General features: G+C 46.4%; 181 protein-coding genes and 2 tRNA genes (2 of these 183 cut by a window edge). 98 read left to right on the top strand and 85 right to left on the bottom strand.

The window, feature by feature from the left end:
• From V7Q13_RS11005 to V7Q13_RS10980, 6 genes are all read left to right on the top strand, one after another.
• Positions 1-1,739, top strand: partial view of a glycosyltransferase gene (locus V7Q13_RS11005; protein WP_333800733.1) — the 3' portion only. It extends 553 nt beyond the left edge of the window; 1,739 of the gene's 2,292 nt are visible here — the last part of the coding sequence; the start codon falls outside the window, past its left edge; the stop codon is at positions 1,737-1,739.
• Positions 1,740-2,309, top strand: coding sequence for a histidine phosphatase family protein (locus tag V7Q13_RS11000; RefSeq protein ID WP_333800732.1), 570 nt, complete (start codon positions 1,740-1,742; stop codon positions 2,307-2,309).
• A complete protein-coding gene (locus V7Q13_RS10995) occupies positions 2,290-2,991 on the top strand; it encodes a WG repeat-containing protein (protein WP_333800731.1) in 702 nt (233 codons plus the stop codon). The genes V7Q13_RS11000 and V7Q13_RS10995 overlap by 20 nt, the downstream gene beginning before the upstream one ends.
• A 66-nt stretch (positions 2,992-3,057) precedes the next feature.
• On the top strand, positions 3,058-3,624 hold the full coding sequence (locus tag V7Q13_RS10990; protein WP_442958256.1) for an ArsR/SmtB family transcription factor: 567 nt from the start codon (positions 3,058-3,060) through the stop codon (positions 3,622-3,624).
• Entirely contained in the window at positions 3,621-4,220 is a 600-nt protein-coding gene (gene merTP, locus V7Q13_RS10985; RefSeq protein WP_035630394.1) for a mercuric transport protein MerTP, read from the top strand. Before V7Q13_RS10990 ends, merTP begins: the two co-directional genes overlap by 4 nt.
• A gap of 1 nt (position 4,221) precedes the next feature.
• Entirely contained in the window at positions 4,222-4,428 is a 207-nt protein-coding gene (locus tag V7Q13_RS10980; protein WP_069796431.1) for a GDCCVxC domain-containing (seleno)protein, read from the top strand.
• A 277-nt stretch (positions 4,429-4,705) separates the two neighbouring features.
• On the opposite strand, the gene V7Q13_RS10975 is transcribed toward V7Q13_RS10980, so the two are convergent.
• Both V7Q13_RS10975 and V7Q13_RS10970 read right to left on the bottom strand, forming a co-directional pair.
• Entirely contained in the window at positions 4,706-6,607 is a 1,902-nt protein-coding gene (locus tag V7Q13_RS10975; protein ID WP_333800730.1) for a DUF3857 domain-containing protein, read from the bottom strand.
• 17 nt (positions 6,608-6,624) lie between these two features.
• A complete protein-coding gene (locus V7Q13_RS10970) occupies positions 6,625-8,667 on the bottom strand; it encodes a transglutaminase domain-containing protein (protein ID WP_333800729.1) in 2,043 nt (680 codons plus the stop codon).
• Between the two features lie 147 nt (positions 8,668-8,814).
• On the opposite strand from V7Q13_RS10970, the gene queG reads away from it, so the two are divergent.
• The 3 genes from queG (at position 8,815) to V7Q13_RS10955 (ending at position 12,055) form a co-directional block, all read left to right on the top strand.
• A complete protein-coding gene (gene queG, locus V7Q13_RS10965) occupies positions 8,815-9,762 on the top strand; it encodes a tRNA epoxyqueuosine(34) reductase QueG (RefSeq protein ID WP_333800728.1) in 948 nt (315 codons plus the stop codon).
• A gap of 92 nt (positions 9,763-9,854) precedes the next feature.
• A complete protein-coding gene (locus V7Q13_RS10960) occupies positions 9,855-10,808 on the top strand; it encodes an ATP-grasp domain-containing protein (RefSeq protein WP_333800727.1) in 954 nt (317 codons plus the stop codon).
• 140 nt (positions 10,809-10,948) lie between these two features.
• The gene (locus V7Q13_RS10955) at positions 10,949-12,055 is read left to right on the top strand and encodes a carboxylate-amine ligase (RefSeq protein WP_333800726.1); all 1,107 of its coding nucleotides are present in this window, start codon (positions 10,949-10,951) and stop codon (positions 12,053-12,055) included.
• A 119-nt stretch (positions 12,056-12,174) separates the two neighbouring features.
• Here the strand turns inward: V7Q13_RS10955 and V7Q13_RS10950 are convergent, their stop codons facing one another.
• From V7Q13_RS10950 to V7Q13_RS10940, 3 genes are read right to left on the bottom strand one after another with little or no spacing between them, the layout of a single operon-like run.
• Positions 12,175-13,611, bottom strand: coding sequence for a SusD/RagB family nutrient-binding outer membrane lipoprotein (locus V7Q13_RS10950; protein WP_333800725.1), 1,437 nt, complete (start codon positions 13,609-13,611; stop codon positions 12,175-12,177).
• A 36-nt stretch (positions 13,612-13,647) separates the two neighbouring features.
• Positions 13,648-16,518, bottom strand: a complete 2,871-nt coding sequence (locus V7Q13_RS10945; protein ID WP_333800724.1) for a SusC/RagA family TonB-linked outer membrane protein — start codon at positions 16,516-16,518, stop codon at positions 13,648-13,650.
• 3 nt (positions 16,519-16,521) lie between these two features.
• On the bottom strand, positions 16,522-16,872 hold the full coding sequence (locus V7Q13_RS10940) for a carboxypeptidase-like regulatory domain-containing protein (RefSeq protein ID WP_333800723.1): 351 nt from the start codon (positions 16,870-16,872) through the stop codon (positions 16,522-16,524).
• A 298-nt stretch (positions 16,873-17,170) separates the two neighbouring features.
• Between V7Q13_RS10940 and V7Q13_RS10935 the strand changes: the two genes are divergently transcribed.
• From V7Q13_RS10935 to V7Q13_RS10920, 4 genes are all read left to right on the top strand, one after another.
• Complete coding sequence (locus V7Q13_RS10935; RefSeq protein WP_333800722.1) at positions 17,171-17,998, top strand: type 1 glutamine amidotransferase; 828 nt, start codon at positions 17,171-17,173, stop codon at positions 17,996-17,998.
• Positions 17,999-18,081: 83 nt separating this feature from the next.
• Positions 18,082-18,747, top strand: a complete 666-nt coding sequence (gene ccsA / locus V7Q13_RS10930; protein ID WP_333800721.1) for a cytochrome c biogenesis protein CcsA — start codon at positions 18,082-18,084, stop codon at positions 18,745-18,747.
• A complete protein-coding gene (locus V7Q13_RS10925) occupies positions 18,740-18,976 on the top strand; it encodes a CcmD family protein (protein ID WP_333800720.1) in 237 nt (78 codons plus the stop codon). Before ccsA ends, V7Q13_RS10925 begins: the two co-directional genes overlap by 8 nt.
• Before the next feature lie 83 nt (positions 18,977-19,059).
• Positions 19,060-20,478, top strand: coding sequence for a Glu/Leu/Phe/Val family dehydrogenase (locus V7Q13_RS10920; protein ID WP_333800719.1), 1,419 nt, complete (start codon positions 19,060-19,062; stop codon positions 20,476-20,478).
• A 54-nt stretch (positions 20,479-20,532) separates the two neighbouring features.
• On the opposite strand, the gene V7Q13_RS10915 is transcribed toward V7Q13_RS10920, so the two are convergent.
• Positions 20,533-20,970, bottom strand: coding sequence for a type I restriction enzyme HsdR N-terminal domain-containing protein (locus V7Q13_RS10915; RefSeq protein ID WP_333800718.1), 438 nt, complete (start codon positions 20,968-20,970; stop codon positions 20,533-20,535).
• Between the two features lie 67 nt (positions 20,971-21,037).
• On the opposite strand from V7Q13_RS10915, the gene V7Q13_RS10910 reads away from it, so the two are divergent.
• Together V7Q13_RS10910 and queA are read left to right on the top strand one after the other, a co-directional pair.
• The gene (locus V7Q13_RS10910) at positions 21,038-21,808 is read left to right on the top strand and encodes an AMP nucleosidase (protein WP_333800717.1); all 771 of its coding nucleotides are present in this window, start codon (positions 21,038-21,040) and stop codon (positions 21,806-21,808) included.
• 268 nt (positions 21,809-22,076) lie between these two features.
• On the top strand, positions 22,077-23,126 hold the full coding sequence (gene queA, locus V7Q13_RS10905) for a tRNA preQ1(34) S-adenosylmethionine ribosyltransferase-isomerase QueA (RefSeq protein ID WP_333800716.1): 1,050 nt from the start codon (positions 22,077-22,079) through the stop codon (positions 23,124-23,126).
• A 77-nt stretch (positions 23,127-23,203) separates the two neighbouring features.
• Here queA and V7Q13_RS10900 read toward each other — a convergent pair whose 3' ends face one another.
• Positions 23,204-23,953 (bottom strand): LexA family transcriptional regulator, encoded by a 750-nt coding sequence (locus V7Q13_RS10900; RefSeq protein WP_333800715.1) that lies wholly within the window; start codon positions 23,951-23,953, stop codon positions 23,204-23,206.
• A 136-nt stretch (positions 23,954-24,089) separates the two neighbouring features.
• Between V7Q13_RS10900 and surE the strand changes: the two genes are divergently transcribed.
• Genes surE through lpxB form a run of 3 tightly spaced genes read left to right on the top strand, consistent with a single transcriptional unit; the run spans position 24,090 to position 26,285 of the window.
• Positions 24,090-24,860 (top strand): 5'/3'-nucleotidase SurE, encoded by a 771-nt coding sequence (gene surE, locus V7Q13_RS10895; RefSeq protein WP_333800714.1) that lies wholly within the window; start codon positions 24,090-24,092, stop codon positions 24,858-24,860.
• Positions 24,857-25,156, top strand: a complete 300-nt coding sequence (locus V7Q13_RS10890; protein ID WP_333800713.1) for a hypothetical protein — start codon at positions 24,857-24,859, stop codon at positions 25,154-25,156. Before surE ends, V7Q13_RS10890 begins: the two co-directional genes overlap by 4 nt.
• Before the next feature lie 25 nt (positions 25,157-25,181).
• Positions 25,182-26,285, top strand: coding sequence for a lipid-A-disaccharide synthase (gene lpxB, locus V7Q13_RS10885; protein ID WP_333800712.1), 1,104 nt, complete (start codon positions 25,182-25,184; stop codon positions 26,283-26,285).
• Here lpxB and V7Q13_RS10880 read toward each other — a convergent pair.
• Positions 26,282-26,452, bottom strand: a complete 171-nt coding sequence (locus V7Q13_RS10880; protein WP_333800711.1) for a DUF6728 family protein — start codon at positions 26,450-26,452, stop codon at positions 26,282-26,284. The two genes, lpxB and V7Q13_RS10880, sit on opposite strands and share 4 nt — an antisense overlap.
• Before the next feature lie 449 nt (positions 26,453-26,901).
• On the opposite strand from V7Q13_RS10880, the gene V7Q13_RS10875 reads away from it, so the two are divergent.
• The 6 genes from V7Q13_RS10875 to V7Q13_RS10850 all read left to right on the top strand — a co-directional run bounded on the left by V7Q13_RS10875 (position 26,902) and on the right by V7Q13_RS10850 (position 32,506).
• Positions 26,902-28,323 (top strand): MBL fold metallo-hydrolase, encoded by a 1,422-nt coding sequence (locus tag V7Q13_RS10875; protein ID WP_333800710.1) that lies wholly within the window; start codon positions 26,902-26,904, stop codon positions 28,321-28,323.
• A gap of 88 nt (positions 28,324-28,411) precedes the next feature.
• Positions 28,412-29,044, top strand: coding sequence for a Crp/Fnr family transcriptional regulator (locus V7Q13_RS10870; protein ID WP_333800709.1), 633 nt, complete (start codon positions 28,412-28,414; stop codon positions 29,042-29,044).
• 108 nt (positions 29,045-29,152) lie between these two features.
• Positions 29,153-29,965, top strand: a complete 813-nt coding sequence (locus V7Q13_RS10865) for a sulfite exporter TauE/SafE family protein (RefSeq protein WP_333800708.1) — start codon at positions 29,153-29,155, stop codon at positions 29,963-29,965.
• Between the two features lie 69 nt (positions 29,966-30,034).
• A complete protein-coding gene (locus tag V7Q13_RS10860; RefSeq protein WP_333800707.1) occupies positions 30,035-31,441 on the top strand; it encodes an MBL fold metallo-hydrolase in 1,407 nt (468 codons plus the stop codon).
• Positions 31,442-31,615: 174 nt separating this feature from the next.
• The gene (locus V7Q13_RS10855; RefSeq protein WP_333800706.1) at positions 31,616-31,909 is read left to right on the top strand and encodes a rhodanese-like domain-containing protein; all 294 of its coding nucleotides are present in this window, start codon (positions 31,616-31,618) and stop codon (positions 31,907-31,909) included.
• A gap of 87 nt (positions 31,910-31,996) precedes the next feature.
• A complete protein-coding gene (locus V7Q13_RS10850; protein WP_333800705.1) occupies positions 31,997-32,506 on the top strand; it encodes a TlpA family protein disulfide reductase in 510 nt (169 codons plus the stop codon).
• A 66-nt stretch (positions 32,507-32,572) separates the two neighbouring features.
• Here the strand turns inward: V7Q13_RS10850 and V7Q13_RS10845 are convergent, their stop codons facing one another.
• On the bottom strand, positions 32,573-33,067 hold the full coding sequence (locus V7Q13_RS10845; protein WP_333800704.1) for a phosphoribosyltransferase family protein: 495 nt from the start codon (positions 33,065-33,067) through the stop codon (positions 32,573-32,575).
• A gap of 102 nt (positions 33,068-33,169) precedes the next feature.
• Here V7Q13_RS10845 and V7Q13_RS10840 point away from each other — a divergent pair, with 102 nt between their 5' ends.
• From V7Q13_RS10840 to V7Q13_RS10830, 3 genes are all read left to right on the top strand, one after another.
• Positions 33,170-34,504, top strand: a complete 1,335-nt coding sequence (locus V7Q13_RS10840) for a (Fe-S)-binding protein (protein WP_333800703.1) — start codon at positions 33,170-33,172, stop codon at positions 34,502-34,504.
• Positions 34,505-34,804: 300 nt separating this feature from the next.
• Complete coding sequence (locus V7Q13_RS10835) at positions 34,805-37,213, top strand: alpha/beta hydrolase family protein (protein ID WP_333800702.1); 2,409 nt, start codon at positions 34,805-34,807, stop codon at positions 37,211-37,213.
• A 145-nt stretch (positions 37,214-37,358) separates the two neighbouring features.
• Complete coding sequence (locus V7Q13_RS10830; protein ID WP_333800701.1) at positions 37,359-39,815, top strand: hypothetical protein; 2,457 nt, start codon at positions 37,359-37,361, stop codon at positions 39,813-39,815.
• A gap of 323 nt (positions 39,816-40,138) precedes the next feature.
• On the opposite strand, the gene V7Q13_RS10825 is transcribed toward V7Q13_RS10830, so the two are convergent.
• A tRNA-Lys gene (locus tag V7Q13_RS10825) sits at positions 40,139-40,211 on the bottom strand.
• 164 nt (positions 40,212-40,375) lie between these two features.
• Here V7Q13_RS10825 and V7Q13_RS10820 point away from each other — a divergent pair.
• The 6 genes from V7Q13_RS10820 to murB all read left to right on the top strand — a co-directional run bounded on the left by V7Q13_RS10820 (position 40,376) and on the right by murB (position 46,773).
• Positions 40,376-41,203: an SDR family oxidoreductase gene (locus V7Q13_RS10820; RefSeq protein ID WP_333800700.1), complete on the top strand. Its 828-nt coding sequence runs from the start codon at positions 40,376-40,378 to the stop codon at positions 41,201-41,203.
• Between the two features lie 102 nt (positions 41,204-41,305).
• On the top strand, positions 41,306-42,130 hold the full coding sequence (locus V7Q13_RS10815) for an SAM hydrolase/SAM-dependent halogenase family protein (RefSeq protein WP_333800699.1): 825 nt from the start codon (positions 41,306-41,308) through the stop codon (positions 42,128-42,130).
• A 50-nt stretch (positions 42,131-42,180) separates the two neighbouring features.
• Complete coding sequence (locus V7Q13_RS10810) at positions 42,181-42,471, top strand: putative quinol monooxygenase (RefSeq protein WP_333800698.1); 291 nt, start codon at positions 42,181-42,183, stop codon at positions 42,469-42,471.
• Between the two features lie 8 nt (positions 42,472-42,479).
• The gene (locus V7Q13_RS10805; RefSeq protein WP_333800697.1) at positions 42,480-43,247 is read left to right on the top strand and encodes a lysophospholipid acyltransferase family protein; all 768 of its coding nucleotides are present in this window, start codon (positions 42,480-42,482) and stop codon (positions 43,245-43,247) included.
• On the top strand, positions 43,231-45,729 hold the full coding sequence (gene priA, locus V7Q13_RS10800) for a replication restart helicase PriA (protein ID WP_333800696.1): 2,499 nt from the start codon (positions 43,231-43,233) through the stop codon (positions 45,727-45,729). Before V7Q13_RS10805 ends, priA begins: the two co-directional genes overlap by 17 nt.
• Before the next feature lie 30 nt (positions 45,730-45,759).
• On the top strand, positions 45,760-46,773 hold the full coding sequence (gene murB, locus V7Q13_RS10795; RefSeq protein WP_333800695.1) for a UDP-N-acetylmuramate dehydrogenase: 1,014 nt from the start codon (positions 45,760-45,762) through the stop codon (positions 46,771-46,773).
• A 61-nt stretch (positions 46,774-46,834) separates the two neighbouring features.
• On the opposite strand, the gene V7Q13_RS10790 is transcribed toward murB, so the two are convergent.
• Complete coding sequence (locus V7Q13_RS10790; RefSeq protein ID WP_333800694.1) at positions 46,835-47,740, bottom strand: sugar phosphate nucleotidyltransferase; 906 nt, start codon at positions 47,738-47,740, stop codon at positions 46,835-46,837.
• Positions 47,741-47,780: 40 nt separating this feature from the next.
• On the opposite strand from V7Q13_RS10790, the gene V7Q13_RS10785 reads away from it, so the two are divergent.
• Positions 47,781-48,683 (top strand): pyridoxal-phosphate dependent enzyme, encoded by a 903-nt coding sequence (locus V7Q13_RS10785; protein ID WP_333800693.1) that lies wholly within the window; start codon positions 47,781-47,783, stop codon positions 48,681-48,683.
• A gap of 39 nt (positions 48,684-48,722) precedes the next feature.
• Complete coding sequence (locus V7Q13_RS10780) at positions 48,723-49,652, top strand: hypothetical protein (protein WP_333800692.1); 930 nt, start codon at positions 48,723-48,725, stop codon at positions 49,650-49,652.
• Here V7Q13_RS10780 and lipB read toward each other — a convergent pair.
• Positions 49,642-50,358: a lipoyl(octanoyl) transferase LipB gene (gene lipB, locus V7Q13_RS10775; protein ID WP_333800691.1), complete on the bottom strand. Its 717-nt coding sequence runs from the start codon at positions 50,356-50,358 to the stop codon at positions 49,642-49,644. The genes V7Q13_RS10780 and lipB overlap by 11 nt on opposite strands.
• 221 nt (positions 50,359-50,579) lie before the next feature.
• Between lipB and V7Q13_RS10770 the strand changes: the two genes are divergently transcribed.
• The gene (locus V7Q13_RS10770) at positions 50,580-51,641 is read left to right on the top strand and encodes an RluA family pseudouridine synthase (protein ID WP_333800690.1); all 1,062 of its coding nucleotides are present in this window, start codon (positions 50,580-50,582) and stop codon (positions 51,639-51,641) included.
• 116 nt (positions 51,642-51,757) lie between these two features.
• Here the strand turns inward: V7Q13_RS10770 and def are convergent, their stop codons facing one another.
• The 4 genes from def to ruvX are packed head-to-tail and all read right to left on the bottom strand — an operon-like array spanning position 51,758 to position 53,299.
• Complete coding sequence (gene def / locus V7Q13_RS10765; protein ID WP_333800689.1) at positions 51,758-52,339, bottom strand: peptide deformylase; 582 nt, start codon at positions 52,337-52,339, stop codon at positions 51,758-51,760.
• Between the two features lie 5 nt (positions 52,340-52,344).
• Positions 52,345-52,713, bottom strand: a complete 369-nt coding sequence (locus tag V7Q13_RS10760) for a type II toxin-antitoxin system VapC family toxin (protein WP_333800688.1) — start codon at positions 52,711-52,713, stop codon at positions 52,345-52,347.
• The gene (locus V7Q13_RS10755) at positions 52,700-52,876 is read right to left on the bottom strand and encodes a hypothetical protein (protein ID WP_333800687.1); all 177 of its coding nucleotides are present in this window, start codon (positions 52,874-52,876) and stop codon (positions 52,700-52,702) included. The genes V7Q13_RS10760 and V7Q13_RS10755 overlap by 14 nt, the downstream gene beginning before the upstream one ends.
• 9 nt (positions 52,877-52,885) lie before the next feature.
• Positions 52,886-53,299 (bottom strand): Holliday junction resolvase RuvX, encoded by a 414-nt coding sequence (ruvX, locus tag V7Q13_RS10750; protein ID WP_333800686.1) that lies wholly within the window; start codon positions 53,297-53,299, stop codon positions 52,886-52,888.
• A gap of 130 nt (positions 53,300-53,429) precedes the next feature.
• On the opposite strand from ruvX, the gene V7Q13_RS10745 reads away from it, so the two are divergent.
• Positions 53,430-53,804: a GxxExxY protein gene (locus tag V7Q13_RS10745; protein WP_333800685.1), complete on the top strand. Its 375-nt coding sequence runs from the start codon at positions 53,430-53,432 to the stop codon at positions 53,802-53,804.
• Between the two features lie 166 nt (positions 53,805-53,970).
• Here the strand turns inward: V7Q13_RS10745 and V7Q13_RS10740 are convergent, their stop codons facing one another.
• From V7Q13_RS10740 to V7Q13_RS10730, 3 genes are all read right to left on the bottom strand, one after another.
• On the bottom strand, positions 53,971-54,891 hold the full coding sequence (locus tag V7Q13_RS10740; protein ID WP_333800684.1) for a UbiA-like polyprenyltransferase: 921 nt from the start codon (positions 54,889-54,891) through the stop codon (positions 53,971-53,973).
• Positions 54,892-54,991: 100 nt separating this feature from the next.
• Positions 54,992-55,528 (bottom strand): RNA methyltransferase, encoded by a 537-nt coding sequence (locus tag V7Q13_RS10735; RefSeq protein ID WP_333800683.1) that lies wholly within the window; start codon positions 55,526-55,528, stop codon positions 54,992-54,994.
• A gap of 91 nt (positions 55,529-55,619) precedes the next feature.
• Positions 55,620-56,891, bottom strand: a complete 1,272-nt coding sequence (locus tag V7Q13_RS10730; protein ID WP_333800682.1) for an alpha-amylase family glycosyl hydrolase — start codon at positions 56,889-56,891, stop codon at positions 55,620-55,622.
• A gap of 314 nt (positions 56,892-57,205) precedes the next feature.
• On the opposite strand from V7Q13_RS10730, the gene V7Q13_RS10725 reads away from it, so the two are divergent.
• Positions 57,206-58,438 (top strand): MFS transporter, encoded by a 1,233-nt coding sequence (locus tag V7Q13_RS10725; RefSeq protein WP_333800681.1) that lies wholly within the window; start codon positions 57,206-57,208, stop codon positions 58,436-58,438.
• 126 nt (positions 58,439-58,564) lie between these two features.
• On the opposite strand, the gene V7Q13_RS10720 is transcribed toward V7Q13_RS10725, so the two are convergent.
• The gene (locus V7Q13_RS10720) at positions 58,565-61,366 is read right to left on the bottom strand and encodes an FAD-binding and (Fe-S)-binding domain-containing protein (RefSeq protein WP_333800680.1); all 2,802 of its coding nucleotides are present in this window, start codon (positions 61,364-61,366) and stop codon (positions 58,565-58,567) included.
• 69 nt (positions 61,367-61,435) lie between these two features.
• Here V7Q13_RS10720 and V7Q13_RS10715 point away from each other — a divergent pair, with 69 nt between their 5' ends.
• Positions 61,436-61,930: a GNAT family N-acetyltransferase gene (locus tag V7Q13_RS10715; RefSeq protein WP_333800679.1), complete on the top strand. Its 495-nt coding sequence runs from the start codon at positions 61,436-61,438 to the stop codon at positions 61,928-61,930.
• Between the two features lie 22 nt (positions 61,931-61,952).
• On the opposite strand, the gene V7Q13_RS10710 is transcribed toward V7Q13_RS10715, so the two are convergent.
• The 3 genes from V7Q13_RS10710 to V7Q13_RS10700 all read right to left on the bottom strand — a co-directional run bounded on the left by V7Q13_RS10710 (position 61,953) and on the right by V7Q13_RS10700 (position 65,616).
• Positions 61,953-62,714 (bottom strand): succinate dehydrogenase/fumarate reductase iron-sulfur subunit, encoded by a 762-nt coding sequence (locus V7Q13_RS10710; protein ID WP_333800678.1) that lies wholly within the window; start codon positions 62,712-62,714, stop codon positions 61,953-61,955.
• 95 nt (positions 62,715-62,809) lie between these two features.
• Positions 62,810-64,783, bottom strand: coding sequence for a fumarate reductase/succinate dehydrogenase flavoprotein subunit (locus V7Q13_RS10705; protein ID WP_333800677.1), 1,974 nt, complete (start codon positions 64,781-64,783; stop codon positions 62,810-62,812).
• 119 nt (positions 64,784-64,902) lie between these two features.
• Positions 64,903-65,616: a succinate dehydrogenase cytochrome b subunit gene (locus tag V7Q13_RS10700; RefSeq protein WP_333800676.1), complete on the bottom strand. Its 714-nt coding sequence runs from the start codon at positions 65,614-65,616 to the stop codon at positions 64,903-64,905.
• A 294-nt stretch (positions 65,617-65,910) separates the two neighbouring features.
• On the opposite strand from V7Q13_RS10700, the gene V7Q13_RS10695 reads away from it, so the two are divergent.
• From V7Q13_RS10695 to V7Q13_RS10670, 6 genes are all read left to right on the top strand, one after another.
• On the top strand, positions 65,911-66,513 hold the full coding sequence (locus V7Q13_RS10695) for a hypothetical protein (RefSeq protein WP_333800675.1): 603 nt from the start codon (positions 65,911-65,913) through the stop codon (positions 66,511-66,513).
• Positions 66,514-66,641: 128 nt separating this feature from the next.
• Complete coding sequence (locus tag V7Q13_RS10690; RefSeq protein WP_333800674.1) at positions 66,642-67,889, top strand: ABC transporter permease; 1,248 nt, start codon at positions 66,642-66,644, stop codon at positions 67,887-67,889.
• A gap of 99 nt (positions 67,890-67,988) precedes the next feature.
• Complete coding sequence (gene tsaD / locus V7Q13_RS10685; protein ID WP_333800673.1) at positions 67,989-69,005, top strand: tRNA (adenosine(37)-N6)-threonylcarbamoyltransferase complex transferase subunit TsaD; 1,017 nt, start codon at positions 67,989-67,991, stop codon at positions 69,003-69,005.
• Positions 69,006-69,018: 13 nt separating this feature from the next.
• Positions 69,019-69,741 carry a tRNA1(Val) (adenine(37)-N6)-methyltransferase gene (locus V7Q13_RS10680; protein WP_333800672.1) on the top strand — a complete coding sequence of 241 codons (723 nt, stop codon included), beginning with the start codon at positions 69,019-69,021 and terminating at the stop codon, positions 69,739-69,741.
• A 6-nt stretch (positions 69,742-69,747) separates the two neighbouring features.
• Positions 69,748-70,233 carry a Fe-S protein assembly co-chaperone HscB gene (gene hscB, locus V7Q13_RS10675; RefSeq protein WP_333800671.1) on the top strand — a complete coding sequence of 162 codons (486 nt, stop codon included), beginning with the start codon at positions 69,748-69,750 and terminating at the stop codon, positions 70,231-70,233.
• 39 nt (positions 70,234-70,272) lie between these two features.
• Positions 70,273-70,356: transfer RNA gene (locus V7Q13_RS10670), tRNA-Leu, on the top strand.
• 85 nt (positions 70,357-70,441) lie between these two features.
• On the opposite strand, the gene V7Q13_RS10665 is transcribed toward V7Q13_RS10670, so the two are convergent.
• From V7Q13_RS10665 to rhaT, 15 genes are all read right to left on the bottom strand, one after another.
• The gene (locus V7Q13_RS10665) at positions 70,442-71,062 is read right to left on the bottom strand and encodes an acetate uptake transporter (protein WP_333800670.1); all 621 of its coding nucleotides are present in this window, start codon (positions 71,060-71,062) and stop codon (positions 70,442-70,444) included.
• A 141-nt stretch (positions 71,063-71,203) separates the two neighbouring features.
• Positions 71,204-72,091, bottom strand: a complete 888-nt coding sequence (locus tag V7Q13_RS10660; RefSeq protein WP_333800669.1) for a glycoside hydrolase family 43 protein — start codon at positions 72,089-72,091, stop codon at positions 71,204-71,206.
• A 47-nt stretch (positions 72,092-72,138) separates the two neighbouring features.
• Positions 72,139-75,003, bottom strand: a complete 2,865-nt coding sequence (locus tag V7Q13_RS10655; RefSeq protein ID WP_333800668.1) for a glycoside hydrolase family 2 protein — start codon at positions 75,001-75,003, stop codon at positions 72,139-72,141.
• Positions 75,004-75,015: 12 nt separating this feature from the next.
• Positions 75,016-77,847, bottom strand: coding sequence for a glycosyl hydrolase (locus V7Q13_RS10650; RefSeq protein ID WP_333800667.1), 2,832 nt, complete (start codon positions 77,845-77,847; stop codon positions 75,016-75,018).
• Positions 77,848-77,856: 9 nt separating this feature from the next.
• On the bottom strand, positions 77,857-79,188 hold the full coding sequence (locus V7Q13_RS10645) for a rhamnogalacturonan acetylesterase (protein WP_333800666.1): 1,332 nt from the start codon (positions 79,186-79,188) through the stop codon (positions 77,857-77,859).
• A 23-nt stretch (positions 79,189-79,211) separates the two neighbouring features.
• Positions 79,212-80,585, bottom strand: a complete 1,374-nt coding sequence (locus V7Q13_RS10640) for a glycoside hydrolase family 88/105 protein (protein ID WP_333800665.1) — start codon at positions 80,583-80,585, stop codon at positions 79,212-79,214.
• Positions 80,586-80,747: 162 nt separating this feature from the next.
• Positions 80,748-81,341, bottom strand: coding sequence for a LutC/YkgG family protein (locus V7Q13_RS10635; RefSeq protein WP_333800664.1), 594 nt, complete (start codon positions 81,339-81,341; stop codon positions 80,748-80,750).
• Complete coding sequence (locus V7Q13_RS10630; protein WP_333800663.1) at positions 81,341-82,729, bottom strand: lactate utilization protein B; 1,389 nt, start codon at positions 82,727-82,729, stop codon at positions 81,341-81,343. Before V7Q13_RS10630 ends, V7Q13_RS10635 begins: the two co-directional genes overlap by 1 nt.
• A 20-nt stretch (positions 82,730-82,749) precedes the next feature.
• Positions 82,750-83,481, bottom strand: coding sequence for a (Fe-S)-binding protein (locus tag V7Q13_RS10625; protein ID WP_333800662.1), 732 nt, complete (start codon positions 83,479-83,481; stop codon positions 82,750-82,752).
• Between the two features lie 3 nt (positions 83,482-83,484).
• On the bottom strand, positions 83,485-84,783 hold the full coding sequence (locus V7Q13_RS10620; protein ID WP_333800661.1) for a class II aldolase/adducin family protein: 1,299 nt from the start codon (positions 84,781-84,783) through the stop codon (positions 83,485-83,487).
• 88 nt (positions 84,784-84,871) lie between these two features.
• Complete coding sequence (locus tag V7Q13_RS10615) at positions 84,872-86,245, bottom strand: FGGY-family carbohydrate kinase (protein ID WP_333800660.1); 1,374 nt, start codon at positions 86,243-86,245, stop codon at positions 84,872-84,874.
• Between the two features lie 39 nt (positions 86,246-86,284).
• On the bottom strand, positions 86,285-87,559 hold the full coding sequence (locus tag V7Q13_RS10610; RefSeq protein ID WP_333800659.1) for a sugar isomerase: 1,275 nt from the start codon (positions 87,557-87,559) through the stop codon (positions 86,285-86,287).
• Between the two features lie 65 nt (positions 87,560-87,624).
• Positions 87,625-87,939, bottom strand: a complete 315-nt coding sequence (rhaM, locus tag V7Q13_RS10605) for an L-rhamnose mutarotase (RefSeq protein WP_333800658.1) — start codon at positions 87,937-87,939, stop codon at positions 87,625-87,627.
• Positions 87,940-88,034: 95 nt separating this feature from the next.
• Entirely contained in the window at positions 88,035-90,155 is a 2,121-nt protein-coding gene (locus V7Q13_RS10600) for a bifunctional aldolase/short-chain dehydrogenase (protein WP_333800657.1), read from the bottom strand.
• Positions 90,156-90,181: 26 nt separating this feature from the next.
• A complete protein-coding gene (rhaT, locus tag V7Q13_RS10595; protein WP_333800656.1) occupies positions 90,182-91,276 on the bottom strand; it encodes an L-rhamnose/proton symporter RhaT in 1,095 nt (364 codons plus the stop codon).
• A 191-nt stretch (positions 91,277-91,467) separates the two neighbouring features.
• On the opposite strand from rhaT, the gene V7Q13_RS10590 reads away from it, so the two are divergent.
• Genes V7Q13_RS10590 through V7Q13_RS10580 form a run of 3 tightly spaced genes read left to right on the top strand, consistent with a single transcriptional unit; the run spans position 91,468 to position 94,156 of the window.
• Complete coding sequence (locus V7Q13_RS10590) at positions 91,468-92,499, top strand: GntR family transcriptional regulator (protein ID WP_333800655.1); 1,032 nt, start codon at positions 91,468-91,470, stop codon at positions 92,497-92,499.
• A 26-nt stretch (positions 92,500-92,525) separates the two neighbouring features.
• Positions 92,526-93,194, top strand: a complete 669-nt coding sequence (locus V7Q13_RS10585) for a DUF6250 domain-containing protein (protein WP_333800654.1) — start codon at positions 92,526-92,528, stop codon at positions 93,192-93,194.
• The gene (locus V7Q13_RS10580; protein WP_333800653.1) at positions 93,179-94,156 is read left to right on the top strand and encodes a PmoA family protein; all 978 of its coding nucleotides are present in this window, start codon (positions 93,179-93,181) and stop codon (positions 94,154-94,156) included. The genes V7Q13_RS10585 and V7Q13_RS10580 overlap by 16 nt, the downstream gene beginning before the upstream one ends.
• 1 nt (position 94,157) lies before the next feature.
• Here the strand turns inward: V7Q13_RS10580 and V7Q13_RS10575 are convergent, their stop codons facing one another.
• From V7Q13_RS10575 to V7Q13_RS10515, 13 genes are all read right to left on the bottom strand, one after another.
• Positions 94,158-96,290: a hypothetical protein gene (locus V7Q13_RS10575; RefSeq protein ID WP_333800652.1), complete on the bottom strand. Its 2,133-nt coding sequence runs from the start codon at positions 96,288-96,290 to the stop codon at positions 94,158-94,160.
• A 19-nt stretch (positions 96,291-96,309) separates the two neighbouring features.
• The gene (locus V7Q13_RS10570) at positions 96,310-97,107 is read right to left on the bottom strand and encodes a rhamnogalacturonan acetylesterase (RefSeq protein WP_333800651.1); all 798 of its coding nucleotides are present in this window, start codon (positions 97,105-97,107) and stop codon (positions 96,310-96,312) included.
• Positions 97,108-97,258: 151 nt separating this feature from the next.
• A complete protein-coding gene (locus V7Q13_RS10565) occupies positions 97,259-99,133 on the bottom strand; it encodes a rhamnogalacturonan lyase (RefSeq protein WP_333800650.1) in 1,875 nt (624 codons plus the stop codon).
• A 4-nt stretch (positions 99,134-99,137) separates the two neighbouring features.
• Positions 99,138-100,139 carry a family 43 glycosylhydrolase gene (locus tag V7Q13_RS10560; RefSeq protein WP_333800649.1) on the bottom strand — a complete coding sequence of 334 codons (1,002 nt, stop codon included), beginning with the start codon at positions 100,137-100,139 and terminating at the stop codon, positions 99,138-99,140.
• A 75-nt stretch (positions 100,140-100,214) separates the two neighbouring features.
• Positions 100,215-101,972, bottom strand: coding sequence for a RagB/SusD family protein (locus V7Q13_RS10555; protein ID WP_333800648.1), 1,758 nt, complete (start codon positions 101,970-101,972; stop codon positions 100,215-100,217).
• A gap of 28 nt (positions 101,973-102,000) precedes the next feature.
• Positions 102,001-105,162, bottom strand: a complete 3,162-nt coding sequence (locus V7Q13_RS10550) for a SusC/RagA family TonB-linked outer membrane protein (protein WP_333800647.1) — start codon at positions 105,160-105,162, stop codon at positions 102,001-102,003.
• 57 nt (positions 105,163-105,219) lie between these two features.
• Positions 105,220-106,656 (bottom strand): fasciclin domain-containing protein, encoded by a 1,437-nt coding sequence (locus V7Q13_RS10545; protein ID WP_333800646.1) that lies wholly within the window; start codon positions 106,654-106,656, stop codon positions 105,220-105,222.
• Between the two features lie 46 nt (positions 106,657-106,702).
• Positions 106,703-108,388 (bottom strand): fasciclin domain-containing protein, encoded by a 1,686-nt coding sequence (locus tag V7Q13_RS10540; protein ID WP_333800645.1) that lies wholly within the window; start codon positions 108,386-108,388, stop codon positions 106,703-106,705.
• Between the two features lie 12 nt (positions 108,389-108,400).
• Complete coding sequence (locus V7Q13_RS10535; protein WP_333800644.1) at positions 108,401-109,909, bottom strand: RagB/SusD family nutrient uptake outer membrane protein; 1,509 nt, start codon at positions 109,907-109,909, stop codon at positions 108,401-108,403.
• Between the two features lie 35 nt (positions 109,910-109,944).
• The gene (locus V7Q13_RS10530; RefSeq protein ID WP_333800643.1) at positions 109,945-113,187 is read right to left on the bottom strand and encodes a SusC/RagA family TonB-linked outer membrane protein; all 3,243 of its coding nucleotides are present in this window, start codon (positions 113,185-113,187) and stop codon (positions 109,945-109,947) included.
• A gap of 63 nt (positions 113,188-113,250) precedes the next feature.
• A complete protein-coding gene (locus V7Q13_RS10525) occupies positions 113,251-115,500 on the bottom strand; it encodes a fasciclin domain-containing protein (RefSeq protein ID WP_333800642.1) in 2,250 nt (749 codons plus the stop codon).
• Positions 115,501-115,902: 402 nt separating this feature from the next.
• On the bottom strand, positions 115,903-116,997 hold the full coding sequence (locus V7Q13_RS10520; protein ID WP_333800641.1) for a glycoside hydrolase family 88/105 protein: 1,095 nt from the start codon (positions 116,995-116,997) through the stop codon (positions 115,903-115,905).
• A 296-nt stretch (positions 116,998-117,293) separates the two neighbouring features.
• Positions 117,294-118,667: an alpha-amylase family glycosyl hydrolase gene (locus V7Q13_RS10515; protein ID WP_333800640.1), complete on the bottom strand. Its 1,374-nt coding sequence runs from the start codon at positions 118,665-118,667 to the stop codon at positions 117,294-117,296.
• Between the two features lie 127 nt (positions 118,668-118,794).
• Here V7Q13_RS10515 and V7Q13_RS10510 point away from each other — a divergent pair, with 127 nt between their 5' ends.
• Positions 118,795-119,853, top strand: a complete 1,059-nt coding sequence (locus V7Q13_RS10510; RefSeq protein WP_333800639.1) for a tryptophan 2,3-dioxygenase — start codon at positions 118,795-118,797, stop codon at positions 119,851-119,853.
• A 182-nt stretch (positions 119,854-120,035) separates the two neighbouring features.
• Here V7Q13_RS10510 and V7Q13_RS10505 read toward each other — a convergent pair whose 3' ends face one another.
• The 6 genes from V7Q13_RS10505 to V7Q13_RS10480 form a co-directional block, all read right to left on the bottom strand.
• On the bottom strand, positions 120,036-121,163 hold the full coding sequence (locus V7Q13_RS10505; RefSeq protein ID WP_333800638.1) for a cysteine desulfurase family protein: 1,128 nt from the start codon (positions 121,161-121,163) through the stop codon (positions 120,036-120,038).
• Positions 121,164-121,336: 173 nt separating this feature from the next.
• A complete protein-coding gene (locus V7Q13_RS10500) occupies positions 121,337-122,779 on the bottom strand; it encodes a M20/M25/M40 family metallo-hydrolase (protein ID WP_333800637.1) in 1,443 nt (480 codons plus the stop codon).
• 100 nt (positions 122,780-122,879) lie between these two features.
• On the bottom strand, positions 122,880-124,259 hold the full coding sequence (glmM, locus tag V7Q13_RS10495; protein WP_333800636.1) for a phosphoglucosamine mutase: 1,380 nt from the start codon (positions 124,257-124,259) through the stop codon (positions 122,880-122,882).
• Positions 124,260-124,339: 80 nt separating this feature from the next.
• Entirely contained in the window at positions 124,340-126,844 is a 2,505-nt protein-coding gene (locus V7Q13_RS10490) for a DUF5686 and carboxypeptidase regulatory-like domain-containing protein (RefSeq protein ID WP_333800635.1), read from the bottom strand.
• Positions 126,845-126,890: 46 nt separating this feature from the next.
• Positions 126,891-127,247, bottom strand: a complete 357-nt coding sequence (locus tag V7Q13_RS10485) for a hypothetical protein (protein ID WP_333800634.1) — start codon at positions 127,245-127,247, stop codon at positions 126,891-126,893.
• Between the two features lie 19 nt (positions 127,248-127,266).
• Positions 127,267-129,711: a penicillin acylase family protein gene (locus tag V7Q13_RS10480; protein WP_333800633.1), complete on the bottom strand. Its 2,445-nt coding sequence runs from the start codon at positions 129,709-129,711 to the stop codon at positions 127,267-127,269.
• A 107-nt stretch (positions 129,712-129,818) separates the two neighbouring features.
• Between V7Q13_RS10480 and V7Q13_RS10475 the strand changes: the two genes are divergently transcribed.
• Positions 129,819-130,430 (top strand): tRNA-(ms[2]io[6]A)-hydroxylase, encoded by a 612-nt coding sequence (locus V7Q13_RS10475; RefSeq protein ID WP_333800632.1) that lies wholly within the window; start codon positions 129,819-129,821, stop codon positions 130,428-130,430.
• Between the two features lie 111 nt (positions 130,431-130,541).
• Here V7Q13_RS10475 and pyrF read toward each other — a convergent pair whose 3' ends face one another.
• Entirely contained in the window at positions 130,542-131,405 is an 864-nt protein-coding gene (gene pyrF / locus V7Q13_RS10470; RefSeq protein ID WP_333800631.1) for an orotidine-5'-phosphate decarboxylase, read from the bottom strand.
• Between the two features lie 176 nt (positions 131,406-131,581).
• A complete protein-coding gene (locus V7Q13_RS10465) occupies positions 131,582-132,679 on the bottom strand; it encodes an Mrp/NBP35 family ATP-binding protein (protein ID WP_333800630.1) in 1,098 nt (365 codons plus the stop codon).
• A 116-nt stretch (positions 132,680-132,795) separates the two neighbouring features.
• Between V7Q13_RS10465 and V7Q13_RS10460 the strand changes: the two genes are divergently transcribed.
• Positions 132,796-133,437 carry a carboxypeptidase-like regulatory domain-containing protein gene (locus V7Q13_RS10460; protein WP_333800629.1) on the top strand — a complete coding sequence of 214 codons (642 nt, stop codon included), beginning with the start codon at positions 132,796-132,798 and terminating at the stop codon, positions 133,435-133,437.
• 147 nt (positions 133,438-133,584) lie between these two features.
• On the opposite strand, the gene V7Q13_RS10455 is transcribed toward V7Q13_RS10460, so the two are convergent.
• The gene (locus tag V7Q13_RS10455) at positions 133,585-134,844 is read right to left on the bottom strand and encodes a competence/damage-inducible protein A (RefSeq protein WP_333800628.1); all 1,260 of its coding nucleotides are present in this window, start codon (positions 134,842-134,844) and stop codon (positions 133,585-133,587) included.
• A 1,894-nt stretch (positions 134,845-136,738) separates the two neighbouring features.
• A complete protein-coding gene (locus V7Q13_RS10450) occupies positions 136,739-137,368 on the bottom strand; it encodes a response regulator transcription factor (protein WP_333800627.1) in 630 nt (209 codons plus the stop codon).
• 242 nt (positions 137,369-137,610) lie between these two features.
• Here V7Q13_RS10450 and dacB point away from each other — a divergent pair, with 242 nt between their 5' ends.
• Positions 137,611-139,047: a D-alanyl-D-alanine carboxypeptidase/D-alanyl-D-alanine endopeptidase gene (gene dacB, locus V7Q13_RS10445; protein WP_333800626.1), complete on the top strand. Its 1,437-nt coding sequence runs from the start codon at positions 137,611-137,613 to the stop codon at positions 139,045-139,047.
• A 45-nt stretch (positions 139,048-139,092) separates the two neighbouring features.
• Positions 139,093-139,530 carry a DUF6526 family protein gene (locus tag V7Q13_RS10440; protein ID WP_333800625.1) on the top strand — a complete coding sequence of 146 codons (438 nt, stop codon included), beginning with the start codon at positions 139,093-139,095 and terminating at the stop codon, positions 139,528-139,530.
• Here V7Q13_RS10440 and V7Q13_RS10435 read toward each other — a convergent pair.
• Positions 139,518-141,032: an NAD(P)H-hydrate dehydratase gene (locus tag V7Q13_RS10435; RefSeq protein ID WP_333800624.1), complete on the bottom strand. Its 1,515-nt coding sequence runs from the start codon at positions 141,030-141,032 to the stop codon at positions 139,518-139,520. The two genes, V7Q13_RS10440 and V7Q13_RS10435, sit on opposite strands and share 13 nt — an antisense overlap.
• Before the next feature lie 14 nt (positions 141,033-141,046).
• Positions 141,047-142,300, bottom strand: a complete 1,254-nt coding sequence (locus V7Q13_RS10430; protein ID WP_333800623.1) for a serine hydrolase domain-containing protein — start codon at positions 142,298-142,300, stop codon at positions 141,047-141,049.
• 222 nt (positions 142,301-142,522) lie between these two features.
• On the opposite strand from V7Q13_RS10430, the gene V7Q13_RS10425 reads away from it, so the two are divergent.
• The 5 genes from V7Q13_RS10425 to V7Q13_RS10405 all read left to right on the top strand — a co-directional run bounded on the left by V7Q13_RS10425 (position 142,523) and on the right by V7Q13_RS10405 (position 147,367).
• Entirely contained in the window at positions 142,523-142,816 is a 294-nt protein-coding gene (locus tag V7Q13_RS10425) for a nucleotidyltransferase family protein (protein ID WP_333800622.1), read from the top strand.
• A complete protein-coding gene (locus tag V7Q13_RS10420) occupies positions 142,806-143,057 on the top strand; it encodes a HepT-like ribonuclease domain-containing protein (protein WP_333800621.1) in 252 nt (83 codons plus the stop codon). Before V7Q13_RS10425 ends, V7Q13_RS10420 begins: the two co-directional genes overlap by 11 nt.
• Positions 143,058-143,361: 304 nt before the next feature.
• Positions 143,362-144,597, top strand: coding sequence for a phosphoglycerate dehydrogenase (gene serA / locus V7Q13_RS10415; RefSeq protein WP_157479035.1), 1,236 nt, complete (start codon positions 143,362-143,364; stop codon positions 144,595-144,597).
• Between the two features lie 179 nt (positions 144,598-144,776).
• Positions 144,777-146,708, top strand: coding sequence for a tetratricopeptide repeat-containing sensor histidine kinase (locus V7Q13_RS10410; RefSeq protein ID WP_333800620.1), 1,932 nt, complete (start codon positions 144,777-144,779; stop codon positions 146,706-146,708).
• Positions 146,709-146,719: 11 nt separating this feature from the next.
• Positions 146,720-147,367, top strand: coding sequence for a response regulator (locus tag V7Q13_RS10405; RefSeq protein WP_197428262.1), 648 nt, complete (start codon positions 146,720-146,722; stop codon positions 147,365-147,367).
• 51 nt (positions 147,368-147,418) lie between these two features.
• Here the strand turns inward: V7Q13_RS10405 and V7Q13_RS10400 are convergent, their stop codons facing one another.
• Positions 147,419-148,459 (bottom strand): NAD-dependent epimerase/dehydratase family protein, encoded by a 1,041-nt coding sequence (locus tag V7Q13_RS10400; RefSeq protein ID WP_333800619.1) that lies wholly within the window; start codon positions 148,457-148,459, stop codon positions 147,419-147,421.
• Positions 148,460-148,515: 56 nt separating this feature from the next.
• On the opposite strand from V7Q13_RS10400, the gene kdsA reads away from it, so the two are divergent.
• Positions 148,516-149,340, top strand: coding sequence for a 3-deoxy-8-phosphooctulonate synthase (gene kdsA / locus V7Q13_RS10395; protein WP_333800618.1), 825 nt, complete (start codon positions 148,516-148,518; stop codon positions 149,338-149,340).
• Positions 149,341-149,385: 45 nt separating this feature from the next.
• Here kdsA and V7Q13_RS10390 read toward each other — a convergent pair whose 3' ends face one another.
• Both V7Q13_RS10390 and V7Q13_RS10385 read right to left on the bottom strand, forming a co-directional pair.
• Positions 149,386-151,380 (bottom strand): ATP-binding protein, encoded by a 1,995-nt coding sequence (locus V7Q13_RS10390; protein WP_333800617.1) that lies wholly within the window; start codon positions 151,378-151,380, stop codon positions 149,386-149,388.
• Positions 151,377-152,090, bottom strand: a complete 714-nt coding sequence (locus V7Q13_RS10385) for a LytR/AlgR family response regulator transcription factor (protein ID WP_333800616.1) — start codon at positions 152,088-152,090, stop codon at positions 151,377-151,379. Before V7Q13_RS10385 ends, V7Q13_RS10390 begins: the two co-directional genes overlap by 4 nt.
• 121 nt (positions 152,091-152,211) lie before the next feature.
• Between V7Q13_RS10385 and V7Q13_RS10380 the strand changes: the two genes are divergently transcribed.
• From V7Q13_RS10380 to V7Q13_RS10360, 5 genes are all read left to right on the top strand, one after another.
• Positions 152,212-153,108 (top strand): hypothetical protein, encoded by an 897-nt coding sequence (locus V7Q13_RS10380; RefSeq protein WP_333800615.1) that lies wholly within the window; start codon positions 152,212-152,214, stop codon positions 153,106-153,108.
• Between the two features lie 31 nt (positions 153,109-153,139).
• The gene (locus tag V7Q13_RS10375; RefSeq protein WP_333800614.1) at positions 153,140-153,565 is read left to right on the top strand and encodes a hypothetical protein; all 426 of its coding nucleotides are present in this window, start codon (positions 153,140-153,142) and stop codon (positions 153,563-153,565) included.
• A 5-nt stretch (positions 153,566-153,570) separates the two neighbouring features.
• Positions 153,571-154,965 (top strand): hypothetical protein, encoded by a 1,395-nt coding sequence (locus tag V7Q13_RS10370; protein WP_333800613.1) that lies wholly within the window; start codon positions 153,571-153,573, stop codon positions 154,963-154,965.
• 63 nt (positions 154,966-155,028) lie between these two features.
• Positions 155,029-157,611 carry a 3-coathanger stack domain-containing protein gene (locus V7Q13_RS10365; RefSeq protein ID WP_333800612.1) on the top strand — a complete coding sequence of 861 codons (2,583 nt, stop codon included), beginning with the start codon at positions 155,029-155,031 and terminating at the stop codon, positions 157,609-157,611.
• Between the two features lie 232 nt (positions 157,612-157,843).
• Positions 157,844-159,466, top strand: a complete 1,623-nt coding sequence (locus V7Q13_RS10360) for a hypothetical protein (RefSeq protein WP_333800611.1) — start codon at positions 157,844-157,846, stop codon at positions 159,464-159,466.
• Positions 159,467-159,598: 132 nt separating this feature from the next.
• On the opposite strand, the gene V7Q13_RS10355 is transcribed toward V7Q13_RS10360, so the two are convergent.
• The gene (locus V7Q13_RS10355; protein WP_333800610.1) at positions 159,599-160,546 is read right to left on the bottom strand and encodes a ribose-phosphate diphosphokinase; all 948 of its coding nucleotides are present in this window, start codon (positions 160,544-160,546) and stop codon (positions 159,599-159,601) included.
• Between the two features lie 95 nt (positions 160,547-160,641).
• Here V7Q13_RS10355 and radC point away from each other — a divergent pair, with 95 nt between their 5' ends.
• Entirely contained in the window at positions 160,642-161,346 is a 705-nt protein-coding gene (radC, locus tag V7Q13_RS10350) for a RadC family protein (RefSeq protein WP_333800609.1), read from the top strand.
• 42 nt (positions 161,347-161,388) lie between these two features.
• Here radC and V7Q13_RS10345 read toward each other — a convergent pair whose 3' ends face one another.
• Genes V7Q13_RS10345 through V7Q13_RS10335 form a run of 3 tightly spaced genes read right to left on the bottom strand, consistent with a single transcriptional unit; the run spans position 161,389 to position 164,656 of the window.
• Positions 161,389-161,697, bottom strand: a complete 309-nt coding sequence (locus V7Q13_RS10345; RefSeq protein WP_157479043.1) for a DUF3467 domain-containing protein — start codon at positions 161,695-161,697, stop codon at positions 161,389-161,391.
• Positions 161,698-161,752: 55 nt separating this feature from the next.
• Entirely contained in the window at positions 161,753-163,798 is a 2,046-nt protein-coding gene (locus tag V7Q13_RS10340; RefSeq protein ID WP_333800608.1) for a ComEA family DNA-binding protein, read from the bottom strand.
• A 12-nt stretch (positions 163,799-163,810) separates the two neighbouring features.
• Positions 163,811-164,656 carry a hypothetical protein gene (locus V7Q13_RS10335; RefSeq protein ID WP_333800607.1) on the bottom strand — a complete coding sequence of 282 codons (846 nt, stop codon included), beginning with the start codon at positions 164,654-164,656 and terminating at the stop codon, positions 163,811-163,813.
• 501 nt (positions 164,657-165,157) lie between these two features.
• Between V7Q13_RS10335 and V7Q13_RS10330 the strand changes: the two genes are divergently transcribed.
• The 10 genes from V7Q13_RS10330 (at position 165,158) to V7Q13_RS10285 (ending at position 174,337) form a co-directional block, all read left to right on the top strand.
• The gene (locus V7Q13_RS10330; RefSeq protein ID WP_333800606.1) at positions 165,158-165,676 is read left to right on the top strand and encodes a helix-turn-helix domain-containing protein; all 519 of its coding nucleotides are present in this window, start codon (positions 165,158-165,160) and stop codon (positions 165,674-165,676) included.
• Positions 165,677-165,735: 59 nt separating this feature from the next.
• Positions 165,736-166,467 (top strand): heavy-metal-associated domain-containing protein, encoded by a 732-nt coding sequence (locus V7Q13_RS10325; RefSeq protein WP_333800605.1) that lies wholly within the window; start codon positions 165,736-165,738, stop codon positions 166,465-166,467.
• Positions 166,468-166,500: 33 nt separating this feature from the next.
• Entirely contained in the window at positions 166,501-166,890 is a 390-nt protein-coding gene (locus tag V7Q13_RS10320) for an HYC_CC_PP family protein (RefSeq protein WP_333800604.1), read from the top strand.
• Positions 166,891-166,977: 87 nt separating this feature from the next.
• Positions 166,978-167,850 (top strand): DUF3347 domain-containing protein, encoded by an 873-nt coding sequence (locus tag V7Q13_RS10315; RefSeq protein WP_333800603.1) that lies wholly within the window; start codon positions 166,978-166,980, stop codon positions 167,848-167,850.
• A gap of 67 nt (positions 167,851-167,917) precedes the next feature.
• Positions 167,918-170,170 (top strand): multicopper oxidase domain-containing protein, encoded by a 2,253-nt coding sequence (locus tag V7Q13_RS10310; protein WP_333800602.1) that lies wholly within the window; start codon positions 167,918-167,920, stop codon positions 170,168-170,170.
• A 513-nt stretch (positions 170,171-170,683) separates the two neighbouring features.
• Positions 170,684-171,556, top strand: a complete 873-nt coding sequence (locus V7Q13_RS10305; protein ID WP_333800601.1) for a bifunctional 5,10-methylenetetrahydrofolate dehydrogenase/5,10-methenyltetrahydrofolate cyclohydrolase — start codon at positions 170,684-170,686, stop codon at positions 171,554-171,556.
• Between the two features lie 71 nt (positions 171,557-171,627).
• Complete coding sequence (locus V7Q13_RS10300) at positions 171,628-172,251, top strand: 7-carboxy-7-deazaguanine synthase QueE (RefSeq protein WP_333800600.1); 624 nt, start codon at positions 171,628-171,630, stop codon at positions 172,249-172,251.
• A 112-nt stretch (positions 172,252-172,363) separates the two neighbouring features.
• Complete coding sequence (ubiE, locus tag V7Q13_RS10295; protein WP_333800599.1) at positions 172,364-173,107, top strand: bifunctional demethylmenaquinone methyltransferase/2-methoxy-6-polyprenyl-1,4-benzoquinol methylase UbiE; 744 nt, start codon at positions 172,364-172,366, stop codon at positions 173,105-173,107.
• Positions 173,089-173,802: a type IX secretion/gliding motility protein PorT/SprT gene (porT, locus tag V7Q13_RS10290; RefSeq protein ID WP_333800598.1), complete on the top strand. Its 714-nt coding sequence runs from the start codon at positions 173,089-173,091 to the stop codon at positions 173,800-173,802. The genes ubiE and porT overlap by 19 nt, the downstream gene beginning before the upstream one ends.
• 22 nt (positions 173,803-173,824) lie before the next feature.
• Complete coding sequence (locus tag V7Q13_RS10285) at positions 173,825-174,337, top strand: hypothetical protein (protein ID WP_333800597.1); 513 nt, start codon at positions 173,825-173,827, stop codon at positions 174,335-174,337.
• 152 nt (positions 174,338-174,489) lie between these two features.
• Here the strand turns inward: V7Q13_RS10285 and V7Q13_RS10280 are convergent, their stop codons facing one another.
• Positions 174,490-176,196 (bottom strand): hypothetical protein, encoded by a 1,707-nt coding sequence (locus V7Q13_RS10280; protein ID WP_333800596.1) that lies wholly within the window; start codon positions 176,194-176,196, stop codon positions 174,490-174,492.
• A gap of 20 nt (positions 176,197-176,216) precedes the next feature.
• Positions 176,217-177,878 (bottom strand): hypothetical protein, encoded by a 1,662-nt coding sequence (locus tag V7Q13_RS10275; protein ID WP_333800595.1) that lies wholly within the window; start codon positions 177,876-177,878, stop codon positions 176,217-176,219.
• Between the two features lie 72 nt (positions 177,879-177,950).
• Here V7Q13_RS10275 and V7Q13_RS10270 point away from each other — a divergent pair, with 72 nt between their 5' ends.
• From V7Q13_RS10270 to V7Q13_RS10260, 3 genes are all read left to right on the top strand, one after another.
• Positions 177,951-179,285: a dihydroorotase gene (locus V7Q13_RS10270; RefSeq protein WP_333800594.1), complete on the top strand. Its 1,335-nt coding sequence runs from the start codon at positions 177,951-177,953 to the stop codon at positions 179,283-179,285.
• A gap of 27 nt (positions 179,286-179,312) precedes the next feature.
• Entirely contained in the window at positions 179,313-180,629 is a 1,317-nt protein-coding gene (locus V7Q13_RS10265; RefSeq protein WP_333800593.1) for a MutS-related protein, read from the top strand.
• Between the two features lie 69 nt (positions 180,630-180,698).
• Positions 180,699-182,246 carry a YifB family Mg chelatase-like AAA ATPase gene (locus V7Q13_RS10260; protein ID WP_333800592.1) on the top strand — a complete coding sequence of 516 codons (1,548 nt, stop codon included), beginning with the start codon at positions 180,699-180,701 and terminating at the stop codon, positions 182,244-182,246.
• Positions 182,247-182,399: 153 nt separating this feature from the next.
• Here the strand turns inward: V7Q13_RS10260 and V7Q13_RS10255 are convergent, their stop codons facing one another.
• Entirely contained in the window at positions 182,400-183,737 is a 1,338-nt protein-coding gene (locus V7Q13_RS10255) for a dihydrolipoamide acetyltransferase family protein (RefSeq protein ID WP_333800591.1), read from the bottom strand.
• A 225-nt stretch (positions 183,738-183,962) separates the two neighbouring features.
• On the opposite strand from V7Q13_RS10255, the gene V7Q13_RS10250 reads away from it, so the two are divergent.
• Both V7Q13_RS10250 and V7Q13_RS10245 read left to right on the top strand, forming a co-directional pair.
• Positions 183,963-184,856, top strand: coding sequence for a 3-hydroxybutyryl-CoA dehydrogenase (locus V7Q13_RS10250; protein ID WP_333800590.1), 894 nt, complete (start codon positions 183,963-183,965; stop codon positions 184,854-184,856).
• 97 nt (positions 184,857-184,953) lie between these two features.
• On the top strand, positions 184,954-186,312 hold the full coding sequence (locus V7Q13_RS10245) for an MATE family efflux transporter (protein WP_333800589.1): 1,359 nt from the start codon (positions 184,954-184,956) through the stop codon (positions 186,310-186,312).
• Positions 186,313-186,403: 91 nt separating this feature from the next.
• Here V7Q13_RS10245 and V7Q13_RS10240 read toward each other — a convergent pair whose 3' ends face one another.
• From V7Q13_RS10240 to V7Q13_RS10205, 8 genes are all read right to left on the bottom strand, one after another.
• A complete protein-coding gene (locus V7Q13_RS10240; RefSeq protein ID WP_333800588.1) occupies positions 186,404-187,132 on the bottom strand; it encodes a tetratricopeptide repeat protein in 729 nt (242 codons plus the stop codon).
• 104 nt (positions 187,133-187,236) lie between these two features.
• The gene (folB, locus tag V7Q13_RS10235) at positions 187,237-187,599 is read right to left on the bottom strand and encodes a dihydroneopterin aldolase (RefSeq protein ID WP_333800587.1); all 363 of its coding nucleotides are present in this window, start codon (positions 187,597-187,599) and stop codon (positions 187,237-187,239) included.
• Positions 187,600-187,646: 47 nt separating this feature from the next.
• On the bottom strand, positions 187,647-188,591 hold the full coding sequence (gene trxB / locus V7Q13_RS10230) for a thioredoxin-disulfide reductase (protein WP_416438664.1): 945 nt from the start codon (positions 188,589-188,591) through the stop codon (positions 187,647-187,649).
• A gap of 238 nt (positions 188,592-188,829) precedes the next feature.
• Positions 188,830-189,594 carry a DUF4249 family protein gene (locus V7Q13_RS10225; RefSeq protein WP_333800586.1) on the bottom strand — a complete coding sequence of 255 codons (765 nt, stop codon included), beginning with the start codon at positions 189,592-189,594 and terminating at the stop codon, positions 188,830-188,832.
• Positions 189,595-190,236: 642 nt separating this feature from the next.
• On the bottom strand, positions 190,237-194,529 hold the full coding sequence (gene rpoC / locus V7Q13_RS10220) for a DNA-directed RNA polymerase subunit beta' (protein WP_333800585.1): 4,293 nt from the start codon (positions 194,527-194,529) through the stop codon (positions 190,237-190,239).
• 409 nt (positions 194,530-194,938) lie between these two features.
• Positions 194,939-195,352 carry a DUF6691 family protein gene (locus V7Q13_RS10215; protein ID WP_157479065.1) on the bottom strand — a complete coding sequence of 138 codons (414 nt, stop codon included), beginning with the start codon at positions 195,350-195,352 and terminating at the stop codon, positions 194,939-194,941.
• A 12-nt stretch (positions 195,353-195,364) separates the two neighbouring features.
• Positions 195,365-195,961 (bottom strand): YeeE/YedE family protein, encoded by a 597-nt coding sequence (locus V7Q13_RS10210; protein ID WP_333800584.1) that lies wholly within the window; start codon positions 195,959-195,961, stop codon positions 195,365-195,367.
• Between the two features lie 199 nt (positions 195,962-196,160).
• Entirely contained in the window at positions 196,161-197,711 is a 1,551-nt protein-coding gene (locus V7Q13_RS10205) for a hypothetical protein (protein WP_333800583.1), read from the bottom strand.
• A 212-nt stretch (positions 197,712-197,923) separates the two neighbouring features.
• Between V7Q13_RS10205 and V7Q13_RS10200 the strand changes: the two genes are divergently transcribed.
• The 16 genes from V7Q13_RS10200 to thrC all read left to right on the top strand — a co-directional run bounded on the left by V7Q13_RS10200 (position 197,924) and on the right by thrC (position 222,315).
• The gene (locus V7Q13_RS10200; RefSeq protein WP_333800582.1) at positions 197,924-199,081 is read left to right on the top strand and encodes a 2-isopropylmalate synthase; all 1,158 of its coding nucleotides are present in this window, start codon (positions 197,924-197,926) and stop codon (positions 199,079-199,081) included.
• 181 nt (positions 199,082-199,262) lie between these two features.
• Positions 199,263-200,378: a 3-isopropylmalate dehydrogenase gene (gene leuB / locus V7Q13_RS10195; protein WP_333800581.1), complete on the top strand. Its 1,116-nt coding sequence runs from the start codon at positions 199,263-199,265 to the stop codon at positions 200,376-200,378.
• Positions 200,379-200,602: 224 nt separating this feature from the next.
• Positions 200,603-201,508, top strand: coding sequence for a branched-chain amino acid transaminase (locus tag V7Q13_RS10190; protein ID WP_333800580.1), 906 nt, complete (start codon positions 200,603-200,605; stop codon positions 201,506-201,508).
• A gap of 17 nt (positions 201,509-201,525) precedes the next feature.
• Positions 201,526-203,214 carry a dihydroxy-acid dehydratase gene (ilvD, locus tag V7Q13_RS10185; protein ID WP_333800579.1) on the top strand — a complete coding sequence of 563 codons (1,689 nt, stop codon included), beginning with the start codon at positions 201,526-201,528 and terminating at the stop codon, positions 203,212-203,214.
• Between the two features lie 11 nt (positions 203,215-203,225).
• Positions 203,226-204,962 carry a biosynthetic-type acetolactate synthase large subunit gene (gene ilvB, locus V7Q13_RS10180; RefSeq protein WP_333800578.1) on the top strand — a complete coding sequence of 579 codons (1,737 nt, stop codon included), beginning with the start codon at positions 203,226-203,228 and terminating at the stop codon, positions 204,960-204,962.
• 6 nt (positions 204,963-204,968) lie between these two features.
• On the top strand, positions 204,969-205,613 hold the full coding sequence (gene ilvN, locus V7Q13_RS10175; RefSeq protein ID WP_333800577.1) for an acetolactate synthase small subunit: 645 nt from the start codon (positions 204,969-204,971) through the stop codon (positions 205,611-205,613).
• A gap of 101 nt (positions 205,614-205,714) precedes the next feature.
• Positions 205,715-206,770, top strand: a complete 1,056-nt coding sequence (gene ilvC / locus V7Q13_RS10170) for a ketol-acid reductoisomerase (RefSeq protein WP_157479075.1) — start codon at positions 205,715-205,717, stop codon at positions 206,768-206,770.
• Between the two features lie 89 nt (positions 206,771-206,859).
• Positions 206,860-208,107, top strand: a complete 1,248-nt coding sequence (gene ilvA, locus V7Q13_RS10165) for a threonine ammonia-lyase IlvA (RefSeq protein WP_333800576.1) — start codon at positions 206,860-206,862, stop codon at positions 208,105-208,107.
• Positions 208,108-208,238: 131 nt separating this feature from the next.
• Positions 208,239-212,762 (top strand): glutamate synthase large subunit, encoded by a 4,524-nt coding sequence (gene gltB / locus V7Q13_RS10160; RefSeq protein WP_333800575.1) that lies wholly within the window; start codon positions 208,239-208,241, stop codon positions 212,760-212,762.
• Positions 212,763-212,825: 63 nt separating this feature from the next.
• Positions 212,826-214,343, top strand: coding sequence for a glutamate synthase subunit beta (locus tag V7Q13_RS10155; RefSeq protein ID WP_333800574.1), 1,518 nt, complete (start codon positions 212,826-212,828; stop codon positions 214,341-214,343).
• 160 nt (positions 214,344-214,503) lie between these two features.
• The gene (locus tag V7Q13_RS10150) at positions 214,504-215,901 is read left to right on the top strand and encodes an ammonium transporter (RefSeq protein WP_333800573.1); all 1,398 of its coding nucleotides are present in this window, start codon (positions 214,504-214,506) and stop codon (positions 215,899-215,901) included.
• A gap of 259 nt (positions 215,902-216,160) precedes the next feature.
• Positions 216,161-217,228 (top strand): outer membrane beta-barrel protein, encoded by a 1,068-nt coding sequence (locus V7Q13_RS10145; protein WP_333800572.1) that lies wholly within the window; start codon positions 216,161-216,163, stop codon positions 217,226-217,228.
• 155 nt (positions 217,229-217,383) lie between these two features.
• Entirely contained in the window at positions 217,384-217,539 is a 156-nt protein-coding gene (locus V7Q13_RS10140) for a hypothetical protein (RefSeq protein WP_333800571.1), read from the top strand.
• A gap of 93 nt (positions 217,540-217,632) precedes the next feature.
• Positions 217,633-220,074: a bifunctional aspartate kinase/homoserine dehydrogenase I gene (thrA, locus tag V7Q13_RS10135; protein WP_333800570.1), complete on the top strand. Its 2,442-nt coding sequence runs from the start codon at positions 217,633-217,635 to the stop codon at positions 220,072-220,074.
• Positions 220,075-220,085: 11 nt separating this feature from the next.
• Positions 220,086-221,009, top strand: coding sequence for a homoserine kinase (locus V7Q13_RS10130; RefSeq protein ID WP_333800569.1), 924 nt, complete (start codon positions 220,086-220,088; stop codon positions 221,007-221,009).
• Between the two features lie 7 nt (positions 221,010-221,016).
• Positions 221,017-222,315 carry a threonine synthase gene (thrC, locus tag V7Q13_RS10125; RefSeq protein WP_333800568.1) on the top strand — a complete coding sequence of 433 codons (1,299 nt, stop codon included), beginning with the start codon at positions 221,017-221,019 and terminating at the stop codon, positions 222,313-222,315.
• Positions 222,316-222,590: 275 nt separating this feature from the next.
• Here the strand turns inward: thrC and V7Q13_RS10120 are convergent, their stop codons facing one another.
• On the bottom strand, positions 222,591-223,655 hold the full coding sequence (locus V7Q13_RS10120) for a saccharopine dehydrogenase C-terminal domain-containing protein (protein WP_333800567.1): 1,065 nt from the start codon (positions 223,653-223,655) through the stop codon (positions 222,591-222,593).
• Positions 223,656-223,866: 211 nt separating this feature from the next.
• On the bottom strand, positions 223,867-224,994 hold the full coding sequence (locus V7Q13_RS10115; protein WP_333800566.1) for a lactonase family protein: 1,128 nt from the start codon (positions 224,992-224,994) through the stop codon (positions 223,867-223,869).
• Positions 224,995-225,195: 201 nt separating this feature from the next.
• On the opposite strand from V7Q13_RS10115, the gene V7Q13_RS10110 reads away from it, so the two are divergent.
• On the top strand, positions 225,196-225,429 hold the full coding sequence (locus V7Q13_RS10110; RefSeq protein WP_333800565.1) for a hypothetical protein: 234 nt from the start codon (positions 225,196-225,198) through the stop codon (positions 225,427-225,429).
• 597 nt (positions 225,430-226,026) lie between these two features.
• Here V7Q13_RS10110 and V7Q13_RS10105 read toward each other — a convergent pair.
• Entirely contained in the window at positions 226,027-226,941 is a 915-nt protein-coding gene (locus V7Q13_RS10105; protein WP_333800564.1) for a winged helix-turn-helix domain-containing protein, read from the bottom strand.
• 95 nt (positions 226,942-227,036) lie between these two features.
• Here V7Q13_RS10105 and V7Q13_RS10100 point away from each other — a divergent pair, with 95 nt between their 5' ends.
• Positions 227,037-227,789, top strand: coding sequence for a WD40/YVTN/BNR-like repeat-containing protein (locus V7Q13_RS10100; protein ID WP_333800563.1), 753 nt, complete (start codon positions 227,037-227,039; stop codon positions 227,787-227,789).
• A 543-nt stretch (positions 227,790-228,332) separates the two neighbouring features.
• Here V7Q13_RS10100 and rpoB read toward each other — a convergent pair.
• A protein-coding gene (gene rpoB / locus V7Q13_RS10095) for a DNA-directed RNA polymerase subunit beta (protein WP_333800562.1) crosses the window boundary here: on the bottom strand, positions 228,333-230,686 show its 3' portion. Its footprint extends 1,450 nt past the window's final position; only the last 2,354 of its 3,804 coding nucleotides appear in the window; the start codon falls outside the window, past its right edge — the gene reads right to left on this strand; it ends in the stop codon at positions 228,333-228,335.

Here is a 230,686-nt window from a genome sequence, read left to right as displayed (position 1 = left end):
AGCGAATGATTGAAACAAAAGCAATCATCAAAAAAGTTGATTTGTTTATCGCCCCTTCAAATTATTTACGTGATAGATTTATCAATGACTATGGTGTTCCCGAAAACAAAATCTTATACTTAGATTATGGCTTTCCCACTGAATATCTAACCCAAACCGAAAAATCGAAAGAGAAAACGAATTACACTTTTGGTTACATCGGAACTCACATTCCTGCAAAAGGAGTAAACCTATTGATTGAAGCATTTAAGCAAATTGAAGAACCTGCAACGCTTAAAATATTTGGCAGAGCAAACGGACAAAGCACAAATGCTTTAAAATCATTAGCCGAAAATTCAAAAAACAAGATTGATTTTTCGGGAGAATACATCAATCATAATTTGGCGAATGATGTTTTTTCAAATGTTGACTGCATTGTGGTTCCGAGTATTTGGGGCGAAAATTCGCCTCTTGTAATTCACGAAGCGCAATCGTGTAAGGTTCCTGTAATCACAGCCGATTTTGGCGGAATGAAAGAATATGTTGAGCACAATGTAAACGGACTTTTGTTTGAACATCGCAACGCAAATTCTTTAGCAGAACGAATGAAATTTGCTGTTTCAAATCCTGACAAAATGAAGACGTTAGGCGAAAAAGGTTATTTGTATTCCGCAGACGGAAGCGTTCCAAATATCCAAGACCATTGCAAAGAATTAGAAAACATTTATAGCAAATTCATTTACAAACTTTGGCGTGTTACGCTTGACACAAATCCTGAAGATTGTAATTTGAGTTGCACAATGTGCGAAGAACACAGTCCGTTTTCAACTTACATCAAAGAAAAACTAAACGGTAAACATCGCAGAATGCCGAAAGAATGGTTAGAACCAATTTTTGAGCAAGCAAAAAAAATCGGTGTTATGGAAATGATACCGTCCACAATGGGCGAGCCGCTAATCTACAAGCATTTTGCCCACTTTATTGAGTTGTGTTACAAATACAACATCAAGATGAATTTGACAACTAACGGAACATTTCCGAGAACAACAGAGAAAACCGTTACCGAATGGGCGAAACTAATTGTTCCAATTACAACGGACGTAAAAATAAGTTGGAACGGTGCAACTACCGAAACTTCGCAAGAAGTAATGAAAGGAATTGACTTTGAACAAGCAGTTGCAAACGTGAAAGAGTTTATCCGTATTCGTGATGAACACTTTGCAAACACAGGTTATTACTGCCGTGTAACGTTTCAACTTACGTTTATGCAAAACAATATGCACGAATTGGCAGACATCGTAAAATTGGCTTCACAACTTGGTGTGGACAGAGTAAAGGGACATCAACTTTGGGCGCATTTTGATGAAATCAAACATTTATCAATGAAAGCAACGCCCGAAAGTATTTTGCAATGGAATGAGTATGTAAAACAAGCGAACGAAGCACAAGAAAAATTCCGCAAGCCAAATGGCGAAAAAGTGATTTTGGAAAACATTATTCCATTACAGAAAAACGAAAACAAAGAAATTCCCGACAGCTACGAATGTCCGTTTTTAGAAAAGGAACTTTGGATTTCAGCGACAGGAAATATTTCGCCTTGTTGTGCACCTGACGAAATGCGAAAAACTCTTGGACACTTTGGAAACATTGAAAACACAAGCATTGAAGAAGTGTTGCAAAACGACAATTACCAAAACCTTGTAAAGAATTACAAGACAATTGATTTGTGTAAAACCTGCAATATGCGTAAACCAAACTAAATGAAGGAAAACGAAAAAATATCGCTTTTGCTTCGCCACGCTGACAGAGATGACATTCCGCAAGGTTCTTTCGGAAATGAAATTTTATTGAACGAAAAAGGAAAACAAAACGCACAAAGGTTTGGCGAAATATTATCTGAAAGAAAAATCAATAGAATTTTCACAAGTCCTGTTGGTCGTTGTGTTCAGACGGCTGAATACATAACCAAAGGTTATGGAAATTCAATAGAAATAATTGAAACAACTTCGTTGGGTGCGCCCGGACTTCATATTTCAGACGAAAAAATTGCAGGGAAATTTTTTCTTCAACACGGTTTTGACGAAATGTATAAACGATTTATGCAAGGCGAAAAAATTCCAGGCATTCCGAACATTGACGAGTTAAATTTTAGAATTACGAATTTCATAAACGAAAACTCAACACAAAACGGAATGACAATTTTCATCACTCACGATATGTTAATTGCGTTTTATCATTTCAGCATAAACAAGAAAGTTTACACAAAAGATAATTGGATAAACTATTTAACAGGACTGACATTTAGGAACAATGAATTGGCAAGAAATTAAAGTATCAGCAGACAACACGCATTTTTTATTTGACGGAAAACCAATTTTCGGAAAAACATTTATTGAAGTTTTAAAATTTCATTCGCCAGCACTTGCTCCTGTTTTAGATAATTCGGGTGCTTATCACATTGACGTAAACGGAAACGAACTTTACAGAAATCGCTACTCACGAACTTTTGGTTTTTATTGTAATCGTGCTTCTGTAATTGACGGCAATCGTTGGTTTCACATTAATGAAAAAGGCGAAAGAGTTTATCAAACTTCGTTTTCGTGGACAGGAAATTTTCAAGAAAACATTTGCACCGTTCGCAATACAGACAACCAATATTTTCACATTGACATAAACGGAAACCGTATTTACGCAGACAATTTTGTTTACGCAGGCGACTACAAAGACGGAATTGCTTGTGTAAAATCTAAAGACGGTTTTTACAGACACATTGACAACAAAGGGAAACTCATAAACGACAAATCATTTCTTGACTTGGGAGTTTTCCATAAAAACTTTGCAACAGCTAAAGACAATAACGGTTGGTTTCACATTGACAAAAAAGGGAAGGAAGTTTATAAAAATCGCTACCTGACAATTGAACCATTTTATAACGGGTTTGCCTTGGTAACAACATTTGACAACGAAAAAATAATTATAGACGAAAAAGGACAGAAAATATTGACGGTTTGACGAATAAACATAAAGAACGCCTACCTGTAACAGCAGTTTGGCGCAAGCGGGGGTTTCGTGCTTCGTATGACAATTTTTCGTATAATTGAAGTGCAGTTCTTCGGTTTAAGTGTAGTGCTAAAAAGCCCCGCCTGCGCCAAGCTGCAAAACGTTAGTGGCAAGGCTATGACGACACAACCCGTCAGACAAAATCGGGTTCTTTTTGATGTTTCGTATTTTAGTAGTTGCTTAAATAAGCAAATTGACTACCTTTGTGCTATGGACAACAATTCTTGTATAAGACAACAAGCGGACATTAAACAAATAAACCGCTGTAAAGACCGAGTTTCAGAACTCAACGGCTCGTTTGACTATTTATCGAACGGACTTGAATTGGCAGGAAACAACGTAAGACTGAAAATTCTATTTCTGCTCTATGAAGAAAAACGACTTTGTGTTTGTGATATAAGCGACATTCTCGGTATGACAATTTCAGCAGTTTCACAACACTTGAGAAAACTCAAAGACAGAAAACTTATTGAAACCGAACGAGAAGCACAAACCATTTTTTACTCGTTGACAAAAGAGTATGAAAAAATGCTGAAACCGTTTTTCAAAATACTTGACGAAAACAAAATATTAGAAACATTATGAAAACAGACAACAAACTAATCGGAGCAGGACTTTTAACAGCAATTGCAGCTTCATTGTGTTGCATTACACCTGTCTTGGCTCTCATTGCAGGAACAAGCGGACTTGCTTCTACTTTTTCTTGGCTCGAACCTTTCAGACCGTATTTTATCGGTTTGACAATTTTGGTTCTTGGTTTTGCTTGGTATCAAAAGTTGAAACCTAAAAAGCAAATTGACTGCAACTGTGAGACAGAAGAAAAACCAAAATTCATTCAGTCAAAAATGTTTTTAGGAATAGTAACAGCATTTGCAATCGTTATGCTTGCCTTTCCATACTATTCAAGCATTTTCTACCCAAAGAAAGAAAAGCAAATCATAGTAGTGGACAAATCCAATATTCAAAAAGTAAAATTTACGATTAGCGGAATGACTTGTGCGAGTTGCGAAGAACACGTAAATCACGAAGTAAATAAATTGACAGGAATAATAAGTTCAAACGCTTCATATGAAAATGGAAATGCAATCATAGAATTTGACAACTCAAAAACAAATATTTCTGAAATCGAAAAAGCAATAAACTCAACAGGATATTCTGTAACCGACAAAAAAGAAAATTAAAATGGAAATCAAATTACAATCAACAATAACTTGCCCCAACTGCGGACATAAGAAAGAAGAAACAATGCCGACAGACGCTTGCCAATATTTTTACGAATGTGAAAAATGCAAACAAGTTCTAAAACCAAAACAAGGCGACTGCTGTGTTTATTGTAGCTACGGAAGTGTTGCTTGTCCACCAATTCAGCAGGACAAAAAATGTTGCTGACAGACGGAAAACAAAGAAGCCCAGCCACTAACAGCGGTTTGGCAAAAGTGGCGGTTCAGTGCTTCGTATGACAGTTTTTCGTAAATTTGAAGTGTGTGCTTCGTATGAACATTTGTGGTTAAATCGCCACCTTCGCCAAGCCGCAAAACGTTAGTCTCTTCTCTAATACAAAGTTGGTAGCCAGATTGCCGGCCCAAAGGCCGGGTTGGGAGCTTCATTCAAAATTACCCGCTTGCCGGTCTCCTTAGCTTACTACACATATTCTTTCAAGCACCTATCATTCTTCTTTCACCAGCACAATGCGGCTGCGGTCGGCCTTGGTGATGTTTTCAAAAAACTGCTCCAGTTCTTTCCATTGGCTGGCAGGAAAACGGCCTTCTTTGCGCTGCATACGGCGATAGTACAACACAGCGCCATCTTTATACTCGCAGCTCGACTGATAGCTACCAAAGGCCGTGGTAAAATGTACCGCTTTGGGCAGCGCTTCTACTTTGTAGCCCACTCCCACATCAATGGTTACAGTGTCTATATCGGTGTAAGGATATGTAAATACAATATCAGCCTTGCGAGATGAATCCTGATTGAGCCGCCAGTTACCCTTCGACATTACATTGGGTGCAAACATCAATCGCTTGCCGGTTACCTGTGCATAGTTGCTTACCTCAATATCAATGTTTTCTTCCAGCTCCGGCAATGTTTTCATGCGTTCGCTATAGGTGAAATTTTTGATTTCGTAAGTGCCCAATGCAAACCGCTGTTGCAAAACTTCTTTTTGCTTTTCGGCAGTCAGGGCATGTATCATGCCATGCAAATCATCTTGCTGAATGGCGGTATACATCGTATTGGCATTGATGATTAAATGACCATCACTGCTCAGCCGTGCTTTTACATGGCGCAGCTGTTGGTTTTGTTGTTCGTTGTAGTGTGGAGTACGCACCAGTTTGCTGCCGGTTTCCTTCACCAGCAATACCGGGCGGTTATTGGTAAAATCGCCGAGGTATCCTGCAGGCATCGTTTGGCTGGTACATTCCAGCCAAATGCTGTCGGTTGACTGTGGCACACACAATATCACATGGTTAAACTGAGAAGAAGGAAAGTCTTCAATAAAACGGGTGTTGCCCCTGCCGGCTTTTACCAGTGTGTAAATGGAAGGAATATTGGCCTCTTTCAGCAGGGAATGCATGTAGTTGGCAAGTGCTTTACAATCGCCATATTTTTTGTTGTACACAAAGGCTGCATCAAAAGGTTGCCAGCCGCCTATGCCCAGTTGTATGCTGATGTAGCGGGTATTTTGCTGCATGTATTGGTACAAGGCTGCTACTTTTTCGTATGTAGTATTTTTACCGGCAATCAATTCCTGCACTTTGCCTTTCAGCAAGGGGGGCAGTTCATCGCGGCCTTTAATGAGCTCATATACAAAGCTTCCAAACCGGGCCCAGCTTTCGTTGCTGCCCTGGTACTGATCCATTTGAAAATCTTTCATGGCGGTAAATACAGCCGGCGATATTTCGTGCCACGGTGGTGCGGCATACTCATGTTGTATGGCTGACAGCTGGCGTACTTCCCATTTTATTTTTTGCTGGCCGTTGTTGCTGGTTTGCATGGGCTGCCCGGGATAGTTAAAGACCTTGCTCAATACTGAAATGCCGGGTGCTGTAGTAATTTCAAAACTGCTTTGCTCTACAGCAAGCCCCTCTCCTTCTATAGCATACCAATTGGGTAAAAACATGAGGCCCTTCATACTCACCGACACAGTAAACTCTACCGTGAAAGGATAGGTTTTGTGGTAAAAGCCAAATGACTTTATTCTGTCGTCGGATATTTCGGTGCCGGCACCCATGCCACTCAAATCGTCGATTTCATTTTTTTTGAGCGACTTTATTTTGTTGCCCAAGGCATCGTACAAATGGGCTTCAATGTGGTTGATGGATTGAAACTTATGGTAGCGTTCGTAATGCGTGGCATAATTATCGCCCTGCGCATTGAGAATTGTGTAGGCCACGGTGTAGCGGTATTCGGCCCGCAGTTTGCTTTCTATGATTACTTCATGCACGTCGTTTCTTTTTACCACGTTCGCAGCTTTGCGCAGCGAATCGGGAATAAGCGCCACGGCATATTGCTGTGCTATGGCACAGGTATGCAGGAGTGCCGCCAGTGTGAGTATGCTCCAATATTTCATGTACTGTAATGGCTTGTTTATGCCTTCGGTTTTTTTCTGAATACGATGGACTCTGCCTGCTTTTTTACCACATAACTAAAAAACTCCCGCAGGCTTTCATAGTCTTCTGCCGGAAATTCTGCTTTGCGTAACACCAGCCTGCTGCGCAGCATGATGCGGTTGGCGTCTGCATGAATGATGTATTCATAAAATCCATCTTCATCAAACAAATTGATTTTTGCACTCTTGGGTATTTCTTCCACTGTATAGCCTGCCGGCACTTCTATGTTGGCTACAAACATTTCGTCAACGGTGCTGGGCATTTCCACCGGGTAGCGGCGGGTAGCACTGGCAAAAGGATTTTCTTTGTACTGCTCTCCCATCAATGGATTGATGTACAATAAGTCGGCATCTGTATCTAATTCCGGAGTAATATTGTACTGCACTTTTACTTGTTGTTCCGCTTTATCGAGGTGCTCAAATTTCAGTTCACTCATACTGCAATCTGCGGGTGCTCTTTTTTTCCATTGTGCCGCTACGGTGGCTATGCCGTCGGCCTTGGCAGACCGCCGTGTACGGAGGCTTTCAAACACGCCGAGGTTGCCCGTAACAATACCAGTCCATTTACCATTGTCATCATTGCTCATGTATAAAGTGGTCACTTTTCTTTCATTTGCCGAATCGGCCCTGATGTACAACGCTGGCCCTTCGCCGGCTATTTCACGGGCATGGCCATTGTAACATTGAGGCGGCAACTTGCCAAAAGGTAAGCCCGGCTCCGTGGCATCCAACAGGTAAGTAGTACCATCAATGTTGGCTTTGGCTATTACGTAGTTAAACCTGTCTGTAAGCGGATAAAATTCATGCGACCAGCCATTGGCACGGGTACTAAGTATTACCGGGTGCACCTTGATGCCGATGTGGTGCAACATGGCAGTAAGCAACAGATTGATATCGCCAACATTGCCGGCCTTTGCTTTCACAACTGCCTTTAAGTTACTGGTCAAAAATTCGCCGCCTGCATTGCACGAATATTTTTGTTGCAGGTAGTTGACTATTGCTTTTGCATTGTCCAGTTTGGATGCGCTTTTTGTAACAACCTTTGCTAATTCATCATCGAGCCAGCCATTGTTTTTGTACAAATCGGCACCAAAACTCCCCGACTCATTGTAGGCTTTTACTACCGCAGGCCAGTTGCCCATTACATCCTGATACGGCGAACCCTCAAACCGGTATTGCTTCAATTGAAATTCAATTTTAGCAATGTGATTTTTAAGTGAGGTGGTAAAATTTTCTTCGCGGAGTGCCGGTACATTTTTCATTACCCAGCGGGTAAATTGTACGTTGGCATCTTCACGCACCATTTGGCTGCGGCTACCAACGCCATCGGCAGATGGTACCATTATATTGAAGGTTTGCCTTACTTCGCTGCTGGTGCGCTGATAAAATTCCTGATAGCCCTGTGCCAGGGTTACATAGTTGAAGAAAAATGGAAAAGCCACTTCGTATTCGCTCCAGTAGCATGGGTACGAACCCTGAAAAGCCCAGGGTTGCAGGCTGTTTAAAAAGTCGCTTTCAATTACATACGTTACATCCACCACCGAACCGGCTTTTGCCCCCGGCACCGAAAACTTTTTGTACTGCAGCCGGTTGCTGTATTTATCTGTAAACACTTGATCGGCCGTCAGTTCGGTAGACACAATCTTACCGGCTTCTATATTAAAAGCCATGGCTTTTAAACCGGTCAACCGCTCTACGGCACTCCCACTCTGGTACAAGGGTATTTGAAAATCGGCGGCACTTACACCATTGGCATGGTTTATTTTTATTCGCACTTTTCGTTCGAACCGGAGCGTAAACCAGCCTTTGCTGTTCCCTTCAAATGAGGAGAAACCTTTATCGCACAGTATGTATGCTTCTGCATCATTTTCAATGGCATCAGCAGGTAGCTCAAAGGCTTCGGGAGTTATTTTCCCGAAGGTAAAATCTACCTTTTCCGCCTGTGTGGTGCCGGTTTGTGCCAGCCCAAAGCTCCAACTACAAACCACACTAATGATGAGCAATAAAACCTTTTGTTTCATGAAACCACTTTAGTCACTATCAATGAAATCTACAAATCCATTTTCTAAAACGAAACTTTGCGTAGCAGGATTATATTCAAACTATCAACAACAGTAGCAAGCAATATTATTAGTTTTATCCTTTCAAAAAACTGACATTATACAAGTTTGATACCATCACGTGAACATATCATTAAGCAATTGGCGCATCAATTCGGTTTCAACTACTGTGGTATTGCTGCCGCCATGCCATTAGACGATGACGCCCGGCGGCTAGAGCAGTGGTTGCAACAGGGCATGCATGGGCAAATGTACTACATGGAAAAGCATTTTGACCTGCGGGTAAATCCCACGAAACTGATGCCAGGTGCACGTTCTGTAATAACTGTGCTTAAAAATTACTATCCCGGGCACAAACAGAAAACAAGTGATTTAAAAATAAGTAAATACGCTTACGGAAAAGATTACCATGACATCATCAGAACGGAGTTAAATGCTTTTTTTGAAGCCCTGAAAAAACAATTTGGTAACATTAACGGTCGTGGATTTGTGGACAGTGCTCCTGTGCTGGAACGCAGCTGGGCACAACGCAGCGGCCTCGGCTGGATTGGCAAAAACGGCAACCTCATTCACAAGCAATCGGGGTCATTTTTTTTTATTGCTACGCTGATTACCGATTTGGTGCTGGAGCCCGATGCACCTATGGCCAAAGACTTTTGCGGCAGCTGCACCCGCTGTATTGACGCCTGCCCCACACAAGCCATTTTACCAAACAAAGTAGTGGATGGCAGCAAGTGCATTTCCTACTTCACCATTGAGCTAAAAGAAATGCTGATACCGGACAGCATGCAGGGCCGGTTTGACAACTGGATGTTTGGCTGCGACACCTGCCAGGATGTGTGCCCCTGGAACCGTTTTGTACAACCGCATCAGGAGCCGGGCTTCGCTCCTATTCCGGCCATCCTCAACTTTAGCAGCAAAGACTGGGAAGAGCTGACGGAAGAAGGTTTCAAAGAGATTTTCCGACACTCGCCGCTCAAGCGGTCGAAGTATGCCGGCATCCGGCGGAACATTCAGTTTTTGCAAAGCGCCCCGGATGAGCCATTTGAAAAATGACTGCCCGAAACTGAAGGGTAATTTTGCCGCTTCCCTTTTTGCCCGATATATTTGATGCAAGGCTCTCTTATCCAAACCACAAACATGCACTTATGAAAAAGATTGGCGTACTCTTTGGCAAAGAACGTTCGTTTCCTTACGGCGTAATCGAACGCATCAACAGCAAACAAATAAATGGCGTTGCTGCCGAACCGGTAAGCATCAGCAAAGTAATGCAGGGCGAACCCACAGAATATGCCGTCATCATCGACCGCATATCTCAGGATGTACCTTTTTACCGGGCTTATCTTAAAAATGCTGCGCTGCGGGGCACGGCCGTTATCAACAACCCATTTTGGTGGAGTGCCGACGAGAAGTTTTTCAACAACTGCCTGGCTACGCAAATAAATGTGCCCGTGCCTAAAACCGTGTTGCTCCCCTCTTACGAGCTCCCAACTGATACCAGCAACGAATCGTTTACTAACCTCGCCTACCCGATGGATTGGCAGGGCATTTTTGATTATGTGGGATTTCCGGCATACATGAAACCCTTTGCCGGCGGTGGCTGGAAGAATGTGTACCGCCTCGACAGCCTGGCCGACTTTTACCAAAAACACCCCGAAACAGAACAGCTGGTAATGCTGCTGCAAGAAGAAATAGTGTTTGATGAATACTACCGCTGCTATTGCATTGGCGGTAAGCATGTACGCATTATGCCTTACGAGCCCCGCAACCCGCATCACCTGCGGTATGTGGCCGATTTTAGCCCCAGCCCCGAACGCTACAAACTGATGGAAGACATTGTACTGCGTATTAACCAATACCTCGGCTACGATTTTAATACCGTTGAGTTGGCGCTTCGCGATGGTGTGCCGTACGCTATTGATTTTTGCAACCCCGCCCCCGATGCCGACATCAACAGCGTAGGTCAGGAAAACTTTGACTGGGTAATAGAAACCGCTGCCAATTTTGCCATTGAAAAAGCATTGGCACAAGTACCCGGCCAAGACAACCTTACCTGGGGTGCCTACATTAAAAACAGTGCCGCAGGCAAAGCTTTAATGTAAGTACCTCTTGTTTGAATTCATATCATCCGCCACGTATAACCAACGATGGCGGATTTTTTTGGCACTCCATTGAAACGTATATCGCAATTGTCACCTATTTTCAAGACCTGAGAATTTTATCATCCACAACTACACTTGCTATGGCCTTATCCTTCAAACAATTTACACTGGGTATTGAGGAAGAGTATATGGTGATTGACCCCAGCACCAAGGAGCTAATCAGCCACGATCAGCGCATTGTAACCGAAGGCCAAAAAGTAATTCGGGATAAAGTAAAAGCCGAAATGCACCAGGCCGTGGTAGAAGTTGGCACCGACATTTGCCATAACATAGAAGAGGCTTACAAAGACATTAGTACGCTGCGCAAAACCATTAAAACCATTGCCGGCGAATTGGGTTTATCAGTAGCAGCCAGCGGTACGCACCCCTTTAGCAGCTGGCAAATGCAGCTTATAACCGAGCATGCCCGCTACAGCCAGTTGATTGATGAATTGCAGGACGCTGCCCGCAGCAACCTCATTTTCGGACTGCATGTGCATGTGGGTATGGAAAACCGCGACATTGCGATGCACATCGCCAATAGTGCCCGTTACTTTTTGCCCCATGTGTATGCACTCAGCACCAACTCTCCTTTTTGGGAAGGCCGCCGCACCGGCTACAAATCGTACCGCACCAAGGTGTTCGACAAGTTTCCACGCACCGGCCTGCCAGAGTATTTTGAAAATGTAGAAAGCTATGACCGGTTTGTAAACCTGCTCATCAAAACCAATTGCATTGACAATGCCAAGAAAATTTGGTGGGACCTACGGGTGCATCCTTTCTTCAATACGGTAGAATTTCGCATTTGCGACATACCCATGACCGTGGATGAAACGATTGCTATTGCTGCTTTGTTTCAGGCGCTGTGTGCCAAGCTGTACAAACTGCGCAGCCAAAACATGAACTTTATTATTTACCCCCGCCCCCTCATCAACGAAAACAAATGGCGGGCCAGCCGCTATGGCATTGATGGTACGCTGATTGACTTTGGCAAAGAAGCCGAAGTAAACACACGGGCTTTGATTTATGAACTACTCGATTTTGTAGATGATGTGCTCGACCCGTTGGGCAGCCGCCATGCCGTAGGCTATATCCGACGTATGCTGGAGCAAGGCACAGGTGCCGACCGCCAAATAGCTGTGTACGAAGCCAACGGCGGCGATTTAAAAGCCGTAACCACATTTATAGAAGACTGCTTTTTGAAATAACAACATGTATTGATAGCAAAAAGAGTGCTCCAATAGCACTCTTTTTTTATGCCTAAAAACAAAAGGCCAACTCCGGAGAGTCAGCCTTTTGCATACATGTTGTTAGTAAAGCGCACCGGTTATTTCAACCACCACATTTTTCCATAGTTATCGTCTGTACCACCAATGGCAGTAACAGCCGCTTTGTAGTTATCGCCGTTCAGCGCAGACTCTGTTGGAGGATAACCCAAACGCAAAGGAATACCACGAGAATCTACTGCATCAACAGCAGGTGTAAGCACAGGGAAACCCGTACGGCGCCAGTCGTTCCATGACTCCCAGCTGTTCAGGTACAAGTGTACCCATTTTTCGGTAATGATTTGCTTGTGGCCATCAGCTGCTACGTATGCAACACCTGGCAGCGCCACGTAGGTATCGTATGCCGCCTGATTAAACACACCATATTGCTCCCATGAAGCTTTGATGGCAGCTTTGTATTTAGCTTCTGCCTCAGCTTCGCCACCGGCAGCCCAACCGAGTTTGGCAGCTTCTGCTTGCATAAACAGCACCTGTGCGTAGTTGAACACCGGCATAGCAGAAGACTGACTGCGGAAAGCATCACCAATGCGGCTATATGCTGCAGGAATATTTACTGCTACGTTACGACCGTAGGCTAAACCTTTTACCACACCGCCACTCAGCGATTCGCCATAGATTTTCAACCGTGGGTCGGCTTTTGGTTCCATGTAATCTGTCAGCGTTTTAGAAATAGCATAGTCATTACGATTGCTGATAGAATAGTTGTTGTACCAGGGGTTGTAGTTGTTTGGATCGCCGGCAATGAATTTGTAGGCAATATTTTGAGCATTGCTGGTAAGCACACCTGCGGCTACTGCTGCTGCATATTCCGCTTTACCCTTGGTTACATCGGCCTTTGTAAGGCGCAGTGCCATCGTCATACGAATGGTGTTGGCAAAACGCTTCCATGCATTCATGTCGCCATTGAGCAATACATCGCCTACTACACTCGACTCACCTGTATTGATTTGTGCAACGGCTTCTGTCAGCTCTTTAAAAAGAGCGGTGTAAATGTCCTGCTGCTTATCGTACACGGGTGAATAGGCCTTATTACCTTGCAATGCCTGGCTGTATGGAATATCGCCCCACTTATCGGTCATCAGCAAATAGTAGTAAGCCTTCATAATACGGGCTACCGCTATCTGGTTGTTTTTAGAACCGTTGCCATTGGCAGCTGCCAAACCTTCATTGTTGTAGTTGATGATCGTTTGCAAATCGTACAACGGACCGGTGTACCATGCAGTAAACGTGAGGTTTCTATCGCTGTACAATGATGAACCGGGGTATGGCCCTTCCGACAAATGCTGCACGTACAGTGCACCCAGGCGGGAAGCGGCTGTATTGCCCAACACCAAATCACTCATGGAGCGTTGCGCATTGGTAAGCAGTGCTTTGGTGGAAGCCTGCGTAAGCAAAGCCGGTGAAATGTTGGTATCATCAAACTTGTTGCAGCTGTACAGGCTGGTAGCCGCTGCAAAAAGTATTAGTAGTTTTTTCATTTCTTTTCTGTTTTAAATGCTTCAAAAGAGTGTTGATTAGAAAGTGATACGCAGGTTGCCACCAATTTGACGGCTGGCAGAGAGCTGTCCACCTTCGCGGTAGAACACTTCCAATTCTGAAGGATCGATGCCGTATTGCTTGGTAGTAGCCCAAATCAACCAGGCGTTTTGCACTATCAAACCAATGTTGGCCGACTTAGCAATTTTTACTTTTTTCAACAGGCTCGAAGGAATGGTATAACCAAAGCGGATTTCGCGGAGCTTCACATAAGAGCCATCCAGCAAAACCTCGCTACCCTGACGCTGACGGGCGGTGTACCAGTAAGCACGGGCACTGATGTAGCGGTTGTTTGGCTGGCCTACCAATGGACCATTGGCAAATACACCGGGGATACGGATACCACCATTGCCTGCGTTGCCGCCTGCGGCAGTGTAGGAACCGGGATAATCACGCCAGTCGAAACCTTTGTCATTTACACCTACTGTTTCTTGGCTCAAGCCAGCACCAGTGTTGAAGTTGCGTGTTTCTGAGTAGAACAAGCCGCCCTTCTGGAAGTCGATAGAGAAAGTAAGATCAAATGCTTTGTAGCGGAAAGAGTTGAACATACCACCAGTCCAATCGGGCAGTACATTACCAATTTTTACGTTGATATCATACAATGGCTGACCAGTTTGGTCGATGAGTGTCTGACCTGTTTTTTCATCAGTTCTCCACTTACGACCATAGTAGCTACCCCACTCACCACCAACACGGTGTTCGAGGCGGGTATCGTAGCGGTTGGTAGCATACAGATAAGTATTGATGCCGGGAGCCAGTTCTTTTACTTCGTTGCGGTTGCGGGCCCAGTTGAGGCTTACTTCCCACGTAAAGTTTTTAGACTGTACTGGAGTACCATTGATAGCTACTTCCACACCACGGCTTACAATATTACCCGCATTGATTTGTGCAGTTGAGAAACCACTGGAAGGTGAAACGTCTACAGGCAAAATCTGGTCGGTGTTGTTGTTTTCATACAAGGTTACATCCAAGCCAATCCGCTTGAAGAAACGCAGTTCGATACCGGTTTCCCAGGCCTTGGTAAGTGCCGGGCGAATGCCGCCACCACGAAACTGGTTGCCAATAGATACAGAAGGGTTAGCACCATAAAATGAACCGTTGCTGATAGCGATATCCAGTGAATGCGCATCCAAATCAGAACCAACAGAAGCATAAGAAGCACGGAGCTTACCAAAGCTCAACCAGCTTGTTTTCAGCAGTTCGGTAAAGATGAAGCTGCTGCTCAAAGATGGATAGAGGTAAGAATTGCTTTCGGCAGGCAGTGCAGAAGACCAGTCGTTGCGGAGTGTTCCTTCCACAAAAATCATGTCTCTCCAACCTACTGATGCCTTACCATACACACTGTTCACAATCTTCTTTTCGTAACCACGGCTAATGTCGGGACGACCAACTGAAGCTGCAATATTAAAATAGTTAGGAGAGCTTAAACCACCGGTAGTGGCTTCGCTCAACTGACTGTAATAGTTTTTACGAACGTTGCCACCGAGCAAACCATCTACAGAAAACTCACCAAACTTGTTTTTGTACATCAGGTTGGTTTCGTAGTTCATTTCGCGGTATTGGTTTTGTGCAATGGAATATCCATCAAGATTTAAACCACCGGAAGCAACACGCTGATCGTTTTCGTTGCTGTATTGGTTCATCCGTACATATGACTGAATGTTGAAGTGGTTGTTGATTTTGATATTCAAACCCACGTTACCAATCAAACGGCTCTGGCGCTGTGTGCCATAGTTTTCTTCCAATACAAAATATGGGTTGTCCCAATACTGCGGTTTGCTGTAAGAAGCATAATCGCCGGTACTGTTGGGGTCGCCTATGTTCCAGCTGTTCAGGTTTCCATCGGGCTGGCGGTAGGTCTTCATTTTTTCGATATCCAACTGGCGTTGAAACCATTGGTTAAAGTTTTGCGTCACGTTCAACCCATCCAGGCGATAGCCTTCGAGTGGCTTGCCCTTGGTGTAGTTGGTGGTATAAGTTACATCTGATGAAATGGTGAGGTACTTACCTACATCAAAAGAACTGTTGATACCCAGCTGATGCTGCTCACGGTTGGCATTGGGGATGATGAGACTGCGGCTTTGGTTGCCGTAGGTCATGCGGATGTTATGCGATTCGCTACCAGAGGTAAAGGCGATAGAGTTGTTGAGGTTAGTACCCGTACGGAAGAAGTTTTTGATGTTGTTTGGTTGAGGTGTCATGGGCACCATTTTGCCAAACTCATCGCCAGGATACCAGCTGTAGTATGGGCGGTACAGGTTGCCGTCAATCTTTGGACCCCAGCTTTCATCAGCACCATATTCCAGCATACGCTGGCCATCGAAAGATGCCCAAGAAGCAGGGTGTACAGATGGACGATACTTGAAAATGTAATAACCCTGAGCATCCAGATAACCGGCGCCCAAAGAGTTGATGTTGGTATAAGAAGAAGAATAACCGCCGGCATATTCGTTTTGATAAGGTGGAACGAGTGCCAGATTTTCAAAAGTCACACCGAGGTTTACTTCTACGCTGCTTGTTTTTTTACGGGTACCTTTTTTAGTAGTAATAACAACGGCTCCGTTGGCGGCACGCTGGCCATACAGCGCTGTGGCTGCAGGTCCTTTCAGTACGCTTACGTTTTCAACGTTGTCCATAATTACGGCACTCTGGTTGGTAATGGTACCATCTACCACAAAAATGGGGGCTTGAGGTCCAAGGCCAGTTACACCACGAATAAGGATGTCGGCATTGTCGAACGTAGAGCTGGGAGAACCAACCAGTTGCACACCGGCAACTTTACCAGCCAGGCTGGTGCTTACGTCCAGTGATTTGGCAATGGTCAGGTTTTCACCTTTTACTTCCTGCACCGCTTAACCGAGGGCTTTTTTCTCCCTTTTTACACCGAGGGCGGTGACTACTACTTCGCTCAGGTTGCTCTCAGCTGCTGACAGCTGTACAGAAAGATTTACGTTGGCGGCCAGTTCAATGCTTTGAAAACCTGTGGCAGAAATAACCAGTTTAGCGGTTGGCGCTACGGTCAGTTTAAATGAACCGTCACCTTCCGCCATTGTGGCGTTTCTGGTTCCTTTTTCGGTAATAGTGGCTCCCGCTACAGGAGCACCGTTTTTGTCGGTAACCTTACCAGCTACCTCTACCTTTTGTGCAATAGCTATGGCCCATGAGCTGACCAGAGCCACTACAAGTAGTAGCATTTTTCTCATACTGTTTTGTTTTTGGTTGAACAAGAAATTGGTTAGGATTGCAATATAACCCTTGGTTATGTAATTGTAAAAATTTTGTTAACAGATTTATTCCCAAACTATTGTCCTATGAGGTTGCTTAAACAATAGACAGAATAAAGAGAATTGGTATCTAAATAATTTTCAGGAACTCACTGGTTCATTCTTACTCATTCAACTACAAATTATTTGCCGATGTGCACTTGTTGTTTATTACCTACCTGCATGAACTAAATGCGGGATACCTACTTTTGCCGCTTTCCTAATTGAAAGGTTTAGCATGGTAAAACTGGCAATTCTCGATTTGTATGAAGGTTTCGAAAACCAGGGCATGCGGGGCATTCGTGAAATAGTCAACAGTTTTGCCGACCATCATGGGCTGGATATTACCATTACCGAGTTTGACGTTCGCCGCAAACTGGAAGTGCCCGATACCAGCTTCGATATTTTCATCAGCAGTGGTGGGCCGGGTAGCCCTCTCGAATCGGAAGGCAGCGAGTGGGAAGCCGCCTACTTTAGCTGGCTCCAACAAATTGAACAATGGAATGCCAACCCGGCCAATGTGCACAAGAAACATGTGTTTTTTATTTGCCACAGCTTTCAGCTGGCATGCCGGCACTATAGAGTGGGCAATGTTTGCAAAAGAAGATCCACTTCATTTGGTGTATTTCCTGTTCACATGATTAATACAGCCGAAGCAGAACCCGTTTTTGCTGGTTTAAAAGAGCCATTCTACGCTGTAGACAGCCGCGATTTTCAGGTGATTGAACCCAACCACCAACGACTCCGCGATATGGGTGCATCATTATTATGTATAGAAAAAGCCCGGCCGCATGTAGCTTTGGAAAGAGCCGTGATGGCCATTCGCTTTTCGCCTTATTTCTTCGGCACACAGTTTCATCCGGAAGCCGATGCCATTGGTATGACCATGTATTTATTGCGGGAAGACAAAAAGAAAACCGTGATTGAAAATCATGGCGAGGCTAAATTGCAAGATATGATTGATCACCTGAGTGACCCTGATAAAATTTTATATACTCACGATACTATTTTGCCCAACTTTTTACGCCTGGCAACCCATGCACATTCCAGCGTTGGTTTGGGATAACTTTAATACAAACTGAAGCCCCCTTTCATCCTATTTTTGCACACCACAAACGATGTCGAACATCAAATACGACATCCCAATTCATGAAGAAATCCTGGTGGAAAATACTGTCGGTAGCCTGCTTGTTGTACGCCTTTGTGGCTGGCCTTTTGCTGCCTGTTCCTGCACGGCCCATTGTCAATGAAAGTATCCGCAATTTGTACTACCACGTACCCATGTGGTTTGGCATGATGATTTTAATGTCGGTGTCTGTAGTGTATTCCATTGTATACCTGCGTCATTCCAAATTGTCGCACGATATAAAGGGTAGCCGTTTTGCCAGCACGGGTATGCTGTTTGGCGTGTTGGGTATTGTAACCGGCGCCATTTGGGCCAACTACACCTGGGGCCAGCCGTGGAGCAACGATATCAAGCAAATTTTGGCGGCTATTGCCTTGCTCATTTACGCAGCTTATTTCATTTTACGTTCTTCTATTGATGACATTGATAAACGAGCACGGGTAAGTGCAGTGTACAACATTTTTGCATACACCATGCTCTTTCCTACCCTTTTTATCATACCCAGAATGTACGAAAGCCTGCACCCCGGCGGCGAAGGCAACCCGGCCATCAACCAGAATGATATCGACCCTATGATGCGCATTATTTTCTGGCCTGCCATGTTGGGCTGGACGTTGCTGGGCGTTTGGATATCGCAGTTGTACATCCGCATTCAACTTATTAAAGACAGAAACATTCTCAATGGCTAAGTATATCAAAACAGCCTCGCTGTTCCTCGCTTTTTTTGTTGCTTCACTGGTAATGTTTGCACAAGTTCCTGCTGAAAATCAGCCGGTAGAAATGGCAGATACCATGCGCAGCAACGGTAAGATTTACGTAGTGGTAGCAGTACTTACCACCGTGTTGGCAGGTATTGTATTGTACCTCATTCGCCTAGAGAAAAAAGTAAAGGCATTGGAAAAAGAACACAGTGCCTGATTTCCTTGTTGCTTAAATATCCATGCGGCCATGCATGGACTGCTTGCTATAGAAATAACGATTGTTAAACCAAAAAACATTTTATGTCTGCCGAGTACAGTTTTTTTGAAAGTGTAGGCACTAGCTTCGACAAAGCTGCCAAATTCACCAAATGGGATCCGGGTATTCTCGAACAAATCAAAGCATGTAACTCAGTGCTGCGTATGCGATACCCTGTAAAAATGGATGATGGTCACATTGAAGTGATTGAAGCATACCGTGTACAACACAGCCACCACAAGGCTCCTTGCAAAGGAGGTATCCGTTTTTCAACCGAAGTAAACCAAGATGAAGTAATGGCACTGGCTGCATTGATGACCTACAAATGCGCCATTGTGAACGTACCTTTTGGTGGTGGTAAAGGTGGTATCAAAATTGACCCTCGTAAGCATAGTGCTTACGAGCTGGAAAAAATCACCCGCCGTTACACCTCTGAACTGGTGAAGAAAAACTTCATTGGCCCCGGTATTGATGTTCCCGCTCCTGACTATGGCACCGGCGAACGTGAAATGGCTTGGATTGTAGACACCTACACTACTCTGAAGCCAGGCGAAATTGATGGCTATGGTTGTGTAACGGGTAAGCCTATTTCACAAGGCGGCGTACGTGGTCGTAAAGAAGCCACGGGTCTCGGTGTATTCTTTGGTGTACGTGAAGTGTGCAGCATGCCTGAAGTAATGAATAAAATTGGTTTGCCATTAGGACTCGAAGGCAAAACAGTAGTGGTGCAAGGCCTCGGCAACGTGGGCTACCATAGTGCCAAATTTTTCCGTGAAAAAGGGGGTTGCAAAGTAATTGCCATTGCAGAATACGAAGGCGCAATCTACAATGAGAACGGCCTGAACGAAGAAGAAGTATTCCAACACCGCAAAGCAACCGGCAGCATTCTCAACTTCCCCGGAGCTACAAACATTACCAATAGCAAAGAAGCGCTGGAACTACCTTGCGATATCCTCATTCCTGCTGCATTGGAAAACGTGATAAATGGTGAAAATGCAGACCGCATCAAAGCCAAAATCATTGGAGAAGCAGCCAACGGCCCCTGTACGCCGGAAGCAGATGAAGTATTTGCTAAAAAAGGAATTGTATGCGTACCTGATATGTACCTGAACGCAGGTGGTGTAACGGTTTCCTACTTCGAATGGTTGAAAAACCTGAGCCACGTTCGGTATGGTCGCATGGAAAAACGCTTCACCGAAAACATGAATGCCCGCATCCTCAACCAAATGGAAGAACTGTCGGGTAAAAACATGGCCGAAGCCGAAAGAAAAGCCATCATGCACGGCCCCGATGAAGTAGATCTGGTTCATAGCGGCCTCGAAGAAACCATGGTGCAAGCCACCCGTGAAATCATCGAGTGCTGGCACAAAAATCCGGAGATTCCGGACATGCGTAGTGCTGCATACGTTGTAGCTATCAACAAGGTTGCAACAAGCTATTCAGAACTTGGAATTTTCCCATAATACAAGGCATATCGATTGATGCAAAAAGCGACTGTTTCTTAACAGTCGCTTTTTTTATGATAATGGAGGAAGCTGGTCTATCAATTGCAGGGTTCCCTCCTGCCGCTGCCAGCACAAATGTTGTTGCCCATTCGAAATTATGAGCAGTTGCGCCGGCACTTTGCTGAGGTAGCTGAGTGCCTGCTGCAATACTTTATCGTTCAATAAAATGTCAGGCGCCTTGCATTCAATCAGCAGCCAGGGTGCGTGTTGGCGGTCATATACCACAACATCGAAGCGACGCTTTCTGTCAGCAACCACAATCATTTTTTCCAATGCAATTAAGGCCGCAGGAATTTGTTGCACTTGTACCAGCCATTGCAACAGGTTTTGGCGCACCCATTCTTCAGGCGTAAGTACCAACCATCTTTTGCGCAGCGGATCAAATATTTCCCTCATCCCATCCGTCTCTCTCAATCGAAACGCTGGCTCAGGAAAGTTGATTTGTATCATCAGCCAAAAGTATTGATTACCTTTATCAATTATCCTGCAGTGATGAAACGCTGTAGCTCAAGTTGATATGAAGACAAAAACAGATATAGTAAACAACTGGCTGCCACGCTATACCGGCCAATCTCTCGAACAATTTGGTGAATATATTCTGCTCACCAATTTTAGTAATTATGTAGATCTCTTTGCCCAATGGCACAATGTAGCAGTAATTGGTAAAGACAGGCCCATGCAATGTGCCACTGCCGACAACATTACCATTATCAACTTTGGTATGGGCAGCCCAGGTGCTGCTACCATTATGGATTTGCTATCGGCCATAGAGCCAAAAGCGGTACTTTTTTTGGGCAAATGTGGGGGCCTCAAAAAGCGCAACAAAATTGGCGACCTGATTTTACCCATTGCTGCCATTCGTGGTGAAGGTACTTCCAACGACTACTTCCCGCCCGAGGTGCCTGCACTCCCTGCGTTTGCTTTGCAAAAAGCCGTGTCCACCACCATCCGCGATATGGGTGTAGACTACTGGACAGGTACTTGCTACACCACCAACCGCCGGGTGTGGGAGCACGATGATGAGTTTAAAGAATACCTGCAGAAAGTAAGGGCCTATGCCATCGACATGGAAACGGCCACCATTTTCACCGTAGGCTTTTACAACAAAATACCAACCGGCGCATTACTGCTGGTAAGCGATAGCCCCATGGTACCAGAGGGTGTAAAAACTGAAGCCAGCGATAAAAATGTGACCAGCAAATTTGTAGACCAACATATTAAAATTGGTATAGAGTCGCTGAAGCAACTACAGAATAACGGCCTCACAGTTAGGCATCTGAAATTTTAAATCATCAACGCCTCATCTAAATAATGAGGCGTTTGTTTTTTAACAGGCGCAAATTTCTGGCGGCTGGCTTTTTTAGTTCGGCTTCTTATTACCTTTGCCAACCCAATAATGGCAGATTATTGGAATATTTGATAACCAACTGGCGCCGTAAGGCCAATTGGATGTGTCCCTTCCACATGCTTCGCACAGAAGTATGTCCATCTTGTATCGTAGTCGTACAGGTGCTTGTAGGTTATCAGTTTTATTGACTTTAAAGCATTTTTCCTGTATGAAACTTTCGCAGTTTAAGTTCGACCTTCCGCTGAACCTCATTGCACAAAGCCCATTGAAGCGCCGCGAAGACAGCCGCCTCATGGTTATTGATCGTAAGACCGGTGAAATGAGAGACCATCATTTCTACGAAATCATGGATTTTTTCAACGACAAGGATGTATTTGTAGTAAACAACACCAAGGTTTTTCCCGCAAGAATGTATGGCAGAAAGGAAAAAACCGGTGCAAAAATTGAAGTGTTTTTGCTGCGTGAACTGAATCGCCCTAACCGCCTGTGGGATGTAATTGTTGATCCCGCGAGAAAGATTCGTGTGGGTAACAAATTGTACTTTGGCGACAATGACGAACTGGTAGCCGAAGTAATTGACAACACCACCAGCCGTGGCCGTACCATCAAGTTTTTGTGGGATGATACCGAAGAAGCTTTCCGCAAAATGCTTGACTTTTTGGGCGAAACACCATTGCCTAAGTACATCAAGCGTAAACCCGATGAAACAGATAAAGAACGCTACCAAACTGTATATGCCAAATACGAAGGTGCGGTAGCTGCTCCTACGGCCGGCCTGCATTTCAGCCGCGAATTGATTAAGCGTTGCGAAATTAAAGGGGTCCGTTTTGCAGAAGTAACGCTGCACACCGGCCTCGGCACTTTCCGCCCCATAGAAGTAGAAGACCTGAGCAAACACAAAATGGATGCTGAATACTATCGTATAGATGAAACAGCTTGCCGCATTGTAAACAAAGCTAAAACCGAGGGCCACCGCATCTGCTCTATTGGCACTACTACCATGCGTGGATTGGAAACATCTTTTACTGCCGAAAAATTGTTGAAACCATCTGAAGGCTGGACGAATATGTTCATTCATCCGCCATACGATTTCAATATTGCCGATTCATTGGTAACCAACTTCCACCTGCCCAAAACGAGCCTGCTTATTATGGCCTGCTCTTTTGCCGGTTATGATTTGGTAATGGAGGCATACAAAAAAGCCATCAAAGACAAGTATCGCTTCTTCACCTATGGTGATGCGATGCTGATTTTATAATCGCATTTGTATCAAAAAGCAAAGCTGCCCCCCAAAAGGAGGCAGCTTTTTTTACTTACTCACCCATTGAAATAATACTAAGATCGGTTTGATTTGAGTGAGTTTACCTGCTCTTGCAACGTATTCACTACGCTAGCCAGCTGATTTACATCCCACACGGGTTTTTCCATAGGGCGACTCAGAATCATTTGGGCCTGCCATACTTCTGCAATGTCTTCCGACTTAACGGTGTAAGGCGGGTATTGAGGATTGTCGCTTACCAGAGTGAGTGTTGTTTCCAACTTTGGCTCTTTTTGTATCCGTTTGTAAACGATTCCATCCGTACGGCTCACTACAATATATGCCTGGTTGGATTTTACATATTCCAGATTTTCAACCTTCTCTCCCACAATTACACTGCCACTGGGCGTAGGCAACATAGAATCGCCAATGATTTCAAAAGCACGGTATTCGCCGGGGCCCAGCATAGGTAGTGTAAATGTGTTGAGCTCATCAACAAATTCAGGATCGTTGTATCCAGCCAGGTAACCAGCCGCGGCCTTTACTGGTACAAACTGAATATTGGAACGCTCAGCACCCATTTTCAGCTTGCGGCGTTTGGCCATGTATGACTCTCCTTCATCGGCCAGTTCCTTCAGCAACACATCTTCCAGCGATAGCTTAAAAATGCTGCACACAGTTTCTACCACTTCGAGGCGGGGCTCGGCCCGCTCCTCTTCGTAGGCACCTACCAACGATCGCTTAATGCCCACTATATTGGCAAAGTCTTCTTGTGTCCATCCACGCAATTTGCGAAGGTACTTGAAGTTTTTTCCGGCGAAACTCATTGCTACTTGTTTTGGCAATATTACTAAATATTTTTGCAAAGCCAAAATATTTAGCTCCTCTTTTTTGCAAAAGATAAATAGCCTTTTGCCACTGCGGCATTGGCACCGGGTTTACTTTTACGCCAGCATTTACATTATGACAAACGAACGACCTATCATTCTGATAACCAACGACGACGGCATTACGGCTCCCGGTATCCGGAATCTGGTGGAAGCAGTAAAAGATTTGGGACAAATTGTAGTAGTAGCACCCGATAAACCTCAAAGCGGTATGGGCCATGCCATTACCATTGGTCACCCGCTGCGCATGAACCAGCTCGACCTTTTTGGCGGCATTGAAGCCTGGCAGGTAAGCGGCACCCCAGCCGACTGTGTGAAGCTGGCCGTTGACAAACTCATTCACCGCAAGCCCGATTTGTGTTTGAGCGGTATCAACCATGGTGCCAATCATGCCATTAATGTCATCTACAGTGGTACCATGAGTGCTGCCATGGAAGCAGCCATCGAAGGCATCCCTTCGGTAGGCTTCAGCCTGATGGATTACAGCATGGAAGCCGATTTTTCTGCAGCCAGAGAAGTTGTACGTTCAATAGTGATGAAACTGCTGGCCGAAAAACAGGACAATCATTTACTACTCAACGTCAATATTCCTAAAGTCAGCATGGAATTACTGGCAGGTATTAAAATTTGTCGTCAGGCTTATGCCAAATACCAGGAAGATTTTGACGAACGTACCGACCCGCATGGGCGCAAATACTACTGGCTTACCGGCGAGTTTGTAAACATGGATGAAGGCGATGACACAGACGTATGGGCACTCGAACATAACTACGTTAGCGTTGTACCCATCGCCATCGACTTTACCAATTACAAAATGAAACAGCAACTGGAGGAAAAGTGGTCATGAACATGCTGACGAAAGACAACTTCAAGCTCGGTTTGATACTTGGATTTTTTCTACCATTTGCAGGGGTTGTTATCTATTATTATTGGAAAATTTATCCTAACGAATTCAGCACTTTTCTTGAATACCTGACCTCTGAAAAACGCTTATTGTCGAGCCTTACAGTAGTGTGCTTGTTGTTGAATGTTGGCCTATTTACTGCATACATCAACACGCACCGCGATAAAACAGCCAAAGGCGTTTTCGCTATTAGTGTAGTGTACGCTGTAGTTTCTTTAATGATCAAATTTTTCGCCTGAGTTCATTTCATTTCAGCCTTTACGCATGAAGTATTACATCATAGCCGGCGAGGCTTCCGGCGATTTGCACGGAAGCAATCTCATTAAGCAAATTCACCTGCAGGATAAGCAGGCAGACATTCGCTGCTGGGGTGGCGATAAAATGGAAGCGGCCGGTGCAACCTTGGTGAAACACTACCGCCAGCTGGCTTTCATGGGTTTTGCAGAAGTGCTCATGAACCTACGTACCATTCTCAACAACCTGTCTTTTTGCAAAAAAGATATTGCAGCCTTCAAGCCGGATGTAATTGTATTGGTTGACTATCCGGGCTTTAATTTGCGCATAGCCAAATGGGCAAAACCACTCGGTTACAAAGTGGCCTATTACATTTCGCCACAGGTATGGGCATGGAAGGAAAACCGGGTAAAAATGATGAAACAGTGCATCGATTTGATGATGGTGATACTGCCTTTTGAAAAAGACTATTATAAAAACAAATGGCAATGGCACGTAGAGTACGTTGGACATCCATTGGTGCAAACTATTCAGGAGTTTCAGCCATGTATTGCCTCATTTTCTGAAAAACAAATTGTTGCAGTATTGCCCGGCAGCCGCAAACAAGAAATAAATGTAAAACTGCCGGTGATGCTGGAAGTATCCAAGCGTTTTCCGCAATATCAATTTATTGTGGCTATGGCGCCGGGCACCGATGAAAGTTTTTATCAGCAATTCGTTAGTCGCTATCCTAATGTGAGCTGTGTGGGCGGCCTTACTTATGAGCTATTAAAAACCGCCACTGCAGCCTTAGTAACCAGTGGAACTGCTACACTGGAAACGGCTTTGTTTGGGGTTCCACAAGTGGTATGTTATAAAGGCAGCCCCATCAGCTACGCCATTGCCAAGCGACTCATTACCATCAAATACATTTCGTTGGTAAATCTCATTATGGATAAACCTGTGGTAACCGAATTGATTCAGCACGACATGAATGTGGAAGCCATTTCGAAAGAGCTGGATGCTATTCTGAACGACAAATCCAATATTCATCGTATAAAGAAGGACTATGAGGAGCTTTTTGCGTTGCTGGCAGCCGGAGGTGATGCGTCGGCTACAGCAGCCGGCCATATTTCGAAGCTGCTGCTTGCCTAACCTTTCTTGACGATTAGCTTAACGGCCAGAATAACCAAGGCCAACAAAAACAGCAAAATGGAAATTCTGTTGATGCCGTGCATGTATTTTGTCCACTGAGTAGTAGGCTTGTTTGGATCTTTTTTCTTCAAATACAAATACTCACCGATTTGCTGTAGTACGCCCATAAATGCTTTTTGTGAATAACAAGGATCGCAACCGATTGGTTGATGCCCATGCAGAGAAGTGAAGAATTATTTATGACTAATCAGCAAGAAATAGCTTAGCGTATTAACTCAGGAGTATTGAATACCAGTTATTTCTATCTCTCTCCTATGTTTGGTTATTGATATTAATGAACAAACTTCAATGTTAAAACATTGATAATGCATTGTACTGCTGTGCATAATTGTTGTTTTTTGTTTACCGTCTTATAGGAAATACTTAAACAGCTTAATTTCTCAATAGACTTCAAAGTTTAAACATTGAAATTTTTCAGAAGAAATGTGGAAAACCTTGGTTCATTCGTTTTGCAAAACAGGTAGGTGCCAGTGATATGTGTCACAGTAGCCCGCCGCTACTGTTCTGACTTTTGTAAGGCCTTGATGAATCTCGTTTAGGTGAAAATTACAGCCGCATGCACATAGAAACAGTTCGGAACGAAGCGCTTTCTGAAAATGGATACTTTTTGTACGATGCCGGAGAGGCTGTAGTGATAGACCCGATGCGGGCTATTTCGCCCTATCTTGAAAAACTGGCGGCTACAAATATCCGTTTGAAATATGTATTGATGACCCATTTTCATGCTGATTTCATTAGCGGTCATCAGGAACTGGCAGCCAGAACCGGTGCCACAATCGTGTTTGGCCCTACGGCAAAGCCGCTTTACCGGGCACATATTGCAAAAGATAATGACCTGCTACATGTTGGTGAGTCAACTATCAAAGTGCTGCATACCCCGGGCCACTCATTAGAATCAACTTCGTTTCTGGTAAGTAACGCCTCCGGAAAAGATATTGCCATTTTTACAGGCGATACCTTGTTTGTGGGAGAAATTGGCCGCCCGGATATTGTGCAACAATTGAAATCTGAAATTACACCTGAATTTTTAGCAGGATTACTATACGATTCGTTACGCAATAAAATTTTACCCCTGTCAGACGATATCATGATTTACCCGGCACATGGTGCAGGCAGCGACTGTGGAAAAAATATTGGCAATAGCCCTGTGGATACAATTGGCCACCAGAAGAAAGTGAATTATGCTTTGAATCCGCAGTTGCAAAGGGATAGGTTTATTGCAATTGCTACAGAGGGCTTGCCTGTTCCGCCTGCCTACTACCCTTTTAATGTGTTGCTCAATCAAAGTGCCTGTACCACTACGCAGGAAGAAATGATGTGCAACGGACTTCACCCACTTACTGTAAATGCATTTGAAAAAGCAAGAGAAGAAAATGCTGCACTAATTATTGACACCCGAGCCGTATCGGCGTTCTCAACTGCATTCATTCCTGGTGCTGTTTATATTGCCCTCGACGATCAGTTTTCAAAACTGACAGGTGCATTGATAACAGACCTTCAGCAACCGATATTGTTGGTACTTGATGAAGGCACAGAACAAGCTGTCATTTCCCGTTTGGTAAACATTGGTTACAACAATACCATTGGCTACTTGCAGGGCGGTATTGAAGCATGGATTAAGGCAGAAAAACCTGTTGCGGCGTTGCTACATATAGAAGCATATGATTTTGAAAATAATTATCACCAGCAGCAAGGCATTTGCTTAATGGATGTCAGAAAAACTTGCGAGTACAATAGTCAGCACATCATTGGCAGTAAGCACTTTCCACTTGGCGAAATTTATAAGTGGAGCAAAACATTGAACCCGGACAATACGATTCATTTACTCTGCAGTTCGGGCAACCGTTCGGCCACTGCTGCCAGCATTTTGGCTGCCGGTGGGTTTGGCAACGTACTCAATATAACCGGCGGCATTCAGGCACTCTTAAACACAGACTTACCAAGATCAGCCTATCAGGAGCCGGTCAGCCAACTCTAAAATCCGGTGGTGACTATTATCACTTAACCCCGGTTGGCAACAATTTTTATTTGTACTTAACGAATCATTACTTCAACGATACAATACTATGCCCGACGAGCTGACGCTACGCAAATTATTCCCCAATCTTGAAGACGGGCTGTATGAAGAACTGTTGCAATATGGCAACGTAAGAAGCTTTGCAGCCGGGTCTGTGATTTTGAAAAAAGGGCACCCCATCCGATCAACCATGATGGTGATTGAGGGTGTTGTAAAACTGTATCAGGATGACGACGAAGGCGATGAGTTTTTTGTGTACCACTTAGAGCCCGGGCAGGCTTGTGCCTTGAGTATGGTATGCAATTTTGGTCATGAAAAAAGCGAAGCCATGGCAAAAGCTCTCACGGATGTAGTAGTACTTTCGGTGCCGTTACAATACATGGAAAAATGGTTAGGGCAATACAAGAGCTGGCACTACTTTGTTATCAAAACATACCGTTCACGTTATAATGATTTATTGCAAACAGTAAATGAAATTGCTTTCAGAAATATGGATGAACGCCTTGAATTTTATTTGCTGAAACAAGTAAAACAATTTGGCAACCATGTAAAACTGACGCACCAGGAAATAGCCAACGATCTCAACTCAAGCCGCGAAGTCATCAGCCGCCTGATGAAAAAAATGGAAAAGAACGGATGGATAAGTATTCATCGGAACTCTTTTGAATGGCTGCGAAAATGAACGTAAATGCTAAAAAGTACTCAGCTCATTTTTACATTCTATCTTGAGTGATTACAATCACAGAAGAACTAATAACAACCAGACAATTTTGTATTCTAAATCGAATTCATGGAAGTAGCAGGTTATCTCGCATCGCTGGTCATTGGTATTTCATTAGGCTTAATTGGCGGAGGTGGTTCTATACTCACGGTTCCTGTATTGGTGTACTTGTTTGGTGTAAACCCTGTAGCTGCCACAGCTTACTCATTATTTATTGTAGGAGCTACAAGTTTGGTTGGTGCTTTCCCAAAATATAAAGCCGGAGAAGTAAACCTGAAAACAGCACTCATTTTTGGTATCCCATCTATAGCAGCTGTGTATGCCACCCGTGCTTTTATAGTACCTGCCCTACCCAATGAAGTGTTTACCATAGGTGATTTCATTGTGACGAAGCCTTTACTAATGATGATGCTTTTCGCCATCCTGATGGTGTTTGCCTCCATCTCTATGATTAGAGAAAAGAAAAAATGCGTTGATTGTCCTGAAGAAAAACAAGTATTCAACTACCCATTGATTTTGCTGGAAGGTGCCATAGTAGGTGTGCTTACCGGACTGGTAGGTGCCGGCGGTGGTTTCTTAATTATTCCAGCATTGGTGCTGCTCAGCAAGCTCCCCATGAAACAAGCGGTGGGCACTTCACTCCTCATTATTGCAGCAAAGTCTTTACTCGGTTTTACCGGCGACTTGGGTAAAACAGTCATGGACTGGCCCCTTTTGCTTACCGTTACAGCTCTGGCCATAGCAGGTATTTTTGTAGGCAATTTGCTGAGTAAAAAAGTTTCTGCAGCAAGTTTAAAAAAAGGCTTCGGCTGGTTTGTGTTGGTAATGGGTATTTACATCATTATCAAAGAGCTTTTCCTCTCTGTTCCATCGGCTCACTAATAGTGATACTCCATCATTACAAGTTTATCCATTACACCATCATTTTTGTAACCAATCAATTTAATCCATATGTTTTTTCAACACGTGTACGACAAAACGCTTGCACAAGCCAGCTATTTTATCGGCTGTCAAAAAGCAGGTGTAGCCGCAGTTATTGACCCCAAAAGAGATGTAGACACCTACCTCGAGATAGCTGTGCAAAACAATATGAAGATCACCCACATCTTCGAAACACATATACATGCCGACTTCTTGGCGGGCTCACGTGAATTGGCTGCTCTTACTGGTGCAGAAATGTATTTGAGTGGCGAAGGCGGCCCCGGTTGGGAATATGAATTTGCACACAACGCATTGAAGCATGGCGACATTGTAAAAGTGGGCAACCTGAAAATTGAAGTGCTGCATACACCCGGGCACACTCCTGAAAGCATCAGCTTTTTGCTGACAGATGTGTCGGCCAGCGAAGAGCCTGTGATGATTTTTACAGGTGACTTTGTATTTGTAGGTGATATTGGCCGCCCCGACTTACTGGAAAAAGCCGCAGGTTTGGTTGGCACTCAGGACAAAGGTGCACACCAAATGTTTGAATCTATTCAGAAGTTTACCGCACTGGCAGACTACATACAAGTATGGCCCGGCCATGGTGCCGGTTCGGCCTGTGGAAAGGCTTTGGGCGCAGTGCCCAGCTCTACTGTGGGTTATGAAAAAGTACGTAACTGGGCATTCCGTTTTCAGCAGGATGAAGCCGGGTTCATCAACTTTTTGCTGGCAGACCAGCCCGAGCCGCCCAAGTACTTTGCTATGATGAAAAAGCTGAATAAAGTGGACCGCCCCTTGCTCACAAGCGTTCCAAAACTGAAGCAGCTGAATACCGAAGAACTGATGGCTGCTATGAAGCAAGGCATTAAAGTAATTGACACCCGTTTGAAAATGGACTTTGCCGCTGGCTACATTCCCGGCACACTCAATATTCAGGGCAACAACGCATTTGCTACATGGGCTGGCTGGTTCCTCAATTATGATGAATCTTTTATCCTGTTGGCAGACCCTGAGCAACTCGATGATCTTACCAGAAAGTTGATGCGGATTGGTCTGGATAATATCCTGGGCTTTATTCCCTCTACAAAAACATGGGAAGCTGCCGGTGGCAAACTGGAAACAGCAGCACTGGTAGACGAAAATGTAGTGAAAGAAAAAATGGCAGACAATAGCGACACACGCATCATTGACCTGCGTGGTGTGGCAGAATACAAAGCTGGCCACATTAAAAACGCCGCAAACGTTTTTGTAGGAACCATTGAAAAAAACATGGATAAAATTCCTACAGAATCACCTGTAATACTGCATTGCCAGGGTGGCGACAGAACAGCTATTGCATATTCGGTTTTGGCGAAAGCCGGTTATAAAAATATTGCCAGCTATATGGGTGGCATTAATGAATGGACAGCTAATGGCAATACACTGGTGAGTGAGTAAAAGTGTGCTGCTTAATGACAAGATTGGCCTTCGCTATGCGGAGGTCTTTCTTTTGTAACAGTAGCATGTAACAGTAGCACAAATTGCCAAAGATGCTTGTGTAACTTGAGTCATACATAGGCCTGACGACCCTATGCAATTTTGTACAATCATCACCAATGAAAAACAACGAATATGCAATACCAACAAATTGTTCAACTCCCCGACACACTGTTTGTAGATGTACGAACAGCAATGGAATTCAACATGTACAAAGCTGAAGGCAGTATCAACATTCCCATGGATCAAATACCTGCACAATGGAAAAGCATTGAAGGTATTGGTCAAAGAAACATTGTGTTCTTTTGCCGGAGCGGCAACCGCAGCGGCCAGGTAGTGAGCTACCTGAAACAATTAGGCGTAGCCAATATTTACAATGGTGGTAGTGTAGAAGATGTCATTAATATACTGGTACGCAAATCAGCTTAATTATTATTTGAAACAACGGGCACTCACCGGCATTTAACACAATGCCAGTGGGTGCTTCCTTATTTTTGAACCATCTCAATGTTCATTATGCAACGTATTCTCTTCTCTGCTTTTGCACTCGTTTTGCTACTATCAGCAGGGGTAATGGCCTGTCAAAATAAGCCTGCTGCAACAGCAATTGCTCCTGCTGAAAATAGTAAAACATTGCCCGAACTAAGCATGAAAACGCTCAGTGGCAAAACCGTTTCGCTGGCTTCATTTAAAGGAAAAAAAATATTGCTCAATTTGTGGGCATCGTGGTGCGGACCATGCCGGGAAGAAATGCCAGGCATTGAACAGCTTGCCGCATCTATCGACACCAGTAAAGCAGCCATTATCTTATTATCGCTTGATGAAGACGCAGCTGATGCCATCAAGTTTATGCAAGGCAAAAACCTGTTTGCACATAGTTACATGCCTGCTGGCGACCTCCCCGATTTGCTGAATGTTCCCGGCATTCCGGCCAGCTTTTTCTTTGATGAGAACGGACAACTGGTAAAAGAGATTTCAGGCAAGGAAGAATACAATACCGATGCCATAAAGGCGCTATTGAAATAGCAGGTAGTGTATTTAAAAAAAGCGGCCAACACATAAGTATTGGCCGCTTTTTTGTTTGTTATTGATTTACGCAATCCATGCACCGGTCATTACACCATCCGCCACTTCTACATCAATATAATCTTGCAGCGTAGTGGCCAGGCTGAACCCAACAATATCAGGCTGTATCGGAAACTTACGATGGGTACGTGCTACCAGAACTGCAGTCTGAATTTTATTGGGATGATGCTCTAAAAATGGCTTCAAAGCATAGGTGAGCGTTTTGCCGCTATTGGCCACATCGTCGAGCAACAGCAGTACAGCACCATTCAAATCGGGCTGATTGCTCAGCGATATTTCACCGGGATGACGTTTATCCAGATCAATGGTCAGTTCTTCAATAACACCATCGAAATATTTAGCCAACTCTTTTTTGATAATGTCGCTCATGATGGCGCCATTGGGCAAAATACTGGCAATTACAATGCGTTGCTCATCCATATTTTGCTCGGCTATTTCCAAGGCCATCCGCTGCAACCGCAAGTCGATGCCTGCCTTATCCAGTATGTAATTTTTAACCACTTTGTAAACGCTTTGTGGCAAATTAACCACAAAACAAACAATATAGCAGCAGGGCACTTAATTTAGTGCCATCGATTTATTGTGCTTGCTAAACTTATTTGTATGCAATATCTGGCTCAGGCGTTGTTTGTAAGTGTTGTTGCCGCAGCTGTTTGGTTGTTTTCCCGCAACATTGGGCGTATCCGTAAGGTCATTTTAATGGGTAAGGACGAGACCATTGAAACCGACCGCAACAAGCGGATGAGCAACTTATTATTGCTGGCGCTGGGCCAAAAAAAGATGTTCAAAAATCCGCTGGTGGCCATCATGCACTTTGTGCTGTATGCGGGTTTCGTTATCATCAATATTGAGGTATTGGAAATAGTGCTGGATGGTGTGTTGGGCACCCATCGTTTGTTTGCTCCCATGCTGGGCAGTTTTTACAGTTTTCTCATCAATGCTTTTGAAATACTGGCCTTTGCCGTACTCGTTTTTTGCGTAGTGTTTTTGGTGCGTAGAAACGTGCTGAAACTACGTCGTTTTATCAGCAATGATTTGAATGGCTGGCCCCGCAGCGATGCTAATTACATTCTCTTCACGGAGATTGTATTGATGTCGTTGTTCTTGCTCATGAATGCCACCGAAGGCGTACTGATTGCCAACAACGTGGCGCCGTATGCTGAACATGCAGTTGGCCCGTTTGCCATTAGTCAGTACATCTCCCCTTTGTTAAGCGGCTTGTCCAACGCAACACTGGCAGGCATTGAAAGAACAGCGTGGTGGTTGCACATCATCGGCATTCTGGCCTTCCTGAACTACTTGCCGTACAGCAAGCATTTGCACATTTTGTTTGCCTTTCCCAATGCGTGGTTTGCCCGCCCCGAAACCTATGGCAAAATGCAGAACATGCCAGAGATTCAGAAGGAAGTGGCACTGGCCATGGGGCAGGATATTGCTACACATCCTGTGCTCAGTCAACTGCCCGAGGCGCCGCCCAATCAGTTTGGTGCCAAAGATATTTTTGACCTCAGCTGGAAGAATTTGCTGGATGCTTACAGCTGCACCGAATGTGGCCGTTGTAGTACCGCCTGCCCGGCCAACAGCACCGGAAAAGTACTCAGCCCCCGGGCTATCATGATGAAAACCCGTGACCGTGCCGAAGCAGTAAGCAAAGTGCTGGCGGCCAACAATGGCCAATGGGTAGACGATGGTAAAAGCTTGTTGCATGATTACATTACGGTGGAGGAACTGCGGGCCTGTACCACTTGCAATGCCTGTGTGGAAGAGTGCCCTGTAAGCATTTCTCCGCTGGATATTATTTTGAAACAACGCCGCTACCTCATCCTCGACGAGAGCAACAGCCCCGGCGAGTGGAATGCCATGTTTGGTAATATTGAAAACAACTTTGCCCCCTGGAAATTTAATCCGGAAGAAAGGGAAGCCTGGGTAAATGGATGATTTTTCTTTCAACGCCAAGTAGCTAAGACACAAAGATTTTAATGGAACTGAGTGAATGCTCAGTTCCATTTTTTATGACAGCAACTCAAAAGCATGCTTACATCGGTACCACTGAGAAACGGAGGAAAGAAAGAACTCAACAGCTCCCATCAACCAAACCCGAACCTGCAAACCACCAACTAAAAACCCGAAACATTCTTCTCTCAAAATCTTACCGGCTTTGCGCCTTTGCGTTGAAAAAACGCAACAGTCGGACAAAACCCAAAACATCGTCCTATCTTTCTCAAAACACAATAAAGCATGATGACGAAAAAGAAATTCCTTGGCCTCCTGCTCTTCGCCTTTTCGCTGCAGGGCATGGCACAAGACGACATTCAGTATCAGCGACCACCTCAAGCCATTGCCGATATTTTGCTGGCAGCCGGCACGCCTTCTGTCATCATCGACGACAAAGGCACGTACATGCTGCTCAGTGAACGTAGCTCTTACCCCAAAATTGAAGAACTGGCACAGCCCGAACTCCGCATTGCAGGCATGCGCCTCAACCCAAATAATTTTGGCCCCAGCCGCAGCACCTACATCACCAATTTTAAAATCAAAACCGTAGCCACCGGCAAAGAAATGCAGGTAACTGGCCTGCCCGCCAACCTGAAAGCTGGCAGCCCCGTTTGGAATCCTTCGCAGACAAAATTTGCCTTCAGCCATACCACCGCCAACACCATTGATTTGTACGAGGCAGATATCAAAACCGGCGTAGCCAAAAAAGTAAACAAGAAGAGCCTGAACCTGGTACTGGGCGACTACAGCTATGTAGACGATGCTACTTTGTTGTACTACGTGGCATTGAAACCAGCTTCGCAGGCACCACCAAAGCCATTAGCACCCAAGGGTCCTGTGGTACAGCAAAACCTCGGCAAAGCCGCTCCCAGCCGTACCTATCAGGATTTGATCAAGAATCCTTACGACGAGCAACTGTTTGAATTTTATGCCACCAGTCAGTTGGTAGAAAACAAAGGCGGTTTAGAAACAGCCATTGGCACTCCGGCCATTTACAGCCGTGCCTCAGTAAGCCCCGACAAAAAATATTACCTCATCGAAACCATCAAAAAGCCATTCAGCTATCTGGTGCAGGTAAATGGTTTTCCCAGCACCATGAAAATAACCGATCGTAAAGGTGCAACCGTGAAAGTGCTGGCCGAATTGCCGTCGGCAGAAAGTTCACCCACAGGTTTCGACAACGTGCAAGACATTACCCGTGGCCACAACTGGCGGGCCGATGAGCCAGCCACTGTGTATTGGGCCAAGCCACTCGATGGCGGTATCATGAAAAACAATGTACCCTTTCATGATGCAGTATACATGTTGAGTGCTCCATTTACCGGCGCCGAAAAAGAACTCACCAAAACTGAAATGCGTTACCGCGGCATGGTGTGGGGCGATGCCAACATGGCCTTGTTGAATGAAGGTCTGCAAGGCAAGCAGCGGGCAAAATTGTCGATGCTCAACCCAAGCACCGGTGCTAAAGAAGTACTCTTCGACCGCAGCACCAACGACCGCTACAGCGATCCGGGTTCTCCCGTATTACATCGCAATCAGTATGGCCGCAATGTGCTGCAAACGGTGAACAATGGCACTGGCATTCCCATGATTGGTGCCGGCGCATCTCCTGATGGCGATTTGCCTTTCTATGCCATTTTCGATTTGGCCAGCAAAAAGAACAACATCGTTTGGCGCTGCGAAAAAGGCTACTACGAAAGCGTAACTGATGTTTTGGATGCTGAAAAAGGATGGGTAATTACCAGCCGTCAAAGCCCGACAGAAGCACCCAATTATTTCATGCGTGACATCAAGGCCAATACCGTAAAAGCGTTGACTAGCTTCCCCGATCCTCAGCCTGCCTTGCGACAGATTAGCAAGCAAAAAATCACTTACAAACGTGTAGATGGTATCGACCTTACAGCAACTGTTTACCTGCCTGCCGGTTATGATGCAAAGAAAGATGGCCGTTTGCCCATTGTGATGTGGGCTTACCCACGTGAGTTTAAAAGCGCCAGCGATGCTGCACAGGTACGAGGTAGCAAATACACCTTTACACGCCTCAACTGGGGCTCACCCATTTTTTATGCTACACAAGGCTATGCGGTAATGGATGAGTCGGAGTTTCCGATTGTGGGCGAAGGCGACAAGCAACCCAACGACAACTTTGTAGAGCAACTCATTTGGAATGCTGAAGCAGGCCTGAAAGCAGCACACGATTTGGGCTTTGGCGATACCAGCCGTGCAGCAGTGGGTGGCCACAGCTATGGCGCCTTTATGACGGCCAACCTGATGGCCCACAGCCGCCTGTTTAAGGCCGGTATTGCCCGCAGTGGAGCTTATATGCGTACGTTGACGCCGTTTGGTTTCCAAAATGAAGAACGCACTTACTGGCAGGCACCCGACTTGTATTACAAAATGAGTCCGTTTAGCTATGCCGATAAAATTAAAGATGCCATTCTGTTGGTGCATGGCGATGCCGACAACAACCCCGGCACCTTCCCCATCAACAGCGAACGTTTGTACAATGCCATCAAAGGCCACGGCGGTACAGTACGTTTTGTAAGCCTGCCATATGAAAGCCATGGCTACGCTGCCGAAGAAAACCTGCTGCACCTGCTGTGGGAGCAATACAGCTGGCTGGAGAAATACGTGAAGAAAGCGGGTAAATAATCTTGCTGCTTTCTTTTACCAACAACCCGTAGCTGTGATGGTTACGGGTTGTTTTGTTTTGGTGAAACCCATTTTTTTACTCAGAACAAACAAGTAATGCCAAAGGCCTATTTTTATCGAAGTGAAACAAACTCAAATAAGAGAAATGAAATTCGAAGAGTTTAAAAATCAGCTAGAGAGATCCACACAGGAAGATGAAGTAAGAGGCATTTATGCCAATTTCTTCAATATCAAATACAACACTTCCAGCAGAAATGACTTATACACTCCGCAGGTTCTTTTTGAATTTAAGGCCGATAAGAACTTCCATAATCTTAAAGCTCTTGCGACCATACTGGCTCAATCGCTTTACTACATCCGTAGGCTCAAATACGTTCAAATTAGCAAAGCCATTCCTTTTTTCATTTGCCTTGCCGATAAGAACGAAGCAACACTTACCGAAACAAGAAAATGGAGCACATACTACACAAGTGATGCCTATGATTGGGAAAGGCCTGCCAGTAAACCCGACCCAAAACTGATTGACCACTTAGTAAAAGAACCCGAGACAGGAAAGATTCATATTTACGCTATTACGAAAAGGCAGGAGCTGGATGCTTTTAAAAAGAACCTTGACAATGCACTGAATCCGCAACTGATATTTGACTTTGGCGATAAGAAAGTAATCAACGAAGAAAACTTTGAAGCAGTTTTTGACCACTGGAAATCAGTCATTGGACCTTACATCGTGAATGGATACAAGCCTTCATTTTACTTTCTGGCTAATATTCAACGAGACAAAGTCATTATTGATAAGGATAACAGCCGGGTGGTTTTCACTTTCGAAGACAAAAACTCTAAAACACAAAAAGTCCTGATGAAGGACTACGATTATTTTTGGAGTGTTTATGATTATGTAGAAAATGCTGAAACCATCAATGGTATTCATGCAAAACTGGACCGACTTACCGATGAAAGCCAAAGAAGATTTGAAGGTGAATTTTACACCCCGTTACATTTCGGTAAAAAAGCTGTTCATTATTGGAACGAGGTGTTGGGTAAAAACTGGTATAAATCAGGCAAGTTCAGAATATGGGATATGGCTGCCGGAACCGGTAATCTCGAATACCACCTGCCCGCAGAAGCATACAAGTATTTATACATGTCTACCTTGCACGGCAGTGAAGCAGACCATTTGAAAAAAGTATTTCCCAATGCTACCTGCTTTCAATATGACTACCTGAATGATGATGTTGAATACGTGTTTAACAAAGGTAATTTGCCGTTTGAGCCTAACTGGAAGCTCCCCAAAAAGCTAAAAGATGAATTAGCTGACCCCAATATTACATGGATTGTTTACATCAATCCGCCATTTGCTACTGCTCAAGATGCAAAATCAGACGGTAGTTCAAAAAAAGGTGTAAGCAAAACAAAAGTTGAATCTGCAATGGATAAAGTTGATGCAGGCCATGCTAAACGTGAACTCTTTGCTCAATTCATGTTTAGAATAGTTAAGGAATTACCCAAGAAGTCTTATTTAGGCATGTTTTCGACTTTGAAATATTTAAATGCCCCTGATAGTGTTGAATATAGAGATAGGCATTTTAATTTTAAGTTTGAGAAAGGCTTTTTATTTCACTCTAAATGTTTTCATGGAGTGACTGGTGACTTTCCAATTTCATTTATGATTTGGAATTTATCTGAGTCAGGCAAGAAGAGATCAGTTGAAATTGACATCGCCAATAGTGAAGGGGCGACTATTGGAGTAAAACATTTACAGTTAATCAAGAAAAAAGACGTTTTAAATAATTGGTTTCCGAGACCACAAAATTCAAATGATTTCATTCTCCCTGCATTGAGTAACGGTATTACTGTTAAGGATGGAAACACAGATACAAGACATAGAGCAAGACCTGATTTTTTAGCTTCTATTTGTAGTAAAGGCAATGATTTTCAGAATGCTAAATACGTTTCAATTCTTTCATCCCCAAGTGTTAGTGCTGGTGCATTTACAGTTATAAAAGAGAATTTTGAAAAAGCGTTGACACTCCATGCAGTTAGGAAAATCCCGAAACCAACCTGGCTCAATGATCGAAATCAATTTTTAGTACCACATACTGAACCCTCAAACGAGTTTTATAATGACTGTATCGTTTGGAGTTTGTTTTCAAATTCGAATCAAACATCGGCTTTAAGAAATGTGCTATACTTAGACAAGATATATCATGTTAAAAACAATTTCTACCCCTTTAAAATTGAACTAATCAAACATTGGGAAATTAAAGACCCGGACTTTAAACTTCAACTTGTAAACGACCAAAATCGTTTTGTGGCAGAATGGCTTTCTAAAAATGAGCTGTCAGCAGAAGCTAAACAAGTGATTGAGCAGGCAAAAATTGTGTACCAACTGTTCTACTCAAACCTGAACCAAATGGCCACCAACAAATGGAAAATTGAAACATGGGATGCCGGATGGTACCAGATCAGACGTTGCTTAACCGAGCATAATATAGCAACCTACGAATTGAAAGCATTGAGCAAAGCCAATGAAGAACTTGCAAACAAGATTTTACCTCAAATAGAAGAATTCGGCTTCTTGGATAAAGACGAAGTGTTTGAATAGCGAAGTAATTTTACTCAGCAAAGAAGAATTTTATGCGGTCAAATAAAAACATCACGACTTTGGAGCAAATCAAAAACAGGCATTTTGGAAAGCCTGCCACCCCAAAAAGGGATTCTTTAGAGGCTGGCTACGAAGAATTTATAGTGACCGCACTTCAAGTTGAAACAAAGCCTGGGAAAAGAAAAATAGCTTCAAGAGATAGGCCTCGGCGGAAAAGTTGAGTTATCGATTAAGCTCTGATTATTTATTCTACCTGCGGAAAACTATTTCCTGAAAACTTGACCAAATAAAAAGTCCCCGCATTGCTGCGAGGACTTTCTTCGTGATCCGGCTGGGACTCGAACCCAGGGCCCATACATTAAAAGTGTATTGCTCTACCAACTGAGCTACCAGATCTCCCGTTCCAGTAACAGAATTCGCTGTGCGTATTCCGTTTTTGGGAGTGCAAAAATAGGAGTCGACTCCATTGCAACCAAAAAAAATATTTTCCCTTTATCAACAGGCTGTTTGCAAATTCATTAACAACACCGCCTCTCCGATTGACCAACTTTGCATACACTATGGCAATATTGGTACACAACCCCGCATATTTTCAAAACAAGACAGTTGTAGTAACAGGTGGCAGCGACGGCATTGGCCGTGCCATGGTAGAAGAATTGCTGAAAGCAGGCGCCAATGTGGCTACCTGCAGCCGCAACAGTGATAAACTGTACCAACTGCAAGTACAAAACCCTGGCAGTAAGTTGTTTACCATGGTGGCCGATGTAAGCAACGAAACCGATTGCCGCAATTTCATCAACGCCGTTATCCGCAACTTTTCGACCGTTGATATTTTGGTCAACAATGCGGGCATCAGCATGCGGGCCGAGTTTCACGAAGCTTCGCTGGATACCATCCGCAAAGTGATGGACATTAATTTTTGGGGCGTGGTGTATTGCACCAAGTATGCCCTGCCCTACATACAGCAGCAAAAAGGCGACATCATTGGCGTAAGTTCCATTGCCGGCTACCGTGGCCTGCCCGGCCGCAGTGGCTACAGCGCCAGCAAGTGGGCCCTGCAAGGTTGGATGGAAGCCTTGCGTACCGAACTGTTGGAGAGTGGCGTGAATGTAATGTGGGTGTGCCCCGGCTTTACCAGCAGCAACATTCGCAATGCGGCACTCAACAAAGATGCAAAGGCACAGGGCGAAAGCCCCATGGATGAAAAAGCCATGATGACTTCGGAAGAATGTGCGGTCCATATCATGAATGCCATTGCCAAAAGAAAACGTACCCTGGTGATGACATTCCAGGGAAAACAAACTGTATTTATGAACAAGTTTTTTCCGGCACTGGCCGATAAACTTGTCCGTAAATTTTTCTATAAAGACAATGTTTTGGTGAAGTAAACTCACCTTGCTGTTTGCATTTTGAAATATGCCCAGCAGTACTGACATTGCAGCCGCTTTTATCCGCACCCATTATACACCAAACGAACTGCTGCATTCATTGTGCCAATACTTACGCTAACATCCGATATCGGTTACAAAGACTATATAACCGGCGCCATTAAAGGCAGGCTGTGGCAAAACAACCCCGCTTGGCAAATAGCAGATATTTCGCACAATATCACGCCGTTCAACTACAACGAAGCGGCCTACTTTGTACGCAGTGCCTATCCGCATTTTCCCATGTACAGCTGGCATATTGTGTTGGTGAATTTGTTTCACTCGCCATCGCCCCGCTGTTTGATTGCTTTTCAAAACGGACATTTTTTTGCCTGTGCCGACAATGGCTTGCTTCCCATGATTTTGGATGAAGGCCCTTACGAATGCATAGTATTACCCATTGATGCAGCAAATATTGCTAACAGTATGGCCTGGATGAATGCCATTGGTGCCGCCATTCAAGCCGTTGACAATGGCACATCGCTGCACCTGCTGGGCGAAGAACCAGAGCAAATTGTAACCCGTAGTGCCGTACAACCTTTGCTGTACGACGATTACATTGAAAGCCGCATCATTTTTGTAGATCGCTTTGAAAATGTGGTGGTGAATGTTATGAAATCCGATTTCGACAAAGTAGGCCGCGGCCGCCGCTTCGAAATCAGTTTCAAAAACGATGACCGCATCACCACTATTTCTGAGCATTATGGCAGTGTGCCCGAAGGCGATAAACTGGCTTTCTTCAATACTGCCGGCTATCTGGAAATAGCAGTGAACAAGGGCAATGCCGCCGGTTTGTTTGGTCTGCAGGCTTTTACAGCAAATGCCAGCGATCAGTTCATGAATTCACGACTGTTTTACCAAACAGTCCGTATCCGTTTTGTAGATTAAGTGTACGCCACCCTTCGTACCTCGTACTTCTTCCTTTGTATTTTTACGCTATGCAACCATTAACCCGTGTGGTAAAACTCACGTTGATGCCACAACACATCGAAGAGTTTCGCCAAATATTTCAAGAACACAAACAACACATTGCAGCATTTGAAGGCTGCCTCGAGTTGAATGCATACCAAGACCATCAGGAGCCGCATGTATTTTTTACCATCAGTCGCTGGAGCCATACACAAGCCCTCGATAATTACCGGTACAGTGAATTTTTCAAATTGCTGTGGAGCCGTGTAAAGCCTATGTTTGCGGCCAAAGCCGTTGCCCATTCCATGACGGTAGTGTAATGATAGCTATGCAAAAGTTGCTCAGCATTTTCTGGATTCCCTATTGCATTTACGCCTTCGCGGTGTTTGCTGGAGGCCTGTTTCTTGTAACGCCGGGTATCATCATTGCCATGCTGCTTGGCCAACCGTTGGGCGGCAATCTCGTTATTCATCTCTCCCGTATTTGGAGTCATTTGTGGTTTGCACTTATAGGCATTTGGCATGTAAATATTTGGGAAGAACCACTCGACCGCAAACGCCATTTTGTGTTTGTAGCCAACCATATTTCTTACCTCGATATTCCGTTGATTTTTCAAGCATTGCGCCATACCAACATTCGGGTGTTGGGCAAATATGAAATGGCGAAAATTCCGGTGTTTGGTATTTTATATCGATTAGCAGTTGTATTGGTAGACCGCAGCAGCCCCGAACGCCGTGCCCGTAGTGTAGCCATGCTCAAAGAAGTGCTGGCACACAACCGCTCCATCTTTATTTTTCCAGAAGGCACGTTTAATGAAACAGGGGCGCCGCTCAAATCGTTTTATGATGGCGCCTTTCGTATTGCCATCGAAACCAATACTGCCATCAAACCCATTGTGTTTCTGGATGCTAAAACGAGGATGCACTATGCGTCTATCTGGCGCTTACGGCCGGGTAAAAGCAGAGCCGTAATTTTAAAAGAAGTACCTACTGAAGGACTAACCATGCAAGACCTGCCCCTGCTAAAAAAACGGGTGTATGATTTGATGGAATCCATTATTATTGACTACAACAATCGGGATGCACAAAAACGGTAACCATAGCAACCAGCTTTTATTTCAGCAAGAAAAACCTTCGCTGTTTGCCGATGTGATTGTGCCCATTTATTTACCCAAAATTCTTACCTGGAGCATACCCGCCGAATGGAACAACCGGGTGCAGCAAGGCAGCCGTGTGATAGTACAGGTAGGAAAAAGCAAACGTTATGCGGGCATCATCAAACGCCTGCACACCGATGTGCCTGGCCTGTATGAAACCAAACCCATTCTAGAAGTATTAGATGAAGCTCCCGTAGTAATGCCCGAGCAATTGCGCCTGTGGGAATGGATAGCACAATACTACTGCAGCACCGAAGGCGAAGTGATGATGGCGGCCTTGCCAGCGCATCTCAAACTCAGCAGCGAAAGCGTTATTCAATACAACGACGGACACACAGTGGCCATTCAAGAATTGAGTGATAAAGAATACATCCTCACCGAGGCATTGGAAATAAAACAACAACTCAACCTAGGCGAAATACAGTCTTTGCTCGATAGCAACAATGTGTATCCCGTTGTAAAAAAATTAGTGGAAAAAGGCATAGCCACGGTGTGGGAATCCATTCAGGAAACCTACAAGGAAAAAACAGAAACCTACGTGTTACTGGCGCCTGTGTACCGCAACGAAGCGGCATTGGAAAAGCTCATCAACGAATGGCAGAAAGCACCCAAGCAATTGGATTTACTCCTCTCCTTTTTGCACTACGACCGCACCGAAGGACAGGTAACGAAACCTGCATTGCTGAAAAAATCTGGTGTCACCCCTTCGGTGTTAGATGGGCTGGTAAGCAAGGGTGTGTTGCAATTGGAAAAACGAAGCGTAGACCGCCTGCCACAGGTAGCCAAAGCGTTGAATGTAGACATTCAATTTTCTGCAGCACAACAAACAGCGCTGCAGCAACTAAAAGACAGCATGCAACAACATGCTGTGACTTTACTACATGGTGTAACGGGCAGTGGTAAAACACAATTGTACATTCAGCTGATGGCAGAAGCCATACAACGGGGTGAGCAATGTTTGTACCTGTTGCCGGAAATTGCATTGACTTCTCAAATTGTTCGCAAACTGCGCCAGCACCTCGGTGGATTTGTAGGCATTTACCATTCTAAGTTCAATGCCAACGAACGACTGGAATTGTGGAACAAAGTAAAGTCGGGCGAAATACAGGTAGTATTGGGTGCACGGTCGGCGTTGTTCTTGCCCTTTTGCAATCTCAAATTGATGGTAGTGGATGAAGAGCACGACAGTTCTTTCAAACAATACGATCCACCACCACGCTACCATGCAAGAGATGCTGCTATTTTTTATGCCTCCGTTTGCAATGCCAAAGTATTGCTCGGCAGCGCCACCCCTTCGCTGGAAAGCTATCACAATTGCTTACAGCATAAATACGGTCTCGTAACACTCACCGAACGATACGGCGATTTGCAATTGCCCGATATAGAAATCATCGACCTGAAACAGGTGCCGGAAAGTCGTAAACAAAAAGTGATTTTAACGGAGGCGATGAAAGAACGCATCAACCAAACCTTGCAGCAAAATAAGCAGGTGATTGTGTTTCAAAATCGTCGTGGTTATGCACCCTACCAATTGTGCGGCACCTGTGGTTGGATACCCAAATGCGATCAATGCGATGTGTCACTCACCTACCACAAGAGCACACAAAAATTGCATTGCCATTATTGCGGCACTACTTATCCATTGGCGAAAACCTGTGGTGCTTGCGGCAGTCAGGATTTTCGGCAGAAAAACTTTGGCACAGAACAACTGGAAGAATTGCTCGATCAAACCTTTGAGCAGGCGGTTGTGGCCCGTATGGATACTGACAGTGTGCGGGGCAAACACAGTCATGAAAACCTCATCCGACAGTTTGAAGACCAACGCATACAAATACTGGCCGGCACACAAATGGTGGTAAAAGGCCTCGACTTTGACCACGTAGGTTTGGTGTGCATTCCCGATGCAGATGGCATTATGCGGTTTGCAGATTTCAGAGCAGCGGAGCGGGCTTTCCAACTGATAGAACAAGTAAGTGGACGTGCCGGCAGAAAAGGTGAAAAAGGAAAAGTGGTGGTACAATTGTTCGACACCGCCAACCCCATCATTCCGTTTTTACAACAGCACGACTTCCCTGCTTTTTACCAATACGAAGTAGCGCAGCGGCAATTGTTTTTTTATCCGCCATTCAGCAGGCTCATTATGCTGCAATGCAAGCACAAAGATCAAACCACTTCATGGATGGCCTGCGATGCATTGGGTGCATGGTTGCGCACCAAATACGACAAGTACATCAGCGGACCAGCCGAGCCACCCATCAACCGCATCCGCAACGAATACATTACCGAACTGTTGCTGAAGCTCCCCCGCAATGCGGCGTTTTTAGAACAAGCAAAAGCAGACATCAAAACAGCTATTGTAGAAATGCAACATCAGGAAGCTTTTAAAAGAGTACGGGTGTCGATTGATGTAGATCCGCAGTAGGAATGATGAATTAAGCAATAAGCTCGTAGCATGACGATACAAACCAACTATAACCTGCAACCACTCACCAGCTTTGGCGTGCCTGCTTTGGTGAAAGGCTTTGCGGCTTTTGATTCACTTGATTCCTTGCAAGAATTACAAGCAGCGGCTACGGGCTACGCTCAAACATTGATACTCGGTGGTGGTAGCAACATGCTGTTTACAAAACCCTTTGATGGTTTGGTTTTGCACAATCAAATCAAAGGCATTCAATTGTTGGAGGAAGATGATGAGCACTACTATGTACAAGCCAATGCCGGAGAGAACTGGCATGCATTTGTGCAGTATTGCATTGCACATAACTATGCAGGCATCGAAAATTTATCCTTGATACCCGGCAATGTAGGTGCATCGCCCATTCAAAACATTGGAGCGTATGGTGTGGAAATAAAAGATGTACTGCATGAAGTAACAGCCTGGCATTTACAAGACAAATGCCTGTTGCATTTTGCCGCTGCCGATTGTGCCTTTGGCTACAGAGAAAGTATTTTCAAAAAACAATACAAGCAGCAACTCGCCATTGTGTCGGTGATATTTCGGCTCAACAAAAAAGTAACACTACACACCAGCTATGGTGCCATTGCTGCCGAGCTGGAGCAGATGGGTGTGCACAACCCCGGCATACGTGAGGTGAGTGAAGCCGTTATCCGCATACGCCAGTCAAAACTGCCCGACCCGGCGGTGTTGGGCAACGCCGGCAGCTTCTTTAAAAATCCGGTGATTGAAACTGCGCATTACCAACAGCTGCAACAAACTTTTGCAACCATACCCGGCTATGCGGCTGGCGAAGGCCACACCAAAGTACCCGCTGGTTGGCTGATTGAACAAGCGGGCTGGAAAGGCCACCGACAAGGACAATGCGGCGTACACAGCAAGCAGGCCTTGGTATTGGTGAATTATGGCGGCGCCAGTGGTGCAGATATCTATCAACTTTCTCAGCAAATCATCGACGACATTCAGCAAAAATTCGGAATCGAACTAGAGAGAGAGGTGAATATATTGTGAGTGCAAAAATCAAAAGCCTTCACATGTGAAGGCTTTTGATTTTGATACTAAACCAGATGATTTAACTCCACAAAGCCGGAGGATACGCACCTGCATTCACCAATGCACTAATGCTGGCTTCTACGGTTGGTGCATCTTCGGGATAGGTAACACCAAACCACTCTGCATCGGTGCCTACAATTTGAATGGTACCCTTACCAGTGTTGATGAAATGATCAGCTACAATAGGAATGAAAAATTCTGCCTTGGGTTCCATGCCCCGTTCTTTGATGAACTGGCTGAACAAGCTTTCTGACAACGCAAACACACCGGGTGAAAAACACCAGAAATTCATGCTCACAGGTGATGCCGGATCTTCTTCAAACTCCTGTCCGTTTTCTTCAAAAAACACCTGCTCTCCTTTCCAGTAAATTTTGGTGCGTTCGTTGATGCTCACCAGTTTGCCATTGGCATCGGCCTTGCACACACCACGGCTCACACTACCGTTTTTGCTCAGCGTTTTTGATAAGGTATAACCAATAATGCCGTAGTTGGTATCGCTGCAAGCTGTGGTACAAAATTCATAGGCTTTGCGGAAACCATCTTCGCCATAAAAATCGTCGGCATTAATTACCACAAAGTTTTCTTTCACTTCATCTTTGGCGCAAAGCACTGCATGTGCTGTACCCCAAGGCTTGGTACGTTCTGGTGAAACGGCAGCATCGGCAGGTACAAAATCGGTGAGGTGCTGATACACATACGCCGTTTTTATTTTGCCGGCCAGCTTGGGCTCCATGATGGATTTGAATGTTTCTTCAAATTCTTCGCGGATGATGAATACTACTTTTTCGAAGCCTGCACGGATGGCATCGAAAATCGAATAATCCATGATGGTTTCTTTATTCGGACCAAAGCCTTCAATCTGTTTCATTTTGCCGTAACGGCTGGCCATACCTGCGGCCAGAATTACGAGTGTTGGTTTTTGCATGGGGTTGATTTATTAAACTTTGCGAAGATAAGTCATCCCTATGTTGCAAAACCAATGGTCAGCCCCTCCACTCCTTTCGCCGCAGCAATTGCAGGGGCATCCGTTGGATGTTGGTATTGAAGTGTATGCATTGCGCCTCGACACATTGCATCCGCAGGTATCGGGCAACAAATGGTTGAAGTTGTATGGTTGGTTGCAAACCAATCCTTCGCTGGTGAGAAATGGTATCATCAGCAAAGGCGGTGCATGGAGCAATCATGTGCATGCCACTGCGGCCTGGTGCCACTTACATCAACTGCCTTTTACAGCCATTATAAAAGCAGCAGCGCATACCCGCTCTGCTATGCTGGATGATGTGCAGCAATGGGGCGGCAACATCATCTATGCACACCGCAGCGAATTTTACAACGATGCACACTGGCAGGCGATGGCCGATGTACAACAACGATTGTACATACCCATGGGTGGCGATGGGCATCCCGGTGTAAAAGGCGTACAAGATTATTTTAATCAACTGACTGACTTTGCTGTAGATGCTGTGTGGTGTGCCACTGGCACAGGCACAACTGCAGCAGGTATTTTGCAATCCTCCATGCCCTTTACGCATTTACATGCGGTAAACCCCGGCATACAAGATGCAACGGTGGATGCATTGCTGCTTACAACTGCTGCAACACATCAAAAACAATTACAGCTTCATCATTTACCCAACGACCGGTTTGGCCGCTGCAGCGATGCAACCATTGACTGCATGCTGCAATGGCAATCCAACACAGGCCTCGCTACAGACATCATGTACACAGGCAAACTACTGCATGCCATGCAACGGCATTATGCGCAGACGGCATACAGTTCACCACAAAAAATACTGCTCATTCATACCGGTGGCTTGCAGGGCAATCGTTCACACCCGTTATTAAGCTTGCAATCTACAGGTGGGTAGCAGCGTTATATTTGCCACGCCTTAGCGCCTTGTGATAGCATGAAATGGATTAGCCGACTTGTATTGTTTACCGGATGGATGCTGGCTGCAACTGCAGCCATGGCACAGGATACTTTGCCCAAATTTTCAGTAGAAGACCGGGGCGGTGGCCGTGTGGTGGTGAGCTGGCGCAATCTTTATCCCAACCTTATACAGCTGGCGGTGCAGCGCAGTTACGACAGCACCAAAAAGTTCACTACGGTGTATTCTTCTACCAGTCCTGAGTTGCCGGTAAATGGCTACAGCGATAAAATTATTCCCGGCATCAAATACTACTACCGGGTGTTTTATGTAATGGAAGGTGGTGCTTATTTTTTCACCAAAAGCATGCGCCCCACAGCTCCCCTCATTGTACCCAGAGACAGCGCCAGCAGCAATACCAACAACGGTAAAAAAGATAGCGTGGTGGTGGTGGATAACAAAAGGGACCAGCTGGATGAAGAGCTGGTAAAAAAACTGCAGAAAGGCAATAAGAAAGAAGATGAGGAAGAAGTGATTCCGCCCGACAAGCCGTTTTACATTAAGGTAAAAGATACATTGTACACCACCCTGATTACAGCGGAGTTCTTTCGTTTTCGCGACAGCATCATGAAAAAAACGAAAGACACTTTGTTTCAATTGACAGACGACACGATTTTACTGGGTATTTATGTGCCGCCGTTTTTGCAACGGACCAGTGAGTTTGTATTTACCGACCGTGATGGTTACATCGTAATTAAACTGCCGGATGCAGCTATCAAGCGCTACGACATCAAGTTTATGGAAGAAGATGAAACGCTGGTGTTGGAATTAAAAGCCTTGAAAGAACCTTTCCTTATTTTGGATAAAACGAATTTTTACCACGGTGGCTGGTACAAATTTGAGCTACTGGAAAATGGAAAAATCAAGGAGCGAAATCGCATTTTCCTTGCCAGAGATTTTAGCCCATAGGTCGCAGTTCTACCTCAAACACTTCTGCAAATTTATTGAGCAATACTTGCTTGCTTTCTTCAAAATCTATTGCATGGCCCAGCTCTTTGGCAATGGAAGTAACCTGCTTGCCCACAATGCCGCAGGGAATGATATTATCGAAATAAGTGAGGTCGGTATTCACGTTGAGTGCCCAACCGTGCATGGTAATCCAACGGCTGCAACGTACGCCCATGGCGCAAATTTTGCGTTCATGGCCGGGCTTGTCCGGATCGAGCCACACACCGGTTTCGCCGGCCGAACGTTCGCCCTTCAAACCATAATGTGCAATGGTTTTGATGATGACTTCTTCGAGGTTGCGCAGATACCGGCCAATATCGGTATACATTTTTTCTAAATCGAGAATGGGATAACCTACCAGCTGCTGCGGCCCGTGAAAAGTAATATCGCCGCCACGGTTGATTTTGAAATAATCAATATCCTGCGCTGCCATCTCTGCTTCGGAAATGAGGATGTTTTCGATATGGCCGCTTTTGCCCAAGGTATACACGGGCGGATGCTCCACCAACAGCAAATGATGTTGCGTACTTCGCTCTGCTGCTGGCTGTTCAAATTCGGCCCGCTTAATGTCGGTTGCCAGTTGCATCAGCCGCTCCTGTTCGTCCCACACGGGCTTGTAGCGTTGCAGCCCCAAATCTTTCCACCAAACTATTTGTTGTGTACCCATTTACTTTGCGAAAATAAGGAACCTGCCCTCTGAAGCTGTTTAAACTCCATACACTGTCATTCCCATGGGTCTTTTTGGCTGCAACTGCGTTGGATTTTTCGCCGTAGGCTACCCGCTACGGCTGCAAAATCCGCTTGTTTCGCTCAAAAATTACCCGATGGGTATTTCCAGTAATGAAATCTAAACAGCTTCTTAGACAAAAATTTCCTGCAACAGCAACCATGCTCGACGAAGAATTGCAACTGCCCGACGAGGGCACCGAGAGTGATGAACTCTATAAAAGACTGGTGGTAAAAGCCGACAAAGGCCAGGAGCCCTTGCGCATCGATAAGTTTTTGATGAACCGCATTGAAGGCGCTACCCGCAATAAAATTCAGCAGGCCCTGCATGCCGGATTGATAACCGTGGATGGCCAAATGGTGAAGCCCAACTTTAAAGTGAAGGCCGGCCATGAGGTGATTGTATTTAGCGAAGACCACCCCGACAGCAACGACATCATTCCCGAACCAATGGACCTCAACATTGTGTTTGAAGATGATGATGTGTTGCTCATCAACAAGCCCGCCGGCATGGTGGTGCACCCAGGTAGCGGCAACCCCAACGGTACGTTAGTGAATGGTGTGGCGCATTACCTGATGCAGCAAAACCCGGAACTGACAGAGTTTAACCTGCCCCGCTTTGGTTTGGTACACCGCATTGACAAGAACACCAGCGGCTTGCTGTTGCTGGCCAAAACCGACCGTGCTCTGCAACACCTCGCCAAGCAATTTTTCAACCATACCATCGACCGCAAATACGTGGCGCTGGTGTGGGGCGATGTGGAAGAAGAGAGCGGCACCATTGAAGCCCACGTAGGCCGAAGCCCCCGCTACCGCAAGCAGTTTGAGGCTTTTCCGGAGGGTGAATATGGCAAGCATGCCATTACGCATTACAATGTGCTGGAAAGGTTTCACTACGTAACGCTGGTGGAATGTGTGCTGGAAACCGGCCGTACCCACCAGATAAGGGTACACATGAAACACATTGGCCATACGCTTTTTGCCGACGATCACTACGGTGGCGACCGCATTTTGAAGGGCACCATTTACACCAAGTACAAACAGTTTGTAGAAAATTGTTTTGCCCTCTGCCCCCGCCAGGCACTGCATGCCAAAACCCTGGGCTTTGTGCATCCCGTTACCAACGAACGCCTATTCTTTGAAGCACCAATTCCACCCGATATGACTGCCGTGATTGAAAAATGGCGGAAGTATTTTCAAACGAAAGGAAAAGTTGAAGATTAGTTGGTGGTTTGTAGTTTGTGGTTTATTGCTAATAGGATAACAGTCAACTCATTTAATAAAAAACCGGCACAATGTTTTGAAAACGTTGTGCCGGTTGACTTTTACGGAGATTGGGCTTACGACTTCGGATAAGTCATGCGGTAGTCCATCCGCACTTTGCCGTTGGAAATATCAAGTAGTTTGCCTTTGAGCAGTTTTCTTTTCAGCGGCGACAGGTAATCAATGAACAACTTGCCTTCAATGTGGTCGTATTCGTGTTGGATAACCCGTGCGGTAATACCACTGAAAGTTTTGCGCTGGGGCTCAAACTTTTCATTCACATATTCAATAGTCACGGTTTCGGGGCGCATCACATCTTCCCGCACTTTCGGAATGCTGAGGCAACCTTCGTTGTACGGCCATTCATCGCCGGCAAACGCTACTATGTGTGCATTGATAAACGTTTCTTTGATGCCTTCATCCCCTTCATACTCCTGACGTTCTTCCTCGTCGAGGTTTTCGATGATTTGCTCACTATCGACGGTAAAAATGCGAATGCAGCGGTTGATTTGAGGAGCGGCCAAACCCACGCCATTGCTGGCATACATGGTTTCCCACATATCGGCGATGAGTTGAGTAAGATTGGGATAATCCGGCGTGATATCTACCGCTACCCGGCGCAAAATGGGCGATCCGTACGCTACAATTGGAAGAATCATAATGGTTAAATGGTCAGTTCGATGAAGGAAAGCCCTTCTACTTTTTTGAAAATTTTATCTGCTGATACTAAAGGTGCTTCTACGAATAATGCAGTTGCAGCTACCAAGGCATCGGGTGTTTTGATTTTTTCCTTTCGACGTAAAGATGCTCCCTCACGAACGATGAAATCATTTGTATGAACTACGTAAACATCCTCGATAAAAAGATTTATTAACTTTTCTTCTGTTGTTTTTAACTGCTTCGATAGGAGTTCAGTGACTGTTATTGCCGAAACGTAAATACTGGCATTATTGACCAAATCTGTTACGTTTTTGTTTCCTTGTAACAAATAGATAACTGCGTTTGTATCCAACAAAAGTCTAATCCCATTCATTTCTCAGTGTTTTCTGAAAAACCATCGGATCACCATAACCCTTGATTTTTCCAGCATACTTCTTCGCATCAAATGGTTTTTTCCCTTTTGTTGCATCCACCTTTTTGAGCTTTTCTTCAAGGGTAGCTTTTGTATCCTTTGCTGTAATTACAATCCTTGTCATGCGCCAAAATTAGCCTTTTTGCTGCAAGTATTCCTGTAGCATGAGGGTGGCGGCCATTTCATCAATACGGCCTTTTTCGCGGCGGTCCTTTTTTTTCACCCCGGTGTCAATGAGGGCTTGCGCCGCCATTTTGCTGGTGTAGCGTTCATCCACCGTTTCAATGGGGATGGTGGGATGGTCTTTTTTAAAGAGGCGGATAAAGTCTTTCACGGGCTTGGTACCATCGGTAGCTTCACCATCCAGCGACAGTGGCAGCCCGATAATTACCCGCTCCACTGCTTCGGTAGCAAAATAGGTTTTGAGCCATGGCCGCAGCCCATGCGAATCGACAGTAGTGAGGCCACTGGCAATAATCTGCAACGGATCTGTAACGGCGACACCGGTGCGTTTTTTACCATAATCGAGGGCCATGATTCGAGCCATATACACGAATTAAACAAATTGGACTGATTGCACGAAAGGAATCAACCCGAATGATGCGAATATTACGAATTACACGAATTATTTTAGGGTACGCAACAACACTTACACTTTTAAAAGCCTTACACCACACATGACTGAATTATTGTACAAAGATGAATCCTATTTAATCATTGGCAAATGCATGGAAATTCACCGGTTACTTGGTTTTGGTTTTAAAGAAGCCGTGTACAAAGATGCGTTGGAATTAGAGTTACAGGCAGAAGGCATTTCATTTCAAAGAGAAAAACGTTTTGAGGTAGTGTATAAAAATGTGGTGTTGCGTCATCACTACGTAGCCGATTTTGTAGTGTTTGATCGCATTATTCTGGAGATAAAAGCCACTGCAGCAGTGCATGAAGCATTTACTTTTCAAACTGTCAATTATCTGAAAGCAAGTGGGCTTCGACTTGGTATGATTATCAATTTCGGTGAAAAGTCATTGCGACATCAACGGGTAATTCTGTAAACACTAATTCGGCTAATTGACACTGATGACACGGATTGAATCCAGTAGATCAATTAATCACCATTAAACTTATATCCAATAAAGAATTTCGTGTCATTCGTGATTCTCCGACTTCATCCTAATAAAACCATTCGTGTAATTCGTAATCATTCGTTCCAATCCGTGTTTAAAGCAATAAATCCGCTATCACAAACACCGCAAACACCACGCTGGCAATGCCGTTGGCCGTCATGAAAGCGATGTTGACGCGGCAGAGGTCGCTGGGCTTCACGATGCTGTGTTGGTAAATGAGCATGCCACAAAAGCCTGCTGTACCCACCCAATACAACCAACCAAATGACCCATAAAAACCGGCCGCAATTACACAGGCAGCACTCAACAGGTGCAGCAGTTCACTTACCCGCAACGCCTTGGCAGTACCCAAAGCAGCAGGTATGCTGTGCAGCCCCTGGCTGCGGTCGAAGGCTTCATCCTGCAAAGCAAAAATGATGTCGAAACCGCTTACCCAAAACAACACGGTGAACGAAAACAACACCGGCAACACGGCAAATGCACCCGTTACCGCCAGATAAGCACCAATGGGTGCCAAACTCAACCCAAGCCCCAACACGAGGTGACATAAAGCTGTGAACCGTTTGGTATAGCTGTAAAACAAAATCACAAACAATGCCACCGGACTCAGGTAAAAACAAATGGGATTGATGAAGTAAGTGGCAGCAATAAACAACAGGCAATTGAGGACGGTAAAACGCAGGGCACTGCTGGCGCCAATAATACCCGCCGGTATTTCGCGGATGGCGGTACGTGGGTTTTGGGCATCAAAGTTTCGATCGAGATAGCGGTTGAACGCCATGGCTGCACTGCGGGCTGTGACCATGCAGATGATGACGAGCATGAATTTGAAAAAATGATTTCCCCAAAAGTCGAAATTGGTTGCATCATTGCCCCTGCCAATAGTATTATTTATATTCCAAGTAAAATACTTTGGTTGCAAAACAGCCAGAAAAAAACCAATCAACGCAAAGGGCATGGCGAAGATGGTATGCGAAAACTTTACTAACGAGAGGTAATTCTTGATGGTCGTCATAGTGTAAACAGGCGTTGCAGCGCAGGCCTGCAAGTTGCATTTTTTACCACAATTGCGGGCTGTTGCTGCTCATTTGTTGAAAACGAAAACAGTTGAAGCTTCATGCTTGTTTGTACCCCTTGGTAAATAATTCGTACAACACAATGCCGGCTGCCACGCTGATGTTGAGCGAATGTTTGGTGCCAGCCTGCGGTATTTCAATGGCGCCGTGGCAGGCATCTATCACTGCTTGGTCTACGCCTTCCACTTCGTTGCCCAGCACCACTGCAAGTGGTTGCTTGCCCTCCCACTCCACCGCCGACAATAGTTTGGACTGACTGGTTTGCTCCACCGCCAGCACTTGAAAGCCACGGGTTTTCAACGCTTCCACAGCGGTTACAGTATCCGCAGCGTATTCCCATGCAACCGTCTCTGTTGCCCCCAATGCTGTTTTGTGGATGTCGCGGTGAGGCGGCTGCGGCGTGTACCCGCAGAGGATGATTTGCTCAATTAAAAAAGCATCGGCCGTACGAAAAACGCTACCCACATTGTGCATGCTCCGCACATTATCCAGCACCACCACCAGCGGTAGTTTCGGCACTTCTTTAAACTCATCGGCCGACAAACGACCGAGTTCATCCATGGAGAGTTTTTTCATACACACGAATGGTTATAACAGGAATTAAATGAGATGGTCACGGATACCACGAATGAAAATTATTGGCGACTTATAGCCATTGCATTATGCATCACTTTTCATACACCTGATAACCGAATGGTGGCAATACAATCTTTCTATCTTTTGGCAACAATTGTTGCGTAAAAATTTCTTTTATGCCTTCAGCAATACGTTCGTCATTCATGTAAAACGATTGTGTTTCATTGGTAAAATTGAGCAGCACCAATACCTGCTGGTTGTGGTGCTGGCGCAAAAAACAAAACACTCTTTCGTTGCTTACCGGCAATCGAAAAGTAGCACCCGATCCATTGGGTCCACCAGCGGCTTTGTTGCGTTTGCGCAGTTGTAGCAATGCAGTGTAAAATGATGCAAACTGTAGTTCGTTGGTCCAGGCAATTTCATCCTTATCAAAAAAAGACAAGCGTTTGGTACTCGGCAATTCCTGTCCGGAGTAAATGAGCGGAATGCCTGACCACGTAGCACCAAGCACAAACAATGGCAATGCGGCTGCACCATACTTTTCCCACTCGGTTCCGTTCCAGCTGTTTTCATCGTGGTTGCTGGTGAAGAACATTTTGAAAGATAGCTTGGGATAACGGTCCTCGTATTTACTCAGCACCGCATCGAGTATGGTGTTGGTTTGTGTGGATGTAAAAAACTTTTCGGTGGTATGCATCCACTCCCATGCATAGCTGGCATCGAATGCCGCATGATAGGCTTCGTTTTCTGTTTCGGCCAACCAAAACAGCGGTTTTACCGCATCGCAATGATGGCGGGCTTCGAGCCAAAAATCGAGTGGCACCAAATGCGCCATATCGCAGCGAAAGCCATCGATGTCACAAGTTTTCACCCAAAACTGCATGCTCTCCATCATTTCGCGGCGCATGTCGTTGTTGCCATAGTCGAGGTCGGCTACATCTTCCCAACCGTTACGCTCCTGAAAATTGCCACTCGGGCTGAGGTCGTAATAATCTCGTCTGCGGCCATCCATCCACTCATGGCCGTAGCCAGTGTGGTTGGCCACCCAATCGATAATCACTTTCATGCCCAATGCATGCGCCTGATGGACCAATGTTTTGAAATCATCAATGGTACCAAACTCGGGGTTGGTTTGCACATAACTGCTGCATGCGTAGTAACTGCCCAATGTGCCCAACCGCTTGGGTACACCAATGGGTGTAATGGGCATGAACCAAAGTGTTTCTACTCCCATAGCAGCAAGCCTTGGCAGGTGTTGGCCAAAAGCAGCAAAGGTTCCTTCGGCAGTGTATTGCCGCACGTTGACCTCGTAAATATTGGTATGCTGACACCAGTCGACTGGTGAAAAATTGCTTGTAGACATAGTGATTCAAAGAAACGATTTTATGGGACGCGGATTTTCAGGCTGAAACGGATTATCACAGATAATTCTAACGAAAGAAAAATAGCCACAGATTCACAGATTGCATTTTTCAGTATTAATCTGCGAATTTGTGGCACCCTATTTATGCCTGATGTGGATGTGCTGTATTGAAGCTTAGTAAAGAACAGGACGATGAAGTGTGCGACGCAACGAAGCTTCATAGTAGCACTACTGCCGGGCCCATAAGTGTATTAATTTCCTTGCTCAAACTTGCAGCATGCCGGCGGGTATCAACCCCTATTTTTGCAGGGCTTATGCTGAAAGGTCCGTTACTCAACAAGTATCCGCAACTCCGTACATTTTTGGTCGCCCGTTTTGCGTTCATTTTTGCCATGCAAATGGTGAATACCGGCATTGCATGGTACCTGTACGAACTTACCCGAGATGTATTGTCGCAGGGTTTGCTGGGCCTGAGCGAAGTGGTGCCTGCCATCAGTCTAGCCTTGTATGCCGGTCATGTCATCGACATCAGTGACAAACGCAACATGCTGCTGCGGGGCATGCTGCTCTACCTCACCGCCAGCATTGGATTGGGTATTGTATCGAGCCAATGGGTTTCGTCATCGCTGGGTGTACAAGCTACCGCTGTTTGTATTTATGTACTCGTATTTTTCACGGGTGTATTTCGTGCTTTTACAGGCCCAACTTTTCACAGCATTGTAGCACAACTGATCAATGATAAAGCTGATTTACCCAAAGCCGTTACGCTCAGCAGCACTGCATGGACCATGGCTGCAGTTGGCGGGCCAGTGATAGCAGGATTACTGATTGCACAAATCAGCCTTACGTTCATGTTTGCCATTTCTGTTTCGTTGCTCATACTGGCTGCTGCATTGGTAAGCAAACTACCGAACCTGCCGGCACAGCACAGCAATATGCAACAACGTACCTGGGAAAGTGTGAAAGACGGCTTGCGTTATGTGTGGAAAACCAAAGAAGTATTGAGTGCTTTAAGTGTAGATATGTTTGCTGTGTTGTTTGGTGGTGCCGTGGCTATGCTGCCCGTATTTGCCAAAGATATTTTACATGTAGATGCTACGGGCATGGGATTGCTGAAAGCCGCACAGGGCATGGGTACCGTAATGGTGTTGTTTGTAATGGCCCGTATGCCGCTCACCAAAAATCAGGGCCGCATTATGCTGATGTGTGTGGCAGGTTTTGGTCTCTGCATGATTGCTTTTGCCCTTAGCCGAAACTACTGGTTATCGTTTTTCATTTTGCTCATCAGTGGTGTGTTTGATGGCATTAGTGTGGTCATCCGGAGTACTATTTTGCAACTCTATGTACCCGATGATATGCGGGGCAGAGTTAGTTCTGTCAACAGTATGTTCATCAACAGCAGTAATGAGTTGGGCCAGTTTGAAAGCGGCATTGCAGCCCGATTGATGGGCACTGTTACCTCCGTTATTTTCGGCGGTTGTATGACACTGCTGGTAGTGGGCGTAAGCTGGGTAAAAGCCCCAAAGCTGCGAAAGCTGAAATACTAAAATGGATTGCTGATGTACGATTTCTGATTTCTGATTTGAATACAGGAAATACGTGTTTTCAACCTAGCAACTTTCCAACCTACCAACTTTTGAACTCTGGAACTTGTGAACTCGTAAACTCGTTCCCTACTCCTTCACCTCATCCAGCAAATACACGATGTGCTTGTAATCGATATCGCTGTGGTGCGACAAAGCCAGTTCACAGGTGGTAGAAGATGAATAGCCTTCACGGCTTTGTATTTGCGCAGCGGATTTGAGTTCTTGTGCGGTGGCGCCTTCTACTAATTCGGGCACCAGAAAACCACGGTCGCCGGCCATGCCGCAGCAGCCCGCACCGGCAGGCACTTCCGCTTTTGGCGCACAGGCTTTGGCCAATTGCACGAATGCATCATTCAATCCCAACTTGGTAACTGCACAGGCTGGATGCAGCACTACGGGTTCTTGCTTGGGATTGAGCTGTAGCTTGGGCAAAACCGTCTGTTGCAAAAAAGCCACACTATCCAGCATTTGTAGCTGTCGCCACTGTTGTAAATACGGTTCGGGCAAGTGCTTGCCGTTTTGCAAAAACGTATAGGTGCATGAAGAGAAATCACACACAACAGGAAGCCGTCCTTTATCAGTCCATTGCCACAAAGCAGTTACCGCCTCTTGCAACAATTGCTGACTGGCTCCTACGTACCCCTTGCTGCTAAAGGGCTGACCGCAACATTGACTGCTTAACCCTTCCGGCATCAACAACTGTACACCAGCCTGCCGGCATACATCGAGCATCGATTGCTGCAAAGATTTTGGTTCATCGCCATGCGCCATCACCCGGTTGATGCAGGAAGAAAAATACACCGCATCGGGTTGCGCCGGATTCGCTTTCGGTAATCGTTTGGCGGCTTTCAAGCCATGCATCCACACGGGCATTATGGGAATGATTTTCCGTATACCACGACTGATACCACTGACCAATTTCACTTTATCCAACAATGAAAGAGCAGCAATAATAAACCGTGCCGATGTAGCAACGAATCCGAAATGACGAGCCATCCAACCGGCGATGGCATTGCCCATGCGACCATGCTGCTCATGCCGCAAGCGTTTCACCAGCTCACCGGTATTGATATCCACCGGACAATCGGTAGCACACAAACCATCCGTGGCGCAGGTATCCAAACCATCGTACTGAAAAGATGACTGCAGCTCTTTCAGTAATTGTTGTTGGTCTTGATGTTGCAACCGCTGTAAAGCCCTGCGGGCTACAATGCGTCGGCGTGGCGTCATGGTTACATCGCGGCTGGGGCAGTTTACTTCGCAAAAACCACACTCAATGCATTTGTCTACTTCCTGTTCTACCTGTGGCAAATCTTTCAGGTGTTCGATATGTGCCTGCTTACTGGCATTGATAATAACACCGGGATTGAGTAACCCTTTTGGATCGGCAGCATGTTTGATTTGCTGCATGATGCGATATGCTTCGCCACCCCACTCTGCTTCAATAAAAGGTGCCATATTGCGGCCCGTGCCATGTTCGCCTTTTAATGCGCCATCGTATTTATTGACCACCAGCGAAACTACTTCCCGCATAAACGCATCATAGCGTTTTACTTCGCTTTCGGTATCGAGGAGTTGTGTAATCACAAAGTGAATATTGCCATCTTTTGCATGACCGAAAATGATGGCATTGTGATAGCCATACTTTGTAAACAACTGTTGTACATCCACCAATCCATCGGCCAGTTTAGCCACTGGGAAAGTGATGTCTTCGAGAATAACCGTGGTGCCACGCTGCCTTACAGCCCCCACACTCGGGAACATACCTTTGCGCAGCTTCCAGTAAAAATTGCGTTCTTTTTCTTGTGTGGTAAATGCTGCGGGATGCAGTAATGGCAACTGTTGCAATACCATATTGGCATTAGCCAGCAAGCCTTCCAATGCAGCTGCATCCTCAGTTTGATACTCGCAGAGTAAGGCTGCCGCACCATCTGGTAACTGGGTAAAAAAATCGGGTAATCCAGGTAAGTGTTCTACTGATTTCAGCGAAGCCCTGTCCATGAGTTCCAACGCTTCGGCGCCGGTTTCTTTCAGGGGTACAATAGCCGAGCATGCTTCGTACAAATTGGGAAAATATAGCATGGCTGCTGCCTTGTAGGGCTTATCAGCAATGGTACGTAGCGTTGCTTCTGCAATGAATGCCAGTGTGCCTTCACCACCCACCAACAGGTGCGCAAATATGTCGAGCGGATGCTCATAATCTACCAAGGCATTGAGTGAATAACCAACGGTATTCTTTGTGAGATACTTGTGCCGGATACGCTGCAGCAATGCATCATTGTTCAGTATTTGCTGCCGTAGTTCGGTAAGTGTTGTAGCAAGTGTTGATTGCTCTTGCTGAAACCTTTCATAATCGCTGGCATCTGCGGTATGGTATCGCTGTCCATCGGGCAATACAAAATGAACGTGCTCGATGGTGTGATAAGAATTATCCTTTACACCACAGCACATACCCGATGCATTGTTGCTGATGATGCCGCCCATCATAGCCGCATTGATACTCGCCGGATCGGGACCAATTTTTTGGCTGTGCTTTTTCAGGTAATGATTCACCATACCTCCGGTGATGCCCGGCTGTACAGTTACTGCTTGTTTGGAAGCATGCACCTGTATCCCCCGCCAATGCTTGCTGATGTCGACCAGCCAACCATCCGTAATAGCCTGTCCGCTGAGGCTGGTGCCACCTGCCCGAAACACAACGGGCACCAATTGCTGCTGTGCCAATTCGAAAATATGTTGTACATCTTCCACCGTTGCCGGAAACAATACTGCCTGCGGAATGAGCTGATAAAACCCGGCATCAGAAGCATAAGAAATGCGATCGATGAGCCTGGTAGAAAACTGAGTAGCCGGTAATATTTGAAGCAGTATCTGATCGGTGGTTGGCATGATAGTAAATGAGCCATGAAGGTACTTTATCGTAGCTGAATGAATGGGCCGACACATGTATTTTTGAGCATGCAATTATCAGACGTCATCATCCGCGACATAGCCCCTGCAGACAATGCTGCCATTGCCCGCATCATTCGTACTTCATTGGAAGAGTTTGGTGCCAACCATCCGGGCACGGTGTATTACGATAAAGAGACTGATCACTTGTATGAACTGTTTCAATCAACGCCGGGCTCATGGTATTTCATTGCCACACACAACGAACAACTATTGGGTGGCGCCGGTATCTTTCCCACCAAAGGTTTGCCAGAAGGCACCTGCGAGTTAGTAAAAATGTATTTGCATGCCAATGCCCGTGGACTCGGATTAGGCCAGCGATTGCTGCATACCTGTTTTGCAAAAGCGAAAGAGCTCGGCTATACGCACATGTATCTCGAAACCATGCCAGAGCTTAACCGGGCTATACCTATGTACGAAAAAAATGGCTTCCATTATCTGGATGGACCGATGGGCCAAACGGGCCATTTCGGTTGTGCCATCCAAATGATGAAAGCCTTATAATCGCAGTGCGTTATTTCTTCGATTAGTTAACAGTCAACGCTGCGCCGAGATACTCCTGATTGAGGCGGGCAATGTTGGTGAGGCTGATGCCTTTGGGGCAAACAGCTTCGCAGGCACCGGTATTGGTACATGCACCAAAGCCTTCCTTATCCATTTGTGCAATCATGTTGAGGGCACGTGATTTACGTTCGGGAGCACCCTGTGGCAGCAATGCGAGTTGCGTTACTTTGGCAGAAGTAAACAGCATAGCAGAACTGTTTTTACAAGCAGCTACACAAGCACCACAACCAATACAAGCTGCTGCGGCAAATGATGCGTCAGCTTTATCTTTTTCAATGGGCAGTGCGTTGGCATCCACAGCATTACCGGTGTTTACGCTAATGAAACCACCAGCCTGAATAATGCGGTCGAATGCGCTACGGTCTACCATCAAATCCTTCAGCACCGGGAAAGCACCGGCTCTCCAGGGCTCAATGGTGATGGTGTCGCCATCTTTGTAGGCACGCATGTGCAGCTGGCAGGTAGTGTTTTGCTCCCAAGGGCCGTGCGGACGACCATCGATGTACAAAGAGCACATACCACAGATGCCTTCGCGGCAATCGTGGTCGAATGCAATCGGGTCTTTGCCCTCAGCAATCAACTCTTCGTTGAGCACATCAATCATTTCCAGAAAGCTCATTTCTGAAGAAATGTTTTTTACCTGATATGTTTCAAAACCACCCTGAGTTTGCGCATTCTTTTGACGCCATACTTTCAGGTTGAGATTCATATTATAATGTTCCATAAGCTAACAATGAATGTGACAATTTGAAGATTTGAAAATTTGAAAATGTTGCTTCGAGCATTTTGAATTAGCTCTTTACCACATTTCCAAATTGTTTACTTGTAGCTTCTTTGGCTTGGTTTAACCACTTCGTAGTCCAGCACTTCTTTGTGCAGTTCCCACTGGTGGTCTCCTTTGTATTCCCAGGCGGCTACGTACATGTAGTTGGCATCGTCGCGTTGTGCTTCACCTTCTGGGGTCTGGCTTTCTTCGCGGAAGTGACCACCACAGCTTTCGTTGCGGTTGAGTGCATCAATACACATCAGTTCACCCAGCTCTATAAAGTCGGCTACACGGTTGGCCTTGTCCAGTTCAGGGTTCAGCTCGTTGATTTCACCGGGGATTTTTACATCGCTCCAGAATTCTTTTTTCAGCTGTTGAATTTCTGCAATCGCTTGCTTCAATCCCTCAGCGTTACGAGCCATACCGCACTTGTCCCACATGATTTTACCCAAACGCTTGTGGAAGCTTTCCACAGTTTTGGTTCCCTTGATACTCATCAGTTGTTGAATGCGATCGGCTACGGCTTTCTCAGCTTCCACAAATGCCGGATGATCTTCGGGCAGCGGCTTGGTATGAATATCGTCAGCCAGGTAGTTGCCCAAAGTGTAAGGAATTACGAAGTAACCATCGGCCAGGCCCTGCATCAGCGCCGATGCACCGAGGCGGTTGGCACCGTGGTCGCTAAAGTTGGCTTCACCCAAAGCATACAAACCGGGCACGTTGGTCATCAGTTCGTAGTCTACCCACAGGCCACCCATGGTGTAGTGTACCGCGGGGTAAATGCGCATTGGTGTTTCGTAAGGGTTTTCACCGGTAATCTTTTCATACATATCGAAGAGGTTACCGTATTTCTCTTTCACCACTTCTTTACCGAGGGCAATAATTTCGGCTTCGCTGGCATGGTCGAGACCTTTTTTACCAGCTTCAATTTTACCGTAGCGCTTAATGGCATCGGCATAATCGAGGTACACCGCCTGCTTGCTGCTACCTACACCATAGCCGGCATCGCAACGCTCTTTGGCAGCACGGCTGGCCACATCACGTGGTACCAGGTTACCAAAAGCAGGATAGCGACGCTCCAGGTAGTAGTCACGCTCCTCTTCAGGAATATCGGAAGCCTTGCGGGTATCGTTTTGCTTTTTGGGCACCCAGATACGACCGTCGTTGCGGAGCGATTCACTCATCAGGGTGAGTTTGCTCTGGTGGTCGCCACTTACAGGAATACAAGTGGGGTGAATTTGTGTAAAGCAGGGATTGCCAAAGAAGGCACCTTTTTTATGCGCTTTCCAGGCGGCAGTTACGTTGCTGCCCATGGCGTTTGTGCTCAAATAAAATACGTTGCCATAGCCACCGCTGCACAGCAGTACGGCATGGCCAAAGTGGCGTTCCAGTTTGCCACTCACCAGGTCACGGGCAATGATACCACGGGCTTTGCCGTCTACCACAACCACATCCAGCATTTCGTGGCGGTTGTACATAGTTACATTACCCAGTGCTACCTGGCGTTCCAACGCACTGTAGGCACCCAGCAACAACTGCTGACCCGTTTGGCCGGCTGCATAAAACGTACGTTGTACCTGTGTACCACCAAACGAACGGTTGCTCAGCAAGCCGCCATATTCACGGGCAAAAGGCACACCCTGCGCCACGCACTGGTCAATGATGGCACCACTCACTTCGGCCAGGCGATGCACATTGCCTTCACGGGCACGGTAGTCGCCACCCTTAATGGTATCGTAAAACAAGCGGTACACACTGTCGCCATCGTTTTGGTAGTTTTTGGCAGCGTTGATACCACCCTGTGCCGCAATACTGTGGGCACGGCGGGGGCTATCCTGAAAGCAGAAAGCCTTCACTTTGTAGCCCAGTTCGCCAAGGGCAGCAGCAGCACTGGCACCAGCCAGGCCGGTACCTACCACTACAATTTCCAGTTTGCGTTTGTTAGCCGGGTTTACCAGCTTACAAGTGCTTTTATACGATGTCCACTTTTTGTCGAGCGGTCCGGCAGGAATTTTTGCGTTCAGCATATCGTTCGTATAAATGATTTGTGTTCTAAATTGTTTCTATTCTTTTTTGAAACCAGCAGTTGTGCTACTATGTAGCTCCGGTTGTGTCACTCACTTCAACAGCATTGCACATCCCGGCATTAGCCTACCCAACCCAAATACATGGCAATGGGCATGAGGGCAAACAACAACGGCACCAGAATGGAGTAACCCACACCAATGCTTTGTACAATCGTCATCCACTTGTTGTTGTGTACACCCAATGTGCGGAAAGCACTCTGGAAACCATGCTGCAGGTGATACGCCAGCGAAATACAAGCCAGCACATATACAATCACTACCCACAGTTCACTAAAGGTTACTTTCATCAGGTTAAACATGTTGTGCATGCCTTCTACTTCGGGCATGTCGTCGCTTCCGGTAATGCGGGCCTTTACCCAAAAATGAGCCAGGTGCAAAATCAGGAAAATCATGATGAGGGTACCCAGCAAACCCATGGCACGGCTGTACCATTTGCTGCCGCGGCCACCCAACTGTACTGCGTAGCCCTGTTTCCGCTTGCTGCGGTTGCTGGCTTCCAGCATCAGGCCCTGCACAATGTGCAGAATGATACCGGCAAACAATCCCACTTCGAGTATGCGGATTAAAATGGTGCTGCCCATAAAATGCGCTGCCTTGTTGAAAATAGCGCCGTCATCACTGGGGTCGAAAGGCCACACGGGCACATTAAGGTCGGCAAAAATGCAGGCGTTGATACCTACGTGTACAATCAAAAAAACAATCAGGAAAAGTCCCGTGAGTCCCATCACGAGTTTCTTGCCAATCGAAGAAGTAAACGCTTGTTTCCAGGTCATATCGTAAGCTTGTAGTTCGGCAATACTTGCAATGTTGCAAGGCGCCGCAAAAGTAGGGATGTATCTTCATTGCCCGCCGATAAAATCGGCCCGTTTACGAAGTTTATACCCTTTCTTTTTTATGCAAACGTTGAAGCATGACATAAATCAGGATTTTCAACGTTATACATTTCAACTCAACAACTTGTCTTAAAAGAGGTTCTCCGTTGTTTAATAGAATCACATGTATTTTTTACTGCAATTGAACAACCGTTGCGCCCCTATCTTTACCACCTCAACGCTAATCCTTTTATCATGAAGAAAACTTTGCAACTGATGTTGCTTTCAGCTGGCCTGATGTTGGGCAGCGCTGCAATGGCACAAGAAGAAGAATCTGGCCGGGTATTCAAACCTTTTAAAGTTGACGTAAGCCTTGGCTACGCATTGCCCATGGGCAGTGGCACAGGTAGCAGAGGCGGTGCCTTGTTTGTGATAGAACCCAAATATGCCATCGTAGATCAATTTGCACTGGGCCTTCGCCTGGAAGGCGCCGCCATGGCCCGGGGCGTAGTGGTAAACGGAGACCAGTTTGAAGGCGATGTGCAGGTAAACGGCTCTTACCTCATTACCGGCGACTTTTACCTGAGCAACCGCGGATTCCGGCCATTCATTGGCGCAGGTACGGGTTTGTATTCTGTTGCTGGTGCGTATGTGTCCAGCTCTACCACTACCACCGATGCCGATGTGCTCACCGACAACAATTTTGGTGGCATGTTTCGGGCAGGTTTCGAAGCAGGCCATTTTCGCCTGGGTGTAGAATACAATCTGGTGGGCAAAACCGATTTCAGCCTCAAGAATAATTACCTCGGTGTAAAACTCGGCATATGCATTGGCGGCGGCCGGTACAACAAAGACTAATCTTCACATAACTGCTTTTACAAAACAGCTTCCCTCATCGGAAGCTGTTTTTTTATCCGCTGCATGAGTCCACAAGCCGTTCATATAAATAGCGGATACAAAGGGCTGAATGCCGCTACATTTGACCTATGCGCAAAGTGGTAAACATTGTATGGAACAGCCTTAAAATGGCCATCGAAGAACTTCGCACCAATAAAATGCGGACTTTTCTTTCCCTGTTTGGTGTCACCATCGGCATCTTTTGCATCATTGGTGTACTGGCCACGGTACAAAGCCTGAAGCAAAATATTAAGGACGGTTTGAAAGACCTTGGCACCAACACTGTATACGTACAAAAGTGGCCCTGGGGCGGCGGCGGCGATTATCCGTGGTGGAAATATGTAAAACGCCCCGAGCCCAAGTTTGAAGAAATGCGCCCCATAAAAACCCGCAGCCAGTATGCCGATGCGGTGGCGTTTATGCTCTTCAATAGCAGCAATGTAGAATACAAAGACAACCTGCTGACGAATGTGAGCTGGTATGGCGCTACTGAAGAGTTTAACCGCATTCAAGAAATAAAACTCGGTGATGGCCGCTACCTCTCTTCCAGCGAATTTGCCAATGGCTCTCCGGTAATTGTAATGGGCTACGAAAATGCTGTGAAGCTGTTTGACGAGCCCCAAAAAGCCGTGGGCAAACAGGTGACCATTGCCGGCCGTACCGCCACCATTGTTGGCGTAATGAAAAAGGCCGGCCAAAGCATGGTGGGTGCATGGGATTTCGACAACATTATTATCGTGCCTTTCAATTTTTGCCGCCAGGTGGTTGATGAAAGAAATGCCGGCCGTTTTTTGCTCGTAAAAGGCAAAGAAGGTGTAGCGGTGGATGTGCTCAAAGATGAGCTGAAAGGCATTATGCGCAGTGTACGCAAACTGCGCCCTACCGAAGACGACAACTTTGCCCTGAACGATGTAACAGCCAGTAGCCAAAGCCTAGATGCATTGTTTACCAACCTCAATATTGGCGGCTTGGTTATTGGAGGTTTCAGCCTTATTGTAGGTTTGTTTGGGATCGCCAATATCATGTTTGTAACGGTGAAAGAACGAACCTCACAAATAGGATTGAAGAAAGCCGTAGGTGCCCAAAAAGCCTACATCATGACAGAGTTCTTGTTAGAGTCTTCGTTCCTCTGCATCATTGGTGGGTTCATTGGTTTACTGCTGGTGTTTCTTATTACGCTGGCACTAAGTGCGGCCCTGCCGTTTAAAGTATTTATTTCCGCAGGCATAGTGGCACTGGCCATGGGTATCAGCATTGGCGTGGGTTTACTGGCAGGTATCATTCCTGCCTGGAATGCAGCCCGGCTCGATCCGGTAGTAGCTATTAGAAGTAAGTAGAAAGGACGAGGTACGAAGTAAGAATTACGGAAGAAGGAAGTTGGAATTGATGATTGCGATATTCCATTGGCACATTTAGATACTTTTGTGCCATAACACATGGGCACATTCACGGCTTCTGCTACCATACTCGCTATCGAATCATCCTGCGATGAAACCTCTGCTGCTGTTTGCCGCAATGGTGACATTTTATCCAACATCATTGCCACCCAAACGGTGCATCAGCAATACGGCGGAGTGGTACCCGAGCTGGCCAGCAGGGCACACATGCAAAACATTGTGCCTGTAGTGCAGCAGGCTTTGCAAGCGGCACAATGCGATTTACAAAGTGTTGATGCCATTGCATACACCCAAGCGCCGGGCCTTATTGGTGCGTTGCTGGTGGGCAGTGGTTTTGCTAAAAGCCTTGCATTGGCGCTGGATAAACCACTTATTGCAGTGCACCACATGCAGGCACACGTGCTGGCCAATCTCATTGGCAACCGCCGTCCTTCGTTTCCTTTTTTGTGCCTTACTGTGAGCGGTGGCCACACCCAAATTGTACGTTGCGACAGCCCTTTGCAAATGACCGTGATTGGTGAAACACTGGACGATGCCGCTGGCGAAGCCTTCGATAAAAGTGCCAAACTCATTGGCCTGCCCTACCCCGGCGGCCCGCTGATTGACAAGTATGCACAGCAAGGACAAGCCATCTACAAATTTGCCGAACCTCAAATACAAGGACTTGATTTCAGCTTCAGTGGATTGAAAACATCCATTCTTTATTTTTTGCAAAAAGCACAGAAAGAGAACCCTGATTTTGTACAGCAAGAACTGGCCAATATCTGTGCGTCTGTTCAGCAAAGCATCATTCAAATTCTGATAAAGAAGCTGATGAAGGCAGCGAAAGAAACGGGCATCAAAGAAATATGTGTGGCAGGTGGTGTAAGCGCCAACAGCGGCCTGCGTAAAGCCTTACAAGCAACGGGCGAACGTTTTCACTGGAACACGTATATGCCAGCTTTTGAATACTGCACCGACAATGCAGGTATGATTGCCATTGCGGCTTACTATAAATTTCTCGACGGGCAATTCAGTAGTTTAGATGCATCGCCATCGGCAAGAGCCAGTTGGTAACAATTGTGTATTTATGCCAAACACCTGGTTTCAATTCAAACAATTCACCATCCATCAGGACAAGTGCGCCATGAAAGTGACCACCGATGCCTGCTTGTTTGGGGCATGGGTGGCGGCACAGGTACAGGCTACTAATGCTACAACAGCATACGATTTAGGAACCGGTACTGGCTTGCTAAGCCTGATGCTGGCACAAGCAAAAAACAACCTGCGTATTACTGCAGTAGATATTGAAGGCGATGCTGTAGCACAAGCCAGCGAAAATGTAGCAGCGTCGCCATTTGCTGCTCAAATTGCAGTGCTACAACAAGACATCCGCTGGATGCCTGCCGAACCGAAAGCCGATTTTATCATCAGCAATCCGCCTTTTCATGAGCTGCAACTCAGCTCCTTTTTTGATGCCAAAAACATTGCCCATCATTCCGATGCTTTGCTACTGGAAGAATTATTCCTGAAAGCAAAATCGTTGTTGGCTGCAAATGGGCAATTTGCAGTGCTGCTGCCATTTTACCGAAAGCAAGCGATGCTCACTTTAGCCGCAGAACTTCACCTCACAGTTGTGCATGGTTGCGATGTGCGGCAAACTCCCACGCATGACTTGTTCAGAACCATGGCCATTTTTAGTCAAGAACAAAATGCTCATTCAACATTTGAAACAATCAGCATTGCCGGCAATCAAGAACAATACGACCCCGCATTTGTACAACTATTGAAACCTTACTACCTGAAATTGTAACCACTCATGAACTATTTTGAATTGTTTGATATCCCGGTTTCTTTTACTGTGAATAAAGCTGCGCTTACCCGTATCTATGTGCGTTTACAAAAGCAATACCACCCCGATTTTTTTGGTCAGGAGTCTGTCGAAGCGCAGGATAAAGCCATGGAAATGTCGTCGCTCATTAACCAGGCCTGGAAGACATTTCAAACAGAAGATGCCACTGTGAAATATGTGCTGCAATTGCATGGCATGCTGGAGGAAGAAGAAAAGTTTACGCTGCCCCCAGCCTTTTTAATGGAGGTTATGGAGCTAAATGAAATGCGCATGGATGGAGCCGATGCCGCCAGTATTAGAGCCCGGGTGGATGAATTACAAGCGGAAATTAAAGCTCCCATCGCTGGCATTTTGGCCAATGAAAATACCGCTTCATTAAGCGAAAAGGATTTGCATGGGGTAAAGACCTGGTATTATCAAAAAAAATATTTGGACCGATTGTTGGCTGAATAGCTAAACGCTGTAATATTGCAACCCGTTGCGAAACAAGCTGCCCAGATGGCGGAATTGGTAGACGCGCTAGACTCAAAATCTGGTTCTCGCAAGGGAGTGCAGGTTCGATTCCTGTTCTGGGCACAACCCTAGTCAAGGCACTTCAGTGAAGAAGTGCCTTTTCTTTTGCCCCTGACTGAACAGGCGGTATACATTTTACTTCAACATTTTATGCTATGGTCTTGGATGCAAACAATTTGCCTCCAATAGGCAACAAGGTTTTTCCGAACTGCGCTTTGAAAATGTAGGCTGCAGACAAATAAAAGGATGCAAGGCTGATGAGTAATTCAGCATACGCAGCCAATTGATGTGCCGCTTCTTTCAATGCTTCATTGGTAGACAACACAGAAATGCTCAGCCCAATAAAAAGCAAATCAATCAAAGCAAAGATGGCGAACAACACAGTGTTGGTTTGTGTAGCGCCAATGGTCATGTACAGGGTAAAAATGAGATACCCAATGAAAGCGACGCCCAACTGACGGGAGTCTGCAGCGGTTTTCAATGCATCGCCTAATGCGCCCATACTAATGAGCCACGACATACCCACCGCCAGCCAGAAAAATCCATAAGCGATGAATGCAGTGCCACCAAATGCATTGCCTTTTTTAAAATCATATACACCCGCTACCAACTGCACCATGGCACCCAAAAAAACAGCCCATGGCAATACCATGGATGTGCCTTGTGTAAGCCCCAGTTTTTGTGAAGAAGCTACCAGTGTAACCATGGCCAAACCAAATAAACCCAGTGCTGTAGGATCGGGATGCGATGTATGCTGTTGTTGTTGCATGATTCGTACTTTTTTCACCCGAAAAGTAAAGGCTTGCAACAGACCACTACATGACATTACTCAACACATGTTATGATTTACCCAAGTTAAAATCTCCTTCAATCAGCATGGAAAGCTGAAGAATGTAAAAACAATAATCATTTACAAAGCCAGCAATGGCAGCAGCGTTGCCCTGCTGATGCGCAACACCGTACCATGCCTGATACCCTTTGGAAAATGCACTTTGTCTGAAATGTCTTCCCAATGAATGAGGTCTTTGGAAGCAACCGCACCGTAGGTATGGCTGGTGTATTTATCAAAGTAAACCACCCACAGGTCTCCTACTTTAGCAACCGTAGGGCCTTCTGCCCAATACCTACCCGTAATAGGTGCAGAAGGTTTGCTGAAACCTTTGTGTGCATGCTTACTAAATGCAATCCTCAGATTTTTTTGAGGCGGTGCTTTGGTTTCATCTTTCAACAGCATAGCGTAGCGATTTCCTACCCGAAAAATGCTGGCATCAATCACACTGAAATCATAATCATACAACAACCGGGCTTGGCTAAAGCTGCGAAAATCTTTTGTGCTCACATAATACATGCGGTGATTGTAGCGTCCGTCCCCAGACTGACTACCTGCAGCAAAACGACCCGGAATAGTGGTAGCCCAATAAATAATGTACTGTTGCTTTTTAGCATCATACGTTATTTCTGGAGCCCAGCAGTTAAGTGCACTGTCTTCATGCGCCATCACGGGAATGTATTGCTGCTCACTCCAATGAATAAGATCTGATGAGGACGCATAACCAATGCCGCGGTCATTCCAACTCACTGTCCACACCATGTGAAAGCGGCCATCTACGCCTTGAATAATGCATGGGTCACGCATCAGGCTGTCTTTGCTCAACACAGGTCGCAGCAATGATTTATCGTTTTTGATAGCCTTGTAGGTATAGCCATCTTCGCTATATGCCAAGTGAAGACCGTCTTTGCCATTGTTGTTGAAATAAGCAAAGAGGTACACACTATCCTGAGCAATTGAAACATGCATACAGGCAAAGCAAAAGAGCAATAAGAAAAATGAAAACCGCCGTTTCATTACAACAAATCATTTACTGAAGGCATGGTGAACTGCTGCCGCTGATCTTCGGGCGAAGGCAGGCCAAAATAAAACCACAATGTATGTTTGATAGGTTTGCCATCGAATACCTTGGGTTCACTTTGCGGACCTAACACTTTTGTATTGGTGTTTAAACCCAACGCTAACTTGGTACCAACGGGCGGTATTGCATCAAGCCACGAAATATCGCCAGAAGGTAGCACCGGATGTGGTTTAGGACCACTCAATCCGTAGAAATTAAACAGCCGGACAAACAAACTATCATCTTCACTGGCCATTAAAAATTTACCTTCCACCGTATTCATTTCCATCCAGGCAATGTTGGCATAATAACCTTTAAACTCTGGAAAATTCCATGGATAACTGCCGGTCATGGTATTGTTGTTCATGTTCTCATGTACATTAAACCGACCGCCCAACATTCTGTTTTTCCAAACCCTGTAAGGCCCGTTGCCCAACCAGCGGGCACCCAGCATAAAGTTTTCAGGATAGCTGAAGCTAATGCCTGCAAATTGTTGCGTTCCTACGGGTGCATATTGGTATTCCAGCTTCACCCAACCACCGGGCTGCATGGTCCACACGGCTTGTTGCATAGTGCCCGTATACGTAATCGTTATTACCGCATTGGCCCCTTGCTTACCGGCAACAACCGACTGCACTTTGGCATCACCACCTACCAGCACAGGGCCATTGGCAAACGACAATGGGCCACGGTCTGCATTAGCCACTTTTTCAAGCAATCCGGTAGATTTATTGATGGCAATACTTACCGGGCCTGATTTCAGCGTAATCAATGTATCGTTGTCTGCAATTGTGACGCTGTCTTTTCCGATACGGCTAATGGCCGCAGTCAACAAGGCCTGATTGTTTTTTATGCGCCGGATATCACGAATCACTTCTGCTCCGTGCTGGTCAACAACAATCAATTCCAACGCATCGTAGTTGCGCCAATCAGTGGGTAGTGTCAGCGACAAATTGCCAGTTTTCAACGGAGCAATATCAGGTGATGCAACTGTACCTTTTTTCAACACACTGGCACCTTTTTGCCCGCTGTATGGCTTGGTATAATTCAACAATTGCCATTTGAATACACAACTATTGAGGTTGCTATAATGATACCGGTTTTCAAGAGCCACTGTTCCGTCGAAACTGGCAGGCAGCAAATCGGGCCAGCTGATTTTTACAGGTGAAAAAATATCACGGATGGCAAAAAAACTACCCTCCTTTTCCCGATGCGGCCCCAACACGCCATCCGGTGCATTCACGCCATTTACATCTATGAGGTTGTTCATGTCGGTTCTTACCAATCCTTCATCTACCAATGCCCACAAAAATCCACCGGCACTTTTTTTCGCTTTCCAATGCAGCTCCCAAAAGTCGTACAAAGCAGCACCGCCACCACCATCATCCTGACTGTGCAAAAATTCAGTTGGCATGTAAATGTGTGGTTCGTCTTCCAGTATTTTCTTGCTGCTGTAATAATCTTCGTAATGATTACAATCAATGCCATTGAACTCATTGCCGGGGCGATGATGTGCATGTATCACCGGACGTTTACTAAAATCATACATACCATAATCATCATCCAATTCTTTGTTGTGCCCACCTTCATTGCCATTGCTCCAGATGATGATGCTCGGATGATTGGCATCCCTTTCCACCATTTCTTTTACCAGGGGTGCACCGGCTTTGGTACTGTATGCCTTTTGCCAGCCGGCCAACTCATCCAACACATACAAGCCCAATGAATCGCAGATATCCAGAAAAGATTGATCGGGTGGGTAATGCGAACAACGAACAGCATTCATGTTCATTTGCTTCATCAGCTGCACATCCATTAAATCAATTTTTGCATTTACAGCTCGGCCTGTTTCGGGCCACCACACATGCCTGTTCACTCCTTTCATTTTTACCTGCGTGCCATTGATAAAAATGCCTTCCCCTTTACGAATCTCAATGGTTCTGAAACCGAATTTCTGTGTAATGCTGTGTAGCTTTTTGGAGCCTTGTACCCACTCTAATTGCAACTTGTACAAGTTGGGTGTTTCCGCATTCCATGTTTGTATGCCTGCCAGCTGATGGCGCAAAACCAACACAGAGTCTTTGCCTGAAACTGACTGCTGAAAACTTGATACCAGCTTTCCTTTGCTATCGAATATGCTGGCTTTAAGTTGCGAAGTCTGTACCGGTTTTTGCAAAAAAACTTGTGCTGCAAAACTGCCATCTGCTTTTGCATCAATAGAAGTACGTGTAATATGCGAAGCAGGCAAAGCCATCAAATACACCGGACGAAAAATGCCGCCTAATATCCAGTAGTCGGCCAAGCGTTCAGCGTTGTTTACACTGGCATCGGCACTCATTTTACTCACGGTTACTTCCAGCAAGTTTTCCTTGCCCCACAAGAGTTTATCAGCAATATTGTATTTGAATTGATAGAAGGCACCTTGATGAACCGGACCAGCCAACTTATCATTGATCTTTACTTCGGTGTCTGTCATCGATCCTTCGAATACAATGAAAATATCTTTGCCTTTCCAGCTGTCGGGTACTTTGAAGCGATGCTTGTATTGTCCCTGTTCATCATGAAAGCGAAAGTTTTTACCATAGGTCACATAATCACGGCCATAATCATAGCCACCAAAGCCATGCTGCTCCCAATGCGATGGCACAGGAATGGTTGTCCACTTACCGCTATTACGGCCTTTGGTGCATAAAAAATCCCATTGTACAGTGTGCTCATTATCTGTTCCCGAGAGGTAACGCACTTCTGTTTTTTGCGCAATTACATTGCTACAACAAATAATGAGTTGCAACAACAATCCAGCCAATACATACCGTTTCATACACATGTTCATTTATAATTTCTGCAAGGCAGTCAGGGTTACTTCACTCAGCAGGCCAGAAGGTTTGGGCGTCCATTTGATGGGCGTAAACAATCCATCGGCACCACGATTCTCCGCCAGCTTCGCAGGAAAATTGGTGTTATAAAATTTCTTCCAAGGCTCTCCGTTTTTCTCCAGTAAAATCATTTGGTTGGCCATGCTGTTGCTCACTTCAATTTGTATGCTGTTGGTTGGCTTCAACCAAGCTGCATCCACTATCAATGTATAATCAGGACCCAACACAGTGCCAGCTTTTTTACCATTGATCCACACGTTGGCACTCTCGCCTACTTTGCCCAAATTGAGGCGGTACCACTTGGCATTGCCTGCAGGCCGTGCAAAACTGCTGCGATAAGTAGCCACCCCACTGTAATAGGTAAACGCATTACCCCATTCACTCCAAGATGTTAGTGATGAAACAGTAGTAGCTGCCGGTGCATTGGGAAAACGATCATCGAAACCGACAGCCCATGTTTTGCCAATAGCGACGGGCTTAGCAATTGTCTGATACAACGGATATTTTGTTGCCGCATTTACAGCACCCACTTGTACAATGAGTGAACCTGCAGCGGGCAATTGCACATGCACCAATAACTGCCCGTTACTATTTCGTTTTGTTTGTGCCAAACCCGTTTCGCCCGTCATGGGGTTATAAATACCGACAGCTGCAGCAACCACATTCAACGGAACCCAGGCATCAACAGCACTGTCTTTGGCATTGCAAATGAAATACACTTTGCTACCATTGTAGTTGCGGCGGATAAACTGCAAACCCATATCTACCAAGGCTTCCCGCTGAAAGCCCGCTGCATCCAGCAATTGCTGCTCATTAGCACTCATGCTTATGCTGCCGTTGCCATGCTGCGCTGTTTTTACTGCACCATTTTCATTCCATTGAATACCAGACAATAATTGTTTCAACGCTGCGGCATTCGCATCATAGTTGGCTAAGCCAGGCACATCGTTGGGCATGGCATGATACACCAGTAGTTTTGCACCTTGGGCTACCAGTTGCAACAGCTGTTGCATGCTAGCCAACGGAATGTATTGATTGCCCGGAAGCAAAATTGTTTTATATGAAGTGCCCCCAGTATGCAACACCCCATTGCGTACACTCACCTGTTTCAATTGCTTGTCCGAAATAAAATCGAATCCGTAGCCTTTTGCCTGCATCCATTCGCTGATGTGGGCAAAGCGGGTGCCATTGAATTCGGGCCGCATAGCATCGTAATGTTTTAGTAAGTCGCGGCCATGTTCCATTTGCGCATCTGCAAAAGGATAATATACCAACACATCATTATCAATGCTGCCTGCCTGCAAAAATGATTGGCTGCGTTCTACATATTTATTCAAGGCCGGAAACTGCTGCCAAAAAGGATTGTTTTGATTGAAATGTACCGCGGCATAAAACATCCAGCCTGGCCAACCAGCACTAGCCGGCGAGTAGTTGGTGCCATGATATACAATGTGATTGACACCACCGATAAAGTATTGATCAATGGCTTTTTTGACGCCACCCAATGTGCTTACAAAATGATCATCGAGCCAGGTAGCCGCTTCGGCTGCTGCTAATTTTTTTCCGGCCACATGCGCTGTAGAAGTAGCAAACTTAAAGCGTAACAACTCCGTCCCTTCTGTTTCTGGAATATCAACTGCTGCATACAAATCCATGGTATTGCCCGGCGATCCATGACTTTGATTTCGTACGATGGCGCCATTCTTTTTGGCCCATGCTGCCCAAGGTTGTGTAAAGTTTTCCAAGATTAATTCGGCAATCACTTCGCGGTAATCAAACAACACTCTTGCATTGCTGTTGGCGTCTGCCTTACCAAATAAAGCGGGCAAATAATTTTCCAACCTATACCCTTTGCGCCGTGCAAATTCATCGAGTAAACGTGGCGTCCAATTGGCCTGACCACGGGCATCATCTACCTCATAGGAGTCGTTGAAAAAACCCCGCAAAGCACTGATGTCTTTACCCGCAAAGGCTGCATCAAATTTGCTGAAATACGTATCGATAGCAGGTTTGCTAAAATGATCGATGGCATTGCCTTCGCCACCGGGTGCGGCTCTTTCTACCAGCTTGCCATGCCAGCCCAAAAACAACGCATACACTTTGCAATCATCGGTTGGCGCTACCCAGTCAATGCTGCCATCTGCTTTTACCAAAGCGGTGATGTCAATGGGTGAAGCATTTGCGGGATAAGCCATCAATGTAATCAAAGGCAAAGGCTTTGCAAACTTCACCTGATCGATGGCTAACTGTTGCAGATTAATGTTACTCTCTACAGGATCTTTTACGGCTTCCAATTTTGGCGGCGTAGTACTTGTGCCCTTGATAAAAGGTTGTTGTGTGGCCACAATTTTATCAGGTATGGTGTTGCCTTTTTGCAGAGTCCAATTTTTACTGATGACTTGCTTGCAAGCATGCTCGTAGCTAATCCACGGACCGCCAAAAGGCCAGCCCGTTCCTGTGGCCATGTCCACCTGCATGCCATTGGCGGTAGCCTGTTGCAAAGTATGTTGCAGCATGTCTACCCATTGTGCAGAGAGGTACTGAATGAAGTTGGCTTCTTCGCCTTTTACTCCGTAGATGGGCGTAATTTCTACACCGCCCAATCCCGCATCGCTGTACATTTCCAACAGGCGGCTAATGTCAGTTTTATTTACTGCACTACCCTGCCACCACCAGCGTGTCCACGGTTTGGTTTCAGCAGTACTCACTGGCCACTGCAGTGATTGTGCTGAAACACTTAACTGAAAAACAACGGCACAAAAGAGAATAAGAATCTTATTTTTCATCATAAACATGCGTTAGTTACCATCGGGCTTTGCCTTGGCAATCACCGGGCTCAGTGGCCAATAAAATTGCGCTGCTTTATCTGGCTGCGAAGGATTGTATGCGGGTAATGCCGGCAAGAGATACTGCGCCAATGGCAATTGAATATCTCTCATACCCTGCGCAATACAGCGGGCAATTTCGTAAGCGCCATACGGGTTAAAATGCGTGTTGTCGAGCAAGGCTTTTTCCTGACCGGGAAAGCTGTTGGCCGGATAAATTACAAATCCTTTTTCCGAAGCTTTTGGGCCCCATGCTTCGTAGAGTTGAGCACTCATGTTGTTGAGATCAATCAATGGCACTTTCAAATCGGCCGCTACTTTACGCATGGCCGCTGGATAATCGCCCAGAGTGTTGATGACATGCCCGCTGCTGTCAAAGTTGCGGCGGTGCATAGAAGTCACCAACACCGGATGCCCCCCTTTTTGACGACAACTCTCAATGTATTGGTGCAGCAGCTTGGTATAGCTTTCCCATGGGCCAATACCAGCACCTTTTTGCTTTTGATCGTTGTGGGCAAACTCTATGAACAAATAGTCGCCGGGCTTCATGAGACTCAGTATTTTTTCCAACCGCTTTGCACTCAAAAAACTGTTCAGTGCTTCGCCCGACTCTGCATAATTCGCCACCACAACTTTATCAGATTGAAATAGCTGCGGTATCATTTGCCCCCAAGCTGCGTAAGGTTCAGATGCCTGATCGACTACTGTAGAATTGCCAGCCAAAAAAATAACGGGTACATTGTGAACCGGCGTTATTTCCAAAGCACACAGTTTGGGTAAGCTATCATTTATCTCCAGCGTCAGTTTGTTATCCCAATGCCAGTATTCTCTTTCCCGGGCTTTGATTTTTACCTGCGTATTCGTGCCTGCAATCATAGTATCACGCACATGCACCAGAAAGGATACTTCTTTCACTTCCTTTGTATTGGTGATGACTTGCGGCAATACTGCTCTGCGGCATTCGGCACGAACAATAGTGGAAGAAGTGCCTGCTACATCGCCCAACCACAGTTTCACCCGATAGTTGCCTTCAGGCAAGCGTACACTAAAAAAGAAAGGCTTATTGGCGGTTACAAAATCATTGGTTCTTTGATCTTTTCCTTTTCGCAGTACGGCTGTAATAACAGCGCCAGGCTCAAAGCCGAAACCTGCAGCATCGCTATACATCGCATTGGCTGTAACTGCAGTAAATCCTTTCGCGGCTTTTCCATTACCAAAATCGAAGCGCAAGGTTTGTGCCGAAATATGGCTGCTGCAAAAAGACAGTATCAACAACAACAACCAATATCGTCCAACTTTTTTCATGAGATTATTTTCAACGCTGTTCACTACTGTTCTGTAAACATGAGTGCACTGTCGTTTAGTTTGAAATGCTTTTGCTGTGTCAAAATCATTACTTCAGCACAGGCCAGCAAAACCGGACCATAGCCATGCGCTGCAAACACATTTACAGGACGATGATAATAGAACGCAGGTTCGAAACCCATGCCTGTACCCACACATGTACCTTCTACTTGTCCCTTGTCGTTTACCTTGGTGCTAACGGCATTCCATGCCAGCAGTACAGCAGGACCAAACGCCTTTGCATCAAGCCATCCTTTGTTGATGCCATGCGCCATGCAATAGGCATAAATAGCAGTAGCCGATGTTTCAAGATAAGAGTCGCTGCGGTCGAGCAACTGATGCCAGAAACCACTACCCGACTGATACGCTGCCAGGCCAGCAGCATGTTGTTGAAACTGCTTCAATACCTTGGCATAGCCGGGATGTGTAGCTGGCAATACATCCAGCAACTCACTCATAGCCATGAGGGCCCAGCCATTGGCACGCCCCCAGTGAAACTGTGGATGTGGCTCCATGCCCTGAATCCATCCGTGCATGTATAATCCTTTGCCCGTATTAAACATACGTTCACTAAACTGCAATATCTGGCGCACTGCATCATCGTAATATGCGTTATTACCTGTGAACTTGCCCATTTGTGCCAATGCTGGTACACTCATGTATAAGTCATCGAGCCAAATGCTGTTGGGCAATGGCCTGTTGCGGGCCAGGGTTTTATCTGCCAACCGAAATTCTTTATTGCTGATAAAATCCATGTAGCGATCAATTAAGGGCCGCATGGGCGTTTGCAAATTGCCATTGGCCGACTTAATCATGGCGGCACACACAGCACCGGCATCATCCAATGCATGTGGCTCCAGTACCTGCTTGAGCGGATTGCGGTATTGCGGAAACGCTTTGCTCATCTGGCTAAAGTAGGGCGCCACTTTAGCCAGAAACTGTACCCTGTTGTGTGTATAGTCTGCATACTTTTTATCGCCGCTGGCTTCACTCATCCGCAACATGGCCGAATAGGTAACACCCCATTCATAACTGGTAAGCCGGTAATCACCGGTTTGCAGCACAATATTCGTATCAGGCTTCGACAAATCGGTAGTAACCTGACCTGTTCGCTTATCGAGCAATGCATACGGCGTGGTAGCATCGAGATAGGCAAATACTTTATCGGCAACCGCTTTAATTTTTTGCTGAGAAGGCGTTTCGTATGGCACCGGATAATCGGGCTTCAACAAGTGCAATGGCGAAGTAGCATCGCTGCCGCCGGTTTTTACATACTGTGCTTGCAGGCTACCTGCAGTAGTGCAAATACATGCTGCTGCCAGCATGCTCATTTTTCCCAATGATTTCATAGGCTTCATTCAATCGTTATTGAAAAATCGGTTTTGCTGCAATGTTGTGTGTGGCTTTTCAAGCACAAAAAACAGTTGCGCAATAACTACTTATTTGGTGAAGCAATTATTGCGCAAACAAAATACGGAACAGCAGTGGTCAATCGTCCTGTTGCGTCCTGAAAAAACCGATTATGGTAATAAAAAAACGGTCATGGTTTTGGGGCCATGAGCACCCAACACCAGCGACTGTTCGATATCGGCAGTTTTGGATGGTCCGGCAATGAAAACACCAAAATCGTACTGCCCCATGGCTTGTACTTGTTGATAGGCAGCATGCATGTTGGGTAGCAACGACTGCAGTGGCAGCAACACCGCCAAATGCTGACAAATAAAAGGCAGAGCACGAAGCTTGTATTGTGCTTCCATTACCCACACAGCGCCATTTTCGGCTACGCCAAATGCAGCATCCATCAGGGCAATGTCCACATTTTGCAACATTGCTGGTTCTTCAAACGCTGCATCAGGCAAAGCCTGAAAACCTTGTACAGTAGCCGATACATTGAGAATATTGCTGTTGTCATCAAATGCCTGCAATATGGTAGCCGTTGCATCTTCGCCAGGTAAAATGCGGATGACACGCCCACCAATGCCCGACAAGGTTTCGACAAACTTTTGCAGCGCATCCCACTGTGCGGCATGTGCAGGCAATTCCAAATCGGGCAATGCAACAGTGGCCGGTTGATTGGCTTTTACTTGTGCTAATATTTTTGATCTGGATGACATCAGGCTTTCTTGTTTTTGGCGTACCACTCACTAAACGATTGCTTTGGCGGCGCAGGCATTTCCCGCTGTTTGTACCATGGGTTCAAACTGTTTTTCACCACAAACGGCGACAGGCGCAGCACGGTTCTGGCAGCTTTGCCCGCAAGGCGGTACAACGCAGGCTTACCCAGCAACCATCCGGCCATTTTCATCGACACTGCTTTGCCTTTCGGGGCAAGTCCTTCTTTGTACAATTCCTGTCGCCATTGATACAACTGTTCGTGAATATCAATTTTTACCGGACATACATTTGTGCAAGAGCCGCACAGGGTACTTGCAAAAGGCAAATCGGCATGTTTACGCATATCGAGATTGGGCGCCAGTATAGAACCGATGGGACCACTGATGGCATACTTGTAACTATGACCACCACTGCGCCGATACACCGGGCATGTATTCATACACGCACCGCAACGAATGCATTTCAGTGAATTGCGAAATGCTTCTCTCCCCAACTGACGGCTCCTGCCGTTATCTACCAGCACTATGTGCAACTGCCTGCCGGGTGCGGGTTTGCGAAAATGACTGGTGTAGGTTGTAATGGGCTGCCCGGTAGCACTGCGGGCCAGCAAGCGGGTAAATACGCCGAGGTGCTGCCGCTGCGGAATCAGTTTTTCGATGCCCATGCAAGCGATGTGTACATCAGCTAAATGGGTTCCCATGTCGGCGTTGCCTTCATTGGTACACACTACCACTTCGCCGGTTTCCGCTATGGCAAAATTGACACCGGTGATGGCCACATTACGGGTCAGAAATTTTTCACGTAAATGAATACGGGCTGCACCAGTGAGGTATTGCGGATCAGCATTGCCTTTTGGTGTGTGCAAATGCTGATGAAACAATTCACCGATTTCTTCTTTTTTCCAGTGAATGCAAGGTAACACAATATGGCTGGGTGTTTCGCCGGCCAATTGCACAATGCGTTCGCCCAAATCGGTATCTACCACATCAATGCCATGCTCATGCAGGTATTCATTCAGCCCACACTCTTCGGTGAGCATGCTTTTGCTTTTTACAATTTGCTGCACTTTGTTTTCCTGCAAAATGCGGTGCACAATGGCATTGTGCTCTGCAGCATCAGCAGCCCAGTGCACACTGGCGCCATTGGCCAATGCCTGTGCTTCAAACTGCGTCAGCAGGTCGTGCATATTGCTCAGTACATGTGCTTTGATGTCGGAAGCTGTTTGGCGCAACCATTCCCACTCAGGTACAGACCACGCAGCCTTATCCCGCTTTTGCCGAATCCACCACAGGGTTTCATCGTGCCAGTTTACACGATCTTCATCCTTGTTGAATTGTTGGGCCAATTCAGCATGCGGTTGTGAAGCTTTATTTGGATGTACACTCATGAATAGTTATTCAATTTTACTCAGGCACCATTCAATATTTCTGCAATGTGCATCACTTTAATGGGGCTTTGCTGTCGTTTCAAAATGCCTTCCAAATGCATGAGGCAACTCATGTCTGCACCGGTAATCACTTCTACACCTTGCCGCTCATGATCGGCCACTCTGTCTTTGCCCATTTTGGCACTCACCGATTCTTCAAATACACAAAAGGTACCGCCAAAACCACAGCATTCATCTTTGCGGTCAAGCCTGGCCAATTGCAATCCTTCTACCATGTGCAGGAGTTGCTCTGGCTTTGAAAATGGTTCCGCTACCAACTCACTCATTTGCGACAAATGCAAACCGCGTTGCCCATGGCAGCTTTGATGCAAACCTACCCTGTGCGGAAATCTGGCGTCAATGGTTTTTACCTTCAGTACATCCGTTAAAAACTCGGTGAACTCATACACACGACTGCGTATTTGTGCAGCAGTTGTTTCATCTTCATGGTTCAAGTGCTGTTTGATGTGCAACACGCAACTACCCGACGGACCAACAATGTAATCGTAGCCACGAAATGCATCCACTATTACCCGGTTGCAGCCCGCTTGCTGGTCTTCAAAACCAGAGTTGGCCATGGGTTGTCCGCAGCAGGTTTGGTTCGGCGGAAACTCAACAGTACAACCCAATTTCTCTAACACCTGCATGGTGGCGATAGCTACCTGCGGATAAAACTGATCTACATAACAAGGCACAAACAAGGCCACCCGCATATGCTATTCTTTTATAAATGCTTTTCGTAAATCTTCTACCTGTTCATCGCTAATGGGTACCATTTCTCCCAACGATGCAGCCAGCACCAAACTCTTGGCACTAAACTCTGCTACTTCAAGATAATCGAATGTTTGCAGCAATTTGTCGCCCGTCACCAATATGCAGTCGTTCTCAATCAGCAATGCCGGACATGATTTTGACAACTGACCTATGATGGCTTCTGATTCACCAAATTGTTGTCCAAATGGAATCTTATGTACATCCTGCAAAAAAATCCAGCTTTCAGGAATCGTCCGCACATTGAAGTTGGCTTTGCTGCTGGCAAATGCCATGAGGTACGTAGACTGTGTGTGAATGATGCTGTTGATGTGCGGATGTGTTGCGTAAATTTTTTGGTGCATGAGCGCACTGCGACTGGCTACTTTGCCCGGCTCGGCGCAACCGTCTTTTATTTGTACCACATCGCTGGCTTGCAAATCCCAACGAGGCACGTCGGTTGGTGTAATCAAAAAATCATTGCCCCGCCAGCGAACGGAAACCGTACCGTAAGAACTCGTCATGAGGCCTTGTGTGCAAGCCCTGCGTACAATGTTGCAGATTTGATGACGGATAGCCCGTTCATCACTCGGATGTTCGGCTTTTTCCATCACCGGGAGCTGCACCAAATGGTCATCAAAATCATTGATTTGCTCGTTGGTTAAAAAATTGGGTGTACCCACCATGCTGGCATACAAAATGGTGCGGGCACTAAACTCCAGTGTTTCAAAACGCAGGAAGGCATCTGCCAAATCGCTGCCCCCTACTACGGTGCCATGGTTTTCCATTATCACTGCGGAAAATCCTTTCTTGAATTCGTCTGCAATCACATCGCCCAACGCCGCACTTCCGGGCAGGCGGTAATCGGCGTAGCCAATAGGACCACACACTTTTCTGGCTTGCAAAATGATGTTGGTATTGGGAATTTGCCGCACAATACTAAACGACACCAATGCCGGCGGATGTGCATGTATAATGGCTTTTACATCGGGCCTTGCCTCGTAAATAGCTTTATGAAAAGGAAATTCGGAAGAAGGTTTGTGACGGCCAATAATGCTGCCATCCACTTTTACACACACAATGTCATCAATGGTCAGCGAGCCTTTATCTATGCCGGACGGCGTTACCCAAATATCACCCTGCTCATCTATCACCGAAATATTGCCACCAGAAGTTGTTGTCAATCCGCGGCGGTAAATGCGGCTGATGACCATGGCGACTTGTTCACGGGGGTGTTGCCAGCTGGTATTTAAAATGTTGTCCATATTAAAAAAGAGTTGCCGGCATGAAGATGATACAGGCTGCTATGCTGCCGACGATACACATAGCAGCATGCAGAATTATGGTAAAAAATCAGTGGTCATAATGTGTCAGTTTCAACAAATTGTGTGGAATGGGTTGTGTGTTCCAATGTGTGTGAATGGCCAGTGCCGCACCAATGGCAGAAGCTTGTGCCACCTGCGAAGCATACACTTGCACCTGCGGATAAGCTTTAGCCAACAACTGCATGAACAGCGGATTGTTGCTAAAGCCACCATCAACAAACAATTTGCTAACCGGCTCACTGCCTCGCAACACAAATTGTAGTGCATGCACTTGCTGTGCTACCATATCGAGCATCAATTGATGATAGGCTTCGGTTGCAGTAGCAAACAAGGATAATTCCCGGTGAGCAAATGCAGCAACACTTACATTATTGAGTACGTCATTGCTTGCTGGTGCTATGCGTTGGCGTAATGCTTCCAGCAAATGGTCGTCAGCATTGATGTGTTTGTAAAAATCATCGGCTTCGCCAAAATGAGCAGCAATGCGTTTGGCTTCCTGCTCATGAAAATGCCCTGCAAAAAGGCGGGAGGCTTTTACAGGCTTACCCTGATAGCTGAGGTAGCACAAACAATCATGCTGCAATTGCTCATCGGTCAGCGGTGATGCGTTAAAGGGATTCAATGCAATACACCAAGTGCCGGTAGACAACAATACAAATGGTTCTTGCTCACAAGCCAGGTAAGGAATCAATGCGGCAGAACTATCGTGCAAACCAACGCCACAAACAAGGGTATGCGAATGCACATCACAGGTATACACGGCATCAGATGGTACGATAGCGGGCAATTTCTCAAGCATCCCTTCCTGTGCCACCCATTGCTGATAGGTTTGAGTATCAAAATTCCACAGGTTGGTATGGCAGCCAATGCTGGTCATTTCCGACACCGGCACTTTGCTGATGGCATACGCCAGGTATTGAGGTAAATGCAACGCATATTGCACTTGTGCAAACCGATCGGGCTGTTCGTATTTCAACCGGTACAATTGCATGCCTGAATTGAGGTTGCCCAACACAGGTGATGCAGCCGAACGGGAAAAAGCCACTTCGCCACCATAGCTATTGTAAAATTGTTGCTGCAAAACAGGATTGTATGGCTTCAGGTAGTTGTACAGCGGAAAGACCGGCTCTCCAGCAGCATTGATGTATACAAAACTGGCACCGTATGCCGACACGTTCACCGCTTTTACCTCGTAATCGGTCAGCTGAATAATTTGCTGCAAAAAATCGCCCAGCAATTGCTGGAGCTTGGGCAAATCATCGCAAGGAAAACCATCCTCGTCGGTTACTTCTGCCAGCTGTTGCGCATACTCGGCTACAATGTTGTAGCCTTCATCTATCAGAAAAAGTTTTTTGTTGGTTTTACCAACGTCCAGTATTGCTATAACAGGTTGTCGATTCATTGTACACGGCCTTGTTGAAGAAAGGCTTCATTCAAAAACTTACAAACCGGTAGCAACTGTGTTGCTGCCACGTTCGTCTACCAATGCTTTCCGTACGCCTGCATTTCTATACAGCTGCAAAGGTTGCAATGCGGCACCTGCCCGCAAACGAGCTTCTGCTACCAGCGGCCGCACATCGGTACGATAGGCTTGTTGCAAAATTTCCTGTGCCTGCGTTACGTCGTTGTTGAGCTGTGCTACTTTCAGTGCAGCAGCATCTACCAGCAAAGCCTGCGCATATGCCAGCATAATGGCTTCCACACTTTGCAGCAAATCTTCCAGCGGATCTTTCAGGTTGTGGCTGGCATCAATCATCCATCCTAAATCGGTGGCGTGGTTCATGCCCCGGGCATCCATGCCTTCTACCAGTTCTTTAAAAATGAGGAATAACTGATACGGATTGATGCTGCCCACTGTCAGGTCATCATCACCATATTTCGAATCGTTGAAATGGAAACCGGCCAGTTTGCCTTCCATCAACAACAGCGATACAATTTGTTCAATGTTGGCATTGGGTAAATGGTGTCCCAAATCAACCAGCGTGTAGGCTTGCGGCCCCAGCTTGTTGGCGTAGAGCAGGCTTTGGCCCCAATCGCCAACCGTCCTGCTGTAAAAATTGGGTTCAAATGCTTTGTACTCTACAAACATTTTCCAATCGGAAGGCAATGCTTTGTAAATCACCTCGAGGCTTTCAAGCGTGTTTTCAAATGCATTGCGAAAATTGAGTTGCCCCGGAAAACTGGAACCATCGGCCAACCAAACCGTGAGTGCTTTTGAGCCCAGCGCATCACCATGTTGAATCACATCAATATTGTGTGCAATGGCTTGCTCCCGAACGGCTTTGTTGACATGCTGCAACGAGCCAAACTTGTAGCTGAGTGGTTGCCCCGGCTGATCCTGAAAAGTGTTGGAGTTGACAGCATCGAATGACAAACCAAAACTGCCAGCCAGTTCACGAATGGCGGTGTAATCTTTTGGAATATCCCATGGAATATGCAATGAAATAGAACCGCTGCTGTTGTTGAGTGCATGCAGCAATCCTACGTCTTCAATTTTTTCTTCGAGATTGCGGGGCTCGCCGGCGCCTGCAAAACGACCAAAGCGGGTGCCGCCAGTGCCCAAGGCCCAACTGGGAATGGCCACATTGAACGCCATCAGTTTTTGTATAATGGCTTCTGCCTGATCTGTTTCTTGCAATACTGCATGCAGGCGGGCCCGATGTTTTGCCTGCAGGCTTTCGTTGTGTTGTGCTATGTGGTTGGCGGCGATACGCATGATAGTTGTTTTAAAAAATGAATCGAATCAGCGGGCTGGCTGATGTGCATCCGCAAGGGCTTGCATCAGGGAAGATAAAATACTTCCGGCAAGGGAGTGCTGACGGGAGAATTGTCGGGGTTGCTTTGCATGATGTCTTTCATGTAAGCCCACCAACGTTGCATAATAGCTTGTTGTGGCAATGCATCGAGTGCTGCAGGGTCGCTGGCTTCGAGAACGCCAAACAATGTGCGTGTTTCTGTATCAAGAAAAATGCTGTAGTTGCTTACACCAACCTGCTTGAGCAAATCGGCCAGCTCTGGCCATATCTCATCGTGTCTGCGTTTGTACTCTGCTTCCTGTCCGGGATGCAACTGCATCTTAAATGCTCTCCTTGCCATCACACTCTTCGGTTTAAATGGTAGTTAAAGGGAGCCGGGCAAAAGCGCCAGCCCGGTTAACTATCGATGCTTGCTTATGAAAAAAAGTTCTGTTCTTATCTGTAAAAGCCCATGGCCACCCCACCATCTACATTGATGGCATTGCCCGTGCTTTTGTTGAGCAATCCGCCCACCAATGCAAAGCAGGCATTGGCAATGTCTTCGGGCAAAATCACTTCGTTGAGCAACGTACGCTTGGCGTAGTATGCAGGCAATTCTTCTACAGTAATGCCATACGCTTTGGCACGACCTTCAGCCCAACCACCAGCCCAAATATTGCTGTCCGCAATGACGGCATCAGGGTTCACCATGTTTACCCGAATCTTATCGCCGCCCAGCTCTGCAGCCAGCAAGCGTGTAAGGTGTGCCTGACCTGCTTTGGCAGTACCATAGCCTGCATTGTTGGGGCCTGCCACCACCGCATTCTTCGAAACGATGTTGACAATATCGCCACCAAAACCTTGCTTCCGCATGATAGCTAATGCTGCTTTGGATACGAGGAATTGACCTTTTACCAAAATATCGTAGAGGCGATCAAACTCTTCTTCGCTGTGGTCGGCAATGGCTCTTGAAATACTGATGCCTGCATTGTTGACAATGATGTCAACACCACCAAAAGCAAGGCTCGCATTTTGCATGGCTTGTGCTGCAGATGCAGCATTGGTTACATCAAGCAGGGTAACAGCCACCACATCTTTACCAAACAGTTTTTGAAATTCTTTGCTGGTTTCTTCAAGGCGTTCTGCATTCACGTCGTTCAGCACTACGCAGGCACCTTCTTCCGCATATTTTTTGGCAATGGCTTTACCAATACCACCACCACTGCCGGTTACCATGGCCACACGTCCGCTCAATGCTTTGGGCTTGGGCATGCGTTGCAACTTGGCTTCTTCGAGCAACCAGTATTCAATATCAAAAGCTTCCTGACGGGGCAACGACGTGTATTCGCTGATGGCTTCAGCACCACGCATCACGTTGATGGCATTGATGTAAAACTCTGCTGCTACACGGGCTGTTTGTTTGTCTTTGCTAAAAGTGAACATACCAACGCCGGGATAGAGAATCACCACCGGATTGGGGTCACGCATGGCAGGACTATTGGCATGCTTGCAGGTATTGTAATACTCTGCATACATGTTGCGGTAAGCTTCAAAAGCCGGCGCCAGTTGAGCTTGAATACTTTTTACATCTGTGAGGTCGGCATCGGGCGACAGCTCCAGTACCAGCGGACTGATTTTGGTACGCAGGAAGTGGTCGGGGCAACTGGTACCAAGTGGTGCCAGGCGATCCAGATCGTTGCTGTTGATGAATTGCAACACTCTTTCGTCATCTGTAAAATGACCAATCATTTTTTGGTAGCTGCTGCAAAAGCCACGCAGAATGGGTGCAATAGCAGCGGCTTGCTGTTGGCTATTTTCCGCAGGCAATGAATCGATTTTCTGACCACCAAACACAGGTGCATCTTGTCCTACTTTCGACTCAATGTATTCTGCACAACGCTCTACCACTTCCAATGTATTGATGTAACATTCGTAAGCAGTATCGCCCCAGGTAAACAAACCATGCGAACCCAGCATGATACCGCGGATGCCGGGGTTGGCATCGAGGCAGGCTTTCAACTGCAAGCCCAAATCGAAACCGGGACGCTGCCATGGTACCCAACCAATGCTGCCGCCAAATAATTCCTGCGTGATTTGCTCTCCATCTTTTGCAGCAGCTATGGCAATGGCTGCATCGGGATGCAGGTGATCGATATGCTTGAATGGCAGAAAGCCGTGCAGCGGTGTATCAATAGAAGGCGCTTTGCTATCGAGATCGTAAATGCAATGGTTGAAAAGGCCGACCATTTCATCTTCCATTTCCAAACCAGTGTATATGTTTTGCAGGCTGCGCAAACGGTCTACATACAGCGCTGCCAAACCACTCTTTTTGAGGGTACCAATATCGCCACCACTACCCTTTACCCACATCACTTCGGTTTCGGTACCGGTGAGAGGATCTTTGGCCATGGCCTTGCAAGAGGTGTTGCCACCGCCATAGTTGGTGAGGCGCAAATCGGCCCCCAGCATATTGGAACGGTAAATGAGTAATGCTACTTCATCGCCTTCCATGCTGGCCGCTTTGGCTTCATCCCACAGGTAGCTTACGTGTTTAAATTCAGTTGTAACTGTTGACATATTCAATGTGTTTCGAAAAAACTAGATTATGGTTTCATGCTATTACCCCAGCCCACCACCAGTACAGATGCAATGATGATGAGGATACCGGCTATTACTGTAGCAAATGTTTTTTTGTTGACGCCTTTCCATTCTTTCAGCACCAAGCCCCATGTATTGGCAATGAGGATGATGAAGGCCATGTGCAAAATCCATGAGCTGGCACCGTTGCCCATTTTGCTTTCGCCCATGCCATAAAAGAAAAATTGTAAAAACCAAGTGGTACCTGCCAATGCTGAAAAAAGAAAATTGCGCAGCAATGGTGTTTTGGTATCGGTGTAGTTGCCAAAAGTTTTGTTGCGGGCATTGAGGGCCATGCACCAAATAAAATTGGTGGTGAGTCCGCCCCACAGCAGCACTACGTAAATCACGTTGTTGAGGTAGAGAAAGTTTCCGGTTTCGTTGGGGTTGGCGGCTTTCCATGCTGCGTTGGCTACATCGGCCATGGGCTTTCCTGCTTCAATACCAAAATTGAAACAGGCACTGAGCACACCAGATACAATGGCCACAAACATGCCAAGGCCAAACTTGTATTCCGTTTTTACTTCCATGCCATGCGGGTCGGTAGCTTCGGCCTGTAGTTGTTTTTCTTTCATGGTACCGGCCTTGCCACTTACAATGATACCAATCACACAAAGCAGCAAACCCGCCAACACGGTTTGTCCCCAACTTTCTGCAAGCATCATACTGAATGTGTCTTTGCCTTCGGCAGGAAACAGGTCGTAGTAAATGGAAGGAATGAGCGAACCAAAAACCATACACAAACCAAGGATAACGCTGCTTCCCAACGACACTCCAAGGTAGCGAACACCCAAACCATAGGTAAGGCCGCCAATGCCCCAGAGTATGCCAAAGAAATAGGTATAGCCCAGCACCGAACTATCGGCCTGTGCAATGATGTCTGAAAAATCTGGAATGGTTAAATACGCAGCAATAGGTGGCACAATGAGCCAGCTAAACAAGCCGCCAACAATCCAGAAACTCTCCCACGCCCAGCCTTTCACCCGCTTAAACGGTATGTAAAAACTACCCGACGCAAAGCCGCCTAAAAAATGAAATAAAACACCTAGAAAAACCTGCATGAGAACAATCGCTTTTTTACAAATGGCCAATCAATCAATCTGATGTCAAAATAAACACTTGTACAAAATGGCCTATCATGCACTGTCATGATAGCGTTTGCGTAGTTCCATTCTTTTCGGTAGGCTGGCTTTGCCTACCTTTACGCTTCGCATTTAAGTTGCCCATTAACGATTCTATTCATGTACCGCCTATGAAAAAACCGGTCATTTATCAGTACCTGCATTTTGATTACTATTCTGCTACGCCCAAGTATTTGCAGCTGGCCAATTGTATCATTAATGCCATCAATGAAGGCAAGATTAAAAAAGACGACCCGCTGCCTTCGATCAACGAGTTGAGTTTTGAATTCGAGATATCGAGAGACACAGCCGAAAAAGGCTACAAACATTTAAAGGCACTCGGAGTGCTGGGCTCTGTACCTGGCAAAGGCTATTTTATTAAGTGTACAGAAGTAGACCAGGAGTTGAAGATTTTTCTGCTCTTCAACAAGTTGAGTTTTCATAAGAAAATTATTTACGATGCCTTCAGCCAATCATTGCCAGCAAAAGCATTGATTGATCTGTACATCTACAACAATGATTTTTCGCTGTTCAAAAAACTCATTTACAACCGCAAAGAAGATTATACCCATTTTGTAATAGTGCCCCACTATACCGATGGCGAAGACAATACGGCTGAAGTGCTGAGTGTGTTGCCCAAAGACAAACTCATTTTAATGGACAAGTTGCTGCCCGGTTTTACCGGCGACTACGGTGCCGTGTACGAACAATTTGATAAAGACCTGCAAGCCACACTGGAGCAGGCCTTGCCACAGTTGGAAAAATACCAAACTATCAAGCTCATTTTTCCGGAAGATTCTTATCACCCGAGAGAAATTATCCGTGGCTTTACGATGTTTTGCCGGCAGTATGCATTTAACTACAAAGTAGTACACCATATAGAAGAAGAAGCTATAGAAAAAGGTGATGTGTTCATTAACCTCATGGAAAATGATTTGGTGACACTCATCGAACGCATTATGGAAAAGAAACTAAAGCTGGGCAAAGAAGTGGGTGTGATTTCATACAACGAAACGCCGTTGAAGAAAATCATTCTTAATGGCATCACGACCATTTCAACCGATTTTCAGAAGATGGGCGAAACCGCTGCGCAAATGATTTTAAATCACAACCGCCAGCATGTACACAATCCGTTTTACCTCACCCTGCGCCAATCGCTGTAAGTTGTTCAACTATGCTGTGGCGCTTCATGGTTATACTGCTGGCAAGTATTACAGTTGCACTAACCGCTGCAGCACAGCCGGCAAAAGGCAAACTTGTAGCAGCCATATCTTTTGGCAATAGCTTAGACAGCAACCTGTGGCAGGCAGACATACTACGCAATAGTCACAATCGTGTATTTACGCAGCAGGATACGCTGTGGCTCGACTGTGCAGATGGTGTAACGCTATGGTTAAAAAAATCATTGCCCCACTCTTACATCATCAGTTTTGACCGTGGCTTTCCTTCAGATACATCCGGTGCCAACTATCGCCTCAGTGATGTGAATCTGTTTTGGCAAGCCACACCAACCGATACAGCCAACCCCAGTGGTAAACTGGAAGGCTACGACCGTTGGCGGTTGTATTACGCCGGCATTGGCGGCAATTACAACAGCACTACCCGTTTCAGAAAATACGATGGCAGTGGTAACCGCTTACTGTTGCAAGAATATACACAACCCAACTACCTGCTACAACCCAACACCGTGTATCATTGTACGTTGCTTGTACAACCACCGCTTACACAATTGTGGGTGAATGATCAATTGTGGTTCAGCTATACCGATGCACAACCGTTGCGGTACGGGCTGTTTGGCATACGCAGCACCAAATCACATCAATGGATCACTAATTTCAATATATGGTTGCCAAAATAATTGCCACTGCATTGTTGAGCATCAGTTGCTGTGCAAGCCATGCACAAACGTTCAGCATACAGCAACATGCCAACAACAAACGTTACAATATTCAGTTTGGCCGCGATAGTGTAGCGCAGTTTTGGTTCGATGATACATTGCGTCGCCCCTATCTGCATCGCATATTTGCACCAAACCAAGTACTCATCAGCCGTGGCTATCCGTTGATGCCCTTGCCAAACGATACTACAGACCATCCGCATCAGGTAGGTGTGTGGTTTACCTATGAAGATGTAAATGGCAGCGACTTTTGGAACAACTCTCCCTGGCCTGCTGCCGACCGCAAAGGGAAACTGGGCAGCATTGTGGTAGATAATCTGTTGTCGCAAACAAAAGGCGCAGCAGCCATATTGCAATTTCATGCCCGTTGGAAAGACAATCACCAACAAGCCATTTTATTAGATACAACGACCTTGCATTTCAGCAAACAAGCCAACTACTACATCATCGACTGGACAACAAAACTTACAGCACTCAAGCCCGTAACCTTTGGCGATGTAAAAGATGGAACCTTTGGCATAAGGCTTCGCCGCGAATTACAAATGCCGTGGAAAGGTGAACAATCCGGCGCCAATGGCAACTACCTTTCTTCATCCGAATTTACAGGCCACGAAGTATGGGGCAAGCGGGCCAATTGGGTAATGCTGCACGGACAAGTACAGCAGCAATCTATCAGCGTGGTGATTATAGATCATCCCAAAAATGCACACTACCCTGCATACTGGCATGCCAGAGGTTATGGTTTGTTTGCCATCAATTCGCTGGCGCAAAAAAGTTTTGATGCCGGCAAACCTGCATACTCAACCAGATTACAACAAGGGCAAAGTTTACAACTGCAATACAGGCTCGTGATAGCAACAGGTACTACGCCCCTACACAAAGCTACCGTGGAGCAATTGGAAAAAGATTTTAGCCGTCAATAGCTTAGAAGAAAGGCTGTAACCCTTCCCATTTTACTTGCCAATTGGCATTTTTAGGAATGCCGGGTTGAGTTTCGGTATTGCCCTCAAAGCCAGCCAGCATCAATGCTACGGCCGTAAGTACTCCACCATTGCCCGGCAGGTACAAGCGTAGTCTTTCATCCTGATAATTGTGGCCATTGGGTAAGTATCGATTTGTACGAATGGGCATGAGCAATGCATCTACCGCTTTATCGGGCATGTTCAGTCGTGTAGCCGTCATAGCCGCCATTGGAAAATCCCAGCCCCAGGTATCGTCCCATGTCCATACGTTCCAAACATGATTGAATGTGCGGCGCATGGTTTCTTTGTTCAGCATGCTGCTGGCGGGCAACATACCGAGTGTACCATATACCGCCGGATGATCGGTTAAATAGCGTGGATTTGTGTAGCTATCCGGAGCACTTTCTGTAGCGAGGTAAATGCTATCCTGCACGGGCAGCGGCGACAATTTATGGAGCACATCATCCCATTTTGTATGACGTGGCAAACCCAAGCGAACCCGCCATGCCTGTGCCGTGGTCAATGCCCAATGCCAGTAATGCAATTCATAGGTGGGGTTGAAAGTTTGTACAGCTTCAAAACGTTCTTGTGCAGGTATTAATCCCGGGCCTAAAATATACCGACCCTTGCTGCTATCGTACCACGCATAGCTGGCCATGAAATCGGCAGTGGCAAAAACCAAATCGCTATAGCGTTTGAGTACGGCTTTATCATTTTTGCTTTTGTACAACAACTCTGCAAACGTGATAAAATGTGGTTGTTGCCAAATGAGAAATGCGCCTACAGAAGATGGACTTTCATTGCCTGCATGATCAACCATTTTCTGCCAACGTACGCCTTCATACCCCTGACGAACAGCAATGGCTTTTGCTTCATCATACACGGTCCGGTACCACTGCATGCTCTTTTCCAGCAACTCAGGCCGGCCCCACAAAGCAAAGTGAACACCATGCCACCAATGCATTTCCAAATGTGGTTTTCCAAACCAACTATTGTAAGTCAGACCGGTTTCTTGTGGCGGAAAATTGCCGGCACACTGTACTTTGGTAAGGTATTGCGACAACACTACCCTACGTTCTATTTCAAATGCCCGTGGATCTTTACTATTGCCAAAATCTACAGCACCACCGCTTTGCCAAAATACCTGCCAGCCCTTGGTACTACTAGCTTGTACTTCATGCCATTTGCAGACTGATGTGGGTAATGCCTGTGCAAATTCCAACGACATGCCAAATGTGGCGCCATCGGTGGGTGAGATAGAAAAATGATGTGGTGCTGTATTATTGACTATTGCCTTGCCTGCAAAAGTGGCTTGCGCAAAATAGCGGGTGCTATCCAATTGATGCTGCCAAACCGCCTGCTGATTGCTGCTTTGAATCAACTCGCTGCGGTGTTTATCGTTGTGCTGGTAAACAGCACCGCCATCGGCCCATTCACCCGTTGGATAAGGAAATGACAAAATGAAACGAAGTCGTTTTTGGTGTATCAATGCGGAAGTTACCTGCACCGCAATGGCATCCTTTTCCTGATGACTCATGGTTTGAACATACACGGGCACACCCTCCAATTCAAAGCTGCTGTGTATAATGCCTGTCCACAAGTGGAGCGTCTGCTTTATGTTGCGTAAATCTGCGGACGTGGCAATGCTGCCATCTTTTTTGATGAGTTCAAAACCCAGGTGACCTAAGTGCAACCGATGTGGATTTTGCCGAAAATAATCGCCAGCTTGTTTGTTGCGAATGGGCTCTTTTATTTGTACACCATAGCTCACTTTTCTGCCATGCAAATTGTACTCCCGCAATGATTCTTCGAACCGGTATTGCTGTTCGTTGGAAAAACTATGCCAGCCCCATTCGCTTTGTGTACCCAGTGGCACGCCTTTTTGATAGCGTTGCGGAAATGTTTGCAATCCGGTAGCATCCACGGTAAAAGCAAAAGCGCCATTACCAACCGTCAGCGATTGCAATGAATCGAATGACGACACCTGCACATTGTGCCTGCTGACAACCGCTTTCCGGTTGATGGGTTGTGCTACTGCCATCAGCGACAACAAACAGCAACCAATCATTACCCACACATGACGATGACGCTTCATAAAATGATGACTGAAGTGATTATGGTTTCAGAAATGCTTGCAAGGGCATCTTCGGCAACGCTTTGATACCAGCAGCTACTTTGGCTGCATTCAACTCAGCACCCGGCAAACTGGTGTGGGTATGATCACCAAAGAATAAAGTATTGACAGTAGCTGTATCCATCTTTTCATAAGCAGCGGCTACCAATTCGTTCAGGTCAATAAAGTAAGCACCATTTTGCTCAGCAATTTGTTTGGCCCACAAACCATAATCCTGGTTGGAGCGACGGATTTTTCCTTGCTGCCAATTGTTGCGTGGCACTGGCGAGCACACAATAGCGGTAGCGCCTTTTGCTTTAGCATCGGTCACGTATTTACGCATGTACCAACCGTAAGTGTGCACCACTTCCTGCACTTTCCGTATGGGATTGTAAATCTCCTGTTCTTCATCACCAATGCCACGTATCGTACCACGGGCACGGGAAGTATCATCCAGGGGGCCGGCATCGTTGTGGCCAAACTGCATGATGACAAAATCGCCAGGTTGTAAATTATTCATGATGCGATCCCACCGGCCTTCTGTCATGAATGTGCGGCTGCTACGGCCACCAATGGCATGGTTCTGTATTTGAATACGGGTTGTATCGAAGTATGGATGCAGCACCGTACCCCAACCCCACTGTTTATTTTTTCCTGTACCATCTCCATTGCGAACGGTAGAGTCGCCAATGATGTACAACACAGGCTTGCGTTCTGTTTGTACCCAAAAAGCTTGTAGTACTATAGCCGTTGCCAGCAACAAGGTTGTTCTCCAGATAAAATTGCGTCGTTGTATCATATTGTCTTTTTTAAATCCTCTGTAAATGATTCTGCTGTGTTGTGCATCAGTCTAATGACTTCCGCAACGATTGTAGTTCTTTTCCTAAAGCACCAACACGCATTTCTTGAGGATGATGATTGCTGTTTCAGCTTACGCTTAACAATGGCAGTTACTTATTTGCAAGTGTAGTATTTGAAGCCAAAGCTTTTACTTTTTCTGCCACAGAAAAGCTGGTGTGTGGCGGTTGGTTGTAGGCCACATTTTGCCAAACAATGCTCAATCGATACTGACGGTCTTGCAAAAATGTAGTGAGTTTATGTGGCGTTGGAATGGGTGTTGAAAAAATGCGTAGCTCATTATTGTCAGCAGTTCGATATATCAATTCTTCCCGCCAATCGCCCCATATATCTGCACTTAAAACGGGGTTTGCCTTGGTGCCATTGTTACTAACGCAATTGTATTGACGAGCATCAAATATGCGGACGGCTTTATTGCTGGCAGTGTCCCATCGTTCGATGCTTGTGCCATTCAATATTTCGCTGTAGGCATCGCCATCCCAAAACATGCCCATGTTGCAAGCAGGTGCTCTGTCAGCAATTTTATTGCCCTTAATATCGAACACACCTGTGATACCAGCACCTGCCACCCAACACTCTGCACCTTCATAGCGAGGGTCCATATCTATTGCCAAACCACGGCCCGGGCCTTCGCCATCTTCACCAGCTTTTACAGAGGCTTTCTTCCAAATAATTTCACCCGTTTTTGCATCCCGCAGATTTGCGCCGGCATCACCAAAACGTTCCTGAATGTGAAACACTTCCAGCCCCGGACGTGATGGATCGAGATCGCTTACATGCAATGCATCGCCATGGCCAATGCCTGTTGTGTACAAACCTTTACCGTCATCATCCACAGTCATAGCACCATATACAATTTCATCTTTACCATCATTGTCTACATCGGTTACTGTAAGATTGTGGTTGCCCTGTCCGGCAAAGTTTTTCATGCCGTTATCAGTATCAAACACCCAACGAGATTGCAGTTTTTTATTGCTGAAATCCCATGCAGCAATTACTGTTCTTGTGTAATAACCCCGACACATAATCACACTCGGATGCTTACCATCGAGGTAAGCAACTGCTGCCAAAAAACGATCCATGCGATTCCCGTATCCATCTCCCCAAACAGCTTTCAACTCTTGCTCGGTTGGTTGAGCGTTGGAAGGATGTCTTGCAGGAATATAATCAACCGTGTGTATTACTTCGCCAGTCAAACCATTAAAAACCGATAAGAATTCGGGGCCGGCTAAAATATAACCCCGTTCATTGCGCCAGTCTTTTGATGAATCGCCAATGATATTGCCTTTGCCATCCATACTGCCATCAGCAGTTTTCATGGTCACTTCGGCTTTGCCATCGCCATCCAAATCGTACACCATAAATTGTGTGTAGTGTGCACCCTCCCGAATGTTTTTACCGAGATTAATGCTCCACAACAAAGTGCCATCCATTTTAAATGCCTGAATAATTGGCGGATCTGTAATACCCGCTTGTGAGTTGTCTTTGGCCCGGCCTGTTTGGTGCAGAATAATTTCATACACACCATCGCCATCCAAATCGGCGACGCTACCATCGTTGGGGGTGTAGCCTTGCGGCGTTTGTAACGGAATAGAGAAATACGGTTGCGCTTTTGCAGGCAAGGTAAAAGCTGCAGATGCCTGAGCCTCTTTTCCTTTCGAAACGGCTTTTACAAAATAGTTTTGTGTTTGTGTGGAGTCTGCTTGTTCATCTACAAATCCTGTTGTAGCAGTTACCAATGTGGTATTCAATTTTTTCGCTTTTCCCTTGCCTGTTGCTTTGTACACGTTAAAGCCTTCTACGGTTGCATCTTCCAGCATCCAGCGCCAGCTTACAAATACTTTTCCATCGGGCATGGGCACGGCACTTACTGCACGGTCAAGCTTTTCAGCAATGCGTTGTGCCTGGTGTTTTTTTGCCAGCAGCAAACACAACAACAACATGAAAGTGTGAGTTAATTTTTGCATGGCATTATTTTTTTGAAACAGATAATTGAATTTTCGCAGGTGCGTTTCTATCGCAAGTAATCCATCCGTTGGTAAGCGATAACTCGGCTACCTGAATTAGACTTCTTCGCTTTTCATATCCGTCTGTCGGATGATTTTTTCCCGGATGAATAAAGTAGTACACATAGGCACGGTCACCATTTACCAATACATCTGCATGGCCACCAATGGCTCCATCTTCTGCACCAGTACCGGGCTGTTCTAAAATTCGCTCCGGTTGTTTTTCCCATTGTGTTACATCTTTACTGCGGTACAAACTCATGCCGGCCCAATTGTCTACCAGCATCCAGTAATATTCTTTCCAGTAAAAAACTTTGGGGCCCTCACCACCTCTATCGCCCACCGCTTTGCCTTTGTCTGTCCAATGATACAAGTCGTCGCTGTCGGCATAGTAAATACTTTTTTTATCCAGCTCATTGTTGTACCACATTCGCCATCCGCCACCGGGCCGGGCTATTACACAAGCATCAATCACTCTTTCGCTGGCCAGCTTTACCACCGATTCAAATTTCCAGTGGCGCAAATCTGTGCTCGTTAGATGTACAATATCTCTGGGATGCTTCCAGTCGGTAAACACACCCGGCACGTAAGTGAGGTACATATGGTAAAGACCATTGTGCTCCATCACCTCCGGTGCCCAATGCGTGTAATCAGCTACCGGACGATATTGAATATCAGCAGTGTCAAGGTATTTCCAGTTGGCACCGTCTTTACTGGTGGCTATTCCAATGCGGGTGCCATGCACCCAGGTTACGCCATCCAGCTGAGGTTGATTGGCCCTTCGGTTGGTGTAAAACATATACCATGTTTGCTGTTGCTTATTCCAAACAATTACAGGGTCTGCAGCGCCGTCATACAAACTGTCTCTGTACAATGGCTTTGGTGCAGAAGCGGTAGTGGTATACAACGATTTGCACCCGCCCAGCGCAGCGCATACAACAAATACAATGAGTGTAATCTTTTTCATGATGGTTACTAAAAAAATAAGGCTATGGAATGTTATACCATTCATAGCCCTATTTATCTGTATCAACAAAAACTACTATAATTTAAAAGGAAGGTACCAGTTGTTTTTATCCATCAACCTTGCTCTTGTACCAGCAGCATCCGGAGTGCCATCTTTCAGCATTTTTTGATAGATTTTATCTGCCAGAAATGCAGGATCGTTTCTACGTAATGCTATCCGTAACAAGTCTGCCCAACGAGTTCCTTCAAAACCGTTTTCCAAAGCAGCTTCTTGTATCAAGCCATCTTCTATTTGCAATAAACTATCTGTACCGTTGATCGTATAATCCTGTACGTTGGCACGACCACGAATACCAAGGTTACGGTACCAATCGGCACGATAATAAGGCACACCGGTACCACCACTGTTACGGGCATCAAAGTTGAACGGATAGGGTTCCCACAAAGTGTTGTGGTATAGTGTAACATCCGTTACGCCAGATGGCGGCGGAAAGGCTGCAGCAAAACCGGAGTTGAACAATGCATAGGCAATCTTGTGTTTGCCAGCACGGTTGGCTGCTTCGGCAAAACGTAAATGCAAGTGCGTCTGCCGATATAAAAACCATTTGCCATTTTTTTGCAACGGGTTAACGGCTGTATTGGTCGCATAGTTGATGTAGTTGTAGAGGTATTTCATCACCACAGGCTTTCCGCCAATTTCTCTCCAAGAAAAAATACCACGGGCATCATAAGGCAAGAAACCAGTTTGACCAGAAATAGGACGCTGTGGAGTATTGCTCCAATAATCCATGGCTTGTTTGGAAGGCTTCACCAGATAATCGCCACCTACCGGAGAGAATAATTTAATCAATGGATTCTCTGGTTGAAACTTACTATCGAAAGGCAATACCCAAATCCATTCGTAATCGAATCCGTTATCTTGTCCACGCTGGAACATGTGTCGCCATTGTGGTTCCCACACCAGGCTAGTTGCATCGCCAGCTCTTGAGTAAGAGATGTAGTGATCTTCTGCACTACCATTCCAACCCAATTTGTATTGCATATAGTATCGGGCACCTTGCGTACCATTGGTTGATGTTTCCATCACTTCACGGTACTTAGTAGCTGCTGCAGTGTAGTTTCCTTTCCACAAATACAAATCGCCCAACAAGCATTTTTTATTCACGTAAAATTTAGCCGTCTGATATCCATCAGATGTAATATTCAACGTAGTACCTGCGGGATAAGGATCTTTAAATGGCAAGGCTTCTGTAAAAAGAATCAAGCTATCAATCAGCGCATCAAACGTGAGCTCAGGAAAGTTTGCTTTGTTTTTTACTTCATCTACAGTAGCTAAAGCACTGGTTACATAAGGCACTTTACCATAGTGTATACCTAACTGTAAATACAAAAATGAACGAAGGGCACCAACATCACTATACCGCTGATTATACTCTGCCTCTTTCATTTTGTTATCTCTCTTCATGAGCTGAAAATTCTTCAGCACATCGTTGCAATTCAGAATGAGCTCATAAAACGGACGTGGATTAGTGTAAGGATTATCGGCAGTTACATTGTGCGAACTTAGCTGACGCAGATACATATCTGCATTATCGGTATAGTTAAGCATATCACCTCTCAACTCATTCAACAAAACGTATTTGTCGGCCAAGCTTACAAACTTTCCATACAAGCCTATAATGGCGGCATCAGCATCATATACATCGCGGTACATGTTCACTTCATCCAGTACTTGCTGAGGTTCTTTGTCGAATGTTTTTTTACAACCAACAGCACCTGCCAGCAGCAAAGCCAACAGTACAATTGAATGACAGGATATTTTAAACGCTTTCATTTCAGATTTCTTTTTTGCTGTCAATTAATTACAAACCAAGTTTGAGGCCAAACATAGCACTGGCGAACTGAGGCGTAAGGCCCGTGTCGATACCTTGTGCAAAAACACTCGGGTTGGCACTAAACTCAGGATCGTAGCCGAGATACTTCGTAAATGTGAGCAGGTTGTTACCATTCAGATATACGTTCATATCCTTCACCATGCCCTTACCACTCATAGGTATATTGTATGCAATACTCAGTGTACGCAATCTCAGGTAAGCACCATTTTCAATCCATCGGCTACTGAAATCGGCATTACCCATTGGATCGCCATAGGTAGCTTTTGGCATGTTGGTGATTTGGCCATTGCTTTTCCAGCGGTTGTTGGCACTTTGCAGCTGATTGTTGGTGCCATTCATCGATTCCAGTTGATGACGCAAATAATTATACACATCATTGCCCGCACTGAATGTAAACAACGCTTCTACAGTGAAACGCTTCCACGAAAGTCGATTTGAAAAACCACCAATCCATGAAGCATTGGGGTTGCCAATTACAATCCGGTCATTCGCATCAATAATCTTATCCGCATTCAGGTCAGTGTATATCACATCGCCTCCGGTAAATGGACGAAGCGAACCATCAGCCATTCTTCTCTGCAAACCGGCAGTTGCTGCAGCAGCATCGGTAGCATACACACCATTTGCCTGCAAGCCAAAAAACTGATTGGCAGCAGCGCCTTCCTTGGTTATGATATCTGCACCAGCAAAACTTGTTTCAAAACTTCCTCCAGGCACGGTGGTTACCTTGTTTTTGTAGGTTGTTGCATTAAAGCCAATATCCCATTTCAGGTGTGCCTTATTTATGGCCCTGAAATTTACAGAGAGGTCAATGCCACGGGTTTGCATAGCACCGTTATTCGTGAGTACCGAACGCATGCCTGCGGTAGTAGGCAATTGCTCATACACCAGCATTTTGGTGGTTTTGTTTTGCCATACATCCGCAAAAAGTTGTAGCCTGTCGTTGAGTAATCCTACATCTACACCCAAGTTGGTGCGTTGTACATTCTCCCATTGCAAAGCAGGATTGCCAATACCGGTTCTTACCAAACCTTGCATGCCCAGCAAACTTTGCACAGTATATGTTTGACGGCTGCTATAATTACCAATATCATCATTACCGGTTTTGCTCCAGCTGGCCCGCAAACGCAGCAATGAAATAGCCGAATTGGCCATAAACTTTTCTGACGACAACAACCATGCTGCTGTTACAGATGGCATTACTGCAAATGGAATGTCATTAATCATGATTCCTTCAGTGGCTTGCTTGCCAAAACGAGATGATGCATCCATAGCCGCATTCAACGACAAGAAAAACCGTTGACGATAGTTGTACTCAGCATTCGCATAAATATTCATCCAGTTCCACTCGCCTACACTACCGCCCACCTGGCGCAACAGACTTACACCATTTTGAACACTTACCAATTCATCGGTAGCACTGTTAAACGTACGGGCAATGTCTTGCTCGGCTGAATTATTTTGATACCGCAAGCCGAGGTTAAGCTTCAGGTTATTTTTGGTGTTTTTATTATCGAACGAAATACGGCTGTCGGTATACAATGTAAATAGTCTTTTTACTTGTGCCCCAAGTCTACTTTCCAAAATGGCATTGCTCGTAGTATCGTCTTTCACCCCTTTTCTGGGTATGAAAATATTTTCCCGAACCTTATCATAAGTAACACCAAACAATGTACTGGCTGATACTTTATTACTGATTTGATACTTAAAACCAAAGGAACCATAGAAGCGATAATATTTATTGTAGCCCTGCATCAAATCAATTAATGCAGTTGGGTTACCAATACCCAAAGCATCTACATCAGCAGGGTTGGGAGAAACGTCTCCCACTGCATTTACCTCACGGTCTGTGTAAAAAGGTGCTTTTGTAAGCGCCAGAAATAAAGGGTTTGTATTGTTAGCAATGCCCTGATCTTTCAGGTTTTGCTCATTGTAAGTAAAAGACAAATTAGCCGAACCAGAGAAGCGTTGAGAAAAATTCATCTCCGCATTGAAACGGGTGTTATACCGTTTCATATCAGTTCCTTTTATGATGCCTTTATTATCCATAAAACCCATGCTCAGGGCATACGTTGCAATGTTATCACCACCTGTTACTTTCAAAAAGTAGTTTTGGTTGATGCTGTTTTGCAGCACTTTCTTTTGCCAATTGGTATTGTTGTGTGTTGCATAATATTCAGGATGCGATTTATCATCAATCATAAAAGGCATGGCTGCTACAGCGGCACTGCTCAAGCCTTTGCTTTGCAACATGTCTGCCAAATAGCTACGGTATTCTGTAGCATTCAATACCGGCAAAGCAGTGGGAGCAGCATTAGCACCAGCATACATACCAAAGTCGATTTTTGTAGCCTGCTGCTTGGCCCGGCTGGTAGTAATAATTATGGCACCATTTGCACCTTTGGTACCATAAACAGAAGATGCATCTTTGAGTACTGTAACGTTGGCAATGTCTTTTGCTTCGATGAACGCTAAGGGATTGGTGTAGTTATTGGCAATGATGGATTCGCCATAATCGTTGTAATCATAAATCATGTTGTCTACAATCAACAACGGCTTATTAGTGCCGTACAAAGAATTGAAACCACGCAAAAATAAATTGGCTCCTGCACCTGGCGCACCGCTACGGCGAACAGCATTGAGTCCTGACACACGACCTTGCAGCAAAGCATCAGGTATTTCCAACGGCTGATCCCATGTACCGTTCGTATTTACCTGTGCAGCGGCTGCACTCACTTCACTGCGCATTGGATTACCTCCCGGCATATTGATATTTTCATACACCGATTCTATTGACTCGGAATGCAAATCGACAGAAAGTTTCTTTCTGCCCTTCAATGGAACCAAGCGGGTTTGATAACCTTCTCCTGCAACCACTAGCTGTGCCTGCAAGTCGGGCACTTTTACTGAAAAGCTACCATCATTGTCTGTAATGTCGGCGGAAAAGCCAGCCACAGAAACCCGAACACCGGCGGCAGGTTTGCCTGTAGCAGCATCTTTTATGATACCAGTAACCAGTACACTCTGAGGTGCCGTTTTTACGGAATCTGCTTTTGCATTGCCCTGGCTTTGAGCCTGTGCCATGCAGCAACTTAGTGCCAGCAATGAGGTGGTTAAAAACTTACGCATTTCACTTATGTATTAAAAACTACGTTCACAATTGTATTCTACGAGGTTGGCTTGCTGTTATAATGATGGCACCAGTTTTATATAATCACACACCACCGGATTTGCCGCTGCAGTTGTACTGTTTGCCCCTACCAAAAAGATATCGTACACCTGCTGAAAACTAGCAATGGTAAACTCGCCAATCAACACTTCAGTTTGATTGTTGACAGCTACTGTTGTGTATGGAAATACTGTACTAGTAGCAACACCAGGCGCAAGGCGCTGTGTGAAAGTAGCTGTTTGAAAATCATTGACTGCTACCCAGTATGCTTTGAATTTCATAGAAGGCATTTCGGATAACCGATAGCGCAAATTGAATAATGCAACCCCGTGGCCACTCACCAATACATCGCGGTAAGGCAAGCCTGTGGTACTATTAATACGATCACGAAAGAAGGTATTGGAACGACGATCGTGACTGCTGCCTGAATAGTTTTCGCCCTCCAGTACAATGGGCATAAACTTATTTACCGGTGCAATGGATAAATTACTCAGTACATAAACGATACCGTTGCTTGCCTTTACTGTTTTTACAATATTGGCTTTGTTTACCGGCACCTTCACACCAAACTTAGACAGCAAAGTATCTGGGAGTTGTGCTTGCGTATACAAACCGGGCATAGTAAAATCTTTTACAATCGTATAGCCCGCCAAGTCGTTAGTGCTATCGGCATTGCCCGTTACAAAAAATGGTTTGTACGTATTGAGCTGTGTGGTGTACGCATCATCTGCAATAGCGAAAAATGTGTATTGATTTTTTTCGTTGCGCAAGTCATACACTCTATCCCAGTATTTGTTGCGAGGAACAATACCTGTACCGGGCTTATATACCGGCAACCCTGTCATGGGGTCTACACCTGTTTGCTCGGCTTTGGAAGGATCGAACCCTTGGTAATTTAGCTTGAGCAACAAGGCTTGTTGCAACGCTGGAATTTCATTGGTAGTTGAAATAATTTCCCAGATATTAAGTCTATTGGGCACCATCTTGTCTATCACATGAATAACGCCATTGCTACCCACCACATCAGCTGTTGTAATGTTAGCCTCCTCTACTTTTTTTCCGAAGAAGTTATTGTACTTACCATTCAGCATTAATACACGAAGCGTGTCTGTTGCATCGGTAGTAAGGAAACGCAAATCAGCAATATGATTTGCCAGAAATTTATTTAACCGTGAGGTATCATTCGTGATAGTTGGATCAAGTGCTATTAATGCCTCATTGGTAGGCGCAAATACTGTGAAGCTTTTTGAAGAGCCCAGAATATTAGCATACGATGATTGGGCCAACAGTTGTTCAAACTTGCTCAGGTTGTTGATGCCACTCATGAGCGTTTTCAAACTTTTACCGCTATTGACATCAGACACCGTATTGTGCTGGTCCCAATCTTTTTTACAACCAATAGTTACAGCCAATGTTGCTATCAGCAGCCATTGATATATTCGAAATTTCATCATTGTTGTTCTTTTTTATCGTACTACGGGCTAAAGCGTTTTACTACTACTACTGATACACCAGCGTTCCATCGGGTGCAAAACGGGGCAGAATCTGGTTGTCATCTACCGGTATGAAATGAATCATATCGAGGTTGTTGGTATTTTGAGTACCGGTTACAGCTTCAAAGCGAAGCGTTTGACGGCCGGTGGTTTTAATATCTACAGTACCAACCAGGCGTGATGCAAAGTTGTTATCCACCACAGATGTGTACCGCTTCCATCCAATGGCTTCTCTTTCAGCATCTGTACCAGATGGTATAAACTCTGTGAAGATTAACTGGCGTTGCATGAGATCGCCATTGATGCGAATATTATTTACACATTGTGATGATGAACTTTGCCTTTGTGTACGGTAGCAAATCCACACCTTGTAGCGGCCTTTTACTACTACAGGTGTTACATACTCCCACCAAAGTGCACGAAGTGGCGGGCCGAGCGGCAAAATATTTACATCATAATTTAGTGCATTCCGTGTGATAGAAGATGTTGTGCTATAGCTATAGGTCATGGTTGTACCTGCAGTATTGTAGCCCCAGTTAATGTCTTTGATCGGCCTGTCCAAATCATTTGCTTTTACGAAATTGTAATTGGCCTTTTTGTAAAACTGTGGCAGCTTGCGTATTTCATCAAATGCACTTACATCCCAATACACTGCTTGAGGAGCTCTGTACTTTGCAACAAAATGCCCGGTAACCCGATGCCACACACCATTAGATGCAGAGTTGTCGCCAAAAGGACGTTCCAGCTCAGAACCTTTTTCATACACACCATTAAAAATATCATCGTTGATGAGTATGCGTTGTTCATCTTGCTTAATGCTTACTACTTCTTGTGGCAATAGCGTAAGATGAGAGTTTGTCAAAATCACATCAGCCAGGTATTTCAAACCGGGTAAAATGTGGTATTGTACATACATGTTCAAACTATCCTTCGTATCTGCAGGATTTCCAGTTTGTGAATAGCGGGCTTTTAATGCAGCATAGCTGAGAATACCACTATCTGCCAGCGACTGATTGGTTTCTACCAATAAAGTAATCCAATCACGGTTGGTGCCGGTTTGCACCGTATTCACCAAATTGTAATACCCTGTTTCTTTCAATGCTTGTACAAAAATGCTAAACTCAGGACGACCTTCTATCTGGCTGGCGATGCTGTTTTTAGCAGCACGAAGTACATTGTCGATTTCATGTATCAATCCATTACCTACCCTCACGTTGCTTCTGGTCACAAACGCCTGTCTGTTGATAAAGTAACTTGACTGATTATTTTTGGTACCCACACCTGTAATTAAATACTGACCCAGCATGGTAGGCACGGGCATTTTCCCATCGGTAAAAGAACCAGTAGAAATGGTGTCTTCCAGTAGGTGGAAACGCACCATGTCTTTGAGTGTATCTATATTGGCCGCATCTACAGTTGCTGCGCCAATATCGGACAGGTATTTACGCACACCACTATTGGTGGGCGCAAAGCAGGTATAACTACCGTAGGCATTTAAAAAAGAGGCCGTACCTGTGCGGTCAAGTATTTGGCGAAACAAAGAGAAACTATCCGGCTGCTTATCCAGATACCCTACAATGTTTACATCGTTGGTAGTAGCAATTGTGTACTCCTCTTTTTTACAGCCCTGCATGTATACTATGCTAAAGCCGGCAAAAGCCAACACAATGAATGCAAATAGGTTTCTTTTCATAGCAGGCGTTTCTTATTTGTAGAAAGGATTCTGTTCGAGTAGTTTATTTGTTTGCAGTTCGTACAAATAAATAGGCAGGTAATGACTGTTCTTATCTTTCAGTTTTGCAAAAGCAGATTGCTGCTTGTCTGGCGGCACACTAATGCCAGCCATTTCCATCAGCAAGTCCATCCGCTCATAGTTATTCCGTTTGGCTACCCGCAACACATCGTACCAACGTTTGCCTTCAAATGCAAATTCCCGCTGACGTTCTTCCAAGATAAATGATTGCATTTCTTGCTTGCTGGTGCTATCGGGCAGGCCTTTGAAGTCGAAAGCGCTGGCACGTTCACGAATGCGTTTGGTAAGTTCCCAGGCTTGCTCTGGTTGGTTTTGCTCGTTGAGTGCTTCAGCTTTCATCAACAGTATGTCAGCGTATCTGAAAAAAGTCCATGGAGCATTTGATTGCTCAGCACTACGCAGTGTGTTGCTACTGTTAGCACCAACATATTTCCAGATAGTGAGGTCGCCTGCACGAAGCGAACTACCATCGCCACGAATATCAACTTTGGGTGGCGTATTGGTAATATCGATGCCGTAAACAGATTCCATCAAATGCGATGCAGCTGTCCACCTGCGCTGAGTGGTGGCATGCATAAAGTAAAAAGAGTTCAACTTTTGCGCATCAAACTGAATGGCAAAAATGTGCTCAGGCGAGGCAGCGGTTACATATAGTTTTTCAAACCAGCTGGCATCGCCTGCAACCAATCCAAACTGACCAGAGTTGATGACTTTATCACATTCTGCTGCGGCCTTTGCATAGTCATCCATCCACAGGTAAACATCAGCAAGAATAGCATTGACAGCATAGCGGGTAATACGTCCTTTGTCGATAGAAATATTACCGTAAGTAGTGGGTACGCCCGTTTCCGCTTTTTGCAAATCCACCACTATTTGTTTCAATACCGAATCGGCTGGCGACTTGGCCATTGGCTTCAAATTCAAATCGCTGGTTGTAGCATCTAGTTTCAGCGGTACATCTCTAAATGTGCGAACCAGATAAAAGTACATAAGCCCCCGAATGGCCAATGCCTGCCCCACAGCTCTGTCTAATTGTGCTTGTGTAAATGTTGGGTCTGCTTTTAAAACATCAGGTGCCAGTTCAATTACCGTATTGCAATAGTTGATGGTTTGATACACAAAACGCCAGTTCACAATATTGTTTTGTGACAAAACATTCATGGTAGTGAAATCAATTTCCTCTACAGCAGCACGGGCTGTGGGGGCAATCATATCGGCACGGGCTTCACCCCACAAAAAGAAGTACTCAGGCAAAGCTCTTTCTACAGCAAGGTTTCCGCTTACTGTACCACCCATCATACTGGAGTAAATACCGGTAACAGCAGCATCTACCTGCTCCTTCGTTTTCCAGAATTCTTCACGAATGATGCCATCCTGTGGTTTTAGCTCCAGCCACTTTTTACAAGAAGATGAAGCAACAACTACCAACAGCAGCAGCGAATATTTTAAGATAAGTTTCATGGCAGAATATTGATAAAAGATCCAGACAATCGAGATTAGAAACCAGCTTGCAAGCCAATGGTGAAAATGCGGGCAGGCGGCGTCATGGTATAATCAATGGCAACCCTGAACGGATCGGCACCACGCATACTTACTTCAGGATCTTGCCCTTTGTATTTGGTGAGTGTGAAAAGGTTTTCGCCGGTTACAAATGCGCTGAGTGATTTCATTTTCAACTGGCTCAAAACTTTCTTGTTGAAAGTGTAACGAACCGTCAACGTACGGAAACGAACGAAAGATGCATCTTCTACATAACGGCTACTGCCCAACCAATTGTAACCTGCATTAATAACTGCACGTGGTATATCCGTTACATCACCATCTTTTCTCCAGCGGCGTAGCGTAGCTGTACTCTGATTGTCGAAGTTGAACATGTTTGTCGTTACCATTTGTGTGCCGTTTACAATATCATAATCGTAACGGAAGTTGAAGAATGCAGAAATTTTTAGAGAGCTACCAAATGCGAATGAAGGACCGAAACCACCTGATAATGTAGGGTTGCTGTTTCCGAGGTACACCACATCCATATAATTGATGTTGCCATCATTGTTGATGTCTTCATACATGGCATCGCCAGGTTGAAAAACATAATCAATGGAAGGATAATTGAAACGCATGTACACGGTTTGACCGTTTGGCCCGATGATTTGCTTACCATCTGCACCACGGGCTATGGTAGCATCAGCATCTGTATACACTCCCTTGTAACGGAAACCATAGAAGGCCCCAAATGGATTGTTTACCTGCAGCAGGCGGAGGTATTCCCCATTCACTGAAAGGTTGCCTCGTTGGCTGGGATAAAATTCAGAGATGTCACGAATGATATTTACGTTGCGACTGATGTTGAAATCGAAACCAAACGTAAACTGTTTCGATTTGTAAGGCTGCGTCCAAACGGCTACTTCCCAACCCTGGTTGTCGAGTGTACCCACGTTCATGTTTACACTGTTAAAACCATAGCTCGAAGCTATTTGTAACCCATCGAAATACAGGTTTTCTGTGCGGTTGCGGTATACTTCAATATCGCTGCGAATACGGCCTTTAAACAAGCTGATGTTAGCACCAACGTTGCTGCCATGCACAGTTTCCCAACGCAGATTGCGCAGTTCCATGCTCGAAGGCACTACCCCACTTTGTCCCTGGTAGTTCCAGCTGTACGTGTTGTAAGTATTGTAAAAAGAATAATCACGGCGTGGTGCATTTCCACTCTGGCCATAGCTGGCACGAAGACTGAGTTCATCGAGTGGTTTCCAGTTTTTCAAACCAAACTCTTCCGACAAACGCCAGCGGATGGACACTGAAGGAAACAAGCCATATCTGTAATCGGGTCCGAAGCGGGAGTTGCCCTCACCACGTGCCGTTACGTTTATCAGGTATTTGTCTTTGTAACCATATTGTGCACTCAATACACCAGCAATGCTGCGGGTTTGGCTAATGCCAGATACAGCCCTAAGTTCCTGGTTTTGTGTGCGGCCACCCACACTTGGGTCAGTGAGCAATGAGGAAGGTGTATTAGACACCATCACTTCCTGATTCACCGATTTGAAATCGTTTGTCAACAAGGTCATAAACGCTATCACGTTGTGATCCCTGTTTTTAATTTGTGGTGTATAAATTAAATTCGTTTTGGTAGCTACGCTAAACAAATCAATGTCGCCATCGTACGCACGGTTTACCACAGTTTCGGTAGATGGCCGGCCGGTAGCTATTTGTGGCAAGAAGCTGCTGTTCTTCGTGTTATTGATATCGAACTGTACGTCGAAAGTAGCTTTCAATACACGTTTTACAATGTCGTAATCAATTTGAAAACGAGGTACAATACGTTCGCCCAGCACACTAAAGATTGCTTTATCGGCCATGGCTACCGGGTTGTAAATACGGCTGTACTGTCCTTGAATGTTGGATGCAGGCGAAAAATAGTTGGGGGTAACATTACCCAGCTCATCATATTCAAACACACTCATGTTCGGCATTTTCAAATAGGCCACGTTACGTATGGCACCTTCATTGGAACTGAGGTAGTTTCTGTTTTGATCAGTATGCGTAAAAGCAACGCTGGTGAAGAATTTGATTTTATCAGACACCGTATAATCAAGGTTGATACGGGTATTGATTCTTTTCAAATCTGTACCGATGGTAGTACCCGTTTGCCCAAAATACCCAACCGAAGCAAAGTATTTGGCTTTATCACCACCACCCGTCATAGAAACTGTATGATCTTGTAGCATACCGGTTCTGGAAATTTCATTTACCCAGTTGGTATTGTTGCTATAATTGTAATACCAGTATGGGTCATTGGGATCGTAGTTAAACTCACGAACGGCCTGGCTGTTGAGTGTACTACCATTGCGGTTCATAAAGGCTTCGGGGATAAGTGTAGTGTACTGTCCGCCATCCAGCATAGGAATGGGTTCTGGCAACACACTCATAGATCCTTTAAAATTGTAGGTAATGCTGGGCTTGCCTTTGTTGCCCCGTTTGGTAGAAATAATGAGTACTCCATTGGCAGCTCTCGAGCCCCAAATGGCTGTTGCCGCAGCATCTTTCAACACGGTAATTTCACGAATGTCGGCAGGAGAAATATTCAAGAGTTGTGCATAGCCTTGTTCATCGGCATTACCAAAGTTGAAGTCGCCGGGTATTTCAGTTTCGTAAGGCATACCATCTACAACTATCAGCGGATTGCCCGAGCCATTGATGGTAGATGTACCACGGATACGAATGTTCATGGCGGCACCAGGGTCGCCGCTTGATGCTGTAATATCCACACCAGCCAAACGGCCCTGCAATGCCTGGTCAATACTGGCGGCCTGCATTTCTTCCAAATCTTTGGCACTCACTTTAGATACTGCGGTGGTGAGGTTTCTTTCTGCAATAGGCACCATACCGTTATCCGAACGGCGAGTAGCAATTACCACTGCTTCACCTAAATCTACCGACTCGCCTTCTTGCAATGAAATATTGATGGTAGTGCGGCCCGCAATATTTTCCGTGATGGATTTATATCCGATGTAAGAGATGCTGATTTTGTTTTTGAGGCTCGTTACTTTTACTACATAGTTGCCTTCAATATCAGTTACACCGCCTTTAATAAAACGGCCATCGGCATCTACTTCGGTAATAGAAACACCCTGAATGGGCTTCTTGGTTTTGGCATCTACCACCTTCCCTTTGATCATGTTGGATGGTGCGGCGGCAGGCTCTTGCGCCAAGCTGGTGCTGGTGGCTAAAACTGCCAAACACAAGGGCAGCAATAGGTTCAAAATTCTCTTGCACATATGCATATTCGTTTGGCGGTTGGCTTATAAATTAAACTTCAGGTAATTGTCGATGAGATGAATAACACAACGGTTGCTGAGGTAGTTACTGTTGGCCAAAATCACATTTCCGTATTCATTATTCATATCCGTAAGGCGCATTACATTGGGTGCACTGTTGCTCACAAATATGGTGGTGGGATCTCCGTTATTTCTGCGCAACAGTGTTTCGTAGGAGCCACTTTCATTGCCATCAGTTGCTACCGATTTTTTGTTGAGTATATGGTATTGGATGAACTGCGCTACTTTCTGAATATCTAACGGAGCAGTTGGTGCATAATTGGGCACTTTATTGGGCGCAGTTCCAGTACCCGGCAGCAATCCATCATTTACAGCTTTTAAAATAGCCGCATTATTTGGAATAAATACGCTATAGAAAACACCTGCAGCAATACCATTAATTTCGCCTGTTGTTTTATTGTAAATGGCTGAATTATCAAGGTAGCGCCAAAAAGAATTAAACGGCGAAGATGTAGGTGTGCCCAACTTTGCAATGTGCAAACCAATGTTAGTTTCTGTATAAGTCAATAGCTTATCAATGTAATGCACAACGCCATTAGAAGCCGTTTTAGATGCACTGCTATTGGCTACAAAAACAACCGTAGAATCCATGTTGCCAGAAGTATACAATTTGTTGTTATCCCAACGCACATATTCACCGCCAATTGATTGCGCAACGCCGCTTCCGGTAAGGGTTTTCAGGTTGTTGCTTGGTGCGGGTATTACCAGTTGATTGATTAAGCGCAGCATACGTATCAGTGCAGATGAACCTACTACGTGTGCACCTCCATTTTTAGGAATGTAACGCCACTGAAAGTTTTGATTGTTATCCACTGTTGCATCGGCAAAATAGCCGGCATCGTTCCAGGCCTGATTACTTACCATCAGCATTACGTATTGCTGGTTCGGATTGGTAATGGTTGATTTCAAATCCTGATCCAGCAAACGGTTCATGTAGCTGTAGTTCGGATCGAGGTACACTTTGGAATAAACAGTGCTAAACACATTGGCTTCCTGCACCTTATTGGTACCATAAAAAAAGCCGTTGCTCAGTATCTGCTTGTCAATGATGTCAGCAGTGGCGTTAAACCTTGCAGGTTCTCCCAAATAGCTAAACGTATTGTTGAATTTACTTGGCCACACAGATGATTGCCACATGTGAGCATTGATGAAATCGTACAGAATATTTACCGGTATCTGATCGAGATTTTGATAGTGCTCCAGCAAAACATTTTGAATGTAATTGAGCAGTACATCATTTTTTGGTACAAACAAGGTGTACCCATCCCGCTGTGCATCGTTGTCCTGCACTTTCAGGTAATTTTCGTTGTTGGGCGAAAACGCCAGCAAACCGTTGTACACTTTAGTGTATACATCATCTGATTTGCCAGTGAGGTTTTTATAGCGCTGCGTCATTACCGGGTTTAACACATAGTTCACCAGGTATTTATCAAACAATTTTTTAAACTCACTGTAGTCTGGTTTTGATGATAAGTACTCATCAATACTGGCCAGTGGCGTAATCACTTTATTAATTACATGAATCACACCATTTTCTGCAGGAATGTCCTGCATCACTACACTACCATCTGCCACATTAAAACCTTTGAATGAAGCAGCAGGGTAGAAATAGCTGTAGTCAGCTGCGGGTATAGCTCTTGCGTTGAAAAACGTATCTGTAAAAATGGGCAGGTGCTTGTTGTTATTATCCGCTTCTACCCAAAAAATACCCCCTAGATTATTGCGGTTGCTGGATATAGCTTTAACCGGAGCACCTGCTGTATTGGTACCTTCATAAATACCTTTGTAGTTAGCGGTGCGACGCTTAAATGTCGTATTGGGTACCCATCCGGAATTGCTCTGGTAATCATCCACTCTATCTTTTTTGAATGCATTAAATACCAGACAATAGGTCACAATTTTTTGACATGTAATGGAATCCATCTGTGCCACACCTGCAATACCTGCTTCTTTGAAATACACCTGAAAGGCAGAATCGTGAGGTGCAAACAACGTCCAGTAGCCGGCGCCGGATAAGGTGTTTTTATATCCTGCTTTATCAATGGCGGCCAGCAGGTGAGTGAAATTGCCCTTGCTCTGAAGCACCTGATAGATGGGCGACTCCAGCGTATCAGGTCGTCCGTAATATTCATCCCAAGCCTCTTTTCTACAAGCCGTAATGCCTGTAATGAGTAACATGGCTATGAGGGAACCTGTAACGAGTTTTCTACACATGATACATTTGGTATTTATCGGGAAACAGAAATATTCATATATGTACACAGGCATATAGATGCCGCTACTGTGTAGCAGTTCCGTTGTCTATGTCAATGAAAAAAAAGTTCAGTTGGTTGTTGCAGCAGAGCAATAAATGATATGGTATTTACAACTCAGCTATGGCAGATTTACTTAGTAATGGCAATCGTTTTTTCTGGCAGTAGTTATGAAATCAATCGTTTTGGTTTTTACAATTTTTACAAGCAGCATAAAAGTACTTCCACCCACCCCCTTTAACTATCCTGTTGCATCCTGAAAAAGTTACCGGTAAGTTGATTTTTTGTGTATAACCCCTGCATTTTCAGGCATTTCATGATGTACATCATGCTTTACAATAGTAAATACGACAATTATTTTCAATTACTTCAATTTATACACTTCTGTACCTGCCAGCAAAAAGCAACCCAACCCGTAATCTTCAAAATCGGGGGTACTGGTGTAGGTCACAGGCTGACCATCTTTGGGTTCCTTTCCGGTGCCTTGTACGTAGCCGAGTTTACCATCTTTGTGCAGGCATTCGGCCGCCATGGCATTCCATGCTTTTATTACCGCGGGCAAATACGTTTTTCTGTCTATCAATCCTTTGTTGATACCATAGGCCATACCATACACAAAAAGTGCAGTACCGCTCAGTTCTTTGCCACCAAAATGAGTATGGTCTTTCAGGCTTACATTCCAGTAGCCATCCAGCCGCTGCTGAGGCAGTACGCCAGTCAGCAGGTCTTTGTAATCCTGCAGGTATTCAGGATAAGCAGGATCTGTTTTAGGCAGTTCATCCAGCGTACGTACCAGTGCAGCTACCACCCAACCGTTGCCGCGGCTCCAGTAGCAATTGGCACCGTTGGGTTCTTTATACGGTGGTACAAAATCTTTATCCCTCCACCACAGTTTTTCTACAGGGTTGTACAATCCATTTCCTCCATGCCGGTACTTAGTGTAGGCATACATCTCGTACATTTTGCGGGCATAGCTGGTATCTCCTGTTATGTTTCCCAGTTTTACAAATACCGGCATGGCCATTTGCAAAGCATCAATCCAGTTCCAGTCATCCCGCTTGTCTGTTTGCAACATCAAATCCATTGATGCTTTGATGTGCTGTAACTGCTCCGGCTTCTTATCTATCAAATACAAATCGAGATAGGTTTGTCCGCAAGCCTGATTATCCGCATTACGGGTTTGAATGCCACCACGCAGGCCCCACTGGTGCTTTTGGCCCCATTGTGTAGCATAGTCGTAGTAAGCCTTGTCGGGCTTTATTTTATAAAGTGCCATCAGCCCTTCGTAATACACGGCACGTGTCCATATATTGCTGGGCCGTTCGATATTCGTAAAAATCGGTTTGCCCGCATCGGGCCATTTTTGCATGAAGTATTGATTGGCTTTTACCATGGCTTGTAGCACCGCCGTTTTATTGGGCAATACCTGAGCCAATAATGCATTCGAAAAAAAAGACATCAACAGGGCTGCAAAAGCCACACGTAATCTACAATGGGAAGTGTATATCATAAGGCAATAAGGATAGCGGCCGACAGCCGTTTAGCAATTCATGCACCAAATTACCCGCTTCAATAAGATAAACAAACCTGCACCGTCCTGAATGATAAGCCATTCATTATTAACTGAAGGAGTAATTCAATTTTTGCGTAGCAATTGAAGATTGATATCTGCTGATAAAAAAGCGGAGGCTGAGCAATGATGCCAGCCTCCGCTTGTTAGACTACTTTTTTTTTTTATAAATCCATTGAGGCGAACTATTCATACACATATACCGCATAGCCCCAGGGCTCAATGCCCCACTGTTTTGCCGAAGGGTTTTCTTTGCTGCCACTAAAGAGATTGACTGCTTCTGCATTCACTGCAGCATCAGTGAGTTTTACAGTGGCGGCTTTTGCACTCAGGTTCAACACCACCAATACTTTCTTACCGTCTTTTTCACGTACATACGCATACAATTGTGCAGGCGTTCCTGCATCTACTTTGCGCATGCTGGCATTGGCAGCCAATGCCGGATTGCTTTTGCGCAGGTTCAGCAGCTTTTGGTAAAATGCAGCCCGTTCATATTTGCCAAATGTGATGGTGTCTTTGTAGAAGAAACGAATGCTGTCTAAGAAGGGCTCTTCCTGTCCGCTGTAAATAAGCGGTACACTGCGGCCCCATGTTTGCGTCAGCACGGCAAACGGTGCATGCACCGCACCGGGCATGGTGGCGTAGTCCGCTTGGTTCCAGCTGTTCTCATCATGGTTGCTGGTAAAATACATACGCAGCGCATTGGCCGGGTAAGCCGCTAGTTTTGCCTGCGAACTATCGAGTAAAGTAGCTGGGCCTTTGCCGCTTGCCACCTTTTTCATAGTGCTGAATTCTTCCCATGTATACGTGGCATCAAAACCAGCTTCGTGCAACCATGCATCGTTGCTTTCGGCCAGCATAAATATGCCTGGGTTATTGGCTTTTAAAGCAGTGATAGCCTTTTGCCAGAAAGGCTTTGGCACTTCACCTGCTACATCGCAACGGAAACCATCTATACGGGTGGTCAGCCAAAACTTCATGGCATTAATCATGCTGTCTTGCAGGGCTACATTATCGTAGTTGAGCGAACGGGTATCACTCCAGTCGAAAGCATATTTGGCTTTGCCAGTGGAGCTGTCTATTTCATAAAAATCGGGATACTTTTCGAGCCAGTAATGATCGGCGCCGGTATGGTTGGGCACCCAATCAATAATCACTTTCAAACCCTTTGCATGAGCACTGTCTACCAGCGCCTGCCAATCGGCCAATGTACCATACTCGGGGTTGATAGCGGTGTAATTGGCAATTGCATAATAGCTACCCAATTCACCTTTGCGGTCTACTTTACTTATGGGCTGTATAGGCATAAACCACAGGGTTTCTACACCCATTTCTTTCAGGCGATCGAGGTGTTTGGCAAAGGCATTGAAAGTGCCCTCAGGCGTGTACTGGCGAACATTTACTTCGTAAATATTGCTCTGCAAAATCCAGGCAGGATGGCCATCTACACGTGTAGTATCAGTTGTATAAGCGGTGGGGTCGGCTTGTTTTTCAGCAGGAGCCGAACAGGATGCCAGCAGCGCAACAAGCGCCAGCATTCCAAGCAATCGTGCAATCATACGGTTGAATTTTAATGTGTCAAATGTACACATTTGAAAACAATAAGCCTATTTTTCCAGCAGGTTTTGGTTGGCCCGAATTTGTTTACTTGCAGCCGTCTGTCATTGACCTCAAAAACACGATTGTATGCCTGCACAACCTCAGTACTATGCCGATTATCTGGCACTCGACCATATTCTTCAAGCCCAACACCCGGTAAGCTATCAACCTGGTAATGATCCGGCGCATGATGAAATGCTGTTCATCATCATTCATCAGGCGTATGAATTGTGGTTTAAGCAAATACTGCACGAAGTAGAATCGGTAGCGGGCATACTTGAGCAACCGGCCATCAACGACAACTCGCCAGAACTGCAAACCATTGTACATCGCCTGCAGCGGGTAAACACGATTATGAAAGTGCTGGTGCAGCAAATGGATATTATGGAAACCATGACGCCGATGGATTTTCTGGACTTCCGCGATTTGCTGCGGCCTGCTTCGGGCTTTCAAAGCTGGCAGTTTAAAGTACTGGAAGCAAGACTGGGCCTGCCTTTTGAGCAACGCCACGGACAACACTACTACACCAGTGCATTGCGCCCCGAGTATGTGGCCATGGTAAAAGATGCCGAAAGCAAACCTACCTTGCTGCAATTGCTGAATAAATGGCTGGAACGCATTCCTTTTTTTGAGCAGGCCTCTTTGTGGCAAGACATGGCCGCAACTACCGATGCTATGGCGGCACCAGCCGGAAAATTTTGGGAAGCCTACCGTCAGTTGCTGGTACAAAGTTTATCGGAAGCGGAGCAGGGCAACCTGCAGGTGTTTGATAATGTGATGGGCTTTGAAGATAGCCTTTCACTCAACCGGCTTTTATCGCCGAAAGCCAGCAGGGCGGCGTTGTTCATTATGCTATACAGAGGTTACCCTTTGTTGCAATTGCCGTTTCAGGTAATGAATGCAGTGTTGGAGTTAGATGAACAATTGAGCAGCTGGCGCTACCGCCACATGAATATGGTACACCGCATGATTGGCAGCCGCATAGGCACCGGCGGCAGTACCGGCAAAGATTACCTGAAAGGTGCCGCCGATAAGCATTACATTTTCAAAGATTTTGCCCAGCTCACCAGCTTTTTAATTGAACGAAGAAAGCTGCCCCAATTGCCAGCTGCGGTAGAGCAGCGGATTGGTTTTGTGCATGGCTGAGGTCTGCACTACTGCTGATGGGCTGCCTGACCAACGACACTACACCGCAGCGTAGCGAGGAGTAGTGAGGCGGGCAGGAACAACTGACTGGATTTGTACTACAGCTGACAGCCCCAAAACATCCAAACACAACAAAGCCATGCATGTATCGTGCATGGCTTTGTGCTATAAAAATGGCCGGGTTAAATCAACTCTTTCAGCTTGGCTACCACCGCATCAATTTCTTCGCGGGTGTTGTGCTTGCAAAAGCTAAACCGCACGGCTACCTGATTGGGATTGTTGTTGATGGCCCGGATGACATGGCTACCCGCATCGGCACCGCTGGTGCAGGCACTACCGCCGCTGGCGCAAATATTATTGATGTCGAGATTGAACAGAATCATCTCACTCTTTTCGGTTTTGGGAAAGCTCACATTGAGCACGGTGTACAAGCTATGCCCGGTAGGGTCGCCATTGAAATGAACGCCTTTTACCTGTTTGCGCAGCTGCTCCATCATGTGCATTTTTAATGCATTGATGTAAGCACTTTCTTCATCGTAACCGGCGGTGGCCAATTCGAGTGCTTTGGCAAAACCTACTATACCGTAGAGGTTTTCGGTGCCGGCCCGCATGTTGCGTTCCTGACTGCCGCCGTGTATGTATGGTTGAATTTTTACATTCTCGTTGATGTACAACATGCCCACACCTTTTGGCCCGTGAAACTTGTGCCCGCCACCGGTGATAAAATGAACGGGGGTATTGCGCAAATCGAATGGAAAATGGCCAACGGTTTGCACTGTATCGCTGTGAAAAATGGCGCCATACAATTTGCACAACTCTCCTACTGCATGTATGTCGAGCATATTGCCAATTTCATTGTTAGCATGCATGAGCGTTACCAAACATTTGTCTTCGCTTTGCGCCAGCAGTTGCTCCAAATGTTCCATATCAATATGGCCATCGGTTAAGAGTTTTACAAAGCTGAGGGCGGCTTCGCCTTGCTTGTGTAAATATTCAACAGTATGCAGCGTAGCATGGTGCTCAATGGCAGAAGTGATAATGTGGGTGCAACCCAAATCACGAACCGCAGCGGTAATGGCTGTGTTGCTGGCTTCGGTACCACCACTGGTAAAAAAGATTTCGGCAGGATGTGCCCCCAGAATTTTGGCCACCGACTTGCGGGCATTTTCTATAGCCAGTCGGCTTTCGCGGCCATAGCTGTAAATGGAAGACGGATTGCCGAACTTTTCGGTGAGGTAAGGCATCATGGCTTCGAGTACCTGTGGGTCGAGTGCAGTGGTAGCAGCGTTGTCGAGATAAATACGATTCATGCAAGATTTTTTCTTGTGGGCCAAAGCGCAAAAATAAGGCAGGCCTGCGGTGTACAGGCCTGCCTTTTGGTGTATCAAAGAATATTCAACAACGTCAAAGCATCTTGCAAATGGATTGATGAATTGTTGAGGTTGGCAGTGAATTGTTGAACAATACTGCACTACACAGCAGCTTATTGACTGTCTTTAATGAGGTGTGTCATAAAGGCAATCATGCGGCGGTATTCGCTAACGGGTAGGCGTTCATCAATGCCATGATATCCTTCTAAAAAAGTTGTGGCAGAAAAATTCATGACTTCAGAAGAGATGGGCCGGAAGTAACGGCTATCGGTAGCACCAATCACCAAATAGGGTGCTGGTACAGGATTGTCGATTACTTTTTTGAGCGAACCCGTTACTGCTTTGTACGCCACACCATTGGTATTGGTTTTGCCGCTGGGTGCCCACCAGTTTTCATCGTAGCTACTTATCTGCACCCGATCATCGTTGATGGTTTTGCGGATGTATTCTTTCACTGTTTCGGGTGTTTCACCAGGGATAATACGGCTGTTGACTACAGCAGTAGCCACTGTTGGAATCACATTGTCTTTTACACCGGCATCTACAATAGTTGGTACCAGTGTAGTACGAATCATGGCGCTTGTTTGGCGGTCTTTGCTCAGCTGACTGCTGAGTACCGAACCCAGCAACCATTGATTGGCCACCGCCATGCGGGTTGCAAACGAATTGCTGGCGGTAGCGGTAGCATGCAAAAATTCTTGCGTGGCTTCGGGCATGTTTACAGGCGTTGGTTTTTCGCGGAGCTTGGCCAATGCCTTGGCTAAAATATCGATGGCAGTTTCGGGAGCTGGCTGCGAAGAATGGCCGCCAGGAATTTCAACATATAACTTATAAGAAGCATAGCCTTTTTCCTGAATACCAATCACACCTAAAGGTTGACTGGCAATCTTTTCATCTACCTTAATCATGCCGCCTTCATCGAGTACAAAATGCGCTTTGATGTTTTGTGCTTTCATCCACGCAGCAATGTTGGAAGCACCACGGGTGCCGCCAATTTCTTCATCGTGACCAAAGCATAAATACAAACTACGTTTGGGCACAAAACCATTGCGCAGCAAGTTTTCAACTGATTCTAAAATGGCAATGACGGCGCCTTTGTCATCTACTGCACCACGGCCCCACACAGTATCGCCCACCAATGCGCCGCTGAAAGGTTTTTGCCGCCACATTTTTTCGGCCACGGCTTCTACCGGCACTACATCGTAGTGGCCCATGAGTACAATGGGTGGCAATGTGCTGTCGCTGCCTTTCCAATGGTAGAGGTAAGAAAACTCGCCAAACGCCTGACGGCTCAGCTGGCTGCTGATGCGTGGATAGGCCGTTTGCAAAAACTGATTGAAACCCCGGAAAGCAGCGGTATCAATGGGTTTATCGAGCCCCCACGAAATGGTGGGCAGCTGCAACGCCTGTTGAAAATGCTGCACCGCACTATCGGGTAGGGCAGGCAGTGGCTCCGATTTGGATTGCGTGGCTGTGGGGAAACGAAGGGTATTCACTACCACTATAGCAGCCAATGCAAGTACCACAACGCCCAGTACCAATACTATTTTCTTCATATCTGTTTTGGTTAAGTAAAAACTACGGCAACAAGTTAAGTGCATACACCATACAAAAAAAGCCACTCTGGTGAGTGGCTTCTATCATCTGGTAAAATGATTACATGAGTTCTTTAATATCAGCAATGATGCGATGCGCAATGTTGTTGGCCTTGCTTTCCAAATCGCTTTCGCTGTAAATGCGAATGATGGGCTCGGTATTGCTGGTACGCAAATGCACCCAATCATTGTCGAATTCAATTTTCAAACCGTCTTCGGTATTGATGGGATGAGCTTTGTATTTGTCTTTTATCTTTTCGAAAATCTCCCGCACATTCAGTGTTGGGTCGAGTTCAATTTTGTTTTTGCTGATGAAATAATCGGGATAGGTTTTGCGCAAACCACTGATGGGCTTTTTGCTGTGCGCCAAATGGCTGAGGAAAAGCGCAATACCAATCAATGCATCCCGGCCATAGTGAAAATCGGGTACAATAATGCCACCGTTGCCTTCGCCACCAATCACCGCATTTTCGGCTTTCATTTTCTTCACCACATTTACTTCGCCCACCGCACTGGGAAAGTACTGGCCACCATGTTTCAGTGTCAATTCTTTCAAGGCCTTGGTGCTGCTCATGTTGCTCACCGTGTTGCCTTTGCGTTTGCTCAGGATGTAATCGGCCACCGCAACCAGCGTGTACTCTTCGCCAAACATGCTGCCATCTTCGCACACAAAACAAAGTCGGTCTACATCGGGGTCAACCACAATACCGAGGTCGGCTTTTTGTTTTACCACCGTGGTGCTGATTTCGTTGAGGTGTTCGGGCAAAGGCTCAGGGTTATGTGCAAATTGTCCGTTCACTTCTCCATTCAACACAACAATATCTTCTACACCCAGCGCTTTCAGCAAGGCTGGCACATACACAGCGCCACTGCTGTTGATGGCGTCTACCACCACTTTGAAACCACGGGCTTTAATCGCTTCCACATCTACCAAATCGTACGCAAGAATGGCATCAATATGCTTTTGTAAATATTCGTCGGTGCTGAGGGTGCTGCCCAACTTTGTAACAGGCACGAACTGAAATGATTCCTGTTCTGCAATGGCCAGCAAGGCTGCTCCATCGTCACCAGAAATAAACTCTCCTTTTTCGTTCAGTAGTTTCAACGCATTCCATTCTTTGGGGTTGTGGCTGGCAGTTAAAATGATGCCACCGGCAGCGCCTTCCATAGGCACTGCCATTTCTACAGTGGGCGTAGTGGTCAGTCCGAGATCAATTACATCAATACCCAGTGCGTTAAGGGTGTTTACCACCAGGCCATGCACCAAGGGTCCGCTAATGCGGCCATCTCTTCCAATCACTACTTTGTTACTGCTACCCTGCTGCAAGAGCCAGGTACCGTATGCTGCTGCAAACTTTACCACATCTACCGGCGACAAACCTTCGCCCGGTTTTCCTCCTATCGTTCCTCTGATTCCTGAAATCGACTTGATCAGTGCCATATGAATTAAATATGCGGCAAATATAAAACGGGGAGCATCACCTCCCCGTTTTACCTTGTGTGCAATCGATGAAGGACCTGTTATTGTCCTGTAAATAATCCATTAAACCCTAAGACAATACCAGTGGTGGGCTTTTTATTGAAGCCATCGTAGCCAGCCACCACATCTACCCGCAGGGTTTTAAAGATGTTTTCCAGTCCTACAAAAATTTCCATGTAATTGCGGCTGGCATCCACCAAAAAGGCGTTGCTACCGGTTACCAGATTCCAGTTGAGCCGGCGGAACAAGGGGATTTTATTGGTGAGCAAACCGTTTAGATGCCACTCCACATGAGCAGTGGCAAAAAATTTATCCCGTGTACTATTGGCGTAATAGGGGGCCAGTTGAAAGCTTCGGACAAATGGACTGGCCACAATGGTTTGGTTACCGTTGAAATGGCGCCAATCGGGCAGCTGCACATTGCTGTTGTTGATGAAACCGCCTACTTCAGCAAAGTATTTTACTGTACCGCCGAGCTTCATGTTGAGGTCGTCTTCCACACTCAGCAGCCATTTGCCAAAATCAACATCGGAGCCAAAGAGATTCTTCCACCCCTTGGTTAGAGTCAGGTTAAACACCGGTTGCTCACTCGGCACCACAAAACGACGTTTGGGGTATTCTACAAATTTTACACCCGGCTGCCAACGCAATGACACCGTGGTGAGCAATGCCTGATGCCTGTCGAAAAACCCTGCCGGCAGCTCTTCGGGATAGTTGCTGGTAAAGCGGCGGTCGCGGTATTGCTTCCACTTGTATGTAGTGTCTGTATTTTGCAAAGGCATCCGGTCTTCGTAGCTCATGCGGAGGGTTAACCGCATGCCGTTGTTCAAGGTTTTACTGCCAGCGATTTCTCCAAATGCTTTCTCATAAATCTTCATGTAATTGGCCGTGTACAAGAGTGTGGCTACACTGTTGTTAAGCCCTTGTATCGGTGACGATGGATTGAATTGATATACATTTTTACCACCAGCTACTGATACATTCCATCGCTTTTTGTATTGCTTGCCAATTTGCTTGGTAATGCTGGCACTGGCGTTGAAATGCTGATTGCCAAAACCATAGCGTAACCGTGCATTGATACTGTACGCACCGGTATCGCCCCACTTACGGAAAGAGGGCTCAATTTGATACGCCCACTGCTCCACCGTGTTGTATTGGATACCCAACGCTACTGCCGGAATGTCGAACACAGTTTTGTTTTTCCGGCTGATAAAACTTTGCCCCCGCAGCAGCAACTTGCCTACACCAAACTTGTTGCGTTCAGCATCGAGTGAGTCGAGGTATTTCGGGTCTTTCAACTTTTGCTCCAACGTGTCTTTGCGTAGATAATCTTGCCGCTCTTCTCCCGTGAGTGGTGTGGGGCGAATGCTGTCCCAAAACTGCACCGACTTTTTATTGGCAGCCGTGTCAATGCTTTTGATGACGCGGTTATCAAACACATGGCTGATATCTGTTTGCAAATCGTAATCGCTATACACGGCTACAAAACTGGCACCGGCCCTGATGCCGAAGATGCCGAACGTGGCATCAATCTCTGTGTTTTGTGGCATCCATACCTTGCCATTCACCGGAAAGAATTGTTGCCGAATAAGCAGGCTGTCCACTAGTTCAATTTGTGACTCTTTGTTGAGCCCCAAATTAACGCCGTGCAATCGCCAGCTACCATCCATAATTTCAATAAAACCGCCGGCAAACAAAGGTTCGTACTTGCGTTTGGGCATCACTTTTACCCGCAGTACTTCTTTACCATCTTCAAAATAAGAGCCCTCGTATTTGTAACGGTAAAAGTGTAATGCATTGTCGCTGATGGGCGACACAAACCCACGGTTGTTGAGTCCTTCAATCTGTATGTTGTTTTCATACAAATTCACTTCTACATCTTTCGGGCTATTGAAACCAAAGCCATTGCTGTTGCCACTCACTTTGGCAGATATCACTTCTTCTTTGTACTCCTTGGGCAGGCGGCGATAATATTGCGTCAATGATTCACTGAAATATACAATGCCTTTACCGGCGCTGTCTATCACGTCGCGGTTGGGTTTGAGCTTTACGCCCAAAATACTGTTGGGCATGGCATAGGTGCGAATCAAGCCTTTCATGTACACACGGGTTTGCCATTGCTTTACTTCATTCAAATAGTCTTTACGCTTTTTGATGGTATTGCGAATGATTTCATAGGCGGGATCTTCTGCATTGGCTTTTACCACTACATCGCCCAGTTCTGTTTGCTGAAAATTCAGCTGAAAGTCAAGCTCGTTATTCCCTGACTTAATGGTGATTTTTTTCTCCGACCGTTGATAGCCCACGTAAGCACAAACGATGCTGTATTCACCGGGTTTCAAGTCTAGTACATAGCGGCCTTCGGTATTGGCCACCGTGCCTTTGGTATTGCCTTTTACATACACAGAGGCATAGGGCAAAGGAGCACCAAACTGGTTGGTGATTTTACCTTGTAGTGTTGCTTGCGCCGAAACGGTGAAGCAAATACCAACGACAAACAGAACAACTAAAAAATAGCGGGTGGTTTTGGTGTGCAGCAAATTCATAGCTGGCAAATTAACGGCTGCACATGGCAAAGAATTGTGAAATACTTTAAGCGGTTTTTTTTCTGGTAAACGAACCTGTTAATGCTGCCAGGCCTCCTACCAAACCTCCCACTACGCCGGTAATGATGATGAGCAACATTTTATTGCCTTCCAGTGGCAACACTTCTGCCATACGCATGGCCATTACACCAGCATTGGCATTATCGATAACCGCTGCCAATACCCACCACAACAATGCGACACCCAAAAAGCCTGCCAAAAAACTGGCCCAGGGTTTGAGTGGCACAATGGCTGCTGCAATAAAAGCGGCTACAGCTACAGTCCACCAGGGCAATACATCGTTGAGTACATATACAACGTAGCCCAGCATAATCGTCAATATAAAAGTGGCAATGAATTTCATGAGTCGTGTTTTAGAACAATCAAGATTTGCTGAAGGTGATTTTCCATTTGGCCTTGGGCGACTGCTTGTCGTTGGCTGTCATCAACCAAAGTGCGTTGTATCCTCCTTTGGCCCACTGGTCTACAAACTGGTCGTAGTACTTGCTGCCGGGGTTGCCGCTCTGGCCGCCGGGATACACACCCCAGGCTTCGGTTTTATCGGTCATGTGTACAATCACCCGCCAGCTGGGGCCATGTGTTTCTTTGGTAGCGTTGATGATTTTAGCACCACCACCAATGGGCAAATGCATGCGGCTGAAGCCCGGCAAACCCGATAACAAATGACTGATACGAACATTTCTAAAAGCCGACCAGCTTAGGTCTTTGGCGGTTTTTAAATCTTCGGCTGTTTTATTCAACGCAGCGGTCAGCATTTGCGGTAGTGTTTCTATCGCAGGCGTATTGATGTTGTCGACAAATACAAACGCCGAATCTCTGATGATGCCTTCCAGCAAGGTATTGTCATGCGGAAAAGGAACGGGCAAACCGTCTTTCCGGGTAATGTTATCCGTCCAAACAGTATCTGCAAAATTGTTCCACCAGGTATAAAAAATGGTCATGCCTTTTTCACCGGCATCGGCCCGCATGTTCCAGCGACGGTAATCATCCAGCAACAATTTAGCCGCACTGCTCAGCTCGTTCTCCTGCACATTGTTCAGCAGCACCGTTCTGGCCATTTCAGCAAAAATGTTGTAGTTATCTGTTTGCATTTGCTTCATGCTATCCACCGTTACACCGGTTTTGGCAGACAACAAACGGTTGATGATAACACCACGGTACACATCATGCACACCACCGAGGTAGAAAGGATACGCAGAGTCTGCAGGCAATTGGTTGGCGCTGCTTACAAACCCACGGGGAGGATTTTTCATGTGCACATTGTCATCATCGGCAATGATGCCCTGCCAGCGGAAAGTAGAATCCCAACCTGGCATCACAAAATCGCCCTGGCCACGCCACTTGGCCGGAAACTTGGCTTGCTGCCACCACGCAATGGTGTCGGTTTTGCTGGCAAACACAAAGTTTTGTCCGGGGCATTTAAACAGCCGGATGGCTGCCAGATAATCTTCATAATTCTTGGCTCTGTTGAGGCCTTTGAAAGCACCGAGCTCCAAACTATTGTCGATGGCTTTCCAGCGGATGGCGTAGGCTTTACCATTTTTCAATTCGCTTTGGAATGTGCCATCATACATCACGGGGCCCCAAACGGTCAACGGAATTTTATCAATATAATCAGCCTTGCCACGAATGCGAATGGTTTCTGTTCTCCATTCCGTTTTTACCCATTCGCCGTTGTACAGGTATTCATTCATGCTGCTGTCGCGAAACTTCACTTCGTAAAAGTCCATCACATCCCGCATGGCGTTGGTTACACCCCAGGCAATGCTGTCGTTGAAACCAATCACTACGGAAGGTGCACCGGGAAAGCTTACACCATAGGTATTGTACTCCGGCGTTACCAGCTGAATTTCGAACCATAACGAAGGCAGATTTAAGCCAAGGTGCGGATCATTACACAAAATAGGGCGACCACTGGCAGTGCGGCTGCCACCTACTACCCAGTTGTTGCTGCCATTGTCGGGGTCTGGTTTATCTACTTCATACGCAATGCCCGTAGGTTCGGCCGTTTCCAAAGAATCAACATTGGCAGGCTTCACCGGCAGTGGCGTTTGCACATTGTACACCGTGCCTTTGGGAGAAATGGGATCCAGTGAATCGGCTTGTGCAGGAAAAGCTTTGCCAAACATTTCTTTACCCAAATGATCCCGCAGGTTGGTCATGGCAAAATCATCGAGGTCGCTGGCCAAATCGTAGCTCATGTATTTCAAAAACAACGCAGAATGAAAGGGCGTCCATTCTTCAGGCGCATAATCGAGCAGCTTGAATTCAATGGGATATTGCGCCGGCGATAATTGATGAATGTAATGATTGACACCAGCAGCATACGCTTCCATAGCGGCTTTGTCTTCGGGCACTTCATTCATGGCTTTCACCGAATTTTCGGCAGCCAGCATCATGCCCATTCTTCTAAACTTGCGGTCGTGTTTTTCGAGCACACTGTTGTCGCCCACTTTTTCGCCCAGCACTTCGCACAATCGGCCACCGGCAGCCAACACCTGAAACTGCATTTGCCACAACCGAAACTTGGCGTGTAAATAACCCTGTGCGAAATAGGCATCGGGATCGTTTTGGGCAAAAACATGCGGCACCAACCGATCATCGAGATACACTTCTACCGGTGCTTTTAAGTAAGGCGATTGAATGTCGAGGCTAAAGTCGGCATCGGCCGCTTCGGCATTTTGCCACAGGCCATGCGAAGGGCTCAGCATTTTGCCCAGTGGCGGTACGGTTCCCAGTTTGGAGTTTAGCGCTACCACCAGGCCGGTGGTGAGTATGGCACAAATGGTAAAGGGCAGTATCCTCATAGCAACCTTGGTTTGAAGGTGGTGAAAATAAGGACAAAACAGCCAACTTGATGGGCAGGCTGGCGGCTGTTCAAAACAACAATCCGATTGTCAATTATTTTTGCGGCATGAGTGACAATAGTGCGTATCAAAAGAACATTTTGGGCTTGCAATTGCCCACCGATCCACGCTGGGTAAACCTGGCTGAAATTTCGCTGGAAGAAATACTGACCGACCATGCCTATTGCGAACAAAAAGCCGCCATCAGTTGCATGAGCCTCATACAACGCTACAGCGATAAAGATGATTTGGTAGATGAACTCTCTCCCATCGTTACCGAAGAATGGGGGCACTTTCGATTGGTGCTGCACGAAATACGCAAACGGGGTTTGCAACTGGGCAAGCAGCGCAAAGATGATTATGTAAATGCCTTGCTGGCTTTTGAAAAAAAAGGCGGCAAAGAGGAAGACCGCCTGCTGGACAAACTACTCATTTGTGCACTGATAGAAGCCCGTAGCTGCGAACGTTTCAAACGCCTGAGCGAAGGATTGGATGATGAATACCTGAGCCAGTTTTACCGCCGGTTTATGGAAAGCGAAGCCGGCCACTACCGCACTTTCATCGATTTGGCCCGACAATACCTCCCCGAAGAAAAAGTATGGCAGCGCTGGGAAGAATGGTTGCAATACGAAGCCGATGTGATGTTGAGTTTGGATGTGAGGGGCGACAGAATGCACTAGGAGATGGTAGTTGGTGGTTGGTGGTTGGTAGGTGATAGAAAAATCCGTGAACATCCGTTTCATCCCAAAAAATCCGCGTCCCAAAAATCCATACATGCCCAGCTATCCCTATTAGCCCTGTTGAGGCAAATACTGCTTCATTTCTTCGTGGTATTCTTGTGCAATTTGCTGGGCGGCTATGGCAAAGTCTTCGCCGGATGATGCATAGATAACGGCCCGGCTGGCATTCACCAGCAATCCGCATTCGTTATGCATGCCATACTTCGATACATCCCGAAGACTACCTCCCTGTGCACCCACACCGGGCACCAGCAAAAACTGCTGCGGTACAATGCTGCGCAAGTGTTCAAATTCATGTGCCTGTGTGGCACCGGCTACAAACATCAGGTTGCCGGGTGTGCCCCAGGTGGACACTGTTTCCAATACTTTTTCAAACAGCAATTCACTGCGGTCGCCACTTATAACTGATGGCACCAACGGTAGTTCTTCTTTGTTAGGCGCCAACTTCAATCGTTGAAAGTTTTCGCTGCCTTTGTTGCTGGTGAGGCCCAGCACAATGGTCCACTTGCCATCGTATTCCAGAAATGGCCGCACACTGTCTTCGCCCATGTAAGGTGCCACAGTGATGGCATCCACATTCATGTGCTCAAAAAAAGCACGGGCATATTGGTGCGATGTATTGCCGATATCGCCCCGCTTGGCATCGGCAATGGTGAGGTGCGTGTTGGGGATGTAGGCAAAAGTTTCCTGCATAATTTCCCAACCACGGGCACCCATGGCTTCGTAAAAAGCGGTGTTGATTTTGTACGACACGCAATGCGCCAAGGTAGCATCAATGATGGCTTTGTTGAAGTCGAGTACCGCATTGGGCTTGCCTTTGAGGTGAGCAGGCAGTTTGGTATCGTCGGTATCGAGGCCCACACAGAGATAGGTTTGCTTCGTAAAAATTTGTTCTACCAATTGCTGTCTGGTCATGCGGAAAAAATTTCGGCAAATGTAAAGGGCTGCTTCGAAGGGTTGCTGCAGAAAATTAGCAGATCTGGGATTGAAAGATTCGCATTTACCCACAGATGAATGGTTTGGTAAAAAACAAAGCGAAGCACTGCTGCCTCGCTTTGAAATCTGAATTAGAAAGAACTAAAATTGATTGTTTACTCCACCATTTGTACCACGGCGGTTGGCGCCATGTTGGCATTGCGCATGGCAATGTTGCGTACTGCTTTGCTGGCAAATTCCATAAAGGCTTGTTTGCTGATGGGATCATCGCCCACCAGTGCCGGCACACCGGCATCGCCACCTTCGCGGATGCTTTGTACCAGCGGAATATGACCGAGGAAAGGCAGGTCGTATTCTTCGGCGAGGTTCTTGCCGCCTTCTTTGCCGAAAAGATAGTATTTGTTGTTGGGCAGTTCGGCAGGTGTAAACCAGGCCATGTTTTCTACCAAACCAATAATGGGCACTTTAATTTGCGCCTGACCAAACATGGCAATGCCTTTTTTGGCATCGGCCAGTGCTACCGCCTGTGGCGTGGTTACCACCACAACGCCGGTTACGGGTACGGTTTGTACCATGGTTAGGTGAATATCGCCGGTACCGGGAGGCATATCAATCACGAGGTAATCGAGTTCGCCCCACTCCACATCGGTGATGAATTGGCGGATGGCACTGCTGGCCATGGGGCCACGCCATACCACGGCATTCTTGTCATCTACCAGCAAACCAATGCTCATGAGTTTGATGCCGAATTTTTCCAGCGGGACAATTACCGCTTTACCATTGCCGGCATCTTTCATCATAGGGCGTTCGCCACGCACACCAAACATAATGGGTACAGAAGGACCGTAAATATCGGCATCCATGAGGCCCACTTTGGCACCACCGGCAGCCAGTGCCAGCGCCAGGTTGGCCGATACGGTGCTCTTACCCACGCCACCCTTGCCGCTTACTACAGCAATAATGTTTTTCACACCCGGCAGTTGGTTTTGGCCATCGCCACGGGCAGTGGTTGTGTTCGACGTGAAGTTTACTTTCACATTGGCTTCCTTATTTACCAGAAATTTTACCGCATTGGTACTGGCGGTAGCCATCATATCTTTCATGGGGCAGGCAGGCGTTGTGAGCACAATCGTAAACGATACGTTGTTGCCATCAATCACTATGTCTTTTACCATGTTCAACGTTACCAGATCTTTGCCCAAATCGGGCTCCTGCACGTTACTCAGCGCCTTTAAAATGTCCTGCTCCGTCATTCTCCAAGTTTTTGTTAAAGCAAAATTGATGGCGCAAATTTAAACCTGCACCGGTTTACTTTGTTGAAGAACCTTGTTACCAATTCAGGTATTTTCGCTTCATCCGGAATGAATACATGAAGAGATTTTTTACATATACGTTTGTTTGCCTGCTGGTGCTGAGTGCACCGGCCAAATTGTTTGCTCAGGAAGTTGAAGACAGTGTGGTGCAACTGTACGGTGTGGTAATGACCGCTGACAGCCTGCGTGGCCTCGACGGCGTAAGTGTTTCGGTAAAAGGCAAGGGCCGCGGTACCATTACCAACTATCAGGGTGTATTCAGCATTGCTGTATTGAAAGGCGATGTAATTGAGTTCAGCTTTATTGGTTTTAAATCGAAGCAGGTCAACATTCCGAAAAACCTGCAGGGTTCTGAGTACAGCATTATTCAACTGCTCACCAGCGATACCAATTATTTGCCCGGTACAGTTATTCGCCCAAGGCCTACCCGCCCCCAATTTGAACGTGATTTTGTAAATACCGACATACCGGCCGATGAATATGAAGTAGCCCGCCAAAACCTGGAAGAGCAAAAACGGGCAGCCCTAATGGCCAGCCTGCCCAATGATGGCCGCGAAGCCATCAACTACACGTTGCGGCAGCGGGCCAATGCCTCTTACTACACAGGGCAGCTACCACCGCAAAACATTTTCAACCCCTTTGCCTGGAGTCAGTTCATCAAAGCCTGGAAGCGGGGCGATTTTAAAAAGAAGAAATAACCGAGATTTAGTACAACATAGCCATGCAGCCAACTGCGTGGCTTTTTTTGTAAAAGCATTGCCTGCTTACAATCAACTTTTTGCCTGGATGTAATTGGTGACGCTTACCATAGCACTCCTAATGCCTAAATACTAATTCCTCAATCCTCATTCCCCCAAATCCAGTACCAGCCTTTTGCGTAGCATGTTCAACGCATAGGTAGCGGTGAGTTCAATATTGCGGCGTCGATCGAAGCGGAACTGCATCAGCTGCGTATCAACGCCGTTGGGGCCTGCCACAGCCATCCACACGGTGCCCACAGGTTTATCGGGCGTAGCGCCACCCGGTCCCATAATGCCACTCACAGCAATGGCGTAATCGGCTTCGGTATTTTGAAGTGCCCCCAATGCCATTTCTGTTACCACGGCTTCGCTTACAGCACCTTGTTGTTTCAAGGTATTGGGCTTCACTCCCAGCAATTGCTGCTTTAAGTAATAGCTGTAGCTCACAATGCTACCCGCATAATAATCGGAAGAACCGGCATGGCTGGTAATGAGGTGCGAAATGTATCCGCCAGTGCAACTTTCTGCCGTTACCAGCACTTTGGTATGTGCTTTCAGCAAGCGGGCACATACCAGTTCCAAAGGTTCGTCGCGGTCGGTTACCATGTATTCTTTTACCAACAATTGTAGTTGCGTAAACTGCTCATCAAGGGCTTTTTCCAACATCATTTTTTCTGGACCGGTGGCGGTAAGGCGAAGCCGCACCATACCATAATTGGGCAGGTAAGCCAGTTTAATATTGGCGGGTAGTTTCACTTCCCATGCTTCGATCAAATCGGCCAAAAAGCTTTCACCGATACCTGCCGTAAGCAAAGTGCGGTGCAAAACAGCGGGCAGTTGCATGTGCTGTGCCAACCGGGGCAACACATCGTTGGTCATCATGCCTTTCATTTCATGCGGTACACCAGGCATGCTCACAAATACAATGTCGTTTTGCTCAAACCACATGCCGGGTGCTGTGCCACGGGCATTTTGCAATACCGTACAGCTGGCCGGCACTTCTGCCTGCTTAATGTTGCGTTCGGTAAGAGGCCGGTTGAGCTTGGCAAAAATCGTTTGTATGTTTTGCAAAGCAGCTTCGTTCATTACCAACTCCGTACCGAAGTATTTGCAGAGCACAGGCTTGGTAATATCGTCGGCAGTGGGGCCAAGTCCGCCTGTAATGAGCACAATGGATGAAGAGGCAGCGGCTTTGTTCAATGCATCTATAATGTCGGCGGCATTGTCGCCCACACTAATGCGTTTTTTCACCAAAATGCCGGTTTCATTTAATTGTTGTGCCATCCAGGCACTATTGGTATCTACCACCTGGCCTATGAGCAGCTCATCGCCAATGGTAATAATGGTGGCAAAAACAGTAGTCATGTGTATGAAATAAATCTTGAAAAAGAAAGGGTGGGCAAGATAGCTCATTTGGCTGCTTCCAAACTGTTTCGTTAAGGGCAAATGAATGAATGCAAAAAGGCCAGCACACTGTAAAATGTGCTGGCCTTTTCTGAAGCTAAACCCTAAGATGTCTTAAGCATTGGACCCCTAAGTTTCTGAAACAAACTCCTAAAAAAATGGTTAGTAAGCCATTCAAATTGAACTGTGTTTTTGTTAAATACTGTTGCTTTTACTATGTGACGGCAGATTGTATTTCGGTAAGCCTTTGGTGTAAGGGAATGCGTCCAGCCCGCATATCCAATACTCAATCATTGATGACTTGTAGAAAACGGCTATTATGTGTTTTCACCCCTTTTGCAGCCGTTGCCTGCAAGTCATGTTTTGTAGAAAAAACTTTCAGTAATAATCAAAGAACTCAGTTGCTTTTTGTTACACAAAGATGGCAGCTTTAGGCGGGCTGCAACATAGAACGGGATGTGGAATAATTGTCGTAGAAAATTGACAGATTGCCTGTTTGTAGTATATACAAAGTAGTGCCACCCGAGGCTTAGTATGGAATAAAAAAACCCGGCCGAAGCCGGGCTAACCCAAAATATCTCACGTATGAAAATAAGTTAGTAAGTACAACAAAAAGAAGGTAGAAAATGGATTCGGTTTCTTGGCGGTTAGTCCGAGTGCTGAAGTTTTTATAACCGGCTGTTTGTATCCAGCATACAACCAGCCAGGCTACTTGTCGCATCATCATCATTATCTCGAGTGTCCTAAAAATTCAGATCAAAAGAATTTCACGTTCATGAGCACAGTAAAAACTGCAGCCATCCGTTTTTCTACCTTCAAAGAACATTTTCTTTTACCATATAAAGATCTACAACACAATACTGCAGAAAAATAGAACCAACATGGCAAATATTGTAGCAACGGTTGATGCAGATATGTAGTAGAAACTCGTACAGTTGTATAGTAAAGGGGGATATAAAAAAAGGAGCCCTCCTGAGAACAGGAGGGCATGTTTAATACCCTTAAACCCTTGGAAAGAAAATCTTTATAACGATGTATGCACTTTCGAAAACTGCATCCAGCCTTGTTACAGCTTCCGGAAGTGCCATACAATTATGACTTGGTGTCGAAAAAGAACTTGTCAATCAGTGCGGTTGTTTTCCTCTCCGTAGACCATACAAAGATGAGCAGGTTGCAGGCCCCCCGAAATAGAACCAGCAAGGGAAATGATGTAGTAAGGATGAACAGTAGTATGTAGTAGTAATCATTACCAACGAAATGGATAAATGCCTTAAAAAAAGGAGCCCTCCTGAGAACAGGAGGGCGTGTTTAATACCCTTAAACCCTTGGAAAGAAAATCTTTATAACGATGCAGGCAAGAAGCACTGCGGTTAAGTTTTTGTTTGGTTTTCACCCGTCAATGAGTGGAGTTTGTTTCCCGCTGAAAACAATACAAAGAGAACACTTTCTGGTTCCGCCGGAAATAGAACAACCACAAAATGATGTGTCGTTATTGAACAGCATTGCCTTGTAGATTTTTTACTACAAGCAGCCTCACTCAATCCATTGTACTGGAAAGAAAAATCCCCCTGCGAACAGGGGGAAGATTATAATACCCTAAACCCTAGAAAAAAATCCGAATTACAGGAAACAAACAAGTAACAAAAGTTAGCTTTTACTCATTTGCTTCTATACAAAGTGACGTGAATGACAAGTAGAGAGCAATAGCAATTCAAACGAAATAAACGTAGCAGCAGCACAAGCTGGCATTGTAGTAACGGAGCTACATAGTGGCAAAGCTCCAACTGTGGTTTACATATATAAAAAAAGCGAAACCCTTGTGAGGCTTCGCTTGTAGCTTATAATGACCGACCAATCAGATCAATTTGTTTTCCACTGCGTACAATGTAAGATCGGCGTTCGTTTTCATATTCATTTTTACCAAAATACGGGACCGATAAGTACTGATGGTAGTAACCCCCAGATTCATGGTTTGTGCAATGTCGGACACAGCCTTACCCATGGCCAGCAATTTAAATACTTCATATTCTCTATCGCTCAGGTATTCGTGCAATGGTTTATCGGCTTCGGTATCAAACACCGATGCCAGCTTTTCTGCCAGCAATGGCGTAATGTATTTTTTTCCCAGCAACACAGTACGAATGGCTTTTACTAATTCATCCGGGGCACTGTCTTTAGTAAGATAGCCAGATGCTCCTGCTTTTAATGCCCGTATGCCGTATTGATCTGCCGGATATACACTGAGCACTACCACAGGCAGCTTGGGATACATTTGCCGAATTTGCGTCAGCGCATCCAACCCGCTACGGCCGGGCATTGATATATCTGTAAGTACCACATCCCACTCGTCTTTCATTACATGTTTAATCAAATCTTCGGCATCGCCTACTTCTTCTACATGTGCAGACGGATATTCTTCCTTCAATATTTCCTTAATTCCACGACGCACAATGTTGTGGTCGTCGGCAATGATGATTCTTAACATGTAAAAAAAATTAGGGCAAGCTTATTAAAAGAAGTTTGAGTTAATTACCAGCACATTTTACGACATTCTACTAACACAAACAATGATCTTCGGTGTCAACACAAATTTAGTCCATTGATGGTACCCGAAGATTCGCAGTCCACTACACTTTATAAGATTTCGACATTTTATACAACGGCACCGCTCCTGTCAAGTTTCACTGCACATTTGTAGGCTAAGTACGCTAAACCTCTCTTTTCTTTATGAAGAAAATACCTACTACTATAATACCAACACTTGCATGCCTGCTGATGGTGCTGCAAATGCAGGCACAATCAACCGCTCTTACCGCACAACTGCAACAGGCATACAACCGCTTTACCAAAAGTGATAATATGCAATATGCATTGGTTGGTTTTACAGTAACCAATGCCGAGGGCAAAACGATTTTTTCCAACCTGGGCAATGCCGGCCTGGCACCTGCCAGCTGTCAAAAAATTGTAACGGCAGCAGCAGCATTTGACCAGCTGGGTAGCAATTTTAGGTACAGCACCAATGTAAGCCTGAGTGGCAGCGCCAATGGCAATATTTGGAAAGGCGATTTACTGGTGCAAGGCAGCGGCGATCCCACCCTCGCCAGCTGGCGCTACAAATCGGTACCTGATACTGCTTTCTTTTTTCAAACCCTGCAAGCCCTTCAGCAAAAAGGCATTCAACGCATCAGCGGCCACATCATTGGCAGCAACATGCAATTCAGCACACAACCCATTCCCGGTGGCTGGATTTATGATGACATTGGTAACTACTATGGCGCCGGCAGCTGGGCCCTCAACTATCACGAAAACCAGTTTGATGCCAGCTTTAGCGCCACCGGCAATGTGGGCGACCGCCTGCCGCTGAAACGCACCGCACCCGCCAGTGGCTACGACGAAATTGACAGTTATGTAACCCTCAGCCAGCCCGGCACCGGCGACAACAGCATTATCTACGCATCGCCCTACAGCCCCAAAGCCTACATCAGCGGAACCTTGGGCAAAACCAACCAAACCTTCACCATCAGCGGGGCCATCAGCGATGGCGAAACGGCACTATTGCAAGCCTTGGCCGATTACCTGCAGCGCAATGGCATTCAAATAGACGGCGATGTGCGGCCCGCAAGATTGTATGCCGCCAAGCAATGGAAAATACCTGCGGCAACGCAGACACTCACCAGCTTTCAATCGGTGGGGCTCGATAGCATTGCGTATTGGTTTTTGCAAAAAAGCATCAACTTGTATGGCGAAGCATTGCTGAAAACCTTGGCCGTAAATGCCGGCAAACCTGGCGATACCGATGCCGGCGCCGAATGGATCCGCAACTTTTGGGCAGGCAAAGGCATCGACCGCAATGCCCTGCGGGTAAAAGATGGCAGTGGTCTCTCGCCACAAAACCGGGTAACTGCCAATTCACTGGTATCCGTGTTGCAATACGCTAAAAAGCAACCCTGGTTTGCGGCCTATTACGAAGGCTTCCCGCTCATTCACAACATCAAAATGAAGAGCGGCACCATTGGTGGCGCCAAAGGATACACAGGCTACATCAGCGATAAAAATGGCAAGGAATATTGTTTTGCCCTGCTGGTAAACAACTACAGCGGCAATGCAAACACCGTGGTACAACAAATGTGGCAATTGCTCGATGTAATTACACAATACAAATAACGCTTTCACCCTAAATTGCCACCCGAACATTGCTAACTCAGAACTATGGAAAATCAAGATTATAAAAACCACCGCCAAATGGTACCCGGCTACCACTATGTGTTGTCGCTCATCATTCTTTGCTGCATCGTTATTTCTTCTGTGGTGTTGGTAGAAAAATTACTCAATCCGCAGGAGCGAAATGTAGAAGCCATCTTTGCCTTTTTTGTATCGCTGGCGCTGGCGGGTTTGTTTTGGTTTGCCCGTGTGTTTGCCCTCAAGGCCCAAGACAGAGCCATTCGTGCCGAAGAAAATTTCCGTCATTATATCCTCACCGGTAAGCCTTTGCCTGCACAGCTTCGGCTGGGCCAGATCATTGCGTTGCGTTTTGCCAGCGATGCCGAGTTTCCGGCACTGGTGCAAAAAGCCGTAGCCGAAAAGCTCCGCAGCAACGATATCAAGAAAATGATTGTGAACTGGCGGGCCGATCATCATCGGGTGTAATTCAAATGCTGCCATGCCTGCGGCAAATGTTTTGCAATATCCATCGCCGTCATGGCTTCTGTGCCCATTGCTTTTGCAGCCGCATCACCAGCACTGCCATGCAGCCATACCGCCAGTATCGCCGCATCTTGCACGGCATAACCTTGCGCCAGTAAGCCCGTCATGAGTCCGGCCAATACATCGCCGCTGCCTGCTTTGGCCATGCCATGGTTGCCCGTGCTGTTGAAATACACATGCCCGTCGGGCAATACAATGCGGGTGTAAGCTCCTTTCAGCACAATGCACAAGCGATAATGTTTCGCCATGTGTATGGCTTTTTCTAAGCGCAACGCATGGTTGCCACTGTAGCCAAACAACCGGTCGAACTCACCCACATGCGGAGTGAGCACAATGGGAATGCGCAAAGCCGCCAGCTCCAAAATGGGCAACATATCTGCCAGCAACGACAAAGCAGTAGCATCTATCAGCAAAGGCACAGAGCTGTTTTCGAGCAGCCATGCCAGCAGTTGAATGTGTTCTTCATCGGCTACCCAACCTGATCCTACCCCAATGGCCTTGATGCGCCGTTGCAACTGAAAACTTTCATTGGCCAAAGCGCCTTTCGCTGCACAAATGGCTTCAGGATTTGTTTGTTGAATCAACGGCCAGGCACTGGCTTCGGTAGCCACGGTTATCAGGCCGGCACCGCTGCGCAAAGCTGCATGTGTAGCCATTACTGCAGCCCCCATCATAGCGGCACTGCCCGCACCCAGCAATGCATGGCCACGGGTACCCTTGTGGGTAAACCGATCGTATTGTATCGGTTGCAACACTTCCAAAGGATGCGTAACAAAACCGGCTTTGGGTGGCTGCTGCTGCACAAAACCCGGATGCAGCCCAATGTCCAGCACTTCCCATTCGCCCACATAGCCGGCATTTTCCGGCAGCATAAAGGCAAGCTTGATACATTGAAACGTAAAACAATAATCAGCTTCGATAACTGCTCCGCCATCGGTGAGTCCATCGCACCACAAACCCGAAGGCACATCTACCGCCACCACCGTATTGGGCAGGCTGTTGATATGTGCTACAATAGCGGCCATCCAGCCTGTGAGCAACCGGCTGAGTCCCGTGCCAAATAAGGCATCAATCAAAATAGCTTCTGCAGGAATGTTGGGAAACTGAAAGTTGGTTTCATCAATCTGAAGAACAGTACCACCCAAATCCAGCCAGCGCTGGTAATTCAAGGCGCAATCATGCGACAGCGGATGCACCGATGGCATAATGACCTGCACATCAAAACCATGCTGGCGCAGCATGCGGGCAATGGCAAGCCCATCGCCACCATTGTTGCCCTTGCCGGCCAGCACATACACGGGCTGCTCCGGCGAAAACTGCGCTACAAATCGTTGGGTAAAAGTTTGCGAAGCCCTTTCCATCAAATCGATGGAGGCAATGGGTTCGTGTTGGATGCTAAAGGCATCCCATTGTTTGATTTCGTTGGCACTGTAAATGGGTATCATGCCGGGGTGCCGTATCAGCGTTTTTTACCGCTGCGGCGCTTTGAAGTTACGGCAGTTTTGCGGGCAGGCACCACCTGTTTTTTGGTGCCCGACTGGCCCTGCTCCACTTCTTCTTCATCGGTACTGGTATAGAAGTACGGCCGGAAAACATTGGCGGCCCTCGAAGAAGAATAAATGCGGTTGGTAAAGCGGTTGCCCGTTACAATAATCACCGCCGTATCGGCTATCACCCGTTGAAACACGGCATTGTTGCCATGCCACCAACCGTTGTGGTACGGAATCTTCAGGCTGTCGTTGAAAATTTTGAGGCGCCAGCCCAAGCCATACTGCTCAATTGGGTCGTTGTATTTTTTATCGGTGTAGCTAGGTGTCCACGCACTATCGAGCCATGCCTTCGACAGCAGCACTTCGTGGCGGATGGCACTGTCGTATTTCAGCAAATCGCGGCAGTTGGTGTACACGTTTTTATCGCCATAAATGGCATCCAAAAAGTTGAACGGGTAAGGCCTGCCTGCGGCATCCCAACTGGTGAGGTAATCGCCAGGGTTTTGATAGCTGAGCACATAGCTGTGCTGCATGCCCGCCTTGGCAAAAATGGAATCCTGCACATATTTGGGAAAGAACTGCCCGCTGGCTTTTTCTACAATCAGTGCCAGCAGCGCAAAGTTGGTATTGCAATACCTAAAGCGGCTGCCGGGCGTAAACTCCAGCCCGGGGCGGTTGGCATAAAACAAATACAACACATCGGTATTGCTGGCAACCCGCTTGGGGTCCCATTTGTACTGCGGAAAAAGATTGGCATAGTTGGGCAAACCGCTGCTGTGGTTGAGCAGGTTGCGTACCGTTATGCCCTTGTACGGAAAAAGCGGAAAATATACCTGCAAGGAGTCGTCGAGCTTTACCCGGCCGGCCTGTACCTGCTGCATGAGGGCAATACTGGTAAAGGTTTTAGAGGTGGATGCCACATGAAAACGGGTATCCATATCTATGCTGTCGGTTTTATCCTGATCGGCGTAGCCGGTATAGTGTTCGTATAGAATCTGTCCGTTTTTGGCCACCAGAATGCCCCCCGAAAAACGTTCGTTGCGCAGCAAAATAGAATCGAAAAAATGAGCCAGTGCAGCCTGGTATTGATTGATTTCAGTCGTGTCCAGCTTTCGCTCCGATACCCGTGGCAGCGGATTGCCCATGCTGTTGTTGTTGCAGCTCCAAAAGGTAGCCAGCAACATGCACAGCAGCATCACCCCCATTATTCTTACACGCTTCATGCCTGCAAAAATGTTGGTTGAGGCGGAAACGACCAATTGGCCGGGGCAATTTTGGCTTGCTTTTTTTACACAGCTGTTGGTGGGTGGATGAACGCAACCCAATGCAGCCACAAATTGAAGTCCTCACAGCCTTGAAATCAGTATAGCATAGACAGCTAACTACATGCTTTCATTTGCCATAGCTTGCCAAGTCTCTTGCTTTTAAAATCTTATCTTTAATCCATGAATCTTTCAGCAGCAGAAATAGAAACCATCAAAAAATACTTTCAGGACAAGCCGGTACTGAAAGCATTTCTGTTTGGTTCCTCCTCGAGGGGTGAAGCGCTGCCCGAAAGTGATGTAGACATTTTAGTGGAGCTGGACTACGCTGAGCATATTGGCCTTGGCTTTGTAAACATGCAACTGGAACTGGAAGAAAAGCTGCATAAAAAAGTAGATTTAGTTTCTAGCAACGGCATTTCAAAACACATTCTCCCTTTCATCAATGCAGATAAAGAACTGATTTATGAAAGGTAAACAGGGCGATAAGCAAAGGATACAACACATGCTTGACGCTATCGCCGAAATTGAGCATTACACTTTTCAGACAAACTTCCCTACGTTTATTGAAAACTCCATGATGCGTTTTGCATGCATCAAACAAATGGAAATTATTGGCGAAGCGGCCAATTACCTTACAGCTGAAACAATAGATGCTTTTCCAGACATTCCATGGCGACAAATCATAGGGCTGAGACATATTTTGGTACATGAATAATTTGGCGTTGACAACAACCTGATTTGGCAAATCATCAGCAAAGATTTACCTCCTTTGAAACTGGGCCTGCAAAAAGTTATCGCCACCTTCAATCTATAACTCTTTCCCAGAAACGTCTCCAGCAGAGTACGTTGCATATAACATAGCCCAAACGCCATTCCATCCCCCATCTCCAAAACGCAACGTTCTTTTCAAGAGACAGTGCTGGCAACAACATACCTCCTCCACCAAGTTTTCCCCCTTCCACCGCCACTCAGTAAGTGCAGGTTGGGCCAATCGGCAGGGTTCGTTATTTTTGAGCATCATGAGCGACAAAACAACCAGCTATCCCAAAGAGAAAATCAAGATTCTCCTCTTAGAAAATATCAGTGAAACGGCCATCGCCAATATCCATCAGCATGGCTACGCCAGCATCAAAAAAGTGGCCGGTGCCCTCGACGAAGAAGCCCTCATCAAAGAACTGAAAGATGTGCATTTGCTGGGCATTCGCAGCAAAACAAGGGTGACCCGAAAAGTGCTCGAAAATGCACCCAAGCTGCAGGCCATTGGTGCGTTTTGTATTGGCGTCAATCAAATTGATTTGACTGCTGCTACACAGCAGGGCGTGTCGGTTTTTAATGCCCCCTACAGCAACACCCGCAGTGTGGCCGAATTGGTGATTGGTGCCGCCATCATGCTCATTCGCCGCATCCCCGATAAAAACAATGCAGCCCATGCCGGCATTTGGCAAAAAGATGCCACCGGAAGTTTTGAACTGCGGGGCAAAACCATTGGCCTGGTGGGCTATGGCAATATTGGCAGCCAGGTAAGTGTGCTGGCCGAAGCCATGGGCCTGAAAGTGATTTTTTATGATGTGCTCACCAAACTGCCGCTGGGCAATGCCGTGGCTTGCAAAAGCCTGAAAGAAGTGGTGAGTAAGGCAGATATCGTAAGCCTGCATGTGCCGGAAACCAACAGCACCAAAAACCTCATCAGCAAGCAGGTAATTAAGCAAATGAAAAAAGGCAGCATCCTCATCAACTATGCCCGTGGCGAAGTTGTAGATCTGGATGCACTGGCTGCTGCGCTGAAAGCCGGCGACCTCTCGGGTGCCGCTATTGATGTATTTCCGGTAGAGCCCGAAAAGAACGGCGAACAATTTGCTTCGCCGCTGCAGGGCCTCAGCAATGTGTTGCTCACTCCACACATTGGCGGCAGCACCCTCGAAGCACAAGAAAACATTGGTGTAGATGTGAGTGCCAAACTCCTCGGCTATCTCGAAAAAGGCATCACCTATGGCAGCCATACCGTACCTGCCCTCAGCCTGCCCATGCTCGAAGGTGCCCACCGCATTTTGCACATTCATAAAAATGTGCCGGGTGTACTCAGCGAAATCAACACCGCATTGAGCAAGGCCCACATCAACATTTTGGGGCAGTACCTCAGCACCAATGAACACATTGGTTATGTGGTGCTCGATGTAGACAAGAAGCTGAGCAAGCAAGCTTTTTCATTGCTGAAAGAAGTGAAGCACACCATCCGTGCCCGCATGTTGTATTGAGCCAACTGTTAGCAGCGATATAAAAGCAGTGTTCAACAGCGCTGCTTTTTTTATTGCGTGTGCAAACACTGTGGCTGCTGCATCTTTCCACAAACAATACACGAAACATTAGTCGGACTTTAAGCATGATAAAATGCTGTAACATTGGCACACTTCTACCCACCAACAGAAAGAACCGTATGAGAAAAACAACATTCCTCCTGCTGCTGTCGGCCCTGTTGTACCAAAGCGGCCGTGCCCAGCAAGCAGCTATCGACAGCATACTGAAACTACTGCCCAAGCAACAAGATTCTACTTTGTGCATGAGTTACAACGAGCTCACCTGGCTGTACCGTGCCAGCGATAAACAAGCCGCCATTGCATATGGCGAAAAAGCCGTGGCATTGGCCAAACAAATCAAGTTTCCAAAAGGCGAAGCACAGGCCTACAACGACCTCGGCATTATTCAACTCGACCTGCAAAACATGACGCTGGCCAAGCAATTGTTTCGGCAGAGCATGGCCATTCGTACCCAACTGAAAGACGATAAAGGCCTGGCAGGCTTGCATTTGAAAATGGGCATCGTGTACAACAAAGAAGCCCATTACGATTCGGCATTGGATGCAGGATTGAAAGCATTGGCATTGTATGAAAAACTGAAAGACGATTATGGCATTGCCACCGCTCTCAACAATGTGGGCAGTGCCAACAACCATGTAGGCAATGTTGAAAGTGCATTGGATTATCACCGCAGGGCACTGGCCATTCGGGAGAAAATAAACGATGTGCCGGGCATGGGTGCCAGCTATGTAAATGTGGGTAACGCTTATGTATTGCTGTCGCAGTTCGACACCGCTATTCCTTACCTCATAAAAGCAGAAGAATACACCCGTGCTACCAATAGCTGGGAGTATCTGGCGAGTGCCCTCAACAACCTCGGTATTTGTTATCTCTACAAAAAAGAATACGCAACAGCCAAACCCTACGCCGAAGAAGCATACGACATCCGCAAGCAGTTGGGCGATATTCGTTCGCAGGCCATTTCGGCCAATGTGTGTGGCCGCATATTGCACGGGCTGGGCCAGCATACCCAAGCAGAAGCCTTGCTCACAGAGGCTTTGCAAGCAGCGGATACGTTGGAAAGTTCACTCACAGAAAAAATGCGTTTGTATGAAGCATTGGCGATGGCCTATGAAGGACAGGGCAAATGGAAACAAGCTTTGGCTTCGGAAAGAACCCGCATTCAACTGATGGATTCGCTGAAAGTAACCGACATGAATGCCCGTTTTAGCGAAATGGAAACGCAATATCAAACCCTACGCAAAGAGCAACAGATAACTGAGCAACAATATGAACTCAGCCGCAAAAACTGGATGATTGCCATTGCTGCTGCAGTATTGGTGTTGGGTTCTTTACTTGCCTATAGTTACTACCGCAGATTTAAGCTGAAAAAAGAACAGCAATTGCAGGCTGAAGTAATGCGTCAACAGGAGCTGGCAACCAAAGCCGTGATGGAAGCAGAAGAAAACGAACGCAAACGCATTGCTACCGAACTGCACGATGGTGTGGGCCAAATGATGAGTGCTGCCCGCATGAACCTGAGTGCTTTTGAAAATGATTTGCTGCAACAAGATGCAGATGCCCGTGCCCGCTTCGACCGTATCATTAGTCTTGTAGATGAAAGCTGTAAAGAAGTACGCAGCGTAAGCCACAACATGATGCCGAACGCCTTGCTGAAAAAAGGATTAGCTGCTGCTGTGAGAGAGTTTGTTGACAAAATTGACAACCGCATTTTGAAAGTAGCCCTACATGCCGAAGGCCTGAACGAACGGCTGGATGCCAACACCGAATCGATGGTGTACCGGGTGGTGCAAGAGTGCATCAACAACGTCATTAAACACAGTGGTGCCAACCAGCTCGATCTCTCCCTCATCAACGACAATGACGGGCTGAGCATTACCATTGAAGACAATGGCCGCGGCTTTGATGCCAGCCAGCAAAGCGAAGGCATTGGCCTCAAAAACATTCGTAGCCGGGTGGCGTATTTAAAAGGTGAAGTAGAATGGGACAGCCGCCCCGGACATGGAACCGCTGTTACCATTTTTGTACCTCAGGCTGGTGTCGAAAAATAAAATACATTGCCATGCGAAAAATGGGGAAGCCAATCAACATATTCATTGTAGACGATCACCAGATTGTCATCGACGGTTTGCGTTCGTTGCTCACCGGTGTTGATGACTTCAATATTGTAGGCTACACCACCACGCCTACCGAAGCCGTGGCAGCCATGGCCCAATTGCAACCCGATATTTTACTGACCGATGTAATGATGCCCGGCATGACCGGCCAGCAATTGAGCAAGCAGGTGCGGGCCCGTTTTCCGCACATGAAAATACTGGCGCTAAGCATGAGTGGCCAGGGCGACATTGTAGATGAAATGATCAACGATGCCGACATCAATGGCTATGTGCTCAAGAATATTGGCAAAGAAGAATTGCAAAAAGCCATTCTGAAAATTGCAGCCGGCGGCATTTATTTCAGCGAGGAAGTGCTGAAAGAACTGGAGAAACAAAGCCACATAAAAAAGGAAACAGAAGAAGCACAGCTCACCCAACGGGAAATAGAAATTGTACGCTTGATAGAAAAAGAAATGGGCAACAAAGAAATTGCCGAAGCCCTCTTTATTTCTGAACGCACCGTAGAAACGCACCGCAAAAACATCTTCCGCAAAACCCAAACCAACAGTGTGATTGGCTTGGTGAAGTATGCCTACGAGCATAAATTAATATAGGCACCACATTGCTGCAGTGCCTATACTTATTACTACGTTAATCTGTGGTCGTTACTTTTTCAAGTTGGCAAACATGTCTGCTGTCATGGCTGCTAAATCGAATTCAGGCTTCCAGCCCCAATCTCTGGTGGCCACTGAATCATCAATACTTTGTGGCCAGCTATCTGCAATGGTTTGGCGATAGTCGGGCTTGTACGACATGGTAAAACCATCAATGTGTTTGGCAACTTCAGCACCGATTTCTTTGGGTGAAAAACTCATGCCGCTCAGGTTGTACGAATGCCGCACATTGATTTTTTCTGCCGGTGCTTCCATGAGTTCAATAGTACCTCTGATGGCGTCGGGCATGTACATCATGGGCAGATAAGTATCTTCTTTCAAAAAGCAATCGTAATGCTTGTGCTCTAGAGCTTCATGAAAAATTTCTACGGCATAATCGGTGGTACCACCGCCCGGAGCACTCTTGTAACTGATGAGGCCGGGATAGCGGATGCTACGCACATCTACACCATAACGCTGGAAATAATAATCGCACCAAAACTCGCCGGCATACTTGCTGATGCCATACACTGTGGTTGGTTCTATAATGGTTTGCTGCGGGCAGTTTTGCCGGGGCGATGTAGGGCCAAACACGGCGATGGAAGAAGGCCAGTACACTTTGTGCAATTTTTCTTCCCGTGCAATGTCGAGCACATTGAGCAGGCCCTGCATGTTTAAATGCCAGGCCAGTCCGGGATTTTTTTCGCCGGTAGCACTCAGGATCGCCGCCAGCAAATAAATCTGTGTAATGCCCTGGCGAATCACCTGCACATGCAGCATTTCTTTGTTCATTACATCCAGCGCCACATATGGGCCGGTGCCTTCCAGTAGTGGGTTTTGCTCCCGCAAATCGCTGGCTATTACGTTGGCATTCCCATATATATTACGCAGGGCCAACGTGAGTTCAACCCCAATTTGGCCAGAGGCCCCTATCACTAAAATTTTTTCTTTCGACATAGCAGGCAAGCTATAGGTGAATAAATGATTGCGGGCAAAAGTAGTGCCTTCGGGGCATGGCCGTTGCAAACAAAAGTGAATGGAATGTAAATGCATTTTCCACCGTCTGCATCTTCGGTAGCTTTCATGGAGTGGCCGCTTATCTTTGCCACATGGAAAAATTTTTGCAGCAGCTGTTTGCACAGCAATCCTACAATCCCAAAAATTTCTTTTTGATAGCCGGCCCCTGCGTGGTAGAAAGTGAAGACCTGGTAATGGAAGTGGCCGAAACCGTGAGTGGCATTTGCAAAAAACTGGAAATACCTTACGTGTTTAAAGCCAGCTACCGCAAGGCCAACCGTACGAGTGCCAGCAGTTTTACCGGCTTGGGAGATGAAGTAGGCTTGCGCCTCATAAAAAAAGTGGGTGACAAATTTCAGCTGCCCACCACCAGCGATGTACATGCCCATGATGAATGTGCCGAAGCAGCCAAATACATAGACATTTTACAAATACCTGCTTTCTTGTGCCGTCAGACAGATTTGCTGTTGGCCGCCGCCGACACCGCCAAAATTGTAAATGTGAAAAAAGGGCAATTCCTTAGCGGCCCATCTATGAAGTTTGCTGTGGAGAAAATCCGTCAGGCGGGAAATAACAATATCATGCTCACCGAAAGAGGTACCACTTTTGGTTATCAGGATTTGGTGGTAGACTACCGCAATATTCCCTGGATGAAAGAACACGGCACCCCCGTGATAATGGATTGTACGCACAGCCTGCAGCAACCCAACCAAACCAGCGGCGTTACAGGAGGCAATCCTCAACTGATTGGTACAGTAGCCAAAGCGGCTATTGCTACGGGTGCCAATGGTTTGTTTATCGAAACGCATCCCAACCCTGCCGTGGCCAAAAGCGACGGCGCCAATATGCTGCGGCTCGATTTGCTGGAAGATTTACTGTATCAATTGGTAGAACTGAATGCTGCGGTAAACAAGTAGTGTTCAATTACAGCGAGACGTACCAATAAAAAGCAGCAACAATACTTATAAGTAAATGGTAATAGCAGTGCCGCCTGTTGGGTTGGCGCTGATGTCTATTGTACTGCCAATGGCTGCAGCCATATCACGAATGATATGAAAACCAAGGCCGGACTTACCGCTCTTTACCGGTGCTTGTTGCTGCAATGCAGCAGCATCGGCATCAGCAATACCGGGACCGTTATCACTAATGCGAATTACGACCTGTCCTTGTTGTAAATAGGCTTGCCATACAATTGTTGGCTGTGTTGTATTTGCCAAGGCTTTCACCGCATTGTTGGTAATGTTTTGAATGATGCTTGCCAAAAAATGTATATCGGTATTTGCCGTCAGATGATTGGCTACTGCCATACTAAAATGTATGCCGGGCATTTGCCGGTACGGCTCACTTAGTTTTTGCAAAAAGGTTTGCATCGAAATGGATTCAATAACAGGAACGAATTGCTGCATTTGCCCCTTACTCCAAAGCAAAACATCGTCCATTGTTTCCAATAAGTCATCTACACTTTTAGCCACTTGCTGGCTGGCTCCGGCAGGCAGCAACTCCGGATGCTGGTTTTGCAAATGCAACAGGTTGGCCACACGTGCCACCGGCCCACGCAAATCGTGGCTGAGGATACTGAAGAAAGTGGTTTTAACATCGTTGGCTTCCGCTAATGCTACGTTTAAATCTTTTAATTGTTTATTGGCTTTTTGCTTTAGTCTGTTTTGCCTGAGCAGCAATAGCCCGATTACCGCCAGTAGCAACACTCCTACGCCTAAACCAACTGCCGTTTTGCGTTGTTGGCCAATAGTCAATTGAGCCAGTTTTACTTCGCTTTCTTTTCGTTCTAGAAGCCTTTGACTTTCGGCAGCAGCAATGGCATTTTTGGATGCCTGCGAAAAAACAGTATCCTGAATTTCACGATACTTCCGGTAATACAAATAGGCTTTTTCCCAATCTTTTCGCAAGGCTGAAACCTCTGCGAGTTTGCCAATAAAGATGGAACGGCTGTCCAGTTCGCCAACTTGCTCAGAGAGCTCTATTGATTGGGTTAACCATACTGCTGCCTGCTGCAGCAATTCATTTTGCGATGCATCGTTTCGGGCACCGGTAAGGTAGCTTCGTTTGTAGGCAGAATCGGCATAAGCTATCCCCAGGTTGCCCATATTAATGAGGGCTTCAAGATAAAAAGGATTTACGTCTTTCCACAATGCTGCTGCCTTGCTGCGCATGGCGATGATGTAATGAAAATTGCTATCGGTCAGCATTGTCAAATTCCCGAGCATACTAGCTTCCCCCATGCGGTTTTCTGTAGCTACAAAAATTTCAAGTGCCTGCTCCATGTGTTTTTTTGCAGCAGCCCTGTTGTTCAACTTAAAATAAATATTACCCATCAGCTTTTCAATTTCACCAGTGGATACATATTGTACTTGCTGTGCTACACTGTCGGCCCGCTGCGCATAGGCCAATGCTTTTGAAAAGTTTTCTTGTAAAAAATAAGTATTTGCAATGTTTGTATTGCAAATAACGCTGAGTTCTTGCAACCCTGCAGAATCGGCTATGTGTAAGGCCCTGAAATAATAGCCTGCCGCTGTTGAATAATCAGACTTCAAATTGGATGCGGCGCTACCCATATTGTTGAGCATGCTTGCTGCATTGAAGGCATCTTTATTTGCAGTGTGTACCGCAAATGCCTGCTTAAAATAATACATGCAAGAATCATAATCGCCGGCATTACTTTTTACGGTGCCTATATTTCCCTGAAAAACAGCAATGGCTTTTGGCCACTGCATACGACGGGCAATGGCAGCACCTTGCAGTGCTACCTGGTATGCCACACTGTTGTCTTGCACCACCCATTCGTTGAAGTATTGATTGCACAAACGAACTCTTGCTGTATCGTTGGCTGCGGTTTGCAATGCCGATTGCAAAGGTTGCAAACGCTTGTCTATTTGTGCAGTCGCAGGGCGGTTAATCAATAGCAACAAAATACCAATCAACAGTATTGCTCTTTTCATTTGCTTACTATTTGCTGAAGTGCCAATTTATACACTCGCCCCAATGGCAAAGCCTGTCCGCCTATTTCTACGGTAGTTGCTGTATAGCGGCTGATGCAATGCTGCTGCACGGCATAGCTTTTATGTATTCTTACAAAAGACTTAAATGCAACTTGCTGTAGCAGTGAGCCAATGTTTGCCAGCACCATGTGCTTACTGTACACAGTAACAATGCGGGTATAATCTTTCAGCGCCTCCAGATATAGGATGTCATGCAGTTGCAGTTTTATCTGCGTAATTCCTTCTTTTATAAAAATGATTTCACCTCCTAAGCTATGGCTGTATAATTCAGCTTTTCGCCTTACCTGTATAAAAGATTCGATGCGCTGCACAGTGCTGGCAAATCGGTCGTGCCGTAGCGGCTTTACCATGTAATCCAATGCATCCAGCTCAAAACTTTCTACGGCATAATCTGGGTAGGCGGTAATGAAAATGCAAGCCGGAACGTCTATCAGTTTACGCCTTAGGTCTAGTCCATTCATGCCCGGCATATCTACATCTAGAAACAATACGTCTGGTAAAGATTGGCCGGCCTTCAGCAGAGCGGCTGCCGAAGCGTAAGCACCTACACACTGCAACACAGGATGTGCTTGTAAAAAAGATTGTGTAGTGAGGCGGTCGATGTCATCATCATCTACCACAATGCAGGTAATGGGTGCGCCGGTACTCATGTGTGTTTTTTTGTATGCGAAAGATAACTAAACTGTAGTTGGTAGAGTAAAAACGTTGTTTGTATATTTCTGTTGGCGTTGGTATCGGGCAGCTATTAGGTTCGCTACAAATACCCGCCTCATGAAAAAAAATAGTCCTTGTTTCATTCGCAAAATAAAACAAAGCATACCTGCTTTCTGGTGGCCCTCTTTGACTGTGCTACTGTTACTTTCAGCCTGCCAAAAGAAGGGTATTGACAAGCCCGCCAGCGCCGCTGAAAAGCACAACGGCAAAGTTATTTTAAGAGAATTAGAGGCGGATCCGTATGTATCTGAGTATTTCTACTTTATGGATTTGGGTAGTGCGACCAACAGTGAAAAACGATACTTCAAAGCCAAGGTAAAAGATGTTGTTTCCGATGCCTTTGAAATTATTGGCGGGCCTTTTCCAATCGATAGTTTGGCCAACAACTGGCCGGCCAATATACAATCTGGCAGCAGTGGATTATGGCTAACCGACTTTATTTTCCTCGATAGTGTGCGGGTTCAACTTACGGGGCCCGGAGCTGGCAGAAGAACAGTCAGCACAAAAAAATCATTGCTCTTCCGGCCTGCATTTGTACAACAGGCTGGCAATGGCCAGCAGGTGAATGCTTACGCATATATCAAAATTCCGAATGCAACCGGAGGCTATCTAAAAAAAGAAATCCTCTTCTTTTTCAAAAAAGGCATTTGTGTAGTGCCCAGCCAAAACAACGGCACCCGCAATGAAGATCCGCCACAGTTTATTGATAACATAACCAATGTAATACCTGGTACTAGTGCTTACGATTGGAAAACCGTGGACAATGTTGTCAGCTACCATTCGGGCGGCACTAACTACACTCATTTGTTTATAGACTATACAAACTGGCGGTATTTTAAAATTAAAGAAACCTGTAGTATTGGTGCTGCCGGTAATTGTTCTAATGCAGCCATCGAACTATCGCCCTACCAAAGCCTCGACAAGCTTATGCAGTGGCCCACAGCATGGAGATAGACCATTCATTCACCATCACAATATTATATGTATGCTACTTATCAGGTACACTATTACGGTGCTTATCAGTGTATTGCTTTTACCAAAAGCATTTACCCAAAACCCGGTGGGCAGATGGAAAAAACTTTCTCATAACATAGAATATGCCGGTGAAAAAATAGACAGTTATAAATCGGTACTGCAATTATACCCGGTGGCCGCCCGGCTGACGCATGCATTTGATGATGCCGGCAACTTTCGATTAGAATGTAGCGGTACAGATTGTAAGGAGAAATATGTAGTGATGCAACAAAAATTGTATGCGCAAACAAAATGGCGGCTCAAAGGCAATGTATTAATGCTGTCTTCATCAGGGTTCAGGGTTGGCCAATCATACAGCATTCGCATATCCGGCAATAAAATGATATGGGAAGGAACAGAGGGACAAGGAACCATTGTGTACGAAAAAATTCAGTAAAAAAAATGAAACCATATAAAAACATAAAATGGGGCGCTTTGCTTTTAGCTATTTGCTACTGCAATGCAGTTTGGACGCAAAATATTGGCATAGGTCATCAAACCGCCGAAGCAAAACTCGACATCAACGGCGACTTGATTTTAAGAAGCGCTGACTTAATCTTAACAAACGGAAATAATACTGCCGTTGATGTTGGATCCAATCCTTTTTCCAACTTTCGTATTAGCGGGCCAACGGCAACTTTTACCATTTCTGGCATAAGTTTTTCGCCCGATGGCAAAGTACTTACGCTTTTTAACCGAAGCGGATTTACGATGACGGTTGCTAACGAAAGTACCACTGCCGAATCATCCGAACGAATCATCACCGGCACTGGCGGTGCACTTGCTATTCCAAATAATGCCAGTATAAATCTTCAATACGATGGCGCTGCACAACGATGGGTGGTACGCAGCCAAAGTGGTGTAACCGGTAGCGGTGGCAGCAACAGTTGGCTATCGAACGGAAACAGTAGTATTTACAACAACAATAGCGGCAATGTTGGTATTGGTACCATGTATCCCTTTTATAAATTGAGTGTACAGGGCGATGGATTTGTAGGCACGAATTATGGATTAAACTTTTTGCCGGGACAGCAAGGCGGATACTTTTTTCAGGGCGGTTCATTTACAGTTGCCAGTCATAATCTCGAAAATTTTCCTGTAGGCATTGAAGCCAATCATGTACTGATGGATGGACAACAATTGCAAGCTTATGTGCGTCGCTTAGATGATGGAACTGTAAGTGACTATGCCCGTTCGTTTGTACTCAATCCATTTGGTGGAAATATTGGCATTGGCACTAACTATAACCCAATTTATGCCAAGCTGGAAATAAAAATCAACAGTAATGAACGTGGCTGGACCGTGGGCACCAATACTTACAACCTGCAAAGTTTTTTGGGTGGTGCTGGCAGAAGCCCAAACAGCGAAGGCTGCTACATTGGTACAGCCGGTACTGTTGCAACCAATGTGCCCGCTCCACTTCATTTTTTTACTAATAGCCAATGGGCTCAAATGACACTGCTACCGAATGGCAACGTTGGTATTGGCACAACAGCACCAGACTCCAAGCTTAGTGTGAACGGCAACATCAGGGCAAGAGAACTAGTGATTGAAAATAATAACTGGGCAGATTATGTGTTTGAAACAGGCTACCCACTCATGGCAATTGATACATTGAAAAAACATGTGCAACATTTCAAGCACTTGCCTGGTATACCCACCGCTACACACATTGCTGCAAAAGGATTATCGGTGAGTGCAGTTCAAAGCAAAATGATGGAGAAAATTGAGGAACTCAGCTTATACATCATACAACTGCATGAACGCATTACACAGTTAGAAAAACAACCGCAGTAAAATCATTCTTATATGAAAAATCTGCTTCTACTTTTTTGCTTTAGCGTTGTAGTATCCGAGGCAATGACACAAGGTTTTGATAAAGCATTGCAACAATACAATGTTCGTAGTGATTCATCTTTTACCAGCATTGCTAAGCGCATCAATCAATATTACGACACTGCAACTGCTGGCAACAGAGCAGGATACAAACAATGGAAACGATGGGAGTGGTTTGCTGCACATCACCAAACTACCTCGGGTAAATTCGATAATTATTTACAAAAAAACATTGAAGCCCTTACTGTAGAAGCAAAGCAATCAGCGCTTACCCAACAATCGTACAATGGCAACTGGCAAAGCATTGGCCATACCAATGCTGGCGGAGAAAATGGTACAGCATTGCAAGGACGGGTGAATTGTATTGCCTTCGACCCCGTGAACAGTCAGGTGATGTATGCCGGTGCAGCGGGTGGTGGCATTTGGAAAACTACAAATGGCGGAGCACTTTGGTACAATGTAACAGCCACGCTACCTGCATTGGGCATTTCAGATATTGTGGTGGCCCCGTGGCCCAACAACAATACTATATATGCACTCACAGGTGAAGGACTTTCGGCCAACGTGTATTTGCACAAAGGGTTTGGTTGTATTAAAAGCACTGACGGGGGCAATACATGGCAGCTGGCCAATAAGGGCATAACAGATGCCATACCCGACTCTGGTAGTGGTGGTTACAAATTATTGATACATCCTAACGATCCAAACAGATTGTTGGCAGCAATGAACAATGGCATTTTTGAAACAACAAATGGTGCACAAAGCTGGCGCTTTTTACCAACCGGACTTTTTAGCAATACGAATGACATCGAATTTAAACCAGATGATGCTAATGTACTTTACATCACCCGGCTTGGAGACAACCAACTACACAGCTATGATTTTACAGCAGGCGTAAGAACTGCATCTCGGGTTACAACAGCAGCCGTGAACAGAATGGAAATTGGCGTATCGGCCAACCGGCCTAATGCTGTGTACGTACTGGCAGGTCCGGGTAGCCAATCGGGAAACAATAACATCTTTGTCGGACTTTTTTACAGGGCCAACACTAACGAAACATTTAGTGCGGTAGCCACCAGCCTTGCATCCAATGTTGCATTGATGAACCTTGGCAGCATGGACATTGGATTTTACGCAAATACACTGTATGTAAATCCAACTAATGCCGATGATGTTTTTGTGGGGAGTGTTGCATTGGCAAGAAGCACGAACGGAGGTTCAACACTTACTCAAATTACAAATACCAATATTCATGCAGATCAACATGATTTGAAACGTCATCCACTTACCGGTGATTTGTGGTTGTGCAATGATGGGGGCATTTATACCAGTACAAATGGCGGTGCTTCTTTTACCAGCAAAAGCAATGGGTTGGTAATTACTGAAATTTATAGGTACAGCGGCACTGTAGGTGTTGCGGGCAAACACCTGATAGGCACACAGGACAATGGTCATTTCCGATACAACTCCTCCGCCAACCCAGCGTGGAAATTTGTGCTGGGTGGCGATGGTATGGACAACCTGATAAGCAGCATTAATGCAAATGTGATATACGCTTGCCAGCAAAATGGCTTACTGCGCAGATCAGCCGATGGTGGAGAAACTTTTTATACTGTACCCAATATCCCGAACTATGGGAGCATAACTGTTTATCCGTGGATAACACCGATTGTGCAGCATCCGCCACAATCTATTCTTGTTCCGGTAATGACGCTCAACCCTGAAACGATATACATGTACAGCAACAATGGCATTCTGGTTTTGGTAAACAATGGCGAAACTGTATATAACATTGGGCCGATTGCCATGCCTGCAGCAACAGGCCTTGCACCCAGCATGGCCATCGCCAGCAATGATGGTGGAGCAACCGCCAGTTTATACATGAGTAATGGTAGTAGAATATGGGTAAACAATAATCCGTTGCAAAACAGCACCGCCAACTGGACAGAAATTTTTTGGCCCACTACAGCGGGTACCAACATCGCCGCATTAGCAGTAAACCCTGCAAATAAGCAGGATATCAGCATTGCATTGTCTGGCTATACGCCCAATGGCAAAGTGTTCAGGAGTTTTAATACTGGTATAACATGGGTAAACGTAAGCAATGGTTTGCCCAATGTGCCCATGTACAGTATTGCATACGCTAATGCAGCCAATGACAATACACCTGCGTTGTATGTAGGATCAGAAATCGGGGTGTATTATTATAATATCAACCTTGGTGGTTGGGCACCGTTTAGCAACAATCTTCCACGTGTACCCATTACAGACTTGCAGGTAGATCATACACTGGGCAGGCTTGTTGCTGCTACCTACGGCCGCGGATTGTGGAGTGGAGATTTATACCAACCCTGCCCAAATACACAAGCTGTAAATATGATTATGAATGGGGGGCAATACCATTTTGAAAGTAGCAACCAAACCAATACAGCTGCCACCATTATTGGAGGGGTAAATACGATGGTTACGTTTAAAGCAGGCAACCGGGTGGTATTTACACCGGGTTTTAGTGCCACAGGAGGTGTATACCTCAAGGCTGTAACCGGGCCTTGTGGAAGTGGTGCGGTGCTTCCATTTGTAGCAGCACCAATTCTACACAAACAATAGCCAATTGCCGCCGTCATTAATACTGAAAACTTATTGAAAACAAACCCTCACTTTCTTGCAACTTTCAAATGCCTGTACTAATTTGTACAGGCATTGCCATTTTGCATACAGCCAATCATATTCACTTGAAAACGAAGGTTATACCACAAATTGTGATTATATGTGAATATGTTTAACGTTGGGCATTGCAGGTTTTTCACACTTTTACAATTCCTAAAACGGCCTTCCTTAAATGAGACTTACTGCTCTCCTATTATCCAGCCTTTTATTAGCAGCTGCCACGGGTAGTAGTCAAAATTATGTTGAAGGCAATGTGATACTAGTTAGGGTGGGTACCGGGCTTGATGCATTAAGCAATACCGGGTCACCTGTTTTTTTAGATGAGTATACACCTGCTGGTACTTTTGTTTCTCAAACACTTATTCCAACTACGGCTTCGGCTCCTAACAAAATTTTGATTTTGGGTGGCACTGGTGCAAGTGAAGGAATGCTTATGCGTTCTACAGATGGTCACTATCTCACTCTTGCCGGTTATGACCGCACCTTAGGTCAAATTGGCGCATTGAGTTCTACCACATCAGCTACTGTTAATAGATCAATTGCCAGAATTGATGCCTCGAAAAATATCAATCTTACAACTGCATTAACGGATTATTCAACAGGCGCTTCTCCCAGAAGTGTTGTTACGACAGACGGCACAAGCTTTTGGGCTTCAGGTGGGGCCGGTGGTGTACGTTATTTTGCTCTTGGCTCTACAACCTCTACTCAAGTTAGCACCATTGTTACTAATACCAGAGGAATTGCAATTGCAGATGGGAATTTGTTTATCAGTGCTCAAAGTGCATCGCTCCCTTACAGAGTTGCCCAGGTTGGAACTGGTCTTCCAGCAAGCACTGGTAATTCAATTGCCAATCTTCCCGGTTATGCTACCACTACAGGTAGTCCTTATCAGTTTGTTTTCTTCGATCTCAACGCATCTGTTGCTGGTCCCGATGTGTTGTACGTGGCAGATGATGCCATTGGACTTCAGAAGTTTTCGCTGGTTGGTGGCAACTGGGTGGCAAATGGAACCATTGGAGTAGACGCAGATGATTACCGTGGCATTACAGGTGTTAAAAATAGTGTTGATAACAGCATTACCATATACGCTACAAGAAAAGGTGGTACAGGAAGTAGTGGTGGCGGCGAGTTAGTGAGCCTTACAGATGCTTCCGGATATAACGCTTCCATTGGAGCTCCTACTATCAATCTACTGGTTACTGCCAGTGCCAATCAGGCATTTCGTGGTGTAGCTATGGCACCGGTTGGCATGTTTCTGCCGGTTGATCTACTTTCTTTCACAGCCAGCAAAACCAGCCGTGCTCACGTACTGGCGTGGACAACCGCTCAGGAAAATAACACCGGCCGCTACATTGTAGAAAGAAGCAATAATGGACAAGTGTTCACACCACTACAAACACTTGCAGCCACAGGCAATCAGCTCTACAATAATTATCAGGTGGAGGATGCAAAACCATTGACAGGTAATAATTTTTATCGCCTCCGGATAGAAGATAAAGACGGTAGTGTTCGCTATAGCAAAATGGTTCGCTTGCAAGCCAACATTTCTGGTGGTTTCAATGTTTGGCCTAATCCTGTTACCGCTGGTTCCGGCATCATTGTACAGCACCCCGTAGCAAAATCGAAAGCCGTTATTACTATTTATACTTTGGAAGGCAAAATGCTGTTGCAATATCCGGTGCCTGCCGAAGCAGTACAAACCAGCTTAAACAGCGGCTTATTGCATGCTGGTTTATACCGGTTGTTGTACACCGATGGCTTACAAAAAATGTCGACACAAATTAGTGTCCAATAGGGTTTTTCAGATCAAAAGAAAGCCTCCCTCCGGGGAGGTTTTTCTTATTTGGGCCCTACCCCAATGCTTGCTGCAAACAACAAGCGTCGCACCAAAAGGCACGACGCTTGCATGATTATTCTACTACAACAATTACTTTCTGTGGCTGTGCACAAACAAGCTGTGAATGCTCTTGTTTTCAAAGGCATTGCGAATGGCTACCGCAAACAAATCGGCCACACTAATGGCTTTAATTTTTTCTGGTGCGCCTTCTTTTAATGGAATGGTATCGCACACAATCAACTCTTCCATTACACTGTTGGCGATGTTGCTGAAAGCATTGCCACTCAACACGGGATGGGTACAAAATGCACGTACAGACTTAGCCCCTTTTTCTTTGAGTAATGCCGCTGCTTTTGCCAAGGTACCACCGGTGTCGCAGATGTCATCAATCAAAATAATGTCTTTGTCCATTACATCGCCAATCACCGTCATGCTGGCAATTTCATTGGCCCGTTTGCGGTGCTTGTCACATATCACCATTTCGGCGTTGAAATAGCTGGCCACTTCCCGTACACGGTTGGTGCTGCCTACGTCTGGCGCCGCAAATGTGAGGTTCTGCAATCCCAGTTTTTCAATGTAAGGAATGAACACCGCAGAAGAATCGAGATGATCCACCGGAATATCAAAGTAACCCTGAATTTGCGGGGCGTGCAGATCCATGGTAATGACCCTGTCGGCACCAGCAGCGGTAATCATGTTGGCTACCAGCTTACTGCCAATGGCTACCCGTGGCCGGTCTTTCCTGTCTTGCCGGGCATATCCGTAGTAAGGAATCACTGCAATTACTTTGTAAGCCGATGCACGGCGGGCCGCATCAATCATCAGCAACAGCTCCAGCAGGTTGTCGGCGGGGGCATAAGTGCCCTGCACCAAAAACACATAATCGCCACGGATGCTTTCTAAAAATTCGATGCCAATTTCGCCATCGCTAAACCGTGTTGCATTCACGGCTCCTAATTCAATGCCGAAATTTTTGGCTATTTTTTCAGCTAAGTACTTCGAACCAGTACCTGAAAAAATTCGTGCCTGAAGGCTCATAACGTAGGTAAATTTATTATCCTTGAAAAAGATGGAAGAGAAATACTAACGGCTGCGAAGATAAGTGCATCGTATAGGCATCCTGATATAACGATATGGAAAATTTCAACAAACCACACACACCCATCAAACAGTGGGCGGCCGACGACAAACCCCGTGAAAAAATGCTTGCCCGTGGTGCCGATGCACTCAGCGCCACAGAGCTGTTGGCCATCCTCATCAACAATGGCACCCGCAGCAAAAGCGCCATCGACCTGGCCCGGGAGCTACTGCAACAAGGTGGCAATAGCCTGAGCAGCCTGGCCAAAATGAGCCTGAAAGATTTACAGAAAGTAAAAGGCGTAGGGCCTGCCAAAGCCGTGGCCATTAAAGCTGCACTTCAGTTGGGTATTTTATTGGAAGAAGAGGCATTGAACCAACTGCCGGTACTTCGCTCCAGCAAAGACATTGCGGTGTATCTGCGCAAACGCCTACAGCACGAATCGAGAGAATCGTTTATTGTGGTGTACCTCAACAAGGCCAACCGGGTGCTGGCTACCGAAGTGGTGAGTACCGGCGGCGTGACCGGCACCATTGCCGATCCAAAAATCATCTTCAAACGGGCTTTGGAATTGCAGGCTTCTCACCTCATTTTATCGCACAACCATCCCAGTGGCAACCTGCGGCCCAGCGAAGCCGACCGTAAGTTGACTGATAAAATAAAGCAGGCCGCCCGACTGATTGACATGGAAGTGATTGACCACATCATCGTTAGCGATCAAGGTTATTACAGCTTTGCTGATTCGGGGGATATGATATGAAGGCTAAAGGCGGAAAGCTGAGGGCCAAAAGCTGCTAGTGACTTATGCTTGGGCAGCGGGACCACCAAAGTTCATGGGCACTTCTATTTGCTCCAGGTCTTGAATATCGCCGTTGGCATCTTCAAAGCGGCTGATGTTTTCTGCCAGTGCTTTCATAAAACGCTTGGCATGCTGCGGCGTCATAATGATGCGGCTTTTTACCTTGCTCTTTGGCGTGCCGGGCATCACATTTACAAAGTCGATCACAAACTCTGCATGGCTATGGGTAATGATGGCCAGATTGGCATACTGACCTTCAGCTATTTCTTCTGTAATTTCTATGTTCAGTTGATTGGGATTCTCGTTGCTCATGGTATTCGTTTATGCTGCAAACCTAAGGTATAGCTGCAGATGTGAAGTGATACAATTACAAAGTGATCAACACTTGAAAGCGGACATCTGTTTTGTGGTTGCCCAAAATTTCATCGTTACCACTACCCACCGTGGTTCGATCGGTGTACCAGGTGCGGGCCAGTCGAAACCAGGCCGTTACCGATTTGCTGATATCGTAGTTGATGTTGAAATAGCCCCTGTAGCCTTTGTCGTAAAAGGGCGGAATGGAAAAACTATACAGCACATCATTTTCAAAAGCATACAAGCGGCTGTTGTAATCGTCGGTTTCAAAATATTGCAACCGAAAGTTGAGCGACAGCGGTTGCATCATGGGCTTGTACAGCATGTCGGCAAACACCAGAAAACCTTCTTCGGCTTGTGCCCCTTTTCGGTCGTACCACACCATTTCAGTTCGGGCCCGCAGCGTTACTGCCGGCGAAACTTTCAGCACAGCATGGGTACGCCAGTTTTGGCGGGCCACATCTTGAGTGAGTGCCGAGGGTAAATTGGTATTGCTATAGTTAATGGCTTTGGTTTCGCTGCGGTAGCGGGTGTAGACTTCAACTTGTTTATTTGGCTTCCAGGTAAACTGTACCACGTAATCCTTCCCTTTCGAGGGCCGGTCTACCCGAAACTTCAGCCAGGGAAAACTGTACAAATCAGCATACGCATCTATGCGAATGGTGCGCAGCGGCCGCAACGATGCACCCAAAAACATCCCCCGTTCATTGATTGGCGTGGTGCTTTCGGTAAAGGCATTGGCGTACAAACTGTGATAATTACGATCAATGTTGCGCACTTGCAACGACAGGTCTAAGCGAGGATCTACACTGGTGAGTAACCCAGCCACGTAAGCCTTGCCACCACCGGGGTTCATGGCGTACTCGCCAAAGGCATGCACATTGCGCCAGGTGTAGGCAAACTCTGCACTCAGGCCGGTGAGTTTATCGCCACCAAAAGCAAACTGATTATAAGGTTCGTCCTGTTTTTGCAAGGGCTTGCTCAGCTGGTAATGGATGCCATTGGCCGCCAACATGAGCTGTTTGTTTTTGTATTGCAATCGTCCGCCCGTAGCTGTTTGCGTGATGTTGTTGCGATCATTCACTTCGTTGTCTGTTCTGTGAAAGCCGCTGGTCAAAATACTGCTGATGTAATCTTCAAAATTGACAGAGTCCACCACGGCATTGGCCGATACTTTTCGGCGGGAAGCAAACACACTCAGCTGCAGTTTTTCTTTACCCACGGTGATGGCGGCACCCCGCATAAAATTGACTTCGCCGGGGCTGTTGTACGGCCTGAAAGTTTCTGCCTGCCGTTTGATGTTCATTACATCCACACTCTTGCGAAAAGCCAAGGATTGATAGACTAACAAACCCTGCCCAAGGTTAACTGTAAAATCGCCCAAGGCCAGTTGTTTTACCACACCCACATTGCGTACAAACAAGTGCATGCTGTAAAAATCGAAACCGTTTTTCTGAGCTCCTTTAAAGAATTGTTCGCCGGGATCCTTCTCTCCCAATATGCCATATTGCAATTGGTTTTTGTACACGTATTTGTAGCGAAACAACAGCCGCTGCTGGCTACCCAAATACGTTGGCGGCATTGTGTCTTTTGGTAAAAATCCTTTGCTCTTTTCCAAGGTTTGCCCCACCCGAAACAAGATATAATGATTGCCTTCCGTGAAGCGTTTGCGAAAGTTTTGCAATAAGTTTTCTGCCGGGCCAACGCTGATGTATGGCCGGATGCGGGCAATGGTTTCCAAATCCCAACCGGGCACGGATTGCAGTTCATACACACTCAGCAACAAGCCATTGAGCCGGCGGTATTGCAAAAAGGTTTGTATCTGCAATTCACTCAAAAAACGGAATACCTGCAAGTCGGCTTCCTGGGCCGTATTCATGTTGAGCGGGTTACGGCTGTATTGCTGAATTTGTTGCAGGTAAGAATCGTCTTCCGTTTCCGTTTCATCAGCTTCGGCCAGGTTTTCCAACTGTTGCTCCACCGTAGTTTGTTGCACTACCTGTGCCTGCACATGCAAGAGCAGCATACAACCTACTATGAGCAACCAGCAACGTTTCATACACTATAACGCTTACGGATTGATGGCGCTTTCGGCCGATTTGTTTTTACCAAATTTTGCCAGCAATAAAATACCGGGGCTCCAGCCCAACTGCTGATGATAGCTGCCTGAAATATCAATGCGAAAAGCAGGCAACTGAAAACCGACTGCTGCAAAGTAGTTGGACGTTTGCGTAGCTACCCCACCCCGCACAAAAAACTGAGGAAGAAATGCATAATGAATAGCCGCCTGCACATCCACCGGTTGGTTTTCTTCTTTGATGATTTCTACACCGGTAAACAATTTATCCGACACATCAATACCGGCACCCATGCTGTAGCGGCTAGGGATACGTTCTTGTTCGTCTTTGCTCCACGCTGCTCGTATGGGGTTGTAGGCATTCACCCCAATATGTACCCGGTTGGCAAGGTGAAACAGCATGCCCACACTACCGGTGAGGGCATTGGCATTGCCATAGATGCCTGATTGGCTGAGTTGCAGGTAGTGAAATGAGGCACCGATATCCACCGACTTGGTAATTCTTCTGCCATAGCTCAGCGACAGCTGCGATTGGTTTTGCTGCGCAAAGCCAAAGTAGGAAGCATGCACCCCAAAATTGCCGGAGCCGGTGTTGAGTCCTACAGCGCCATTGAACAGATTCAATTCTTGCAGCATAAAACGCCGCTCTGCATACGCCCCCGCCGACGATTGTGGCAGCGCTGCCAAAGCTGCGGGGTTCACCCGGGTCGAAAAGATATCGGCCTGCTTATCGCTGTAGGCAAATACGCCCAAATACCGGGCCGAGGCCGGCAGGGCAATGGATTGAGCATGTACAAAATTTCCCAGGGTTAGCAGGAACAGGGCGAAAAAAAATCTCACACACAGTTGTTTACCCGTGAAAATAGGTATTAACGTCATGTAGCATAAACTTATCTGTGCAAAGTTTTTCTTATGCTTCAGTTCATACATAACACTTGATGGTTCTTTTTCAAGCATTGTTACTTTCTTTTTCTTGAAAAAAAGAAAGGCAAGCGGAATGGGAGCTTGCGTACAAAGAATCCCGATAGCAATCGGGATTGCCCAGCCAACGCCTCCCTCTGTGTTGTACGCAACCCTAAAACAGCATTCCGTTCACCTTCAAGCGACAGGACATTTAGTTCAAAGTCTCTCATGGGCGACCGCACATTGCAGCACATTTGCAAGGCACACAAAACCCACCGCACAAATCCAACCTTGCAAAAGAGCTGCAATTGCCAACACACGGCAAACAGTCTTTAGTGCGACAGATTACCGCAAGCTTTTAATAAATTTGCAATCACCACACGGTGGACAGACAATATGAAACTATACATAAAGAACATGGTTTGCAGCAGATGCAAAATGGTAGTGAAAGCCCAATTGGAAAATAAGGGGCTTCGCCCCTTATCTGTCAATTTAGGCGAAGTAGAAATTGAAGGCGACTTATCAAAAGACCAATTATCACAGTTGGACACATCTTTAAAATCATTAGGCTTTGAACTCATTGACAACAAAAAAAGCCAGACAATTGAAAAAATAAAAACTGCCATTGTAACATTGGTACACCATTCAGACCATAACTTAAAGACAAACCTTTCAGAGTTCATCACTTCACAAATACACCAAGACTATAACTATTTAAGCAACTTGTTTTCAGAAGTAGAAGGAACAACCATTGAAAAATATTTCATTGCCCAACGCATAGAAAGAGTAAAAGAATTGATAGTTTATGACGAACTAAGTTTATCTGAAATTGCAGACCAATTGGGCTACAGTAGTGTTGCTTATTTATCAAACCAGTTTAAAAAAATAACAGGTTTTACACCAAGTCATTTTAAATCGTTGAAAGAACACAAACGTAAAAACATAGAAGAACTGTAAATCTTACAACTCTAATACAAAATTCCACAACAGCTACCCCAAACACTCAAATTACCTTTGTGTCAAACAAATTAACAGTGACACATACTTATAAAGTTACAGGCATGACTTGCAGCAGTTGCGAAGCAAAAGTAAAAAGCAGTTTATTGATGTTGCCTAATGTTACCGAAGTGGAAGTTTCAAAAGAAAAACAATCAGCAACCATTACAATGGAAAAACATATTGCTCTTTCCACATTTCAAAATGCGTTGGATAAAAAATATTCAATTACAGCCGCAGAACACAATGAAACAGCGGAACAAGCAAAAAGCTGGTTTGCTACATACAAACCAATCCTAATAATTTTTGGCTACATAACCACCATTTCAATTATTGCAGGAATAAAACACAGTACATTTCATTGGATGCAAGCCATGAATATTTTTATGGCAGGTTTCTTTCTTACTTTTTCCTTCTTTAAAATGCTTGACCTGAAAGGTTTTGCTGAAAGCTACAGCATGTATGATATTGTAGCAAAGAAAATAAAAGCATGGGGTTTTATTTATGCCTTTATAGAATTGGGATTGGGTATTGCGTATGCTACCAACTTTCAACCTTTCGCTACGAATATTGTTACGTTTGTTGTAATGACAATCAGTATAATTGGGGTTTTACAGAGTGTATTAAACAAAAGAAAAATACAATGTGCCTGTTTGGGTGCAGTATTTAATCTGCCAATGAGTACGGTAACAATTATTGAAGATGCCTTAATGATTGCCATGAGTGGAATAATGCTGATAACCATGCTATAAACCAGTACATTTTAAAAAACTATCTTTGCTACGGTGAAAAAAATAGTTGTCATATTGCTTCTCTTAATCTATGGTTCTGCAACCATGGGGGCAACTATTCATATGCACTATTGCATGAACGATTTTGTTGGTTGGAGTTTGTGGCATGGTGAAAAAGAAAAGGAATGTGGCAAATGTGGCATGAAGGAAAAGAAAGGAGGTTGCTGCAAAGACGAACACAAACAAGTAAAACTTAAAACCGAACATCAAAAAAGTGCAACAGCACAATACATTCAGTTTTTAGATGTTCCTGCATTAATTACTCCCGTTGCGGACTTTAGCTTTAAAGTAACACCAACATCACTGGCTTTTCCTGTATCTAATGCTCCGCCTAAAATCCCAAGAGAACGGCTTTACATTCTTCATTGCGTTTTTCTGATTTGATTTACTGTTAGTTTTTGTGTGCCGACACTATAAAAGTGCATCGGCTCAATGTGCATCTCATAAATCAATAATTAAAACTCAAAAGAAATGAAATCAATCATATTACTGGCAGCAGTTGTTTTATTATCAACCACAGCTTGCCAATCTCAAATAAATAATGCCAAAACTGAAACCGTAAAAGTTTATGGCAATTGCGGAATGTGTGAAACCACTATTGAAAAAGCCGCCAACAAAAAGAAAATTTCAAAAGCCGACTGGAACGAAGAAACCAAGATGGCATCTATCACTTACGACAGTAAGAAAACAACTTTGGATGCAGTTTTAAAAAACATAGCCCTGGCAGGTTATGACAATCAAAGTTTTCTTGCACCTGATGCAGCTTACGATAAATTACCAGGCTGCTGCAAATACGACAGAGAAAAAAAGCAAGTGGCGATTGTAACACAACCAGCAAAGGACACAACAAAGCCTATGCAAAATCATGGCAGCCACCAGCATGACGGCATGAACAATACCTCACAGGAAACAAACCAGTTAACGGTAGTTTTTGACACTTACTTTGCTTTGAAAGATGCGTTGGTAAAAACAGATGGCAATACAGCATCAGCAAAAGCTAAAGATTTGGAAACTGCTATCAATGCAGTAAAAATGGACAAGTTGCCAATGAATGTTCACACCGTTTGGATGAAAGTGTTAAACGACCTGAAAGAAGATGCAGAACATATAAACGGAACAAAGGACATATCACACCAGAGAGACCATTTTATGAGCCTTTCAAAAAATATGTATGAGTTAATTAAAGTTGCAAAACCAGCGGAAACTGTTTATTACCAGTTTTGCCCAATGGCAAACGATGGCAAAGGAGCAAACTGGTTAAGTAAAGAAAGCGGAGTAAAGAATCCTTACTACGGTTCTCAAATGCTTACTTGCGGCAAAACAGTTGAAACTATTAAGCAATAATAACAAAGGGCATGATTGCAAAAAACAGTCATGCCCTATTTAATCTCACACAAATGAAATTTTTGAAATGGCTATACAAAAAACTCTTTGTAAAAAAGTGTTGCCGTTAGCAATACTTTTTACATTACTCATATCAAATTTATTTGCTCAAAAAATAGTTCGGTACGACTTGTATGTAAAAGACACTATTATAAATTTTACAGGAAAAGCAAAAAGAGCAATTGCAGTAAACGGGCAAATTCCTATGCCCACACTTACATTTACCGAAGGCGATACAGCAGAAATTTATGTACATAATGAAATGAATGAAGAAACATCTTTGCACTGGCACGGCTTGTTTTTGCCTAACAAAGAAGATGGTGTACCTAACCTGACACAAATGCCCATCAAGCCTCATACTACACATATTTACAGGTTTCCAATTATTCAAAACGGTACACACTGGTATCATAGCCATTCAGGTTTGCAAGAACAAATAGGCATGTATGGAAATTTTGTAATGCTCAAAAAAACAAATGACCCAACTTTTAGAAAAGGCATTGATGATTTGCCAACCGTTCCCATACTGTTAAGCGAATGGACAAACATAAAACCTGAAAACATTCATAGAATGTTGCACAATGCAAACGATTACCCGGCATTGAAAAAAAATGCAGTTCAGAGTTATGGAGAAGCCATTAAAGTAGGGCATTTTAAAACCAAACTAAAAAATGAATGGAAACGAATGTTGGCAATGGATGTAAGCGACGTGTACTACGATAAAATTTTAATGAATGGTAAACCCAGTACAGACCTTACAAGAATTGAAGGGAAGCAATTGAAAGGCGGTGATAAAGTCAGGCTTCGTATTTCAAATGGTGGAGCATCATCATACTTCTGGCTTACTTATGCTGGTGGAAAAATTACTGTTGTTGCTAATGATGGCAACGATGTAGAACCTGTTGAAGTGGACAGGTTGATTATTGCCGTTTCTGAAACTTACGATGTGGTGGTAACAATCCCAGCAGAAAATACAGCCTTTGAATTTTTAGCAACAACCGAAGACCGTACAAATTCAGCATCTTATTATATCGGCAATGGCATTAAACAATTGGTTTCACCGCAACCAAGACTGAAATATTTTGAAGGGATGAAGATGATGAACGACATGATGAAAATGAATGGCGATTTGGATGATATGGGTATGAACATGAGCCTGAATCAAATGGATATGAATGTAGTAATGTATCCTGAAATTACTGGAGATGCTAAACCAAAGCAAGATGACAAAGACCCAAACCGCTATAATGCCAATGCTTTGGCAGATATTGTTACGCTGAATTATGCTATGCTTAGATCTCCAATCAATACAGCCCTTCCAAAAGATGCACCAGTAAAGGAATTAAAATTTACACTTACAGGAAATATGAACCGCTATGTTTGGAGTTTAGACAACAAGGTAGTAAGCGAAGCAGATAAAATTTTAATTAAAAAAGGTGAAAATATTCGTATCGTTATTTATAATAATTCAATGATGCGGCACCCCATGCACTTGCACGGACACGACTTTCGTTTGTTAAACGGGCAGGGCGACAATGCACCACTTAAAAATATTGTGGACATTATGCCAATGGAAACCGACACTTTAGAATTTAACGCCAATGTAGAAGGTGATTGGTTTTTTCATTGCCATATTTTATATCACATGATGAGTGGTATGGGCAGAGTTTTTACTTACGAAAATCAAGCAGCCAATCCTTTAATACCAAATCCTAAACTGGCACAACGCAAATTATTTGCAGACGACAGAAAAATGCACTTCATGTCTCAAAATGATTTTGCAACAAATGGTAATGACGGAGAAATGATGTTGCAAAATACCCGTTGGAGCATTGGCAGCGAATGGCGTTTGGGTTATCACGACATGCACGGATATGAAACAGAAACACATATTGGAAGGTACTTGGGAAAAATGCAATGGCTTATGCCGTTTGTTGGATTTGACTGGCGTTACAGAAAAATGGGAATTGACGAACAAGAAAAAAATCTCTTTGGACAGACCAACACAAAAGACAACAGGGCAGTGTTAAGTTTGGGAGTAAACTATACTTTGCCTATGTTAGTTCGTTTTCAGACAGAGATATTCACTGATGGTATAGTTCGTTTGCAATTAATGAGAGAAGACATTCCCGTAACAAAACGGCTTCGCTTTGCTTTCATGGTTAATACCGACAAAGAGTATATGGCTGGACTGAATTATATTTTTAATCGCAACTTTTCCTTGCGGACACATTATGACAGCGACATGGGTTTTGGTGCAGGGTTGACATTCTCCTATTAGCCAACGCGGCAAGTCAGGTACTTTGGGCAGGCACACGAGGCGACACACAAAGCCAACCTGCCCAAACAACCTGCCTTGCCCAACGCACAGGCAACAGTCTTTTAATTCGGCTGACAAGAAACATTCGGTTGACACTGTACAACAGACAAGAAGGGTATGCGTACAACAATGGTATTGCCAAAATGCAGGCTGACGGTAGCTGTGTCTCATCTTTCTGTTCATTGTGCATCTGCATATCCAGCTTGACCATATCTATTTAGCTGTAGAATATATCATCATCTTTTTTATCTTTACTCAGCATCAGTTAGCCGGGGCGGACGGAATTCTATTCCCTGCACTTCGGCAATACCTGACCGTTATCGTTCACAACTATTTATCACCGGAACTATTTCGGTATAGATTACTCCTTGTATTCATTTCCCAAAAATGCTGGACTAAATGGTTACATGATTGCCAAAATGTAATCGGCCGCCCATTTTCCAAAGGCCGCAGGCAGTTCCTTATCTTTGCGCCATGCAATTATTGGATGGAAAAGTAGCCTCGGCTGCTATCAAAGAAAAAGTAAAATCATTGGTAGCCGACAGGCTGCAACAGGGCAAAAAAGCACCGCATTTGGCAGCCATATTGGTAGGTACCGATGGTGCCAGCGAAACCTACGTAGCCAGCAAGGTAAAAACCTGCGAAGAGTTGGGCTTTGCTTCAACGCTTATTCGTATGGACAGCGACACAACCGAAGCAGCTTTGCTGGCGCAAATTGAAGCCATGAATGCCAACGATGATGTGGATGGCATTTTGGTACAACTGCCACTGCCCAAGCATATTTCCGAAGCCAAAGTGATTGAAACCATCCACCCCAATAAAGATGTTGACGGATTTCACCCCGTGAGTGTAGGCCGGCTGGTGCAAGGCCTGGAAAGTTTTATTCCAGCCACACCTTATGGCATCATGCTCATGTTGGAGCAATACAACATTCCTACCAGCGGCAAGCATGCCGTTGTCATTGGCCGCAGCAATATTGTGGGTCGCCCCATGAGCATTTTGCTGAGCAGCCAGCATCCTTATGGCAACTGCACTGTTTCTGTTTGTCACAGCAAAACTGCCAATCTGAAAGAACTGACTTTGCAGGCCGACATCATTGTGGCAGCGCTGGGCAGGCCCGGCTTCCTCACCGGTGATATGGTGAAAGAAGGTGCAGTCATCATCGACGTAGGCATTACCCGTGTGCCAGATGCCAGCAAAAAGAAAGGCTTTGCCATTAAAGGCGATGTGGACTTTGACAGCGTGGCCCCCAAGAGCAGCTGGATTACACCGGTACCCGGTGGCGTAGGCCTCATGACCATTGGTGCCCTCATGATGAACACACTGGCTGCCGCCGATCGTCGTTAATATTTATTGCACAATTCATGCAATAAGCAATTTCATTGCACAAAAAATGCAAGGTTTTCAAAGCAAATAATTTGAACCAAACAATCCTCAACAATAACGCTACACTTCCCGTAATGGAAGCCTTTTACACCCTGCAGGGCGAAGGCTACCATACCGGCAAGGCAGCCTATTTTATTCGCCTGGGTGGCTGCGATGTGGGCTGCGTATGGTGCGATGTAAAAGACAGCTGGGATGCCAGCAAACATCCACAACAATCCATAACCGACATTGTAAGTGCTGCCGCTTCCTTTCCCGGACGCATGGCGGTGATTACCGGCGGCGAACCGCTCATGCACAACCTCGATGCACTAACCGCGGCTTTGCATGAAGCCGGCTTCAGCATCAACATCGAAACCTCTGGCTCATCGCCACTCAGCGGCCAGCTCGACTGGATATGTGTGTCGCCCAAAAAGTTTAAAGCGCCCCTGCCCGAAATACTGGCCGCAGCCCACGAACTGAAAGTGGTGGTGTTTAATAAAACCGATTTTGACTGGGCCGAAAAACACGCCGCCTTGGTGCCTGCGCATTGCAAATTGTATTTGCAACCCGAATGGGAAAAACGCAACGAAATGACGCCGCTGATTGTTGAGTACATTCAGCAGCATCCGCAGTGGCAGCTGAGTTTACAAACACATAAATACATTGGGGTGCCGTGAGGAAGTGGATTGGTTAATTGGGTGATTAGTTGATTGGTTAATTAGTTAATTAGGGAATGGGGGACTGAAAACTGCTCATTAAGGAGCATAGGAACGCAACAACAAAACAGCTATGTACGAACACGATAGTATAAAACCATTTGAAGGCAAAGAAGGCAGCAAGAAAGAGCAGGTAGCAGATATGTTCAACCAAATTGCTCACCGCTACGATTTTCTCAACCGCTTTTTGAGTGCAGGTATTGATGTCGGCTGGCGCAAAAAAGCCATCAAACAATTGGCTGGCCTGCTACCTGCTACCCTGCTGGATGTAGCCACGGGCACTGCCGATGTGGCGCTGATGGCCAAAAACATGTTGCCCAGTTTGCAGCAGGTTACCGGCATCGACATTAGTGATGGCATGCTTGAATTGGGTCGTAAAAAAATTGCTGACCGCCAGTTGAGCAACAGCATACAGCTGTTCAATGGCGACAGCGAGGCAATAAATTTTCCTGATGCATCGTTTGATGCCATTACGGTAGCGTTCGGGGTACGCAATTTTGCCCATTTGGAAAAAGGCCTCAGTGAAATGCTGCGGGTGCTGAAGCCGGGCGGCAAAGTGGTGATACTCGAATTTAGTAAGCCCAGCTTGCCCGGTGTGAAAGGATTGTACAACCTGTACACCAAAACAGTAGCACCCGGTGCAGGTGGTTTCATTGCCGGCAACAAAGCCGCTTACAAATACCTGAATGATAGCATTCAGGCATTTCCCGAAGGCAACCAATTTGTAGAGATCATGAAAAAATGCGGTTATGTAAGCACTTACAAAAAACCGCTGAGCGTAGGAATATGTACTATTTATTGCGGAAGCAAGTCCTGATTGTTGTAGCCGGCTTACTAGCCCTGAGTACTGTGCAGGCACAAAATTTGAAAACCCTGCACCGGCTCGAACGGGAGAATGATCCGTTTTATTTTGGCCTGAGTCTCGGGTACGCTTCTTCGTACCTGCACCCCAGCAAGCACGACACATTTTTGCAAAACGACAGCATCCTGACAGCCGAACCCAACCGCAGTCCGGGCTACTCACTGCGTTTGATAGCGACAGCCCGCCTCAGCAAACGTTTTGAAGTACGTGCCAATCCCGGCCTCATTCTCGGCCTCGACCGCTCCTTTACGTACACATTAGGCAGCCGCCAGTTGTTTGAAGAACCGGTACAAACCAAAATCATTCAAAGCAACATCGCCACGTTTCCATTTCACCTCAAGTTCAACTCCGACCGCATCAACAATTTTAAAGTGTATGTGCTGGCTGGTGTGAAATACGATATTGATTTGGCCAGCAATGCCAAAACCAGAAATGCGGATGATTTGGTGAAACTAAAGAAGAATGATTTTGGTGCTGAAATAGGCATCGGCTTCAATTTTTACCTGCCCTTTGTAACAGTTTCTCCGGAAATAAAATTCAGCAACGGCCTGAGCAATATTCATGCAAGAGATGCTGCGCTGAAATATTCCAGCGTGTTTGATCAATTGCGTTCCCGCATGGTTTTCTTCACCATACATTTGGAGCAATAATTCATTGCTCAATTTTTTTCCTATGAAATTTTGGATGGCTTTGCTGCTGTGCAGCGTAACGGCAGTTGTTGCAGCCCAGGAAACAACCACCATCAAGCGGTCAACCTATAGCATTGCTGTAGACAAAAACATGCGTGTAGATACTGCCGGCACCTCTATGGCAGACTTTATCGCTTTCTTTCCGTTGCAATCAGAAACCGACAAGTTTGGCGAAAACATGAATGTGGTGATGGAGCCGACCAATGGTGTGGATGTAACGTTGGAAGAATATGTACGCTTGTCAATTGAGCAACTGAAACAGTATTTTGGCACTATGGCTATTACAGAAAATAAAACCATTACTCAGAAAAACGGACAGCAATACCATAAGCTCATGTACACTACCAGTATGAACGGCTTTGATCTTCAATTTGAACAACGTTACATCAGCACAGCCGACTACACGTATGTATTGACGTTTACTGCTGAGCAAAGCCAATACAATGCTTACAAAGAAAAAGCAGGTAAAATATTAGATTCGTTTAAGCTGAAGTAAGTCTGATTGATTTACCACAGAGGTATGAGAGGTAAATCAGAGGCTCACTGAGAAGTGAGGTTAAAAATATTTTATTCTACTTCCTCCCTTGCAAATTGCCAATTGCTAACTGCAAATTCTTCTTCTAATTTGACTTTTGCCTTCCGCCTTCATCAATAATCATATTCTCTCCTAAACATATTCCAGCGGATACCAATACCGGCAACAGTTGTGGTTTGTTTGGCTTGTACATCGGTATCAAAAATGCGGTACATCAGGTTGGCATCGAGAAACAAATTTTCTTTCAACTCATAAGATGCGGTGAAAGAACCAAGTACGCCTTTGCTGCCAATGCCACTCAGAATGGGATAGTTGCCCTCCCGCAAACGGCTACCACCTGCTGTGCTCAATGTGTTTAACCTGTTTACATTGCTGCCAAAGCTATAACCGGCACTATCGAGGCCTTGCTGCCAGTAGCTAGCCCTTGCCTGCAGGTACAATTTGCGCAGCGGTTGATAGCGAACAATGCCCACCACTTCACGAAGATTGGCACCCGTAGGATGCGCCAGCGGCTGACGATAGTTGCTGTACGCTGTTACACTGTCGCTGCCGCTATACGTAAATGGACGGATTTGATTGTACTCCAATTGCAAGTCGAGATTGCTGATGCCCAATACATCTACATATTTGCCGCCCAATTGAAAAGCATGGCGGTTGCCCCACCAGTCGCTGCCGGTTTTGCCGTCGCTGCCATCCAGGTTGTCAAACAAATACTGGCCATACACCTGTACTTTTTTCAGCACATTGGCTTTGAAGTCAAGGCCCACGTTGGCATTGTTCTCGCCATCTTTTCTGCCCACCAAAGTGTTGAGCAAAATAACCGGTTGTAAATACGATGCTTTGAAAGTATTTTTTTCACCAAACACCATGCTTTCAAACAAACCCACATTCAACCACGGAAGCACATTTACGCTGAGGTGATGTGTGGCCATGTACTTGCGGTCGTACAAGCGGTCGGTGCGCAATTGCTGTGCGGGAAAGACTTCTGAAAAAAGATTGGTGTAATTGAATTTGCCGATGCGTGTATTGAATTTCAGGAACAATGAAGGCGGTGCAACATTGCTGAGAAACAAACTGCGGTAGCCGCTGCCAATAAACTGTTGGTCGTAGCCAAACTGCATGTTGATGTAACGGCTCACATTCCAGCTTACACTACCACGGGCATCAAAATAATCTACCCCCCGGGTGCTTTTAAAAAGCTTCCAATAACCGGCACCGGGCACGGCTCCCATCGTATCTACAAAGCGACGAAACTGCCATGGGCCCTGCTCCTGATTGTCTGTCAGGAAAAAATGAAAGCCGATTTTTTGGGCAATCAAGCCACGGGCTATTACGCCCTTGCTGTTTACAAACACCCGCTTATCAAAATCGGTTTCAACGCTCTGCTGTTGGTTGATAGCAGGATTGATGGACAGGTAAAAATCCTTGTTGTTTACCTCAATCATGCTGCTTTTGGTGGGCCACAAAAAACCTAAGAACGGTTGTTTGCTTTTCCATGAAGGCATATCGGCAGTGGTATAGCGGCTATACTCACTGTTGTTAGCCTGAAAACGGTCTAGATTGTATTGATCCACCGAAGACAGCTGCCAGGGATTTTGATTTTGCAGCAGCAACTGCCGTACAGAATCGGCCACTGCCACATAGGCCTTTCGCATGTATGGTTTTACCGTGCTCAGGTTAAGGGCATTGTTGGTGCCGGCCTTTATTTCCATACGGTCGAGCAGCCAACCCTCTTTTGCCCACAATGGCACGTAAGTAGTTTGCGCAACTGCGTTGGTCGTTATCAGAATCAATAATGCAGCCCAAATATTTCGCAACATATGCAGTGGTTTCAACGGCGTTAATAATCGTAATCTTTTCTAAACATATTCCAACGCAATCCAATGGTGAGCAGCGTAGTGTTCAGTTTGTCTTTGTTGGTTTCTTTGTAGCTGCGGTATTGCGCCTGTGCTTCCACAAACAGGTTTTCTTTCAGCTCATAGCTGGCGGTGATGGCAGCATTCAAACCTGTGGCCGGCATGCCGGTAAACAAGGGATAATTATCGCTGCGCAAACGCAACCCACCCTGCCCGGTAGAACTGTATAACGTATTTGGATTGTAGCCAAAGTTGTAACTGGCACTATCCAGGCCTTGCTTCCAATAATTTACCCTGGCAAAAAAGTACAGCTTGTTGGTAGGTTGATAACGAATGATACCTATGAACTCCCGCAGGTTCGCACCCATCGGATGCGCCAGCGGTTGATTGTAATGCGCATACGATCCTGTCGTATCTCTGAACTGATACACGAACGGCCGCACCTGGTTCATTTCTGCCTGCACATCCAAATTGTTGATGCCAAACGCATCTACATATTTGGCCCCCAGCTGAAAGCCCTGCTTATTGCCCCACCAGTTGCGTTTGTTGCCAATCACTTCATCTTTTACAAATTCATCCAGCATTAACTGTCCGTAGAGTTGTGCTTTCTTAGCCACGTTGGCTTTAAAGTCGAAACCAATGTTGGCATTATCGGGACTACCATTTTGCTGCTCTATGCTGCGGTAAAAAATAACGGGCAGCATGTAGGCAAAGTCATACCGGTTGGGCCGGCCAAAAATGATAGATTCAAAAAAGCCAATATTCAACCACTTGGTAGCATTCAAACTCAGGTGGTGCATGGCGGCATACTTTTTATTCATGCGGTCGTTGCTGGCCTCAAACGGAGTAGGCGACAATTGCATGAACAGGTTGGTATAGTTGAGCTTCCATATGCGGGTATTCAGTTTTACAAACAACGATTGTCCGCTGAAGTCACTCAGCATTAAACTACGGTAACCATTGCCAATGAAATTTCTATCATAGCCCAGCTGTACATTGATGTATTTCGTTACGTTGGTAGCTAGGCTGCCCCGAAAATCGAAATAGCTGTAAGCATTGTTGCCGCTGGCTACATTGTAGCGGCCTGCACCAGGCACAGCGTTGTTGGTAGCCACAAAACGACGAAACTGTATCGGGCCATTTTCATTGTTGGCCGTGGCCTGAAAATGAAACGCCACCTTATTGCCAATCAATCCACGACCACTGGCACCAAACGCCCGAAAGTGAATGGATCCATCGTAATCTTTTTCCATGCTTTGCTGCACACTAATAGCAGGATTAATGCTCATGTAAAAACCTTTCTGATTTACCTCCAGCATATTGCCGGGTGTTTCAAAAAAGCCTTTACCCAAAGGCTTCTTACTCTTCCATGCAGTGGAAGGATAAGCAGAATACTCACTGCTATTGGCTTGCAGCCGGTTGAGGTTGTACAAATCAACGGCACTAAAACCTGCGGCTTGTGCATCCAGTTGTACACGGATAGAATCCGCTACCCGAACATAGGTACCCCGCATCAGCGGCTTCACCGTACTCAGGTTCAAATCGTTGTTGCGCTGCAGTTTTATTTCCAGTCTTTCAAGTGTCCAGTTTTCTTTCGACCACAACGGGAAATACGTGGTTTGTGCAGAAGCATACAATGTTGCCAACAGAAGTACAGCAACAAGCAGGGAATTCCTATTTTGCATGCAGATGTATTAGAATGAATGAATAAACAAAGTATGCAAAATTACCTCATCAAAAACGCCAGCATTGTCAACGAAGGCCGCACATTTTGCTCAGACCTGTTAATAAAAAACGGCCGTATTGAGAAAATTGCTCCACAAATCAATTGTACAGAAGCAGTGGTAGAAATAAATGCCGAAGGTTTACACTTGCTCCCAGGTGCCATTGATGACCAGGTGCATTTTCGGGAACCCGGCCTCACCCACAAGGCCAATATTTTTACTGAAAGCCGTGCAGCGGTAGCCGGTGGTGTTACCAGTTTTATGGAAATGCCCAACACCGTGCCCAATGCATTGACACATGAACTACTGGAAGACAAATACCAGATTGCAGCACAATCATCGCTGGCCAATTATTCTTTTTTCATGGGCACCAGCAACAGCAATGCCGATGAAGTACTGAAAACCAACAACCGCAAAAAAGATGTGTGCGGCATCAAAATATTCATGGGGGCTTCTACCGGCAACATGCTGGTAGACAACTACCTGACACTCGACAAAATTTTCAGAGAAGCAGAAGTATTAATTGCCACGCATTGCGAAGATGAAAAAGTCATCAAACGCAACCTGGATGCTTTGCAAGCTGTGGATCTGACGCCACAGCATCACCCTGTTATCCGTGATGTGGAAGCTTGTTTTGAAAGTAGTTTTTCTGCCATACAATTAGCCAAAAAACACAACACCCGACTGCACATTTTACACATCAGCACGGCCCGTGAGTTGCAGCTGTTTACCAATATGCTGCCCCTCAGCGAAAAGCGCATCACCAGCGAAGTATGTGTGCATCACCTCCACTTTACTGCCGACGATTATGACCGCCTCGGCTATCAAATTAAATGCAACCCGGCCATCAAATCTGCCGACAACAAAGCGGCGTTGTGGGAAGCCTTGAACGATGATCGCCTGGATGTAATTGCCACCGACCATGCGCCTCATTTGCTCAGCGAAAAAGAACCACCCTATGCTCATGCACATGCAGGCCTGCCACTGGTACAACACTCTGTGCTCATGATGATGAAGTATGTGCAGGAAGGCCGCATCAGCATCGAAAAAGTGGTGCAGAAAATGAGCCACAATGTGGCCGATATGTTCGACATTGATCAGCGGGGTTATATCCGCGAAGGCTATCATGCCGATTTGGTATTGGTAAACTTGCAGCAAAGCACCACCGTAAGCAAGGAAAATATTTTGTACAAATGTGGCTGGAGTCCACTAGAAGGTGAAACATTGCCTGCCAGCATTAGCCACACTTTTGTAAATGGCCACTTGGCGTATGCAAATGGTGAGCTCAATGCATCTCAGTTGGGTATGCGACTGCGCTTTAACCGTTAACTTGTTGGCTGCTTACCTACCCTGCTTATGAATATTGATCAGACATCGCTGCGAGACCTTGCCATTTTTCATGCTGAAGAAGAGCAATCGGTGTACAACACCCTCAACTTTACGCAAACCTCCGGCGGGGCACAATGGTTAGCTTATTTGCTCAATCATCCTTTTAGTGATGTGAAGCCGATTCAGGAAACACAGGACCTGCTGAAACTGATGCTGCAAAACCAGGACAAATGGCCCAGCGGTATCACCAATGGTACCATCATGGTGCTCGATAAATTTTATCAATCACAGATTGATAAAATTCCTTTCCCCACCAATGCGGCCAATGCTTTGTTGTACAAACTCATTCACGGTCCCGACTATGCCATCATCCGCTACTCGGTTGGTCATGCCATTGATTTTTTGCAAGGCATGCAGCAGTTCATTGGCATGTTTGATGCACAAAAAACACCAGCCCTGTTGAGTGGCATGCTCAGCCGCATCCAACTCATGATGGCCCGTGAAGAAATCAAAGCACTTATTGCTGTAACAAACAAACAACAACTGAGTGCTGCGCAACATTTGCATTATGGCTACTACCTGTTGTATCATTTCAAAAACCAAATCAATGATTTGATTGATATGCATGGCCGGCTGGAAGCCTATCTCTCTCTGGCCAAAGCCATACAGGTTCATCAACTCACTTTTCCTGATATTCAACCAGCTCCGGCACCTTCTATTACTGCGAAAGGATTGCGTCATATTTTGCTCGAACATCCTACCGCTTATGATTTGGAATTAAATCAGGAAACGAATTTCATTTTCCTGACCGGTGCCAACATGGCGGGCAAAAGTACTTTCATCAAAGCGGTAGGTGTGGCGGCTTACTTGGCACATATTGGTATGGCCGTTCCTGCTACACAAATGCAGTTGTCGATATTCGATGGCATCCTCAGCAATATTCAGGTGAGTGACAATATTGTAAAAGGCGAAAGCTATTTCTTCAATGAAGTGCAACGCATCAAAAACACGATTACCCGCATCAACGATAACAGCAAATGGCTGGTGCTGATTGATGAATTGTTCAAGGGCACCAACGTGCAGGATGCCATGCGTTGCAGTACTACCGTTATCAAAGGCCTGCTCAAAATCAAGAACTCTTTGTTTGTACTAAGCACTCACTTGTACGAAATTGGTGATGAACTACGCCCCTATCCCAATATTGCTTTCCGCTATTTCGAAACACAGGTAACGGACGAAGAATTAAAGTTCAGCTACCAACTCAAAGAAGGCATCAGCAACGACCGCCTCGGCTACCTCATTCTCAAAAGGGCCGGGGTGGTAGAGATGATTGAGCGGTTGTAAGTCTTTCCACCAAAAAAAACCGTAAAACCACGCAACGTTTGCATAACTGGCTTTCGTTATTTTTAGTGCATGCTAGTAAAAACCTATGGCAGCGCTGTAATGGGTGTACACGCCGTTACCATTGTGCTCGAAGTGGATGTGAACAATCAGGGTAACCCCGGCTCAATTATTGTGGGCCTGCCCGACAATGCCGTAAAAGAAAGCATGCAGCGGGTGGAAAGCGCCATTAAAAGCAACGGGTACAAAATGCCCCGCACCCGTGTGGTGGTAAATATGGCACCGGCCGATATCCGCAAGAGTGGCACCGCTTTCGATTTGCCCATGGCCATTGGTTTGCTGGGTGCTACCGAACAGTTGCAAAACAGCGATGCTTTCAAAGATTACATCATCATGGGTGAGCTGAGTTTGGATGGAGAAGTTCGCCCCATCAAAGGTGCATTGCCCATGGCCATACAAGCCAGAAAAGAAGCTTACAAAGGTTTGATAGTGCCGAAGCAAAATGCCCGGGAAGCGGCTATTGTCAATAACGTGGAAGTGTACGGAGTACAGCACATCAACGAAGTGGTGGACTTGCTTGAAGGTGTGAACACTATCCCCGCCACGGTGGTAGATACACGAGATGAATTTTACCATTCACAATACCATTTCGATGTTGATTTTACCGATGTAAAAGGACAGGAAAACATCAAGCGGGCCTTGGAGATAGCTGCAGCTGGCGGGCACAATGCCATCTTGATTGGCCCACCCGGTGCAGGCAAAACCATGCTGGCCAAACGCTTGCCTACGATACTGCCGCCACTCACGTTGCAAGAGGCTTTGGAAACCACCAAAATTCACAGCGTGGCGGGCAAGCTTCCAGAAAACGCCACACTGATTAGCAAACGACCATTTCGCAGTCCGCACCACACGGTGAGTGATGCAGCCTTGGTGGGCGGCGGTGGCAATCCGCAGCCGGGCGAAATATCCCTGGCCCACAACGGCGTGTTGTTTTTGGATGAACTGCCCGAGTTCAAACGCTCCGCATTGGAAGTAATGCGGCAACCAATGGAAGAACGCCGGGTAACCATTAGCCGGGCAAAAGTGGCGCTGGATTTTCCGGCTTCGTTTATGCTGGTGGCCAGCATGAACCCCTGCCCTTGCGGCTATTACAACCACCCCGAAAAAGAATGTAGCTGCCCGCCGGGAGCCGTGCAGAAATACCTCAATAAAATCAGCGGGCCACTGCTCGACCGTATCGATTTGCATGTAGAAGTAACACCCGTTCCATTCAGCGAACTCTCCGCCGCCAGCACGGCAGAAAACAGTGCACAAATACGTGAACGTGTCATGAAGGCAAGAGACATACAATCGGAACGCTACAAAGAAAACGAAGGCATTTATTGCAATGCGCAAATCAATACCACGTTGCTGCACCAGCATTGTGCGTTGAACAATATCAGCGCCAATTTGCTGAAGATTGCTATGGAAAAACTGAACCTGAGTGCCCGTGCTTACGACCGCATTTTAAAAGTGAGCCGCACCATAGCAGACCTGGCTGGCAGCGAAGACATACGACCAGAACATGTAGCAGAAGCTATTCAATACCGCAGTTTAGATAGAGAAGGTTGGGCGGGGTAAATCAATAAGCTAATTGGCTAATTTGAAAATGTGCTAATGTGAAGCATATAGTTTGCAGCATCAAACAGTCCCGACAAATACATGTCGGGACTGTTTGTTATCATTCATTGAATCCTTGCAATTAGCTAATTAGCACATTTGCAAATTTTCACATTAAAAATTCCGATTGATGTCGAATGCTTCCAGTTCACGGGCTACGGCATTAAGGAAAGTGCTTCCCAACGCACCATCAATAATGCGGTGATCGTAGCTCAGGCTGATGTACATCATGTGGCGGATGGCAATACTGTCGCCTTGTGCGGTTTCTATCACCACCGGACGTTTTTTAATAGCACCTACAGCCATAATTGCTACCTGCGGCTGGTTGATGATAGGCGTACCCATAATGCTGCCAAACGTACCCACATTGGTAAGGGTAAACGTACCGCCCATCGTATCGTCGGGTTTGAGTTTACCATTGCGGGCTGCATCTGCCAAGCCATTTACCTGCTTGGTAAGACCAACGAGATTCAACTGATCGGCACCCTTAATTACAGGCACAATCAAATTGCCCGTAGGTAAGGCCGTTGCCATACCCAGATTGATGTCTTTTTTGATAATGATTTTATCGCCATCCACACTGCTGTTGAGCATGGGATATTTCTTCAGGCTTTTTACAACGGCCTCTATGAAGAGTGGCGTAAAAGTGATTTTAGCACCTTCCCGTTTTTCAAATTCTTTCTTCACTTTTTCACGCCACAGTACCATGTTCGTTACATCGCATTCGGCAAAGCTGGTTACGTGAGCACTGGTATGCTTGCTATCGGTCATGTGCTTGGCAATTACCTTGCGCATCCGATCCATTTCAATGATTTCAACATTGCCACCATAGCTTACCGGCGATGGTGCCGGAGTTGTAGTAGCCACGGCATTGCTTGCAGGAGCCGCCACAGCCGGGGCCTGATATGTAGGAGGTGCAGCTGCTTTACCTCTGTTTTGCAGGTAAGCCATCATATCTTTTTTGCTCACCCGACCATCCAATCCAGTACCGGGAATGGTTTCCAACTCCGCCATGCTGATACCTTCTTCTTGTGCAATTTTCAGTACCAAAGGAGAATAAAAACGTGGGCTACCCGCCTGATGCACTGTCGCAGGCCGCATGTCTTCGGGCAGTGTTGTTGGCTGATACGGATTCTCTTCAATGGCAGATGGTGCTGGCGATGGAGCGGCTGCAGGTGCTGCAACAGGAGCAGCTGCGGCTACAGTGCCAGCAGCAGTTTGAATGCGGGCAATCACTGCACCAATAGGTACTACGTCATTTTCTTTATACAGTACTTCGGCCAATACGCCGGCAGCTGTACTAGGCACTTCGCTGTCTACTTTATCGGTGGCTATTTCGAGCACGGGCTCATCTTGAGCAATATTGTCGCCGGGCTTTTTGAGCCACTTTAAAATGGTGGCTTCCATAATGCTTTCGCCCAGTTTCGGCATGACCAAATCAACTACAGACATAACAATCGTTTTTCCTCAAATGATGTAAGAACTCCGCAAAAGTAAGGTAAATGACTGCAAGGGTTTGCGGAGTAAGGAATCGTTTATCTGCTTACCGCCAACCAAGTGATGAAGAGGTGATTTTCGACTACGCCATTTCTTAAGTGTTGCAAAAAGCGGACTGCTGCTCTTCTCTGTGTTTCAAGGCCGTAGTTCCGCTACTTTTGTGGCCAAAAATCTTGCCTGATGTCATTTAAAACGATTGCCGTAATTGGCGCCGGCACCATGGGAAATGGCATTGCCCATGTGTTTGCCCAGCATGGATACGATGTGCAACTGATAGATGTGAGTGAAGCTGCTTTGCAAAAGGGATTGGCCACCATTGGCAAAAATCTCGCCCGTCAGGTTGCCAAAGGGTTACTCTCCGAAGCCGATAAAACAGCCACCCTTGGTCGCATCGCCTCGCATACCAGCATTGCCACTGGTGTAGCCAACGCTGATTTGGTGGTAGAAGCTGCTACAGAAAATACCCACCTCAAGTTGTCCGTTTTTAAAGAAATAGATGCTGCTGCACCGGCACATTGCATTTTGGCCAGCAACACGTCTTCCATTTCCATTACAAAAATTGCCGCTGCTACCGGCCGCCCTGCCAAAGTCATTGGCATGCACTTTATGAACCCCGTGCCGGTAATGAAGCTGGTAGAAATTATCAACGGCTATGCTACCGAAGCATCAGTAACCACACAAATTGTGGAGCTGAGTAAGGCATTGGGAAAAGTGCCTGCAGTGGCCAACGATTATCCCGGCTTTGTGGCCAACCGCATCTTGATGCCGATGATTAACGAAGCCATTTATACTTTGTACGAAGGCGTGGCTGGCGTAGAATCTATCGATACGATTATGAAGCTGGGCATGGCGCATCCTATGGGGCCGTTGCAACTCGCCGACTTTATTGGCCTCGATGTGTGCCTGAGCATTTTGCAGGTTTTGCACGATGGTTTTGGCCAACCAAAATATGCACCTTGTCCGCTGTTGGTGAATATGGTAACCGCAGGAAAACTGGGAGCCAAATCGGGTGAAGGATTTTATACCTACACAGCAGGAAGCAAAGAGTTGGTGGTGAGTCCGCAGTTCAAATAAGTAAAACGAACGAACATCACTCAGCCGGCTGCACTCCACAGCCGGCTGTTTTTTTCCGTCGTATCATTTCCATAAACAATGTTTTCTTTACGGCCTTATGTCTGCCAGCAGCCCTTCGCATTCTTTACAGCTCAACACCAGTCGCAAGCAAATTTTAGCCATTGCGATGCCCATTGCTGCATCCATGCTGGTGCCGCAAATCAACTTCGTCACCAACAATATTTTTCTTGGGGGCTTGGGAGAATTGCCATTGGCGGTAGCAGGTATTACGGGTGTGTACTACCTCATTTTTGCAGTTGTTGGGCATGGGCTCAACAATGGCTTGCAGGCACTCATTTCCCGCAGGGCCGGCGAAAACCGCATTGAAGAAATCGGTAAGCTGTTTAGCCAGGGAGTTTTCATTGCCCTGCTGTTTGCGGCATTGGCCATTGCCCTCAACTATAGTGTAACGCCCTTGCTGTTACGCTACGCCTTAAGCGATCCGCAGAAGTACGACATGGCAGTTTCATTTTTGCAAATACGCATGTGGGGTTTGCCCTTTTTGTACCTGTACCAAATGCGCAACGCCTTGCTGGTTGGCACCAACAACAGTCAGTTTTTGGTGATTGGTACACTGGCAGAAACACTCACCAATATTGTGCTCGATTATGGATTGATTTACGGTAAACTCGGCTTGCCGAAAATTGGTTTCAACGGAGCCGCCTATGCTTCTATTATTGCAGAAGCCATGGGGTTGCTGGTAGTGTTTCTTATTATTTATGGCAAAGGCATTGGCAAAAAATTTCAGTTGCACAAACACTGGTATTTCGATGCGACGAACAGTAAACTCATATTGGTACAATCAGCACCATTGATTTTGCAGTTTGGTATCAGCATTACCAGCTGGGAGTATTTCTACATTTTGATAGAACACTATGGTACCCGTGACTTAGCCATCAGCAATACCATGCGCAATGTGTTTGGCTTGTTTGGCTGTTTTGCATGGGCATTTGCTGCCACCAGCAATACTATGGTCAGCAATATTATTGGTCAGCATAAAAAAGAAGAAGTACTGCCATTGGTGTGGCGCATCACATGGTTGAGCACGGCGTTTGTTGCAGTGCCCTGTTTGTTGGTCAATCTTTTTCCGGTGGAGTTTTTATCAGTGTTCGGGCAAGATGAAGCGTTCATTCATTACGGGTTGCCCGTATTGCGCATCGTTAGTTTGGCGCTGCTCTTCATGTCGTTTGGAACGGTTTGGCTCAATGCCATTACCGGCACCGGCAATACCACGGTTAACCTCGGCATCGAAATCGTCACCCTCATATTGTATGTAGTGTATGTAACGCTGGTGCTGCATGTATGGAAACTGCCCATCACCTGGGGTTGGGGCAGCGAATGGATTTACTGGATTAGCACTTTTGCAATGGCCTTTGGCTATATGATATCAGGACGCTGGAAGAAGAAAGAGATTTAGGAGAAGGGTTCGCACAGAGGCTCGGAGAGTCCGACCTTCTGCCTTCTGCTTTATGCCTTTTGCCTTTTGCCTTCGGCATTCTGGCCTCTGCTTACTGCAATTTCTGCAGTAGCACTGCGCCTTGTGCTTTGGCGGTTACGTCTTCCTGACGGCGGGTGGGTAGTTTTGAAAGTTGTTCCAACAGGCCAATTGATTTTTCGTACTTGCGGTCGTATTCGTAAGCACGGGCCAAATCGAGAAAGTTGAGACAGTAGTAAGGTTCCAGTGTTTTACATTTTTCCATGTACTGAATGGCCTTTTCAATATCGGCTTCTCCCACTCCACCATAAATTACTTTGAGTGCTGCTTTTTTTACCGCATTCAAATTCAATACTTCCAAATGCCAGCGGCCCAGTACATGCCATGCTTTACCCATTTGCGGGTTTAGCTTTACCGCTTTGTCTGCATAAAAACGAATGCCTTTTACATAGCCGACTATGTTGTCTGTTTTCTTTTCAACTTCAGTAAGCTTGCCCAACACCACCGCCATCATGTAACTGGCTTCCGCGTTGTTTGAATCGAGTTTCAATGCCGCATCTGCAAACTTTTTTGCCTGCTGGTAAAAAACAGTTTTCTGTTCCGGTGTTTCTTTTCTGCTGCCAATAGAGGCACTGAGTTCAGCGCATTTTACCACGCCTTTAATATTGGATGGCTGTATAAAAATGGCCTGCTTGTATTTTTCAATGGCTTCTTCATCTTTAAGTTTCTGCTCCAGCTTACGGCCTTCTTCCATCAACGAAGCAGGATCCTGAGCCACTGCTGCAACAGCAGTGATAAGCATGACCAATATTGAAACCATCCGAATGTGCATAGCCTTCATTTTAGAACATAAAGAAACAGGGCAATAAGCTGTTTTGTTGTTAAGGCATCCTCAATATCCTTGGGCTACCAGTTGAAAGAAACCACCACATTGCCTTCCCAACCTTTTACAGGCGGTTTCATTTTGGCAATGCTCACCATGCCCGCTTTCACCTGCGGAAACTGTTGTTGTATTTGTGCAACAATATTGCCCACCACTGTTTCCAGCAATGGCGTAGGAATGTTCATGTGCTGCTGCACAATGGCAAATACCTGCTCATAGTTCAGCGTTTGCTGCAACTCTTTTACAGGAAAAGCCGCTGGCATAAAATGCAGGATTACATCTACCACAAAGTCGTTGCCTAATATCTGCTCTTCTTTATACACGCCGTGATGCGCAAAAAACTTCAGTTGCTGTAAGTGAATGGTCATCATAAAAAAATCCCGCACAACAGTTTCAATCGTTGTGCGGGATGCAAAGTAAGGGATGCTTTCGATTAATGGCCGAGAGCACCCAGATAGCGTTCTGCATCGAGGGCTGCCATGCAACCACTGCCTGCAGCTGTTACAGCCTGGCGGTAGTTTTTATCTTGTACGTCGCCAGCGGCAAACACGCCTTCAATATTGGTTTTAGACGTACCGGGCACAGTAAGAATGTATCCGGTTTCATCCATATCCAGCCAGCCTTTGAAAATATCGCTATTGGGTTTGTGACCAATGGCTACGAAGAAGGCACTGATGGGCACTTCCTGCATTTGGCCCGTAGCGGTGTTGTTGATGCGAACACCGGTTACTTTTTGGTCACCCAAAATTTCATCGGTTACGCTGTTCCAATACACCTGAATGTTTTCGGTATTTTTTACACGGTCCTGCATCACTTTGCTGGCCCGCATACCATCTTCGCCCTTGCGTACAATCATATGCACTTTGCTGCAAATTTTGCTCAGGTACAACGCTTCTTCGCAAGCCGTATCGCCGGCACCAACTATGGCTACTTCTTTGCCGCGGAAAAAGAAACCATCACACACGGCGCAGGCACTTACGCCATGGCCATTGAGGCGTTCTTCGCTGGGAATGCCCAACCACTTGGCAGAAGCTCCGGTTGAGATGATGACCGCATCGGCACTCATCCATTTTTCTTCGTCTATTTCTACTTTAAATGGCCGTTCGCTGAAATCGACTTTGGTTACAATACCGTAGCGGATATCAGCTCCCATACGGGTAGCCTGCTTTTCAAAAATCTGCATCATTTCGGGGCCCTGCACACCATCGGCATAGCCGGGGTAGTTTTCTACCTCAGTGGTAATGGTGAGCTGTCCACCGGGCTGAATGCCCTGATACAAAACGGGATTGAGGCCGGCACGGGCGGCATAAATGGCGGCAGTATAGCCAGCCGGTCCACTACCAATAATCAGGCAGTGGGCATGTTCTTTTATTTCCATAATCATCCTTATTTACAATGCTTGAAAAAGGGACAGCAAAGTTGCGTAATGACGTACAAAATAATGTAACAGAAGGCACGTTGGGGACAACTTGCCATAAGCCTTCTTACTGAGGAATGTTGATGCTGGTAATTTGCGATGCATAGCCGGCAAAAATGCCCGTTGCTCCAGCTGACAGATTGCTCAACACTTTTACAGGTACCCCAAATGGATTGCCCACGTTGCTTTGATTTTGCTCTCAGGTTCTCCAATAGTCATAGGTGGCTTTGTCTATGTTGCTCATCTTCACTTTTACCCTTTCGCCCCTTTTAAAAAAGCCGAAAGTTTCAGGATCAAACTCCACATTCCTGTTGAACCCTCTGAACACCTGAATATCGTAAGTGGTACCATCTACAAACTTATCGTCGAACACTGAGTTGGAGCCGGGCAAAAAGGCCGAATCGTTGACACTGGTAAAATACCGGATGTAATTGCCAAAGCCTTTCGGGTCGGTTACCCTCGAAAAAACCACTGCGAATGAAGAGTCTCCATTTCCCGGGGCTTTTTGCCACCACAGTGAATCTACCTTACGGCTAATATTGGGGATGCTGGTGCTGGCAGTGTACTTTTTTCCTTCTGCTTCAATGTCCAGCTTGTAGCTGGTATTCAAACGGCCAATCATGAACTGTGCAGGATTAGTACTATCTATACTGTAAAAGTAAAAGTTGGCATTGCCTACCTGGCGACGATATTCGGTTAGCCGTACACGCTGGGTGCCATCGCTTACAAACACATTGGCATTGCGAACAAATGAATTGGCAAAGTCCTGCGCAGAAAGCTGCTCAAAAAATGCCAGCGAACGGGTAAGCACTACTACCGGCGGCTGATTGTTTTCTATGCTGCCCTCCACTACTACTACCTGATCGAGAGTAGTAGGAATAATATCCACGGCCTTCTCGCAAGCCATCAGCAAAAGCAGGGCTAACAATAGAGTGCTGGTGCGTGTAGTGTAAAAAATTTGCATAGATAGATATAACAAGAGTGATGACTTAATGTTGAAACTATTTACCCTTTCCAACTACTACAAAATGGTACGATAAAATCTCGATGTTTAAGCATCAAAATACAACTGCTTGCTTAAACGCCAACTTGGCCGAAAGGCTTGCTACATCAGTGTTTCAACACTTGTAAACATAACGAACAGATTGTCAATTGCTTCAAAAAAGTCTTAGGATATATCATGAAAAATGTTTAACTTTTCGTTGGAAAGTGAATCGATTTTGTGTGCATTTCTTGTTGCGAAAACCCCTGATTGTTTAACATAATAACCCCCGCGTATGGAAAATCATGTACACTACTCCGACCAGAATGACACCATGGAAGCCAACGATTGGCGTCCCTATGTCATCATTGGATTACTGGCAGCAGTTATAGTATTAGGACTGCTCTCCATTTAAATCCAACCCCGGCCAGCAAGGTTTGGCCCAAAATGATGTTCAACCTTTTCTGGACTTCGTTGAGATTTGCCGGACAGAAACGAACTATAGGTCTTCTAGCATTAACTGTCCACGTTCTATTCGTATTCAACTGGTTGTACACCATTTGTCGCAACAAAAAAGCAGGAGTAAATCCTGCTTTTTTGTTTGTATCTGTTACTATGTTTAGCTTATTCTTCGTCGTCGAAGCTCATTACCTGACGGGTAGTGGCGAGTACTTCATACTCATCTTTGCTTCCCACAATCAGGTTGTCGAACTCACGAAGACCAGAACCAGCAGGTATTGGGTGACCAGTAATTACGTTTTCTTTCAAACCTAACATATCGTCACGCTTGCCGTGAATGGCGGCTGTGCTCAGTACCTTGGTTGTTTCCTGGAATGAGGCAGCTGAGATCCAGCTTTGTACACCCAGTGAAGCCTTGGTAATACCCAACAATACCGGCTTGGCGGTAGCTGGTTTTGCATCACGCACTTCCATCAGCTTTTGGTCTGCACGACGCAAGATGCTGTTTTCTTCGCGGAGGTCACGCAGGCTAATGATTTGGCCCGGACGGAACTTGGTGCTGTCACCAGGGTCTACCACCACTTTCTTGTCGTAAATGCGGTCGTTCTCTTCAATAAAGTCGAAGCGGTCTTCAAGGTCCTCCTCAAGGAAGCGGGTATCACCAGCGTCCATGATTTCTACCTTCTTCATCATCTGACGAACGATTACTTCGATGTGTTTATCGTTGATTTTTACACCCTGTAAGCGGTAAACTTCCTGAATTTCATTTACCACGTATTCCTGAACGGCGAAAGGACCTTTAATAGACAGGATATCGGCAGGAGAAACAGCACCTTCAGAAAGCTGTGCACCAGCTTTAATAAAGTCACCATCCTGAGCCAAAATCTGGCGGGTAAGCGGTACGAGGTACTTCTTCACGGTACCATCTTTTGCTTCCACGATGATTTCGCGGTTACCACGCTTAATGCTACCAAAGGTTACTACACCATCAATTTCACTTACAATGGCAGGGCTGCTTGGGTTACGGGCTTCAAACAGTTCCGTTACACGTGGCAGACCACCGGTGATATCACGCAGTTTGCTAAGGATACGAGGAATCTTAGCCAATACCTGGCCGCTACGTACTTCCTTACCTTCTTCTACCGACAGGTGTGAGCCTACTGGCAGGTTATACATTTTTACATCCTTGCCTTCAATTTTGATGGCCGGGATTTTGGTGCGGTCTTTTGATTCGATAACCACTTTTTCGCGGTGACCGGTTTGGTCATCGGCTTCTTCACGGAAAGTAACACCTTCCAAAATGCTATCGAAAACAACAGTACCGTTGATTTCTGAAATGATAACGTTGTTGAACGGATCCCAGCTGCAAATCACATCACCCTTCTTAATCTTCTGGCCGTTTTTCACGTTCAGGATAGAACCGTAAGGAATGTTGTGGGTATTCAAAAGGCGTTCACCCGTTTCGTCCATTACACGTATTTCACCGGTACGGCCAATAACGTATGTAGCGTCTTCTCCCTGGTTGTTTTCACCTTTTACAGTACGGATACCGTCAAACTGGATAATACCGTCAAACTTGGCGTTCAGGGTACTTTCTACTGAAGCAGAACCAGCCACACCACCTACGTGGAAAGTACGGAGGGTAAGCTGTGTACCAGGTTCACCAATTGACTGTGCGGCAATGATACCTACTGCATCACCACGCTGAGCGGTGTAGCCGGTAGCCAGGTTTTTGCCATAGCAGTTTACGCATACACCACGCTTGCTTTCGCAGGTAAGTACACTTCTGATTTCAACTGTATCAATACCTGCATCTTCAATTTGCTTGGCCAGTTCAGCGGTAATCTGACTGCCCGCAGCAATGATCAATTCATCGGTCAGCGGATTGTACACATTGTGCAAACTTGTACGACCAGCAATACGGTCGGCCAGTGGTTCAATGATGTCTTCGTTGTCTTTCAACGCAGAGGTTGCAATGCCACGCAGGGTGCCGCAATCTTCTTCAGTTATCACCACATCCTGAGCCACGTCTACCAGACGACGGGTAAGGTAACCGGCATCGGCCGTTTTCAGGGCCGTATCCGCCAGACCCTTACGGGCACCGTGGGTAGAAATGAAGTAATCGAGTACGTTCAGGCCACCTTTAAAGTTTGACAAGATGGGGTTTTCGATGATTTCTGAACCAGTAGAACCGCTCTTACGAGGCTTGGCCATCAGACCACGAATACCAGCCAGCTGCTTGATCTGCTGCTTGCTACCACGTGCACCTGAATCCAGCATCATGAATACAGAGTTGAAGCCCTGCTTATCGGTTGCCAGCTCACGAATAAGCGTTTCGGTGATGCGTGTATCCACACGGCTCCAGATATCGATAATTTGGTTGTAACGTTCGTTGTTGGTGATGAGACCCATGTTGTAGTTCTCCCACACTTCCTCTACCTCTGCCTTGGCGTTTTCGAGCATTTCATGCTTTACATCTGGTATGATGAGGTCGTTGATGCTGAAAGACAAACCACCTTTGAAGGCCATACGAAAACCAAGCTGCTTGATGTCGTCAAGAAACTTAGCTGTTTTTGGCACGTTGGTAATTTCAACGATATCACCAATGATTTCCCGAAGGCTTTTCTTGGTTAATACGGCGTTTACAAAACCAACTTCTTCTGGTACAAACTGGTTGAAAATAACCCGTCCTACGGTTGTTTCAATCAGCTTTTTAGAGAGGGTACCGTCTTTGCTACGCACATTCACCTTCACCTTGATATTGGCATGCAGGTCAATGCGTTTTTCGTTGTAAGCAATAATTACTTCTTCGGGGCTGTAGAAAGACATGCCCTGACCACGAACAGTTTCGGTATCGGTTGTTTTTTTACCCTTAGAAATGTAGTACAAACCGAGTACCATGTCCTGAGAAGGCAGGGTAATAGGTGTACCGTTTTGTGGGTTCAAAATATTGTGAGAGCTCAGCATCAGCAACTGGGCTTCCAAAATGGCGGCATTGCTCAAAGGCACGTGCACGGCCATCTGGTCACCGTCGAAGTCGGCGTTGAAGGCTGAGGTTACCAGCGGGTGCAGTTGAATGGCTTTACCTTCAATCAGCTTGGGCTGGAAAGCCTGGATAGACAAACGGTGCAGTGTTGGGGCACGGTTCAGCATCACAGGGTGGCCTTTCAAAATATTTTCGAGAATGTCCCAAACCACTGCTTCCTTGCGGTCTACCAGTTTACGGGCACTCTTCACCGTTTTTACAATACCACGCTCAATGAGCTTGCGGATAATAAATGGCTTGAAGAGCTCGGCTGCCATGTCTTTTGGCAAACCACACTCATGGAGTTTCAGTTCGGGGCCTACTACGATTACAGAACGACCAGAGTAGTCAACACGCTTACCGAGCAAGTTTTGACGGAAACGACCCTGCTTACCTTTCAGCACGTCGCTCAAAGATTTGAGGGCACGACCACCTTCAGCTTTTACGGCATTGCTCTTACGGCTGTTGTCGAACAGGCTGTCGATGGCTTCCTGCAGCATCCGCTTTTCGTTGCGCAGGATTACTTCAGGGGCTTTGATTTCCAACAGACGCTTCAAGCGGTTGTTACGGATGATAACCCGACGATAGAGGTCGTTGAGGTCGGATGATGCAAAACGGCCACCATCCAAAGGCACCAACGGACGCAGTTCTGGCGGAATCACCGGAATGTACTGCATGATCATCCACTCAGGACGGTTGGTGATACGGGTGCTGGCATCGCGGAAAGCTTCTACCACGCTCAAACGCTTGAGGGCGTCGGCACGGCGCTGTTGGCTGGTTTCGTTGGCGGCAGAGTTGCGCAGGTCGAAGCTCAGCTGGTCGAGGTCGAGACGGCTCAGCAAATCGCTAACCGCATCGGCACCCATTTTGGCGATGAATTTATTGGGATCGTCGTCAGACAAGTATTGGTTGTCTTTTGGCAATGCATCCAGGATATCGAGGTATTCCTCTTCTGTCAGCAGGTCGCCATAGTTCTGGCCTTTATCGGCACGGATGCCGGGCTGAATCACCACGAAACGTTCGTAATACACGATGGTTTCGAGCTTTTTAGAGCTCATACCCAGCAGGTAACCAATTTTGTTGGGCAGGCTTTTGAAGTACCAGATGTGTACTACAGGCACCACCAGCTTGATGTGGCCCATGCGTTCACGACGTACTTTCTTTTCGGTTACTTCTACACCACAACGGTCGCACACAATGCCTTTGTAGCGAATACGCTTGTACTTACCGCAAGCACATTCGTAGTCCTTTACAGGGCCGAAAATGCGTTCGCAGAACAGGCCATCTCTTTCGGGCTTGTAGGTGCGGTAGTTAATGGTTTCGGGCTTCAGCACTTCGCCGTGGCTGCGCTCCAGTATGGAGTCGGGACTGGCCAGGCTAATGGTAATGCTGGTGAAGTTTGACTTGGGTCGATTGTCTTTTTTGATGGCCATATTACAACTGACGTTTTTTTTACAACTGTACTGACAATAGAATATCGCCCCCGAATCGGCCTATTGTTAAGGCAGTCGGAAGACGACGCAAGTGCTTATAAATCAACGGATTCGTTCTGCAACTTAGATACTCCTGCACAATTGAGCTGGCAAAAGTAAGCGAAGCAGCCCAAAAAACAAGCAGCCGCTGTATTATTATATGCAGAAAGCTCCTGGTTGGGTAAAAAAGGGTGAATAAATGGCGGGATTTGCAGGAAATGGGTGCGATGATTTCCAATTTGGCACCATTCGAAAGGGTTGCTTTGTTGGTCAGGCGACCAACAAAGGCGGCAAATCTTTGTGGCGTTTATACTCCCCAAAAAAACAGCCCACTGTGCAGCGGGCTGTGAACAAAAGCAGGCAGTCGTTGTTAATGGGGCAGCTTGGGCCGCAGTACCCCATAGAGGTAAGTACCCGTCATAGCGGCTATCAAATACACAATAAACACGGTTTTGCCACTACCCAGCAATATGAACATGGGCGCCGGGCAGGCACCTGCTAAGGCCCAACCCACACCAAATATGAATCCACCAATGAGGTAGCGGTAAATGGTTTTGTTTTTATCGTTGAAGGTGATTTCGTTGCCTTCCACGTTTTTGACATGGCGGCGCTTCACGATTTGTACAATGATGATGCCGGACACAATAGCGGAGCCAATGATGCCAAACATGTGGAAGCTCTGAAAACGGAACATTTCATAAATGCGGAACCAGGATACGGCTTCGCTTTTGTACAAAATGAAACCCAACAGCATGCCTACGAATATGTAGCGAGACATTCTCATAACGGTTCGGTTTTAGAGGGGGAACAAAAGGGGTAACACGAAATAGGTAACCAACAAGCCGCCGGCAAAAAAGCCCACCACCGCAATCAGCGATGGTAGTTGCAATGCACTCAAACCACTAATAGCGTGGCCCGATGTACAACCACCTGCATAGCGGGCACCAAAGCCCACAAACAAACCGCCACCCGCCAGCATGAGCCAGCCCTGCCAGGTGAGCAACGCATCCCAACCAATAAAATCAGGCACCATGGGCACTTTGCCCTGTTCAACTTTCACTCCTATTTCTTGCAGGCTGGCCACCGTAGCATCGCTGATATGGGCAATGTTGCCCTGATCGCCAAGGAAATAATGCGACACCATGTAGCCGCCAAATACGGCACCCAATGCCACCAGCAGGTTCCACTCACCTGTTTGCCAGTTGATTTTGAAAAAGTCGTTCATCTTGTCGGCACCATCGGCCGCACACATGAGGCGGAAGTTGTCGGAGATGCCAAATTCGTGACCGAAATAGAGCAGGATGAACATGAGCAGCGCCAGCATTGGGCCTGCTACATACCAGGGCCAGGGTTGAGCTATGAAGTCTCTTACCTGAATGAGAAAATCGAGCATAAAAAGAGGATTTGGTTGGAGAATACAGTGCTGGACATAGCAACAGACCATGGTCGGCCATTTTCATTTTCAACTATGTAAAATTACCAAACGCAAAATGCTGCTCAATGATGTGCATCACGGCTTTCGATGAGTCTCCTCACCTGCCCCGGTGACAAAACACACGGTAGCTTAACTTCACTCCTTCAAGAAATTTACATTACTTGTTTTCCTGCATGCTGATGAATTTTCTCCGAATCACCGTTTCCACCGGTACCCCTTCTATTTTGCTTTCGAGCCAGCTGATGACATCGAGGTAAGCAAATGCCCTGGCTTCGGAGGCTCGATTTTCGTAACGCTTCAACTGGCCGAGCAATTTGCTCAGCTTGGGTTTGATTTGTGCCACATTCAATTGCATCGATTCCCGCAAAAACTTGAGCATGGCTTCTTCCACATGGCTCAGATTGTCCATTTTGGCCATAAAGCGATACACCGATTTGATGAGGTATGGCAACAACTCATGATTGCCCAACTCGAAATGTGCAATCAGGTGCAGCAATCTTGCATAACACTGCAGATCGATACGCAGGTCTACTTTGAGGTGAATGATTTTGTTGAGGAAGTCTACCGTTTCATCGTACCGGCCACTGCCAAAATACAGGCAGGCTATTTTGTAGTAAAACACCAATATGCGGTGGCGGTCGATGTACAAGCTATACTCATCCAGCTGCAGCATGATTTCGGGTACCACTTCCAACCCTTCTGTAAAAGTGCCTTCGAGGTAATGCCGGTGAATGCGGGAAATGTAGAGGTACACAAATGATTGAATCTTGTAATTCTCATTCGACTGTACCCAGTCGCTATTGTAAAACTGTTGAAACTGCTCAATCGCCTGATAAAAGCGGTCTACATTTTTTAAATCGTAGTGGGCACTCAGCAGGTTGTGCATGCCCTTGATATACTGGATGGTTTCCACCTTAATCATGGCAGGCTCGGCGTGGTACAAGTCCACCCAGCGTTGGCTGTACTTATAATACTTCAGGTAGTCTTGTAAAATAAACGACAACCAGGACTGGCTCTGGTAGTAATACAATTTTTCATAAAACCCCTGCAGGCTTTCCGGCTCGGCCGGTGCATGGCTTTTGAAATAATACATCACTGCTTCCTGATCCGACTTGTTGCGGGCATGCCCGTGCTTGATGTACCAGCTGTAGAGTTGCAGGCTCAGGTTACTCAATCGGTTCACCGATTGTAAGCGTTGCTGCACCATATCGCTTTCATCGGCCAGCAGATCGGCCCGCATGTCCATACTGCGGGTGATGTACATGGCTTCAATTTTCTTCTCAAAAAAAATGGCCTGCTCCAGATAGGTAAACTGATAGTATTCACGGGCAGTGCTCTTCAGGCGGTCGAGCACATGCAGGCTTTGCAGGTACAAGCCTTTGTTGTACAAAATGCGGGCATGGTCGAGCATTTCATGCAGCTGCATGTCGATGTTTTCGGCATCCTTAATGAGGCGCAAGCTGGTGAGTATGTGGCGGTACAAACTGGCTTTGAGGTTGGAGAGCTGGCTTTTGGCAATGGCCTTGTTTTTCTTCAGCATGCTCACTTCGTCGTACTCCTCCATTTTGTCGAGGGCATCGAAGAGTTGCACCACTTTCAGCTCTGCCGAGGCCGAATTGCGCTGCATGTAGAGCTTAAAATTGCGCTTCTCCCCTTTTCCCAGGCTCTTGACCAACTGAAATAAATCGTCTCGCTGAAGGTTAGGCATTGTAAACTAATTATAATCAAAACCCTTGCTACACTAAGGTTTGCATCCGGTGCCGGGGCATTGGCCAGTGTAATCAGGACCTTATTTTGGTTTGAATGGTCGGCTTATGACCTGATAATTTAGCAGCGCAGGCTGTTTCTGTTTAAATATCAGGCAAGCAACAACAAACTTAAACAGCCTGCAATTTTTTTACCCGGAAAATTGTGCAACGCATGGCAGATAAGGTTTTTATTTTCGACACGACGCTTCGCGACGGCGAGCAAGTGCCCGGATGTAAACTCAATACAGCAGAGAAAGTAGAACTGGCATTATTACTGGAAGCATTAGGTGTAGACATTATTGAAGCAGGTTTTCCCATTTCCTCTCCCGGCGATTTTGAATCGGTGAAGCAAATTGCTGCCATCATTAAAAACGCCACCGTGTGTGCCCTCAGCCGCTCGGTAGAAAAAGACATAGAATCGGCTGCTGCAGCGCTGAAAGGTGCACATCGGCCACGCATTCATACAGGTATCGGCACTTCCGATATGCACATCAAGCACAAGTTCAACAGCACCCGTGAAGCCATTTTGGAAAGAGCCGTGGCCGCTACCAAATTTGCCCGCCGCTTTACCGATGATGTAGAATTTTATTGCGAAGACGCCGGCCGCAGCGACAATGCCTACCTGGCACAGGTGGTAGAAGCAGTGATTGCAGCAGGTGCCACCACCGTGAATATTCCTGATACAACCGGCTATTGTTTGCCGCATCAATACGGCGAAAAAATTCAATACCTCATCGACCACGTATCGAACGTGGACAAAGCAGTGTTGAGCTGCCATTGCCACAACGATTTGGGACTGGCTACTGCCAACTCTATTGCCGGTGCCATTGCCGGTGCCCGCCAAATTGAATGTACCATTAATGGCTTGGGCGAAAGAGCCGGCAATACGTCGCTGGAAGAAGTAGTGATGGTGCTGCGCCAGCATGCCGACCTCGGATTGTACACCAACGTGAATCCGAAACTGCTCAACAGCATCAGCCAAAAGGTGAGCGATACCATGCGGATGCCTGTACAACCCAACAAAGCCATTGTGGGTAGCAATGCCTTCTCGCATTCTTCCGGCATTCACCAGGATGGCTTCTTGAAAAATGCACAGACTTACGAAATCATTGCTCCCGAAGAAGTAGGTGCCGAAGGATCCAAAATTATTCTCACTGCCCGCAGCGGCCGCAGTGCATTGGCGCATCGTTTTCACAAGCTGGGGTACCAGTTCGACCGCGACGATGTAGATGCTTTGTACGAAGAATTTTTGCTGGTAGCAGACCGCAAAAAAGAAGTGCTGGAAGAAGACCTGCACGAACTGGCCAAAGCCAGAGAAGCTGTATCTTAAAAAAGAAGATGACACAACCAACATAATCAGGGGTTCGCTTCAGAAACGATGACCTCCACACCCACTTCTCTCACCTGCCTGACAGGCAATCAATGGCCAATGATGACCATGAGCAATGGCAACAGACCAGAAAAGTGACGTAAGAAAAGCAAGCCAACAGCATCATCAACCACAGGTATTTATGTTTAAAAAAATTACCAGCATATACGGCGACGGCATTGGCCCGGAAGTAGTGAAGCAAGCCATGAAGGTGCTCGACACTATTGCCGAAGTATACAACCATGAATTTGTGTACGAACGTGCTTTGCTGGGTGCAGAAGCTATTGATGCTACGGGTGCAGCATTGCCTACGGAAACAGTAGCCAGTGCCCTCAACTCAGATGCTGTATTGCTGGGTGCCGTGGGCCATCCCCGCTTTGACAACGACCCCAATGCAACGGTGCGACCCGAGCAAGGATTGCTGGGCATTCGGAAAGCATTGCAGTTGTATGCCAATGTTCGGCCTGTACAAACGGTTCCTTCTTTACATCATTTATCGCCCATCAAAATCAAAGCCAAAACCGGCGTTGATTTCATCATTTACAGAGAGCTTACCGGCGGTATCTACTTTGGTGACAAATTCACCAGCGAAGATGGTACTGCCGCAACTGATACTTGCCATTACCAACAACACGAAATTGAACGCATTGCCAGGCTGGCTTTTGAAGCGGCTATGCAACGGCGTAAAAAACTGACATTGGTAGATAAAGCCAACGTGCTGGAAACCTCCCGCCTGTGGCGCAAAACCATACAGCAAATAGCCGTCCGTTATCCTGAAGTAACGGTGGAATATTTGTTTGTAGACAATGCTGCCATGCAGTTGATTTTGAACCCGGGTCAGTTTGATGTCATCCTTACAGAAAACATGTTTGGCGACATCATCAGCGACGAAGCGAGTGTACTCACGGGATCACTTGGTTTGTTGCCATCAGCGTCTATCGGCAATAGCACTGCATTGTTTGAACCCGTTCATGGTTCTTACCCGCAGGCAGCCGGCAAAGACATTGCCAACCCCATTGGTGCTATCTTATCGGCTGCCATGATGCTCGATTATTTCGGGTTGCAGCACGAAGCCACTGTGGTACGCAATGCTGTGCAATGGACACTGGAAAACGGTTTTGTAACAAAAGACATTGACCCTGTGAATTTTTACTTTACCTCTACTGTAGGCGACTTAATCTGCGACTACATACACGGTAAAGCCATTGAGGTGGTAAACAAAAGCAACATTGAGTTGCGCAAGTCTACCATTATCTAACACACCGCAGTTCTTTTCTATAGCAGAAGGGTATATATTCGCAGCCAACTCCTCATGAAAACATGTTGAACAGGCTCGCAAATACAACCATCATAATCAGCACCATTATCGTGGTGATGGTCATTATTGTACCTGTACTGCACAGAGGAGCCAGTTGAATGTAAACCTGATTGAATCACTTTATATCAGCCCGCTTCTCTGAAAAGAAGCGGGCTTTTTTTATTATGGCAAACTATTATAACGACAACACAGTCATTTATCACAATGGTTATTTGGTAAAAGCCAAAGATGCCCGTATTGATTTGTACAGTCAAACCATGCACTATGGCTATGGCGTTTTCGAAGGCATTCGTTCGTACAAAACCATCCATGGTACCACGGCTATTTTCAAGCCGGAAGAACACTATGACCGGCTACGAAAATCGGCACAGGCATTGAATCTTCCTTATGAGTGGAGCAATGAAGAACTGATTGAAGCGACCTACGCTGTACTGCGCAGAAATGACTTGCAGGATGCCTACATCCGACCACTCATTTACGGCCCTGCCAATATGAGTTTTAACCCCAACGAAGAAAGCAATATCACCATCCAGGCATGGGCCATGCAACCCTTCTTAGGCGATAAATTATTGCGGGTACACATCAGTGAATTTCAGCGGCCCAACCCCAAGGCTTTTCACATGCAGGCCAAGGCTTGCGGTCATTATGTCAACAGCATTTTGGCCAGCCAGGATGCCAAAGCAAAAGGCTATGATGAAGCATTGCTGAAAGACCTGAATGGTAATATTGCCGAGGGACCAGGCGCCAATTTTTTCATGGAAAAAAATGGCCAACTGATTACCCCTGCTGCAGGACATATTCTTACCGGCATTACACGGGCTACCGTACTTCAGCTTTGTGCAATGCTGAACATTGACGTTGAAGAACGACATATTCATCCTGATGAATTACTGACTGCTGACAGCGCCTTTTTCTGCGGCACTGCTGCTGAAGTCATCGGCATACAACAAATTGACAACACTGCCCTACCTATGCCTTGGGCCGAAAGCCTTGGTGCACAAGTACAGCAAGCGTACAAAGCGTTAGTAGTAGCACAACCCATTCATACAAAAGCAACCGTGGTTGCGTAGCAAAAAATAAAACAGACATGCCAAACGAATTGAATAAATACAGTAAGACGCTTACACAAGATGAAACACAACCGGCGGCGCAGGCCATGTACTATGCCATTGGTTTTAAAGAAGAGGATTTCAGCAAAGCACAGGTAGGTATTGCTGCCATGGGCTGGGATGGAAACCCATGCAATATGCACCTCAATGACCTCGCCACTTCTGTAAGAGACAACATCAACAAAACAGATGATTTGCTTGGTTTGCGTTTTTACACCATTGGTGTGAGTGACGGTAGTAGCATGGGAACTGATGGCATGCGCTACAGCCTTGTTAGCCGCGATGTAATTGCCGACAGCATTGAAACCAACGCCGGTGCACAGTACTACGATGCGTTAATCTGCATTCCGGGTTGCGATAAAAACATGCCCGGTTCTGTCATGGCCATGGCCCGCCTCAACCGTCCTTCCATCATGTTGTACGGTGGTACCATTGCACACGGTCATTACAAAGGCGAAGACCTCAATATTGTAAGTGCTTTTGAAGCGTTGGGCAAAAAAATTGCCGGCCAGTTGGATGAAGGTGATTTCAAAGGCATCATCAAACACTCCTGCCCCGGTGCCGGCGCCTGCGGCGGAATGTATACGGCCAATACTATGGCCAGTGCCATTGAAGCATTGGGGATGAGCCTGCCTTACTCCTCTTCTAACCCGGCCCTGAGCGAAGACAAGCAAAAAGAATGCGACAGCATGGCTGCAGCCATTAAAGTGCTGTTGGAAAAAGACATTAAGCCCAGCGATATCATGACCCGTAAAGCATTTGAAAATGCGATTACGGTGATTATGGTGCTGGGTGGAAGTACCAATGCGGTACTACACATGATTGCCATTGCGAAAAGCATTGGCGTATCATTGACGCAGGACGATTTCCAGGCCATCAGCGATAAGGTACCCGTACTGGCCGACTTTAAACCAAGCGGTAAGTACCTGATGGAAGATTTGCATAAATACGGAGGCGTTCCTGCCGTCATGAAATACCTCTTGTCGAAGGGTTTGCTGCACGGCGATTGCCTGACTGTAACGGGCAAAACCCTTGCAGAAAACTTAGCCTCTGCTCCCGATTTGAATTTCGAAGAGCAGAAAATCATTATGCCTCTGGAAACACCATTGAAAGCCACCGGTCATTTGCAAATACTGTACGGCAACCTTGCCACTGGTGGTAGTGTGGCCAAAATTTCTGGTAAAGAAGGCGAACGTTTTGAAGGCACAGCCCGTGTATTCGAAGGTGAGAAAGCATTCATTGATGGCATTGCTTCGGGCAAGGTAAAAGCCGGCGATGTCGTCGTCATTCGCTACATCGGCCCCAAGGGTGCACCGGGTATGCCCGAAATGCTGAAACCAACAGGCGCCATTATTGGTGCGGGTTTGGGCAAAAGTGTAGCCCTCATAACCGATGGTCGTTTTAGTGGTGGCACCCATGGATTTGTGGTGGGCCACATCACTCCCGAAGCTTTTGAAGGCGGCAATATTGCACTGGTAAAAGATGATGACATCATTGAAATTGATGCCGTCAACAACAGCATCAACCTCAAAATTTCGGATGAAGAATTAGCACAACGTCGTGCTGCATGGACTGTCCGTCCGCTCAATGTAACAAAAGGTATTTTGTATAAATACGCCAAGCAGGTAAAAAGTGCAGCCGAAGGTTGCGTTACCGACAGCGAATAAAATTTTATGTTATGGAAGTAGCTACAGCTCCCGCCAAAGCCAATACAACTCAGCCAATCATGAATATAACGGGCTCTGAAGTGGTAATTCGTTCACTGCTGGCAGAAGGTGCCAGCACCGTGTTCGGTTATCCCGGTGGTGCCATTATGCCCATTTATGATGCCTTGTATGATTTCAACGATCAACTGCAACACATATTGGTACGCCACGAGCAAGGCGCCATTCATGCAGCACAGGGCTTTGCCCGCACCAGTGGCAAAACCGGCGTGGTGTTTGCCACCAGCGGCCCCGGCGCCACCAACCTGGTTACAGGTTTGGCCGATGCCATGATAGACAGCACGCCTGTGGTATGCATTACCGGACAGGTATTTGCGCATTTGCTCGGTACCGATGCCTTTCAGGAAACGGACGTTATCAATATCACCGCTCCAGTTACCAAATGGAACTATCAGGTTACAGATGCCAGCGAAATTTCGGAAGTGATAGCCAAAGCATTTTACATTGCTGCCAGCGGCCGCCCCGGCCCCGTTCTGGTAGACATTACCAAGAATGCGCAGGTACAAAAAATAGATTTTGCAGGACATACGCCTTGCAAGCACATTCGCAGCTACAGGCCCAAGCCACAAGTGCGCAACGAGTTTGTAGAAGCTGCGGCCAAGCTCATCAACGAAGCCGAACGTCCTTACATTCTGTTTGGTCAGGGTGTTATTTTGGGTAATGCCGAATCAGAGTTTAAAGCCTTTGTAGAAAAGAGCGGCATTCCTGCAGCATGGACGTTGCTGGGTTTGTCTGCGTTGCCTACCGATCATCCATTGAACGTAGGTATGCTGGGCATGCATGGCAATTACGGCCCCAATGTACTCACCAACGAATGCGATGTGCTCATTGCCATCGGCATGCGTTTCGATGATCGTGTTACGGGTCGTTTGGATAAATACGCCAAGCAGGCAAAAATCATTCACCTTGATATTGACCCTGCAGAAATTGACAAGAATGTAAAAGCAACCGTTCCTGTGTGGGGCGATTGTAAAGAAACATTGCCGTTGCTCACCAACCTGGTAGCGCAAAAGCAACACACTGCATGGGTGCAGCGCTTCCGTGATATGATGGATGAAGAAAAGCAAGCGGTAATCAATCACGAATGCGATCCAAAGTCTGGTGAAATGACTATGGGCGAAGTGATAAACCTGCTGAACAGACTCACCAACGGCGACGCCGTGATTGTAACGGATGTGGGCCAACACCAAATGGTGGCTTGTCGTTACGCTACGTTCAATCAATCCCGCAGCAATGTTACTTCTGGTGGTTTGGGTACCATGGGCTTTGCACTTCCTGCAGCCATTGGTGCCAAATATGGTGCGCCTAACAGACCCGTTGTAGCAGTGATTGGCGATGGCGGTTTTCAAATGACCCTTCAGGAACTGGGTACCATCATGCAGTTTGGCGCCGATGTGAAAATCATCATCCTCAACAACAACTTCCTCGGCATGGTACGCCAGTGGCAGGAGCTGTTTTTGGAAAAACGCTATTCGTTTGTAGACATCACGAGTCCTGACTTTGTGCAAGTGGCCAAAGGTTACTACATCGATGGCCAGCGCATCACGGACCGCAGCCATCTGGAAGCCGGTTTGCAAACCATGCTCAACCACAAAGGCAGCTATCTGCTCGAAGTAATGGTGGCCAAAGAAAACAATGTATTCCCCATGGTACCGCAGGGTTGTGGCGTTGCTGAAATCCGCTTAAAATAACTACACATGAAACAGTCATTTGCACAGGCGTTTATGTACTCACCCAACAGTGGCAGCGCCAGTATCAAAGAAGAATATACCATCACCGTATATACCGAAAACCATATTGGTTTGCTCACCCGCATTTCCATCCTTTTTTCGCGGCGCAAAATCAATATCGAAAGTCTCAACACTTCGCCTTCTGAAATTCCCGGCATTCACCGTTTCAATATTGTGATTCATGAAACGGAAGAAGTGGTGAAAAAACTGGTGCGCCAGATAGAAAAGCAGGTAGAAGTATTGAAGGCTTACTACAACACCAACGATGAAATCATTTGGCAGGAAATGGCTTTGTACAAAGTACCTACCAGTGAAATTGCGGCCAAGGCAAAAGTAGAACGGCTGCTGCGACAGTATGGTGCCCGTGCCGTGGTGATTCGCAACGATTACACGGTGTTTGAAACCACTGGCCACCGCGAAGAAACTGACCAGCTGATTGAAGTGCTGGCACCCTTTGGCCTCATCGAATTTGTACGCAGTGCCAGAGTGGCCATCATCAAAGCCAGCGCCGGCTTCCACGAAAAACTGCGGGAGTTTGAACAGGCCGAACCCGGTGAAGAAGTCATCGAAAACGAATACCTCGACAAGCAACAGGAAGTATTCTCTATGTAAAAATCTTTTGCATAAATACGATAACAGTACACTCCACTACTGCTATCTGTTTTATACCAAACCAAGTATCAACACAAACCAAAAACAACAAACATAATATCATGGCAAAGCTCAATTTCGGCGGCGTTGAAGAAAACGTAGTAACCCGCGAAGAATTTCCACTGGCAAAAGCACAGGAAGTGCTGAAAAATGAAACCATCGCCGTCATCGGTTATGGTGTGCAGGGTCCTGGCCAGGCACTCAACCAACGCGACAATGGCATCAACGTAATTGTTGGCCAGCGCAAAAATTCAAAAACCTGGGATAAGGCAGTGAAAGACGGCTTTGTACCCGGCGAAACGCTGTTTGAAATTGAAGAAGCACTGGAGCGTGGCACCATCATTTGCTACCTGCTCAGCGATGCTGCACAAATAGAACTGTGGCCTACCGTGAAGAAGCACCTTACTGCTGGTAAAGCGTTGTATTTCTCTCATGGTTTTGGCATTACGTTCAACGAGCAAACCGGCATCATTCCTCCTGCCGATGTAGATGTATTCCTCGTGGCACCAAAAGGTTCGGGCACTTCACTGCGCCGCATGTTCCTGCAGGGCCGTGGCCTCAACAGCAGCTTCGCTATTTACCAAGATGCCACCGGCAAAGCCAAAGACCGTGTGATTGCTTTGGGTATTGCCGTAGGTAGCGGCTACCTGTTCGAAACAGATTTCAGAAAAGAAGTTTTCAGCGATTTGACCGGCGAACGTGGTACGCTGATGGGTGCTATCCAAGGCATTTTTGCGGCACAGTACCAGGTACTCCGCGACAATGGCCACAGCCCTTCTGAAGCCTTCAACGAAACCGTAGAAGAACTGACCCAAAGCCTGATGCCACTGGTAGCAGAAAACGGCATGGACTGGATGTATGCCAACTGCTCTACCACTGCACAGCGTGGTGCCCTCGACTGGTGGAAGAAATTCCGCGATGCTTCTTACCCTGTGTTCAGCGAACTGTACCAAAGCGTAGCCACTGGTAAAGAAAGCCAGCGCAGCATCGACAGCAACAGCCAACCCGACTACCGCGAAAAGTTGGAAGCCGAACTGGCCGAACTTCGTGAAAGCGAAATGTGGCAAGCAGGCAAAACCGTTCGCAGCCTGCGTCCGGAAAACCAGGCCGGAGCCTAATACTTTCAGAATTACTTTTCATATGATGAGTGTCTGTCGGCACATAATTATTCACCTCCGCCGGCAGCACTCATTTTTTTGCTCAGCAAATGCCCATCAATAAATATCCTATTGACATTAATGCAGCTGCCATTCGACTGCAAAATGTGGTGCGCCGTACACCACTACAATACAACGACACCCTGAGCAAAAGGTATCAGGCCAATGTGTACCTTAAGCGGGAGGACTTGCAGGTGGTACGTTCCTACAAACTGCGTGGGGCGTACAACATGATGAGCCAATTAACAGCGGCTGAACTGACGAATGCAGTTGTATGTGCCAGTGCCGGCAACCATGCACAAGGTTTTGCTTATAGTTGCAGTCAGCTGGGCGTTAAAGGCAAAGTGTTTATGCCTGTTATTACTCCCAGGCAAAAAATAAATCAGACGAAAATGTTTGGCGGCGACAATATTGAAGTGGTGCTTACTGGCGACACTTTTGATGATTGCGCCACAGCAGCCAAAGCTTATACAGCTACCAACAAACTAACATTTATTCCACCATTCGATGATTATCGCATTATTGAAGGTCAGGGAACTGTAGGGAAGGAAATTTTGGAAGATCTGAATGATGTGGATTTTCTTTTTGTGCCGGTAGGCGGCGGAGGGCTATCGGCCGGCTGTGGTTATTATTGTAAAACATTCAGCCCATCAACAACCATTATTGGAATTGAACCAGAAGGTGCTCCTTCTATGAAGGAAGCCATACGCTATAACCAGCCCATAACCTTGGAAACCATTGACCGTTTTGTAGATGGAGCAGCTGTAAAACGCGTTGGTGACCTAACATTTGATATATGCAGGGAAGTGCTTGATATTATGCACCTGGTGCCGGAAGGCAAAGTGTGCACCACCATTCTCAACCTTTATAATGAAGACGCAATTGTTGCGGAGCCAGCAGGAGCTTTGACAATTGCGGCACTCGATGATTTTCGCCAGAAAATAAAAGGCAAAAATGTGGTATGCGTAGTGAGCGGTAGCAATAACGACATTGACAGGATGCCCGAAATCAAAGAACGCTCACTTCAATATGAAGGCCTGAAACATTATTTCCTTATTCAATTTGCCCAACGCCCAGGCGCCCTCAAAGAATTTGTGAACCATGTGCTGGGCCCTAACGACGACATCACACGCTTTGAATACATGCAAAAAACCAATAAAGAACAGGGACCTGCACTGGTAGGGATAGAACTTCAGAAGCGAAGCGACTATGAAACGCTGATCATCAAAATGAATGAATTCCGTATTGATTATTCAGCAATCAACAAAGATGACAGCATGTTTGGATACCTGGTATAAAGTAAAATTTCGACAACCTCGATTTTTTCAAACATTCCACCAATCGAATAGACAATTTCCCTATTTTTAGTCGATTGCTTGCCTGTTATTCATCAAATAAGACCTTTCATTAACCAATCTAACAGGCGAAAATGATAGAGAAGCAAGTTGGGTTATACGACCCTTCCTTTGAACACGATGCGTGTGGTATCGGCTTTGTAGCCCACATTCGTGGAAAAAAATCGCACCAACATGTTAGCGATGCGCTAACTGTTTTGGAAAACATGGAGCACCGTGGTGCATGTGGTTGTGAAGCCAACACCGGCGATGGTGCAGGCATCATGATTCAGATTCCTCATGAATTTTTCTATGCAGAAGCATTGAAGTCGGGTGTAATGCTTCCGGCCGTTGGTAAGTATGGCGTAGGCGTTATTTTCTTTCCAAAAAATGTAACGCTCCGCGAAGCCTGCCGCGATACGTTCAACCGAACTGCCGAGCAGTTGGGTATGGAAATACTGTGGTATCGCCGGGTACCGGTAAACACCGAAGGCATTGGCGAAACAGCCCTGAGTGTGGAGCCCGAAATGGAACAGGTCTTCATTAAATGCCCCGACCACATCAACGACCAAACCGATTTCGACCGCAAGTTGTTTGTGCTGCGCAACTACGCTTCTCATCTCATCAACAATACAGTGAAGCAAGATGCCGTTGGCTTTTACCTAGCGTCTATGTCATCACGTGTGTTGGTGTACAAAGGACAGCTCACCAGCCATCAGGTGCGGGAGTATTTCCCCGACTTGTCGCAGAAAACACTCACCAGTGCATTTGGCCTGGTGCACAGCCGTTTTGCCACCAACACCTTCCCTAGTTGGAAGCTGGCGCAACCCTTCCGTTTCATTGCCCACAATGGAGAAATCAATACCCTGCAAGGCAACCTCAACTGGTTGCGTAGTAGCGAAAAGGGCTTTACTTCTCCTTACTTCACCCACGAAGAAATGGAGATGCTACTGCCCATTGTCACCAGCGGACAAAGCGATAGTGCCTGCCTCGACAACATGATTGAATTGCTGACCTACACTGGTCGCAGTTTGCCGCATGTAATGATGATGTTGATACCAGAAGCATGGGATGAAAACAACGAGATGGATGCTGCGAAAAAAGCATTCTACGAATACCACGCTTGTTTGATGGAACCCTGGGATGGTCCGGCTTCTATCTCCTTTACCGATGGCAAAATGATTGGTGCCACACTTGATAGAAACGGTCTTCGCCCCTCACGGTACACCGTTACTACCGACGACCGTGTTATCATGTCCAGCGAATCGGGTGCATTGCCCGTTGATCCTGCCATCATTAAAGAACGTGGCCGCCTGCAACCCGGCAAAATGTTTGTGGTAGATATGGAGCAGGAACGCATCATCAGCGATGAAGAACTTAAAAATGAAATTTGTAACCTGAAGCCTTACGGCGACTGGTTGAATAAATACAAAATCCGTTTGGAAGAACTGCCCGAACCACGGGTAATGTTTACCCATCTGGAACAAGACCAGATTTTCAAATACCAGAAAGTATTTGGCTACAGTTCTGAAGATTTGGACTGCATCATTTCGGCCATGGCCGTGGGTGGAAAAGAGCCTATCGGTTCTATGGGCACCGATACGCCGCTGGCGGTGTTGAGCGACCAGCCACAACATTTGTCGTACTACTTCAAGCAGCTGTTTGCACAGGTAACCAACCCGCCGATCGATCCTATTCGTGAACGATTGGTGATGAGCCTGGCCACTTTTGTGGGCAACAACGGCAACCTGCTGGCGGAAGACCCGCTGAGTGCCCATACCGTGGCATTGAAACACCCCATTTTGTCGAACCATGAGCTGGAAAAAATCCGCTCCATTGATACCGGTATTTTCCAGGCTAAAACATTGCAGTGTTATTTCATGGCCGATGGAAAACCTGGCTCACTGAAACGGGCACTCGAACGCATTTGCCGTTATGCAGTAGATGCCGTGGAAGATGGGTTCGAAGTACTCATCCTCAGCGACCGTGCTATCGATAGTGATCATGCGCCTATTCCATCACTGTTGGCCACGGCTGCTGTGCACCACCACCTCATCCGCAAAGGGTATCGGGGTAAGGTTGGTATTGTAGTTGAAGCCGGCGATGTATGGGAAGTGCATCACTTCGCATGCCTGTTGGGTTTTGGTGCCACAGCCATCAACCCCTACCTCGCATTGAGCACCATCCGCGACATGAAAATTTCGGGCAAACTCGAAACGGAGCTCGATGCTGATGTACTCAAGAAAAACTACATCAAAGCGGTAAAAGAAGGCTTGCTGAAAGTGTTCAGCAAAATGGGCATCAGTACCCTGCAATCTTATCAGGGTGCACAAATCTTTGAAATCATTGGTATCAACCGCAGCGTGGTCGATCAGTTCTTTACCGGAGCTGTAAGCCGTATTGAAGGCATGGGTCTCGATGAAATTGCCCGTGAAACGCTGGCCAAGCACTACTTCGCTTTCAGCAAAAAAGAAGTACCACATGACCGGCTGCCTGTGGGTGGGGTATATCAGTGGAAACGTAAAGGCGAATTCCATTTGTTCAATCCGCAAACCATTCACCTGTTGCAGTACAGCACCCGCATGAACGATTATGCGACGTACAAGAAATACAGCAAGCTGGTTAACGATCAAACACAAAAAGCTGCCACGCTGCGTGGATTACTGGAGTTTAAAAAACTCCGTCCTTCTCTCAAAATTGAAGAAGTAGAACCAGCTGAAGTGATCCTCAAGCGTTTTGCTACAGGAGCCATGAGTTTTGGTTCTATCAGCTGGGAAGCCCATACTACTTTGGCCATTGCCATGAACCGCATTGGCGCCAAAAGCAACACCGGTGAAGGTGGCGAAGATGAACGCCGCTACATTCCGTTGGAAAATGGCGACAGCATGCGGAGTGCCATCAAGCAGGTGGCTTCTGCCCGCTTTGGCGTCACCAGCCAATACCTTACCGAAGCTGACGAATTGCAGATTAAAATGGCCCAAGGCGCCAAGCCCGGCGAAGGTGGCCAACTGCCCGGCGATAAAGTAGACGAATGGATTGGTAAAGTGCGTCACTCAACGCCCGGGGTTGGTTTGATATCACCGCCACCCCACCACGATATTTACAGCATTGAAGATTTGGCGCAGCTGATTTTCGATTTGAAAAATGCCAACCGCCGTGCCCGCATCAGTGTGAAGCTGGTGAGCAAGGCTGGCGTTGGCACCATTGCTGCCGGCGTTACCAAAGCCAAAGCCGATGTGGTGTTGATTGCCGGCCACGATGGTGGTACGGGAGCATCACCGCTGAGCTCTATCCGCCACGCTGGTTTGCCCTGGGAACTGGGCCTGGCAGAAACGCACCAGACATTGGTGAAGAACCGTCTGCGCAGCCGCGTAGTGGTACAAGCCGATGGCCAAATGAAAACCGGCCGCGACATTGCTATTGCTGCTTTGCTGGGTGCCGAAGAGTGGGGTGTGGCTACGGCTGCACTGGTGGTGGAAGGCTGCATCATGATGCGCAAGTGTCACCTCAACACCTGCCCCGTTGGTGTAGCTACACAAAATCCGGATTTGCGCAAACGCTTTACCGGCAATGCAGATGCCGTGGTGAATTTCTTCCACTTCTTAGTACAGGAACTGCGGGAAATTATGGCCGAGCTGGGCTTCCGTACCATTGAGGAAATGGTGGGCCAGGTAGATTACCTGCAGGTGCGTGAAAACATTGACCACTGGAAATACAAAAACCTGAACCTGAAAGACATGCTGTACAAAGAGCCGGCCTATGGTACTACGCTCCACAACAGCGAGAAGCAGGATCACGGTTTGCAATTGGTGCTCGACAGGCATTTACTGCAACTGGCCCAGCCAGCGTTGGAACAAGGCAGGAAAGTGGAAGCCACATTGCCTATCAAAAATATCGACCGCACATGCGGCACCATGCTCTCGAACGAAATCACCCGTAAGTATGGCGCTGCCGGTTTGCCCGATGGTACCATTCACTTCAAGTTTGAAGGCACTGCCGGCCAGAGCTTTGGTGCTTTTTGCACCAATGGCCTGAGCCTCGAACTGGAAGGTGATGCCAACGACTATTTTGGTAAGGGCCTGAGTGGAGCAAACCTCGCTGTCTATCCCAGCCGTGTGTCGAGCTTTGTACCCGAAGACAATATCATTATTGGCAACGTGGCATTGTATGGCGCTACCAGCGGCCATGCTTACATCCGTGGTAAGGCAGGCGAACGTTTTGCGGTACGCAACAGTGGTGCACTGGCTGTAGTAGAAGGCGTGGGCGACCACGGCTGCGAATACATGACAGGTGGCACTGTAATAGTGCTCGGCGAAACCGGCCGCAACTTTGCAGCAGGCATGAGCGGTGGCATTACCTATGTGTACGACCCCAACAATCTGTTGCCTGGTCGTTGCAACCTCGAAATGGTAGACCTCGACCCTTGCGATGAAGCCGATGCACAACTGCTGAAAACGCAACTGCAGCAGCACTTTACACTTACAGGCAGCAATGTGGCCAAGTATTTACTCAACGATATGGAGCATGCCATTTTGCAGTTTGTAAAAGTGTTTCCGAAGGATTACAAAAAAGTACTGCAGGCAAAAGCCAAAACAAATGTGCCACAACCAACTGCATAACTGCAAAAGCGTTGTCACCAAGACCAAATCAATCATTCAAGAACTGATCCTAAATAATTGGATATGGGAAAACCCACAGGATTTCTGGAGTTTACAAGAACATTGCCGGGCAAGCGACCGGTAAATGACCGCCTGCATGACTACAGAGAATTTGTAGACAAATTTGATGAGCAGCAACTCAACCAACAATCGGCCCGTTGCATGAATTGTGGCGTACCATTTTGCCACAGTGGCTGTCCGCTGGGCAATGTAATTCCTGAATTCAATGATGCCATATACCGCAAAAACTGGCGGGAGGCATACGATATTCTCAGCTACACCAACAACTTTCCGGAGTTTACGGGGCGCATTTGTCCTGCACCATGCGAAAGTGCCTGTGTATTGGGCATCAACCAACCTCCGGTAGCCATTGAAGAAATAGAAAAGCACATTATTGAGATTGCTTTTGAAAAAGGATTTGTTACTGCTAATGCTCCCATTGTACGTACCGGTAAAAAAGTTGCGGTGGTGGGATCTGGCCCTGCAGGACTGGCCGCTGCCGCCCAGCTGAACAAAGCTGGCCATTCAGTAACCGTGTTTGAAAGAGACGACAAACCCGGTGGCCTGCTGCGCTATGGCATCCCCGATTTTAAACTGGAAAAATGGGTGATAGACCGCAGGGTAAAATTGCTGGAAGAAGAAGGCGTCGTATTCAAATGCAATACCAACGTAGGCACCGATGTGACAAGTGGCGATTTGCTCCGCGAATTCCACGCCGTAGTGTTGGCGGGTGGCTCTACCATTCCCCGCGACCTGCCCGTAAAAGGCCGTGATGCCAAGGGTGTATATTTTGCCATGCAGTTTTTGAAGCAACAAAACAAGCGGGTAGCCAACCCCGATGTGGAATTGTTGAAGGAACGTGGCTTTGAAGGAAGCAATTGGGCCGAAGAGATAACTGCCACCGGCAAGCATGTGGTGGTAATTGGTGGTGGCGATACCGGAAGCGACTGCGTAGGTACGAGCAATCGCCATGGTGCAGCCAGTGTTACGCAATTTGAATTGCTGCCACAGCCGCCCGATAGTCGTACCAATGCCATGCCATGGCCCACTTACCCTATGCTGCTGAAAACCACCAGCAGTCATGATGAAGGTTGTAACCGCCATTGGGCAATTGCTACTAAAGAAGTGATTAAAAACGAAGCCGGTGCCATTAAAGCCCTCCGCATTGTTGACCTGGAATGGGAACTGGCACTAGATGGCCGCCCGGTGAAGTTTCAGGAAAAGACAGAAACTGAGAGAGAAATCCCTTGTGACCTCGTGTTACTGGCCATGGGCTTCGTCCATCCACAGCACAATGGCGTCATTGCCGATTTGGAGCTGGAACTGGATGAGCGGGGCAATGTAAAAGCTTCGGAGCAACATTTCCAGACTACTTTGCAGAAGGTTTTTGCCTGTGGCGATATGCGCCGCGGTCAGAGCCTGGTAGTATGGGCCATTAGCGAAGGCCGCGAATGTGCCCGCAAAGTAGATGAGTACCTGATGGGTACATCCTTACTTGAAAGTAAGGAAAGCAGCATTTTATTCAGCTTCATACAAGCATAAAAGAGAATTATTGGCATTGCTGCCAATAATTTTTCAATTATCATATTAAATTATAAAATATGTAATATTTTTTATTCACATCAAATGGTTACAATATTCTATTTAATGAATTATTTAAGATATTAGATTTTAGTTATCCGTTCACCTTAAAAACACATTCATGGCTAAAAAGACAATTAAGCAGATTGCACCGTTCCTGATTCTGGCAGCAGTGTCCATTGGTGCCTTGTTCATTCCATCGCTTCCCACCTTCAACGATGAGGGAAAAGCCTACTCAGGCGCCGACATTACCTGGATATTGGTAGCCACGGCCCTGGTATTCCTGATGACACCCGGCCTCGCCTTTTTCTACGGCGGTATGGTGCATCGCAAAAACGTAATCAGCACCATGATTAAAAGCGTGGTGGCTGCAGGTATCGTTAGCATTCTCTGGATTGTAGTTGGCTACAGCCTGTCTTTCGGCACCAGCATTGGTGGCTTCATTGGCAACCCCACAACACATTTATTTTTTAAAGATGTGATGTCTGGCGAGCCTTGGTCTTTGGCCCCCACCATTCCCAAACCACTTTTCGCACTCTTTCAGCTCATGTTCGCCATCATTACGCCGGGTCTGGTAGTAGGTGCCGTAGCTGAGCGTATCCGCTTTACTGCTTACATTCTTTTCATTGCCCTGTTTGGCTTGCTGGTATACGCACCATTGGCCCACTGGACATGGCACCCCGAAGGTTTCCTGTTTAAAATGGGTGTGCTCGATTTTGCCGGCGGTACCGTGGTACACATTTCAGCCGGATGTGCAGCCCTGGCAGGCGCACTGGTGCTGAAACCCCGCAAATCAAAACTGTTGCAGGAAGAAGTTCCCCCGGCCAACATACCATACGTACTGATTGGTACAGGTTTGCTGTGGTTTGGCTGGTTTGGCTTCAACGCAGGTTCTGCTCTGGGTGCCAATAGCCTGGCGGTTTCTGCTTTTGCCACTACCAACACTGCTGCCGCAGCCGCAGGTTTGAGCTGGATGTTCTTTGATGTACTCCGTGGCAAAAAGCCTTCTGTACTTGGCTTTTGTATTGGCGCAGTGGTGGGCCTCGTAGCCATTACACCCGGCGCTGGCTTTGTAGCAGTTCCGCAAAGCATTTTCATTGGCGTAGTGGCAGCTATCATTTCTAACCTGGCTGTACACTTCAAGCAAAAAAGTAAGCTGGATGATACCCTCGATGTATTCCCCTGCCATGGCGTGGGTGGTATTGTAGGTATGCTGCTGACTGGCGTTTTTGCCACTGTAACTGTAAACAGTGCTGGTCAGGATGGCCTGGCTTATGGCAATGCTGCATTCTTCTTTACGCAAGTAAAAGGCATGCTGGTGGCCGTTGGTTTCAGCTTCGCTATGTCTTACCTCATTTTCAAATTCATTGATCTCGTATTGCCGCTGCGTGTAAGCGAAGCCGACGAAGACATGGGATTGGATGCTTCTCAGCACAACGAGAAATACATGCAAGGCCATGTACTCGTACAAAGCAATGGTGTGATGAAAGAAGCTGAAGAAAACTACGCTGAACTCTAATGGCGGATGATGCGCCGCAAATATTTTGAAAAACCAACTCTAACCGACACTCTTTTTAGCACACAACCCATTCTGAATCCCCATTAAGTTGTCTATCTCAGGCGCCCGGCTATTGCTGGCACTTTAGTCGGGCCGCCTTCTATTTTTTCCAATAACCAAACTAACCGCTTCAGCACAGGCAAAAGAAAAAGGTACAGTGTGCTCAGACTACTGGCATAGTCTGTACTGTACCCTTCGTTCACATTAAAAATGCATTGCAATGTTACAAAAATTTGTTGCTACCACTTTGGTATGTCTATCTGTTAACGCTCTTTTTGCACAAACCGACTCAACCGAAACAGAAGAAAAAAATCCTTTAAAAATCAGCGGCTACGCCGATGTGTATTACAAACTCGATTTCGCCAAATCCGGTGCCAACAATAAAACCAGCTTCACCAATTCGCACAACTCTTTTGAGCTGGGCATGGCTTCGCTGAAGTTTGAAAAAACACTGGGCAAGGTAGGCATGGTAGCAGACCTCGGATTTGGTACACGGGCTAAAGAATTTGCCTATGCCGACAATGGCATCACACAAGCCATCAAGCAATTATATGTAACCTATGCGGCCAGCGACAAGCTCACATTTACCGCTGGTAGCTGGGCCACACACGTTGGTTACGAACTGGTAGATCCGCAGCTCAACCGCAACTATAGCATGAGCTACATGTTTTCTTACGGACCATTTACGCATACCGGTGTAAAAGCTGATTACAAATTTGGTAGCAGCGGTATTATGATTGGTATTTCCAACCCTACCGACCAACGTACAACAGGCGTTTCCCCAAAATACCTTATCGGCCAGTTTAGCACCGGCACCAAAAACGGCAAGCTCAAATTGTACCTGAACTATGTAGGCGGCAAAAGCAGCGATACCACCAAAATGAACCAGGTTGATTTAGTTGCCACCCTCGGTGTTTCTGACAACTTCTCGATTGGGTACGACGGTACTGTGGCCAGCTACAAACTCAAGCAAAACGATAAGTTCGGTAGCGCCAGTTCATGGTGGGGTTCGGCTTTGTATTTCAACGCCGATTTCAGCAAAAGCTTTGGCCTTACCCTGCGCAGCGAATTGTTTGACGATAGCAAGCAGCTCAATGTATTCAGCAGTGCTGCTGAAGGTGGCAGCATTTTTGCCAATACCCTCTCTGCCAACATTCGCCTCGGTGCTCTTACCCTCATTCCTGAAATCCGCATCGAAAACGCCAGCAAAGCTATTTTCATCGACGGCAAAAGCAACAGCAGCAAATCGGCTGCCAACGCCCTCATTGCCGCCGTATACGCATTCTAGACTAACAACAACCATCTGAAAAAGGCGACCTCAACTGAGGTTGCCTTTTTCTTTTTCCAACAGTTTCGTTGATTCTTTAGACACCATCAATAAAAGAAAGATTTTTTCAAAACAAATAACAACAAATAGCATTAGCCTTTACATTTGCTCTTACAATGACTTCAAACAACACATACAAGGCCGTTGCGATTGCCATCGCTAAGCCCGCCACTCCCGGCGGTATGTGGGCTGTGTTAGAACTCCTGTTTCGCTTTGCGACTAGTGGCATGTTTACCTCTACTACAACCACTACAACTACCACAACCCGTTAGGGTTGTACTTTTTCATATTACCTCCGTGGGCTTTCGCCGTTTGCTGCCATTGCAGCGTTCAACTTTTGTATTCATTTCTCAGCTTAATCTACCATGCACGTTTTAAAATTTGGTGGCACTTCGGTGGCCAACAGTACCAATATCAAACTCATCACCGATATTTTTTTACAACACCCTGCTGCGCAAAAAATTGTTGTGGTATCTGCCTTCTCCGGCATCACGGATCAACTCATAGCCTGTGGTCAACTGGCCGAAGCCGGCGATGAACGCTACGCAGAAGTCATTAAGGGTATAGAAAAAAGACACCTCGACACCACGAGAGAACTGCTGCCCGTGAGCAACCAAAGTGCCTGCCTGAGTGTGGTAAAACAATTGTGCAACGAACTCGAAACCATTTGCGAAGGGGTATTTTCTCTGCAGGAATTGTCTTCCCGTAGCAAAGACCGTATCGTGAGCTTTGGCGAATTACTGTCTTCCAAAATCATCTCCGGTTACTTGCAGGCCATTGGCCATGCGCATACTTGGCTCGATAGCCGCCAACTCATTAAAACCGATAGCCAGTTTGGCAATGCAGCCGTGGTGTTTGCTGTTACGAATGAAAACATTCGCCAGTCCATTGCACAGTCGCAAGATGCGTTGTTTATAGCGCCGGGCTTTATTGCCAGCAACGAACACAACCTTACCACTACATTGGGCCGCGGTGGCTCCGACTATACTGCAGCTATTTATGCAGCAGCGTTACAGGCAGAAGCCCTCGAAATTTGGACCGATGTAAGTGGCATGATGACCGCAGATCCCCGCTGGGTAAGCAATGCCAAACCATTGCCCGCCATCTCCTACCAAGAAGCGATGGAACTCTCCCACTTTGGTGCCAAAGTGATTTATCCACCCACCATTCAACCTGCGATGCAGATGAAGATTCCGGTGTGGATTAAAAACTCTTTTGCAGCACAAGATCACGGCACTGTGATACAACACGAAACCAACAGCGACAATGGTTTTATCCGGGGCATTTCCAGCATCAGCAATATCAGCCTCATCAGCCTCGAAGGCAGTGGCATGATTGGCATTCCCGGTTTTTCGAAGCGGTTGTTTCAGGCATTGGCCAACGAAAAAATCAATGTCATTCTCATTACACAAGGTTCTTCAGAACACTCTATTTGTGTGGGCATCCATGCAGCAGATATTCAACGGGCTAGTGCTGCAGTGAATGCTGCTTTTGAAATAGAAATAGCCGGCAAAAAAGTAGAACCCGTTGCTGTAGAAAGCGACCTGTCAATTGTCGCATTGGTAGGCGATCAAATGAAAAGCCATCCCGGCATTAGCGGACAAATGTTTTCAGCACTGGGCCGCAACGGTATCAATGTGCGGGCCATAGCACAGGGCTCTTCAGAAAAAAATATCTCTGCAGTCATTGCTGCCCGTGATGTAAAAAAAGCAGTGAACGTTTTACACGAATCGTTTTTTGAAGAAGTACAAAAACAGCTCAACTTGTTTGTAGTGGGCGTAGGCAATGTGGGCCGACGACTGCTCGATCAACTGCAACAGCAACAAGCTTTTTTGGCAGAGCAATTGCGCATGCAAGTTCGTGTGGTGGGTGTAGCCAACAGCCGCCAAATGTATTTTGACGACAAGGGCGTAGACCTCAGCAACTGGAAACATTTACTCGAAGAAAATGGTGAAGCACAAACACCCGACACACTAGTGCAAGCCATTGTGAGCCGCAACCTGCGCAACAGTGTGTTTGTAGACATTACTGCCAGCGATGTAGTAGCGGGCATGTACGAACCCTTGCTGCGCAAAAGCATTGCGGTAGTAGCCTGCAACAAAATTGCCGCTGCTTCTGCTCTCAACCATTACAAAAAACTGAAATCGCTGGCCCGTGAATTCAATACCAGCTTTCTCTTCGAAACCAATGTGGGTGCGGGTTTGCCGGTGATTGGCACTTTAAACGATTTGGTAAAAAGCGGAGATGTGATTCACAAAATTGAAGCCGTGCTGAGTGGCACCCTCAACTTTGTGTTCAACAATTATGATGGCAGCCGCCCGTTTGCAGCAGTCGTTCGGCAGGCGCAGGAAGAAGGCTACACCGAACCCGATCCCCGCCTCGATTTGGGTGGCACCGATGTAATGCGCAAAATCCTCATTTTATCACGGGAAGCAGGTTATGCACTCGAAATGGACGACATCACGAACAACGGATTTCTGCCCGCTTCTTGTTACGAAGGATCTGTAGACAATTTTTATAGCGAAATGGAAAAACACGAAGCACATTTTGCCGGCTTGTTGCAAGGTGCTCAAGCCAATGGTTGCAAGCTCAAATTTGTGGCCAGCTTCGAGCATGGCAAAGCATCTGTAGGCTTGCGCCACATTGCTCCTGAATCCGATTTTTATCATTTGTATGGCAAAGACAACATTGTGTTGTATTACACCCAGCGCTACCCCGAGCAACCCTTGGTGGTAAAAGGTGCCGGCGCCGGTGCCGATGTAACCGCATCGGGCGTATTTGCCGACATTATGCGGGTCATTCATTAAAACACAACAGCATGCAACAAACAATTACTGTATTGCCGCCGGGCACCGTAGCCAACATGGTGTGTGGATTTGATGTATTGGGCTTTGCCCTCCACGAACCCTGCGATGAAATCGACATTACATTGATTGATGAAAAACGCATCATCATTCAGCCCGACCCGGTATATCATTTGCCCACCGACCCCGAAAAAAACGTAGCTGGTGCGGCACTCCTCGCCATGCTCGACGCTATTGATGAACCCTTTGGCTTCGATATTACCATACGCAAACACATCAAACCCGGTAGCGGCATTGGCTCTTCTGCCGCCAGTGCTGCCGGTGCCGTAGTGGGTGCCAATATGCTGCTCAACAATCGCTTCAGCAAAGAAGAGTTAGTACAGTTTGCCATGTTTGGCGAAAAAGTAGCCAGCGGAGTAAAGCATGCCGACAACATCGCACCGTGCATTTATGGTGGCATCACGCTCATCCGTTCCATCTTTCCGTTGGATGTGGTTGCCCTGCCTGCTCCCGATTTGTTTGTGAGCATTGTGCATCCGCAAATTGAAGTGCGAACCGCCGACGCAAGAGCCATCCTCAAACAAACCGTGCTATTAAAAAACGCCATCAAGCAATGGGGTAATATTGCGGGTTTGGTTGCCGGCATTCTGAAAAATGATCATGCCCTCATTGGCCGTTCGTTGGAAGACCACATTATTGAACCCGTTCGCAGTATTCTTATACCAGGTTTTGATGAGCTGAAGCAACGCTGCATGGCAGCCGGTGCTTTGGGTGGCGGTATTTCCGGCTCGGGTCCATCAGTATTTATGCTCAGCAGTACACCCGAAACTGCACACGCCATTGCAACAGAAATGCAGTCCGTTTTCAACCGCCTTGGCATCGACAACCACACGTACGTTACCAGCATCAATGCCGATGGCGTAAAAGTAAAACCATAACCTGTTTATGCACTACTATAGCACCAACAGAGCCAGTGCTCCTGTTGATTTTAAAACAGCCGCCGTAACCGGTCAAGCACCCGATAAAGGGTTGTATTATCCCGAAATGATTCCGTCGGCTCATGGCTTGCTGAAGCAACGCCCACTGGCCGATTGGGACAAAACAGAACTGGCCTTCAGGGTAATGAAACCCTACGTGGGCCAAAGCATGCCCGATGAAGTACTGCACCGCATTGTAGCCGAAACTGTTGACTTTCCATTTCCGTTGGTGCAGCTGAGTGAGCAGGTATTTTCGTTTGAATTGTTTCATGGCCCTACGCTGGCCTTTAAAGATGTGGGTGCCCGGTTTATGAGCCGCTGCCTGGCGCACTTCAATGCGGGCAACGAAAAAAAGATAACGGTGCTCGTAGCTACGTCGGGCGATACAGGTGGCGCCGTTGCCAATGGTTTCGACAATGTGGAAGGGGTTGAAGTCATCATTCTTTACCCTGAAGGAAAAGTAAGCCCCGTGCAGGAATTGCAGCTTACGACCTGTGGCAGCAATGTGCATGCGTTAGCCGTAGCCGGCAGCTTCGATGATTGCCAGGCCATCGTAAAACAAGCCTTTACCGATACCGATTTGAATGCGCAATACCAACTCACTTCGGCCAACTCCATCAACGTAGCCCGTTGGTTGCCGCAGCAGTTGTATTACTTTTTTGCGCTGCAACAATGGCCCTATGAACAAGCCCCTGTGGTGAGTGTGCCCAGCGGAAACTTCGGCAATATTTGCGCCGGCATGGTTGCCCAGCGCAGCGGCCTGCCTATTCAGCATTTTATAGCGGCCTGTAACAGCAACGATACCATTCCGCAGTATTTGCGCACCGGCATTTTGCCCGATAAAACCGCCGTAGCCACTATTTCCAATGCCATGGATGTAGCCCGGCCCAGCAATTTTGTCCGCATCATGGAAATGTATGACCAAGACGTGCAGTGGTTGCGCAACCACCTCACGGCCGTCAGTGTAAGTGATGCCACTACCCGTGATACCATTGCCGCTGCGTTGCAGGATTACAACTACCTCTGCGACCCGCATGGTGCTGTGGGTTTGTATGCGTTGCAACAATACCAGCTGCAACACAACGGCGCCCCCGGCTTCTTTCTGGAAACGGCTCACCCCGTGAAATTCCCCGACGTGGTAGCCGAGATCAGCGGAGCAGCAGTACCCGTGCCGGAAAACGTCGCTCACCTCTTTGCCCTGCCACAACGAAGCACCCGTTTGGCCGCTTCGTTTGATGTGTTTAAAGAGTGGATGGTGGGCAGGTAGTTGGGAAGACCGAAGTCAGTAGTCCGGAGACGCTGTCTCCACCTTGCGATGGCCTCCTGGCCAGTGCATCCCCGTTACTAAAGCAGCTATTAAAAGAAATTCCCAGCAACGTTTCTGGCACAGGACGTTGCGTTGATGGTTCATTGAACGAGTAACCATCCCGTCACAGGCCGAGAAGCCTGCGACAGCATATAGCAAAACAAAACGTCCCCAACCTTGGTCGGGGACGTTGTATTATTTCAGTGGTCAGTCGTCCGTGGTCGGTCGGCTATTCTTTATGGCTGATACTGTGCATACAAACTACCGTGGCGGGTTTGCAGAAACGCCTCCAACGGAATGTCTTCCTGCTTAATGAAGCCCTGCGCCGGCAGTGAACCATTCGATACCATTTCTACCACAGCCGCAACAGATGCCGCCGTTGTCCACGAAATGGCCCGCCATTCCTTACCCTGAATCGTAATGGGATGATAGGCATTGTAAAACTCTTCCCGGGCCAGGTTCTCGCCCTGCCAGCCTTCTACCACAGCATATACATACACCACATCTTCCCGCACCGGCGGCTTGGCTTCGGTAAGTATTTTTTCCGACAATTCGCGGTCGTTTTTCATGAGCAGTTCATACAAGAAAAACTTCATGAGCTGGCAGTGACCGGGATAGCGAATGGTTTTATAATTGAGGGTATCCACCTTGCCTTCGAGGGTTTCGCACATGGTGCCAAGGCCACCACTGGTGGTAAACGCTTCAAAGTCGCGGCCTTCGATGTTGATCATTTCCAAGCCATCCAAAGAAGATACCATTTTACGAACGCCGTTGTGAATCACTTCTGCATCGTTGATGTATTCGTTGATAACACCAGCGGGGCTCCAGGTAAAGGAGTACGCCATTTGCCCGTTGGGATATTTGGGCAGGGCCCCTACCCGCAGTTCTACATCACGCAGTTTGGTAAAACGGTTATACAAATTAGCACCAACAATGCCAATAAAACCCGGAGCCAATCCGCACTGCGGTACCATGGCTCCCTTCGAGGTTTTGGCCATTTCCCGAATGGCAGTGGTGGTGGGCACATCTTCAGTTAAATCGAAATAGTGGATGCCCAACTCGAAAGCAGCCTGCGCAATGGGCAGGTTGAGTGAGTAAGGCAGGCAAGACACCACGGCATCTTTACCCGTAAGGGTTTGCTTAATAAATGCCGCATCGGTTACGCTACCGGTTGCAATATAAAAAGGCATAGCATCGGCGGGCTTGCGCTGATCTATGCCGGTAACAGTAAAATTTTCAGATAACAAAGTGGCCACAAGGGAACCTACTTTTCCCAGGCCTACAACAGCAATATTCTTCATGTTGGAAATTAAAAATGAGGACGAATTAAAAAAGTACCATACATACACCGGCGGGTAACATAACAACCTCGCCGCCCCGTCGTCAGGGTACATTGGCACAGGCACTGCGGAGAAATGCCATGAACGCCATTTTTATTTTCACATCATCTACCATAAGCAATCGCTACAAATATAACCGCCTGTCATACAGTGTCCAAATACTCCGCCAGTGCTATTTGCCAAAGACCAAACAAACCGGTGTAGGCAGCGAAAAAGATTGGTTAGCGGCGGTGAGCTTACCCGTAAGGGCGTTGCGGTGAAACAGCACAATGTTGTTCGATTGCTGATTGGCCACCAGCACAAATTTACCATCGGGCGACAGTGTAAAATTGCGGGGCTTGATCCCCCCCGTGCTAATGGACTGCACAAAACGCAACCGGCCACTGCGGGTATCTACCGCAAAAACAGCAATATCGTTGGCATCTATGCGGTTGCTGGCGTAGAGAAACTTTCCGTCGGGGCTGAGGTGAATATCGGCACTGCCGGGTTGAGCACTCACCCGGTCGCTTTGAATGGTTTGCAGCACCTGTAGCTGGCGCTGTTGGGGTGCAAAACGCACCACCGCCACTTTGCCGCTCAGCTCTTCCATTACATACACAATGGGCAGCCTCGGGTGAAAACTTACATGCCGCGGCCCCGCACCGGGCGACAGCTTCAGGCGGAGGGCACCGGCCGTATCCAGCGGCTCATTCACCTTTTTGGGGTTGAACGGATAAGCCGTGAGGTAATCGGTACCCAAATCGGCCACCATGAGGTATTGTTCGTTGGGCGAAAAAATGGTGCTGTGTACATGCGGCTTCTCCTGCCGGCCGGCGTTCACACTGCTGCCCTGGTGCTGAATGAGCTGGCTGACATTGTCCAAGGCCCCAACAAAATCGATAGGAAACACCGATACCGAGCCACCGGTATAGTTGGCCACTATGGCATGAGTACCCGCCTTGTTTACCGCAATATAGCAGGGATGATCGCCGCCGGTAAGCTGCGGGCTGGTATTGAGGGGTACCCATTTACCACTGCCTTCTTCTTTCATAAAAGAGGAAGCGGCTCCGGGATTGCTGCCCCCATTTTCAGTAACGGCATAGAGGCGGTTGCCGGCTTTGTTCAGCGCCAGGTACGAGGGGTTGTCGGCCGCCAGCGAATCGACCAGCCGGATGGCGCCGGTTCGGGCATCTACCTTGGCCACATAAATGCCGTGGCTACCCGTGCCGGTATAAGTACCAATGTACAGGGGCCACTCCGTTTGCGCCATTGCCAGCAGTGTGCAGCCGGCACTTAAAATGGTAAGAAACAATTGCTTCATCAATGATTTTTTCTTTTGTGTGAGTGAATGTACGGAGGAAGGACGAGGGACGAGATACGAGGTATGAGGTACGAGGTACGAAGGGGGCTGGCGGTCTACGGACTACGGACTACTGTCTACTGAATACTGACTCATACCCCTGTAAATTTCGCTACCAACATTCCCAAAAGCACTCCTACATTTATGCATCAACCAATGCCCATGCATATTCCCGTAACGGTGACGGTTACCTACCAGGGTGAAGCCCTTTCCCAATCTTACCTCGATACCCATCCGGAGCTGCAGCCTTTGTACCCGTTGGCGGCTTTTTTTATGGAAGTGCTCTACATTCCGCTGCTGCGCAAAGGCATGGCCGAACACCCCCAGCAGGAGTTGCTCATAACCGAGGAAGGCGTATGGATAAATGGAGAAAAAGTGACACCAGACGAGCAATGAATGACGACAGCCCCGATAACTGCGGCAAACTTGTACCAGCAGTAACCCCTATTCACATTTGATACAAGGTCCGTCCACGAATTGACATCCGTGGCCATTGAAAGCTTTCAGCATCCTTCTACGGCCGACTATACCTTTTGCCAATAGTAAGAAAGACTTAGCGATAGTACGCCCGTATTGAGTAGCAAATAAACCAACAGCCAGCGGTGCTGCTTACTGGTAATGGCTGCCCGCTGTCTAAAGCAGGCAAATATTTTGATGCCTGCAATGGCTACCAGGACTATTGCGAATAACACAGGTATCAGCATCAGCCTTTGATCATCGGCAAATCTCTTAATAATAGAAAATACAATATAGAGGCAAACAGAAAGTACAGATATGGTAGAGCGGGAAAAACGTTGACCCAAGTGCAGGAGCATCGTAATCATAGGGGCTAAGTGCTTTTGTAAAAAATGATTGGTAGTTAAAAATACACCCGCAAGGCAAATAGTGGCGCATGGTCTCAGGTCGAATTGCCCACCCCGGCCTAAAGGCTACCCCTCCCGCTTGAGGCGGGGAGATACTACCTCTCCGGACTACCGACTACTGACTTCCCGACTACCCTACCGTGCATTTGTAGCCCTTGCCGGGTATGTTGATGATTCTAATGGCGGGATCATCTGCCAATTTCTTACGCAGTTTAGACACCAACACATCCACATTTTTACTGATGACGACCAGCCCGGCATCTTCCCAAATCTCTTTCATCAGTCTTTCCCTTTCTACCACCTGGTGCATGTTGTTCGCAAACAGGGTGAGTGCTTTGGTTTCTTTTTCTGAGAGTGGTATTTGTTTGTCGCCAATGCTGAGTACATGGCTACCGGTATACAATTGAAAGCGGCCCAACGGCAGGTAGTCCATGGTTTCATGTACCAACAGCGGCGCTGCTGGCTTGCGCAACCTGCCTTTCAGATAATAGCCGCCAATGGCCAAAGGAATCAGCAACAACAGCCACCACAAGCGATGGGTGGTGTTGCTGGGCAAAAATTCAAGTTCGATGATGTAGCAAGCTTCTTGTAAAGTGCGGCCCCGGCAGGGCGTCAAATCGGTGGCTTGTTTGTTGATTTCAAAGGCCAGAATGGTTCCCTGTTGGGCACAGTTTCTCACATTCACGATGTAATGATTGGCCGCCCCGTCTTGCTCAAACGTTCGTTGTACCAAATTGATGAGTGAATCTGACACAAAACTGAAGTCGTGCTGAAAAGAAAGCTGGTAGGTATTATCATGTAATTGCTTCACCGGCAGCACCCGGGAGGTAGAATCTTTGGCCGTCAGCAATAACTGGTGGCCTATTTCACGAAGTACCACTTCCAAATGCTTTGCTGGCAGCTGCTCTTTTTTATTGATACATGCAACAGCAGTTGTTATCAGTACCATCAGGAGGAATACATTGGCAATAAAAACCCGTGGCTTCATGTGTGCAAAATAGTTGATAAAGCCGCTGGCAGATGGCTTTACCAAGGTTTTACGCATCCTTTACCTCTTTTTACGGCAAAAAATGTTGCTGCTACGCAAATGACCGATAGTTTCGGGTCATCATTTCATCCATCACCCATACATTCATCACTATGAAAATCTATTCATCTGCATTTGTACTCCTGTTTCTTCCTTTGGCCATTGAGGTGGCGAATGAGTCTACCAAAGTACAGCACAGTGCGGTAGCTACACCGCAGGAGCATCTGCTGCCCCTGCAAGCCCCAACGGATGCAGAAAGCATGGCTTTCATTTCTTCGGATGCGGGCAACACCTGGCAGGAAACCACTGCCATACCTCCTGCAATAGCACAGCAAACTGCTGGCAATAAGCAGGTGCAGTCGGCCGGCGTTATTATTGCCACCGGCCAACGGGGCATCAAGCGTTCGACCGATAATGGTGCACATTGGGAATGGGTCATCAGCGAAGGCGGTGTGGGCATTGATGTTGCTAAAATTAAAGGTGGTTTTGCCGCTATTACGTTCAGTACGCAGTCACATACAAGAAGAATCAGGGTTTCTTACGACGGAGGCATCACCTGGCATCCTATTGACGAAGCATTGCAGCCGGCGAATACCCCAAGGCCCATCAATAATCTATTTACGCTGGCCAATCAATCCTATTCGGCCTGTCATCCCAATAATGCACCGCTACCCGAGGAAGCCATGATTAGTTCCATTATTGAAGTGGAGGGCAACTTCTATTGTGGTCATCCCAAAGGCGTTTTCAAATCGGCCGATAAGGGCAAAACATGGCAGTTGTTGCTTCCGTCAAAAGCAGGGAAGGTCTATACCTTATCTGTTTTGGGGAAACAGATCTATGCCGTACCCCGTGATGGCGGATGTTGAGTTACTTGAAACCAACTATTGCTATCTGATACAAATGCCCCGAATAACCGGGGCATTTGTATGTACATCATCTGCCACTCACTGTGTGTAATGCTGAAGTCATTTGTAAATGATGTTGAAGCTCTCTGACTACCGACTACGTTCTTCCCGACTACCCTTCGACATGCTAAGGGTAGCAGTTTTCTTCGGACTTCCGACTACCGACTCCGGACTACTACCCCTTCGACATGCTCAGGGTGGCTGTCTTCTACCGACTCCGGACTACCTTCTTCCCGACTACCCTTCGACAGGCTCAGGGTAGCAGTTTTCTACGGACTCCGGAATAACGACAACGGACCACGGACTTTCCTGACTTTACATCCGACCACCCACCCCGGCCTGAAGGCCACCCCTCCCAGGAGGGGAGAAATCCGTCTCCGGACTTTCCGACTTTCCCGACTTTCCGACTTTCCGACTTTCCGACTTTCCGTCTTTCCCCCCAGCAACAAAAAAACCGCTCCTGCAAGAGGAGCGGTTGTATGCTGAGGTTATCAGAGCTGTCGATTAATCGAACTTCATGTCGAGACCGAGACCACGCAATTCGTGGATCAACACGTTGAAGCTTTCTGGCACACCCGGACGAGGGATGTTGTCGCCTTTTACAATCGCTTCGTATGTTTTGGCACGGCCAATGATGTCATCCGACTTAATGGTGAGCAATTCCTGCAGAATGTTGGCAGCACCGTATGCTTCCAGTGCCCACACTTCCATTTCACCGAAACGCTGACCACCAAACTGTGCTTTACCACCCAGCGGCTGCTGTGTAATCAAGCTGTATGGTCCGATAGAACGGGCGTGCATCTTATCATCCACCATGTGGTGCAATTTAATCATGTAGATCACACCTACAGTAGCTTTTTGGTCAAAGCGGTCGCCGGTTTCACCATCGTACAGGTACGTGTGGCCGAAAGTGGGCAAACCAGCCTTAGTGATGTAGTCGGCAATTTCGTCGGTAGAAGCACCATCGAAAATTGGCGTGGCAAAACGGAGGCCCAATTGCTTACCAGCCCAACCCAGTACAGTTTCATAAATCTGACCGAGGTTCATACGGCTAGGTACACCCAATGGGTTCAGCACGATGTCTACAGGCGTGCCATCTTCGAGGAATGGCATGTCTTCGTGGCGAACGATTTTGGCTACGATACCCTTGTTACCGTGGCGGCCCGCCATCTTATCACCTACTTTCAACTTACGTTTTACACCGAGGTACACTTTCGCCAGTTTCAGCACACCTGCAGGCAATTCATCACCAATGCTGATGTTGAATTTTTCCCGCTTGTAGCGGCCCAGCTCTTCGTTGTACTTAATGGTATAGTTGTGCAGCAACTGGTTAATGAGTTCATCAATATGCTGATCGCCGGTCCAACCCAATGGGTTTACGTTCTGGAAGTCAATCTGGCTGATGTTCTTTTGGTTGAACTTCACGCCTTTGCCTATCAGCACTTCACCAAAGTTGTTGCTTACACCTGCGCTGGTTTTGTTGCCGAGCAACACCTGCAGTTTTTCGAGCAACAGGTCTTTGATATCCTGCTCATTCTTCTCGTGGATCTTCTCTACTTTTTCCAGTGCGGCTTTTTCACGAACCTTACTGTTCTTGTCTTTTTTGGTACGCTGGAAGAGCTTCTTGTTGATCACCACACCTTCAGTACCGCTTGGCGCTTTCAGTGAAGCGTCTTTGGCATCGCCGGCTTTGTCGCCGAAGATGGCACGGAGGAGTTTCTCTTCCGGAGTAGGATCGCTTTCACCTTTAGGAGTGATTTTACCAATCAGGATATCGCCTTCTTTTACCATCGCACCAATACGGATGATACCGTTTTCGTCGAGGTCTTTGGTGGCTTCTTCGCTTACGTTAGGAATATCTGGTGTCAGTTCTTCTTCACCCAATTTGGTGTCGCGAACTTCCAGTTCATATTCATCGATGTGTACAGAAGTAAACAAGTCTTCGCTTACGATACGTTCGCTGATTACAATGGCATCTTCGAAGTTGTAACCTTTCCATGGCATGAAGGCCACTTTCAGGTTGCGACCAAGGGCCAGTTCGCCATCCCGTACACCATAACCTTCTGTCAGGAAGTCGCCGGCTTTTACGGCCTGGCCTTTTTTCACAGCCGGACGGTGGTTGATGCTGGTGCCCTGGTTGGTTTTGATGAACTTGGTGAGCTTGTATACTTTCAGGTCATCATCAAAGCTGATGTGACGCTGCTCGTCGTTGCGGCTGTAACGTACATGGATTTCAGTAGCGTCCACAAATTCTACCACGCCATCACCTTCTGCAGTGATTTGCACACGGCTGTCACGGGCTGCTTTGCCTTCGAAGCCGGTACCTACGATGGGTGCTTCTGGCTTCAGCAATGGAACGGCCTGGCGTTGCATGTTTGATCCCATCAGGGCACGGTTGGCGTCATCATGCTCCAGGAACGGAATGAGTGATGCAGACAATCCTACAATTTGGTTGGGGGCAACGTCCATGTATTCTACCTCATTCTTTTCCAGAATGGGGAAGTCACCTGTTTGGCGGCTGATGATACGTTCTTCTGCAAAGTTGCCATCGTCCTTCAGTTCAGAATTGGCCTGGGCAATTTTCGCAGTATCTTCTTCTTCCGCACTCAGGAACTTGAGTTTTTTCACGTCCACCTTACCCTCTTGTACAGGGTGGTAAGGCGTTTCGATAAAGCCCATGTCATTGATCTTGGCGTGTACGCAAAGCGTAGAAATCAGACCAATGTTTGGACCTTCCGGAGTTTCGATGGTACACAAACGACCGTAGTGGCTGTAGTGTACGTCACGAACTTCGAAGCCGGCACGTTCGCGGCTCAAACCACCTGGTCCGAGGGCAGAAATACGACGCTTGTGCGTAA

It is taken from the genome of Phnomibacter sp., from assembly GCF_036803085.1.
Taxonomy (GTDB): domain Bacteria; phylum Bacteroidota; class Bacteroidia; order Chitinophagales; family Chitinophagaceae; genus Phnomibacter.
Note: the sequence above shows the minus strand (reverse complement) of the source record. Positions and strands in the feature narration are given on the sequence as shown.

What these genes read in the sequence shown, in the direction of transcription:
- hscB (WP_333800671.1), top strand. Translation starts at nt 69,748, where the DNA reads ATGAACTATTTTGAATTGTTTGATATCCCGGTTTCTTTTACTGTGAAT.
- V7Q13_RS10360 (WP_333800611.1), top strand. Translation starts at nt 157,844, where the DNA reads ATGAGACTTACTGCTCTCCTATTATCCAGCCTTTTATTAGCAGCTGCC.
- radC (WP_333800609.1), top strand. Translation starts at nt 160,642, where the DNA reads ATGGAAAATTTCAACAAACCACACACACCCATCAAACAGTGGGCGGCC.
- ilvB (WP_333800578.1), top strand. Translation starts at nt 203,226, where the DNA reads ATGGAAGTAGCTACAGCTCCCGCCAAAGCCAATACAACTCAGCCAATC.
- V7Q13_RS10285 (WP_333800597.1), top strand. Translation starts at nt 173,825, where the DNA reads ATGAAATTTTGGATGGCTTTGCTGCTGTGCAGCGTAACGGCAGTTGTT.
- V7Q13_RS10725 (WP_333800681.1), top strand. Translation starts at nt 57,206, where the DNA reads ATGCTGAAAGGTCCGTTACTCAACAAGTATCCGCAACTCCGTACATTT.
- queA (WP_333800716.1), top strand. Translation starts at nt 22,077, where the DNA reads ATGAAACTTTCGCAGTTTAAGTTCGACCTTCCGCTGAACCTCATTGCA.
- V7Q13_RS10205 (WP_333800583.1), bottom strand. Translation starts at nt 197,711, where the DNA reads ATGCCTAACCTTCAGCGAGACGATTTATTTCAGTTGGTCAAGAGCCTG.
- ubiE (WP_333800599.1), top strand. Translation starts at nt 172,364, where the DNA reads ATGTACGAACACGATAGTATAAAACCATTTGAAGGCAAAGAAGGCAGC.
- V7Q13_RS10755 (WP_333800687.1), bottom strand. Translation starts at nt 52,876, where the DNA reads ATGACAAGGATTGTAATTACAGCAAAGGATACAAAAGCTACCCTTGAA.
- V7Q13_RS10665 (WP_333800670.1), bottom strand. Translation starts at nt 71,062, where the DNA reads ATGCAACAACAACAGCATACATCGCATCCCGATCCTACAGCACTGGGT.
- V7Q13_RS10440 (WP_333800625.1), top strand. Translation starts at nt 139,093, where the DNA reads ATGGAAAATCAAGATTATAAAAACCACCGCCAAATGGTACCCGGCTAC.
- V7Q13_RS10960 (WP_333800727.1), top strand. Translation starts at nt 9,855, where the DNA reads ATGAAAAAGATTGGCGTACTCTTTGGCAAAGAACGTTCGTTTCCTTAC.
- V7Q13_RS10345 (WP_157479043.1), bottom strand. Translation starts at nt 161,697, where the DNA reads ATGAGCAACGAGAATCCCAATCAACTGAACATAGAAATTACAGAAGAA.
- V7Q13_RS10645 (WP_333800666.1), bottom strand. Translation starts at nt 79,188, where the DNA reads ATGAAAAAAGTTGGACGATATTGGTTGTTGTTGTTGATACTGTCTTTT.
- ilvC (WP_157479075.1), top strand. Translation starts at nt 205,715, where the DNA reads ATGGCAAAGCTCAATTTCGGCGGCGTTGAAGAAAACGTAGTAACCCGC.
- V7Q13_RS10100 (WP_333800563.1), top strand. Translation starts at nt 227,037, where the DNA reads ATGAAAATCTATTCATCTGCATTTGTACTCCTGTTTCTTCCTTTGGCC.
- V7Q13_RS10225 (WP_333800586.1), bottom strand. Translation starts at nt 189,594, where the DNA reads ATGCAAATTTTTTACACTACACGCACCAGCACTCTATTGTTAGCCCTG.
- V7Q13_RS10635 (WP_333800664.1), bottom strand. Translation starts at nt 81,341, where the DNA reads ATGTCATCCAGATCAAAAATATTAGCACAAGTAAAAGCCAATCAACCG.
- V7Q13_RS10830 (WP_333800701.1), top strand. Translation starts at nt 37,359, where the DNA reads ATGAAATTCGAAGAGTTTAAAAATCAGCTAGAGAGATCCACACAGGAA.
- V7Q13_RS10710 (WP_333800678.1), bottom strand. Translation starts at nt 62,714, where the DNA reads ATGGAACATTATAATATGAATCTCAACCTGAAAGTATGGCGTCAAAAG.
- V7Q13_RS10465 (WP_333800630.1), bottom strand. Translation starts at nt 132,679, where the DNA reads ATGACGGAGCAGGACATTTTAAAGGCGCTGAGTAACGTGCAGGAGCCC.
- V7Q13_RS10250 (WP_333800590.1), top strand. Translation starts at nt 183,963, where the DNA reads ATGTCATTTAAAACGATTGCCGTAATTGGCGCCGGCACCATGGGAAAT.
- V7Q13_RS10770 (WP_333800690.1), top strand. Translation starts at nt 50,580, where the DNA reads ATGCTCGACGAAGAATTGCAACTGCCCGACGAGGGCACCGAGAGTGAT.
- trxB (WP_416438664.1), bottom strand. Translation starts at nt 188,591, where the DNA reads ATGGAAATAAAAGAACATGCCCACTGCCTGATTATTGGTAGTGGACCG.
- V7Q13_RS10880 (WP_333800711.1), bottom strand. Translation starts at nt 26,452, where the DNA reads ATGGGCGTACTACAGCAAATCGGTGAGTATTTGTATTTGAAGAAAAAA.
- V7Q13_RS10425 (WP_333800622.1), top strand. Translation starts at nt 142,523, where the DNA reads ATGAATCTTTCAGCAGCAGAAATAGAAACCATCAAAAAATACTTTCAG.
- V7Q13_RS10900 (WP_333800715.1), bottom strand. Translation starts at nt 23,953, where the DNA reads ATGAGTTTCGCCGGAAAAAACTTCAAGTACCTTCGCAAATTGCGTGGA.
- kdsA (WP_333800618.1), top strand. Translation starts at nt 148,516, where the DNA reads ATGGAAAAATTTTTGCAGCAGCTGTTTGCACAGCAATCCTACAATCCC.
- V7Q13_RS10370 (WP_333800613.1), top strand. Translation starts at nt 153,571, where the DNA reads ATGAAACCATATAAAAACATAAAATGGGGCGCTTTGCTTTTAGCTATT.
- V7Q13_RS10940 (WP_333800723.1), bottom strand. Translation starts at nt 16,872, where the DNA reads ATGAGAAAAATGCTACTACTTGTAGTGGCTCTGGTCAGCTCATGGGCC.
- V7Q13_RS10245 (WP_333800589.1), top strand. Translation starts at nt 184,954, where the DNA reads ATGTCTGCCAGCAGCCCTTCGCATTCTTTACAGCTCAACACCAGTCGC.
- V7Q13_RS10115 (WP_333800566.1), bottom strand. Translation starts at nt 224,994, where the DNA reads ATGAAGCAATTGTTTCTTACCATTTTAAGTGCCGGCTGCACACTGCTG.
- V7Q13_RS10975 (WP_333800730.1), bottom strand. Translation starts at nt 6,607, where the DNA reads ATGAAATATTGGAGCATACTCACACTGGCGGCACTCCTGCATACCTGT.
- V7Q13_RS10140 (WP_333800571.1), top strand. Translation starts at nt 217,384, where the DNA reads ATGACTTCAAACAACACATACAAGGCCGTTGCGATTGCCATCGCTAAG.
- V7Q13_RS10400 (WP_333800619.1), bottom strand. Translation starts at nt 148,459, where the DNA reads ATGCATTTACATTCCATTCACTTTTGTTTGCAACGGCCATGCCCCGAA.
- V7Q13_RS10990 (WP_442958256.1), top strand. Translation starts at nt 3,058, where the DNA reads ATGACAATTTTTCGTATAATTGAAGTGCAGTTCTTCGGTTTAAGTGTA.
- serA (WP_157479035.1), top strand. Translation starts at nt 143,362, where the DNA reads ATGAGCGACAAAACAACCAGCTATCCCAAAGAGAAAATCAAGATTCTC.
- V7Q13_RS10780 (WP_333800692.1), top strand. Translation starts at nt 48,723, where the DNA reads ATGAAATGGATTAGCCGACTTGTATTGTTTACCGGATGGATGCTGGCT.
- V7Q13_RS10450 (WP_333800627.1), bottom strand. Translation starts at nt 137,368, where the DNA reads ATGTTAAGAATCATCATTGCCGACGACCACAACATTGTGCGTCGTGGA.
- V7Q13_RS10615 (WP_333800660.1), bottom strand. Translation starts at nt 86,245, where the DNA reads ATGAATCGACAACCTGTTATAGCAATACTGGACGTTGGTAAAACCAAC.
- V7Q13_RS10700 (WP_333800676.1), bottom strand. Translation starts at nt 65,616, where the DNA reads ATGACCTGGAAACAAGCGTTTACTTCTTCGATTGGCAAGAAACTCGTG.
- V7Q13_RS10405 (WP_197428262.1), top strand. Translation starts at nt 146,720, where the DNA reads ATGCGAAAAATGGGGAAGCCAATCAACATATTCATTGTAGACGATCAC.
- def (WP_333800689.1), bottom strand. Translation starts at nt 52,339, where the DNA reads ATGATTCTTCCAATTGTAGCGTACGGATCGCCCATTTTGCGCCGGGTA.
- V7Q13_RS10575 (WP_333800652.1), bottom strand. Translation starts at nt 96,290, where the DNA reads ATGAAGCGTCATCGTCATGTGTGGGTAATGATTGGTTGCTGTTTGTTG.
- merTP (WP_035630394.1), top strand. Translation starts at nt 3,621, where the DNA reads ATGAAAACAGACAACAAACTAATCGGAGCAGGACTTTTAACAGCAATT.
- V7Q13_RS10510 (WP_333800639.1), top strand. Translation starts at nt 118,795, where the DNA reads ATGCCTGCACAACCTCAGTACTATGCCGATTATCTGGCACTCGACCAT.
- V7Q13_RS10500 (WP_333800637.1), bottom strand. Translation starts at nt 122,779, where the DNA reads ATGAAGAAAATAGTATTGGTACTGGGCGTTGTGGTACTTGCATTGGCT.
- V7Q13_RS10420 (WP_333800621.1), top strand. Translation starts at nt 142,806, where the DNA reads ATGAAAGGTAAACAGGGCGATAAGCAAAGGATACAACACATGCTTGAC.
- V7Q13_RS10210 (WP_333800584.1), bottom strand. Translation starts at nt 195,961, where the DNA reads ATGCTCGATTTTCTCATTCAGGTAAGAGACTTCATAGCTCAACCCTGG.
- V7Q13_RS10480 (WP_333800633.1), bottom strand. Translation starts at nt 129,711, where the DNA reads ATGAGGATACTGCCCTTTACCATTTGTGCCATACTCACCACCGGCCTG.
- V7Q13_RS10490 (WP_333800635.1), bottom strand. Translation starts at nt 126,844, where the DNA reads ATGAATTTGCTGCACACCAAAACCACCCGCTATTTTTTAGTTGTTCTG.
- V7Q13_RS10505 (WP_333800638.1), bottom strand. Translation starts at nt 121,163, where the DNA reads ATGAATCGTATTTATCTCGACAACGCTGCTACCACTGCACTCGACCCA.
- lpxB (WP_333800712.1), top strand. Translation starts at nt 25,182, where the DNA reads ATGAAGTATTACATCATAGCCGGCGAGGCTTCCGGCGATTTGCACGGA.
- V7Q13_RS10475 (WP_333800632.1), top strand. Translation starts at nt 129,819, where the DNA reads ATGAGTGACAATAGTGCGTATCAAAAGAACATTTTGGGCTTGCAATTG.
- V7Q13_RS10255 (WP_333800591.1), bottom strand. Translation starts at nt 183,737, where the DNA reads ATGTCTGTAGTTGATTTGGTCATGCCGAAACTGGGCGAAAGCATTATG.
- ruvX (WP_333800686.1), bottom strand. Translation starts at nt 53,299, where the DNA reads ATGGCTCGAATCATGGCCCTCGATTATGGTAAAAAACGCACCGGTGTC.
- V7Q13_RS10455 (WP_333800628.1), bottom strand. Translation starts at nt 134,844, where the DNA reads ATGACTACTGTTTTTGCCACCATTATTACCATTGGCGATGAGCTGCTC.
- V7Q13_RS10600 (WP_333800657.1), bottom strand. Translation starts at nt 90,155, where the DNA reads ATGTCAACAGTTACAACTGAATTTAAACACGTAAGCTACCTGTGGGAT.
- V7Q13_RS10130 (WP_333800569.1), top strand. Translation starts at nt 220,086, where the DNA reads ATGCAACAAACAATTACTGTATTGCCGCCGGGCACCGTAGCCAACATG.
- V7Q13_RS10565 (WP_333800650.1), bottom strand. Translation starts at nt 99,133, where the DNA reads ATGCAAAAATTAACTCACACTTTCATGTTGTTGTTGTGTTTGCTGCTG.
- V7Q13_RS10375 (WP_333800614.1), top strand. Translation starts at nt 153,140, where the DNA reads ATGCTACTTATCAGGTACACTATTACGGTGCTTATCAGTGTATTGCTT.
- V7Q13_RS10810 (WP_333800698.1), top strand. Translation starts at nt 42,181, where the DNA reads ATGCAACCATTAACCCGTGTGGTAAAACTCACGTTGATGCCACAACAC.
- V7Q13_RS10630 (WP_333800663.1), bottom strand. Translation starts at nt 82,729, where the DNA reads ATGAGTGTACATCCAAATAAAGCTTCACAACCGCATGCTGAATTGGCC.
- V7Q13_RS10920 (WP_333800719.1), top strand. Translation starts at nt 19,060, where the DNA reads ATGTCTGCCGAGTACAGTTTTTTTGAAAGTGTAGGCACTAGCTTCGAC.
- V7Q13_RS10865 (WP_333800708.1), top strand. Translation starts at nt 29,153, where the DNA reads ATGGAAGTAGCAGGTTATCTCGCATCGCTGGTCATTGGTATTTCATTA.
- V7Q13_RS10330 (WP_333800606.1), top strand. Translation starts at nt 165,158, where the DNA reads ATGGTAGTGAAAGCCCAATTGGAAAATAAGGGGCTTCGCCCCTTATCT.
- gltB (WP_333800575.1), top strand. Translation starts at nt 208,239, where the DNA reads ATGATAGAGAAGCAAGTTGGGTTATACGACCCTTCCTTTGAACACGAT.
- V7Q13_RS10105 (WP_333800564.1), bottom strand. Translation starts at nt 226,941, where the DNA reads ATGCGTAAAACCTTGGTAAAGCCATCTGCCAGCGGCTTTATCAACTAT.
- V7Q13_RS10760 (WP_333800688.1), bottom strand. Translation starts at nt 52,713, where the DNA reads ATGAATGGGATTAGACTTTTGTTGGATACAAACGCAGTTATCTATTTG.
- V7Q13_RS10610 (WP_333800659.1), bottom strand. Translation starts at nt 87,559, where the DNA reads ATGCGTATCGCCGCCAACCACATAGCACAACACAACGAAAGCCTGCAG.
- V7Q13_RS10820 (WP_333800700.1), top strand. Translation starts at nt 40,376, where the DNA reads ATGGCAATATTGGTACACAACCCCGCATATTTTCAAAACAAGACAGTT.
- V7Q13_RS10870 (WP_333800709.1), top strand. Translation starts at nt 28,412, where the DNA reads ATGCCCGACGAGCTGACGCTACGCAAATTATTCCCCAATCTTGAAGAC.
- V7Q13_RS10995 (WP_333800731.1), top strand. Translation starts at nt 2,290, where the DNA reads ATGAATTGGCAAGAAATTAAAGTATCAGCAGACAACACGCATTTTTTA.
- V7Q13_RS10950 (WP_333800725.1), bottom strand. Translation starts at nt 13,611, where the DNA reads ATGAAAAAACTACTAATACTTTTTGCAGCGGCTACCAGCCTGTACAGC.
- V7Q13_RS10340 (WP_333800608.1), bottom strand. Translation starts at nt 163,798, where the DNA reads ATGAAACGTTGCTGGTTGCTCATAGTAGGTTGTATGCTGCTCTTGCAT.
- V7Q13_RS10270 (WP_333800594.1), top strand. Translation starts at nt 177,951, where the DNA reads ATGCAAAATTACCTCATCAAAAACGCCAGCATTGTCAACGAAGGCCGC.
- V7Q13_RS10970 (WP_333800729.1), bottom strand. Translation starts at nt 8,667, where the DNA reads ATGAAACAAAAGGTTTTATTGCTCATCATTAGTGTGGTTTGTAGTTGG.
- V7Q13_RS10915 (WP_333800718.1), bottom strand. Translation starts at nt 20,970, where the DNA reads ATGATACAAATCAACTTTCCTGAGCCAGCGTTTCGATTGAGAGAGACG.
- V7Q13_RS10485 (WP_333800634.1), bottom strand. Translation starts at nt 127,247, where the DNA reads ATGAAATTCATTGCCACTTTTATATTGACGATTATGCTGGGCTACGTT.
- pyrF (WP_333800631.1), bottom strand. Translation starts at nt 131,405, where the DNA reads ATGACCAGACAGCAATTGGTAGAACAAATTTTTACGAAGCAAACCTAT.
- V7Q13_RS10240 (WP_333800588.1), bottom strand. Translation starts at nt 187,132, where the DNA reads ATGCTTATCACTGCTGTTGCAGCAGTGGCTCAGGATCCTGCTTCGTTG.
- V7Q13_RS10190 (WP_333800580.1), top strand. Translation starts at nt 200,603, where the DNA reads ATGGCAAACTATTATAACGACAACACAGTCATTTATCACAATGGTTAT.
- V7Q13_RS10145 (WP_333800572.1), top strand. Translation starts at nt 216,161, where the DNA reads ATGTTACAAAAATTTGTTGCTACCACTTTGGTATGTCTATCTGTTAAC.
- priA (WP_333800696.1), top strand. Translation starts at nt 43,231, where the DNA reads ATGCACAAAAACGGTAACCATAGCAACCAGCTTTTATTTCAGCAAGAA.
- V7Q13_RS10550 (WP_333800647.1), bottom strand. Translation starts at nt 105,162, where the DNA reads ATGCGTAAGTTTTTAACCACCTCATTGCTGGCACTAAGTTGCTGCATG.
- V7Q13_RS10545 (WP_333800646.1), bottom strand. Translation starts at nt 106,656, where the DNA reads ATGATGAAATTTCGAATATATCAATGGCTGCTGATAGCAACATTGGCT.
- V7Q13_RS10200 (WP_333800582.1), top strand. Translation starts at nt 197,924, where the DNA reads ATGGCAGATAAGGTTTTTATTTTCGACACGACGCTTCGCGACGGCGAG.
- V7Q13_RS10380 (WP_333800615.1), top strand. Translation starts at nt 152,212, where the DNA reads ATGAAAAAAAATAGTCCTTGTTTCATTCGCAAAATAAAACAAAGCATA.
- murB (WP_333800695.1), top strand. Translation starts at nt 45,760, where the DNA reads ATGACGATACAAACCAACTATAACCTGCAACCACTCACCAGCTTTGGC.
- V7Q13_RS10720 (WP_333800680.1), bottom strand. Translation starts at nt 61,366, where the DNA reads ATGCCAACCACCGATCAGATACTGCTTCAAATATTACCGGCTACTCAG.
- V7Q13_RS10715 (WP_333800679.1), top strand. Translation starts at nt 61,436, where the DNA reads ATGCAATTATCAGACGTCATCATCCGCGACATAGCCCCTGCAGACAAT.
- V7Q13_RS10260 (WP_333800592.1), top strand. Translation starts at nt 180,699, where the DNA reads ATGCTAGTAAAAACCTATGGCAGCGCTGTAATGGGTGTACACGCCGTT.
- dacB (WP_333800626.1), top strand. Translation starts at nt 137,611, where the DNA reads ATGAAGAAAATACCTACTACTATAATACCAACACTTGCATGCCTGCTG.
- rpoC (WP_333800585.1), bottom strand. Translation starts at nt 194,529, where the DNA reads ATGGCCATCAAAAAAGACAATCGACCCAAGTCAAACTTCACCAGCATT.
- V7Q13_RS10860 (WP_333800707.1), top strand. Translation starts at nt 30,035, where the DNA reads ATGTTTTTTCAACACGTGTACGACAAAACGCTTGCACAAGCCAGCTAT.
- V7Q13_RS10305 (WP_333800601.1), top strand. Translation starts at nt 170,684, where the DNA reads ATGCAATTATTGGATGGAAAAGTAGCCTCGGCTGCTATCAAAGAAAAA.
- thrC (WP_333800568.1), top strand. Translation starts at nt 221,017, where the DNA reads ATGCACTACTATAGCACCAACAGAGCCAGTGCTCCTGTTGATTTTAAA.
- V7Q13_RS10515 (WP_333800640.1), bottom strand. Translation starts at nt 118,667, where the DNA reads ATGATTGCACGATTGCTTGGAATGCTGGCGCTTGTTGCGCTGCTGGCA.
- V7Q13_RS10690 (WP_333800674.1), top strand. Translation starts at nt 66,642, where the DNA reads ATGCGCAAAGTGGTAAACATTGTATGGAACAGCCTTAAAATGGCCATC.
- V7Q13_RS10980 (WP_069796431.1), top strand. Translation starts at nt 4,222, where the DNA reads ATGGAAATCAAATTACAATCAACAATAACTTGCCCCAACTGCGGACAT.
- V7Q13_RS10580 (WP_333800653.1), top strand. Translation starts at nt 93,179, where the DNA reads ATGGTTGCCAAAATAATTGCCACTGCATTGTTGAGCATCAGTTGCTGT.
- V7Q13_RS10280 (WP_333800596.1), bottom strand. Translation starts at nt 176,196, where the DNA reads ATGTTGCGAAATATTTGGGCTGCATTATTGATTCTGATAACGACCAAC.
- V7Q13_RS10430 (WP_333800623.1), bottom strand. Translation starts at nt 142,300, where the DNA reads ATGAAGCGTGTAAGAATAATGGGGGTGATGCTGCTGTGCATGTTGCTG.
- V7Q13_RS10805 (WP_333800697.1), top strand. Translation starts at nt 42,480, where the DNA reads ATGCAAAAGTTGCTCAGCATTTTCTGGATTCCCTATTGCATTTACGCC.
- V7Q13_RS10650 (WP_333800667.1), bottom strand. Translation starts at nt 77,847, where the DNA reads ATGATGAAAAATAAGATTCTTATTCTCTTTTGTGCCGTTGTTTTTCAG.
- V7Q13_RS10590 (WP_333800655.1), top strand. Translation starts at nt 91,468, where the DNA reads ATGAAAAAACCGGTCATTTATCAGTACCTGCATTTTGATTACTATTCT.
- surE (WP_333800714.1), top strand. Translation starts at nt 24,090, where the DNA reads ATGACAAACGAACGACCTATCATTCTGATAACCAACGACGACGGCATT.
- V7Q13_RS10365 (WP_333800612.1), top strand. Translation starts at nt 155,029, where the DNA reads ATGACACAAGGTTTTGATAAAGCATTGCAACAATACAATGTTCGTAGT.
- V7Q13_RS10875 (WP_333800710.1), top strand. Translation starts at nt 26,902, where the DNA reads ATGCACATAGAAACAGTTCGGAACGAAGCGCTTTCTGAAAATGGATAC.
- V7Q13_RS10640 (WP_333800665.1), bottom strand. Translation starts at nt 80,585, where the DNA reads ATGAAGCCTATGAAATCATTGGGAAAAATGAGCATGCTGGCAGCAGCA.
- V7Q13_RS10525 (WP_333800642.1), bottom strand. Translation starts at nt 115,500, where the DNA reads ATGTGTAGAAAACTCGTTACAGGTTCCCTCATAGCCATGTTACTCATT.
- ilvA (WP_333800576.1), top strand. Translation starts at nt 206,860, where the DNA reads ATGCCCATCAATAAATATCCTATTGACATTAATGCAGCTGCCATTCGA.
- V7Q13_RS10310 (WP_333800602.1), top strand. Translation starts at nt 167,918, where the DNA reads ATGGCTATACAAAAAACTCTTTGTAAAAAAGTGTTGCCGTTAGCAATA.
- ilvN (WP_333800577.1), top strand. Translation starts at nt 204,969, where the DNA reads ATGAAACAGTCATTTGCACAGGCGTTTATGTACTCACCCAACAGTGGC.
- V7Q13_RS10730 (WP_333800682.1), bottom strand. Translation starts at nt 56,891, where the DNA reads ATGTCTACAAGCAATTTTTCACCAGTCGACTGGTGTCAGCATACCAAT.
- V7Q13_RS10680 (WP_333800672.1), top strand. Translation starts at nt 69,019, where the DNA reads ATGCCAAACACCTGGTTTCAATTCAAACAATTCACCATCCATCAGGAC.
- V7Q13_RS10705 (WP_333800677.1), bottom strand. Translation starts at nt 64,783, where the DNA reads ATGCTGAACGCAAAAATTCCTGCCGGACCGCTCGACAAAAAGTGGACA.
- V7Q13_RS10520 (WP_333800641.1), bottom strand. Translation starts at nt 116,997, where the DNA reads ATGTCTTTTTTTTCGAATGCATTATTGGCTCAGGTATTGCCCAATAAA.
- V7Q13_RS10935 (WP_333800722.1), top strand. Translation starts at nt 17,171, where the DNA reads ATGGTAAAACTGGCAATTCTCGATTTGTATGAAGGTTTCGAAAACCAG.
- V7Q13_RS10890 (WP_333800713.1), top strand. Translation starts at nt 24,857, where the DNA reads ATGAACATGCTGACGAAAGACAACTTCAAGCTCGGTTTGATACTTGGA.
- ccsA (WP_333800721.1), top strand. Translation starts at nt 18,082, where the DNA reads ATGAAGAAATCCTGGTGGAAAATACTGTCGGTAGCCTGCTTGTTGTAC.
- V7Q13_RS10215 (WP_157479065.1), bottom strand. Translation starts at nt 195,352, where the DNA reads ATGAGAATGTCTCGCTACATATTCGTAGGCATGCTGTTGGGTTTCATT.
- ilvD (WP_333800579.1), top strand. Translation starts at nt 201,526, where the DNA reads ATGCCAAACGAATTGAATAAATACAGTAAGACGCTTACACAAGATGAA.
- V7Q13_RS10150 (WP_333800573.1), top strand. Translation starts at nt 214,504, where the DNA reads ATGGCTAAAAAGACAATTAAGCAGATTGCACCGTTCCTGATTCTGGCA.
- glmM (WP_333800636.1), bottom strand. Translation starts at nt 124,259, where the DNA reads ATGGCACTGATCAAGTCGATTTCAGGAATCAGAGGAACGATAGGAGGA.
- V7Q13_RS10910 (WP_333800717.1), top strand. Translation starts at nt 21,038, where the DNA reads ATGAAGACAAAAACAGATATAGTAAACAACTGGCTGCCACGCTATACC.
- V7Q13_RS10315 (WP_333800603.1), top strand. Translation starts at nt 166,978, where the DNA reads ATGAAATCAATCATATTACTGGCAGCAGTTGTTTTATTATCAACCACA.
- V7Q13_RS10850 (WP_333800705.1), top strand. Translation starts at nt 31,997, where the DNA reads ATGCAACGTATTCTCTTCTCTGCTTTTGCACTCGTTTTGCTACTATCA.
- V7Q13_RS10265 (WP_333800593.1), top strand. Translation starts at nt 179,313, where the DNA reads ATGAATATTGATCAGACATCGCTGCGAGACCTTGCCATTTTTCATGCT.
- V7Q13_RS10410 (WP_333800620.1), top strand. Translation starts at nt 144,777, where the DNA reads ATGAGAAAAACAACATTCCTCCTGCTGCTGTCGGCCCTGTTGTACCAA.
- V7Q13_RS10460 (WP_333800629.1), top strand. Translation starts at nt 132,796, where the DNA reads ATGAAGAGATTTTTTACATATACGTTTGTTTGCCTGCTGGTGCTGAGT.
- V7Q13_RS10660 (WP_333800669.1), bottom strand. Translation starts at nt 72,091, where the DNA reads ATGCATGTTTCAATTGCTCAGGATAGTGTGTACCTCTTTGCTTATTTC.
- V7Q13_RS10620 (WP_333800661.1), bottom strand. Translation starts at nt 84,783, where the DNA reads ATGGACAACATTTTAAATACCAGCTGGCAACACCCCCGTGAACAAGTC.
- V7Q13_RS10740 (WP_333800684.1), bottom strand. Translation starts at nt 54,891, where the DNA reads ATGACGACCATCAAGAATTACCTCTCGTTAGTAAAGTTTTCGCATACC.
- V7Q13_RS10435 (WP_333800624.1), bottom strand. Translation starts at nt 141,032, where the DNA reads ATGATACCCATTTACAGTGCCAACGAAATCAAACAATGGGATGCCTTT.
- V7Q13_RS10695 (WP_333800675.1), top strand. Translation starts at nt 65,911, where the DNA reads ATGAAGAAAACTTTGCAACTGATGTTGCTTTCAGCTGGCCTGATGTTG.
- V7Q13_RS10120 (WP_333800567.1), bottom strand. Translation starts at nt 223,655, where the DNA reads ATGAAGAATATTGCTGTTGTAGGCCTGGGAAAAGTAGGTTCCCTTGTG.
- V7Q13_RS10955 (WP_333800726.1), top strand. Translation starts at nt 10,949, where the DNA reads ATGGCCTTATCCTTCAAACAATTTACACTGGGTATTGAGGAAGAGTAT.
- V7Q13_RS10570 (WP_333800651.1), bottom strand. Translation starts at nt 97,107, where the DNA reads ATGATACAACGACGCAATTTTATCTGGAGAACAACCTTGTTGCTGGCA.
- V7Q13_RS10585 (WP_333800654.1), top strand. Translation starts at nt 92,526, where the DNA reads ATGGTTATACTGCTGGCAAGTATTACAGTTGCACTAACCGCTGCAGCA.
- V7Q13_RS10745 (WP_333800685.1), top strand. Translation starts at nt 53,430, where the DNA reads ATGACTGAATTATTGTACAAAGATGAATCCTATTTAATCATTGGCAAA.
- lipB (WP_333800691.1), bottom strand. Translation starts at nt 50,358, where the DNA reads ATGGGTACACAACAAATAGTTTGGTGGAAAGATTTGGGGCTGCAACGC.
- V7Q13_RS11000 (WP_333800732.1), top strand. Translation starts at nt 1,740, where the DNA reads ATGAAGGAAAACGAAAAAATATCGCTTTTGCTTCGCCACGCTGACAGA.
- tsaD (WP_333800673.1), top strand. Translation starts at nt 67,989, where the DNA reads ATGGGCACATTCACGGCTTCTGCTACCATACTCGCTATCGAATCATCC.
- V7Q13_RS10535 (WP_333800644.1), bottom strand. Translation starts at nt 109,909, where the DNA reads ATGAAACTTATCTTAAAATATTCGCTGCTGCTGTTGGTAGTTGTTGCT.
- V7Q13_RS10925 (WP_333800720.1), top strand. Translation starts at nt 18,740, where the DNA reads ATGGCTAAGTATATCAAAACAGCCTCGCTGTTCCTCGCTTTTTTTGTT.
- V7Q13_RS10560 (WP_333800649.1), bottom strand. Translation starts at nt 100,139, where the DNA reads ATGAAAAAGATTACACTCATTGTATTTGTTGTATGCGCTGCGCTGGGC.
- leuB (WP_333800581.1), top strand. Translation starts at nt 199,263, where the DNA reads ATGTTTAAAAAAATTACCAGCATATACGGCGACGGCATTGGCCCGGAA.
- V7Q13_RS10735 (WP_333800683.1), bottom strand. Translation starts at nt 55,528, where the DNA reads ATGAAAAAACTCTCCATGGATGAACTCGGTCGTTTGTCGGCCGATGAG.
- V7Q13_RS10625 (WP_333800662.1), bottom strand. Translation starts at nt 83,481, where the DNA reads ATGCGGGTGGCCTTGTTTGTGCCTTGTTATGTAGATCAGTTTTATCCG.
- V7Q13_RS10835 (WP_333800702.1), top strand. Translation starts at nt 34,805, where the DNA reads ATGATGACGAAAAAGAAATTCCTTGGCCTCCTGCTCTTCGCCTTTTCG.
- rhaM (WP_333800658.1), bottom strand. Translation starts at nt 87,939, where the DNA reads ATGGCAAGGAGAGCATTTAAGATGCAGTTGCATCCCGGACAGGAAGCA.
- V7Q13_RS10155 (WP_333800574.1), top strand. Translation starts at nt 212,826, where the DNA reads ATGGGAAAACCCACAGGATTTCTGGAGTTTACAAGAACATTGCCGGGC.
- rhaT (WP_333800656.1), bottom strand. Translation starts at nt 91,276, where the DNA reads ATGCAGGTTTTTCTAGGTGTTTTATTTCATTTTTTAGGCGGCTTTGCG.
- V7Q13_RS10110 (WP_333800565.1), top strand. Translation starts at nt 225,196, where the DNA reads ATGCATATTCCCGTAACGGTGACGGTTACCTACCAGGGTGAAGCCCTT.
- V7Q13_RS10540 (WP_333800645.1), bottom strand. Translation starts at nt 108,388, where the DNA reads ATGAAAAGAAACCTATTTGCATTCATTGTGTTGGCTTTTGCCGGCTTT.
- V7Q13_RS10840 (WP_333800703.1), top strand. Translation starts at nt 33,170, where the DNA reads ATGCAATATCTGGCTCAGGCGTTGTTTGTAAGTGTTGTTGCCGCAGCT.
- V7Q13_RS10655 (WP_333800668.1), bottom strand. Translation starts at nt 75,003, where the DNA reads ATGAAACGGTATGTATTGGCTGGATTGTTGTTGCAACTCATTATTTGT.
- V7Q13_RS10785 (WP_333800693.1), top strand. Translation starts at nt 47,781, where the DNA reads ATGTTGCAAAACCAATGGTCAGCCCCTCCACTCCTTTCGCCGCAGCAA.
- V7Q13_RS10555 (WP_333800648.1), bottom strand. Translation starts at nt 101,972, where the DNA reads ATGAAAGCGTTTAAAATATCCTGTCATTCAATTGTACTGTTGGCTTTG.
- thrA (WP_333800570.1), top strand. Translation starts at nt 217,633, where the DNA reads ATGCACGTTTTAAAATTTGGTGGCACTTCGGTGGCCAACAGTACCAAT.
- V7Q13_RS10390 (WP_333800617.1), bottom strand. Translation starts at nt 151,380, where the DNA reads ATGAAAAGAGCAATACTGTTGATTGGTATTTTGTTGCTATTGATTAAC.
- V7Q13_RS10790 (WP_333800694.1), bottom strand. Translation starts at nt 47,740, where the DNA reads ATGCAAAAACCAACACTCGTAATTCTGGCCGCAGGTATGGCCAGCCGT.
- V7Q13_RS10355 (WP_333800610.1), bottom strand. Translation starts at nt 160,546, where the DNA reads ATGAGCCTTCAGGCACGAATTTTTTCAGGTACTGGTTCGAAGTACTTA.
- V7Q13_RS10855 (WP_333800706.1), top strand. Translation starts at nt 31,616, where the DNA reads ATGCAATACCAACAAATTGTTCAACTCCCCGACACACTGTTTGTAGAT.
- V7Q13_RS10385 (WP_333800616.1), bottom strand. Translation starts at nt 152,090, where the DNA reads ATGAGTACCGGCGCACCCATTACCTGCATTGTGGTAGATGATGATGAC.